209 protein-coding genes, 5 tRNA genes and 2 pseudogenes (2 of these 216 running past the window's edge) are annotated in these 226,615 nt (G+C 60.5%); 116 read left to right on the forward strand and 100 right to left on the reverse strand.

Annotated elements, in window-relative coordinates:
* On the reverse strand, nt 1–630 hold the 5' portion of the coding sequence (gene ychF, locus ACQ66M_RS14370) for a redox-regulated ATPase YchF (RefSeq protein ID WP_430404677.1). The gene continues 468 nt to the left of window position 1, outside the view; 630 of the gene's 1,098 nt are visible here — the first part of the coding sequence; its start codon is at nt 628–630; its stop codon lies off the left edge, out of view.
* A 147-nt stretch (nt 631–777) separates the two neighbouring features.
* Here ychF and ACQ66M_RS14375 point away from each other — a divergent pair, with 147 nt between their 5' ends.
* A complete protein-coding gene (locus ACQ66M_RS14375) occupies nt 778–1,692 on the forward strand; it encodes a toll/interleukin-1 receptor domain-containing protein (protein ID WP_430404679.1) in 915 nt (304 codons plus the stop codon).
* A gap of 79 nt (nt 1,693–1,771) precedes the next feature.
* On the opposite strand, the gene ACQ66M_RS14380 is transcribed toward ACQ66M_RS14375, so the two are convergent.
* The 9 genes from ACQ66M_RS14380 to ACQ66M_RS14420 form a co-directional block, all read right to left on the reverse strand.
* A complete protein-coding gene (locus ACQ66M_RS14380; RefSeq protein WP_430404681.1) occupies nt 1,772–2,362 on the reverse strand; it encodes an ATP F0F1 synthase subunit B in 591 nt (196 codons plus the stop codon).
* Nucleotides 2,363–2,366: 4 nt separating this feature from the next.
* Entirely contained in the window at nt 2,367–2,903 is a 537-nt protein-coding gene (locus tag ACQ66M_RS14385) for a hypothetical protein (RefSeq protein WP_430404683.1), read from the reverse strand.
* Between the two features lie 73 nt (nt 2,904–2,976).
* Nucleotides 2,977–3,213, reverse strand: coding sequence for a F0F1 ATP synthase subunit C (locus ACQ66M_RS14390; protein ID WP_034737903.1), 237 nt, complete (start codon nt 3,211–3,213; stop codon nt 2,977–2,979).
* 116 nt (nt 3,214–3,329) lie between these two features.
* Entirely contained in the window at nt 3,330–4,088 is a 759-nt protein-coding gene (locus ACQ66M_RS14395) for a F0F1 ATP synthase subunit A (RefSeq protein ID WP_350172555.1), read from the reverse strand.
* A gap of 8 nt (nt 4,089–4,096) precedes the next feature.
* Nucleotides 4,097–4,456: an AtpZ/AtpI family protein gene (locus tag ACQ66M_RS14400; RefSeq protein ID WP_350171551.1), complete on the reverse strand. Its 360-nt coding sequence runs from the start codon at nt 4,454–4,456 to the stop codon at nt 4,097–4,099.
* 149 nt (nt 4,457–4,605) lie between these two features.
* On the reverse strand, nt 4,606–8,067 hold the full coding sequence (gene smc / locus ACQ66M_RS14405) for a chromosome segregation protein SMC (RefSeq protein ID WP_430404685.1): 3,462 nt from the start codon (nt 8,065–8,067) through the stop codon (nt 4,606–4,608).
* A gap of 15 nt (nt 8,068–8,082) precedes the next feature.
* Entirely contained in the window at nt 8,083–8,745 is a 663-nt protein-coding gene (locus ACQ66M_RS14410) for a DsbA family protein (RefSeq protein ID WP_430404687.1), read from the reverse strand.
* A gap of 64 nt (nt 8,746–8,809) precedes the next feature.
* The gene (locus ACQ66M_RS14415) at nt 8,810–9,472 is read right to left on the reverse strand and encodes a thioredoxin domain-containing protein (protein ID WP_430404688.1); all 663 of its coding nucleotides are present in this window, start codon (nt 9,470–9,472) and stop codon (nt 8,810–8,812) included.
* Nucleotides 9,473–9,497: 25 nt separating this feature from the next.
* A complete protein-coding gene (locus tag ACQ66M_RS14420; protein WP_430404689.1) occupies nt 9,498–10,070 on the reverse strand; it encodes a DUF721 domain-containing protein in 573 nt (190 codons plus the stop codon).
* Nucleotides 10,071–10,112: 42 nt separating this feature from the next.
* Here ACQ66M_RS14420 and ACQ66M_RS14425 point away from each other — a divergent pair, with 42 nt between their 5' ends.
* Nucleotides 10,113–11,156, forward strand: coding sequence for an A/G-specific adenine glycosylase (locus ACQ66M_RS14425; RefSeq protein WP_430404690.1), 1,044 nt, complete (start codon nt 10,113–10,115; stop codon nt 11,154–11,156).
* Here ACQ66M_RS14425 and ACQ66M_RS14430 read toward each other — a convergent pair.
* From ACQ66M_RS14430 to hutI, 6 genes are all read right to left on the reverse strand, one after another.
* The gene (locus tag ACQ66M_RS14430) at nt 11,153–12,235 is read right to left on the reverse strand and encodes a site-specific DNA-methyltransferase (protein WP_350171557.1); all 1,083 of its coding nucleotides are present in this window, start codon (nt 12,233–12,235) and stop codon (nt 11,153–11,155) included. The genes ACQ66M_RS14425 and ACQ66M_RS14430 overlap by 4 nt on opposite strands.
* 195 nt (nt 12,236–12,430) lie before the next feature.
* Nucleotides 12,431–13,564, reverse strand: coding sequence for a PA0069 family radical SAM protein (locus ACQ66M_RS14435; RefSeq protein ID WP_430404692.1), 1,134 nt, complete (start codon nt 13,562–13,564; stop codon nt 12,431–12,433).
* Between the two features lie 125 nt (nt 13,565–13,689).
* Nucleotides 13,690–15,357, reverse strand: a complete 1,668-nt coding sequence (hutU, locus tag ACQ66M_RS14440; RefSeq protein WP_430404694.1) for a urocanate hydratase — start codon at nt 15,355–15,357, stop codon at nt 13,690–13,692.
* A 1-nt stretch (nt 15,358) separates the two neighbouring features.
* On the reverse strand, nt 15,359–16,162 hold the full coding sequence (gene hutG / locus ACQ66M_RS14445) for an N-formylglutamate deformylase (RefSeq protein ID WP_430404696.1): 804 nt from the start codon (nt 16,160–16,162) through the stop codon (nt 15,359–15,361).
* The gene (gene hutH / locus ACQ66M_RS14450; RefSeq protein WP_430404698.1) at nt 16,159–17,697 is read right to left on the reverse strand and encodes a histidine ammonia-lyase; all 1,539 of its coding nucleotides are present in this window, start codon (nt 17,695–17,697) and stop codon (nt 16,159–16,161) included. The genes hutG and hutH overlap by 4 nt, the downstream gene beginning before the upstream one ends.
* A complete protein-coding gene (gene hutI / locus ACQ66M_RS14455) occupies nt 17,694–18,908 on the reverse strand; it encodes an imidazolonepropionase (protein ID WP_430404700.1) in 1,215 nt (404 codons plus the stop codon). The genes hutH and hutI overlap by 4 nt, the downstream gene beginning before the upstream one ends.
* A 64-nt stretch (nt 18,909–18,972) precedes the next feature.
* On the opposite strand from hutI, the gene ACQ66M_RS14460 reads away from it, so the two are divergent.
* Nucleotides 18,973–20,343: a formimidoylglutamate deiminase gene (locus tag ACQ66M_RS14460; RefSeq protein ID WP_430404702.1), complete on the forward strand. Its 1,371-nt coding sequence runs from the start codon at nt 18,973–18,975 to the stop codon at nt 20,341–20,343.
* Nucleotides 20,340–21,032: a UTRA domain-containing protein gene (locus ACQ66M_RS14465; protein WP_430404703.1), complete on the forward strand. Its 693-nt coding sequence runs from the start codon at nt 20,340–20,342 to the stop codon at nt 21,030–21,032. Before ACQ66M_RS14460 ends, ACQ66M_RS14465 begins: the two co-directional genes overlap by 4 nt.
* Before the next feature lie 12 nt (nt 21,033–21,044).
* On the opposite strand, the gene ACQ66M_RS14470 is transcribed toward ACQ66M_RS14465, so the two are convergent.
* On the reverse strand, nt 21,045–21,644 hold the full coding sequence (locus ACQ66M_RS14470; protein ID WP_430404705.1) for a TIGR04282 family arsenosugar biosynthesis glycosyltransferase: 600 nt from the start codon (nt 21,642–21,644) through the stop codon (nt 21,045–21,047).
* A gap of 65 nt (nt 21,645–21,709) precedes the next feature.
* On the opposite strand from ACQ66M_RS14470, the gene ACQ66M_RS14475 reads away from it, so the two are divergent.
* The gene (locus tag ACQ66M_RS14475; RefSeq protein WP_430404707.1) at nt 21,710–22,258 is read left to right on the forward strand and encodes a hypothetical protein; all 549 of its coding nucleotides are present in this window, start codon (nt 21,710–21,712) and stop codon (nt 22,256–22,258) included.
* Here ACQ66M_RS14475 and ACQ66M_RS14480 read toward each other — a convergent pair.
* Entirely contained in the window at nt 22,255–22,938 is a 684-nt protein-coding gene (locus ACQ66M_RS14480) for a TIGR04283 family arsenosugar biosynthesis glycosyltransferase (RefSeq protein ID WP_430404709.1), read from the reverse strand. The genes ACQ66M_RS14475 and ACQ66M_RS14480 overlap by 4 nt on opposite strands.
* Before the next feature lie 90 nt (nt 22,939–23,028).
* On the opposite strand from ACQ66M_RS14480, the gene ACQ66M_RS14485 reads away from it, so the two are divergent.
* The gene (locus tag ACQ66M_RS14485) at nt 23,029–23,505 is read left to right on the forward strand and encodes a hemerythrin domain-containing protein (protein WP_430404711.1); all 477 of its coding nucleotides are present in this window, start codon (nt 23,029–23,031) and stop codon (nt 23,503–23,505) included.
* Here ACQ66M_RS14485 and ACQ66M_RS14490 read toward each other — a convergent pair whose 3' ends face one another.
* Complete coding sequence (locus tag ACQ66M_RS14490) at nt 23,506–24,309, reverse strand: uracil-DNA glycosylase (RefSeq protein WP_430404713.1); 804 nt, start codon at nt 24,307–24,309, stop codon at nt 23,506–23,508.
* A gap of 91 nt (nt 24,310–24,400) precedes the next feature.
* Between ACQ66M_RS14490 and ACQ66M_RS14495 the strand changes: the two genes are divergently transcribed.
* The 5 genes from ACQ66M_RS14495 (at nt 24,401) to ACQ66M_RS14515 (ending at nt 32,673) form a co-directional block, all read left to right on the forward strand.
* Nucleotides 24,401–26,083 carry an electron transfer flavoprotein-ubiquinone oxidoreductase gene (locus ACQ66M_RS14495; RefSeq protein WP_350171570.1) on the forward strand — a complete coding sequence of 561 codons (1,683 nt, stop codon included), beginning with the start codon at nt 24,401–24,403 and terminating at the stop codon, nt 26,081–26,083.
* Between the two features lie 133 nt (nt 26,084–26,216).
* On the forward strand, nt 26,217–28,142 hold the full coding sequence (locus ACQ66M_RS14500) for a hypothetical protein (protein ID WP_430404715.1): 1,926 nt from the start codon (nt 26,217–26,219) through the stop codon (nt 28,140–28,142).
* Nucleotides 28,143–28,249: 107 nt separating this feature from the next.
* Nucleotides 28,250–30,880 (forward strand): penicillin-binding protein 1A, encoded by a 2,631-nt coding sequence (locus ACQ66M_RS14505; RefSeq protein WP_430404717.1) that lies wholly within the window; start codon nt 28,250–28,252, stop codon nt 30,878–30,880.
* Nucleotides 30,881–30,967: 87 nt separating this feature from the next.
* Nucleotides 30,968–32,087, forward strand: a protein-coding gene (prfB, locus tag ACQ66M_RS14510; RefSeq protein WP_430404719.1) for a peptide chain release factor 2 whose coding sequence is annotated in 2 segments (ribosomal slippage) — nt 30,968–31,036 and nt 31,038–32,087 — 1,119 coding nt in all. Because the reading frame shifts where the segments join, the coding sequence is not laid out codon by codon here.
* Nucleotides 32,074–32,673: a DUF1294 domain-containing protein gene (locus tag ACQ66M_RS14515; RefSeq protein ID WP_350171574.1), complete on the forward strand. Its 600-nt coding sequence runs from the start codon at nt 32,074–32,076 to the stop codon at nt 32,671–32,673. The genes prfB and ACQ66M_RS14515 overlap by 14 nt, the downstream gene beginning before the upstream one ends.
* Here the strand turns inward: ACQ66M_RS14515 and ACQ66M_RS14520 are convergent.
* The 4 genes from ACQ66M_RS14520 to ACQ66M_RS14535 all read right to left on the reverse strand — a co-directional run bounded on the left by ACQ66M_RS14520 (nt 32,670) and on the right by ACQ66M_RS14535 (nt 36,111).
* On the reverse strand, nt 32,670–34,013 hold the full coding sequence (locus ACQ66M_RS14520; protein ID WP_430404721.1) for a vWA domain-containing protein: 1,344 nt from the start codon (nt 34,011–34,013) through the stop codon (nt 32,670–32,672). The two genes, ACQ66M_RS14515 and ACQ66M_RS14520, sit on opposite strands and share 4 nt — an antisense overlap.
* A gap of 6 nt (nt 34,014–34,019) precedes the next feature.
* On the reverse strand, nt 34,020–35,012 hold the full coding sequence (locus tag ACQ66M_RS14525) for an AAA family ATPase (RefSeq protein ID WP_350171576.1): 993 nt from the start codon (nt 35,010–35,012) through the stop codon (nt 34,020–34,022).
* Nucleotides 35,013–35,272: 260 nt separating this feature from the next.
* Nucleotides 35,273–35,686 carry a PaaI family thioesterase gene (locus tag ACQ66M_RS14530; RefSeq protein WP_430404723.1) on the reverse strand — a complete coding sequence of 138 codons (414 nt, stop codon included), beginning with the start codon at nt 35,684–35,686 and terminating at the stop codon, nt 35,273–35,275.
* Nucleotides 35,683–36,111 carry a PaaI family thioesterase gene (locus tag ACQ66M_RS14535; protein WP_430404725.1) on the reverse strand — a complete coding sequence of 143 codons (429 nt, stop codon included), beginning with the start codon at nt 36,109–36,111 and terminating at the stop codon, nt 35,683–35,685. The genes ACQ66M_RS14530 and ACQ66M_RS14535 overlap by 4 nt, the downstream gene beginning before the upstream one ends.
* A gap of 84 nt (nt 36,112–36,195) precedes the next feature.
* Between ACQ66M_RS14535 and ACQ66M_RS14540 the strand changes: the two genes are divergently transcribed.
* The 9 genes from ACQ66M_RS14540 to ACQ66M_RS14580 all read left to right on the forward strand — a co-directional run bounded on the left by ACQ66M_RS14540 (nt 36,196) and on the right by ACQ66M_RS14580 (nt 47,150).
* Nucleotides 36,196–36,792 (forward strand): TetR/AcrR family transcriptional regulator, encoded by a 597-nt coding sequence (locus ACQ66M_RS14540; protein ID WP_430404727.1) that lies wholly within the window; start codon nt 36,196–36,198, stop codon nt 36,790–36,792.
* 374 nt (nt 36,793–37,166) lie between these two features.
* A complete protein-coding gene (locus tag ACQ66M_RS14545) occupies nt 37,167–38,957 on the forward strand; it encodes a flavin-containing monooxygenase (protein ID WP_430404729.1) in 1,791 nt (596 codons plus the stop codon).
* A gap of 51 nt (nt 38,958–39,008) precedes the next feature.
* Nucleotides 39,009–41,213 (forward strand): primosomal protein N', encoded by a 2,205-nt coding sequence (locus ACQ66M_RS14550; RefSeq protein ID WP_430404731.1) that lies wholly within the window; start codon nt 39,009–39,011, stop codon nt 41,211–41,213.
* A 180-nt stretch (nt 41,214–41,393) separates the two neighbouring features.
* Complete coding sequence (gene atpH / locus ACQ66M_RS14555) at nt 41,394–41,954, forward strand: ATP synthase F1 subunit delta (RefSeq protein ID WP_430404733.1); 561 nt, start codon at nt 41,394–41,396, stop codon at nt 41,952–41,954.
* A gap of 8 nt (nt 41,955–41,962) precedes the next feature.
* The gene (atpA, locus tag ACQ66M_RS14560) at nt 41,963–43,498 is read left to right on the forward strand and encodes a F0F1 ATP synthase subunit alpha (protein WP_350171583.1); all 1,536 of its coding nucleotides are present in this window, start codon (nt 41,963–41,965) and stop codon (nt 43,496–43,498) included.
* 45 nt (nt 43,499–43,543) lie between these two features.
* Nucleotides 43,544–44,422, forward strand: a complete 879-nt coding sequence (locus ACQ66M_RS14565) for a F0F1 ATP synthase subunit gamma (RefSeq protein WP_350171584.1) — start codon at nt 43,544–43,546, stop codon at nt 44,420–44,422.
* A 326-nt stretch (nt 44,423–44,748) separates the two neighbouring features.
* Nucleotides 44,749–46,176: a F0F1 ATP synthase subunit beta gene (gene atpD, locus ACQ66M_RS14570; RefSeq protein WP_350172557.1), complete on the forward strand. Its 1,428-nt coding sequence runs from the start codon at nt 44,749–44,751 to the stop codon at nt 46,174–46,176.
* 17 nt (nt 46,177–46,193) lie between these two features.
* The gene (locus tag ACQ66M_RS14575; protein WP_430404735.1) at nt 46,194–46,601 is read left to right on the forward strand and encodes a F0F1 ATP synthase subunit epsilon; all 408 of its coding nucleotides are present in this window, start codon (nt 46,194–46,196) and stop codon (nt 46,599–46,601) included.
* Nucleotides 46,602–46,682: 81 nt separating this feature from the next.
* Complete coding sequence (locus ACQ66M_RS14580; RefSeq protein ID WP_430404737.1) at nt 46,683–47,150, forward strand: GFA family protein; 468 nt, start codon at nt 46,683–46,685, stop codon at nt 47,148–47,150.
* Here the strand turns inward: ACQ66M_RS14580 and ACQ66M_RS14585 are convergent, their stop codons facing one another.
* Genes ACQ66M_RS14585 through ACQ66M_RS14595 form a run of 3 tightly spaced genes read right to left on the reverse strand, consistent with a single transcriptional unit; the run spans nt 47,151 to nt 49,532 of the window.
* Nucleotides 47,151–47,942: a thioesterase family protein gene (locus tag ACQ66M_RS14585; RefSeq protein WP_430404739.1), complete on the reverse strand. Its 792-nt coding sequence runs from the start codon at nt 47,940–47,942 to the stop codon at nt 47,151–47,153.
* Between the two features lie 4 nt (nt 47,943–47,946).
* On the reverse strand, nt 47,947–48,267 hold the full coding sequence (locus ACQ66M_RS14590) for a 2Fe-2S iron-sulfur cluster-binding protein (protein ID WP_430404741.1): 321 nt from the start codon (nt 48,265–48,267) through the stop codon (nt 47,947–47,949).
* Between the two features lie 17 nt (nt 48,268–48,284).
* Nucleotides 48,285–49,532 carry an NAD(P)/FAD-dependent oxidoreductase gene (locus ACQ66M_RS14595; protein WP_430404743.1) on the reverse strand — a complete coding sequence of 416 codons (1,248 nt, stop codon included), beginning with the start codon at nt 49,530–49,532 and terminating at the stop codon, nt 48,285–48,287.
* 166 nt (nt 49,533–49,698) lie between these two features.
* Between ACQ66M_RS14595 and tsaE the strand changes: the two genes are divergently transcribed.
* The 6 genes from tsaE to trxA are packed head-to-tail and all read left to right on the forward strand — an operon-like array spanning nt 49,699 to nt 58,908.
* On the forward strand, nt 49,699–50,163 hold the full coding sequence (gene tsaE, locus ACQ66M_RS14600) for a tRNA (adenosine(37)-N6)-threonylcarbamoyltransferase complex ATPase subunit type 1 TsaE (protein ID WP_350171590.1): 465 nt from the start codon (nt 49,699–49,701) through the stop codon (nt 50,161–50,163).
* A complete protein-coding gene (locus ACQ66M_RS14605) occupies nt 50,138–51,232 on the forward strand; it encodes an aminoglycoside phosphotransferase family protein (protein WP_350171591.1) in 1,095 nt (364 codons plus the stop codon). Before tsaE ends, ACQ66M_RS14605 begins: the two co-directional genes overlap by 26 nt.
* Nucleotides 51,229–51,954: a nucleotidyltransferase family protein gene (locus tag ACQ66M_RS14610; protein WP_430404745.1), complete on the forward strand. Its 726-nt coding sequence runs from the start codon at nt 51,229–51,231 to the stop codon at nt 51,952–51,954. The genes ACQ66M_RS14605 and ACQ66M_RS14610 overlap by 4 nt, the downstream gene beginning before the upstream one ends.
* On the forward strand, nt 51,920–55,003 hold the full coding sequence (addB, locus tag ACQ66M_RS14615) for a double-strand break repair protein AddB (RefSeq protein WP_430404747.1): 3,084 nt from the start codon (nt 51,920–51,922) through the stop codon (nt 55,001–55,003). The genes ACQ66M_RS14610 and addB overlap by 35 nt, the downstream gene beginning before the upstream one ends.
* Nucleotides 54,996–58,532, forward strand: a complete 3,537-nt coding sequence (gene addA, locus ACQ66M_RS14620; protein WP_430404749.1) for a double-strand break repair helicase AddA — start codon at nt 54,996–54,998, stop codon at nt 58,530–58,532. The genes addB and addA overlap by 8 nt, the downstream gene beginning before the upstream one ends.
* A 55-nt stretch (nt 58,533–58,587) precedes the next feature.
* Entirely contained in the window at nt 58,588–58,908 is a 321-nt protein-coding gene (trxA, locus tag ACQ66M_RS14625) for a thioredoxin (RefSeq protein ID WP_350171595.1), read from the forward strand.
* 24 nt (nt 58,909–58,932) lie between these two features.
* On the opposite strand, the gene ACQ66M_RS14630 is transcribed toward trxA, so the two are convergent.
* The gene (locus ACQ66M_RS14630) at nt 58,933–59,421 is read right to left on the reverse strand and encodes a DUF305 domain-containing protein (RefSeq protein WP_430404751.1); all 489 of its coding nucleotides are present in this window, start codon (nt 59,419–59,421) and stop codon (nt 58,933–58,935) included.
* A gap of 63 nt (nt 59,422–59,484) precedes the next feature.
* Complete coding sequence (locus ACQ66M_RS14635; protein WP_430404753.1) at nt 59,485–60,444, reverse strand: ABC transporter ATP-binding protein; 960 nt, start codon at nt 60,442–60,444, stop codon at nt 59,485–59,487.
* A 118-nt stretch (nt 60,445–60,562) separates the two neighbouring features.
* On the opposite strand from ACQ66M_RS14635, the gene ACQ66M_RS14640 reads away from it, so the two are divergent.
* From ACQ66M_RS14640 to ACQ66M_RS14650, 3 genes are read left to right on the forward strand one after another with little or no spacing between them, the layout of a single operon-like run.
* Nucleotides 60,563–60,766: a zinc-finger domain-containing protein gene (locus ACQ66M_RS14640; protein ID WP_350171598.1), complete on the forward strand. Its 204-nt coding sequence runs from the start codon at nt 60,563–60,565 to the stop codon at nt 60,764–60,766.
* A gap of 13 nt (nt 60,767–60,779) precedes the next feature.
* Nucleotides 60,780–61,985: an FAD-dependent monooxygenase gene (locus ACQ66M_RS14645; RefSeq protein WP_430404755.1), complete on the forward strand. Its 1,206-nt coding sequence runs from the start codon at nt 60,780–60,782 to the stop codon at nt 61,983–61,985.
* Between the two features lie 54 nt (nt 61,986–62,039).
* Nucleotides 62,040–63,416 (forward strand): L-serine ammonia-lyase, encoded by a 1,377-nt coding sequence (locus ACQ66M_RS14650; protein WP_430404757.1) that lies wholly within the window; start codon nt 62,040–62,042, stop codon nt 63,414–63,416.
* Between the two features lie 17 nt (nt 63,417–63,433).
* Here ACQ66M_RS14650 and ACQ66M_RS14655 read toward each other — a convergent pair whose 3' ends face one another.
* Nucleotides 63,434–64,336, reverse strand: a complete 903-nt coding sequence (locus ACQ66M_RS14655; RefSeq protein WP_430404759.1) for an alpha/beta fold hydrolase — start codon at nt 64,334–64,336, stop codon at nt 63,434–63,436.
* 489 nt (nt 64,337–64,825) lie between these two features.
* Between ACQ66M_RS14655 and ACQ66M_RS14660 the strand changes: the two genes are divergently transcribed.
* Both ACQ66M_RS14660 and ACQ66M_RS14665 read left to right on the forward strand, forming a co-directional pair.
* On the forward strand, nt 64,826–66,652 hold the full coding sequence (locus tag ACQ66M_RS14660; RefSeq protein WP_430404761.1) for an amidase: 1,827 nt from the start codon (nt 64,826–64,828) through the stop codon (nt 66,650–66,652).
* Between the two features lie 73 nt (nt 66,653–66,725).
* A pseudogene (locus ACQ66M_RS14665) lies at nt 66,726–67,718 on the forward strand (integrase core domain-containing protein); the annotation flags it as partial.
* 55 nt (nt 67,719–67,773) lie between these two features.
* Here ACQ66M_RS14665 and ACQ66M_RS14670 read toward each other — a convergent pair.
* Nucleotides 67,774–67,849, reverse strand: a tRNA-Asn gene (locus tag ACQ66M_RS14670).
* Between the two features lie 264 nt (nt 67,850–68,113).
* Nucleotides 68,114–68,187: transfer RNA gene (locus ACQ66M_RS14675), tRNA-Cys, on the reverse strand.
* Between the two features lie 146 nt (nt 68,188–68,333).
* Here ACQ66M_RS14675 and ACQ66M_RS14680 point away from each other — a divergent pair.
* The 6 genes from ACQ66M_RS14680 to ACQ66M_RS14705 all read left to right on the forward strand — a co-directional run bounded on the left by ACQ66M_RS14680 (nt 68,334) and on the right by ACQ66M_RS14705 (nt 76,992).
* On the forward strand, nt 68,334–68,987 hold the full coding sequence (locus ACQ66M_RS14680) for a protein-L-isoaspartate O-methyltransferase family protein (protein ID WP_430404764.1): 654 nt from the start codon (nt 68,334–68,336) through the stop codon (nt 68,985–68,987).
* 116 nt (nt 68,988–69,103) lie between these two features.
* A complete protein-coding gene (locus ACQ66M_RS14685) occupies nt 69,104–70,408 on the forward strand; it encodes a TolC family outer membrane protein (protein WP_430404766.1) in 1,305 nt (434 codons plus the stop codon).
* 86 nt (nt 70,409–70,494) lie between these two features.
* Complete coding sequence (locus tag ACQ66M_RS14690) at nt 70,495–71,178, forward strand: DUF2497 domain-containing protein (RefSeq protein WP_350171690.1); 684 nt, start codon at nt 70,495–70,497, stop codon at nt 71,176–71,178.
* A 91-nt stretch (nt 71,179–71,269) separates the two neighbouring features.
* A complete protein-coding gene (locus ACQ66M_RS14695) occupies nt 71,270–74,008 on the forward strand; it encodes a valine--tRNA ligase (protein WP_430404768.1) in 2,739 nt (912 codons plus the stop codon).
* Nucleotides 74,009–74,171: 163 nt separating this feature from the next.
* Nucleotides 74,172–75,899 carry a dihydroxy-acid dehydratase gene (gene ilvD / locus ACQ66M_RS14700; protein WP_350171694.1) on the forward strand — a complete coding sequence of 576 codons (1,728 nt, stop codon included), beginning with the start codon at nt 74,172–74,174 and terminating at the stop codon, nt 75,897–75,899.
* 64 nt (nt 75,900–75,963) lie between these two features.
* Nucleotides 75,964–76,992: a DUF3137 domain-containing protein gene (locus ACQ66M_RS14705; protein WP_430404770.1), complete on the forward strand. Its 1,029-nt coding sequence runs from the start codon at nt 75,964–75,966 to the stop codon at nt 76,990–76,992.
* 2 nt (nt 76,993–76,994) lie between these two features.
* On the opposite strand, the gene ACQ66M_RS14710 is transcribed toward ACQ66M_RS14705, so the two are convergent.
* Nucleotides 76,995–77,195 (reverse strand): hypothetical protein, encoded by a 201-nt coding sequence (locus tag ACQ66M_RS14710; RefSeq protein WP_430404772.1) that lies wholly within the window; start codon nt 77,193–77,195, stop codon nt 76,995–76,997.
* Between the two features lie 231 nt (nt 77,196–77,426).
* Here ACQ66M_RS14710 and ACQ66M_RS14715 point away from each other — a divergent pair, with 231 nt between their 5' ends.
* Complete coding sequence (locus tag ACQ66M_RS14715) at nt 77,427–77,804, forward strand: hypothetical protein (RefSeq protein ID WP_430404773.1); 378 nt, start codon at nt 77,427–77,429, stop codon at nt 77,802–77,804.
* A gap of 3 nt (nt 77,805–77,807) precedes the next feature.
* Here the strand turns inward: ACQ66M_RS14715 and ACQ66M_RS14720 are convergent, their stop codons facing one another.
* Complete coding sequence (locus ACQ66M_RS14720; protein ID WP_430404775.1) at nt 77,808–78,584, reverse strand: exodeoxyribonuclease III; 777 nt, start codon at nt 78,582–78,584, stop codon at nt 77,808–77,810.
* An 87-nt stretch (nt 78,585–78,671) separates the two neighbouring features.
* Between ACQ66M_RS14720 and ACQ66M_RS14725 the strand changes: the two genes are divergently transcribed.
* The 10 genes and pseudogenes from ACQ66M_RS14725 (at nt 78,672) to secF (ending at nt 87,102) form a co-directional block, all read left to right on the forward strand.
* Nucleotides 78,672–78,890 carry a twin-arginine translocase TatA/TatE family subunit gene (locus ACQ66M_RS14725; protein WP_350171704.1) on the forward strand — a complete coding sequence of 73 codons (219 nt, stop codon included), beginning with the start codon at nt 78,672–78,674 and terminating at the stop codon, nt 78,888–78,890.
* 22 nt (nt 78,891–78,912) lie between these two features.
* Nucleotides 78,913–79,111 (forward strand): annotated as a pseudogene (gene tatB / locus ACQ66M_RS14730) (Sec-independent protein translocase protein TatB); the annotation flags it as partial.
* Nucleotides 79,112–79,259: 148 nt separating this feature from the next.
* The gene (tatC, locus tag ACQ66M_RS14735; RefSeq protein WP_430404777.1) at nt 79,260–80,084 is read left to right on the forward strand and encodes a twin-arginine translocase subunit TatC; all 825 of its coding nucleotides are present in this window, start codon (nt 79,260–79,262) and stop codon (nt 80,082–80,084) included.
* A 96-nt stretch (nt 80,085–80,180) separates the two neighbouring features.
* Nucleotides 80,181–81,140, forward strand: a complete 960-nt coding sequence (locus tag ACQ66M_RS14740; RefSeq protein WP_430405183.1) for an NYN domain-containing protein — start codon at nt 80,181–80,183, stop codon at nt 81,138–81,140.
* A gap of 59 nt (nt 81,141–81,199) precedes the next feature.
* Nucleotides 81,200–82,552: a serine--tRNA ligase gene (gene serS / locus ACQ66M_RS14745; RefSeq protein ID WP_430404779.1), complete on the forward strand. Its 1,353-nt coding sequence runs from the start codon at nt 81,200–81,202 to the stop codon at nt 82,550–82,552.
* Nucleotides 82,549–83,310: a 5'/3'-nucleotidase SurE gene (gene surE, locus ACQ66M_RS14750; protein ID WP_430404781.1), complete on the forward strand. Its 762-nt coding sequence runs from the start codon at nt 82,549–82,551 to the stop codon at nt 83,308–83,310. The genes serS and surE overlap by 4 nt, the downstream gene beginning before the upstream one ends.
* Complete coding sequence (locus ACQ66M_RS14755; protein ID WP_430404783.1) at nt 83,298–83,951, forward strand: protein-L-isoaspartate O-methyltransferase family protein; 654 nt, start codon at nt 83,298–83,300, stop codon at nt 83,949–83,951. The genes surE and ACQ66M_RS14755 overlap by 13 nt, the downstream gene beginning before the upstream one ends.
* A 123-nt stretch (nt 83,952–84,074) precedes the next feature.
* Complete coding sequence (yajC, locus tag ACQ66M_RS14760) at nt 84,075–84,446, forward strand: preprotein translocase subunit YajC (protein WP_350171716.1); 372 nt, start codon at nt 84,075–84,077, stop codon at nt 84,444–84,446.
* 40 nt (nt 84,447–84,486) lie between these two features.
* The gene (gene secD / locus ACQ66M_RS14765; protein WP_430404785.1) at nt 84,487–86,094 is read left to right on the forward strand and encodes a protein translocase subunit SecD; all 1,608 of its coding nucleotides are present in this window, start codon (nt 84,487–84,489) and stop codon (nt 86,092–86,094) included.
* Nucleotides 86,095–86,112: 18 nt separating this feature from the next.
* The gene (gene secF / locus ACQ66M_RS14770; RefSeq protein WP_430404787.1) at nt 86,113–87,102 is read left to right on the forward strand and encodes a protein translocase subunit SecF; all 990 of its coding nucleotides are present in this window, start codon (nt 86,113–86,115) and stop codon (nt 87,100–87,102) included.
* On the opposite strand, the gene ACQ66M_RS14775 is transcribed toward secF, so the two are convergent.
* Nucleotides 87,099–87,662 (reverse strand): TIGR00730 family Rossman fold protein, encoded by a 564-nt coding sequence (locus tag ACQ66M_RS14775; RefSeq protein WP_350171722.1) that lies wholly within the window; start codon nt 87,660–87,662, stop codon nt 87,099–87,101. The genes secF and ACQ66M_RS14775 overlap by 4 nt on opposite strands.
* 134 nt (nt 87,663–87,796) lie before the next feature.
* Between ACQ66M_RS14775 and ACQ66M_RS14780 the strand changes: the two genes are divergently transcribed.
* Together ACQ66M_RS14780 and ACQ66M_RS14785 are read left to right on the forward strand one after the other, a co-directional pair.
* The gene (locus ACQ66M_RS14780; protein WP_350171724.1) at nt 87,797–89,635 is read left to right on the forward strand and encodes an ABCB family ABC transporter ATP-binding protein/permease; all 1,839 of its coding nucleotides are present in this window, start codon (nt 87,797–87,799) and stop codon (nt 89,633–89,635) included.
* A gap of 27 nt (nt 89,636–89,662) precedes the next feature.
* Nucleotides 89,663–90,550: a phosphatidylserine decarboxylase gene (locus ACQ66M_RS14785; protein WP_430404789.1), complete on the forward strand. Its 888-nt coding sequence runs from the start codon at nt 89,663–89,665 to the stop codon at nt 90,548–90,550.
* A gap of 12 nt (nt 90,551–90,562) precedes the next feature.
* Here ACQ66M_RS14785 and ACQ66M_RS14790 read toward each other — a convergent pair whose 3' ends face one another.
* A complete protein-coding gene (locus tag ACQ66M_RS14790) occupies nt 90,563–90,769 on the reverse strand; it encodes a DUF2842 domain-containing protein (protein WP_430404791.1) in 207 nt (68 codons plus the stop codon).
* Nucleotides 90,770–90,858: 89 nt separating this feature from the next.
* Here ACQ66M_RS14790 and ACQ66M_RS14795 point away from each other — a divergent pair, with 89 nt between their 5' ends.
* Nucleotides 90,859–91,932, forward strand: coding sequence for a COX15/CtaA family protein (locus ACQ66M_RS14795; protein ID WP_430404793.1), 1,074 nt, complete (start codon nt 90,859–90,861; stop codon nt 91,930–91,932).
* Here the strand turns inward: ACQ66M_RS14795 and ACQ66M_RS14800 are convergent.
* Entirely contained in the window at nt 91,884–92,849 is a 966-nt protein-coding gene (locus ACQ66M_RS14800) for a hypothetical protein (RefSeq protein WP_350171732.1), read from the reverse strand. The genes ACQ66M_RS14795 and ACQ66M_RS14800 overlap by 49 nt on opposite strands.
* A gap of 38 nt (nt 92,850–92,887) precedes the next feature.
* On the opposite strand from ACQ66M_RS14800, the gene rplM reads away from it, so the two are divergent.
* The 3 genes from rplM (at nt 92,888) to argC (ending at nt 94,872) form a co-directional block, all read left to right on the forward strand.
* Nucleotides 92,888–93,352: a 50S ribosomal protein L13 gene (gene rplM, locus ACQ66M_RS14805; RefSeq protein WP_430404795.1), complete on the forward strand. Its 465-nt coding sequence runs from the start codon at nt 92,888–92,890 to the stop codon at nt 93,350–93,352.
* A 4-nt stretch (nt 93,353–93,356) separates the two neighbouring features.
* Entirely contained in the window at nt 93,357–93,842 is a 486-nt protein-coding gene (rpsI, locus tag ACQ66M_RS14810; protein ID WP_350171736.1) for a 30S ribosomal protein S9, read from the forward strand.
* Nucleotides 93,843–93,924: 82 nt separating this feature from the next.
* Nucleotides 93,925–94,872 (forward strand): N-acetyl-gamma-glutamyl-phosphate reductase, encoded by a 948-nt coding sequence (gene argC, locus ACQ66M_RS14815; protein WP_430404797.1) that lies wholly within the window; start codon nt 93,925–93,927, stop codon nt 94,870–94,872.
* A gap of 3 nt (nt 94,873–94,875) precedes the next feature.
* On the opposite strand, the gene ACQ66M_RS14820 is transcribed toward argC, so the two are convergent.
* Nucleotides 94,876–96,705 carry a PHA/PHB synthase family protein gene (locus ACQ66M_RS14820; protein WP_430404799.1) on the reverse strand — a complete coding sequence of 610 codons (1,830 nt, stop codon included), beginning with the start codon at nt 96,703–96,705 and terminating at the stop codon, nt 94,876–94,878.
* Between the two features lie 71 nt (nt 96,706–96,776).
* Between ACQ66M_RS14820 and ACQ66M_RS14825 the strand changes: the two genes are divergently transcribed.
* From ACQ66M_RS14825 to ACQ66M_RS14880, 12 genes are all read left to right on the forward strand, one after another.
* The gene (locus ACQ66M_RS14825; RefSeq protein ID WP_350171742.1) at nt 96,777–97,211 is read left to right on the forward strand and encodes a hypothetical protein; all 435 of its coding nucleotides are present in this window, start codon (nt 96,777–96,779) and stop codon (nt 97,209–97,211) included.
* On the forward strand, nt 97,208–98,416 hold the full coding sequence (locus ACQ66M_RS14830; protein WP_350171744.1) for an LL-diaminopimelate aminotransferase: 1,209 nt from the start codon (nt 97,208–97,210) through the stop codon (nt 98,414–98,416). The genes ACQ66M_RS14825 and ACQ66M_RS14830 overlap by 4 nt, the downstream gene beginning before the upstream one ends.
* A gap of 214 nt (nt 98,417–98,630) precedes the next feature.
* On the forward strand, nt 98,631–99,914 hold the full coding sequence (locus ACQ66M_RS14835; RefSeq protein WP_430404801.1) for a homoserine dehydrogenase: 1,284 nt from the start codon (nt 98,631–98,633) through the stop codon (nt 99,912–99,914).
* 53 nt (nt 99,915–99,967) lie between these two features.
* Nucleotides 99,968–100,921, forward strand: coding sequence for a class II fructose-bisphosphatase (gene glpX, locus ACQ66M_RS14840; protein ID WP_350171748.1), 954 nt, complete (start codon nt 99,968–99,970; stop codon nt 100,919–100,921).
* Nucleotides 100,922–101,002: 81 nt separating this feature from the next.
* Nucleotides 101,003–102,796, forward strand: a complete 1,794-nt coding sequence (recJ, locus tag ACQ66M_RS14845; protein ID WP_430404803.1) for a single-stranded-DNA-specific exonuclease RecJ — start codon at nt 101,003–101,005, stop codon at nt 102,794–102,796.
* A 79-nt stretch (nt 102,797–102,875) separates the two neighbouring features.
* Nucleotides 102,876–102,950 (forward strand) — tRNA-Glu (locus tag ACQ66M_RS14850).
* 123 nt (nt 102,951–103,073) lie between these two features.
* The gene (locus ACQ66M_RS14855) at nt 103,074–103,598 is read left to right on the forward strand and encodes a cold-shock protein (protein WP_430404805.1); all 525 of its coding nucleotides are present in this window, start codon (nt 103,074–103,076) and stop codon (nt 103,596–103,598) included.
* Between the two features lie 62 nt (nt 103,599–103,660).
* Nucleotides 103,661–104,116 (forward strand): DUF192 domain-containing protein, encoded by a 456-nt coding sequence (locus ACQ66M_RS14860; protein ID WP_430404807.1) that lies wholly within the window; start codon nt 103,661–103,663, stop codon nt 104,114–104,116.
* 13 nt (nt 104,117–104,129) lie between these two features.
* Nucleotides 104,130–104,543, forward strand: coding sequence for a PaaI family thioesterase (locus ACQ66M_RS14865; protein WP_350171756.1), 414 nt, complete (start codon nt 104,130–104,132; stop codon nt 104,541–104,543).
* A 92-nt stretch (nt 104,544–104,635) separates the two neighbouring features.
* Nucleotides 104,636–106,054, forward strand: a complete 1,419-nt coding sequence (locus ACQ66M_RS14870; protein ID WP_430404809.1) for a cytochrome ubiquinol oxidase subunit I — start codon at nt 104,636–104,638, stop codon at nt 106,052–106,054.
* A 10-nt stretch (nt 106,055–106,064) separates the two neighbouring features.
* Entirely contained in the window at nt 106,065–107,114 is a 1,050-nt protein-coding gene (cydB, locus tag ACQ66M_RS14875) for a cytochrome d ubiquinol oxidase subunit II (protein ID WP_430404811.1), read from the forward strand.
* Entirely contained in the window at nt 107,107–107,265 is a 159-nt protein-coding gene (locus ACQ66M_RS14880; RefSeq protein ID WP_350171762.1) for a hypothetical protein, read from the forward strand. Before cydB ends, ACQ66M_RS14880 begins: the two co-directional genes overlap by 8 nt.
* Here ACQ66M_RS14880 and ACQ66M_RS14885 read toward each other — a convergent pair.
* Entirely contained in the window at nt 107,262–108,440 is a 1,179-nt protein-coding gene (locus ACQ66M_RS14885) for an alpha/beta hydrolase (RefSeq protein WP_430404813.1), read from the reverse strand. The two genes, ACQ66M_RS14880 and ACQ66M_RS14885, sit on opposite strands and share 4 nt — an antisense overlap.
* Nucleotides 108,441–108,523: 83 nt before the next feature.
* Here ACQ66M_RS14885 and ACQ66M_RS14890 point away from each other — a divergent pair, with 83 nt between their 5' ends.
* The gene (locus ACQ66M_RS14890; protein ID WP_430404815.1) at nt 108,524–109,219 is read left to right on the forward strand and encodes a VOC family protein; all 696 of its coding nucleotides are present in this window, start codon (nt 108,524–108,526) and stop codon (nt 109,217–109,219) included.
* Here ACQ66M_RS14890 and ACQ66M_RS14895 read toward each other — a convergent pair.
* The 3 genes from ACQ66M_RS14895 to ACQ66M_RS14905 all read right to left on the reverse strand — a co-directional run bounded on the left by ACQ66M_RS14895 (nt 109,216) and on the right by ACQ66M_RS14905 (nt 112,935).
* Entirely contained in the window at nt 109,216–110,382 is a 1,167-nt protein-coding gene (locus ACQ66M_RS14895; RefSeq protein WP_430404817.1) for a CaiB/BaiF CoA transferase family protein, read from the reverse strand. The two genes, ACQ66M_RS14890 and ACQ66M_RS14895, sit on opposite strands and share 4 nt — an antisense overlap.
* Before the next feature lie 43 nt (nt 110,383–110,425).
* The gene (locus ACQ66M_RS14900) at nt 110,426–112,045 is read right to left on the reverse strand and encodes an acyl-CoA synthetase (RefSeq protein WP_430404819.1); all 1,620 of its coding nucleotides are present in this window, start codon (nt 112,043–112,045) and stop codon (nt 110,426–110,428) included.
* Between the two features lie 104 nt (nt 112,046–112,149).
* Nucleotides 112,150–112,935, reverse strand: coding sequence for an SDR family oxidoreductase (locus ACQ66M_RS14905; protein ID WP_430404821.1), 786 nt, complete (start codon nt 112,933–112,935; stop codon nt 112,150–112,152).
* Between the two features lie 140 nt (nt 112,936–113,075).
* Here ACQ66M_RS14905 and ACQ66M_RS14910 point away from each other — a divergent pair, with 140 nt between their 5' ends.
* Together ACQ66M_RS14910 and ACQ66M_RS14915 are read left to right on the forward strand one after the other, a co-directional pair.
* On the forward strand, nt 113,076–114,311 hold the full coding sequence (locus ACQ66M_RS14910) for an acyl-CoA dehydrogenase family protein (protein WP_430404823.1): 1,236 nt from the start codon (nt 113,076–113,078) through the stop codon (nt 114,309–114,311).
* A gap of 75 nt (nt 114,312–114,386) precedes the next feature.
* Nucleotides 114,387–114,917, forward strand: coding sequence for a hypothetical protein (locus ACQ66M_RS14915; protein ID WP_430404825.1), 531 nt, complete (start codon nt 114,387–114,389; stop codon nt 114,915–114,917).
* A 158-nt stretch (nt 114,918–115,075) separates the two neighbouring features.
* On the opposite strand, the gene ACQ66M_RS14920 is transcribed toward ACQ66M_RS14915, so the two are convergent.
* From ACQ66M_RS14920 to groES, 13 genes are all read right to left on the reverse strand, one after another.
* Nucleotides 115,076–116,491 (reverse strand): M20/M25/M40 family metallo-hydrolase, encoded by a 1,416-nt coding sequence (locus ACQ66M_RS14920; protein WP_350171778.1) that lies wholly within the window; start codon nt 116,489–116,491, stop codon nt 115,076–115,078.
* 71 nt (nt 116,492–116,562) lie between these two features.
* The gene (locus tag ACQ66M_RS14925) at nt 116,563–116,835 is read right to left on the reverse strand and encodes a hypothetical protein (RefSeq protein WP_430404827.1); all 273 of its coding nucleotides are present in this window, start codon (nt 116,833–116,835) and stop codon (nt 116,563–116,565) included.
* Nucleotides 116,832–117,566, reverse strand: a complete 735-nt coding sequence (locus ACQ66M_RS14930; RefSeq protein ID WP_430404829.1) for a hypothetical protein — start codon at nt 117,564–117,566, stop codon at nt 116,832–116,834. The genes ACQ66M_RS14925 and ACQ66M_RS14930 overlap by 4 nt, the downstream gene beginning before the upstream one ends.
* Before the next feature lie 53 nt (nt 117,567–117,619).
* On the reverse strand, nt 117,620–118,402 hold the full coding sequence (locus ACQ66M_RS14935) for a hypothetical protein (RefSeq protein ID WP_430404831.1): 783 nt from the start codon (nt 118,400–118,402) through the stop codon (nt 117,620–117,622).
* Nucleotides 118,399–119,160, reverse strand: a complete 762-nt coding sequence (locus tag ACQ66M_RS14940) for a hypothetical protein (protein ID WP_430404833.1) — start codon at nt 119,158–119,160, stop codon at nt 118,399–118,401. Before ACQ66M_RS14940 ends, ACQ66M_RS14935 begins: the two co-directional genes overlap by 4 nt.
* Nucleotides 119,157–119,945 (reverse strand): hypothetical protein, encoded by a 789-nt coding sequence (locus ACQ66M_RS14945; RefSeq protein ID WP_430404835.1) that lies wholly within the window; start codon nt 119,943–119,945, stop codon nt 119,157–119,159. Before ACQ66M_RS14945 ends, ACQ66M_RS14940 begins: the two co-directional genes overlap by 4 nt.
* A gap of 64 nt (nt 119,946–120,009) precedes the next feature.
* Nucleotides 120,010–120,501, reverse strand: a complete 492-nt coding sequence (locus tag ACQ66M_RS14950) for a hypothetical protein (RefSeq protein WP_430404837.1) — start codon at nt 120,499–120,501, stop codon at nt 120,010–120,012.
* A gap of 135 nt (nt 120,502–120,636) precedes the next feature.
* The gene (locus ACQ66M_RS14955) at nt 120,637–121,410 is read right to left on the reverse strand and encodes a hypothetical protein (protein WP_430404839.1); all 774 of its coding nucleotides are present in this window, start codon (nt 121,408–121,410) and stop codon (nt 120,637–120,639) included.
* Entirely contained in the window at nt 121,407–122,075 is a 669-nt protein-coding gene (locus ACQ66M_RS14960) for a hypothetical protein (protein ID WP_430404841.1), read from the reverse strand. The genes ACQ66M_RS14955 and ACQ66M_RS14960 overlap by 4 nt, the downstream gene beginning before the upstream one ends.
* 182 nt (nt 122,076–122,257) lie before the next feature.
* On the reverse strand, nt 122,258–123,931 hold the full coding sequence (locus ACQ66M_RS14965; RefSeq protein ID WP_350171794.1) for an alkaline phosphatase D family protein: 1,674 nt from the start codon (nt 123,929–123,931) through the stop codon (nt 122,258–122,260).
* Between the two features lie 100 nt (nt 123,932–124,031).
* Nucleotides 124,032–126,377: a TonB-dependent receptor domain-containing protein gene (locus ACQ66M_RS14970; protein ID WP_430404843.1), complete on the reverse strand. Its 2,346-nt coding sequence runs from the start codon at nt 126,375–126,377 to the stop codon at nt 124,032–124,034.
* 307 nt (nt 126,378–126,684) lie between these two features.
* Nucleotides 126,685–128,337, reverse strand: coding sequence for a chaperonin GroEL (groL, locus tag ACQ66M_RS14975; RefSeq protein WP_350171798.1), 1,653 nt, complete (start codon nt 128,335–128,337; stop codon nt 126,685–126,687).
* A 56-nt stretch (nt 128,338–128,393) separates the two neighbouring features.
* On the reverse strand, nt 128,394–128,684 hold the full coding sequence (gene groES / locus ACQ66M_RS14980) for a co-chaperone GroES (RefSeq protein WP_350171800.1): 291 nt from the start codon (nt 128,682–128,684) through the stop codon (nt 128,394–128,396).
* A gap of 211 nt (nt 128,685–128,895) precedes the next feature.
* Here groES and ACQ66M_RS14985 point away from each other — a divergent pair, with 211 nt between their 5' ends.
* Entirely contained in the window at nt 128,896–130,074 is a 1,179-nt protein-coding gene (locus ACQ66M_RS14985; protein WP_350171802.1) for a DUF3137 domain-containing protein, read from the forward strand.
* A gap of 370 nt (nt 130,075–130,444) precedes the next feature.
* On the opposite strand, the gene ACQ66M_RS14990 is transcribed toward ACQ66M_RS14985, so the two are convergent.
* Genes ACQ66M_RS14990 through ACQ66M_RS15015 form a run of 6 tightly spaced genes read right to left on the reverse strand, consistent with a single transcriptional unit; the run spans nt 130,445 to nt 136,645 of the window.
* Nucleotides 130,445–131,392, reverse strand: a complete 948-nt coding sequence (locus ACQ66M_RS14990) for an RDD family protein (RefSeq protein WP_430404845.1) — start codon at nt 131,390–131,392, stop codon at nt 130,445–130,447.
* The gene (locus ACQ66M_RS14995) at nt 131,389–132,390 is read right to left on the reverse strand and encodes a stage II sporulation protein M (protein ID WP_350171806.1); all 1,002 of its coding nucleotides are present in this window, start codon (nt 132,388–132,390) and stop codon (nt 131,389–131,391) included. Before ACQ66M_RS14995 ends, ACQ66M_RS14990 begins: the two co-directional genes overlap by 4 nt.
* Nucleotides 132,387–133,700, reverse strand: coding sequence for a DUF58 domain-containing protein (locus tag ACQ66M_RS15000; RefSeq protein WP_350171808.1), 1,314 nt, complete (start codon nt 133,698–133,700; stop codon nt 132,387–132,389). Before ACQ66M_RS15000 ends, ACQ66M_RS14995 begins: the two co-directional genes overlap by 4 nt.
* A complete protein-coding gene (locus ACQ66M_RS15005) occupies nt 133,697–134,653 on the reverse strand; it encodes an AAA family ATPase (RefSeq protein ID WP_350171810.1) in 957 nt (318 codons plus the stop codon). Before ACQ66M_RS15005 ends, ACQ66M_RS15000 begins: the two co-directional genes overlap by 4 nt.
* On the reverse strand, nt 134,640–135,863 hold the full coding sequence (locus ACQ66M_RS15010; RefSeq protein ID WP_430404847.1) for a DUF4350 domain-containing protein: 1,224 nt from the start codon (nt 135,861–135,863) through the stop codon (nt 134,640–134,642). The genes ACQ66M_RS15005 and ACQ66M_RS15010 overlap by 14 nt, the downstream gene beginning before the upstream one ends.
* Nucleotides 135,860–136,645, reverse strand: a complete 786-nt coding sequence (locus ACQ66M_RS15015; protein ID WP_430404849.1) for a DUF4129 domain-containing protein — start codon at nt 136,643–136,645, stop codon at nt 135,860–135,862. The genes ACQ66M_RS15010 and ACQ66M_RS15015 overlap by 4 nt, the downstream gene beginning before the upstream one ends.
* A 160-nt stretch (nt 136,646–136,805) precedes the next feature.
* Between ACQ66M_RS15015 and ACQ66M_RS15020 the strand changes: the two genes are divergently transcribed.
* Nucleotides 136,806–137,282 carry a GAF domain-containing protein gene (locus ACQ66M_RS15020; protein ID WP_350171816.1) on the forward strand — a complete coding sequence of 159 codons (477 nt, stop codon included), beginning with the start codon at nt 136,806–136,808 and terminating at the stop codon, nt 137,280–137,282.
* Here ACQ66M_RS15020 and ACQ66M_RS15025 read toward each other — a convergent pair.
* From ACQ66M_RS15025 to ACQ66M_RS15045, 5 genes are all read right to left on the reverse strand, one after another.
* Entirely contained in the window at nt 137,238–139,019 is a 1,782-nt protein-coding gene (locus ACQ66M_RS15025; RefSeq protein ID WP_350171818.1) for a carboxylesterase/lipase family protein, read from the reverse strand. The genes ACQ66M_RS15020 and ACQ66M_RS15025 overlap by 45 nt on opposite strands.
* A gap of 71 nt (nt 139,020–139,090) precedes the next feature.
* On the reverse strand, nt 139,091–140,200 hold the full coding sequence (locus tag ACQ66M_RS15030) for a cystathionine gamma-lyase (protein WP_430404851.1): 1,110 nt from the start codon (nt 140,198–140,200) through the stop codon (nt 139,091–139,093).
* 6 nt (nt 140,201–140,206) lie between these two features.
* A complete protein-coding gene (locus tag ACQ66M_RS15035; RefSeq protein WP_350171822.1) occupies nt 140,207–140,629 on the reverse strand; it encodes a DUF1330 domain-containing protein in 423 nt (140 codons plus the stop codon).
* A 27-nt stretch (nt 140,630–140,656) separates the two neighbouring features.
* Nucleotides 140,657–141,229, reverse strand: coding sequence for an NUDIX hydrolase (locus ACQ66M_RS15040; protein WP_430404853.1), 573 nt, complete (start codon nt 141,227–141,229; stop codon nt 140,657–140,659).
* An 84-nt stretch (nt 141,230–141,313) separates the two neighbouring features.
* Nucleotides 141,314–143,548 (reverse strand): DPP IV N-terminal domain-containing protein, encoded by a 2,235-nt coding sequence (locus ACQ66M_RS15045; RefSeq protein ID WP_430404855.1) that lies wholly within the window; start codon nt 143,546–143,548, stop codon nt 141,314–141,316.
* A gap of 149 nt (nt 143,549–143,697) precedes the next feature.
* Here ACQ66M_RS15045 and ACQ66M_RS15050 point away from each other — a divergent pair, with 149 nt between their 5' ends.
* A complete protein-coding gene (locus ACQ66M_RS15050; RefSeq protein ID WP_350171828.1) occupies nt 143,698–144,333 on the forward strand; it encodes a tetratricopeptide repeat protein in 636 nt (211 codons plus the stop codon).
* Here ACQ66M_RS15050 and ACQ66M_RS15055 read toward each other — a convergent pair.
* Nucleotides 144,330–145,079 (reverse strand): hypothetical protein, encoded by a 750-nt coding sequence (locus ACQ66M_RS15055; protein WP_430404857.1) that lies wholly within the window; start codon nt 145,077–145,079, stop codon nt 144,330–144,332. The two genes, ACQ66M_RS15050 and ACQ66M_RS15055, sit on opposite strands and share 4 nt — an antisense overlap.
* 132 nt (nt 145,080–145,211) lie before the next feature.
* Between ACQ66M_RS15055 and ACQ66M_RS15060 the strand changes: the two genes are divergently transcribed.
* Nucleotides 145,212–146,147: a hypothetical protein gene (locus ACQ66M_RS15060; protein ID WP_430404859.1), complete on the forward strand. Its 936-nt coding sequence runs from the start codon at nt 145,212–145,214 to the stop codon at nt 146,145–146,147.
* 84 nt (nt 146,148–146,231) lie between these two features.
* Entirely contained in the window at nt 146,232–147,896 is a 1,665-nt protein-coding gene (gene ettA / locus ACQ66M_RS15065) for an energy-dependent translational throttle protein EttA (RefSeq protein ID WP_350171834.1), read from the forward strand.
* Nucleotides 147,897–147,899: 3 nt separating this feature from the next.
* Here the strand turns inward: ettA and ACQ66M_RS15070 are convergent, their stop codons facing one another.
* The 4 genes from ACQ66M_RS15070 to ACQ66M_RS15085 form a co-directional block, all read right to left on the reverse strand.
* Nucleotides 147,900–149,261 (reverse strand): mechanosensitive ion channel domain-containing protein, encoded by a 1,362-nt coding sequence (locus ACQ66M_RS15070; RefSeq protein WP_430404861.1) that lies wholly within the window; start codon nt 149,259–149,261, stop codon nt 147,900–147,902.
* Between the two features lie 86 nt (nt 149,262–149,347).
* A complete protein-coding gene (locus ACQ66M_RS15075) occupies nt 149,348–150,478 on the reverse strand; it encodes a glycosyltransferase family 4 protein (protein ID WP_430404863.1) in 1,131 nt (376 codons plus the stop codon).
* Between the two features lie 267 nt (nt 150,479–150,745).
* A complete protein-coding gene (locus tag ACQ66M_RS15080) occupies nt 150,746–151,372 on the reverse strand; it encodes an MlaC/ttg2D family ABC transporter substrate-binding protein (RefSeq protein ID WP_430404865.1) in 627 nt (208 codons plus the stop codon).
* Between the two features lie 33 nt (nt 151,373–151,405).
* Nucleotides 151,406–152,164 carry an MlaA family lipoprotein gene (locus ACQ66M_RS15085; protein WP_350171842.1) on the reverse strand — a complete coding sequence of 253 codons (759 nt, stop codon included), beginning with the start codon at nt 152,162–152,164 and terminating at the stop codon, nt 151,406–151,408.
* A gap of 139 nt (nt 152,165–152,303) precedes the next feature.
* On the opposite strand from ACQ66M_RS15085, the gene ACQ66M_RS15090 reads away from it, so the two are divergent.
* The 6 genes from ACQ66M_RS15090 to pyk all read left to right on the forward strand — a co-directional run bounded on the left by ACQ66M_RS15090 (nt 152,304) and on the right by pyk (nt 159,858).
* Complete coding sequence (locus ACQ66M_RS15090; protein ID WP_350171844.1) at nt 152,304–153,281, forward strand: ArsR/SmtB family transcription factor; 978 nt, start codon at nt 152,304–152,306, stop codon at nt 153,279–153,281.
* Nucleotides 153,278–154,192 (forward strand): methylenetetrahydrofolate reductase [NAD(P)H], encoded by a 915-nt coding sequence (gene metF, locus ACQ66M_RS15095; RefSeq protein ID WP_350171846.1) that lies wholly within the window; start codon nt 153,278–153,280, stop codon nt 154,190–154,192. Before ACQ66M_RS15090 ends, metF begins: the two co-directional genes overlap by 4 nt.
* 9 nt (nt 154,193–154,201) lie before the next feature.
* On the forward strand, nt 154,202–155,275 hold the full coding sequence (locus tag ACQ66M_RS15100; RefSeq protein WP_350171848.1) for a homocysteine S-methyltransferase family protein: 1,074 nt from the start codon (nt 154,202–154,204) through the stop codon (nt 155,273–155,275).
* Nucleotides 155,272–155,700 carry a gamma-glutamylcyclotransferase family protein gene (locus ACQ66M_RS15105; RefSeq protein WP_350171850.1) on the forward strand — a complete coding sequence of 143 codons (429 nt, stop codon included), beginning with the start codon at nt 155,272–155,274 and terminating at the stop codon, nt 155,698–155,700. The genes ACQ66M_RS15100 and ACQ66M_RS15105 overlap by 4 nt, the downstream gene beginning before the upstream one ends.
* Nucleotides 155,697–158,339 (forward strand): methionine synthase, encoded by a 2,643-nt coding sequence (metH, locus tag ACQ66M_RS15110; protein ID WP_430404867.1) that lies wholly within the window; start codon nt 155,697–155,699, stop codon nt 158,337–158,339. Before ACQ66M_RS15105 ends, metH begins: the two co-directional genes overlap by 4 nt.
* A 94-nt stretch (nt 158,340–158,433) precedes the next feature.
* On the forward strand, nt 158,434–159,858 hold the full coding sequence (pyk, locus tag ACQ66M_RS15115) for a pyruvate kinase (protein ID WP_350171854.1): 1,425 nt from the start codon (nt 158,434–158,436) through the stop codon (nt 159,856–159,858).
* Here the strand turns inward: pyk and ACQ66M_RS15120 are convergent.
* Nucleotides 159,845–160,375, reverse strand: a complete 531-nt coding sequence (locus tag ACQ66M_RS15120; protein WP_350171856.1) for a retropepsin-like aspartic protease family protein — start codon at nt 160,373–160,375, stop codon at nt 159,845–159,847. The genes pyk and ACQ66M_RS15120 overlap by 14 nt on opposite strands.
* A 2-nt stretch (nt 160,376–160,377) precedes the next feature.
* On the reverse strand, nt 160,378–160,572 hold the full coding sequence (locus ACQ66M_RS15125) for a DUF1289 domain-containing protein (RefSeq protein ID WP_350172567.1): 195 nt from the start codon (nt 160,570–160,572) through the stop codon (nt 160,378–160,380).
* A gap of 138 nt (nt 160,573–160,710) precedes the next feature.
* Between ACQ66M_RS15125 and ACQ66M_RS15130 the strand changes: the two genes are divergently transcribed.
* From ACQ66M_RS15130 to ACQ66M_RS15140, 3 genes are all read left to right on the forward strand, one after another.
* Nucleotides 160,711–161,712 (forward strand): nicotinate-nucleotide--dimethylbenzimidazole phosphoribosyltransferase, encoded by a 1,002-nt coding sequence (locus ACQ66M_RS15130; RefSeq protein WP_350171858.1) that lies wholly within the window; start codon nt 160,711–160,713, stop codon nt 161,710–161,712.
* Between the two features lie 145 nt (nt 161,713–161,857).
* Entirely contained in the window at nt 161,858–163,054 is a 1,197-nt protein-coding gene (locus tag ACQ66M_RS15135) for an acyl-CoA dehydrogenase family protein (RefSeq protein WP_350171860.1), read from the forward strand.
* Between the two features lie 24 nt (nt 163,055–163,078).
* Nucleotides 163,079–164,233, forward strand: coding sequence for an acyl-CoA dehydrogenase family protein (locus tag ACQ66M_RS15140; protein WP_350171862.1), 1,155 nt, complete (start codon nt 163,079–163,081; stop codon nt 164,231–164,233).
* 1 nt (nt 164,234) lies between these two features.
* Here ACQ66M_RS15140 and ACQ66M_RS15145 read toward each other — a convergent pair whose 3' ends face one another.
* Nucleotides 164,235–165,155 (reverse strand): glycosyltransferase family 2 protein, encoded by a 921-nt coding sequence (locus ACQ66M_RS15145; RefSeq protein ID WP_350171864.1) that lies wholly within the window; start codon nt 165,153–165,155, stop codon nt 164,235–164,237.
* A 723-nt stretch (nt 165,156–165,878) separates the two neighbouring features.
* Here ACQ66M_RS15145 and ACQ66M_RS15150 point away from each other — a divergent pair.
* The 5 genes from ACQ66M_RS15150 (at nt 165,879) to ACQ66M_RS15170 (ending at nt 172,538) form a co-directional block, all read left to right on the forward strand.
* The gene (locus ACQ66M_RS15150) at nt 165,879–167,165 is read left to right on the forward strand and encodes an outer membrane beta-barrel protein (RefSeq protein WP_350171866.1); all 1,287 of its coding nucleotides are present in this window, start codon (nt 165,879–165,881) and stop codon (nt 167,163–167,165) included.
* A 62-nt stretch (nt 167,166–167,227) separates the two neighbouring features.
* Nucleotides 167,228–169,624: a GumC family protein gene (locus ACQ66M_RS15155; RefSeq protein WP_350171868.1), complete on the forward strand. Its 2,397-nt coding sequence runs from the start codon at nt 167,228–167,230 to the stop codon at nt 169,622–169,624.
* Nucleotides 169,625–169,704: 80 nt separating this feature from the next.
* Nucleotides 169,705–170,859, forward strand: a complete 1,155-nt coding sequence (locus tag ACQ66M_RS15160) for a glycosyltransferase (RefSeq protein ID WP_430404869.1) — start codon at nt 169,705–169,707, stop codon at nt 170,857–170,859.
* Entirely contained in the window at nt 170,856–172,142 is a 1,287-nt protein-coding gene (locus ACQ66M_RS15165; protein WP_350171872.1) for an O-antigen ligase family protein, read from the forward strand. Before ACQ66M_RS15160 ends, ACQ66M_RS15165 begins: the two co-directional genes overlap by 4 nt.
* Before the next feature lie 195 nt (nt 172,143–172,337).
* Complete coding sequence (locus ACQ66M_RS15170) at nt 172,338–172,538, forward strand: hypothetical protein (protein WP_430404871.1); 201 nt, start codon at nt 172,338–172,340, stop codon at nt 172,536–172,538.
* A gap of 18 nt (nt 172,539–172,556) precedes the next feature.
* Here ACQ66M_RS15170 and ACQ66M_RS15175 read toward each other — a convergent pair whose 3' ends face one another.
* The 5 genes from ACQ66M_RS15175 to ACQ66M_RS15195 all read right to left on the reverse strand — a co-directional run bounded on the left by ACQ66M_RS15175 (nt 172,557) and on the right by ACQ66M_RS15195 (nt 177,147).
* Nucleotides 172,557–173,402 (reverse strand): family 16 glycosylhydrolase, encoded by an 846-nt coding sequence (locus ACQ66M_RS15175; protein ID WP_350171874.1) that lies wholly within the window; start codon nt 173,400–173,402, stop codon nt 172,557–172,559.
* Nucleotides 173,403–173,450: 48 nt separating this feature from the next.
* Entirely contained in the window at nt 173,451–174,149 is a 699-nt protein-coding gene (locus ACQ66M_RS15180) for a sugar transferase (protein WP_350171876.1), read from the reverse strand.
* A gap of 348 nt (nt 174,150–174,497) precedes the next feature.
* Nucleotides 174,498–175,088 carry a polysaccharide biosynthesis/export family protein gene (locus tag ACQ66M_RS15185; protein ID WP_350171878.1) on the reverse strand — a complete coding sequence of 197 codons (591 nt, stop codon included), beginning with the start codon at nt 175,086–175,088 and terminating at the stop codon, nt 174,498–174,500.
* 58 nt (nt 175,089–175,146) lie between these two features.
* Nucleotides 175,147–176,058 carry a metallophosphoesterase family protein gene (locus ACQ66M_RS15190; protein ID WP_430404873.1) on the reverse strand — a complete coding sequence of 304 codons (912 nt, stop codon included), beginning with the start codon at nt 176,056–176,058 and terminating at the stop codon, nt 175,147–175,149.
* 570 nt (nt 176,059–176,628) lie between these two features.
* Entirely contained in the window at nt 176,629–177,147 is a 519-nt protein-coding gene (locus ACQ66M_RS15195) for a glycosyltransferase (protein ID WP_430404875.1), read from the reverse strand.
* A gap of 247 nt (nt 177,148–177,394) precedes the next feature.
* Between ACQ66M_RS15195 and ACQ66M_RS15200 the strand changes: the two genes are divergently transcribed.
* From ACQ66M_RS15200 to ACQ66M_RS15215, 4 genes are all read left to right on the forward strand, one after another.
* On the forward strand, nt 177,395–177,685 hold the full coding sequence (locus tag ACQ66M_RS15200) for a putative quinol monooxygenase (RefSeq protein ID WP_350171883.1): 291 nt from the start codon (nt 177,395–177,397) through the stop codon (nt 177,683–177,685).
* Nucleotides 177,686–177,698: 13 nt separating this feature from the next.
* Nucleotides 177,699–178,922, forward strand: coding sequence for an acyl-CoA dehydrogenase family protein (locus ACQ66M_RS15205; RefSeq protein ID WP_350171885.1), 1,224 nt, complete (start codon nt 177,699–177,701; stop codon nt 178,920–178,922).
* Nucleotides 178,923–178,948: 26 nt separating this feature from the next.
* On the forward strand, nt 178,949–180,394 hold the full coding sequence (locus tag ACQ66M_RS15210) for an MFS transporter (RefSeq protein ID WP_350171887.1): 1,446 nt from the start codon (nt 178,949–178,951) through the stop codon (nt 180,392–180,394).
* 84 nt (nt 180,395–180,478) lie between these two features.
* A complete protein-coding gene (locus ACQ66M_RS15215) occupies nt 180,479–181,882 on the forward strand; it encodes a Do family serine endopeptidase (protein ID WP_350171889.1) in 1,404 nt (467 codons plus the stop codon).
* 6 nt (nt 181,883–181,888) lie between these two features.
* On the opposite strand, the gene ACQ66M_RS15220 is transcribed toward ACQ66M_RS15215, so the two are convergent.
* Both ACQ66M_RS15220 and ACQ66M_RS15225 read right to left on the reverse strand, forming a co-directional pair.
* On the reverse strand, nt 181,889–183,142 hold the full coding sequence (locus ACQ66M_RS15220; RefSeq protein ID WP_350171891.1) for a cytochrome P450: 1,254 nt from the start codon (nt 183,140–183,142) through the stop codon (nt 181,889–181,891).
* Between the two features lie 67 nt (nt 183,143–183,209).
* Nucleotides 183,210–184,052, reverse strand: coding sequence for a TauD/TfdA dioxygenase family protein (locus ACQ66M_RS15225; protein WP_350171893.1), 843 nt, complete (start codon nt 184,050–184,052; stop codon nt 183,210–183,212).
* A 57-nt stretch (nt 184,053–184,109) separates the two neighbouring features.
* On the opposite strand from ACQ66M_RS15225, the gene ACQ66M_RS15230 reads away from it, so the two are divergent.
* Both ACQ66M_RS15230 and ACQ66M_RS15235 read left to right on the forward strand, forming a co-directional pair.
* Nucleotides 184,110–185,423, forward strand: a complete 1,314-nt coding sequence (locus ACQ66M_RS15230; RefSeq protein ID WP_430404877.1) for a replication-associated recombination protein A — start codon at nt 184,110–184,112, stop codon at nt 185,421–185,423.
* Complete coding sequence (locus ACQ66M_RS15235; protein WP_430404879.1) at nt 185,420–186,160, forward strand: RluA family pseudouridine synthase; 741 nt, start codon at nt 185,420–185,422, stop codon at nt 186,158–186,160. Before ACQ66M_RS15230 ends, ACQ66M_RS15235 begins: the two co-directional genes overlap by 4 nt.
* Before the next feature lie 108 nt (nt 186,161–186,268).
* On the opposite strand, the gene sppA is transcribed toward ACQ66M_RS15235, so the two are convergent.
* On the reverse strand, nt 186,269–188,041 hold the full coding sequence (gene sppA, locus ACQ66M_RS15240; protein ID WP_350171899.1) for a signal peptide peptidase SppA: 1,773 nt from the start codon (nt 188,039–188,041) through the stop codon (nt 186,269–186,271).
* Nucleotides 188,042–188,239: 198 nt separating this feature from the next.
* Between sppA and ACQ66M_RS15245 the strand changes: the two genes are divergently transcribed.
* From ACQ66M_RS15245 to ACQ66M_RS15280, 8 genes are all read left to right on the forward strand, one after another.
* Nucleotides 188,240–188,314, forward strand: a tRNA-Gln gene (locus ACQ66M_RS15245).
* 380 nt (nt 188,315–188,694) lie between these two features.
* Nucleotides 188,695–189,462, forward strand: coding sequence for a DUF3450 domain-containing protein (locus ACQ66M_RS15250; protein ID WP_350171901.1), 768 nt, complete (start codon nt 188,695–188,697; stop codon nt 189,460–189,462).
* Nucleotides 189,463–189,495: 33 nt separating this feature from the next.
* Nucleotides 189,496–190,896: a MotA/TolQ/ExbB proton channel family protein gene (locus ACQ66M_RS15255; protein ID WP_430404881.1), complete on the forward strand. Its 1,401-nt coding sequence runs from the start codon at nt 189,496–189,498 to the stop codon at nt 190,894–190,896.
* A 39-nt stretch (nt 190,897–190,935) separates the two neighbouring features.
* Nucleotides 190,936–191,445, forward strand: coding sequence for a MotA/TolQ/ExbB proton channel family protein (locus tag ACQ66M_RS15260; RefSeq protein WP_350171905.1), 510 nt, complete (start codon nt 190,936–190,938; stop codon nt 191,443–191,445).
* On the forward strand, nt 191,445–191,861 hold the full coding sequence (locus tag ACQ66M_RS15265) for an ExbD/TolR family protein (RefSeq protein ID WP_350171907.1): 417 nt from the start codon (nt 191,445–191,447) through the stop codon (nt 191,859–191,861). Before ACQ66M_RS15260 ends, ACQ66M_RS15265 begins: the two co-directional genes overlap by 1 nt.
* A 15-nt stretch (nt 191,862–191,876) precedes the next feature.
* Nucleotides 191,877–192,296, forward strand: coding sequence for an ExbD/TolR family protein (locus ACQ66M_RS15270; protein ID WP_350171909.1), 420 nt, complete (start codon nt 191,877–191,879; stop codon nt 192,294–192,296).
* 11 nt (nt 192,297–192,307) lie between these two features.
* Nucleotides 192,308–192,931 carry an energy transducer TonB gene (locus tag ACQ66M_RS15275; protein WP_350171911.1) on the forward strand — a complete coding sequence of 208 codons (624 nt, stop codon included), beginning with the start codon at nt 192,308–192,310 and terminating at the stop codon, nt 192,929–192,931.
* Nucleotides 192,932–193,358: 427 nt separating this feature from the next.
* The gene (locus ACQ66M_RS15280; RefSeq protein WP_430404883.1) at nt 193,359–194,759 is read left to right on the forward strand and encodes a tetratricopeptide repeat protein; all 1,401 of its coding nucleotides are present in this window, start codon (nt 193,359–193,361) and stop codon (nt 194,757–194,759) included.
* 208 nt (nt 194,760–194,967) lie between these two features.
* Here ACQ66M_RS15280 and ACQ66M_RS15285 read toward each other — a convergent pair whose 3' ends face one another.
* The 3 genes from ACQ66M_RS15285 to ACQ66M_RS15295 all read right to left on the reverse strand — a co-directional run bounded on the left by ACQ66M_RS15285 (nt 194,968) and on the right by ACQ66M_RS15295 (nt 197,375).
* A complete protein-coding gene (locus tag ACQ66M_RS15285) occupies nt 194,968–195,495 on the reverse strand; it encodes a bactofilin family protein (protein WP_350171915.1) in 528 nt (175 codons plus the stop codon).
* A complete protein-coding gene (locus ACQ66M_RS15290) occupies nt 195,485–196,702 on the reverse strand; it encodes a peptidoglycan DD-metalloendopeptidase family protein (RefSeq protein WP_350171917.1) in 1,218 nt (405 codons plus the stop codon). The genes ACQ66M_RS15285 and ACQ66M_RS15290 overlap by 11 nt, the downstream gene beginning before the upstream one ends.
* Before the next feature lie 208 nt (nt 196,703–196,910).
* Nucleotides 196,911–197,375 carry a peroxiredoxin gene (locus tag ACQ66M_RS15295; protein ID WP_350171919.1) on the reverse strand — a complete coding sequence of 155 codons (465 nt, stop codon included), beginning with the start codon at nt 197,373–197,375 and terminating at the stop codon, nt 196,911–196,913.
* A 99-nt stretch (nt 197,376–197,474) separates the two neighbouring features.
* On the opposite strand from ACQ66M_RS15295, the gene ACQ66M_RS15300 reads away from it, so the two are divergent.
* The gene (locus ACQ66M_RS15300) at nt 197,475–200,861 is read left to right on the forward strand and encodes an AsmA-like C-terminal region-containing protein (protein WP_430404885.1); all 3,387 of its coding nucleotides are present in this window, start codon (nt 197,475–197,477) and stop codon (nt 200,859–200,861) included.
* Nucleotides 200,862–200,871: 10 nt separating this feature from the next.
* On the opposite strand, the gene tyrS is transcribed toward ACQ66M_RS15300, so the two are convergent.
* Entirely contained in the window at nt 200,872–202,125 is a 1,254-nt protein-coding gene (tyrS, locus tag ACQ66M_RS15305) for a tyrosine--tRNA ligase (protein WP_350171923.1), read from the reverse strand.
* Here tyrS and ACQ66M_RS15310 point away from each other — a divergent pair.
* The gene (locus ACQ66M_RS15310; protein WP_430405185.1) at nt 202,124–203,305 is read left to right on the forward strand and encodes an anhydro-N-acetylmuramic acid kinase; all 1,182 of its coding nucleotides are present in this window, start codon (nt 202,124–202,126) and stop codon (nt 203,303–203,305) included. The two genes, tyrS and ACQ66M_RS15310, sit on opposite strands and share 2 nt — an antisense overlap.
* Here the strand turns inward: ACQ66M_RS15310 and ACQ66M_RS15315 are convergent.
* Nucleotides 203,302–203,979, reverse strand: a complete 678-nt coding sequence (locus ACQ66M_RS15315; RefSeq protein WP_350171925.1) for an alpha/beta hydrolase — start codon at nt 203,977–203,979, stop codon at nt 203,302–203,304. The genes ACQ66M_RS15310 and ACQ66M_RS15315 overlap by 4 nt on opposite strands.
* 113 nt (nt 203,980–204,092) lie before the next feature.
* Here ACQ66M_RS15315 and ACQ66M_RS15320 point away from each other — a divergent pair, with 113 nt between their 5' ends.
* From ACQ66M_RS15320 to ACQ66M_RS15350, 7 genes are all read left to right on the forward strand, one after another.
* Nucleotides 204,093–205,238 (forward strand): cysteine desulfurase family protein, encoded by a 1,146-nt coding sequence (locus ACQ66M_RS15320; protein WP_430404887.1) that lies wholly within the window; start codon nt 204,093–204,095, stop codon nt 205,236–205,238.
* Nucleotides 205,238–206,800, forward strand: a complete 1,563-nt coding sequence (sufB, locus tag ACQ66M_RS15325; RefSeq protein ID WP_430404889.1) for a Fe-S cluster assembly protein SufB — start codon at nt 205,238–205,240, stop codon at nt 206,798–206,800. The genes ACQ66M_RS15320 and sufB overlap by 1 nt, the downstream gene beginning before the upstream one ends.
* 99 nt (nt 206,801–206,899) lie before the next feature.
* Nucleotides 206,900–207,661, forward strand: coding sequence for a Fe-S cluster assembly ATPase SufC (sufC, locus tag ACQ66M_RS15330; protein ID WP_430404891.1), 762 nt, complete (start codon nt 206,900–206,902; stop codon nt 207,659–207,661).
* Complete coding sequence (locus ACQ66M_RS15335; protein ID WP_430404893.1) at nt 207,658–208,884, forward strand: SufD family Fe-S cluster assembly protein; 1,227 nt, start codon at nt 207,658–207,660, stop codon at nt 208,882–208,884. Before sufC ends, ACQ66M_RS15335 begins: the two co-directional genes overlap by 4 nt.
* Complete coding sequence (locus ACQ66M_RS15340; protein ID WP_430404895.1) at nt 208,881–210,104, forward strand: aminotransferase class V-fold PLP-dependent enzyme; 1,224 nt, start codon at nt 208,881–208,883, stop codon at nt 210,102–210,104. The genes ACQ66M_RS15335 and ACQ66M_RS15340 overlap by 4 nt, the downstream gene beginning before the upstream one ends.
* Before the next feature lie 10 nt (nt 210,105–210,114).
* Nucleotides 210,115–210,504, forward strand: a complete 390-nt coding sequence (locus tag ACQ66M_RS15345) for an SUF system Fe-S cluster assembly protein (protein WP_350171935.1) — start codon at nt 210,115–210,117, stop codon at nt 210,502–210,504.
* 35 nt (nt 210,505–210,539) lie between these two features.
* Nucleotides 210,540–210,896, forward strand: a complete 357-nt coding sequence (locus ACQ66M_RS15350) for a HesB/IscA family protein (protein WP_350171937.1) — start codon at nt 210,540–210,542, stop codon at nt 210,894–210,896.
* A gap of 6 nt (nt 210,897–210,902) precedes the next feature.
* On the opposite strand, the gene ACQ66M_RS15355 is transcribed toward ACQ66M_RS15350, so the two are convergent.
* The 4 genes from ACQ66M_RS15355 to ACQ66M_RS15370 form a co-directional block, all read right to left on the reverse strand.
* Nucleotides 210,903–211,511 (reverse strand): hypothetical protein, encoded by a 609-nt coding sequence (locus tag ACQ66M_RS15355; RefSeq protein ID WP_430404897.1) that lies wholly within the window; start codon nt 211,509–211,511, stop codon nt 210,903–210,905.
* Nucleotides 211,512–211,610: 99 nt separating this feature from the next.
* Entirely contained in the window at nt 211,611–212,144 is a 534-nt protein-coding gene (locus ACQ66M_RS15360) for a hypothetical protein (RefSeq protein WP_430404899.1), read from the reverse strand.
* 105 nt (nt 212,145–212,249) lie between these two features.
* Nucleotides 212,250–213,056 (reverse strand): lysophospholipid acyltransferase family protein, encoded by an 807-nt coding sequence (locus ACQ66M_RS15365; protein ID WP_350171943.1) that lies wholly within the window; start codon nt 213,054–213,056, stop codon nt 212,250–212,252.
* Between the two features lie 38 nt (nt 213,057–213,094).
* On the reverse strand, nt 213,095–213,703 hold the full coding sequence (locus tag ACQ66M_RS15370) for a TetR/AcrR family transcriptional regulator (protein WP_350171945.1): 609 nt from the start codon (nt 213,701–213,703) through the stop codon (nt 213,095–213,097).
* 287 nt (nt 213,704–213,990) lie between these two features.
* Between ACQ66M_RS15370 and ACQ66M_RS15375 the strand changes: the two genes are divergently transcribed.
* Nucleotides 213,991–214,380 (forward strand): hypothetical protein, encoded by a 390-nt coding sequence (locus ACQ66M_RS15375; RefSeq protein ID WP_430404901.1) that lies wholly within the window; start codon nt 213,991–213,993, stop codon nt 214,378–214,380.
* 10 nt (nt 214,381–214,390) lie between these two features.
* On the opposite strand, the gene purS is transcribed toward ACQ66M_RS15375, so the two are convergent.
* Nucleotides 214,391–214,636 carry a phosphoribosylformylglycinamidine synthase subunit PurS gene (gene purS / locus ACQ66M_RS15380; RefSeq protein WP_350171949.1) on the reverse strand — a complete coding sequence of 82 codons (246 nt, stop codon included), beginning with the start codon at nt 214,634–214,636 and terminating at the stop codon, nt 214,391–214,393.
* An 83-nt stretch (nt 214,637–214,719) separates the two neighbouring features.
* Nucleotides 214,720–215,493 carry a phosphoribosylaminoimidazolesuccinocarboxamide synthase gene (gene purC, locus ACQ66M_RS15385; protein ID WP_350171951.1) on the reverse strand — a complete coding sequence of 258 codons (774 nt, stop codon included), beginning with the start codon at nt 215,491–215,493 and terminating at the stop codon, nt 214,720–214,722.
* Between the two features lie 173 nt (nt 215,494–215,666).
* On the opposite strand from purC, the gene ACQ66M_RS15390 reads away from it, so the two are divergent.
* Nucleotides 215,667–215,996, forward strand: a complete 330-nt coding sequence (locus tag ACQ66M_RS15390; protein WP_350171952.1) for a DUF1476 domain-containing protein — start codon at nt 215,667–215,669, stop codon at nt 215,994–215,996.
* Here the strand turns inward: ACQ66M_RS15390 and ACQ66M_RS15395 are convergent.
* The 4 genes from ACQ66M_RS15395 to ACQ66M_RS15410 form a co-directional block, all read right to left on the reverse strand.
* Nucleotides 215,993–216,496, reverse strand: a complete 504-nt coding sequence (locus tag ACQ66M_RS15395; protein WP_350171954.1) for a TlpA family protein disulfide reductase — start codon at nt 216,494–216,496, stop codon at nt 215,993–215,995. The two genes, ACQ66M_RS15390 and ACQ66M_RS15395, sit on opposite strands and share 4 nt — an antisense overlap.
* A gap of 51 nt (nt 216,497–216,547) precedes the next feature.
* The gene (locus ACQ66M_RS15400) at nt 216,548–217,453 is read right to left on the reverse strand and encodes a family 16 glycosylhydrolase (RefSeq protein WP_430404903.1); all 906 of its coding nucleotides are present in this window, start codon (nt 217,451–217,453) and stop codon (nt 216,548–216,550) included.
* A 246-nt stretch (nt 217,454–217,699) separates the two neighbouring features.
* Complete coding sequence (locus tag ACQ66M_RS15405; protein WP_350171958.1) at nt 217,700–218,326, reverse strand: 5-formyltetrahydrofolate cyclo-ligase; 627 nt, start codon at nt 218,324–218,326, stop codon at nt 217,700–217,702.
* Nucleotides 218,327–218,583: 257 nt separating this feature from the next.
* Nucleotides 218,584–219,651, reverse strand: coding sequence for an esterase-like activity of phytase family protein (locus ACQ66M_RS15410; RefSeq protein WP_430404904.1), 1,068 nt, complete (start codon nt 219,649–219,651; stop codon nt 218,584–218,586).
* 142 nt (nt 219,652–219,793) lie between these two features.
* Here ACQ66M_RS15410 and ACQ66M_RS15415 point away from each other — a divergent pair, with 142 nt between their 5' ends.
* Nucleotides 219,794–220,273, forward strand: coding sequence for a winged helix-turn-helix transcriptional regulator (locus tag ACQ66M_RS15415; RefSeq protein WP_350171962.1), 480 nt, complete (start codon nt 219,794–219,796; stop codon nt 220,271–220,273).
* Between the two features lie 153 nt (nt 220,274–220,426).
* Nucleotides 220,427–220,501: transfer RNA gene (locus tag ACQ66M_RS15420), tRNA-Gly, on the forward strand.
* 169 nt (nt 220,502–220,670) lie between these two features.
* Here ACQ66M_RS15420 and ACQ66M_RS15425 read toward each other — a convergent pair.
* Complete coding sequence (locus tag ACQ66M_RS15425) at nt 220,671–222,335, reverse strand: GMC family oxidoreductase (RefSeq protein ID WP_430404906.1); 1,665 nt, start codon at nt 222,333–222,335, stop codon at nt 220,671–220,673.
* 105 nt (nt 222,336–222,440) lie between these two features.
* On the opposite strand from ACQ66M_RS15425, the gene ACQ66M_RS15430 reads away from it, so the two are divergent.
* Nucleotides 222,441–223,391, forward strand: a complete 951-nt coding sequence (locus tag ACQ66M_RS15430; protein WP_430404908.1) for an aldo/keto reductase — start codon at nt 222,441–222,443, stop codon at nt 223,389–223,391.
* A gap of 18 nt (nt 223,392–223,409) precedes the next feature.
* Here ACQ66M_RS15430 and ACQ66M_RS15435 read toward each other — a convergent pair whose 3' ends face one another.
* The 3 genes in view from ACQ66M_RS15435 to ACQ66M_RS15445 are tightly spaced (at most 16 nt apart) and all read right to left on the reverse strand, a layout consistent with a single transcriptional unit that may run on beyond the window.
* Nucleotides 223,410–225,011, reverse strand: a complete 1,602-nt coding sequence (locus ACQ66M_RS15435; RefSeq protein WP_430404910.1) for a glycosyltransferase family 39 protein — start codon at nt 225,009–225,011, stop codon at nt 223,410–223,412.
* A gap of 16 nt (nt 225,012–225,027) precedes the next feature.
* Nucleotides 225,028–225,885: a sulfotransferase family protein gene (locus ACQ66M_RS15440; RefSeq protein WP_350171970.1), complete on the reverse strand. Its 858-nt coding sequence runs from the start codon at nt 225,883–225,885 to the stop codon at nt 225,028–225,030.
* A gap of 5 nt (nt 225,886–225,890) precedes the next feature.
* Nucleotides 225,891–226,615, reverse strand: partial view of a glycosyltransferase gene (locus ACQ66M_RS15445; protein ID WP_430404912.1) — the 3' portion only. It continues 433 nt past the right edge of the window; 725 of the gene's 1,158 nt are visible here — the last part of the coding sequence; its start codon lies beyond the right edge, outside the window; its stop codon occupies nt 225,891–225,893.

Below are 226,615 nucleotides of genomic sequence, written 5' to 3' on the forward strand. Positions count from 1 at the left end.
GTCGACATTCGCGACGAACAGGACCGGCTTGGATGTAAGCAACTGCAGCATGTTCCAGGCGCGTTGATCATCCCTGGCAATCTTGGCTTTCCGGGCAGGGCGGCCTTCAGTGAGTTCGGCAAGGGCCAGATCGATCAGGGCGACTTGCGCCTTGGCGTCCTTGTCACCGGAATTTGCCTTCTTGATCACGCCGGCCTTGCGTTTTTCAAGGCTCTCCAGATCGGCGAGCATGAGTTCGGTTTCGACCACTTCAAAGTCTGCGATCGGATCCACATTGCCGCGGACATGCGTGATGTCGTCGTTCTCGAAGCAGCGCAGCACATAGATGATGGCATCTGTCTCGCGAATATTTGCGAGAAACTGGTTTCCGAGGCCTTCGCCCTTGGAGGCCCCCTCGACCAGACCCGCAATATCGACAAAGTTCATGCGCGCTGGAATGATCTCCTTTGATCCGGCGATCTTCGCCAGTTCGTTCAGGCGGGGTTCGGGAACGGCCACCTCACCCACGTTCGGCTCGATCGTGCAGAACGGGTAGTTGGCCGCCTGCGCGGCAGCCGTTTGCGTCAAGGCGTTGAAAAGCGTGGACTTGCCCACATTGGGGAGACCCACAATTCCGCATTTGAAGCCCATTTCGGCCTCCTTTTCTTATCTGTCTGAGCGCGGCCTTAGCGCTATTTCGCAGTGAAAAACAGGGAGTTTTGTCGCCTGAAAGCGGAATCGGGTGGCCAAGGGGCAGTGGACTGTTATTCTCGGCATGAGAGTTGCAGGAATGGCCCCATGGCATATGACGTCTTTCTGGTTTCCGCGAGCGAAGATCGCGATATGGCGAAGCTGATCGCACGGCGGCTTCGCGCCCTCAAATTCAAGGTCTGGTTCAATCAGAAGCAGGTTGATGAGACATTTGACGCCAAGGATGCCCGCAACGCGACAAATTCCACCTCCATGCTCGTCCTCTGGTCTGAGAACGCCGTCAAGAGCGACTGGGTGCGGGCGGCCGCGTCCGTGGGGCATTCCCGCCCCGGCACGCTGGTTCAGATCGGCCTCGACAAGACAATACCCTATGAGCCTTTCCGGACTGGCAAACGCCATTCGGTTGTGGGCATGACATCGCGCAAGACACCTGATGGTTTCTACAAGGCCGTAGAAGCGCTGGGAGCGAATGACGGTCGAACGGATCTTCGCGAATGGATGGGCTTTGGCTCCAAGGACGAAGACGAGCGCGCTGACTGGCTTGCGGCCCACCCGAATGACCCGCTTGCGCTCCATGCGAAGGCACAGCGCGAGAAGGAACTTGGCGTGAAGCCTGCGCCTGCACCAGAGGCGCAGGGCGCTGCAGCACTGGCTGCTGCCTCTCTCAAAGGGCCTGCCAACGGAAACGGCCACAGGCAGGTTGCGGGCATGACGATTGCGGCAGCTGCTGCGCGGCCGTCCGCATCATCTGTCATCGAAACCGTCGAAGATACAATTGTCAGCTGGGGCACAATGATCGCCATTTCGCTGGCCATTCTGGGGATGCTGATCCTTGCATGGTTTTTCCGCTCGCAACCCATCGCACCCGAAATGCGTATGGCCATGCCGGCGATCAGCGACGGTACGCCGGTTGCGGCGACCTGTCCGGCGGGCCAGGTGCCGCGATCATTGATGAATGATGTTATGCAGCCTGGGCCCATCATCAACGATACGGAAGACTGAGCCGTTCTGGTCAGCTGAAACGAAAAGCGCCGCCGGATACTGTCCGGCGGCGCTTTTCGTTTGAACTGTTTCCGAAACCCTAGCTGAGGGCGCGGTCAATCTCGCGCGCAGCAGACTCGAACTGGTCAACACCTGTGTCTTCGCTGAGGATGCGGCGGGCAGCCGAGATCGCAGCATCTGCCGCAGCGCGACGTACCTGCTCTGTTGCCTCGGTTTCAGCGCGGGCAATCCGCGACTCTGCAAGCGCCTCACGACGGACCATGCGGTCAGCGATGTCCTTGCGTGCTTCAGCCATGATCTGCTTTGCGTCGGCCTTGGCCTGATCGATCATCGCCTCTGCTTCCTTGTCGGCATCCTGCTGGCGGCGTTCGGCAAGGGCGAGGGCCTCAGCAGCCCGCTCACGCAGGTTGCGGGCTTCTTCCAGTTCTGCTGCGATCGCGCTGGAGCGCGCGTCGAGACCGCCAAGGATGGTTTTGAACGCGCCCATACGGGCAGCGATCAGAAGGAATACGACAAGCGCCAGAAAGGCCACAAAGGTGACCGGGTCGCTGGCCGCATAGGCAAGGCCACCCATGAAGCCTTCGCCCTGGCCTTCTTCAGCAGCCAGTGCCGGAAGAGCTGGCACCGTGAAAAGGGCACCCAAAGGGATGAAGTGTTTCATCGTCCGCATCTGACTACTCCATCGCCGCTGTGACGGCTTTTTTCAGTTCAGCCCTGGTGGCCGATACGCCGAAGCGACCCACGATGGCGTCCGTCGCATCAACAGCAATTTGCTCGACGTTTTTCATGGCGTCTGCACGAAGGCTGGCAATGCGCGCATCGGCGGCATCCAGTTTCTTCTCAAGTTCTGCGTCGACACGCGCCGTTTCAGCGGCCATTTCGGCGTTCATCTTTTCGCGGGCCTTGTCAGACGTTTCACGCGCCTTTGCCTTGGCCTGCGCAATGCGCAGCTCAAGCGCCTGCTGGGCTTCTGTCGCCTGATCGTTGAGACGGCCTGCCTGATCAAGGTCGGACGCAATACGATCAGAGCGCTTTTCGAGCGTGTCCGACAATTTCGGCAAGATGACCCGCGACATGGTCAGGTAGAGAATGCCGAACAGGATCGCCAGCCAGAACAGCTGCGATGGCATATGCCAGGTTTCGAATGGCGGGAAAGGCGGTTTGCCTTCTGCCACCTGGGCTGCAGTTTCTGCAAGCAATGCGATCAGCATCGAAAATCCTTCGGTTTCGTGTCCAGTCGTGGGAGCCGGCGACAGCGCCGCCGGCCCCAAAAGCCGAATTTGCTTAGACGACGAAGAGGATCAGGATGGCAACGAGGAACGACAGGATGCCGAGCGCCTCGGAAAGAGCCATACCAATGAACAGGTTTCCGGTTTGCTGGGGAGCAGCCGACGGGTTGCGCATTGCGGCGTCGAGGAACGAGCCGAAGATGTTACCCACACCGATAGCGGCACCAATCATGCCGAGCGTTGCGAGGCCTGCGCCAACGTATTTGAGGCCGAGGGTGATATCGCCTTCCATGGGGATCTCCTTATGGGAATGCTGTAGTTCTACAAAGTGCCGCTCGTGAAGCGTGTTCCGTCTGCGGCGTCAAGCGGTTTGGTGAGGCCATGTGGCCGCACCGGCGAAGTGGGTCCCTAGTGCGCGGGGTGGAACGCGTCATTCAGGTAAACACAGGTAAGAATTGCGAAAACGTATGCCTGAAGGCCCGCAACCAGCAGTTCGAGCGCATTGAGGGCAACGCCCATGGCAAACGCGAACGGCGCGATGATCACATAAGCGCCTCCAGCAGCGATTAGCGCAACCGTAAATCCGGCGAACAGTTTCAGCATGATGTGCCCAGCCAGCATGTTGGCGAACAGGCGCAGGGAAAGTGTCAGTGGCCGTGCGAAGAAGGAGATGACTTCAATCGGGATGAGGATGAAATAGATCGGCCAGGGCGCGCCCGATGGGGCGAACAATTTGAGGAATTTGAAGCCGTTCTTGTAGAAGCCGAAGCCGATCACGATGGAGATGACAAGCAGCGCAAGGGCGCCTGTGACAATGATGTGGCTGGTCGTGGTGAATGCGTAGGGCACCATGCCGATCATGTTGGCGAAGAACAGGAAGAAGAAGAGTGTGAAAATGAAGGGGAAGAATTTCAGGCCTTCCTCACCTGCCGCGCCGCGCACCATGTCGGCCACGAACCCGTAGCCGATTTCCGCGAGTGACTGGACGCGCGACGGGACCAGCTGGCCTTTCGAGGCGGCGAAACCGAAAAAGGCGATGGTAAGGATGACGCCGAGGGCCATGAAGCCGGATGCGTTGGTGAAGGACAGGTCGACGCCACCGACATTGAACTCCAGCCATTTCGTGATCTGGAACTGGTGGATCGGATCCAGCGCGACGCTTGGCATAAACAGGTTCATCCGTCCTTATTCCCGTTTTCCGGAGCTTGCAGCTCCTGTGTCTGTTTCAACGCCTGAGCATTGAGCTCTTTGTAGGCGCGTATAATGGCCCGAATGCCTGCTGCGAAGCCCAATGCCCCCATGATCAGCAAGCCCCAGGGCTTTGTCCCCGCGAACACATCAATCCAGTAGCCCATGAAGCCACCGACAAAGACCGAGGTGCCGAATTCCGCACCGTATCGCAAGGCGTAAGCCCCAGCCGAGTGATTTCCTTCGTCAGCCCTGGTCGCGCGCTGCTTCGCCACTTCACGTTCAGCCCGGGCCGCTCTTGCCCTGGTGATCTCCTCACCAAGGCCGTCTGGACCTTCACTGGACATGTATTTTAGCGCTCCGCAGCCGCGAATCCCTGCTGACGGGGAGACCCCCCGAATTCGGCGCAAACTATGAGGGGGGCGAGGGCAAGTCAACCGCGATTGCAGAAACTCACCTCCTTGTTTTTATTGAAATTACTGGTTCGGGCTCTGCGCTACTCCGCCGCAACGAGCTGTTCTGCGGCTTCCAGATCGACAGAAACCAGCTTCGAGACGCCTTTTTCCCGCATGGTTACGCCGAAAAGACGGTCCATTCGGCTCATCGTCACCGGGTTGTGGGTGATGACCACGAACCGCGTGTCGGTGCGTTGCCGCATTTCGTTCAGCATGTTGCAAAAACGGTCAACATTGGCGTCATCCAGCGGGGCGTCGACTTCGTCGAGTACGCAAATGGGGGCCGGGCGGGACAGGAAAACGGCGAAGATCAGTGCGGCGGCCGTCAAAGCCTGCTCTCCGCCGGACATCAGGTTGAGCGTACCAAGCTTCTTGCCCGGTGGCTGGGCGTAGATTTCCAGACCGGCATTCAGCGGATCCTCGGCATCGATGAGGCGCAATTCGGCCTGGCCACCCTGGAAGAGGGCGGTGAACAGGGCCTTGAAATGCTCATTGACCGTTTCGAACGCGACAAGCAGACGCTCGCGCCCCTCGGCATTCAGGGCATCGACGCCTTCGCGCAGCTTGGCGATCGCGGCTGTCAGGTCTTCCTTTTCGCTAACCTGGCTGCCGAGGCGCTCTTCCAGTTCGGCGGCCTCCTCTTCGGCATTCATGTTGACACCGCCGAGCTGATCGCGCTCACGCCGCAGGTCTTCGACCCTGCGCTCGGCGTCTCGCGGCGTGAATTCACCCATCTCGTCTGCATCCAGCCCGGCCTCGGCAAGAGCCAACAGGCCTTCCGGGGTGCGTTGAAACGAATTGCGCGCAATCTCGACGCTTTCCTCGAGGCGCCCTTCAGCGGTTTCGAGTTTGACTTTCCACCCGGCGAGACTCTCTCGCGCCTCGGAGGCTGCGATGGCGGCCCGACGCGCCGCATTCTCGGTTTCCCGGACAGAGGCTTCCTTCCCGGACAGCTGGTCTGCGATGCGCTTGCGGTCGCTTTCGAGGAGCTCGACATCTGCAGACATGGTCTCGATTTCGGCCGCTAGTTCTTCGGGACGCGCCTTTGCGGCAACCGCTTCAGCTGCGGCTGCGGCGCGGCGCTCCAGCAGGCGTTCAACCCGATCACCAGCAGCGATGGCGCGCGCTGTCCATGTTTCAACGTCGCGCTCAAGGCCTGCACGCCGCGCAGCGGCCTGTTCGCGGCCGCGCGTGATGTCTGTCAGGCGTCCGCGGGACTCAATTTCATCATCGCGCGCTTCGGTGACACGAATACGTGCCTGTGTGAGGCGGGACTCAAGTGATGCTTCGTCATCCTCTGACGATTGCGGCGACATCAATGAGAGCGCTTCCTTCACGACCGCGAGGTCTGCGTTGGCGCGGTCGAGGGCTTCTCCGGTCGTATCGCGCTTCATGGCTGCGCGTTCAGAGGCTTGCGAGGCCTCCGTCACGCGGGTGCGCGCCTCACTCAGCGCGCGTTGCGATGGCGCAATGGCCTGGCGCAAGCCCCTGAGCGATTCCTCGACCGAGAGGCGCGCGTCGCGGGCGCTGGTCAGAACCGCCGTGCAATGTTCAAAACGGGCCCGCAGCGGTTCGATCTCGGCCAAAGCCGCTTCCAGCCGGGCCTGTTGTTCGAGGCGTGCAGCGGCGCTTGCGGGTGCGTCCGGTGTGCGTGTGAAGCCGTCCCAGCGCCACAGGTGTCCTTCGCGCGACACAAGGCGCTGGCCCGGCTTGAGGTCCGACATGAGCCGGGCGCCATCAGATGCACTGACAACGCCGCACTGAGACAGGCGTGCGGCCAGTTCGGAGGGGGCTTCGACAAATGCGTTCAGGCCTGTTGCGCCAGAGGGCAGGGCCTGGATGGCAGCACTTGCGCCATTCCAGAACATGGCGGCGTTCCGGTCGGTCGGGGCTTCGATGTCATCTCCCAATGCGGCAGCGACAGCCTTTTCGTAACCGTCTTTCGTGCGGATCCGGTCAATCACGGGCGGCGCGCTGGGCCCATCGGCCTTGCGCAGCAGTTTCTGCAAACCTGCGATTTCGGCTTCCAGTGCGCGGACATCCTTGTCCGCAGCATCGCGCGGCGGTTGCGCAAGGGCCTCGGCTTCACGGGTCTCGTGAAGTCTTGCCTCGCCATCCTCTACCGCCGTCTCTGCATCTCGCAGGGCCAACTCCGCCAGAGATTCGGCATCCTTGGCGTCCTTCAATTTGCGAACCAGCGAAACGGCGTCTTCCAGACCGGCCATTTCGTTTGTCAGGCGATTGATTTCGGCCGTGATCTGGTCGCGGCGGCGCGTCTGGGCGCCGACATTTTCTTCCGACGCCTTGCGGCGGGCACGCACTTCGGAGAGTTGCGCCTGTGCCGCGTCGGCCGCTTCTTCTGCAGCTGCGAGGCGGGCGCGGGCATTTTCCAGCGAGGCGCGGGTTTCAGCTTCGATCTCATCGTTTCGGGCTTCGTCCATCACCGGCAACGCAGAAAGTTCATGCCGCGCGTTCCCGGTTGCGGCTTCGGCTTCAGCCTTTGCCGCCTGTTCGCGTTCAAGGTCTTCAACCAGACGCGTGGCTTCCGCTTCGAGCCGCGCATGGGCGTCGGCTGCGACCTTTCGCTCGGTTTCGAGCCTGGCAAGCGCAATCCGGGCCTGGCCCAGTTTGGCCGAGGCGACGCTTTCAGCTTCGCGGAGCGGTCCGAGGCCTTCGCTGGCTTCGATGCGTTCGCGTTCGCATACGGCATCCTGGCGGGTCAGGTCTTCTACGGCGCGGCGGGATTCTTCCAGTTTCTCACGCGCAATCTCGCAAGCGATCCGTGCTTCGGTCCAGCGCAGATGGGCGACGAGGGCATCGAGCGCCTGGATCTCATCCGACAGGCGGCGATACTTTCGTGCCTTGCCGGCCTGGCGTTTGAGGCTGGCGAGCTGGCGTTCGACTTCGGCAGAGACTTCCGTCAGGCGTTCAAGGTTTGTCTCGGCGCCGTTCAGTTTCAGTTCCGCTTCATGGCGGCGGGTATTGAGGCCCGCGATGCCGGCGGCTTCTTCGAGAATCCGGCGGCGGTTCTGGGGCTTGGAACCGATCAGTTCCGAAATCTGGCCCTGACGAACGAGGGCAGGCGAGTTGGCGCCTGTCGATGCGTCGGCGAACAGGAGCTGGATGTCCTTGCCGCGTACAGTGCGCCCATTGAGCTTGTAGGATGTGCCAGCGCCCCGACGCAGTTTCCTGACAATTTCGAGCGTATCAGATGAATTGAATTCGGGGGGCGCCGTTCGCCTGGAATTATCCAGAACGAGCGTCACCTCCGCGGTTTCCCGCGCCGGGCGGTTCTGCGCGCCCGAGAAGATGAGGTCGTCCATCTCGCCGCCGCGCATCGCTTTGGCGGAACTTGCGCCCATGGCCCAGCGAAGGGCCTCCAGCAGGTTTGACTTGCCACAGCCATTCGGGCCAACGATGCCGGTCAGGCCCGGTTCTACAGGTACGGTCTGCGGGTCGACGAACGACTTGAAGCCGGCGATGCGGAGTTCAGTTATCTGCATGCCGGCCTCATATCCTTATTGTTCTGCCGCGTTTGCGAGAAGCCCGTCGAGCTTTGCGGAAAAGCCCTCAGGTGAACGGATGTCGCCTTCGAAACGGGTCATCTCGCCGTCGAAAATGAAGGTTGGCGTGCTGTCGACCCCGTCTTTTTCAGCTGCGTCATATGTCGTTTTCAGGCGCTGCCGGATCGATTCGTCTGCCATGCAGGCATCGAAAGCGGCTTCGCCATTGATCCCGTGACGTTCGCCGATTGCGGCCAGGGCGGCTTTGAGCACGCCATTGCGGGCTGCATCCGTGATGCCGCTCTGGTGCGCGAAAATATCGTCGAGAACGTCGAAATATTTGTCATCACCCGCGCAAAGCGCCATGGCGTAGGCCGGAACGTCGACATCGCGGATCGGGTATTCCCTGAAAATGTAGCGCACCTTGCCGGTCGACACGTACTTTTCCTTGATCTCGGGCAGGACCGTTTCATGGAAGTACTTGCAGGCCGGGCAGGTGGGCGACGCATATTCGATAACCGTAACGGGCGCATCAGCTGAGCCCATCACATGGCCAATCTTTGCAGGATCGTCGCCGTTCCTGGTTGCCGTAACTTCGGTTTCGCCATTGCCGCAGGCAACAAGCAGCAGTGCCGACAGGGCGGCCAAAGCGGTTCGTCTGGAGATGCGTTCCATCATCATAACCTTTGCGTTAAGAATTGAGTCGTCTTGGTTGCCAAATCGTTAATGCTGCTCGGGGGCGCTATTGAGGCAGCTTGTCCAGTTCGCCATTGAGATAGGCTTCAAAGGCGTCAGCCGACTGTGCGTCACCGTCAGCCGCCTTTACCTGTCCATTCACGATGAATGTGGGCGTGGCCCTGACACCAAAGCTGTCGCCCGTCATCATCGTGTCGGCTATGCGCTGGCGAATCGGACGGTTGCCAAGGCAGGCATTGAAGGCTTCCTTGCCGGCGATGCCGTGGCGCCCTGCGATATCCTGGAACAGGGCCTCGAGGGTGCCATCCTTCGAGGCCTCGAACACGTCATCTTGGTGTTCGAACAGATCATCAAGGACGTCAAAGAACCTGTCATCACCGGCACAGTTGGCCAGGGCATAGGCCACGACGTCGATATCGTTCAGCGGGTATTCGCGGAAAACGAACTTCACCTTGCCGGTCGAGATGAACTTCTCTTCCACCATCGGCATGACATCGTCATGGAAATGCTTGCAGTGCGAACAGGTCGGGGAGGCATACTCGATCACTGTCAGGGGCGCATCCTCAACGCCCTTCACATGGCCCAGTACGGCGGGAACAGCAGCTTCAGGCGGCGTCGGTGTTTTGTCATCACCTGTTGCATTGCCGCAGGCGGCGATCATCAGCGCGAGGACCGAGACGAGAGCGGAGGGACGGGAAACAAGTGCCATTTGAAGGGCCTTCACAAAGAGGTGGCTATTTGGCCGGACCGGTATCCGGCATTGGCGAAGCGGGGTCGTCTGCGGTTAGCACGGCTGTGCCCAATGCAACAATCGCTGCGCGCAGGGCGGCACTTTCGATTCTGGCGGTGCTGTCTTCCAATTGCTTGTGCTGGGCACTGGTAAGCGGAACGGGCCGGCGGCGTGGCTTTGCAGGCTCGCTGGTGGCCAGGGCGCCCTGGACAATCTTGATGGCGATAATGTCACCGCCGGCCGACACCGACACGCGCTGCCGGATCGTCTCGACCTGGTGCTGTACCAGCGGGGCGGCCTGGGGAATGACCCGCAAGGTGAGCACGCGTCCATCCTTGCCGCCGGTGATCTTTTCCGGCCGGCAGAACGGGTAGAGCTTCTCGCCGACGATCTCGCGCCAGCGGCGTTGCAGCAGCTGCACGGCGGGGAGTTTCTTCGCCCCGGCCTTGCGGCCCAGCCGCTCGGCCGCGAGGCCAATCTGAGGGATGCCCGGATGTACCTTGCGGGCCCGCTGATAGCGCAGGCGCACACGGGCGCGTGCCTCTTCAAGGGGATCGAGGGTTGATCTTGTGACCATTCACCAAGACAAGCACGGCTTGATGGCGAGGAAAAGACGAACGTGGCCCCCAAGGTGAAACTCGGCGCACTCCCGGAGCGGTTGCTGGCCTGGTATGAGGGGCATGCACGCGACTTGCCATGGCGTGTCTCGCCAGCCGATCGCGCGGCGGGAATTCGCCCTGATCCCTACAGGATATGGCTTTCCGAGGTCATGCTGCAGCAGACCACGATCCCGCACGGGACGCGGTATTTCCACAGGTTCGTGACGCGCTGGCCGGATGTGGAGGCGCTTGCAAATTCTCGTGATGAAGAGGTGATGGGCGCCTGGGCAGGGCTTGGATACTATGCGCGGGCCCGCAACCTCCTGAAATGTGCGCGCGAAGTGGTGGCATTGGGCGGCTTCCCGCAGACAGGGCCGGAACTCTTAAAACTGCCCGGAATTGGCCCCTACACGGCAGGGGCCATCGCTGCGATTGCGTTTAATCAGCAGGCCGCAGCTGTGGACGGCAATGTGGAGCGCGTGTTTGCGCGGCTGCTGGCGCTGAAGGGTGAGTGGCAGGCTGAGAAGAAGGTGATCGCCAAGTCTGTGCGGACACTCGTGCCTGCGGAGAGGCCGGGGGAATTTGCCGAAGCCCTGATGGACCTTGGCGCCACGGTCTGCGCGCCGACGCGTCCGGGTTGCGGCATCTGTCCGCTCTCAGAGCTGTGCAGGGCTCGGGCGGAAGGGGCGCCGGAACGGTATCCGGTGAAGCCTGCGAAGGGCGTGACGAGGGTGCGGCAGGGGGTGGCCTACGTGCTGGTGGATGGCGGGGATGTGCTGCTGGTGCGCCGGCCGGACAAGGGCCTGCTTGGCGGCATGCTGGCCCTGCCGAGTACCGACTGGCCGAAGACGGGAATTCCGGACGAGGCGCCACCGGCTGAGGCTGACTGGCAGGCTGTAGGAGAGGTGCGCCATGTGTTCACGCACTTTGCCCTGACCTTGAGCGTCAGGCGCGGCGCCCTGAATGGCAAACGCCCGGACGGCGTGTGGACACCCATCCGGGACGTTGAAGGATTGCCGACCGTCTTTGCCAAGGCCTTCCGGCTGGCAGTGGAGCGAGACTAGTTCAGGCCCATTTCGTCGCGATAGCGGCGGCGCAGGAGGTCTATGGGCGCAAGGTCGCGCTTGTCGGTCTCGAAGTGCCAATAGGTCCAGCCATTGCAAGCCGGCGCCTGCTGGACATGCGCGCCGAGGCGGTGGATCGAGCCGGACACCGCGCCCGTGGTAAGGGAGCCGTCGACGCGGATGCGGGCCTGGTAGCGGCGCTGGGGCGAGAACAGGCGGTCACCCGGCTTCAGCCAGCCATTGTCGATGAGCGCGCCGAACGGAACGCGGGGCAGGGACTTCTTGCTGCGCTCGGTTTCCAGCATGTCGCCTTCCAGCGGCGTTATGGCCGCGATGCGGGCGCGTGAGAGGCGGACATAGTCGGGATCGCGCTCGATGCCGACGAAATCGCGGCCGAGGCGCCGCGCGGCGGCGGCGGTCGTGCCGGTTCCCGAGAAGGGGTCGAGCACGACATCGCCCGGATGCGTGGTGGCAAGCAGGATGCGCGAAAGCAGGCTTTCCGGCTTTTGCGTCGGGTGAGCCTTCTTGCCCGTTTCGTCCTTCAGGCGTTCGCCGCCAGTGCAGAGCGGGATGACCCAGTCGGAGCGCATCTGCTTGTCTTCGTTGAACACCTTGAGGGCGTCATAGTTGAACGTGACGCGCGAGGCTTCGGACTTGCCGGCCCAGATCAGTGTTTCGTGGGCGTTCTGAAAACGGGTACCCTTGAAATTCGGCATCGGGTTCGACTTGAGCCAGATCACATCGTTCTGGATCCAGAAGCCCTGGTCCTGCAGCACGGTGCCGACGCGGAAGATGTTGTGATAGGAGCCAATGACCCAGATGGCGCCATCATCCTTCAGGACGCGGCGGCATTGCGACATCCACTCATGCGTGAACAGGTCATAGGCGTCGAAGCTGTCGAACTTGTCCCATTCATCATCTACGCCATCGACGACTGACTGGTCGGGGCGTGTCAGCCCGCCACCCAATTGGAGATTGTAGGGCGGATCGGCAAAGACCAGATCGACAGACTGGTCTGGCAGGCGCCGCAGGATATCGATGCAGTCGCCCTGCATGATCGTGTTTCTTTTCAGTTCCATTTTGCCAGCCCCGTTTAAGCAACGCGTGTTTCGTGAAGCCGAATCAGTGACGGACGCCGGTTTCTGAAACCCTAATAGTTGCGCAGCCGAATCAGTCCGAAATCGTTTCGGGTTCGAAACTAACGGATTCGGAGACTGTGAATAGACCTGTTGATAAGTTTGTGGATAAAGATGGGAGTTACCGGGTAATTCCTGTTAAAATCCAAGCTCCAGCTGGTCATCCATAGCCGTGGGTGGCCGGAACAGGTCCGTCCGCAGGGCAGCGCGGGGCGTGTCGAGTCCAAGCCGGTGTGTTTCACGCACAAAGCGCTGCATAATCATCTTCGCGACCGGGCCGCGGCCCGAGCCGCGTTCAAACCAGCGCGCGTCATAATCCTTGCCGCCGCGCATGTCGCGGATCGTGTTGATCACCTTTGCCGCACGGTCTGGCACATGCGTGACCAGCCACTCATGGAAGAGGTCCTTGATCTCGTAGGGCAGGCGAAGGATCACATAGCCTGCGCCGGTTGCCCCGTGCTGCGCGGCGGCTTCGAGGAGGTTCTCGATTTCATGATCTGTCAGCCCGGGAATGATGGGGGCGGTCATCACTGTTACCGGTATGCCCGCGTCGGACAGGGCGCGGATGGTCTGGAGGCGGCGGGCGGGCGTGGCTGCACGCGGTTCCATCCTGCGGGCGAGGGTGCGGTCCAGCGTGGTTATCGACACGCCAACCCGCGCGAGGCCCATCCTGGCCATCGGGCCTATGATATCCATGTCGCGTTCGATCAGGGATGACTTGGTCAGCAGGCTCACGGGATGCTGGCAGGCCAACAGGATCTTCAGCACTTCCCGCGTCAGGCCCGTATCCCGCTCCACAGGCTGGAAGGCATCTGTATTCATGCCGAGCGCAATCGGGCGTGGGCGATAGCCGGGCCGCGATAGTTCGCGCTTCAGCAGCTCTGGCGCGTTCGGCTTGAAGAAAAGCCGGCTCTCGAAATCCAGGCCGGCCGACAGGCCACCATAGGCATGGCTCGGCCGGGCAAAGCAATAGATGCAGCCATGCTCGCACCCCCTGTAGGGATTGATTGTGCGGTCAAAGGATATGTCGGGCGACTTGTTGAACGTAATGATCGTCTTGGCCGATTCCTGCGTGAGCGTTGTCTCCAGGCGGGCGGCCGTTTCCTCCACCGTGTCCCAGCCATCGTCGAAGGCATGACGGGTTTCCGGTTCGAACCGCCCGGTCTGGTTGGACACGGCGCCGCGTCCGCGCTGTTCACCGCGCTCGGCCGCTTGCCTGGTTTCCAGCAAGGTGACGCGCCCTTTGGGGTTCAGTTTCTGCCTGGTTCTCATGGGGCGCATGTGCCCACATCATAAAGAACAAAACAAGAACAAACTATATCGTGTCGATGAAATTATGTGGATGGATCGCATTGCCTGTAAAACAGGTGTCGCCTGCTCTGCGCTGCGGCGCGCTATCAGAGGATCGCTGGCAGATTGAGGCCTTTTTCGCGGGCGCAATCGAGCGCGTCTTCATATCCCGCGTCGGCGTGGCGCATGACCCCGGATGCCGGGTCATTCCAGAGAACACGCCTGATGCGGCGGGCGGCATCTTCGGTACCATCAGCGACGATGACCATTCCGGCATGCTGGGAATAGCCCATGCCCACCCCGCCGCCATGATGCAGGCTGACCCATGTTGCGCCCGATGCGGTGTTGAGCAGCGCATTCAGCAGTGGCCAGTCGGAGACGGCGCTCGAGCCATCTTTCATGGCCTCGGTTTCCCTGTTGGGGCTGGCAACCGATCCGCTGTCGAGGTGATCGCGGCCGATCACGACCGGGGCGCTCAATTCGCCGCTGGCGACCATGTCGTTGAAGGCGAGCCCGAGGCGGTCACGGTCGCCCAGCCCGACCCAGCAGATGCGGGCGGGCAGGCCCTGGAAGTCGATGCGGTCGCGTGCCATGTCGAGCCACCTGTGCAGGTGGGCATCATCGGGCAGCAGTTCCTTGACCTTCTGGTCTGTTCTGTAGATGTCTTCCGGATCGCCCGAGAGCGCGACCCAGCGGAACGGGCCAACGCCGCGGCAAAACAGCGGTCGGATATAGGCTGGAACAAAGCCCGGGAAGTCGAAGGCGTTCTCGAGGCCCGCATCGAAGGCGACCTGTCGGATATTGTTGCCATAGTCGAGCGTGGGAATACCGGCATTCCAGAAGTCCAGCATGGCCTGGACCTGAATCTTCATCGACGCGCAGGCCGCCTGCTCGACGGCTTTCGGATCGCTTGCCTGTTTCTCTTTCCACTCCGCCATCGTCCAGCCAATGGGCAGGTAGCCGTGGATGGGATCATGTGCCGAGGTCTGGTCTGTCACCAGGTCCGGGCGAATGCCGCGCCTGACCAGTTCGGGGAAGATGTCGCCCGCATTGCCGCAAAGGCCGACGGATTTGGCTTCGCCCGCCGCTGTCCACTTTCCGATCAGGGCGAGGGCTTCGTCGAGACTGTCGGTCTTTTCATCAAGATAGCGGGTGCGCAGCCGGAAATCGATACTGTCCGGGTTGCATTCGACAGCGAGGCAGCACGCGCCTGCCATGGCCGCCGCAAGGGGCTGGGCGCCGCCCATGCCGCCGAGGCCGCCTGTGAGGATCCACTTTCCCTTGAGGTTGCCATCATAATGCTGGCGCCCCGCTTCGACAAAGGTTTCATATGTGCCCTGAACAATTCCCTGTGTGCCGATATAGATCCACGAGCCGGCCGTCATCTGGCCGTACATCATCAGGCCCTTCTTATCGAGCGCGTTGAAATGATCCCAGGTCGCCCAGTGCGGCACCAGGTTCGAGTTGGCGATCAGGACGCGCGGAGCATCCCTGTGGGTGCGGAAGACGCCGACGGGCTTGCCGGACTGGACCAGCAGCGTCTCTTCCTCTGTCAGGGTTTTGAGTGTTTCGATGATCTTGTCGAAATCTGCCCATGTCCGGGCGGCGCGGCCGATGCCGCCATAGACGACGAGTTCGTCAGGGTTTTCGGCTACGTCCCGGTCGAGATTGTTCTGGAGCATCCGGAAAGGTGCCTCGGTGGTCCAGGACAGGCAGTTGAGTTCGGGACCTGTCGGGCTCTTGATGTCGCGTCTGTTCTTGCGGGGCGTGTCCATGTCAGGTCTCCGTCTTGAGGCTGGAGTTTGCCGTATCTTCGACGGCCTTCAGGATGGTGCCGAGCAGGTCCCGTAAAGGGGCCGCGCGGCTGGTGGAATAGGAAAAGGGCGGCATTTCGGATTCGAGGTAGCAGCGCTGGACCAGTTCCATCTGGATCGCATGTACGCCTGTTTCCGGCCGGCCATAGTGACGGGTGGTCCATCCGCCCTTGAAGCGGCCGTTCACGACATGACTGTACAGGCAAGATTGCGCGCATATGGCGGCGACCGCAGACGTTATGGCTGGCGCGCAGGACCGTCCGCTATTGTCACCGATATTGAGGTCAGGCAGCTGGTTGTCGAACAGGTACGGGATTTCAGACCGGATGGAGTGGCAGTCGTACAGCACGGCAAAGCCATGCGCCGCCTTTACCCGCGCGATCTCAGCCTCCAGGGCCGCGTGATAGACGCGGTGGAAAGACCCGATGCGCTGCGCGATATCAGCCTTAGTCGGGTTCGCATGCCAGATCGGTTCGTCGTCGAACGTGCTGGTCGGGACGAGTTCAGTGACATTCAGGCCGGGATAAAGGCTGGTGCCTTCAGGGTCGCGGTTGGCGTCGATGACATAGCGGCTGAAATTGGCGCGGACGATTGTGGCGCCGGGCAGCAGGCCCTCATAGAGCTGGGGCACGTGCCAGTCCGTGTCGCGCAATTCCTTGCCGAGACTGTTCAGGCGGGCGAAAATATCGTCCGGAACGAAGGTGCCTGAATGGGGCTGGCCCAGAATGACGGGACCGGAGCCGGGAATGATGGTGACGGGGGTCATGGCGTCAGTCCAATCGGAGTGGTTCCTCCATCCAGATCACAAAGGGTTGCGGTCTCGAGCACAAGACGGGCCAGGGCTTCGATGTCGGGGCTGACCATGCGGTCATCGTCGAGCGGAGGGCAGTGTTTCCGGATAGTGCCGATCAAGCCTGCAAGGCTGTCGCTGGTTTCCAGGGGCGCGCGCAATTCGATGCCCTGCGCGCCGCACATGGCTTCGATCCCCAGAATGCCGGCCAGATTGGTGTTCATCTCCAGCAACCGGCGCGCGGCGTGGCAGGCCATGGACACGTGGTCTTCCTGGTTGGCCGAGGTGGGCGTTGAATCCACCGAACGCGGATTTGAGAGCGACTTGTTTTCGCTCATCAGCGCTGCAGACGTCACCTCTGCGATCATCAGGCCCGACTTGAGGCCCGGGTCCGGCGCGAGGAAGGCCGGGAGGCCGAAGCTGAGAGCGGGGTCGACCAGCATGGCGATCCGGCGCTGGGCAATGCTGCCGATTTCGGAGATGGCTATGGCAGCCTGGTCGGCGGCGAGGGCAACCGGCTCGGCATGGAAGTTACCGCCGGAGACGATCTCGCCATTCGACAGGACAAGCGGGTTGTCAGTCGCTGCGTTGGCCTCGATCTTCAGCGTCACGCCCACCTGCCGGAGCTGGTCAAGGCAGGCGCCGATAACCTGCGGCGCACATCTCAGGCAATAGGGATCCTGCACCCGCTCGTCGCCACTCTTGTGGCTTTCCCGGATCTCCGATCCCTGAAGAAGTTCGCGCAGGCGCCGGGCGCTGTCGATCTGCCCCTGGTGTCCGCGCAGCTGATGGATTTCGTCGCTGAACGGTGCGCTGGACCCCATGGCCGCGTCAATCGACAGGGCCGCAGTCGTGAGCGATGACACCGACAGCCGCCATGCGCCGAACAATCCTGCGAGCGCGAGGGCGGTTGATACCTGGGTACCATTCAGAAGCGCCAGTCCTTCCTTGGCCTGGAGTTCGACAGGGGCGATACCTGCCGTCTGCAATGCCTTTGCTGACGGCATACGCTCACCGCGATAGACCACTTCGCCTTCGCCGATGAGGCTGGCCGCCATGTGGGCAAGCGGGGCAAGGTCGCCCGACGCGCCGACCGACCCCTTGGCCGGAATGACGGGCAGGATGCCGGCGCGTGCCATGTTCTGGATATGCGCGATGAGTTCGGGACGAACGCCAGACGCGCCGCGCCCCAGCGAAATGCATTTGAGCGCCATGATGAGGCGGACGACATTGGCGGGGAGCGGCTCTCCGACGCCGGCACAATGTGACCGGACCAGGTTTCTCTGGAGGGCCTTGAGCTTGTCATCGCTGATGCGGATAGAGGCAAGTTTTCCGAAGCCCGTGTTCACGCCGTAGATTGCATCACCGCTCTTGATCCGGTCCGCCAGCGTGGCTGCTGATTCTGCGACACGCGTGTAAGCTGACCGGTCAAGCTGGAATGCGTTGCCGCCGCGATAGAGGGTTTCCAGATCGCAGAGGGATACGTGGCCGGGCTTGAGTGAAATCATCATGCCGCAATCGCGTGCGAGAGGCGCTTGTGGAGGGGCGATCCGCCGACCCAGTAAGAAAGTTCAGACGGGTGTTCGACATCCCAGACGGCGAGCTCCGCACGGGCGCCGATTGTGATCTCGCCGTACTCGCCTGACAGTCCGAGCGCCTTTGCGGCGCAGCGCGTCGTGCCAGCCAGCGCTTCTTCAGGTGTGAGGGAAAATTCGGTGCAGGCCATGTTCATGGCGGTCAGGATGGACGAGATCGGTGAGGTGCCGGGATTGCAGTCCGTCGCAATGGCGATGGCGACACCATGCTCGCGCAGCGCAGCGATCGGCGGCAGTCTGGTTTCCTTCAGCGTGTAGAACGCGCCTGGAAGCAGCACGGCAACGGTTCCGGCGGCAGCAAAGGCTTCAACATCGGCGCCTGCCAGGTATTCCAGATGATCGGCCGAAAGCGCCGAATAGCGGGCGGCCAGGAGGGCGCCTTTCTGGTCAGAGAGCTGTTCGGCATGCAGCCTGACAGGAAGGCCCAGTGAGCGGGCGGTCTGGAAGACGCGTTCGATCTGCGCCGGCGTAAAGGCGATCGCCTCGCAGAAACCGTCGACGGAGTCGACAAGGCCTTCAGCAGCGGCCTGCATAAGGCCGGCGATTGCGACCTCGTCGATATAGGCGTCGGGTCGACCGGCATAGCCTGCAGGTACGGCATGCGCGGCGAGCCAGCTTGTCCTGACCTTGACCGGGCGCAGGGTCTCCAGGTGGCGTGCGACGCGCAACATGCGCATTTCACCGTCAATTGTCAGTCCGTAGCCGGATTTAATTTCAACGGCGGCCACGCCTTCGCCTATGAGGCTGTCGAGACGACGCAAGGATTGCTCAACCAGTTGATCGAAGCTCGCTATCCGGGTGGCGGCGACGGTTGAGGCAATGCCTCCGCCGTTGCGGGCAATCTCTTCATAGCTGGCGCCGCGCAGGCGCTGTTCGAATTCGCGGGCGCGGTTGCCGGCGAAAACGAGGTGCGTGTGGCAGTCAATCAGCGCGGGTGTTACAAGGCGCCCACCGAGGCTTTCCGTTGGCGCACCCTGGAACTCCGAAGGCCTGCGCGCTGCCTTGCCGGCCCAGGCGATACGTCCATCGCGAATAGCAAAAGCTGCGTCTGGCATGAGGCCGTAGTCTGCCTCTCCCCATTTCATCGAGGCCAAAGTGCAATCGGAGAAGAAAACAGCTTTCGTCATCGCCCTTGTTATTCGCGTTCGATTTGATAATTTGTATGCACATAATAATCCGGGCGCAAGCGTGATGACAACCAGAATTTTTGCCAGACAGGCGCTGATGGCAGATGGCTGGCGGGAGAATGTGACCGTCGAAGTAGATGATGCCGGGCTGATTTCCGGCGTGTTGGATACAGGCGGGCAGGCCGACCATCGTGTCGGTGTTTTGCTGCCCGCACTATCGAACGTGCATGGTCACAGTTTCCAGAGGGCAATGGCGGGGCTGGCCGAAAAGCGCGGGCCCACGGCGATTGACGATTTCTGGACCTGGCGGCAAGTCATGTACAGGTTCCTGGAAATCCTGTCGCCGGACGATATCCAGGTGATTGCGGCGCAGGTCCAGATGGAAATGCTGGAAGCCGGTTATGCCGCGCAGGCCGAATTCCATTACCTGCACCATGCGCCGGGCGGACGGGCCTATGCGCAGGTCGAGGAAACCTCACTCCGGCATATTGAGGCGGCGCGGTTGACGGGTATCGGCTTCACGCACCTGCCGGTGCTTTACATGCAGGGCGGCCTGGATGGGCGCGCGCTTGAAGGCGGGCAGTTGAGGTTTGGCTGCGAGCTTGATGCGTTCCAGACCCTGCATTCCACACTATCTGGCCACTTCGCGGACCTGCCAGATGATTTCATGCTGGGTGTCGCGCCGCATTCGCTGCGCGCGGTTTCGGCAGAAGGGCTGCGCGCGTCCGTGCAGCTGGGACAGGGCAGGCCGGTGCACATCCATGCGGCCGAGCAAGTGGGCGAAGTCAGAGAAGTGGTGGATGCGCTGGGCGCGCGCCCGGTCCGGTGGCTTCTGGACAATATGCCGGTGGATCACCGCTGGTGTTTCATCCATGCGACACAGATGGATCCAGGCGAAACGGTCGATCTGGCGCGGTCGGGCGCGGTTGCGGGCCTGTGCCCGATTACCGAGGCCAATCTGGGCGATGGCATTTTCGATGGGGCGCGGTATCTGCAGGCGGGTGGCCGGCTCGGGATAGGTTCGGATTCGAATGTGAAGATCGCGCTGACGGAAGAGTTACGCATGCTGGAAGTGTCGCAAAGGCTTCGTGACCAGCAGCGGGTGATCCTGACAGACCAGGCCACGCCGTCGAATGGGCGGTATCTCTATGAGCGCGCGGCGCGCGGCGGCGCGCAGGCAGTCGGGCGCAATGCGGGCCGTATCGAAGAAGGTGCGCTGGCGGACCTGACGGCGCTCGATGACACTCATCACGCGATATGCGCGCTGAAGCGGGACACGGTGCTGGACGCCTGGATATTTGCCGGGTCGGATGGCGTGGTCAGCGATGTCTGGGCGGCGGGACGGCATATGGTCACCGGCGGCAGGCATATCCATCATGAGCAAATTGCGCGCGACTTTGCGCAGACAATCTTCCGCCTGAGAGAGGCCCTATGAGCACCAATTCACATCATGCGATCCGCCAGTCGATTCTTGAGCGCATCCAGAGCGGCGAATGGGCGCTGGGCGAGCGCATTCCGGGTGAGGCCATGCTGGCGGACGAGTATGGCTGCGCGCGGGTGACGATAAATCGCGCGCTTCAGGGGCTGGCAAATGACGGCCTCGTCGTCAGGAAGCGCAAGGGGGGGACGCGTGTGTGCGACATGCCGGTGCGCCAGGCGAAGTTCAATATTCCGGTTGTCCGCGAACAGGTCGAGGCGCTCGGCAGCGCCTATGGTCACGAGCTCACGCGCAGGGCTCAGAAAGCGCCGCCGGCTGCCATCCGCACCAGGCTGGGCCTGCCGGCGGGGACGAAAGCGCTTCATCTGGATACGGTCCACCTCGCAGACGGGCGGCCTTTCGCTTTCGAAACGCGCTGGGTGAATACGCGGGTCGTGCCAAAAATTATGGATGCGCCGCTGGATGATATCAGCGCCAATGAGTGGCTGGTGCAGACAGTTCCATTTTCCGGCGGTGATGTCGTGTTCTCGGCGGTCGCTGCCGACAAGGCGGTGGCGAGCGCGCTTGATGTGCGAGAGGGCGCGGCAGTGTTCGTGATTGATCGCACGACATCGCTCGCAGGAGACGTCATCACAACCATGAAGCTGTACTATCGCGAAGGTTACCAGCTTTATTCCCGGCTGTAGGCAGGGCGCCGGTCAGCGCGACTCATTCCAGTCTTGCCAGTCTTGTCCCTCGTCGATGTCGATCAGCATTGGCAATAGCGCCACCGAAGCGTCTGCGGAAAGATTGCTCCAGACATCCTCCATTGCGTGCGGACCTGACCAGCGGACGTTTGCGAAGGGTGATCGGGTTTGGGCACGCTTGTTGATCCCGAACAGCCAGAAGCCACCATCGCGCGCCGGGCCGAAGACGGCATCGTGGCGGTTCAGCGCGCGGACCGCCTGGTGAAGCAGGGCCGGTGTCAGGTCTGGCGCATCGGCGCCGATGAAAAGGACCGGTCCCGGATACGCGTCGGCGAGGCCGCGGTTCAGGCGGTCGGTCAGGTTGCCTGTGCCCTGGCTTCGGCGAACAAGATGGCTCGGCCAGATGCCACCGAGTGTATCGGACAGTGCCCGGTCAGGCGCCGCATAGAGAACGGTTTTCCAGGGGCCGGAGAGCGCCGCCCGCATCGTGCGGGCAAGCGTGAAATGAGCGATGCGTCTGGCCTCGGTCAGGCCGACGCCGCTGGCCAGGCGGGTTTTGGCAAGCCCCATCCGGGGCGGTTTTGCATAGATCAGGACGGTCGCGTTTTTCATGCCTTGGCCTTACTTTCGACAGCAAGAAGATCAAAGCTGTCATTCACGCAAGGGAGAGATTTGACATGAACGCGCTTCGAATGCTCGCAGCCCTGACCGGGTTGTTCGCCCTGTCAGCCTGCTTTTACAGTGAAGTCCCGTTGATTCCTGCCGGAGAGCAGGTGACGTTACCCTATGATGGCGTCGTGCTCTGTCTTGACGATGACTGCCGGATTGTGATGGCGGGAGATGACGGCACGTACACAATCCCGCCTCCGCCCGAAGAGGCAGATGAAAAGCCACTTTTCGTTCGCTTCCAGATGCTGGACGCGCAAAGCGGCAGCGAAGAGGCCAATCCGGTTTACCTGGCTGAAGCGAAAATGCAGGACGGTGATGAAGTGTCGTATCACTATTTGCTGGCGCACATGCGGCTTGGCGCGATGACGCACGTCCCGACATATGAGTTCGTCATGCCGGCATGTAATGACGCGCAAGAGACAGTATTGAAGCGTTTCAGCATTGAACGGACAGACAGCTATTCCTGCCGGGTTTCCGACCTGAATGCGTTCAAGACTTACCTGGTTGAAACCCATAGCGGAGATTTCGAGACCGAGGAATTCTGGGAAGACAATTAGGTATATTCCTTGGCGAGTTTGTCTGGGCTTGCGCCCAGCAAAAAGCGCGCCAGCATCCAGGCATTCTTCCAGGCGCGTTTGCGCCAGCCGTCACGTTCATACTTGGCCGCCGACGTGCGGGCTTCGGCATCGAGGAAGGTAAGGTTCTTCTTTCCCACGGCCTGCACAATCATGACATCCTCCATCAGGCGCACATCAGGAAAGCCGCCGATCTGGTCATACTTTTGACGCGAGATCAGCAGGCCCTGGTCGCCATAGGGCAGGCCGAGCCAGCGCGCCCTGCGGTTGGCGCGTGATTCCAGCCAGCGTGCGCCTTTTTCGTCCGAGCGGTATTTCAGGCGGAAAACAGCCGCATTGTCCGGGCGCTGGGCGATGTGGTCGGACACACGTTCTGCCCATTCGCGAGAGAGGGCGGTGTCGGCGTGGAGAAATAGCAGCCATTCGCCGCGCGCAGCCTCTGCGCCGGCTATCAGCTGGCGGCCACGGCCCTTTGCGGCCTTGAGGAAAGTGGCGCCAGCGGCTTCGGCAAGCGATTGCGTCCCGTCTTCGGAGAAGCCGTCAGACACAACGACTTCACGTATCAAGCCGCTCTCAAGGCCAGGCATCAGGCTTTCGAGACACAAGGGCAAATCCCGGGCCGCGTTCAGCGTGGGAATAATGACGGACAATGGAGCGGGCATGGAGATTTCCTGGCAGGCGCACGAGAACGAGGAACTCTCTTCAGGCACCGGCGTTCCATTTACAATCCAACTTGCACGAGGAAGTCCCGAATGACGACCATATATGATCGCTTGAAGTCAGACCATGACAGGCACCGCCAGTTATTGTCGCAGCTGGTTGAAACGTGTGGTGACAGCGAAGCGCGGCGCAAACTCTGGGAAACATTCTTTTACGAAGTCGGGGCGCACGCCGCCGCTGAAGAAGAGGCGTTTTATGCGCCTTTGATGGAAGAGTCGAAGGGCCAGCCCAAGGCGCGCCATTCTGTGTCGGAGCACCACGAAATCGACGAGATGATGCAGGATATTGACGCGATGGACTTCAGCTCGCCTGGCTGGCTGGCGCGGTTTAAAACCCTGCGTGAACGCTATGAGCACCATATAGATGAAGAAGAGAAAGAGATTTTCGCAACCGCGCGCAAAGTGCTGGGTGCGGACACTGCAGGCGATATCGCGGGCACTTTCGAAACCCGCAAGAAGAAGGAACGCGGCCTTGTCGACGCGAAGACCGACGCCAAGCTCGAAGACTGATCAGCCAAGTTCGTTCAGCCTCTTTTCAATGAGCAAAAGATCCCGCCAGGCCCGGCTCTTGTCCTGCGGACGCCGCAGGAGATAGGCCGGGTGCAGGATCGGGATGAGCGGAATGGAGGTGGCGCCGGGTGTCGTGAACGTGTACTCGGTACCGCGCAATTTCATGATCCCGTCATCACTGCCAAGCAGCGCCTTGGCCGGGACGCCGCCCGTGGCGATGATCAGCCTGGGTTTTCCCAGTTCGACCATCCGGTCCACAAAAGGGCGGCAGACGTCCAGTTCCTCGGCGTCAGGATTTCTGTTACCGGCCGGGCGCCAGTAATTGACGTTGGTGATGAACGTATTTTCGGTGCGTGAACGGCCAATTGCGGCGAGCATCCGGTCAAGCAGCTGCCCGGCCTTGCCGACGAAGGGCAGGCCGCGCCGGTCCTCTTCGGCTCCCGGACCCTCGCCAATGACCATCAGGTCCGCCCCCACCACGCCATCCCAGACAACCGTATGTTCGCAGGTCGCCTTGAGCGGGCAGCCATCGAACGCCTCGATGGCCCCTTTCAGCGCCTCCATCGAATCGCAGGCCGCGGCGGCCCGTGTGGCTTCCGCAACCCAGTCAGTGGGTCCGCGGGTGCGGCGAGGTGCGGCTTTCGGCGCGCCATCGGCATCTGCGTTCACGGACTTCAATACCGACTCGGGAGCCTTCACTTCCCGCATCAGGGCGTCGATCCGGGCCGAATCGACCTCAACTCCCATGTCCAGCCACCAGTCTGTCAGCGCCTTGAGGGCTTCACTTGACGCGAGGTTTGGCATTGCGACGCTCTGGACCTTCCCGAAACAGGCTGTAATTGCTTATGATCGAAACGTAAGGCGGTATCCTACACGCCACAATGAGGAGTTACCAATGGCTGATGACGCCCCGCAGCGCGAGTCGATGGAATATGATCTGGTTATTGTTGGCGGCGGCCCGGCCGGGCTTTCAGCAGCGATCCGGTTCAAACAGGCGGCGAATGCGGCCGGCGAAGACCTGTCTGTCGTCGTGCTGGAAAAAGGCGGTGAAGTTGGCGCGCACATCCTTTCAGGTATCGTGCTTGACCCGAAGGCGCTGGACGAATTGCTGCCCGATTGGCGCGCCAATAGCGATTGCCCGCTGAAGACCGAAGTCAAGATCGACCGCTACAAGCTGCTGGGCGAGAACGGATCGGCCGAGCTTGGCTGGCTGCCTTTCCCGCCGCTGATGAGCAATCATGGTTGCTACGCTGGCTCGCTGGCAAATGTCTGCCGCTGGCTTGGCCGCGAAGCAGAAGCACTCGGCGTCGAGATTTATCCCGGCTTTGCCGCATCCGAAGTCGTTTACGGCGAGAAGGGCGAAGTGCGCGGCGTTGTTGCCGGGGTCATGGGCATCGGCGCTGATGGCCAGAAGAAGCCCGATTTCGAGCCCGGCATGGAATTGCTCGGCAAATATGTGCTGTTTGCGGAAGGCGCACGCGGCTCGCTCACCAAGCAACTGATGAGCAAGTTCGACCTGCAGGCCGACAGCGACCCGCAAAAGTTCGGAATTGGCCTGAAGGAAGTCTGGTCGGTGCCGGAAGAGATTTTTGTGGATGGCCTGGTGCAGCACTCGTTTGGCTGGCCTGTCCAGGACAAGGACGGCAATGGCGGGGGATTCCTGTATCACTTCCGTGACAATGGCGAGCCCTTCGTTTCTGTCGGCTATGTGGTTCACCTGAACTACAAGAACCCATATCTCGCGCCTTATGAGGAATTCCAGCGTTACAAGCACCACCCCGACATCCGGCGCTACCTGGAAGGCGGCAAGCGCGTGGCCTATGGCGCGCGGGCCATCACGTCCGGCGGCCTGCAGTCCATTCCGAAGCTAAGCTTCCCGGGTGGTGCGCTGATTGGCTGCTGCGCAGGGTTTGTGAACCTGCCGCGCATCAAGGGCACGCACAATGCCATGAAGACCGGCATGCTGGGCGCCGAAGCAGCGTTTGAGGCGATCAAGGCCGGCCGTTCCGGTGACGAGATGAGCGAGTATGACGCGGCCATGCATTCCAGCTGGGTGCAGAAGGACCTGTCGACGGTGCGCAACATGAAGCCGCTAATGTCGCGCTTCGGCACGATGATGGGCGCCATGATCGGCGTGCCGGACATGTGGATGCGCTCGCTGGTCGGCTTCGGGTTCCTGCCGACGCTGAAGCACGGCAAGACGGATGCGGCATCACTCAAGCCAGCAGCGAAGTTCAAGCCGATTGCTTATCCGAAACCGGATGGCGTGCTCAGCTTCGACAAGCTGACAAATGTGTCCTTCACCAATACGTTCCATGGCGAGGACCAGCCCTGCCACCTTATCGTGAAGGACATGGCGCTGCAGAAATCCTCCGAGCATGATGTCTATGCCGGCCCGTCGGCCCGGTATTGCCCGGCAGGCGTGTATGAGTGGATCGGGGAGGGCGCCGACCTCAAGTTCCAGATCAACGCGCAGAACTGCATTCACTGCAAAACGTGCGACATCAAGGATCCGAACCAGAACATCAACTGGACCGTGCCCGAAGGTGGTGGCGGCCCAGCCTATCCGAACATGTAGGTACGACCGCACGACTGCGTGACATTGGCGCGGGCAGGGCAACCTGTCCGCGCTTTTACCATTCGGGGCCTTGTTCTTGCCTCATGGGGCTGCTTCATTCTTCGCAATTGCGAAACGGAGAACCCTGACGCCCATGCGCCTCAAGCCTGTCTTAGCCGCCTCTGCCCTAACCATTACACTCGCACTCGCCGGATGCGCCTCACTCGCCTCCGGACAGGTCGCAGACGTGTCAGCATCGATCTATGCCGATGCCGAGCTGTCAGATGCGGCGCGGTCGACAGCCGTCATGGGTGCCGACGGCACGCCGGTAGGCATTTCGGCCTATCCGGCACCGATTGATGCGATCAAGGCCGGGGATATGGCGGCGTTCCTGATCATGACTCGCGGCCTCGCACTGGAAGACCGCGACTCCAATCCCCTGTTCAATGCCTTCCTCGCAATCGACCGGGCGGCGGCGAACGATACGACAGGCGCACGCGCAATCCTGAACATTCACGATGCGGGCGACGATACTGCTGACGAGACGGGCAGCCAGTCGCAATTTTATGCCTATCTCGACGCCTGGTTCCTCGCCATGGACGGGCAGGCCGACGCGGCGCTTGAGCGCCACCGCGGTGCTTCGTCCGGCATGCCCGGATTGACGGGTGACCTGTCGCTGGCGGCCATGCTGGAGGCTCTGGGCCGCCCGGAACAGGCGCTGGCTGTCTATGAATCCCTTACGCCGACACAGATCGAGGCCCCGGAACACCAGTTCGATCCGCGCGGCCTGCTATATTCTCATATCAAGACGGTCATTTCCCGGCATGCGCTGTTGCTGCAGAAGCTGGACCGGATTGACGAGGCAAAGGCCGTCTACCAGCGTCTGGCAGATGCCGAGCCCGAAGAAGCAATCAGCTATGCCGCCGCGCTGGAAAGTCTGGAAACCGGCAAGAACCTGCACAATGAATCGCTGACAGTCCGGGCGGCTTTTGCCCAGTCTCTGGCAGATGTGTCGCGCGCCCTGCAGGAACAGAGGATCATCCGGCAGATCATGATGGGCAGCCGTCCTGACGGTTTTGACGACCAGCGCTCGGCGTTCGACCAGGTCGCGCTACTGATCCATCCCGAAGATGATGGTTTGCGCACGTCGATCGTCGATGATTTCTACGAGAATGCCCTTTATGATTCGGCTGCGCATGTGGCCCTGACCGGGCCCAAGCCAACTGCGTCGCTGGAGATTGCGGCTGGTCAGGCCTACCTGATGGCCGGGCAGGAGGCTGCGGCGCGCAATGCGATCGACAAGGCGCTGGAGCTGTCTGATGCCGACAACCGGTTGCAGACCCTGTATGGCGCGCTGCAGTTGCGCACACTGCTGAATGATGAAGCAGAGGCGGGTGAGCTGCTCGATGCGCTGCTGGCGGCGGCCGAAAGCCCTGCCGAACGGGCGGCAGCCCATGGCCTCGCCGCCGAGATCTACGGCCAGTTTGGCAATTATGCGAACGCCGCCGAGAATGCCGAAAAGGCGCGCGAGCTGGACGATACACATGACCGCCGTCTGGCGCTGGCTGATGCCTGGGGCAAGGCAGGCCGGGTCAATGACGCAATCATCCTGCTGCGCACAGAGCGGCTGGCGCGTCCCAACGATCCCTACACGCTGAATTCACTGGGCTATTTCCTGATTATCCACACGGACAAATACGAAGAGGGGTATCGTGTACTGGCCCGGGCCAAGGCGCTGGCCCAGCACGACCCTTATATTTCGGATTCCTTTGGCTGGGCCCTGTTCAAGATGGGTGACCTGAAGGGTGCCTTGCGCATGATCGAGATGTCGCGGAATGAACTGAAACCCCACCGGCACTGGGAAATCGAGAGCCATCTCGGTGATATCTACTGGTATCTGGACCGCAAGGATGAGGCGCGCGAAGCCTGGCAATATGCCCTCGATAACCGGCCTCCGGCCGAAGAGCGGCGGAAACTGGAAGCCAAACTGGCTGAGGGCCTGACTGCGCCGGCACCCGAGAAGCGGCCGCTGCCGGATGTTTCGATAAATGACGGCGAAGTCGATCGGCAGGACATCTGACACTGGCCCCTTTAACGCGCCGCCGGTGCGCCTTACTATCGCCGGAAACGCATGCGATTCCGCCGTCTGCTGCCAGGGATCGCTGGCCCTTGTAACAGGACACCCACATGGCCGATGCCTACGAGAAACCCCGCATTCCGACCTGGGTTTGGCCGGTTGCAAAGTGGACTTTCATTGCCGGCTTTGTTCTTGGCGTTATCGGCCTGATTGCGATCTGGCTGTATTTCGCGGCCCTGGGCCGCGACGTGCCGAGCATTTCCAAACTCAAGCAGTATGAACCGCCGATTACGTCGCGTGTGCATGCCGGCGACGGGACGCTGATTGCGGAATTTGCCGATGAGCATCGCGTCTTCGTGCCCTACGAATCCATTCCCAAGCACGTCATCGACGCGTTCGTGGCCGCCGAGGACAAGAATTTCTTCACGCATGAAGGGCTCGACTATGTCGGAATCACGCGCGGCGCGGTGAATTCAGCCAAGAACAAGGTGACCGGGTCAGGCGGTCTTCAGGGCGGTTCGACCATTACGCAGCAGGTTGCCAAGAACATGCTGCTGACGCGCGACCAGAACCTGAAACGCAAGGCGAAGGAAGCGATCGTCGCGCAGCGGATGGAGAAGGAATTCACCAAGGGCGAGATCCTCGAGCTTTATCTCAACGAGATCTACCTTGGCGGCCGGTCCTATGGCGTCGGCTCTGCCGCGCTCAACTATTTCAACAAGTCGCTGCCGGAACTGAACGTGTCCGAAGCTGCCGTGCTGGCCTCACTCGCCAAGGCGCCTTCGGCGGTGAATCCCTACACCAATCCGGACAGGCTGCTCGCGCGCCGCAATTATGTGCTCGGGCGCATGGTGGAAGACGGCTACATCACGCGTGAGCAAGCCGATGAAGCCAAGGCGATGCCGCTGACGACGACGAAACGCCTGCGCGGGCCGGAATATGCTGCGGCGACTTATTTTGTGCAGGAACTGCGCCGCGATCTGACCAAGACCTATGGCGAGGAAACGCTGGGCCGGAGCGGCCTGTCCATCCGCTCGACCATTGACACACGTATGCAGCTGGCCGCGCAACAGGCGCTTCAGAACGGACTCGTCGCCTATGACCGGCGTCACGGGTATCGCGGGCCGATCACCAAATTGCCAGTGGGCGACGGCATGCTTGAGGCGCTGAATGCCGTGGAGCTTCCCGGAGGCTATGGCACATGGGAAGCCGCGCTGGTTACGTCGGTCAGTTCGAAATCTGCTGAACTGTTATTGATCGATGGCGCCAGGATCAAGCTGCCGGCCGAAGAGCTGGAGTGGGCCCAGACCTACAAGCCCGAAGGCGGCAAGCCGGGCCTTCAGGTCGGTCATGTAGTCCTGGCTGAACTCAAACGCCAGGTCCTGAATGCAAATGAAACCGGCGCGCCTGATCCTGAACAGCAGGAGCTCGACGAAGAAGGCAATCCGATCGCCAGGCCGGTGGCGCAGTCCATGTTCCTTCCGGTCGGCAATGCCACGCTGCGCCAGGTTCCTGAGGTCGATGGATCGCTGATCGCGCTGGACCCGCACACGGGCCGCATCCTGGCCATGCAGGGCGGTTATTCCTTCTTCAAAAGCAGCTACAATCGGGTAACGCAGTCCAAGCGCCAGCCGGGTTCCAGCTTCAAGCCCTTCGTTTATGCGGCCGCGCTTGAGAAGGGCTACACGCCTGCCACACGTATGCTGGATGCGCCGTTCGTCTCGTTCGACGTGTCGACGGGCGACTACTGGCGACCGGCAAACTATACCGAAGGCCGCTCCTACGGGATGGTCACCCTGCGCATTGCGCTGGAGAAATCCCTCAACCAGGTGACAGCTCGTGTCGCGCAGGACATTGGCATGGAGGCAGTTTCCGAACTGTCCGAACGCCTCGGCGTCTATACTGACCTGCCGCCCTATGCAGCTATGTCGCTGGGCGCGGGCGACGCGTATCTGATCGATGTCGCGCGGGGATACGCAGCCTTCGTGAATGGCGGGAAGATTGTCACGCCGACCCTGCTTGACCGTGTGCAGGACCGTCACGGGCGAACGCTTTTCCGGCACGACCAACGCGAATGCACCGGGTGTGAAGTCGAAGAGTGGGATGGCCAGGGGCCGCCAGAATTGCCGGACGGTCGCGATCAGGTGCTTGACCCGATCATCGCCTATCAGGTGACGCATATGCTGGAAGGTGTGGTCGAGCGCGGCACCGGCCGGCGGGCCCTTCGCGTTGGCAAGCCGCTCGCCGGCAAGACCGGCACGACCGATGACTATCGCGACGCCGTGTTCATGGGCTTTTCACCGGATATCGTGGTTGGTGTGCGTGTCGGGTTTGATGACAACCGGTCGCTGGGCGAAGGTGAAGCGGGCGGCTCTGTTGCCGCGCCCATCTTTACGGACTTCATGGAAAAAGCGCTTGAGGGCACACCGGCCATTCCGTTCCGTATTCCTCCTGGTGTTCGCCTCGTGAAGATCGACGCGCGCTCGGGCGAACTGCCCGGCCCTGGCACTTCTGTCATTATCGACGAGGCTTTCCGCCCGGGCACCGAACCCGGTATGTCGGCGTTCGCCGGAACGGATGACTGCCTGTCGATTTCCGGCGCGTGCGGGAATTCCGGCTCGGGATCCGGCACGTTCGGTTCGTTCGACCCGCGCACCGGAGAGCAGCCTGTGCCGGAAGGCAACCCGTCTCCGAATCCGCCGGAAGCGCCAGCCGATGATGGTCTCGACGGAATTTTCTGAACTGGAATTTTGACGGACTGTCAGGGCTCGGCTATCCCGGCCCCTGTCGTCCCGTTTGCGTAAACCCGCCCGAAGAGGCCCTTTGTCATGTCCGCTGAAATCAAGTCCCTGATCGATCAGATCCGCCAGTCCTCCGAACTGCTACGGAGGCGTCTTTGACTGGGATACAGCCACAAAACGCCTTGATGAGCTGACCAGCCTGTCCGAGCGTCCCGACTTCTGGGATGATCCACAGATTGCGCAATCGATGATGCGGGAACGCCAGCGCCTCGCAGACGGAATTGCCACGGTTGAATTGCTGCAGCAGGAAGCCGCCGACGCGGAAGAATTGCTGGAACTCGCCGATGGCGATGCGTCGATGATCGAGGATATCGAGCGAACCCTTTCCAGGGCGGCTGAGCGTGCCGAAAAGGCTGAACTCGCTGCGCTATTGTCAGGTGAAGTGGATGCCAATGACGCATTCGTCCAGATCAATGCGGGCGAAGGCGGTACGGAGAGCCAGGACTGGGCCAACATCCTGCGGCGCATGTATATGCGCTGGGCTGATGCGCATGGCATGCAGGTCGAGGAACTCGACGAGCGTGAAGGTGAAGAGGCCGGCATCAAGTCAGCCACGATCCAGATCAAGGGTGAGAACGCCTATGGCTGGCTGAAATCGGAACAGGGCGTTCACCGGCTAGTGCGGATTTCGCCGTTCGACAGTTCGGCGCGGCGCCATACGAGCTTTGCCTCGGTCAGCGTTTCGCCCGTAATCGATGACAATATCGAGATCGAGATCAATCCGTCCGATGTGCGTACCGATACCTATCGCGCCTCGGGTGCCGGTGGACAGCACATCAACAAGACGGACAGTGCCGTACGCCTGACTCACGCGCCAAGCGGGATCGTCGTTGCGTGCCAGGTCTCCCGGTCGCAACACCAGAACCGCGACCAGGCCTGGCGCATGCTGCGGTCGAAACTGTACGAACTGGAACTGCAGAAGCGCCGCGACGCTGCTGATGTGGCAAATGCTGCAAAGAGCGCAATCGGGTTTGGCCATCAGATCCGGTCCTATGTCCTGCAGCCCTATCAGATGGTGAAGGACCTGCGTACAGAGGTTGAAACATCAGACACCCAGGGTGTACTTGATGGGGATATTGATCGCTTTTTGAGCGCCGCGCTGGCTGCTGCGGTGCAACAGGGAAAAGAAATTGATGACTCGACGTGAAGGTCAGCTGGTCGAGTGGTTTCCCGACAGGGGATATGGCTTCATTGCACCCGATGATGGTGGCCCGAACGTGTTCCTTCACATCAAGAGTCTTCCCAAGGAGGACAAGCGGCTGGACATCGGACAGGCCTACACGTTTGACGTGGTGACGGATGCGCGCGGACGGGTGCAGGCGCAGAATGCGGTACCGATCATCGCGCCTGTCGCACCACCTAAGCGGCCGCGCTTCTGGGCTGTCAGGCACGTTCCGCCCTTCCTCGTCATCGCCGCGTTCCTGGGCATCGTTCTGGCCGTGTCTCAGGTTACGACTGTCTCCGTCAACTGGTGGATCGTCTACGGTGTGGCGAGCATGGGTTCAGTCATCGGGTACTGGATCGACAAGAACGCCGCGATCCAGAAGAGCTGGCGCATTTCCGAAACGGTCCTGCTCTTGCTGGGACTGGTCGGAGGCTGGCCGGGCGCGATCCTGGCGCAGGAGCTTTTTCGACACAAAACGCGCAAGGGCACATTCCGGTATCTGTTCTGGATGACCGTTGCCATTAACATGGCGGCCTTTGTACAGATCAACGTGCTGGGCGGCCTCTAGCCGTATGCGCTGAGGACTTCGTCGACGGCGCGTTCAAGGTCCTTCAAAGTCGCGACATGGCTCATCTGCGTGCAGTAAGGCAGGTAGCGCGGAATGGCGCTGTCGCCGGTTCCCCAGAGCGCGCGGCCTTCAGGATTGAGCCAGATCATGCTTTTGGCGCGCTGGGCAAAGTCGCGGAACAGGTCGGCGCGCGGGTCACCATAATTGGATCGGCCATCGCCGAGGACGATGACGGTCGTGCGCCGGTCGATGATGCTTTCATGCTCGACCTTCAGGTCAGACCAGGCCTGGCCATAGTCGGTCGAGCCCATGCCGAGTTCCCGGATGATCTTTGCCATGGCCGCTTCGAATTCATTGTCGGCAAGGATGTCATCGACAGGTTTGAGTCGGTGCGAAAAGGCAAAGGCGTGAATGTCCGGTACCGCGTCGGCCAGCGAGTAAAGCAGGAGCAGGAGGAAGCGGACATATTGCGCCACAGAGCCTGAAACGTCGCAGATGGCGACGATCTTCGGACGGTCTTTCTTCTTCTGGCGCCAGATGACATTGAACGGCACGCCTTCGAGACCGGCATTGGCCCGCATGGTGCGACGTACATCAAGCTGGCCGCGATTGCGTTTGCGCCGACGGCGGGAATGCTTCACGGCGAGGCGCTTGGCGATCTTGGCGATCAGGCCCTTCATGCGCTCCATGTCATAGCGATCAAGCGCGTTCAGGCGTTTCTCGGCAGCAAAATCATCCCGGAATCGCTGGGTCTCTCCGGCACCGAAAACGTCGAAGGCCCGTTCGGCGCGTTCGCGGGCCCGCATGGTGAGGTCGCGGCGGATGTCGATCAGCTCCTGGGCGTCGGCCTCGTCCTCCGGTTCCCGGCCCTGGAGGGCTTCAAGCAGGCGCTGTTGCAGGCCTTCCCCGCCCATCTGCCTGATGATCTGCTGGGCGTAATAGGCAACCTGCGTGGAAAACCGGATGTTTTCGATGCCGGCCGCCTCAGCGGCGCGTTCGAGCGCTGTAGTGATGGCGCTCTCGTCGCCCGACTGGAGCAGGCCGACAAGGTCTTCCGGTGCCGATTGGGGCGCGTCACTTTCAGCGTCGCTGTCCGACGGGCTGGCGGCCGTGTCGGTGCGCTGGTCTGAATGCGAGAAGTAAAGATCGAAGAGGCGGTCGTGGGTATCCTTTTCCTCGGCCGACTTGGCCAGCACGCAGCCGAGAGAGTCCCTGAGGAGGGAGCGATCCCCATAGCCGATCAGGGCGACGGCGCGCGTCGCATCGAGCGCCTCGCCGGTCGAGACGCGTACATCGGAAGACCGCAGTGCCCGGATGAAATTGGTGAGCGTGCGCTCCATCTGCAGCTATCCGAGTTCGGGGTAGCCGGAAGAGGTGCGCCCGGCCTTGTCGGGTCCGGTGGCTTCGCGGACGAGCCGGGGGATTTCCTTGGACACCGCCGCGATATCGCTCTCGTGCTTGAGCAGGACATTGAGCGTGGTGCGCACAAATGTCTCGTCGAGGGCGGTCGTGTGCATCAGGAGAAGCGTGCGGGCCCAGTCGACAGTTTCAGAGATGGAAGGGCGTTTCTTGACGTCGGCCTCGCGCACGCCCTGAACGAAGCTGACCAATTGCTTCAGCAGGATTTCGGACACGTCCGGTACGCGAGCCTGGACGATCAGGCGTTCACGGGCCGCATCAGGGAAGCCGATATGGAGATGGAGGCACCGGCGCTTCAGCGCGTCGCCGAGTTCGCGGACATTGTTCGATGTCAGGATCACGATGGGCGGGACATTGGCGCGGATCGTGCCGATTTCCGGAACCGTGACCTGGTAGTCGGACAGGACTTCGAGCAGGAAAGCCTCGAATTCCTCGTCCGACTTGTCGATCTCGTCGATCAGCAGGATCGATCCGGCCGGCTGCTGCATCGCGGTCAGCAGGGGGCGGGATTCGAGGAATTGCTCTGAGAAGAACAGGTCCTCGAAAGAGGCGAGCTTTCCCAGCGATTGGGTCAGGTTGTCCGCCGAGCCGATCAGTTCGTTCAGCTTTTCCTTCAGGATCTGCGTGTAGAGCAGTTGCTTGCCGTATTTCCATTCATACAGCGCCTTGCCCTCGTCGAGGCCTTCATAGCATTGCAGGCGCAGGATCGGCAGGTCGAGCCAGCGGCCAAGTGACTGGGCGAGATCTGTCTTGCCGACACCGGCGGGGCCTTCAATCAGGATCGGCTTGCGCAGGCCATGGGCGAGAAAAACCGAGGTCGAAATCTCGCGTGTGGAAATATAGCCGACGTCTGCGAGCCCGGAGGTGACCGCCTCGATCGATGTGAGCGGCTCGTAGCCGGTGGAAATGTCTTTTGCCATGCTAAAAGGGGTAGGGGGCAGGGGAATGGCTGACAAGGCATATCGCTGGGGCAAGGGTGGGCCCGTAGCCGGAAACACGTCGCGGTGCCCGGCGAACTAGTCTGATTGGGTTCGGGTTTCAGCCTAAGTATTCCCAACTTGCAGACTCAACCTTCACCACTCCGGACGACATGATCGTCTATTTTTTACTCGATATGTCGGCGTCTACCTGCCGGTTTTAGCCCAGGGATGCAGAGTGGTGAGGGCCGAGCGGCCCTGGTTCAGGCAGCTGAGGGAACGAGAATGGCTGTTCCGGTGGCCACGAGCTTTTCCTTGCCTTGCTTCACGGCGAATAGGTCGGCGGAGGTAAAGACCTGTTTTCGGCCGGCCCGAATGACACGTCCGCGGGAGATGAATCGCTCGCCCATGGCCGGGGCGAGGCAGTTGACGGTGAAGGTGGACGCGAGCACGGCACCCGAGAGCGTCACTGCCGCGAAGCCGCAAGCTGTATCGATCAGCGCGCCGGCGAGGCCTGCATGCAGGAATCCGGCATATTGGCCGAGATCGTCGCGCCATACGAGGGTGAGATCTGCTTCGCCGGGAGCAGCGTGCGAGACTGTGAAGCCTGCCCAGCGATTGAAAGCGGCACGATCATTGATGTCGCGGAGTGTGGTGAGAAGGTCAGTGGTGGTCATGATGCAGGGGACTTTTCTGACATGAGGGCGCGGAAGGTGGCGTTGGCGCGGGCGCAGAGCGTGTCGTCTGCATGTACGGTGGCGGCGCAGAAGCAGAGGTTGCGTCCTGATTTCAGGACGACAGGGCGTATCTCGAGCCATTGGCCGAGCCGGGCCGTGGCAATGAAGTCGACCGCGACGCCGACGGTGACGAGGCCGGTCGCGCCCTCAAGCTTCAGGCCGCAGCTCAGCCCCATGGCATTGTCGGCAAGGGCGGTGATCAGCGCGCCGTGGACGAAGCCACGTGAATTGGCGTGGGCCGGTCCGGCACGCAGTCCCAAGAAGATGGCGTCGCCCGTGTTGCGGGAATAGAGCGGCTCCCACGGATCGGTCATTCCGCTCTTGCGGAAGTGGGGCGAAAAGCCTTCGGGAATGTCCTGATTCATCGTCGAACCTCATTGTCTGTTAACGAGAGAACGTATAGGCTAAAGATGTAGACCGGTCTATATAATAATCTTGAGGTTGCCTGCATGCCCGCTCCCCGCAAACACCGTGAGGCCATTCTTGCGAGCGCCGTGAAACTGTTTCGCCGGCAGGGCTATGCCGCGACGGGGCTTGCCGAAATCCTGTCGGAAAGTGGCGCACCAAAGGGGTCGCTCTATCATTACTTTCCGGGCGGCAAGTCGGAGATCGGGGCTGAGGCGGTGACCGTAGCTGGCGCGAAAGTGGCGGGAACGCTGGATGAACTAGCGACGCGAGTGACCGACCCGGGTGAGTTGGTGGCGCAGTACCTGACACTTATGGCCGGCTGGATGGCGCAATCGGGTTTTCGCGATGGCTGTCCCATCACGACGACCCTGCTGGAAACGGTACCGCAGCACGAGGCGATTCATGTCGCCGGGCGCGCGGCGTTTGGCTCATGGGTAGAGACGATTGCGCGTGTAGCGCATGATAGCGGAATCGCGCCGGATCGTGCCGCAACGCTGGCCCGGTTCTCGATATCGGCACTGGAGGGTGCGCTGATCCAATGCCGGGTATCGGGCGACGAGTCGCCGCTGGTCGAGGCTGCGGTAGAGTTGCAGGCGCTGTTCCAGGCGGCCCGGGCGGGACGCAGCGGGTTCGTCTGAAGGCGAATTCGTGACCCACGAATTGCATGCACCCAACGCCGCCGGAACAGGAGTGGCGGCGTCACCGCCGATCCCGACAAGCGCGACCGGGGGAGCCAGGCATATTCGATGCTCAACCCATCGCTGGCCATAAATTTCTGCGTTGCGATCAATGGCATTTATCCGCCACGAAACGCGGCTGCACTTCACTGCTGGGGCAGACTGACGCCCTCAGGCACGAGGCTCGGGTGCCGGGAATGCGACACTCAGGCACTTTGAGTTGCTTGTGACGAAACATGGCGGAGCTAACCTTTGCTTGGCTTCCGCACGGGCAATGTTGTCATCAAGTCATGCATGGCATGGCCGACTGGGTCGAATGATAACGGAAAAACGATATGAGCACGACCGCACTGGACAAGGATGCAATCCAGAAAAAGTACAAGGCTGAACGTGACAAGCGGCTGAGACCGGAGGGAAACGCGCAGTACAAGCGACTGGTCGAGTTTGAAGACCTCGCTCAGGATCCCCATTCGCCATGGGTGGATCGTGCTCCCGTCACAGATCACGTGACCTTTGCCTTTATCGGCGGTGGTTTCGCTGGCCTCGTTGTCGGGGCTCAGCTGAAGCAGGCGGGAATCGATGATTTCCGCGTCATCGAAAAGGGCGGTGACTTTGGCGGGACCTGGTACTGGAATCGCTATCCCGGCGCGCAGTGCGATACGGCGTCGATGATCTATATGCCTCTGCTCGAAGAGACCGGGCATATGCCATCTGAGAAGTATGCCCACGCGCCCGAAATTCGCGAACATTGCCAGCGTATCGCCAATCAGTTCGGGCTTTACGATAATGCGCTTTTTCAGACGGAAGTCACGGATCTGGAATGGGATGATGCCAATAGCCGCTGGGTGGTCAGAACCTCGCGGGGCGACGCCTTCACGGCGAAATATATCGGCATGGGCACGGGGCCGCTGCATGTCGCCAAGTTGCCGGGCATTGCCGGCATCGAAACCTTCAAGGGCAAGTCGTTTCATACCAGCCGCTGGGACTATGATTATACGGGCGGCGACCCACTGGGCGCACCGTTGGCAAACCTTGCCGACAAGCGTGTCGCATTGATTGGCACGGGGGCGACGTCTGTTCAGTGCGTACCGCATCTGGCCAAGTCAGCGAAGCAATTGCTCGTGTTCCAGCGCACGCCGTCTTCTGTGGACGCGCGCAACAATGGACCGATTGATCCGGACTGGTTCAAGAGCATTGCCGAGCCGGGGTGGCAGCAGCGCTGGTTCGACAATTTCGTCGAAAACCAGTCTCAGGGAATGCCGCAAGTCGACCTCGTAATGGACGGCTGGACGGAAATCTCCCGCCGGATCCGCGAGAAGGTCATGTCGCTGCCGCCGTCGGATTGGACGCCGGAGAACATGATGATGGCATTTGAGGATGCCGACTTCGAAAAGATGGAAGAAATCCGCAACCGCGTCGATTCCATCGTCGATGACGGCGAGACGGCGGAAAATTTGAAGGCGTGGTATCGGCAGCTTTGCAAGCGGCCTTGTTTCCATGATGCCTACTTGCAGGCCTTCAATGAGCCGGGCACGCAACTTGTCGACACTGACGGCAAGGGTGTCGAGCGCATCACCGAAACCGGCGTGGTGGTGAATGGCAAACAATACGAAGTAGATTGCATCATCTACGCGTCGGGCTTCGAAGTCGGGTCGGATTATACCGCGCGTGCGGGCTTTGACATGACGGGGCGCGATGGCCAGAAATTGTCCGAGTACTGGGCAAATGGCATGCGCACCCAGCACGGCATCCAGGTTCACGGCTTTCCGAATGCATTTATCGTCCAGCCCAGCCAGGCAGCGAACCTGATTTCCAACGTGCCGCACAATATTGTTGATCATGCCAAGACAATTGCGGCGATTGTCTCCCATTCAGAGGCGGCGGGTCACGCGCAGGTGGACGTCACCAAAGAGGCCGAAGATGCCTGGGTCGGGCTGATCCTCAGCGGCGCAGGCATGATGATCGGTTCGCCAGACTGTACCCCCGGCTACTACAACAATGAAGGCAAGGGCCTGACCGAGACCAACAAGTATGCAGTTGGCCATCCGGGCGGTGCGGGCGCGTATTTCAAGCATATCGCCGCATGGCGGGAGTCAGGCGCGTTTGATGGACTGACGTTTCGCTAGATTGCACCAACTGGCTGCGGGCCGGGTTGGCATTGAGCCTGACCAGACGGGATGACGGGCGGTGCTATCGGCGCTAAGCCGTGCGCCATGCCTGTTGCCCGGATTCTCTTTGTCTTGCCGCTGCCTGAGCCGTTTGATTACGCGGTGCCGGAGGGGATGGAGGTAAGCGTCGGATCATATGTCACAGCGCCGTTGGGACAGACCGAGCGGCTGGGTGTGGTGTGGGAGATACTTGATGACGCGGCGGCGGCGGGGCGGGAGCTGAAGCCGGTCCTGTCAGTCTATCCGACGCCGCCAATGCCTGCGGCGATGCGCGAGTTCATCCTGTGGGCAGCGAAATATACCGTGTCGCATCCCGGCCATGTGCTGGGTATGACACTGCGCGCACGCGGGGGGCTGTCGCCCTCGCCTACGGAGACTGTGTATCACCTGACGGGTGAGGAACCGAAGAAACTGACTGATACGCGGCGGCGCGTGCTGGATGCAGCCGAAGAGGTCGGCGCGGCGAATGCGGCGGCGCTCGCGGCGGCGGCAGGGGTGTCGAGCGGTGTGGTGAAAGGGCTGGTGAGTGCGGGGGCGCTGCGGGCCGAGGAGATGGCGGCTGACCTGCCATTTGCTTTGCCGCAGCCGGACCTTCCGGGCGCGAACCTGACCGGCGAGCAGGTGGAAGCCGCCGAGGCGCTGAAGGCGGCGATGCGGGGGGGCGGCTTTGCCGCCTTCCTGCTGGATGGTGTGACGGGGTCTGGCAAGACGGAAGTGTATTTCGAGGCGATTGCGGAAGCTCTGCGCACGGACCCGGAGGCGCAGATACTGGTGCTGCTGCCGGAGATTGCGCTGACGCAGGCGATTCTCTCACGGTTCGAGGCGCGGTTCGGGGCGGCGCCGGCGCCGTGGCATTCGGGCCTGGCCGACAAGGAACGCCGCCGGACATGGCGCGAGGCGGCGCATGGCCGGGCGCGGATCGTGATCGGCGCGCGCTCGGCGCTGTTCCTGCCCTATGCGAACCTGAAGCTTGTTATCGTCGATGAGGAACATGACGGCAGCTACAAGCAGGAGGATGGCGTCACCTATCATGCGCGCGACATGGCAGTGATGCGGGCGAAGCTGGAGGGGGCAGGGGTTGTGCTGGCCTCGGCGACCCCGGCGCTGGAGACAATGGTGAATGCCGAGGCCGGGCGCTATACGCGGCTGATGCTGGCGGCGCGGCCGGGCGCGGCGCGCCTGCCGGATGTTGAACTGATAGACCTGCGCAGGGCGCCGCCAGAGAAGAATCACTGGCTGTCGCCGCACCTGACCCATGCCTTGCAGGAGACACTGGCGGCAGGCGAGCAGAGCCTGCTATTCCTCAACCGGCGGGGCTATGCGCCGCTGGTGATCTGCAAGGCGTGTGGCGAGCGGCTGAAGACGCCGGGCACCGAGAACTGGCTGACCGAGCACCGCTATAGCGGGCGGCTGGTCTGCCATGTGACGGGTTATTCGATTCCGAAGCCCGGCGTCTGCCCGGCCTGCGGGGCGAAGGATTCGCTGATGGGGGTTGGTCCGGGCGTGGAGCGGGTCGCCGAAGAGGTTCGCGTTCTGATGCCAGAGGCGCGCATCGAGATATTCTCGTCGGACACGGCGATGGGCGGGGATGCGACGCGCGGCATTATCGAGCGGATGGAGACGGGCGATATCGATGTGCTGATCGGGACGCAGATCGTCGCCAAGGGGCATAATTTCCCGAACCTGACTCTGGTCGGCGTGGTGGACGCCGATTCGGGCATGAAGGGCGGCGACCTGAGGGCCGGGGAGCGGACCTATCAGCTGCTGAGCCAGGTAGCGGGCCGGGCCGGGCGCGCCGAACGGCCGGGACGGGCGCTGGTGCAGACCTATGCGCCGGACAATCCGGCCATGCTGGCGCTGGCCGATGGGGACCGGGACGGGTTCCTGCAGATCGAGCGGGATGTGCGCGCCGAGCTTGGCCTGCCGCCATTCGGGCGGCTGGCGGCGCTGATCCTTTCGGCCCCCAGCGCGGAGATGGTGGACGAGGCGGCGCGCGATATCGCGCTGGCAGCACCAAATGGTGCGGGAATAGAGCTGTTCGGGCCGGCTCCGGCGCCGATTACCGTGCTGCGCGGACGCCACCGGCGGCGATTCCTCGTCAAAAGCCCGAGAAACGTTGATCTTTCCGCCTATATGGCGGCCTGGATGGCCCGGCTGAAGCTCCCGCGACCCGTTCGCGTGTCAGTGGATATTGACCCTTACTCGTTCATGTAGGGTCACATCTTCGACTTACGTGCCATTCCGCCGCAGAAATTGGCGCTGCGGCCATGTTGTCAGGCTGATTTTCTGGTGCTAAGCGGCGCACTGATCAATGGGGCGCGCGTGTCGGGCACGCTGTCTCTTTAATATAATTCCGGGCCTTACCCGCCCCGACAAGCAACGGATCCTGGACCCTTGGCTGCATCGACACGTACACATGCGACTGAAGCTGCCCGGCGCTATGCGCTGGCCTTGTTCGAGCTGGCCCAGGACAAGGGTCAGCTGGCCGAGGTCCACAGTGATTTCAAGGCATTCGTCGAAATGGCGAAAGAGTCCAAAGACCTCACCATCCTGCTCGATTCGCCTGCCTTCTCGCGTGACGAGAAAGTGCGCGCGCTGGCGGACGTGATGAAGGCATCGGAGCTTGGCACGATGATCGCGAATTTCGTCGGCGTAATGGCAAAGAATGGCCGTTCGAACGAGATTGTTCCGGCCCAGGGCGCCTTTGACGCGCTTTATGCGAAACAGCGCGGCGTCCAGCGGGCCGTCGTGCGCACAGCAAAAGACATGACAGGCGCCGAGCGCGCCCGTATCGAATCGATCCTCGCCAAGGCCGTTGGCGGCGAGGTTGAACTTACAAGCGAGGTGGATGCCTCGCTCATCGGCGGCATCCAGCTGCGCATCGGGTCCAAGCTCATCGATGCCAGCATTGCCGCCAAACTTGATCGCATGAACACCGCCATGAAGGGAGCATAGTCAGCTCGATGGATATCAGCGCAGCAGAAATTTCGGGCATCCTGAAGTCCCAGATCGAAAACTTTGGCGTCGACGCTGAAGTCTCAGATGTCGGCCAGGTGCTTTCAGTGGGTGACGGTATTGCCCGCATCTATGGCCTCGACAGCGTGCAGGCTGGCGAACTCGTCGAGTTCGATGGCGGCATCAAGGGCATGGCCCTGAACCTGGAAAGCGACAATGTCGGCGTCGTGATCTTCGGCAGCGACAGCTCGATCAAGGAAGGCGACACCGTCAAGCGTTCGGGCGAGATCGTGTCCGCGCCGGTCGGCATGGGCCTGCTGGGCCGCGTTGTCGATCCTCTGGGCGAGCCGATCGACGGCAAGGGCCCGCTGAAGGATGTGGCGTCGCGTGAGCGCGTGGACGTGAAAGCGCCGGGCATCATCCCGCGCAAAGGCGTGCACGAGCCCATGATGACAGGCATCAAGGCCATCGATGCCATGATCCCGGTTGGCCGCGGCCAGCGCGAGCTTGTCATTGGTGACCGCCAGACCGGAAAAACCGCTGTCTGCATCGACACGATCCTGAACCAGAAGCCGACGAATGACGCGGCCAAGTCCGACAAGGACAAGCTGTTCTGCGTCTATGTGGCCATCGGCCAGAAACGTTCGACGGTTGCCCAGGTGGTCAAGACGCTCGAAGAGCGCGGCGCGCTGGACTATACGATCGTTGTGTCTGCGACAGCGTCCGAACCGGCTCCGCTCCAGTACCTCGCACCGTTCACCGGTTGTACCATGGGTGAGTGGTTCCGTGACAATGGCATGCACGCCCTGATCATTTATGATGACCTTTCCAAGCAGGCTGTTGCGTATCGCCAGATGTCGCTGCTGCTGCGCCGTCCTCCGGGCCGTGAAGCCTATCCTGGTGACGTGTTCTATCTTCACTCGCGCCTGCTTGAGCGCGCCGCCAAGATGGGTGATGCCGCCGGCGCAGGGTCGCTGACCGCGCTGCCGATCATCGAAACGCAGGCCAATGACGTGTCGGCCTATATCCCGACCAACGTGATTTCGATCACTGACGGCCAGATCTTTCTTGAAACCGACCTGTTCTACCAGGGTATCCGCCCGGCCGTGAACGTCGGCCTCTCGGTGTCGCGTGTGGGTTCTGCCGCCCAGACGAAAGCGATGAAGAAGGTTGCCGGCTCGATGAAGGGTGAACTCGCCCAGTACCGCGAGATGGCCGCCTTTGCGAAGTTCGGTTCCGACCTCGACGCCGCCACGCAGCGCCTGCTGAACCGCGGTGCCCGCCTGACCGAACTGCTGAAACAGCCGCAATACTCGCCGCTGCTGATGGAAGAACAGGTTGTTGTCATCTACGCGGGTACGCGTGGCTATATCGACAAAGTCGCTGTCAGCGAAGTGACCCGTTACGAAAAGGAACTCCTGGCCCATATGCGTGGTGCCAAGAAAGACCTGCTCAAGACGATCCGTGAGGAGAAGGCCCTGTCTGAAAAGACCGAGGAGGCGCTGAAAGCGGCCCTCGAAGACTTCACGTCGAAATTCGCCTGATCCCGCCCGTCCTGACGCATAGTTTGAATAACCAGAAGGCCTGACATGCCCAGCTTGAAGGACCTCAAGAACCGGATCGCCAGCGTGAAATCCACGCGGAAGATCACGAAGGCCATGCAAATGGTGGCCGCAGCGAAGCTGAAGCGCGCCCAGGAAGCCGCTCAGGCCTCGCGGCCCTATGCCTCGCGCATGGCATCCGTGCTGGCGAACCTGTCATCATCGGCAGGTGCAGGCGGGCCACGTCTGCTCGCAGGCACTGGCAGCGACAAGACGCACCTGATTGTCGTCATGACCGCGGAGCGCGGGCTGGCGGGCGGTTTCAACTCCTACATCGCGAAACTGGCCAAGGTGAAGATTGGCGAGCTGCGGGCCGAAGGCAAGACGGTCAAGATCATGACCGTCGGCAAGAAGGGCCGTGAGCAATTGTCGCGTGAATATGGCGACATGTTCATCGCGCATGTCGATCTCGGTGACGTCAAGGGCGGCAACTTCACCGATTCTGCCATCGGCCTCGGCCAGGCGCTGACCAAGCGGTTCGAGGACGGCGAGTTTGACGTGGCAACGCTGATATATTCGCAATTCAAGAACGTGCTGTCGCAGGTGCCGACCGCGCAGCAGATCATCCCGGCCGCGGCGCCAGCCGATGCCGAGACGGTCGACCTGAAAGGGGCGATCTATCGTTATGAGCCGTCCGAGACGGAGATCCTCGAAACGCTGCTGCCGCGCTACATCAACACGCAGATCCTGTCGGCCATGCTGGAAAGCGCCGCTGGCGAGCAGGCGAGCCGCATGACGGCGATGGACAACGCAACGCGCAATGCAGGCGACATGATCGACTCCCTGTCGCTGCAATATAACCGTGCCCGCCAGGCACAGATCACCAAGGAGCTGATCGAGATCATCTCCGGTGCAGAGGCATTGTAGGAAAACCGATGAGCTTCTGGATCTACGAAAACTTTGGCAGCAAGCGGGCACGTATCCACGCGTCCGACTGCCGCTATTGCAATAATGGCGCTGGCGTGGGTGGCGACGCCACCAATGACGACGACAAGTGGCACGGCCCCTTCGCGACGTTCCCTGAAGCTGACGCAGCCGCCCAGGCGCTCGGCCAGAAGGACACCCGCGCCTGTGGCGTTTGCAAGCCTGCAAGTGCCAGGACTTCCTCTTCACCTGCTGCCGCGCCGGTTGCGGCTGCAGCTGCCCCCGTTTCAACACCCAGAACGACATCCGCTCCAAAGGAGACGACCCGCATGAGCACTCCCGCAAACGCAAAAGGCCGCGTATCACAGGTCATCGGCGCCGTGGTCGACGTCGAATTCGACGGCGAACTTCCGAGCATTCTCAACGCACTCGAGACCGACAATAATGGCAACCGCCTCGTCCTCGAAGTCGCCCAGCACCTCGGCGAGAACACGGTCCGCACGATCGCCATGGACTCCACGGAAGGCCTGGTTCGCGGCAATCCGGTGACGGACCTTGGCCGTTCGATCAACGTGCCGGTTGGCCCGGCCACGCTTGGCCGCATCATGAACGTCATCGGCGAGCCGATCGACGAGCGCGGCCCGATCGACACGGATATGCGCCGTTCGATCCACGCGGATGCGCCCGCCTTCACCGACCAGTCGACCGAGTCCGAAGTGCTCGTGACCGGTATCAAGGTGATCGACCTGCTCTGCCCCTATGTGAAGGGCGGCAAGATCGGCCTGTTCGGCGGTGCCGGCGTGGGCAAGACCGTTCTGATCATGGAACTGATCAACAATATCGCGAAACTGTTCGGCGGTTATTCTGTGTTTGCCGGCGTCGGTGAGCGGACGCGTGAAGGCAACGACCTTTACCACGAGATGATCGAATCCAAGGTTATCAACCTGGAAGGCGAAAGCCGCATCGCGCTGGTCTACGGCCAGATGAACGAGCCTCCGGGCGCGCGTGCCCGCGTCGCCCTGACCGGCCTCGCACAGGCCGAATATTTCCGCGATGAAGAAGGCAAGGACGTTTTGTTCTTCGTCGACAACATCTTCCGCTTCACGCAAGCTGGCGCCGAAGTGTCGGCCCTGCTCGGCCGTATTCCTTCGGCTGTGGGCTACCAGCCGACACTGGCCACCGACATGGGCCAGCTGCAGGAGCGCATCACGTCGACCAACAAGGGTTCGATCACTTCGGTTCAGGCCGTGTACGTCCCGGCAGATGACCTGACCGACCCTGCGCCAGCCACCTCGTTTGCCCACCTTGACGCAACCACGGTTCTCAACCGGGCCATCGCCGAGAAGGGCATCTACCCTGCTGTGGACCCGCTCGATTCCACGAGCCGTATCCTTGATCCGCGCATCGTTGGTGAAGACCACTACAACATCGCGCGCGGCGTGCAGGAAATCCTTCAGAAGTACAAGGAACTGCAGGACATCATCGCCATTCTCGGCATGGACGAGCTGTCGGAAGAAGACAAACTGGCCGTGGCCCGTGCCCGCAAGGTGGAACGCTTCCTGTCGCAGCCATTCGACGTGGCTGAAATCTTCACCGGTTCGCCAGGCGTCCAGGTGAAGCTTGAAGACACGATCAAGGGCTTCACAGGCCTGATCGCCGGCGAGTTTGATCACCTGCCGGAGCAGGCCTTCTACATGGTCGGCAATATCGACGAGGCGAAAGCCAAAGCCGCCAAGATGATGGCAGACGCCGCTTAAGATACAGGATCAGCCTTATGGCCGACAAACTGCACTTCTCACTCGTTTCGCCCGCCAGAGAGCTTTTCTCTGGCGAGGTCGATCATGTGATCGCGCCGGGCACCGATGGTGAATTCGGTGTGCTGGCAAACCACGCGCCGTTCATGACGACGCTGAAGAATGGCGTCGTGCGTGTGCTCGAAGGCGACACGGTGAAGATGCGCATCTTCGTTCGCGGCGGCTTTGCCGATGTGACGCCTGACGGCCTGACGATCCTCGCCGAGGAAGCCCGCAGTCTTGAAGGCGTAAAAGTGGAAGAGGTCCAGGCGGAACTCGACGCGACGCTTCTGAAGATCCAGGCGCTCGACAAGGACGACACGGCGAAGGACGCCCTGCAGGCACATTACGCTTATCTTGAAAGCCTGAAAGCTGCGCTCGTCCACTAGAACGGTCCGGCGGTCTAAATAATAATTGACTCGTTCAGCGTTCACGATATCCTGAGAGATCAGGACCGTGAGGATCAGGCAATGCCATCATTACCGCTTACCGGATCATGCCAGTGCGGGGCGATCCGCTACCGGATATCGCGTGCGCCTCTGATGATCTACAACTGCCATTGTACCAATTGCCAGAAGATCTCGGGCAGTGCGTTCAGCACACCGATGGCTGTGATGGAGGACAGTTTCCAGATCACGCAGGGTGATCCGGAAAGGCTTGAATGGGCGTCGGATGTCGGGTCCGTTCGGTTTGGCCTGTTCTGTGGTGATTGCGGCAACCGTATCGCGCATGGTCAGGCACCGACACGCGGCGTGCTGAGCGTGCGGAGCGGTACTTTGGATGATACGAGCTGGATCATTCCCGTCGGTGATATCTGGACGACCAGCGCTCAAAGCTGGACGGAGATGTCGCCCCAACGGTTGCAATATGCGCGTCAACCGGAAGACTACGCCGCACTGTTTGCAGCCTTCTCTGGCCTTGGTCTGTTTGCCGTTTAGCTAGCCGAAAATTGCAATCGTCTGGCGGCCGATCATCATCGGGTCGCCGGCGCTGTTCCACAGGGTCATGGCCTGGCTGGAATAGCCGTCGCGTGCCGTCTCGGCGACGTGACGCGCGAGAAACCAGCCGTCTTGCGTCGTGATGTCGTCGGTAAGGAATTCGGCCATCCAGGTCATCGAACTGATACGGGCCGGTGCGGTGAACATTGACATGGCCGCCGGGGGTGGCGCGTCGGCGATGGCCAGCAGTGCGACGGCGTCGGTGGGCGCTGCCGGGTCGACATGGCGCATCCAGATCGACACGTCGCCCGTGTCCGATCCCGAGATCGGCCGCGTGCCTGCCGCCATGCGCATGTTGAAATTGCGTGTGAAATTGGGGCGGTTCGGATTGTCCCCGAAGTAGCTTGGCGTCTCGTCCGGTGCAGTGACGTCCGGTGCGGGGAGGTTGGCGAAGCTCAGCGCCGAAGGCCGCGCGACGCCGAACGCGAAAATCGCTTCTGCCGCCACGCCCTCTGTGCCGGCCATGCGCACGGACACGAACACGGTGTTCTTGCCCTGTCTCAGCAGGGTCGGCGTGCATGTCACCGGCCCGCCGACCGGCCCCACGAAGGCGACCTGTGCCGAACGGATCGGCATGCCGGGCGCGAGCGGCATGGCGGCCTCCAGGCACAGCGCCGCCGTCAGGCCGCCATAGGTGGTGCGGCCCTGCATCCAGGCGTCGGGAATGACCACGGACGCGGCATTCCCGGCATCACGCGTGATGCTGGCAAGGAGGTCTGTATAGGCAGCCAAGGACCTAGTGCTGGCTTTCCGGCGTGGTCACACGCAGGCCGTCAAGCGCATCAGAGACCGTGATCTGGCAGGACAGGCGGGAATTTTCCTGAACATTTTCAGCAAAGTCGAGCATCGACTTTTCCATTTCCTGCTGCTCGCCAACCTTGTCCATGAAGGCAGCGTCCACATAGACATGGCAGGTGGCGCAGGCGCAGGCGCCGCCGCAATCGGCATCGATACCGGGAATGGAATTCTTGACGGCGGCTTCCATCACGGATTCGCCGTTGGTGGCCTCGACAACGCGTTCCGTTCCGTCATTGTCTATGTAAGTGATCTTTGCCATGGGCTGTATTGTCTCCTTCAGGCGGCAGTGGTTGCTGCGGCAATGTCTTTCATCGATATTGATGTATCGCCGAGCATGGCAGGCGCGATTTTTGCCCCCGACATGATCAGCTTTTTCGAGGCGAGGAATTCCGGTGCGCTGTTGACAGCATCCACCGCAATCAGGGTGCCGTTGCGCAGGTAGAAGGCCGCAAACTTGCGCTCCTTCGGGTCACCGCGCACGACGATTTCATCATAATCCTGGCTGAGACCGGCAATCTGCAGCTTCAGGTCGTATTGATCGGACCAGAACCAGGGGCAGTCTTCAGCCGGGCGAGGCTTGCCGAGAATGGCGGCCGCCGCGAGCTTGCCCTGTTCAATGGCGTTGTGAACGCTTTCGAGGCGGCCTGAGCGGCCATAATGGACGAGCGGGCGGCTTGCGCAGTCACCTGCCGCGAAGACGCGAGGGTCCGACGTGCGGGCATCGCGGTCGACCTGGATGCCGTTATTGCAGGCGATGCCGGCCTCCCTTGCGAGTTCCTCGTTCGGAAGGATGCCGATGCCGACCAGCACGATATCGGCGTCGAGCCGGGTGCCGTCAGCCAGAATGGCGGCGCTGACCTTGCCGTCGGTTCCGTCGAGATGGTCCAGACGGGCATCTGTCAGGATGGTGACGCCCTGCGCGCGGTGTTCGGTTTCAAAGAAAGCGCTCATCACGGGGCTGGTCACGCGGGCGAGGACACGGGGTGCCATTTCCAGCACGGTGACGTCCATATCCATCTGGCGGGCAACGGCAGCCGCCTCAAGGCCGATATAGCCTGCGCCGATTATCACCATCTTGCGGCCGCCAATCATGTTGGGGCGGATACGCTCGACATCCGACAGGTCACGCAGGTCATGCACGCCCTGCAGGGTTGCGCCCTTCACCGGCAGAGGCCGGGGACGCGATCCGGTGGCGATGATCAGGGCGTCATAGTCAAGGTGTCCACCATGCGCGAGTTCGACCTTGCGGTTGGTCCGGTCGATACCGGTGGCGCGCGTTGACAGGATGACCTCGATATTCTGGTCCTGATACCAGGGCGCGGGGCGGAAATAGAGCCGCTCCTCGGTCATTTCACCTTTCATGTAGGCCTTGGACAGGGGGGGGCGCTGGTAGGGCAGGGCCGGTTCGTCGCCGATCAGGGTCAGCGCGCCCGTGTATCCGCCCTGGCGCAGCGACTGCAGTACCTGCGCGCCGGCCTGACCGCCGCCGATGACCACAATCCGTGATGCTCCCGTCAGGTCCAAAAGTCCCGCTCCCTAATCAATTCCTGCAAATTATGACGCTAGCGTCATTTTTGCAATGGTTTCTCGCACTGGAGTTCCAGCCGCGAGCACGTGTGTCAAGAAGCGCGCAAGGGCGTCCGGGTGAATCGGCGATGGCGGTGCCATCCCGAACCCTTATATTGCCCCAATGGAAATCCTTTTCGACCTTGAAGATGATGCAGCGACCCGTGCGCTGGGCGCTGCCCTGTCCGGCTTGCTGAGGACCGGCGACGTGATTGCGCTGCATGGTGACCTCGGCGCCGGCAAAACCACGCTGACGCGGGGGCTGGTGCAGGCCCTGTGCGGGGCACGTGAAGACGTGCCGAGCCCGACCTATACGCTCGTGCAGGCCTATGACGCGCCTGATTTTCCCCTCTGGCACTTCGATTTGTACCGTCTCGACAGGCCCGAAGACGTCAACGAGCTGGGCTGGGATGATACGCAGGATGGGGTCGCGGTGATCGAGTGGCCTGCGCGTGCGGGGCGCTACCTGCCAGCCACCCGGCTGGACCTGACACTCGAAATGCTTGGGGAGCAGCGTCGCGCGAGGCTGGAACCGGTCGGCGAAGACTGGCAGAAGCGGCTGGATGGATTTCGATTCTCATCACCGTAACACGCTGATCGACGACTTCCTGGCAGGCGCCGGGTGGGGCGAGGCGACCCGTATTCCGCTCGGGCAGGATGCCTCGACGCGCCGGTATGTCCGGCTGGTGCGGCCAGATGCCGCGCGGGCCCTGTTGATGGATGCACCCCGGATCGAGGCTGATCCCTGCCCACCGGACGCCGATGACTCGGTTCGCAATGCGATGGGCTGGAATGCGCAGACGCGCCTGGCGGCTTCGCGTGTGGACGCCTTTGTGCTGTTGGCCGGGCATCTGGCATCGCAGGGCTTTCACCCGCCACGTGTGATGGCGCACGATACAGAGGCTGGGCTGGCCCTGATCGAGGACTTTGGGGACAACAGGGAACTCGCCCGGCAGATCGAACGCGGGCTCGTCGATGAAACCGAGGCCTATGTCGCGGCGGCGGATGTCCTGACCAAGCTGCACGCCTTGCCGGTGCCGGAACGGCTGGAAGCGCATGGCGAGGTCTGGCCGATCCTCGAATTCGACCGGCTGGCTCTGGCGACAAATGCCGACCTCTATGCCGACTGGCTGCCGCAGCAGGCGGGTGGCGGCGCGCTGGCGGGTCAGGCCCGTGCGCGCTGGGAGCGCGAACGTGACGCGCTGATCGAACAGGCCATGGGCTTTCCGCGCACCTTCACGCTGCGCGACTTCCATGCCGAAAACCTGCTCTGGCTCGAGGGGGGGCGTATCGGCCTGCTCGATTTTCAGGATGCGGTGAAGGGCTGGGACGCGTGGGACATGGCGATGCTGACACAGGATGCGCGCCGGGCGGTGTCGCCTGAAGCAGCAGAAGCGGCAATCCGGCATTACCTTGACCGGACCGGCAAGTCGCGCGCGGCGTTCGACGAGCGACTGGCTGTGATCGGCGCGCTGAATGCGCTGCGTATTGCAGGCGTGTTCGCGCGCCTGATGATCCGTGATGGCAAACCGCGTTATGGCGAGTTCCAGCCGCGCCAGCTCTCAATTCTTGCGCGCAACCTCTCGCATCCTGCGCTGGAAGGCATGGCGGGGTTCGTGCGCGACACCACGCCGTTCGTATTTGAGGCAAAGCCATGAGCGTTCCTGTTCCCCACACAGCGATGGTGCTGGCGGCCGGTCTTGGTACGCGCATGCGGCCATTGACCGATGGCACGCCAAAGCCGCTGATCGAGGTGGCGGGAAAGCGCCTGATGGACCGCATGCTGGACCCGCTGGCGGCGGCGGGCGTGAAGCGGGTTGTCGTCAATGTGCACTACCTGGCAGAGCAGGTGGAAGCCCACCTGGCGCATCGGAACGATCTCGAGATCGTGATATCGGACGAGCGCGGCGAAGTGCTGGAGACGGGCGGCGCGCTCGCCAAGGCGCGGCCGCTGCTGGGTGACGATCCGATCTTCGTGCTAAACACCGATGCGTTCTGGGCGCCAGAATCCGGTGAGCCGCTGGTGGCGCTGGCCGAGGCGTTTGATCCAGTTCACACCGACGCGCTGCTGATGGTGGCCGATACGGGTCGCTGCCTCGGTTTTGACGGTTCGGGGGATTTCTTCCTGGGCGATGACCATCGCATGGTCCGCCGCGGCGACGCGACGTCTGCACCATGGGCCTATGCGGGCGCGCGGATCATCCGGCCGCAATTGTATGATGCCGAGCCGGTGGAGCGTTTCTCAGCGCTGCGCGTGTGGGACCGGCTGATTGCCGAGAGGCGGCTGATGGGGTGGCCACTGGAGCGGTTCTGGCTGCATGTGGGAGATCCGGGCGCACTCAAGGATGCTGAAATGTGGCTGCGCTGCCATGGCGCATGAGGCACAGGTCTTCGGCGCCGGGCGTCCGAAAGTCTGGTCAATCCCTCCGGGAGCGGATTTCCTGCGAATGCTGGCCAACACGCTGGCGCTCGAGACGGGCCTCAGTGACCAGCCCGACGCGTTGAGCGAAGCGATCATCTATGTGCCGAACAGCCGGTCGGCGCGGGCGCTGACGCTGGCCCTGTACGACGCGGCAGGCGGCCAGACGATCCTGCCGCCGGACATACGCACGCTTGGCGATCTTGAAAGCGAGGAGGCACCGCCAAATGCCGAAACGGCGCTGGCTGGCCTGCCGCCTGCCATGTCGGCTGCGCGGCGTCTGGGCGCACTGGCGAGCCTTGTGCGGGGATACTATGCGGCGCAATACGAGATAGACCTGCCGCCCGCCTCGGCAATCGCAGCGGCGCGCGAACTGGCGCGCCTGCTGGATCAGGCTGCGCTGAGCGAGGCGGTCGACTGGTCGAAGCTGGATGGGCTGGTCAAACAGGCTGACCTGGCGGCGCACTGGCACGGCTCGGTCAAGTTCCTGGAAATCATCACCGAGGCCTGGCCGGAATGGCTGGCGGTGAACAATGCGATGGATCCGTTTGCCCGGCGGCTGGCTGCGGCCAAGGCCCTCGCCGCCGACTGGGCGTCGAGGCCACCGGCCGCGCCAGTCGTGATTGCCGGGTCGACGGGGGCGACGCCTGCGGGCCGTGTGCTGATGAAAGCGGCGCTGGACTTGCCGAACGGCCTGATCGTGCTGCCTGGCCTTGATACTGACGCCGGTGGCGAGGCGTGGGATGCCATCCGGCTGTCTGTCAGCCATCCGCAGAACGCGCTGATTGATGCGCTGGACCATTTGCGTGTCCTGCCCGGCGATGTCGGCCTCTGGCCGGGCATTCCCCAGCGCGCATCCGATGCCGCCCGGCGCCGAATGATCCATGAGGCGCTTGCCCCGGCAGATGCGACAGCGGACTGGCGCGCCACGCTGAAGACGCTCGCCCGGGCTGTCGGGTCAACGGTGGAAGGGTTTGCGCTGGACGCGCTGGACGGGCTGGTCGTGATCGAGGCGCCAGACGAGGCGGCGGAGGCGGAAGCAGCGGCGCTGCTGATGCGCGAAACACTGGAAACACCTAAAGAGACGGCCGCACTTGTGACGCCGGACGCCGGGCTGGCGCGGCGCGTGTCGGCTTTGCTGAAGCGCTGGGGCGTGGAGGTGCCGCCCTCGGCGGGCGTTCCATTGGGGCGAACACCGGCCGGCAGCCTGATTGGCCTGTGCGCCACATGGGCGCTGGACCCGTCCGAACCTGTCGCGCTGACGGCGGCAATGAAGCATGGTTTCGTGACTGACCGCGAGGGACTGGCGACGCTGGAGACGCATTTCCTGCGAGGGCCCCGGCGGTGGCGCGATCTTGCCGGGCTGCGGGACAGTATCGATACGCGCCACCTGATCGAGCCCTATGCGCGCTTCAGGCGGACAGACCAGGACGAGGCCATCGCGTTGGTCGACAGGCTGATCGCCGTGTTTGACGAGACCGATGCCGACCTGTCGGGCCACGCAGATGTGGACGGGGCGATAGCGGCTGAGCAGATTGCGGCACTGGCCGGACGGATCGGCGAAGCGCCGCTGCCCTGGGCAGGTGAGGATGGCCGCAAGGCTGCTGAACTGTTCGTCAGTATCCGTGAAATCTCCGATCAGATTGGCCCGATGCCGCCGCATGCGCTGGTCGACCTGATCCATGCGCAAAGCGCGCAGATGACGGTGAGCGCCGGACTGGTGGAGCATCCGCGCCTTGCCATCTGGGGGCCGCTGGAGGCGCGCCTGCAATCGGCCGACCGAGTGATCCTTGCCGGACTGAACGAGGATGTCTGGCCGCACTGCCCGTCGCCTGATGCGTTCCTGCCGCGCCGGTTCCGGGCTGAGCTCGGCCTGAACGACCCGGAAGACCGGCTCGGTCTGTCGGCGCATGATTTTGCGCAGCTCGCCTGCGCGTCCCGCGTGGTGATGCTGCATGCGGCACGGCGCGATGATGCGCCTGCTGTGGCGTCGCGTTGGGTATGGCGCCTGAAGACGCTGGCGGAGGGTGCGCTCGACGAGAAGGCAGCCGGTGCGCTGGCGCCTGACAATGGCCATCCGCTGGATTGGGTGGCGGCGATGCAGGCACGCGGCACGAACACGCTGCCTGGAGATTATTCCGCAGAACCCCGGCCGACCCGGCACCCGGAGGGCTGGCCGAAGAAACTGTCGGTCACGCGGATCGACCTGCTGCAGCGGGACCCCTACGCCATGTGGGCAGAGAACGTGCTGGGCCTGTCGCCGCTGGATCCGATGAATGCGCCTCTCGGGCCCGCGCCGCGCGGCACGGCCATTCACCACGCGCTGGAATTGCTGGAGGAAGATGGTGCGCCAAAGACGGCAGAGCACCTGATGGCATTGCTGGCGGACGAACTCTTGCGGGTGGGCGAACCGGAAGAAGACTGGGCGGCGCGGCGGGCTGTGTGGCAGCGCACGGTCGACTGGTACCTGGCATGGCGCGCCGGACGCGACACGGATGGAAGCCGTCCGAAGCTGGAAGTGAATGGCCGCCTGGCATTCGACATTGCAGGTTATCCCTTCACGCTTTCGGCCAATGCCGACAGGATTGAGCGCACAGCCAATGGCGACCTGGTGATCATCGACTTCAAGACGGGTAGTCCGCCCTCGGACAAGGAGATTGCGACCGAACTGAGCCAGCAAATGCCACTGCAGGCGCTGATCGCGCGTTCGGGCGCTTATGATGGCATCCCGGCGGCCAGGGTTGCGGCGCTGGAATATGTGGCGTTCAAGGCAAAGCCGGATGCGCGGCTTGTGGGAATGTCGAACGCGCTGACGGCGACGCCGGACGAACTCGCAGACAAGGCGGAAGAGGGACTCAAGCGCCTGATCGCGAATTACCGCCAGCCGGATACCCGCTTCCTGTCGGCGCCGCGTGTGAAGTTCGTGAAATATGACAATGGCTTCAATCGCCTGGCGCGGCGGGCTGAATGGGCGGGCGATACTGAGGACGGAGACGGCGACAATGGCTGATCCGAACGCCCCCGTCTTTGAAAGCAATGAGGCCGAGGCCTTTCTCGCGGCTATTGGTGTGCAGGCGGCGGTGGCCAATCCGGCCGTGCCGGCCTTCGTGTCCGCCAATGCGGGCAGCGGCAAGACAAAGGTCCTGATCGATCGCGTGGCGCGCCTGTTGCTGCGCCGGGATGATGGCCGCAAGGGAGCCGAGCCTGACTCCATCCTGTGCATCACCTATACGAAAGCTGCCGCCAGCGAGATGCTGACGCGCCTGTTCAAGACACTGGGCCGCTGGTCTGTGATGGAAGACCCGAAGCTCCGCTCCGAGCTTGCCAGGCTGGAAGGCCGCGATGAGGCAGCCTATACGCCGGACGACCTGAAAGCTGCGCGTGCCCTGTTTGCCCGCGCGCTGGAATCGCCCGGCGGCTTGCGAATCGAAACGATCCACGCCTTCTGTTCGCGCATCCTGAGACGGTTCCCGCAAGAGGCTGGTGTGCTGCCGGGCTTCAGCGAGATTGAGGAGGATGAGGCGTCGGGCCTGTGGCAGGCGGCGCGGGCAAGCGCTGTGCTGCGCGCGCAGGAAGCAACACCGGACCTGCTGGACCTGCTGGCGCTGGAAGGCGGCCATGACGGGGCAATGGCCGGATTGGACATGCTGCGCTGGTCTGCGAATGCGGTGCTGGATTTTGCCGAAGTTCATGCGTTTGATTTCGATGCAATGGATCTTGCCCTGCGCGACGTCCTGAATGCGCCGGAAGCCAGCGCGCAAGAGCTGCTTGATCTGGCGATGGGTGAGGGGCTGCCGGTGGCGGACCTGAAGGCAGCGGTCGCGGTTCTGCAGGGCGGGGCGGTGACGGACCAGAAGACAGCCGAGGCGCTGATCTCTGTTCTGGAAGCGCAGAAGCCCGAAGATCGGTGGGACATTTATCGGGGCGTCTTCACGACGGGCAGCGGCGACTATCGCAAATCCAATCCGTACACGGCAGCCAGCGTCAAGCAGTCATCCCTGATTCCTGACCTGTTCCAGATGAAGGATGGAGAAGGCCGGGAAGTGGCGCGGGTGCGCCAGTTGGCGGAAAACCTGGCCCGTGCGCGCGCGTTCGAGCGGACGTCGGCGCTGTTGCGGGTGGGCGTGCCGGCCTTGCAGGACTACCAGCGGGAGAAGGCGGCGCGCGCGGCGCTGGACTTTGACGACCTGATCCACAAGACGCGGATCCTGCTGACGCAGGATGGCATGTCGGACTGGGTGCTGTTCAAGCTGGATGGTGGCCTCAGCCACGTGCTGCTCGACGAGGCGCAGGATACAAGTCCGCCGCAATGGGAGCTGATCACGGCCCTCACGGACGAATTCTTTTCCGGGCTGGGCGCCGAACGCCAGCAGGACCCACGAACCCTGTTCGTGGTGGGAGACGAGAAGCAGTCAATCTATTCCTTCCAGGGCGCCGACCCGTCAAAATTCCGCGACAAACAGGCCGAGTTCGGCCAGCGCGCGGCTGACATGGTCCACGGGTCCATGGACATGTCCTTCCGTTCAGCGCCGCAGGTGCTCGAGTTCGTCGATCGGGTCTGGAATGGCGCGCCGCCGATTGATGTGCCGCATGCGCCGACGGCGCCGCTGGCCGCTGATGTGGTGAACCACACGGCGCGGCGGGCCAGCCAGCCGGGCTGTGTTGAATTGTGGCCGATCGAACCTTTGGCTGAAGACGAACCGGCCGATGCCTGGGACCGGCCGGTCAATGCGATGCGGTCCTCCTCGCCCAAAGCGAAGCTGGCCAAGCGCCTTGCGGCCCGGATCAGGGAGATGATCGACAGCGGCGAAACGATCTGGGCCGAACAGCCGGACCGGTCATGGGTGCGCAGGCCGATGGAGCCACAGGATGTGCTTGTGCTCGTGCGCGGCCGGACGGGCGGCCTGTTCGATGCGATGATCGGGGCGTTGAAATCAGCCGGCTTGCCGGTTGCGGGCGCGGACCGGTTGAAACTGCTCGATCATATTGGCGTGCAGGACTGCCTGAACCTCTTGCGGTTCGTCGTCCTGCCCGAAGCGGACCTGACGCTGGCGGAAATCCTGCGTGGGCCGTTCCTGGGACTGGTGGATGATGACCGGTATCTCTTCCCGCTGGCCGGTGAGCGCGAAAAGGGAGTCTCGCTCTGGACCCGTGTGCAGGAGAGCACGGACCCGGATGTGCAGGCGGCGGCAGGTTTCCTGCGCAGCCTGCTCGAGCGGACGGATCTGGCGCCATATGAGTTTCTCTCCTCGGTGCTGGATCAGGCCGGGCAGGACGGCCAGACCGGGTGGGAGAAGATCAATGCGCGGCTCGGTACGCCCGCCCGCGACCCCGTCGAGGCGCTGATGTCACGCGCCTTGCAGCATGACGCGGCCGAGCCTGCGTCGCTGCAGGGCTTCCTCGCGGCGATGGAAGCGCACGATACAGAGATCAAGCGGGATCTTGCCGCGCCGGAACGCGAGGTGCGGGTAATGACGGTGCATGGGGCCAAGGGGCTGCAGGCGCCGGTCGTGGTCCTGCCGGATACGACGGCGGGGCCGCGGGGCGGGTCTGCCCGCATGTTTGATCTGGCCGGAATGCCCGTCTGGTCGCCGCGCAAGGATGCCGATACGCCCGAACTGGCTGCGCAGCGTGCGATTGCGGACGCCAAGGCGGAAGAGGAGCATCGGCGGCTGCTCTATGTGGCGCTGACGCGGGCGCAGGACCGGCTGATCATTGCGGGTCACTGGCATGGCGGCGGCAAGGAAGGCTTCAACAAGAAATCCTGGTACGCGCTGTGCGCGGACGCGATGGACACGTTCGTGCCCGGCGGGGGCGGGGCGGACGAGGTGCGGCGGCATGGGGCGCCGGGGCCTGTGATGGCGGGCAGGGGGGCCGGAAGCGGGCCGGAGGGCAAGGTGCCGGATTGGGCGCTGCGCCCGCCGCCGGTCGATATACAAGCCCGCCGCCTGAGCGCGCCGACCAGCCTGTTGTCGCGTCAGACGCCGGTGCTGGCGCCGTTTGGTGTGCATCGCGAGGCACAGATGAAGCGCGGGCGGCTGATCCACTCGCTGCTGCAATACCTGCCGGAATTGCCAGAGGCGATGCGGGAGGAGGCGGGCCGGACATTCCTTGAGCGCGACGTCGAACTGGATGATGCCCGGCGGGCCGAGATGCTGGCGGCGGCCATGGGTGTCCTTGCAGACCCCGCCATGGCGGATGTGTTCGCCCCGGGTGGGCGGGCGGAAGCGGCCGTCATCGGCACAGCAGAGGAGCTGCCCGAGGGCGTGGTGATCAATGGCCGTGTTGACCGGCTGGTGGTGACGCCTGAGCGGGTGCTCGTGATCGACTTCAAGACGGATCAGCCCGCGCCGGGCACGGTTTCAGGGGTTGCAGACACCTATATGGCGCAGATGGCGGCCTATTGGGCCGTGCTTCGGCAGGCCTATCGGGGGCGGGACGTGGTGGCAGCGCTCTGCTGGACGGACGGGCCGAAACTCATGGTCCTGCCAGAAGCGAACCTGTTAGCCTCTCTAAAGCGTGCGCAGAGTGAGGTTTGACTTCGCGTATGAACACCTATGTATCATCCAGCAAAGCAATATAGAGGAGCCTGTCATGGCTGCAGTGAACGTAACCGACGATGAATTCGACAATGTGATCACCACCTCTGACGTGCCCGTGGTCGTGGATTTCTGGGCCGAATGGTGCGGTCCGTGCAAGCAGATGTCGCCTCATCTTGAAGCCGTTTCGGAAGACATGGCCGGCAAGGTCAAGGTCGCCAAGATCAATGTCGACGAGAACCCGATGGTCGCTTCCAAGTATGGCGTTCGCGGCATGCCGACCCTGATGGTGTTCAAGGATGGCAAGGTTGCCGCCACGCATCTCGGCGCGATGAGCAAGCAGGCCATCACCGACTGGATCAAGCAGAGTATCTAGGCGGCGCAGGCGCGCCCGGATCACCTAGTCCGGGTTGCGCTCGTCCTGGATGCCGTCAGCCCTGATGTCGGCGATCAGGGCTTCCATTTCGGAAATTTCCGCCCGCTGGGCCTCGATGATGCGATCCGCCAGATCACGGACACGCGGGTCACGGATATGCGCGCGTTCGCTGGTCAGGATGGCGATCGAATGGTGCGGAATCATCGCCTTCATCCACGCCGTGTCATCCACGGTTGCCTGACTGCGAACCAGCCATAGCGATGCGGCGAAGACCGCGAGACTGCCCGCAAAAATCGCGATATTGACCTTTGTATTGCGATACATGTTCAGCATGAAGCCGAGCATGACCACGGCCATTGATGCGCCCATGACGAACGCCATGTAGAGGCGTGTTTCGCTGAACCAGACATGGTCCGGCGCATAGGCGTTCAGGTACATCAGTCCGAACATCACGATCGTGGAAGTCGCGATCATCGCCGCGAACTTCCGGTAGTGTGAGGTGTGGTCCTCCATCCTATTCTCCTTGGTTGCTTGTGAACCAACGGCAAGGGACGGAGGGTGTTCCGTGAGGGATGCCTAGGCGGCTTCGGGCTCGCTGGTTAGCGAGAGGAAGACATCTTCAAGGTCCGGCGCCTCGGTGACAAGGTCGCCGATGCTGACGCCCGCATTGCGCACCTGTTCCAAAATCCGGCCGATGCCCGTCTCGCTCGTGCGGAATGTGATGGCGAGTGCGCCGGTGTCGCGGATCCGGGCGTCGAGGCCAGCAAGACTGTCCGGCACCGCGCTTAGCGGCTCCCTCGGCGTGATGACCAGCGTCTTGTAGTCGAGGCGCGCAAGCAGTTTCGGCGTCGGCTCGCTGGCGACGATTTCGCCATGGTTCACGATGGCGATGGAATCACAGAGTTCTTCGGCCTCTTCGAGATAGTGTGTTGTCAGGATGATCGTGGTGCCGCGGTCATGCAGTTCGCGCACATAGGTCCAGAGCGACCGGCGCAATTCCACGTCAACGCCAGCCGTCGGCTCGTCGAGAATCAGCACGGGCGGATTGTGCACGAGCGCCTTGGCCACCATCAGACGCCGCTTCATGCCCCCTGATAGCTGGCGCACATAGGCGTCCTTCTTGTCATCAAGGCCCAGCGCCGTGAGGATTTCGAGGCTGCGCCGTTCCGATTTCGGGACGCCATAGAAGCCCGCCATGAGTTCCAGCATTTCCATCGGCGTGAAGAAGGGATCGGCGACGATTTCCTGGTTCACAACGCCAATGGCAGCGCGGCTCTGGCGCGGGTGCTGGTCGATGTCGAGGCCCCAGATACGGGCGGTGCCGGAGGTCTTGTTCACGAGACCGGCGAGAATGTTGATGAATGTGGATTTTCCCGCACCATTTGGGCCGAGCAGGCCGAAGACCGAGCCGCGCGGAATGCGCAGGCTGATATCTTTCAGGGCATGCTTTTCAGGCATCTTGCCGGAAGCGTGGTAGATTTTCTCGAGGTGCTCGACTTCGATGGCGAATTCAGGAGCAGTCGTCGCATTGGTCATACAGGCCTCATTGCACTTGCAGGCCTGTCTTGCGCGGGGCGGCCCTGCGGACTAGTTAGGACCCTGAAGCGACGCTAACAAGGACTAGCGCCGTAAACTCCATGGAAAGCCGCGAGCGATGAACAAATCCCGTGATGTCTTCAGTCCGCCGGAAATCGTATTGGCCAACAGCCACAAGGTTTCCTGCAATGGCGGCGGCGGGGCCCTGGGCCACCCGAAAGTCTGGTATGAAATGGGCGACGAGGACTTTGTCGAGTGCAAATATTGCGATCGGCGATTCGTCCTGATCGGCGGCAAGGAAGATCGTTCGCAAAAGCGTTAGGCGCACCTGAACCATGAAAATCCTGATTGCAGGGGGCGGTATAGGCGGGCTGACAGCAGCGCTGGCGCTCACGCAGTTCGGTCATGACGTTACGATCCTGGAGCAGGCCGAGGCGCTGGGCGAAGTCGGCGCCGGCCTGCAGATCAGTCCTAATGGCATGAAAGTGTTCGAAGCGCTGGGCATGGCCGACCGTATAGCCGCCACCGCTTTCCAGCCTGAAGGCATCGAGATGCGCCTCGGGCGCAGCGGCCGGATCGTTTTCGACATTCCATTGGGCCTCGCCGCAGCCGACCGCTGGGGCGCCCCTTACCTGCATGTCCACCGGGCAGACCTTGTCGCCGCCCTGAGTGCGGAACTCGCCGAGCGCGCGCCGGACGCGGTCCGGCTGGGTGCGAAACTGGCGCGATACGAACAGGACGAGACAGGGGTAACCGCCGTACTTGAGGACGGAATCCGTGTGCCAGGCGACGTTCTGGTGGGCGCTGACGGGATCCATTCGGTCGTGCGGGCGCAGATGATGGGGCCGGACAGCCCGCGATTCACGGGCAATGTCGCGTGGCGCGCCGTCGTGCCGATTGACCTTTTGGGCAAACACCTTCCACCGCCGACCGCCTGCGCGTGGGTCGGCAAGGGGCGTCACGCCGTGACCTATCGTCTGCGCCATGGCCTGCTGGCAAACTTTGTGGGCGTGGTCGAACATGACGGCTGGCAGGTGGAGTCCTGGTCAGGCGAGGGGGAGCGTGCGGACGCGCTCGCTGACTTTTCGGGCTGGCACCCGGTGATCGTGAACCTGATCCGCAATGCGGGCACGCTCAACCGCTGGGCCTTGTTTGACCGCGCGCCGTTGACGCGCTGGACCGACGACCGGGTCGCCCTTCTGGGGGATGCCTGCCATCCGATGCTGCCCTTTCTGGCGCAAGGCGCCGTGATGGCGGTGGAAGATGCCTGGGTGCTGGCGGCGCGCCTGTCGGAAAGCCAGAGCGTGCAGGCAAGTCTCGCGGCCTACGAGGCGGACAGGCGCGACCGGACAAGCGCCGTGCAGGCGGGGGCGCGCGCCAATGCAAAACTGTTTCACCGGCACAATCGCGTCACGCAGCTGGCAACATATGGCCCGATGTGGCTGGCCGGGCGGGCCGCGCCGGGCTTCGTGCATTCGCGCAATGACTGGATCTATGGGCATGACGTGACTGCCACGCAAAGTGGCAAGCCCTTGCCTTAATGCGACGCAAAGGGCAGGCATTGTCCTCCCGTCCAGCCGAATACAGGCACATTCATGCTTTCTGTCCTTGATCTTTTCCGCGTCGGTATCGGGCCGTCGAGCTCGCACACTGTGGGCCCGATACGGATTGCAAACCGGTTCATCTCCATGCTGGGAGATGGGGATATGCTGGAAAAACTGGCGCGCATCGAAGTTGAGCTGCAAGGCTCGCTGGCGCTGACAGGTGTCGGCCACGCAACGCCCAAGGCGGTCGTACTGGGCCTGCTGGGGCTTGAGCCGGAAACGCTGGACCCCGACACGGCGGATTCGCAGGTCGCGGATGTGTATGTGGGCAAGCGCCTGCCATTGGCTGGTGGACGGGCTATCGATTTTGATCCGGAGACGGACATCGTGTTTGCTTATCATGTGTTGCCGGATTTGCACCCGAACGGCATGAAGCTGAGCGCCTTCGACGCGAAGGGAGACCTGCTGCGTGAAGAAACCTATTATTCAACCGGTGGCGGTTTCATTGCCACAGCGAAACAATTGCGGACGCCGCCTGCTGACGACATCGTCCAGGCTGGCCGGACCGTGCCCTATCCCTTTGCTTCGGCCGCAGAACTGCTGTCGATCTGCGCCGACAAGGGCATAGCGATTCACGAGGTGATCCTGGCCAATGAGGATGCCGTACGACCGCGCGCGGAGACCGAGGCCGCGCTCGACCGGATCGTTGACATCATGCTGGGCTGTATCCAGCGCGGCCTGGCGCGGGAAGGGGTATTGCCAGGCGGGTTGAAAGTGCGCCGCCGGGCGCCGGGCCTCTGGCAGAAGCTGCAGGCATCGCCGCAATCAAACGAGCGCGAGCAATTGTTCGACTGGTTGAACGTCTATGCCATGGCCGTGAACGAAGAGAATGCCAGCGGCGGACAGGTGGTGACGGCGCCGACGAATGGCGCGGCGGGCATCATTCCATCCGTCATCAAGCATTACTGTGCTGACGCAGAAGACAGCACGGAACGGCTGCGCAAGTTCCTCTTGGCTGCAGGGGGAGTGGGCCTTTTGTACAAGCAGCGCGCGTCGATCTCCGGCGCCGAAATGGGCTGTCAGGGGGAAGTGGGCGTCGCCTGCTCGATGGCGGCTGCGGGCCTCGCGGCGGTTTGGGGCGGCACGGCGCAGCAATGTGCCAATGCGGCAGAGATCGGGATGGAGCACAATCTTGGCCTGACCTGCGACCCGGTGGGCGGGCTGGTCCAGATACCGTGCATTGAACGCAACGCGATAGGCGCGGTCAAAGCGGTCAATGCCGCGCGGCTGGCGCTTCATTCGGTGGAACAGACCAAGGTTTCACTGGATCAGGTCATCGAGACGATGCGCCAGACCGGCCTCGACATGTCGTCAAAATATAAAGAGACCAGCCAGGGCGGGCTGGCTGTAAATGTCATTGAATGCTGAAGCTGAACTTGTCGCTGCTAAGCGCCGATTTCGGTCTGGTCCCGCATGCTTGTGCCAGGCAGAGGCGAGGGGCGATGAGGTATCATGGTGCGCGTCATGTAGCGTACTTCCCTCGCGATGCGTGCGGCAAGAGCCGGGTTGAGCAGGGACGTGTGCGTTTCGCCTTCGAGGCCGAAAAGGCGGCCATAGCCGCCCTGGTTCGAAACGGATTTCACAATATTGGCATTCTCGCCGCCATCGGCCGTGCGTGAGAAGACTGAAACGGGCGAGTTGACCGTGACGGCCGGGTCAAAATAGTCGGCCATTGGATCGATCGCGGTCACCTCCGCCAGTGCGGCGGCCCAGTGCTGGGCCTGGCGAAACCGGAACCGCTTTTCCGTCCGCTGCGCGCGGGGCAGGTCGATATCGTCACCCATGAACGGGGCAACGCCGCGCAACATACCGGCCTTTGAGGCGAGCCGTCCAAGCCGCAGCAGGACAGCCAGGGACTTGAGCGCGCGCATGCCGCCCTTCTGGCGCAGGAATTTGGGGTTCAGCGCGTCAATGAAAACGCGCCCTGCCAGTTCATCCGGATGCAGGTTCGCAAAGGCGTGCAGGCGAAGACCCGCCATGGAATGGCCAACCAGTACATAAGGCGGGCGCGCGCCGAGCCGGGCCAGAAGCCGCTGCAGGTCGGCAATATGGAAATCCGGCGTCGGCAGCGTGCCTTCCGGCGCCGGATCGCTCCAGCCCAAGCCGGCGCGGCCGTACAGGACCACACGGTGATCGGTCTTGAGCGCCTCCTTGATCCACCAGCCATCGGCATAGGTGCCGAATGCGCCGTGATCGAACACGACCCAGGGCGCGTCCTCCGGCCCCTCGACCAGCACGTGGAGGTGCCGGCCGGGTTCGACTTCGACAAGATCAAAAGGCGCGTTCATGGGAACAGGTCTCGGTCTTTGCGATTGACTGGCGGAGGGAGGCGCGGGCTGATTCCGGCAAGGTATAGGCGCCTGTGCGCGGCGCTGAAACCGGGCGGTGGAGCCATCGCTGCTATTTGTGCCCGGTGACGGAGGCAAGTGAAGATATGGCAAGATTTGCGCAGGAATGCCGCCGACTGGCCTCTTCGGTCGGAGCTAACGTGTAACCCATCTCTCCGGTACATACTGTTACCTATCTGTCCGGGTCGAACACGCATCACCTGGATTTCCAGTTAACCCACTTGTTTGACAATCGCATTCTGGTGGCATGAAGAGATACGGGCGATGAAAGTTTCGCTGTTTTCCATCCTTCGGGTTTCTAAGCTAATTCCTGGCACTGCAGTACAATTGCGAAGGTCCAGGAGTGAAAACAGGCTGTCGGTTAAGACTGCCACTCCGTGCGGTTACACTAAGGGATCTCATCACGCATCAATCTTCAGGCCTGCGCATTTGCTATTCAGCGATGGCGGCTATCCTGAAATTACAAATAGGCCCGCAAAAAGCTTCTGGCAGCTGGCCAAGCTTACAAATATGTTCGGCTGGTTGCGTTCGATGAGGGTCGCTTTGCAGTTCTCGTATGAGGTCTATGCAAAGTGCGTTACCGCGATAGAGTGGGAACAGACTAGGTTTGGGAAGTTGATAATGAAGCACGTCGTGCTCGCCGTTGTTTTTACTATTTCCATGGCTGCTTGTTCGCCAAAGGCGGTAAATTCATCGGATGCGCCGACAGACGGCGCGCTGAATGCGGTCGTCGATTATTCAGCGACTGGTTGGATGGCGAAGACCTTGCCCGAGATACTTACCGCGCTTGAGGCGGAAGAAGTAACATCCGAAGCGCTCGTGCATGGTTATCTCGGCCGCATAGCGATGATTGATCAGGCGGGACCGACCTTGCAAGCCGTGCTCGCGCTGAATCCGAACGCTTTGGAGGAAGCCCGAGCGAGTGATGCGGCGCGCAAGGCCGGCCAGCCGATGGGACCGCTGGCCGGTGTGCCTGTCTTGCTGAAAGACAACATCGAATCGAAAGATCAGATCGCCACTACGGCTGGCGCCCTGGCGCTGAAGGGTAATGTGACGGGACGTGATTCGCCTCTGGTCGCGGGTCTGCGCGGATCTGGCGCCATTATTTTGGGCAAGACCAATCTCAGCCAGTGGGCAAATTTCCGCTCCGAAAACTCCATGAGCGGATGGTCAGCGCTGGGCGGTCAGGTACGCAATCCGCACATGCTGGACCGCAACCCGTGTGGATCGAGTTCCGGATCGGCCGCGGCGACTGCTGCATCACTCGCTGCGGCGAGTGTTGGCACCGAGACCAACGGCTCGATCATTTGTCCTTCAACAGTTAACGGAATCGTCGGGTTCAAGCCAACCGTGGGTCTCGTGTCGCAGCAATACATCGTGCCGATTTCCTCAAGCCAGGATACGGCTGGGCCTATGACGAAAACGGTGACTGGCGCTGCCCTGATGCTGAACGCAATGTCGACGGGAGATGCCAAGACTGACTATGTAGCGGGTCTCGATGTGGGCGCGCTCAGCGGAAAGCGGATTGGCGTGATGCGGTTTGCACAGGGCTCCAATACTAACGTCAAGGCGCTTTTCGAAAGAGCGCTGACAGATCTTCAAGATGCGGGTGCAGAACTTGTGGAGATTGACGGCTTTGTTCCGTCGACCAATGACTATCAGTCGAAATCATATGACCTGTTGAAATATGAATTTAAGGCGACTCTGAACGCGTATCTTGCCGAAGCTGCCCCAGCCGTGACAGTCCGCTCATTGAAGGAGTTGATCGCGTTCAATGCTGCCCATGCGGACGTGGAGCTTGCTCTGTTTGACCAGGGGATCCTTGAGGCGTCCGAGATGCTGGGTGATCTATCCACGCCAGCCTATCTGGCGGCAAAGGCGGACGTGCAGGCCGCTACTGGCGTCAATGGTATCGACAAGATGATGGCGGATAACAGCGTCGACATACTGGTGTCACCTTCCGGACCGCTGGCGCCACGCGTCGATGCGATCAATGGGGACGTCTGGCCGGACTGGGCAGGCGCAGGTTATCTCGCCGCTGTGTCAGGTTATCCAAATCTCACAGTGCCAATGGGCGAGGTCAAAGGCCTGCCTGTGGGACTGTCCTTGATGGCGGGCAAAGACCAGGACGCAAATGTACTGGCGATGGGGTATGCTTATGAGCAGCAGTCAAAGAAGCGTGTTGATCCACAGTACGTGAGTAACGCAGAAGCGCGCCCTGAGATTGCTGAAGCGATGAAGCGTCGCGCAGACTAGGCTTTAGATACAGTCTGTCCGGTGCATTCTTTTTCGAGTGAGTGTCAGATTAAGCGGGCCTGAGACAGACGGGCCGGTGCGGTATGCCAACCAGCTGCCGGTGCCCATCGAGCGGGCGATCATCGATGCCAAAAAGGACAAGCCCCACTGGGGTGCCCGCAAGATCAGGGAGCTCCTGGTGCGGCGCCTGGCAGGTGACGTGCGCATTCCCGCCCGCTCGACCATCCATGCTGTCCTTGACCGCTACGGCCTTGTGAAGCGGGCAGGCAAGAGGCGCCAGAGGGCATTGGGAACCTCCCTCTCATCCGGATCGGTTCCCAATGCCCTCTGGTGTGTCGACTTCAAGGGAGAGTTCCGTCTCGGCAATCAGGCCTACTGTTACCCGTTGACCGTGACCGACCATGCTTCGCGCTTCATCCTGGCCTGCGAGGCCCTTGAGGGCACAAAGGAGGCCCCCGTCATCGAAGCCTTCCATACCCTGTTCCGGGCGCGCGGACTGCCGGAGGCCATACGCTCAGACAATGGTGTGCCCTTTGCCAGTCCCAACGGTCTTTACAATCTCTCGAAACTCTCGGTCTGGTGGCTCAGACTCGGCATTGCCATCGAACGCATCAAGCCAGGCCATCCGCAGCAGAACGGCCGGCATGAGCGCATGCACCTGACCCTGAAGCAGGAGACCACCCGGCCGGCGTCAGCCAATCCCCTCCAGCAGCAGGTCCGCTTCGATGACTTCGTCAGGGAATACAACACAGAACGTCCGCATGAAGGCCTCGCCATGGCGACCCCTGCAGAGATCTACACGCCGTTATCGCGCATCTATGACGGCCTGCCAGATATCGATTATCCCTTCCATGATCGCGAGGTCCTGATAACCGCCTGCGGCCGGATCTGCATGCGCCGGAAAAAAATCAACATCTCCACCGTGCTCGCCGGTCAGCGTGTCGGCGTAAAGCAAGTCGACGACGGCATATGGCTCGTCTCCTTCATGCACTATGATTTCGGATACGTTGACCTCGAGCAGAGAACCCTACGGGCAATCGACAACCCGTTCGGAGCAAACGTGTAACCCATCTCTCCGGTACATACTGTTACCTATGTGTCCGGGTCGGACAGGGGGCAAGTGGCTCCGCGAGTAGGACTCGAACCTACGACCGGGCGATTAACAGTCGCCTGCTCTACCAACTGAGCTATCGCGGATCAGCCGAGAGCGGGTGAATAGCAGACCATCAGGCCGGTTCAAGCCCCAACATGCTGCTCCCGTCCAAAAAGTTCTTGGCACCAGACAAAAAAATGGCGGAAGCTGAAAGCTCCCGCCGAGGCGTTGGGTGATGGTGGGTGTCTCCAAGAGAAGACAATGCCAATTTCACCGGAATTGGTTAATGCGGCGTAAACGGGTTGGCGCCAAACGCACATAAACGGCGCAAGACTGCGTTAAGACTGACAAAATGCTGGAATGTGTTCTGGAGGCTCCACCCGGAATCGAACCGGGGTGCACGGATTTGCAATCCGCTGCGTCACCACTCCGCCATAGAGCCTGACCAGAGGCGCGTCACTAGCAAGCAATAGGCAGGCTTTCAATCTGCGTTTTCACTGGTCGTGCGTTTATCGCGCATTGCGCCCGTCGCCGCCCATGCTAAAGGGGCGTTCCTACGTCCGTTTTGCCAGAGGAAGGCGTGCGCCCATGGATTTTGACGCAGCCCGCGAGATCATGGTGGATAGCCAGATCCGCCCGAACGATGTCACCGACGCGCCGATTGTTTCGGCCTTCCTGCGCACGCCGCGCGAAGCGTTCGTGCCCAATTCACGCAAATCGGTCGCCTATTCCGAACTCGAGATCGTCACATCGCCGGGCCGTGCGCTCTGGATCGCGCGCGATACGGCAAAACTGGTCAAGCTGGCGGGAATCAAGCCAAGTGACATCGTGCTCGTTATCGGCGCAGGGGCAGGCTATGAGGCGGCGCTGATCAGCCACCTGTCCGAGACCGTCATTGCTCTGGAAGAGACAACCGAGCTGGTCGATGCCATGTCCGCGCGTTTCGCGTCCCTCAACCTGGACCGTGCCGTTGCTGTTGAAGGCAAGATCGACACAGGCCTGCCGGACCAGGCGCCTTTCGACGTAATCTATGTCTGCGGCATGGTGGAGACGGTACCCGAAGCCTGGACCGCCCAGCTGGCAGATGGCGGTCGCCTGGTCGCTGTTGTGACTGAGCGTGAAGGGCTTGGCCGGGGCACCGTGTTCACGAAAGCGGGCGATACAGTGTCCGCGCGCGATGGTTTTGACGCCTGGCCGCCCCGTTTTGCGCAGTTCGACCGCAAGCAATCCTTCGTTTTCTGATTCGCCCTGCGCTCAATTGGCCGCATTGTTAACTCGGTAGAAAAGTGAACACTGTTCACTGGTCTGGCTTGCAGGCTATAAGCTGTTCGCAAGACCGGGACGTCAGGGAGTTCGGGATGAGTGTAAAGTATCGTTGCCTGTTGGGCGCAGCCACCCTTGCAATATGGGCAGGTGCCCCCGCGATGGGCGAGACGCTGGATGAGGCGGTTGCATCGGCGTTCGCCACCAATCCGCAACTCGATATCCAGCGATCCGAGACGGATATTGCCCGTGAAAACCTTGAACAGGCCCGTTCCGGCAAACGGCCGACCGTGAATATTGTCGGCAGCGCCGGCTATGAATATGTCGATACGACATCCCCACTGGCATTCGGCCTGGGTGACCGGCCCATTGCGAGCGCGCAGGTGCAGGCCGTTCAGCCGCTCTATACGGGTGGACGTGTCAGCGCGGGAATCCGCCAGGCCAAGGCCGGAATCAATGCTGCCAAGTCCCAGTTCGATGCCGCCGAGCAGGACCTGATCCTCCAGGTTGTCTCCGCCTATGTCGACGTGCGGCGTGATCGCGAAGCGGTGGCGATTCGCAAGAACAATGTCGAAGTGACGGGCGAACAGGTGCGCGCGGCGGATGACCGGTTTGAGGTCGGCGTTGTCACGCGAACCGACGTGTCGCTCGCCAATGCCCGCCTTGAAGGGGCCCGCGCGGCCCTGGCTGGTGCAGAAGCGGCGCTTGAGAGCAGTGAAGCCAATTATCAGTTCCTGACCAGTCTGAAGCCGGGTGACCTGCCGCCGCCGCCGCCCATTCCGCCGCTGCCAGCGTCTCTGGAAGAGGCTGTGTCGGTCGCGCTGGATGGCAATCCCGATCTTGAGGCGGCACGCCACTCCGAACGTGCCGCAGGCGAGGCCATCGAGGTGGCCCGCGCGCAGTACAGGCCGCAGATCAACATTATCGGCACGGCTGGTGTCGAGCAGACCTATGGCGACCCGGATCAGCGCAACACGAACGTTTCGGCCGTGGCCCAGGGGTCGATCCCGCTCCTGTCGGGCGGCCTGATCAAGAGCCAGGTCAGCTCTGCCCGCCTTCGCCGGAACCAGGCGCGCAACCAGATCGACCTGCTTGAGCGACAGATACGTGCCCAGGTCGCACAGGCTTGGTATGGCTATGACGCGTCACTGCGGGCCATCGAGGCGTCGCGGCGACAGGTTGATGCGGCTGAAATCGCCTATGAAGGCGCCAAGGAAGAACTGGCTGTTGGCGTTCGTACCACGCTGGACGTGCTCGATCAGGAGCAGCAATTGTTCGAGGCACGCCTCGCGCTGGTCCAGTCCGAACGGGATGCCTATGTCGCGGCCTATCGCCTGTTGCGGGCGGCTGGCGAACTGGACAGGCCAGTGCCCATGGGCACGGCGCCGACTTCAGAATAAGGTTAATGGCGTCAAGTGGTTGTTAACCGATACGACTTACGCATTAATCTATATTGATTCTGATGGGTAAAATGTAAGGGGCTGACATGGCCAACGAAGCGCACAAGGAACCGACGATGGAGGAAATCCTCGCGTCGATCCGCAAGATCATCTCGGAAGATGATGCAAGCAATGCGCGCCGCCCCGGCACGCCGACGGCAGTGCGCGAAGAGCCCGCTGTCGAAGATGACGATTATTCCGAACCGGCCTTCGAATCTGCCGAGGATGAGCTCGATGAGGTGATGTTCGATTCCGAGACGGACGAGGATTACGAGACGTTCGAATCGGACGACGCGGATTTCGAGCCCGATGCAGGCGGCGCCTTCCAGGGTGTGCTCGACGCGGCCCGTGCCGCCGAAATGTCTCAGCCTGAGCCGACGCCCGTCTTCAGGCACGTTCCGGAGCCCGAACCGGCACCAGCACCCACACCTGCTCCCGCGCCACGTCCAGCCCCGCGCCCTCAAGCCCAAGCGCCAAAGGAAACCGACATGCCTGCTAGCACTCGCTACCAGCAAACCGTCCTGACCGACGACAATACGGCCGATGCTGCCGCCGGGTCGCTCGGCAAGTTGATCTCGAAAATGGATCTCGGCGGCGACAACACGATCGAAGGCCTCGTGCGGGAACTGCTCAAGCCGATGATCAAGGAATGGCTCGATGCCAACCTGCCGTCGATTGTCGAGCAGAAGGTTGAAGCCGAGGTGCAGCGCATCGCCCGCATGGCGCGCTAGCCTCACCCGACAAATTCGTTATAGGGAAGGGCGCGCCACAACAGGCGCGCCTTTTTCATTTTGTCCAGAACACCCGGAACCATTCGTCCCCATGCTCGACCAACGATTTGACCCTGCCGAAGCCGAAACCCGCATCTACGAGGCCTGGGAGGCGGCGGGCTGTTTCAAGCCTTCCGGCGATACCAGCGCGCAGGCCTATTCCATCGTCATCCCGCCGCCGAATGTCACCGGCGTGCTGCACATGGGCCATGCGCTGAACAATACGCTGCAGGACGTGCTCGTGCGCTTTGAGCGGATGCGTGGCAAGAACGTGCTGTGGCAGGCGGGCACGGACCATGCCGGGATCGCGACGCAGATGGTGGTCGAGCGCCAGCTTGCCGAAGCGGGCAATGAAAGCCGCCGCGAGATGGGGCGTGACGCTTTCGTGGATCGCGTCTGGGCGTGGAAAGAGGAATCCGGCGGCGCCATTGTCGGCCAGCTGAAGCGGCTCGGCGCGTCGTGCGACTGGTCGCGCGAAGCCTTCACGATGGGCGACCGCAACGACGCTGACAACAACATGATGCGCGCGGTAACCAAGGTGTTCGTCGAGCTCTACAACAAGGGCCTGATCTATCGCGACAAGCGTCTCGTGAACTGGGACCCGCATTTCCAGACGGCGATCTCGGATCTCGAAGTCGACCAGCGCGAGGTCGCGGGCCATTACTGGCACCTGCGCTACCCGCTGGCGGATGATGTGACCTACGAACATCCGGTCAAGGACGAAGACGGCAACGTCACCGGCACCGAGACGCGCAATTACATCGTGGTCGCCACATCGCGCCCCGAAACCATGCTTGGCGATACAGGCGTCGCCGTGCACCCGGATGATGAACGCTATGCGGGCCTTGTCGGCAAGTTCGTGGAATTGCCGATTGTCGGCCGCCGTGTGCCGATCATCGCGGACGAGTATGCGAACCCGGAGAAAGGCTCCGGCGCGGTGAAGATCACCCCGGCGCATGATTTCAACGACTTTGAAGTCGGCAAGCGGGCAGGCCATATACCGCTGAACATCCTGAACGCAACGGCGCACATCGCGGATGGCGGGGATGCGGAGGCGGCTGGTATTCCAGCTGAGTATCGCGGCCTTGACCGGTTCGATGCGCGCAAGAAGGTGGTCGAGGCTTTCGAGGCGCTCGAACTGCTGCAGGAAATCGAGAACCTCAAGATTGAACAGCCCTTTGGCGACCGTTCGAATGTCGTGATCGAGCCCTGGATGACGGACCAGTGGTATGTCGACGCCAAGACCATGGCCCAGCCCGCTATCGCGGCGGTGAAAGAGGGCAAGACCCGGTTCGTGCCCGAAAACTGGGAAAAGACCTATTATAACTGGATGGACAATATCCAGCCCTGGTGCGTCTCCCGCCAGCTTTGGTGGGGGCATAGAATCCCTGCATGGTTTGCAGAAGACGGCACGATTTACGTTGCTCATTCGGAGGAAGAAGCCCAGGCGCAGGCCGGCAAGGGCGTAAAACTGAAACAGGACGAAGACGTCCTCGACACATGGTTCTCCTCCGCCCTCTGGCCGTTCTCCACCATGGGCTGGCCGGACAAGACGGCCGAGCTCGACACTTTCTACCCCACAGCCACGCTGATCACCGCGTTCGACATCATCTTCTTCTGGGTGGCCCGGATGATGATGATGGGCATCGAGTTCATGGGCGAAGTTCCGTTCAAGGATGTTTACATCCACGCTCTCGTTCTCGACGAGAAGGGCCAGAAGATGTCGAAGTCCAAGGGCAATGCCATGGACCCGCTGGAACTGGTCGACGAATATGGCGCCGATGCCCTGCGTTTCACAATGGGCCGGATGGCCGGGCAGGGGCGCAATATCCGCCTGTCAAAACAGGCCGTCGAAGGCAACCGCAATTTCGCGACCAAGCTGTGGAACGCAGCCCGTTTTGCCGAGATGAACGAGTGCGGCGCACCGGGCGAGATCGACTTTGCCAGGGTTACCAGCCCGGTGAACCGCTGGGTGCTGGGCGAGCTTGCTGCCTGCGAGGCCGAGGCCACGAAGGCCATTGAGGAGTATCGCTTCAACGATGCGGCCGGCGCGCTCTACAAGTTCATCTGGAACGTGCTGTGCGACTGGTATCTCGAACTGATCAAGCCGCTGCTGATGGGCATGGATGATGCGGCCAAGCAGGAAACGCGCGACGTGTGCGGCTATGTCCTCGACGAGACGCTGAAACTGCTCCACCCGTTCATGCCGTTTGTGACCGAGGAATTGTGGGAGCGCCGCGCTGCGGGCCGCGCCGAGTCCCAGGGCTTCCTGATGCACCAGTCATGGCCCAAATACGACATTGCGCGTGATGCTGACGCCGATGATGAAATCGAGTGGGTGCTGGACCTGATCACCGAGATCCGGTCGCTCCGGAATGACCTTGGCGTGCCGGCCGGTTCGAAGATTCCCCTGTCGCTGGTCAGCGCCGGGCCGGTCATCGAGGACCGCGCCTTTCGCCATGAGGACATATTGAAACGCCTCGCGCGCCTTGAAGACATCGTTCTGGACGAAGCCGTTCCGGCAGGGGCTGTTTCGACGGTTGTTGGCGAAACCGTGGTTGCGCTCAACATTGCCGACCAGATTGACGTGGACGAAGCGCGCAAGCGCCTCGACAAGGAAATCGCCCAGCTCGACAAGGATATCACCTCGACCGAGAAGAAACTCGGCAATGAGGCCTTCGTCTCCAAGGCGCCGCCGGAAATCGTCGAGGAGAACCGCGAACGCATCGTGGACTGGACGGATCGCCGTGAGAAACTGAAGGCCGCGCGCAAAAGCCTGGAAGGGTTGTAACCAGAAGCGCCATCCTGTTTCGGGCGCGCCGGGAACTCAGCAAGCGTTGAGCGAAAAACCAGAAGCGCCGGGGCAAAAATTGCCACCTGTGGCGACGTTTAGCCCCTTTTCCGCACAGGAATTGCGCGCTAGTGCGGTTGGCTGAACTTACGGAAGATCTGACATGACCAAGACCTGGGACAAATCCAAGCTGCCATCCCGCCATGTGACGGAAGGCCCGGAACGCGCACCGCACCGCTCCTACTATTACGCGATGGGTCTCTCGACCAAGGACATCAAGAAGCCGTTTGTCGGGGTCGCGTCGTGCTGGAACGAGGCCGCGCCCTGTAATACGGCGCTGATGCGTCAGGCCCATGCCGCCAGCAAGGGCGTTCAGGCGGCAGATGGCACACCGCGCGAATTCTGCACGATCACGGTTACCGACGGCATCGCCATGGGCCATGAAGGGATGCGCTCGTCACTGGTCAGCCGTGAAGTGATCGCGGACTCGGTCGAGCTGACGATACGCGGCCATTCCTATGACGCGCTGGTCGGCGTTGCCGGGTGTGACAAGTCTCTGCCCGGCATGATGATGGCGATGCTGCGCCTCAACGTGCCGTCAGTCTTCATCTATGGCGGTTCGATCATGCCCGGCCGCTTCGAGGGCAAGGACGTGACGGTGATGGACGTGTTCGAGGCCGTGGGCGCACACGCTGCCGGTTCCAACGAGATGACCGAGGAAAAACTGCACGCGCTCGAAAAGCTTGCCTGTCCCGGCGATGGCGCCTGCGGCGGCCAGTTCACGGCCAACACGATGGCCTGCGTATCTGAAGCCATCGGCCTCGCGCTGCCGCTTTCATCGGCCCTGCCGGCGCCTTACCTGGAGCGCGACGAATATTGCGTCGAGAGCGGCAAGGCCGTGATGAACCTGATCGAGAAGAATATCCGCCCACGCGACATCTGCACGCGCAAGGCGTTCGAGAATGCCGCCGTGGTCGTCGCCGCGACCGGCGGGTCGACCAATGCCGGCCTGCACCTGCCTGCGATGGCGCATGAATGCGGTGTCCAGTTCGATCTGAAGGACGTGGCCGAAATATTCGCGAAGACGCCCTATATTGCCAGCCTCAAGCCCGGCGGCGAATACGTCGCCAAGGATTTCGGCGAGGCGGGCGGCGTGCCCATGCTGATGAAGACACTGTATGATGCGGGCCTGATCCATGGCGACTGCATGACGGTCACCGGCAAGACAGTGGCGGAAAACCTGAAGGACGTGGTTTTCAACAAGGACCAGAAAGTCATCCGCGAGGCTTCCGATCCGATCTCGCCGAATGGCGGCGTGGTCGGTCTGTGGGGATCGCTTGCGCCGAACGGGGCCATCGTGAAAGTGGCCGGCCTTGCGAACCTCACCTTCACCGGTCCGGCGCGCGTTTTCGATGGCGAGGCCGCTTGTTTCAAGGCCGTCAGCGAGCGCAACTACAAGGAAGGTGACGTCCTGGTCATCCGCTATGAGGGGCCCAAGGGCGGTCCCGGCATGCGCGAGATGCTGTCGACGACGGCAGCGCTGTACGGCCAGGGCATGGGCGACAAGGTGGCCCTCATTACGGATGGGCGGTTCAGCGGCGCGACCCGCGGTTTCTGCGTCGGCCATGTCGGACCGGAAGCGGCCGATGCGGGCCCGATCGGCCTGATAGAAGATGGCGACATCATCACGCTCGACGCTATCAAGGGCACGATTGATGTCCAGCTGACGCCGTCTCAGCTGGAAGACCGCAAGCGTAACTGGAAGCCGCGTACGACCATGTATGGTTCCGGCGCATTGCAAAAGTTCGCCAAACTGGTCGGGCCTGCCCATGAGGGCGCGGTTACGCATTCCGGCTTCGAAGGCGAAGGTCACGTTTACGCGGACATTTGAGGCCTTCCGGCGCAGGGCCGGCTCAGTCTAGTATTCGCCCATGGCCATTGGAGAGACATGCTGAATGACTGACGACAGGCCTGACCTGCCCGGTGGCGGCCCCGACCCGATTGATCCGGCGATTACCAGTGCCCTGTCGAGCCTGCCGGAGGGCTTCAGCCACTTTGCGCGCATCTTCCAGGACGAGATCCGCCCTGCCCTGCAGGCCCGGGAAGGCGAGCGGATTGCGGCCGTCGCGAAGGCGCGCCAGGCGCGGTATGTCGGTGGGGGTATCGGTATTGCTGGTGTGCTGCTCGGCCTGTTCGTCGCCAAGCTTCCGATCCTGGCCATTGTCGCGGCAATTGTCGGGTTCGGCTATGTCTGGTGGGGTGCGCGCGATGTCGCAAAGCTCGGCAAGGAAGCAAAGACCCTGCTGGTCGCGCCTGTCGCGCGTCAATTCGAACTGAACTTCACCGAAAGCCCCGGGCAGGTCGCGTCGATCTACCAGCATCGGGAAGTCGGCATCGTTCCCGGCTGGGATCGCGCAAGTTACGAGGACCTGGTCACCGGCACACGCAAGGGCGTCGCGTTCGAACTGTTCGAGGCGCATCTCGAAGAGCGGCGGCGGTCGACCGACTCGAAAGGCCGGACGCAGACCCGCTGGGTGACCGTGTTCAAGGGCCAGTGCCTGCGCTTCCAGTTCGACAAGACATTTTATGGCCGCACGCTGGTCACCCGCGATGCCGGGTTCTTCAACCGGTTCGGCGGCGGCAAGGGCATGCAGCGGGCGATGCTGGAAGACCCGGAATTCGAACGGATTTTCGAAGTCTACACGACAGACCAGGTCGAGAGCCGCTACCTGCTGACGCCCGACCTGATGCAGAAGCTGGTCGATCTGGAAAAAACATTCCATGGCGGCAAGCTGAAATGCTGCTTCGATAGTGGCGAGCTATTCATCACGCTTCAGGGCAGCGACCTGTTCGAACCGGGCAGCATGTTCAAGCGCCTCGACGACCCGGACCGGGTGCGTGAATTGCTCAGCGATTTTGCTGCGGTGTTCAACATCATCGACGTGGTCGTCGCCAAGCGCCGCCGCCAGGAGCCGGGCGCCTGACCTCATGCGGGGTTTGCGGGCAGCGTGAACGCAGCGAGCAATTTGATCGGCAGGGTCAGCGTCCATTTTGGTGCCCAGCGAGCCGCGCTCAACTCAGCCGGTATGTCCAATGGTGCAACCAGCTGGTCGAGCGTCACGGCGCGATGGGCGGCCACCTGGGGGAGGGGACGCGCAATTGTCATGGCAGAAGGGGCGTTGGGCATGTCTGTTCTCCTGTTACGCCGCTATGTGAGCGATCAATCACAAACTGATGTGTGATTGTGGCCAAAATGCGGCAAAGTGATTGATTGCTTATTTTTCATTGTCGCGAACGGCATCAAGTCAATTCAGGCGCAGGCCGCACCCAATTGGGGCGGCGCTGTGGCGCGCTCATTCAGGTTTGCTTCAGCCGGAATCCCGCATTAGGGAGGCACGCAAATGCGAGATGCCTGCCCATGATCCGATCTTTCCTTGTTTCGATTGTCCTTTTGGCTGCCCTGCCGGCGGCTGCAGATACCCTGTCCCCAAAACAGGTTGAACGCTGCAAGGCCATGCAGGTGACGCTGGCGCCAAAGCAGGCCGAGATTCTCGCGGCGACCGAAAAGCGAGATGCTCTGGCTGCGAAGGCCGAAGCGCTGGGTGAGCAATATGAAGACGCACAGGTCATGCGCCTTGCCTCATCCACGAACGCGCAGGCCGCCGATGCGGCGAAGGCCGAATTCGATGCGGCGCGCCGCGCCTTTGCGCAGGCCGAGTTTGCTTTGCAGTCCAATGCGCGCCAGTTCAATCAGGACGTGGCCGATTACAACCGGTCCTGCTCGCCTGCAAAATAGACCTCAGCCGACAAAAGTTCCGATAACCGGCACATGGTCTGACGGCTTGTCCAGCGTTCTGGCCTTGCGATAGATTTCGACCCCCGTCAGCCGGTCTGCCGCCTGAGGCGAGCACAGGAGGTGATCGATCCGGATGCCGTGGTCCTTCTGGAAGGCACCGCCCTGATAATCCCAGAATGTGTATTGATGCGCCCGGCCGTCGCAGGTTTCGAACACATCGGTCAGGCCAAGGTTTTTCAGGCGCCGGAAGGCCTGGCGGGTTTCCGGGAGGGCAAGCGCGTCATCGGCCCAGACAGTCTCGTCCCAACTGTCATTGACGCCCGGGATCACGTTGTAGTCACCGCATAGAACGAAGGCTTCCTCGGTTTTCAATAATGCGCGGGCATGGCCTTCCAGCGCGTCCATCCATTCCAGCTTGTAGTCGTATTTCGGGCCCGGCGCCGGGTTTCCGTTGGGCAGGTAGAGGCCGCCCACGCGGATGGGCGTGTCCGCCATCACCAGCGCCTCGATATAGCGCGCCTGGTCATCTTCCATTGTGGACAGGCCGCGCTGGACATCATCGAGCGGGTATTTCGAAAGGATGGCCACGCCATTATAGGATTTTTGCCCGTGAACCGCGCAGGTCCACCCGAGCTCCTCGAGTTCCAGATAGGGAAAGCCGTCAGTCTCGCATTTGAGTTCCTGAAGGCAAACGACGTCGCAATCGATCGCGCCCAGCACTTCCAGAACGGTGGAAAGGCGGGCCTTGATCGAGTTGACATTCCATGTGGCGATACGCATGCCACTTCCTTTAACAGCTTCGACCCATTGTTCCAGCCGGAACGCGGCGCTATGCTGCATTGCGCAACAAGCATTCAGGAGGCCCCCATGGGCTCAATCGGACCTCTCCAGATCGTCCTCGTCATCGTGGTAGCGCTGCTATTGTTCGGTGGCCGCGGACGGATTTCCTCGATCATGGGCGATATGGCCAAGGGTGTGCGCTCATTCCGCAAGGGGCTCGCGGATGATGACGAACCGAAGTCCGTTGACAAGGACGATCTTGTCAACGTGACCCCGAAGAAAGACGAGTCGAAAGCCTCGTCATAATGTTCCTGGTGGAGGGCGCATAATGCTGCCCGGCGTCGGATTTTCCGAACTTCTCTTGCTGGCCCTTGCGGCGCTCATCATCGTGGGTCCGAAGGACCTGCCGTTCATGATGCGCAAGGTCGGCCAGATGGTGGGCAAGGCGCGCGGCATGGCCCGCGAATTCCAGGCAGCCTTTGAGGATATCGCCCGCCAGAGCGAACTCGAAGACCTGCGCAAGGAGATCGAGGATCTCAAGCGCAACAATGCCATGACAGCTGCCCAGGACGACCTCGCCAATATGGAAAGCGACATCAACGCCGCCGTCATGCGCAAGGAGGCGGCCGAGGTCGAAACCCCGCAGGCAGAGCCCAAGTCCAAGGACGACGCTGCGTGAATACGGTCCCGCCCAAAGACGAACAGCCGGAAATCCTTGATGAAGTGGAAGCCAGCCGGGCGCCGCTGCTTGAACACCTGACAGAGCTGCGCTCGCGCCTGATCTTCTCGCTGGTCGCGCTGGGCATTGCTGCGCTCGGCTGTTTTTTCGTTGCCCAGCCGATCTATGACTTCCTGCTTGCCCCCTTTGCGGCCAAGGCGGAAGCCGTTCGCGGCGCGCCGCTGGAGCTGATCTTCACCGCGCCGATGGAATTCTTTTTCGCCAAGGTGAAGCTCGCTCTCTTTGCAGGCATTTTCCTCGCCTTTCCCGTGATCGCCTGGCAGGTCTATTCCTTTGTTGCGCCGGGCCTGTACAAGCAGGAGCGCGGGGCGTTCTGGCCCTTCCTGGTGGTCGCGCCGCTTCTGTTCGCGACCGGCGCCGCGTTCGTCTACATCCTGATGCTGCCAATGCTGGCGCGTTTCTCGATTTCGCAGGAGCAGATCGAAAGCGGCGTTGCCACGATCAAGCTGTTGCCGAAAGTGTCTGAATACCTGTCGCTGGTCATGGCGCTGATGCTGGCCTTCGGGATTTCGTTCCAGTTGCCGGTTATCCTCACGCTGCTGGCCAAGATCGGCCTTGTCTCGGCGCAGACGCTGATCACTGGTCGCAAGTATGCAATCGTCGGCATTCTGGCATTTTCCGCCGTGTTCACGCCGCCGGACATCATCTCCCAGCTCCTGCTGACCGGCCCGGTCTACCTCCTGTATGAGATCTCCATCCTCTGCGTGAAACTGATCGAGAAGAAGCAGGATGAAGAGGATGCCGCGGCCGCCGCCGAGTAGGCATTTTGGTGCGGTGCACGGTTGCATTGACCTGTTAAATGTAGAACATCAGGCGCTCGCCCAAGCAGCGAATCAGGGAGAACCCTATTGTCACGCGTGAAAAGCGTTCTTCTTGTCGATTTCGACAACATCTACGCTGCAACGGGCGAAGGCTTCACCGAAAATGTCGCAAAATGGCTTCTCTGGCTTGAGGATGGCGCGCTGTCGCGCAAGCAGAAGCGCCGGAAATTCCTGGCCAAGCGCGTTTACTGGAACCTGCAGCACGACGTCCACAGGGCAGCCTTCGAGGCGGCCGGGTTCGAGGCCTTCAATTGCCGCGCCTTTGCCAAGAACAAGATCTCGTCGGGCAAGAGTTCGGCCGACATCGTGCTCACCATGGACGCCATCGAAATGGCTCTCCATCTCAAGGACCTTGAGGAAATCATCGTCCTGACGACCGATTCAGATTTCGTTCCTGTGGTGAATCGCATCCAGTCTCCCCGCTTGCGTGTGGTGACTGCGGGCAAGGAAACAGACCCGACCTATGAGCTCTACAGCCAGCATGCCGACGGCGTCGTTCACATGTCGGCGCTCAAGGCGGCGTGCGAGTATGAGCGCGCCAAACGCAAATGGTACCGGTTCCGCAGTCCGCCGCCTGACGTCCCGGCTCCGCGGCTGGTGCAGGAGCGCCGCTCGCCGCTGATGATGAAGGTGCGCAACGCGGTTCGCGACGAGGCCGAATCCCACGATCCGCGCCCGCAGGACCAGCACCCCCACCTGACCCGCGCAGCCGAACTTGTGATGGAGCTGGGCGCGCGCACACCCGACCAGCCGATTGCCCGCGAGAAGATCATCAAGGCCCTGTCAGCCATTCCGGACTTTTCCACGACGCCGCTCAAGGGCCAGCCGGCCTGGTTCGGCCTGCGCAACTTCGCCGTGATGATGCTGCGCCTGCGTGCCATCGAGCCGTGCATCGAGGTGCGTCCGCAAAAGCGCAATGGCACGCAGGTGATCTGCCGCGTGCCAAAGAAGACGGCTTCGGCCGTCTCGCAGGCCAGCGCAGAAGCCACCGCATAGTGGACGCCGCGCGCGCGGCGCATTAGAGCCTGTAGCGACAGCCACTGCAGGACCATTCCATGTTCGATATTCGCGCCATCCGAGACAACCCGGACGCCTTCTGCGCCGCCTGGAACCGCCGCAAGCCGGGGCTGGGCGATGTGGTTTCGGATATCCTTGCCCATGACGGCGCGTTGCGCAAAGCGGTCACCGACAAGCAGGATGCCGAAAAGGTGCGCAATGAGAATTCCAAGCTGATCGGCCGGGCCAAGGCGGAAAAGAACGAGGATGAAGCCGCGCGCCTGATGGCGCTGGTCGCTAAGGCCAAACAGACCATCGAGACGGCAGGCGAGCAGGAAGCGGCCGCCAAGGCGTTGCTCGACGACATCCTGATGGGTCTGCCCAACCTGCCGCTCGCCGAAGTGCCGGAAGGCAGCGACGAAGATGGCAATATTCAGGTCGGCGAGCCGTGGGGCACACCGCGCGGGATCAACAACCCGAAAGACCATGCCGACCTTGGCGAGGTGTTGAAAAGCGGCCTCGGCTTCTCCCAGATGGATTTCGACAGCGCCGTCAAAATGAGCGGTGCCCGCTTTGTGGCCCTGCGCGGCAAGCTCGCCCGCATGGAACGCGCATTGGCGGCCTTCATGCTCGACCTGCAGACGGACGACCATGGCTATGAGGAAGTGAGCCCGCCGCTCCTGGTGCGAAGCAATGCACTTATTGGTACAGGGCAGTTACCGAAGTTCGAGGAAGATCTGTTCAAGACTCAGAGGATCGAGGAGATCCCCGCCAACGACGGTGGGATTGTGAGTGTCCCCGGTATTCCGCATTACCTCATCCCCACCGCCGAAGTTCCCCTCACAAACCTCGTCCGTGACCAGATCCTCGACGCCGCACGCCTGCCGCTCCGCTTCACCGCCCACACGCCCTGCTTCCGGTCCGAAGCGGGCAGTGCGGGGCGCGATACGAAGGGCATGATCCGGCTGCACCAGTTCAACAAGGTCGAACTCGTCTCCATCGTGGAGAATGAAGAAGCCGGCCTCGCTGAGCTTGAACGCATGACAGGCTGCGCTGAGGAAGTGCTGAAACGCCTCGACCTGCCGTTCCGCCGCGTGCTGCTCTGCACCGGCGACATGGGGGCAGGGGCCCGCAAGACCTATGACCTCGAAGTCTGGCTGCCGAGCCAGAACACCTATCGCGAGATCAGTTCGTGCTCCTATTGCGGAGACTTCCAGGCCCGCCGCATGGATGCGCGCTTCCGCAAGGAGGCCGGCGCCAAGCCTGAATTCGTCCACACGCTCAACGGCTCCGGCCTCGCCGTCGGCCGCACGCTGGTTGCCGTTATCGAGAACTACCAGAACGAAGACGGCTCCATCACGGTGCCGGACGTGCTGCGACCCTATATGGGCGGGCTGGAGGTGATTGCGTGAGAATCCTCCTCACCAATGATGATGGTATCAACGCCCCCGGCCTCGCCGTGCTCGAGGATATTGCCAAGGAACTGACCGACGATATCTGGATCGCTGCGCCGGAAGAGGAACAGTCCGGCAAGGGCCGCGCCATTTCGCTGACCCATCCGGTGCGCACCCGCAAGGTCGGCGCCAAGGCGTGGGCCATTGCGGGCACGCCGTCCGATTGCGTGCTTCTGGCGATGCAGGACCTGATGCCGGATGCGCCCGATCTTGTGCTCTCCGGCGTCAATCGCGGCCAGAACATTGCCGAGGATACGAGCTTTTCCGGCACCATTGCCGCCGCCATGTTCGGCATGCAGCTGGGCATCCCGTCAATTGCCCTCAGCCAGGCGCAGAGCTTTCGCGAGCGCGGCTCGCTGCCGTGGGCGACGGCGCGGGCCTGGGGCGCGAAGACCCTGGAGCCGCTGATTGCGAAGGGCTGGCCCACCGATGTCGTGATGAACGTCAACTTTCCGGACCGTGAGCCAGAAGACGTCCAGGGCATCCAGATCACCCGTCAGGGCTTTCGCGATGAGAGCATCATCCATACAGACCGGCGCGAAGACCTGCGCGGGAACGACTATTACTGGATCGGCTACAAGGGCAAGCTGTCAAAACCCGATGCCGGAACCGATCTGCGCGCGATCTATGACGGCTTTGTCTCGGTCTCGCCCCTGCATGTTGATCTGACGCACGAGGCCTATCTCAAGGAATTGCGCGAGACATGGCCGAACTGATCGCCGATCCCTTCCGCGCCGCGCGGCTTGTCCTGCATCTGCGGCAGGAGGGGATTACCGATGACGGCGTATTGAAGGCGATGGAAACGATCGACCGGGGCGCGTTCGTTGATGGCCCCGGGCTCGACAAGCTTGCCTTCGAGGACTGCATCCTGCCAATTCCCTGCGGCCAGATCGTGCCGCGCCCGGCCGTGACCGGCCAGCTGCTGCAGGCCCTCCAGATCCGCCAGGTCCGGGAGGCGCGTATTCTTCTGGTGGGTGTCGGCAGCGGATACACGGCGGCCCTGGCGGCCCAGCTTGGCGCAGATGTGTTTGCGATGGACCGCTATCGCCGCCTCTGTGACGCCGCCCGCCGGCGCATGCTCGAGCTTGGCCTCGGCAATGTGGCGGTCCGCCATGGCGATGGCCTGTTCGGCTGGCCCGAGCGCGGCCCCTATGACCGCATCCTGCTGACGGGGGCGATTGATGAGGTACCGGACGTGCTGTTGCAGCAACTGGCGAAGGGCGGAGCGCTGATTGCCCCTTTCCGGACGGCTGACGCGCAGCATCTGTTGCGCATGGGCGCGGACGGCACGCAGGAGCGTCTCGCCATCGCCCGGCCGCTTCCACCGCTGATGGACGGGGCGTCAAAGGCGCTTTAGGACAGATTCACGCGGCCTGCAGGGCTTGTTTGCCAATGCTGGCGGCCACAGCTATAGGGTCAAGTCTTTCGCGGGCGCCATGATCTGGCGACGCGGCACACGGGTTACAGGGAGTGGACCAACATGTTGAACAAATTCGCCGCGGCAACCGTCACTTTTGCGGGTCTGTCCCTTCCGGCGCTGGCCCAGGCTGCACCGGCCGCAGCAGGCCCCAGCATCCTTACGCAGGTGATGTTCTTCCTGCCGCTGATCCTGATCTTCTACTTCCTGCTGATCCGCCCCCAGCAGCAGCGTGCCAAGAAGCACCGCGCCATGATCGAAGCCGTCAAGCGCGGCGACAATGTCGTCACGTCCGGCGGACTGATCGGCAAGGTCTCCAAGGTCGGCGAAACGGAAGTGACTGTCGAACTGGCGGAAAATGTACGCGTTCGCGTGATCAAGGCCATGATCGTCGAAGTGCGCGGCAAGACCGAACCGGTCGCCGCCAACGACTAGGCCCGCCGTTCCGGCCATTCTCCCGTCCAAGGACTAATACATGCTACAGTTTCCCGTCTGGAAGGTCTGCCTGATCCTCGGCATCATGCTGTGGGGCGTGATGATGGCCTTGCCCAATGCCGTGAACATGTCCGGTGCACCGGCCGGGGTTCCCAAGCAGGGCGTCAATCTCGGCCTTGACCTTCAGGGCGGCGTCTACCTGATGATGGAGATCAATCCGAACGAAGTCGTGGCCAACCGGCTCGAAGTCTTCGCGATCGACATTCGCAACGCTCTGAGCAATCGCGATGGCCAGCCGCTGATCGGGCACCTGTCGGAAGTCGACGGACGTGTGCTCAATGTGCAGCTGACCCGGCCTGACGCGGACGGTAACTTCCCCGTGGATGAGGCACTGACCCGTATCCGCAAACTGAATGGCAGTGTCGAAGGTGCGATTGGTGGCGCCAAGACCTATGAGATCGAGCCTGCGGGGCCGGCGCTCATCACGGTCTCCGTTCCAGGGTCGTCGGAAGAAGCGCTGATGAAGGATGCGCTGGCCAAGACGATGACGATCGTGCGCCGCCGCGTCGACCCGGAAGGCGTGAGCGAAATCTCGATCACACCCCAGGGCAACAGCCGCATCATCCTGGAAGCGCCCGGCGAGCCGGACGCGACCCGCCTGAAAAGCCTGCTGAGCCGGGACGGCAAGATGACCTTCAACCTTGTCGAGAGCAGCCCTTCGGCCATTGCGGCTGCCGAAAAGGGCGTCGTGAAGCCAGGCTATCGCCTGCTGTCAGGGCCTGAAACCGGGCCGCTCCTCGTCCGCAACATTCCGGAAGTGACGGGCGCAGATATTGCCACGGCCAGCCAGGGCTATGATGACGGCAACCGCCCGCAGATCAATTTCCGCCTCAACGGTAATGGCGCGTCCAAGTTCTTCCAGACAACGCGCAACAATTCCGGCAAGCTTTTCGCCATCGTTCTTGATGACACGATCATGTCTGCGCCACGCATCAATGAGCCAATTCCGGGCGGCAGCGTGCGGATCACGGGCGATTTCTCGATTGAGGAAGCGCAGGATCTGGCGGCCATCATCGAGGCAGGCGAAATGCCGGCCAAGGTCCAGTTCCTCGACCAGCGCACGGTCAGCGCCACGCTGGGGCAGGATTCGATCCGCGCCGGTGTGCGCGCCTCGCTTATCGGTCTCGCCCTCGTCGCAGCCTTTATGGTCCTGGCCTATGGCCTGATGGGATTTTTCGCGGTCGGCTCACTCGCCGCCAACATCATCCTGATCATCGGCGCGCTGTCCGGCCTTGGCGCTACTCTGACGCTGCCGGGGATTGCAGGCATCATCCTGACCATCGGTATGGCGGTCGATGCCAACGTGCTCGTGTTCGAGCGCATACGGGAAGAACAGCGTGCCGGGCGTTCACCGCTGACCGCTGTTCAGGCCGGCTACGAGCGGGCCCTGTCGACCATTCTGGATGCCAACATCACGACATTCATTGCCGCGTCCATCCTTTACCTCCTGGGCTCCGGCCCGGTGAAGGGATTCGCCGTTACCCTTGCCATCGGCATTATCACCTCGGTGTTCACGGCATTCGTCCTGACCCGATGGTTCACCGTGTCGTGGCTCAAGGGCTTCAAACCCAAAAAATTCGTGCTTTAGGCGGACAGGAGAGAAACCATGTTGCTCAGATACTGGCCTGAAAGCACCAAGCTCAATTTCATGAACCTCCGTCTCGGCGGGGCCATCCTGTCCGTGCTCATGATCACGGCGTCGATCTTCCTCCTGTCGACGCGGGGCCTCAATCTCGGCGTCGACTTTGCCGGTGGCACGGTCATGGAATTGCAGCAAACCGAGACGCTGACAGTGGAATCTGTAAGGGCCGCGATGCCATTCCCTGCTGAAGTGAACACTGCGGTTGGCACGGATGCGCGGTCGATTGTCGTCGTGAAGTTTGGCGCCGCCGATCCCTCGCTGCTGGGAGAGGACTTTGCGACCCTCGCACCTGAATTGCAGGCAGAGCGGGCACAGCAGCTGACCAATGAAATCGTCGCCAGCACGCTGAAGGAAACGCTCGGGCTCGCGGACGAAGATTTCCTGCGCGATGACTCCGTTGGTCCGAAAGTGTCAGGTGAACTGTTCCGCTCGGGCATCATGGCACTGATATCTGCGCTTGTGCTGATGCTGGGCTATATATGGTTCCGATTCGAATGGCAGTTTTCGGTCGGCGCCGTGGCTGCGCTGGCCCACGATGTCATCATCACGCTGGGCGTCTTCTCGCTGCTGCAGCTTGAGTTCAACCTGACGACCATCGCCGCACTTCTGACGATCATTGGTTACTCCATGAACGATACTGTCGTCGTTTTTGACCGCGTGCGTGAAGAACGCCGCAAGTACAAGAAGATGCCGGATCGCCAGGTGATCAACCAGGCCCTTAACCTGACGCTGTCGCGTACCCTGCTGACATCCGGCACGACACTCTTGGCCCTGTTCGCGATTTTCTTCCTGGGCGGCCCCGTCTTGCGCGGCATGAGCTTCGCGCTGATCTGGGGTATCTGTATCGGCACCTATTCATCGATCTTCATCGCTTCGGCGATTGTGCTGTCGCTTGGAATGGACCTGAACAAGAAACCCGCCGAAGACGTGACCGGCTTCCAGGGCGTTAGCTAGGCGTCGAGCACGATAGTCCGGTCGCTCAAGGCCTGGATCGCGGTCTGCGGCGAATCGGAATGCACGAGCAGCGACCGGAAACTCTCCGGCGTGAAGCCGCCATCGATGATCTTTTCCATCAGGTCGAAGAAGGGTTCCCAGAACCCGTCCTCATCCAGGAACGCCATCGGCTTGGCGTGAAGGCCAAGGCGGGCCCAGGACAGGATCTCGACGGCTTCTTCCAGGGTGCCGATCCCGCCCGGCAGCACGATGAACGCGTCCGATTCGTCAAACATCATCTGCTTGCGCGTGTGCATGTCCTCGACGATGCGATGTTCGACATCTTCGAAAATGCGTTCCTTCTGCAGCAGGAAGCGGGGCATGATTCCCAGCACGTCGCCTGCCGATTCATGTGCAGCACGGGCGCAGGCGCCCATAAGGCCCACACCGCCGCCACCGTAAACGAGCCGGATACCCTGCTTGGCCAGTTCGCGGCCCAGCTCCTCGGCGAGCGCTATATAGCCCGGGCTGACGGCATCAGATGCACCGCAATAGACGCAGATGGATTTTAGCTTGGTCATGGTGGAATCCGGCTGTTTGAACGACCCGCACAGATAGCCATTGGGACGCCATCTTGCCAGTTCCAATGTCTGTGACGTTACGTGACAGTCAGATGGCGTTTTGTCTTCGGGCGATTCCGCCCCATATGGCCGGGATGACAAAACCGACTGAAACGCCCGCCAATCACGACAAGATCGACAGTGCTGATGGCGGCATTGGCGTTTCAATCCTGCGCATCCTGAAATTACTCGGCCGGCCGGAACTTGCCAGGTGGCGGCCGACCATGGCCATCGCGGTTGTTCTCACGCTGGTGGCATCCGTGCTTGAGGTCGTTTCGCCCCTCGTGCTTGGGCATGCGATCAACCAGGCCGCGCCGAAAGCCGGCATCGCCCCTGCCTTTGCATCCGCTGCCCTCTGGCTGTCGATTGGTATCGGCGTCCGCTTCCTTGCGGCTGGCCTGCCGCAGATGCGCGATTACCTCTTCGCGCCGGTCAGCCAGGACGCGCAGCGTGTCGCGAGTGTTGATGCGTTCGGCCACGCTCAGTTGCTCTCCCTGAACTTTCACCAGACGCGCCGCACAGGCGCACTGAACCGCATCATCGAGCGTGGCGCCGGGGCGATTGATTACCTGATCCGCTTCCTGGCGTTCAATATCGGGCCGACTTTCATTCGCCTGATCCTCGCGTCAATCGCCCTGGGTGTCGCCTATGATATCCGTCTCTCCCTGATCGCGGTGGCCACGATCATCATCTATGTGGTTGCCACCGTCATCATCACCGAATGGCGTGTACGCCAGCGCCGCAGGATGAACGAGGCAGACACGCATTTCCGCGCGATGGCCGTCGATATCCTGACCAATTTCGAGACGGTCAAATCCTTCGCCGCCGAAAGGCGCGAAACCGGGCGCTTCGATAGCGCCATGGGCGTCTACAATGACCGCTACGTCGAGACGGTGCGCAGCATGTATATCCTGAACGCGGTTCAGGCGCTGGTGATGAATGCCGGCCTGCTGGCCGTGCTGGTCCTGTCGGCCTGGAACGTGATCGATGGCAAGATGCAGATCGGCGACCTGACGGCTGTCATGTTGATGCTGCTCTCGCTCTATGCACCGCTGAACATTCTTGGCTGGGCCTGGCGCGAGATCAAGCAGGGCGCAGTGGATCTCGAAAAGCTGTTTGGCCTGCTCGCGATGAAAGCCGACGTGTTCGATGCCGCAGATGCGGTCGAACTGGTCGCGCCGAAGGGCGACGTGAAGTTCCAGAATGTCGGCTTCTCCCATGAAGGCCGCGCGGTGGGTGTCAGCGATGTCAGCTTTCACCTGCAGCCCGGCAAGAAGATCGCCTTTGTCGGCACGTCCGGGGCGGGCAAGTCGACGCTCCTGAAACTGCTTTTCCGCTTCTACGATGTCGAATCCGGGCAGGTCCTGGTGGATGACAGGGATGTGCGGTCGCTGACGCAGGAATCGCTGCGCAAGACGCTGGGGCTCGTGCCGCAGGATGTTGTCCTGTTCAATGACACGATCCGCTACAATATCGGCTACGCATGCCCTGACGCGACCGAAGATGACCTGCGCGATGCCGCCCGCCGCGCGCAGCTGCTCGAATTCATCGACAGCCTGCCGGACGGCTGGAACACCCGCGTCGGCGAGCGCGGGCTGAAACTGTCCGGCGGCGAGAAGCAGCGCGTCGGCATCGCGCGCGTCATCCTCGCCGATCCGGCCATTCTCGTGCTCGATGAGGCGACATCCGCCCTCGACAGCGCCACCGAAGAAGCTGTGCAGGACGCGCTGGAGGAGGCGGCGGAGGGGCGCACAACGCTGATGGTGGCCCACCGCCTGTCCACCGTGAAGTCTGCCGACGAGATTCTCGTGCTTGAGGCAGGAAGGGTCATCGAGCGCGGTAACCATGCCGTCCTGCTGGCCAAAGGCGGCAAATATGCTGATATGTGGGAACGTCAGGCGAAAAATGCCGACCTGGCATTGGTTGACGACTAGAGTTTGCCCGGGGAAGGGGCTGTTGGAATGTCTGAAGATCTCGATCGCAGGAATACGCCCTGGATGACTATCGGCCTTGATTGGGAAGGTGTCGCGGCTGCGCTTGGCGCGCTGCTCGTGGCGCTCCTGCTCGGCGCGCTTTGGTCTCCGCTGTTCTGGATCGGCTTTGCCGGTGTCGTTCTGGCGCTGATGGCTGCCCGCTGGTCGCACCGTACCCCGCCAGACCTTGCCAATGGCGTCGTGGCGCCCTGCGATGGCGTCGTCGTCTCGGTGGACCGTGTCGAGGCCCCTTCCGAACTGCGACTGACGGATTCCAGCACCACCCGCATCCGCATTGCCTCGGCCCCCTCGTCGACCAACAAGGTCTACACGCCGATTTCAGGCAGCGTTGAATCGATGATCTATGAAGCGGGCGAAAACAGCGTGCCCCTGGCCACCCGCGCCGAGGATGACGGTCTGGCGCGCGCCTATCTCACATTCGAAAGCCGCGGCCAGCAGGTCGGCGTGCGCCTTGCGTCCGGCGGTCTCGGACCCCGCATCGACCTTGCAGCAGAAGCCGGCGACATCGTCCGTCTCGGCCGCCCCTTCGGCACGCGCCGCCTTGGTGGCTGGTGCGACGTCTATGTTCCCACAGCTGTGGGCATGCTGATCTGGCCTGGCCAGACGCTGGTTGGCGGTGAGACGGTCATGGGGCGCCTCAAGGCGCAGGCTGATAGCGACCTGTTTGACGGTGTCACCGACGAGGAACCGGAAGCCGAACCGGTACGCGAGATCGAAAGCGAAGCTGAACCTGAATCTGCGTCCGAAGAGGAAGAGGATGATGATTATCCCTCGCCTGAGGACATCTCCACGCCGGAAGACCCGGCCGTGATCCTGGCGCGCCTGCGGGAAACGTCACGCCGTCACGACGAATAGCCAGGCCAGCGCTCAGTCGTCGCTATCCTGCGGCGTCCCGTCATTCATCCAGGCAAACAGCGGCTTAAGCGGCAGGATCCAGGCAAACCCGGCGATCACATAGAAGACGAGCTGTGCCCAGCGCGGCCAGGTCTCGATCATGCCGGAAAACGTGCCGACCAGCACGATATACAGGACGATAAACACAAGCAGGATCAGGCTGGCAACGGGTTTGCGCATGGCGGTCTCGGTTCCTGTCAGGCTCGGATAAAGTACGCTGCGACACGGTTGCCTCTTGCCGCGCCGTGCCAATAGGCCATGTAGGCCGCATGTCTCAAACAGGCAAATCCCCACTCGCAACGCGCTGGATGCGAAACTGGCTCGTGATCGTCGGCGTGCTTGTCTATGCGATGATCCTGATCGGCGGTGCCACACGCCTGACTGATAGCGGCCTGTCCATTACCGAATGGGACCCCATCAAGGGTGCCCTTCCGCCGATGAGCGATGTGGCATGGCAAAGCCTGTTCGAGAAATACCAGCAGACAGCCGAATACCGGCTGCAGAATTCCGGCATGTCGCTGGCTGAATTCGAACAGATTTTCTGGTGGGAATGGGGCCATCGCCTGTTCGGCCGCCTGATCGGCCTTGTCGCCATGTTCGGCTTTGCCATCTTCGCCATACGGGGCTGGCTCAGCCGCCGTCTCGCGACCCGCTTCATCATCCTCATCCTGCTCGGGGGGCTGCAGGGTTTCATCGGCTGGTGGATGGTGTCCAGCGGTATCGGTGAAACAACCCGCGTTGATGTCGCGCCCTATCGCCTGGCAACCCATTTCATGCTGGCGCTGGTCATCATTGCCGGAACAGCCTGGCTATGGCTCGATCTGGGTGGACGGAAGCGCCCGCCGGTGGCGCGGCCGGTCCGCATGGTGGCCGCGGTTTTGTGCGGTTTGATCTTCGTCCAGATGGCAGCCGGCGCCCTCGTGGCAGGCCTCGATGCCGGGCGCAGCTACACGGACTGGCCCCTGATGGCCGGTGAATTCGTGCCCGGTTCCTATCTTGGCGAAGGGCTCGGCCTGCGCAGCCTGTTCGAAGGCCGCGCGACCACACAGTTCAACCACCGCATGCTGGCCTATTTGATCTGGGTTGCCGCGCTCGTGGCCGCGTGGGCGTTCCGCAAGACCGCCCTGCGGCACGCATTTGCCGGGCTGGCCGTCCTTGTCAGCCTGCAGGCGGTCTGGGGAATCCTCACGCTCGTCAGTGCCGCGCCGATGAACCTGGCCCTGGTACACCAGGGTCTGGGCGTGATCGTCACACTGGCCGCTGTCCGGCTGGTCTGGCTCTCCCGCGGCCCGGATCAGTTGGTCGACAATGTCAGCGGGCTCGGGTCGACAAACACGGCATGATGCTCACCAGGCCGGGTTTCGCCCGCGATGACGATCAGCCCGCCCGGATATCCGCCAGACATCATCGTGCCCATCGCGGCCAGTGCGACTGGCGTGTCGGGTGCGACAATGGTGATCCCGTCCTTCACGTCGATCTCGGTATTGGTCATGCCGAGGTCGGTCGAAATGCCCAGTTTGCCGTCTTCCAGCGAAACCAGCGCGTCGAGCGGTCCGCGCACCAGCGACGCGGCGCTTGAGGCCCGCGGTGAGGCAACCAGTGTGTCGCTGGTAAAGGCGCATGATTTGACCGGGAAGTCGGTGAAGGTCGATTCGCCGGCCGACCAGGCCAGTTCGCCATTCGATTCGCGCAGGATGCCATTCTGCAGGACGCGGTTATTCGTATCGGTCCAGAATGCGAGGCGCATCAGGCCCGTGCCGGGCGCGGGGCCGGAGCAGACGCCGCCAATCGCATTGTCGACATTGACCGGCAGGTCGATCTGGGCGGGCGCGATGAGGCCTTCACCATAGATGTAGGCCTTCAGCTCGCCATTGCGTGTGATTCCAGGGAAAACAGTGATTGAGCGGTCCTCGACGATGGATGCCTGGCCGCTTGCCAGCGATTTCAGCCTGAAATTGGACTTTTCGCCCAGTTTTTCAGCTTCCATGTCGTAAAATTGCAGGCCGCCTTTCTCATAGGCGACCGCCAGAATGCCGCGTAAACCGCCTGACAGCGCGATGGAGGCGACTTCACCCTCCAGCGGACGCGTGGACCAGACGGCGGGAAGGACGGTCTCTGCAGCAATCACAGGGGCTTCAGCCCCGGTATCGGCGGCTTTGTCTTGTTTGGAACAGGCCGATGCTGTAAAAAGCAGGGCAAGGCCAACCCCAGCGTTGACAAGGGGGGAAGCGGCGCTTAAACGCCAGCGCTTGAATTGCATTCCATGAACTCCGAAAGCGAGAGGCTCTGATTAGAGCGATGAAAACCTATAACGCACCAGCAGATGTGGAGCACAAGTGGGTCGTGATTGACGCGACTGACGTCGTCATCGGACGCCTTGCTTCTTACGTCGCCAAACGCCTTCGCGGCAAGCACCGCGTCGATTTCACACCGCACATCGATACGGGCGATCATGTCGTCATTATCAACGCGGATAAAGCGAAATTCACAGGCAAGAAGCTTACCGACAAGATCTATTACCGGCACACCGGTTATCCGGGCGGTATCAAGTCGACGACGCCTGAGAAAATCCTCAACGGCAAATATCCTGAGCGTGCCATCCAGATGGCCGTGAAGCGCATGATGCCGAAGGAAAGCACGCTCGCCCGCACCCAGTTCGGCAAGCTGCGCGTCTATGCCGGTTCCGAGCATCCTCACTCGGCCCAACAGCCGGAAGTCGTCGATTTCAAGTCGATGAACCGTAAGAACATCAAGGCGGCCTGAATCCATGACCGATACTGCAAACTCCCTCCAGGACCTCGCCACCATGTCCGGCACGCCTGCTGCTGACGCGCCGGTCGCGAAGATCGAACCAAAGATTGACGCACAGGGCCGCGCCTACGGCACCGGACGCCGCAAGGAAGCCACTGCACGCGTCTGGATCAAGCCGGGCACTGGCAAGATCACAATCAATGGCCGCGACCAGGAGCAGTATTTTGCCCGTCCGGTTCTGCGCATGGTGATCGCCCAGCCGCTGATCGAAACCGGCCGTGATTCCGAGTTCGACGTCATCGCCACCGTCAAGGGCTCCGGCCTGATGGGCCAGGCCGGTGCAGTCCGTCACGGTATCTCGCGCGCCCTCGTCAACTATGAGCCAGGCCTGCGCGCCGTGCTGAAGCCATTCGGCTTCATGACCCGCGACCCACGCGTCGTCGAGCGCAAGAAGTACGGCAAGGCCAAGGCCCGCCGCAGCTTCCAGTTCTCCAAGCGCTAGGCCGTATTCCGGTTTTCCAGTTCCGGCGGGCGCTTCGGGAACGAAGCGCCCGTTTTTTATTGTTCTGTGGTGGGGGGCGGTCATGCTGCCAAAAGTTTTCATAGATGGCGAAGCCGGCACGACCGGCCTGCAGATTGCCGACCGGTTGCGCCAGCGCAGCGATATTGACCTGATCTCGATCGATCCGGCCAACCGCAAGGACATCGACGCGCGCGCACGCATGATGAACATGGCTGACGCCGTGATCCTCTGCCTGCCGGACGATGCAGCCCGGCTCGGCGTGTCGCTTGTGACCAGCAAGAACACGATCATCATTGATGCCTCCACGGCGCATCGCACGGCATCCGGCTGGACCTACGGCTTTCCCGAGATGGACAAGGGCCAGCGCGCCGCGATCCGGGCGTCCACACGCATTTCAAATCCTGGCTGCTACCCGACAGGGGTCATCGCCCTCGTGCGTCCGCTGGTGATGCGGGGGCTGCTGCCACCGGCGCACCCGGTCACAGTCAATGCGGTGTCGGGCTATACCGGCGGTGGCAATGCGATGATCGCCGAGTTCGAAAACGCGGACGCTCCCAATTACACGTCCGACACTTACCGCATCTATGCCCTCGGCCAGAAGCACAAGCACCCGCCGGAAATGATGCGCCACGGCCGCCTCGCCAACCTGCCCATGTTCACGCCCGCCGTTGGCCGGTTTGCGCAAGGCATGATCGTGGAAGTGCCACTGCCGCTCTGGGCCCTGCCGCGCAAGCCGCGCCGGGCCGACCTGCACGCTGCGCTGGCGGATGCCTACAATGGCGAACGCTTCGTGCGCGTCGTGCCACTGGCCGAGTCAGAGAGGCTGACCGGCCTCGAACCGGAAGGCTGCAACGGCACCAACCGCCTCGAACTCTACGTCTTCGGTTCGGACGATCAGGCCCGCCTCGTTGCGCGGCTCGACAATCTGGGGAAGGGGGCATCCGGCGCTGCTGTGCAGAATCTCAACATCGCGCTGGGTCTGGATGAGTGGGCCGGGCTGGAGGCTTGACGCCTATTTCAGCGGCAGCTTGATGTCCTGCAGGCGCACGCGCACATAGGTGCCCGGTGCTTCGCCAAGGCCCATGTCTTTTGGTTCGACAGCCGCTTTCTTCCTGCCGGATTTCGGCCGCAGCCAGTCCCACCAGTAGGGCCACCAAGAGCCGGGGTGTTCTTCGGCCGTTTCCAGCCATTCGGCCCCGGTCTCGGTTATCTTGCCACCGGTCCAGTGCTGGTATTTCCTGCTGTCGGGATGGTTCACCACGCCGGCAATGTGGCCAGAGCCTGACAGGACGAACTTGGTGTCGCCGCCAAACACGGTGGCGGTGCGGTACACGCTCTCGAACGGGCAGATATGGTCGTCGCGGCTGGCCTGCACCATGACCGGGATCGTGACATTCTTCAGGTCGATCTTTTCGCCCAGCAGCTCGAAGCCGCCGCTCGACAACTTGTTGTCGGAATAGCAGTTCTTCAGATAGCTCTGGTGCACTGCGCCGGGAATATTGGTCTGGTCGGCATTCCAGTAGAGCAGGTCGAATGGGCGCGGAGCCTTGCCCAGCATGTACTGGTCGATGACATAGCGCCAGACGAGGTCGATCGGGCGCAGCCAGTTGAAGGTCTCGTACATCATCGCGCCGGGCATCACGCCGCCATGATCCTCGATGATGCTGTCGATGTAGCCGCGGCCGGGGCCATCGGTGAAAACCTTCAGGTCACCCGCGAGTTCGAAATCCGATTGCGAGGCGAAGAATGTCGCCGAAGCAACCCGGTCATCACCATGAGCCGCCATATGGGCCAGCGTGCCTGACAGCAGCGTGCCGCCAATACAGTAGCCCACGGCGTTCAGCTTCTTCGACCCGGACGCCTGCAGCGCCGCTTCGACAGCGGCATAGACGCCGTTCCTGCTATAATCGTCCCAGGTGTAATCCTGCGTAACCTTGTCTGCAGAGCGCCACGAGACGACGAAAACGGTCAGGCCCTTGTCGACCAGCCAGCGGATCATCGAATTCTCTTCGCGCAGGTCCAGGATGTAGAACTTGTTGATCCAGGGAGGGAAGATCAGCAGCGGGCGCGAATAGGTCTCCTCCTGGGTCGGCGCATACTGGATGAGCTCGATCAGGTCATTTCGGAACACGACTTTGCCGGGCGCCGTGGCGATATTCTTGCCAATCTCGAACGGTGTTTCGTCGGTCTGGCTGATATGCAACTTGCCGCCGGCCTTCTTCACATCGGCGCGGGCCAGACGAATGCCGTTCAGCACGCTTTCGCCGCCACTTTCGAGGAAGGCGCGCAGGGCTTGCGGATTGGATCCGAGATAGTTTGTTGGCGACAGCGTGTCGGTCAGCTGCTGGGTGAAGAACTTGGCGCGCAGGTGGATATTGTCCGGCAGGTCCGGCGCATGGTCGGCCAGGCCCATCAGCCAGTTACGGTTCACGTCATATGCCTTGCGGATGAACTTGAAGCCGGGATTGGTCTGCCATTCGGGGTCGGCAAACCGCTTGTCCGTTTCCGGCGCGACAGGCGTGCCCATCGCTTCGGTGGCCATCTCCTGCCACAGCTTCATCCAGCCCTGCATCAGTTCCAGATTGGCGTTCATCAGGGCCATCGGATTGCGCGCAAGGCTCTTGCCCACCTCCTGGAACGCCTCGCCGGCACCCATCGGGTCGCCCTTCGCCATCGTGCCGACCGGGCCGGATCCCATCAGCACGTCGCTGATCAGCGCTTGCGATTCCGTATTGGCCAAGGCAAGCGTCGTCATTAACACCTGCAATTGCATTGGATTCTGTTCGGCCATCAGCGAACCGAGTGACGCAAGTGCAGCCTTTTCTTTGGTTTTGCCGCTCATCTGTCCCAATATCGCCTGTTTCTGGATGCGTAACTATTCATGAGAATGTTTGTGATTTAATGAGTTTAACCATGAAAAACACGACGATTCCCCTCATAGGCGTGTCCTGCCTGTTGCTGGTTGGGTGCTCCAGCTCGTTCGCGAAAGTACGCGGCGCCGTTAACCAGGCACCGGACTGGTACGAAACCCGCCGGGTCGAGATCCGGGGTGAGGGATATCCGGAACTCGTTGATGTGCCTACGATTGCACCCGGTGAACTGCCCGGCAAGACGCTGCCTGCATCTGCCGAACGTGTTGCGACATTGACCGCCGAATTCACAGACAACGCACGAGCGGAATTGCCGGCCAATGGGCCGGCCGAAATCGCCGCCGTTGGGAACGAGATCCGGCAGCAGTTTGCCGGTTTCGACGAGTCCTCGAATTTTCTTACTGACGCCGAAATTGCCGCTATCAGGAACAGCTTCAACGTACCGCGCGTCACCCAGGGTCTGAAAGGCCAGAGATGAATACCGAATTTCACAAGATCAGGCGCCTTCCTCCATACGTTTTCGAGCAAGTGAACAGGAGCAAGGCAGCCCTCCGCGCGGAAGGCGCTGACATTATCGACCTCGGCATGGGCAACCCGGACCTGCCGACACCGAAACACATTGTCGACAAGCTGGTCGAAACCGCGCGCAAGCCGGACGTCAACGGCTATTCCGCCTCGCGCGGCATTCCAGGCCTGCGCCGGGCGGTGACCGATTATTACAAGCGCCGTTTTGGCGTGACACTGGACAAGAACAGGGAAGTCATCGTCACGCTGGGCTCCAAGGAAGGCTTCGCCAACCTTGCCCAGGCGATTTCCGCGCCCGGCGATGTCATCCTGTCGCCTGATCCATCCTACCCGCTGCACTCGTTCGGCTTCATCATTGCGGGCGCTTCCATCCGCGCGGTCCCTGCGCCGTCGCCGGAGGATTATCTGCGTAACCTGGAAAAGGCCGTGAAGCATTGCGTTCCGCCGCCCACTGCCATGGTGCTCTGCTATCCGTCCAACCCGACGGCGGAGGTCTGCGACCTCGAATTCTACAAGGACGCGGTCAAGTTCGCGAAAAAGCACGATCTCTGGATCCTGTCAGACCTTGCCTACAATGAGATCTACTTCGAAGAGCCTACGCCCTCGATCCTGCAGGTGGATGGCGCGAAAGACATCGCGGTCGAGTTCACCACCATGTCCAAGACCTATTCCATGGCCGGCTGGCGCATGGGCTTCGTCGCGGGCAATGAAACCCTGATCGCCGCCCTCGCGCGCGTCAAATCCTATCTCGACTATGGGGCCTACACACCGATCCAGGTCGCCGCCGTAGCGGCGCTCGACGGTCCGCAGGACTGCGTCGATGATTTCCGCCAGATCTACAAGCAGCGCCGTGACGTGCTGGTTGAAAGCTTCACGCGGGCAGGGTGGGCCATTCCCAGCCCGAAAGCCTCCATGTTCGCCTGGGCACCCATTCCTGAGCCGCTGCGCCATCTCGGCAGCCTCGAATTCTCGCTCATGCTGATGAACGAGGCCCATGTCGCCGTCGCTCCCGGCGCCGGCTTCGGTGAGCATGGCGATGGCCATGTCCGCATTGCCCTCGTGGAGAATGAACAGCGCATCCGCCAGGCCGCGCGCAACATCCGCAAGTTCATGAGCAAGCACGGCGTGAAAGAGCTTTCAACCACCGCTGCAGAGTAGGGCCATCCTTCGCCACCAGCCTGACTGTGCCGCGTGAAATCTGAATCAGGTCTGCAGGACGGGTGACGCTTCGGTTTAGCCCGCCTGCGGCGCATTGATCTGCGGGGCTCTCCTGAGCTGATCGAGGCCCGGTATCGCGCCTTCACCCCTTTCCCCCGTGGCTCAAACGGGCTAGGCAGCAGCCCGAAACACAAGAGATGAAAAGGGGCGCCTCTTGGGGCCGTTGAAAATCGGAATAGCAGGTCTCGGCCATGTTGGCTGCGGATTGATCGAGCTGGTTGAGCGCCAGGACAAGCTGCGCTTGCCCGGAAAGGTCGAGATCACGGGCGTCAGTGCGCGGAGCCAGAGCCGTAACCGGCCCGTCGATACCGACAAGTATCGCTGGTTCGATGACGCGGCCACGCTGGCAGAAGACGCTGACGTCGATGTCTTTATCGAACTCATTGGCGGGTCCGATGGCCCGGCCAAGTTCGCCGTCGAAAGCGCTCTCAAGGCCGGCAAGCACGTCATTACGGCCAACAAGGCCCTGATGGCCAAGCATGGCATGGCGCTCGCCGCGCTGGCAGAGGAAAAAGGCGTCGACCTCCTGTTCGAAGCGGCCGTCGCCGGGGGCATCCCGGTCGTGCGCGTCCTCCGCGACAGCCTCGCCGGTGTCGAGATCAAGCGTGTTGCCGGCATTCTCAACGGCACATGCAACTTCCTGACGACCACAATGCTGGAAACCGGCCGGTCCTATGACGAGGTCCTCGAAGAGGCCCAGAAGCTTGGCTATGCCGAAGCCGACCCGACACTTGATGTGTCCGGCATGGACGCCGCCCACAAGGCCGCCATCCTCTCGGCCATCGCGTTTTCGGCCGATCTCGATTTCTCCAAGGTCAGCGTGTCCGGTGTCGACCAGATCGACCTGCTGGACCTGAAACTGGCCGACCGTCTCGGCCTGCGCATCAAGCTGATCGCCGAGGGCGTCCTGACAGATGCCGGCGTCGTCTGCCGCGTCGAGCCCATGGCGCTTACGATCAATCACCCGCTGGCGCGCGTCAACGGCTCTCTCAATACTGTCCGCATCGAGGGCGACCCCGTCGGGGCCATCACGCTGACGGGCCCCGGCGCAGGCGCAGGCCCGACCGCCAGTGCCGTCATGGGCGATGTCGCCAAGATGTTCCGCCCCGCCATCCGCCCGGCCTTTGGCCGCGCAGAGCACCATCTCGCCCGCCCGTTCGTGTCCAGTGTCGGTGACGAAACGTCCGCCTTCTTCCTGCGCGTCCGTCTGGCTGACAAGCCGGGCGCCCTTGCGGCCCTGACAGAGGCGCTCGCGGCAGAAGGCGTGTCGGTGAACCAGCTCCTGCAGGATTCAGCCGACGAATCCGGCGCCAGCCCGGTTGCCATCGTGACCCACCGCTGTCCGCGTTCACACATGAAGGCCGCCCTGGCGCGTCTCGAGAAGCTGACAATGCTGATCGACACGCCACGCCTCATACGGATCGAAGCGGCGAGCTAGTTGTTCTAATGAATTGCGCCGTGTTTCAGGGGCGCGCCAAGGGATGGAATGCGATGAAAAACAACGTTCTGACGCCAGGCCTCGCTGACGCGATGGTCCGCGTGACCGAGCTGGCCGCCATCGCGGCTGCGACCGAAACCGGCCGTGGCGATGAGAAGCGGGCCGATGCCGCGGCCGTTGACGCCATGCGCAGCGCCTTCAACGCCGTCGATTTCAAGGGACGTGTCGTCATCGGCGAGGGTGAGCGCGATGAAGCGCCAATGCTCTATATCGGCGAAGAAGTCGGCACCGGCAGCGGCCCGGAGATCGACATCGCGCTCGATCCGCTCGAAGGCACCACGCTTACCGCCAAGGCCATGTCCAATGCGCTGGCTGTGCTGGCCATTGCGCCGCGCGGCGGCCTGCTGCATGCGCCTGACACCTATATGGACAAGGTTGCCGTCGGTCCCGGCTACCCGGAAGGCATCATCAGCCTCGATGCGACGCCCGCCGAGAACGTCACGGCGCTTGCTGCCCACAAGGGTGTCTCCGTGACCGAGATGACCGTTTGCGTCCTCGACCGTCCACGCCACGAGGACATCATTGCCAGCCTGCGCGGCGTCGGTGCCCGCATTGCCCTGATCACGGATGGCGATATTGCCGGCGTCATTGCCACGACCGATCCGCAGACCGCGATCGACTTCTATGTCGGTTCAGGCGGTGCGCCCGAAGGCGTGCTGGCCGCCGCCGCTCTCAAATGTGTCGGGGGCCAGATGTTCGGCCGCCTCATCTTCCGCAATGATGACGAGAAAAAGCGGGCCGCGCGTGTCGGTATCACAGATTTCGACCGGATATATTCGCTGAACGAACTTGCCTCCGGTGAAACCGTGTTCTGCGCCACAGGCGTGACAAGTGGCAGCATGCTGAAGGGCGTCCGCATCAAGGGCGGCCGCGTGCAGACGCATACGCTCGTGATGACCTCCGCTGATGGCATGGTCCGGCACGTCTGGTCCGACCGCAAGGCCTGAGAACTGCGCGGGCAGGTCACAGCCACCCGGATTTGGGCTAGGATAAGTTTCCCGATTCTCTGACAGGAAGCCCGTCCCGACATGGCAGAAGCCGCGCGCCAGACACATTCCCGCCTTTTCGAGGTGGACCAGTCCGCTACGGGGCGGTTCTGGACGCTGGCAGAGGCCGACGAGGCCCTTGTGCGCCGTCTCGCCCCCAGTGTCGGCGGCTCCGACCTGCTGGCGCGCCTCCTCGCCACGCGACATGTCGATCCGGCCAGTGCGGCGAGCTACCTGGCGCCCACATTGCGTGACTATTTCCCCGATCCGTCCAGCTTTGCCGACATGGACAAGGCGGCGCAGATCGTCCTCGACGCCATTCTTGATCGGAAACAGGTCACGGTCTTTGCTGACTATGATGTCGACGGCGGCACGTCCTCGGCCATCCTCGCCCGCTATTTCCGTGCATGGGGGCTGGACCTGGGTCTGTACGTGCCTGACAGGCTCGAGGAGGGCTACGGGCCGTCTCCGGCGGCCTTCCGCCACCTCAGGGACACCGGCTCCGATCTTGTCATTACGGTCGACTGCGGGGCGGCCGCGATCGCCGCCCTGAACGAGGCAGAATCGATCGGCCTGCCGATTGTTGTGATCGACCACCACCTGATGTCTGGTGAACACCCGCCTTCGGCGGCGCTGGTCAACCCGAACCGGCCTGATGACACGTCCGGCTGCGGCCACCTCGCGGCGGCAGGCGTGGTCTTTGTCTTCGTGGCGGCGCTGAACCGTCTGGCGCGCGAACGCGGCATCGCGCCGGAATCCGGCTTGCCGGACATCATGCCCTTCCTGGACCTCTGCGCCCTCGGCACGCTGTGCGACATGGCTCCGCTGCACGGCGTCAACCGCGCTTTCGTGCGCCAGGGCCTCACCATCATGGCCCGCGACCAGAATCCCGGCCTGCGCGCCCTCGCTGACGTGGCCGGGATCGGCAGGACCGAGACAGTCTATCACGCCACCTTCATGCTGGGGCCGCGCCTGAATGCCGGCGGCCGGGTCGGCGACCCGTGGATCGCAGCAAAGCTCCTGGCAACCGATGACAGGCAGGAGGCCATCGAACTCGCAGAACGCCTCCATGCGCTCAATGACGAACGCAAGGCCGTCGAGAGCGCCATTCTCGATCAGGCCATGGCGCAGGCAGAGCAGGCGCTTGCCCGCAACCCGGAGCGCGGCATCCTCGTCGCCAGTGGCGAGGGCTGGCATCCCGGCGTTATCGGCATTGTCGCCGGCCGCATGAAGGACCGCTACCACCTGCCCAGCATCGTGATTGGCTGGGGGGAGGGGCTTGGCCCCGTCGCCAAAGGGTCGGGCCGCTCCGTCACCGGCGTGAATATTGGCGAGGCCATCACGATGGCCGCGCGAGAGGGCATCATTCTCTCCGGCGGGGGCCATGCCATGGCGGGCGGCCTCAGCCTCGAACCGTCACAGGTGGCCGCCTTTGACGACTGGATGGTCGCGCATATGGCGCAGTTTTCGGCCGAGCGGACCGCAGCGCTGGAGCTGAAGATTGACGCCGTACTGGCACCCGGCGCCGCGAGCCCGGCGCTCGTCGATCAGATCGCGCAGATAGGTCCCTTTGGCATCGGATCGCCGGAACCCATCTTTGCGCTCCAGTCTGTGCATGTCACCGGCGTGCGCCCGGTCGGTGCCAACCATGTGCGCTTCATTGCGGAAGATGCCGGCGGGCGGCTCGAATGCATCGCCTGGCGCGCGGCAGACACCCCGCTCGGGCACGTCCTGACCAATGGGGCCCGTGTGCATCTGACCGGAAAACTAAAGGCCGATGAATGGAACGGACGTCGCCGCGTCCAGCTGGACGTGGCTGACGCTGCTGCGGGCTGAACATTCTGCAGATATGGGGCGAAACCGGGTTGCCCTCACCTGAAACAGCCGCTATATCGCCCTTTCTCAAAACCGGTGCGGTCCCTTCGTCTATCGGTTAGGACGTCAGGTTTTCAACCTGAAAAGAGGGGTTCGACTCCCCTAGGGACTGCCACGGTTTTCTTCCCGCAATCAACGTCTTATGCCGCGAATGCTGAACTTATCAGCTTTTGTTGTGAAGATCGCGTGACAAGCGCGCCTTCACATTTTAGGTTACCTCCTAGGGGAATTTGGGTTGATGACGAGAGCTGTGGCAAAATCCGAATCAGACATGCCGGGCGCTGAGCCCGTGGTGCGTGTTATTGGCCGCGTGAAGTGGTTTGATAGCGCCAAGGGCTATGGATTCATTGTGGCGGAATCCACGTCAGACGCCTCGCTGACAGGTGACGTCATGCTGCACGTCTCCTGCCTGCGTGACTATGGCGAAGCCTATGCTGACGAGGATGCGCGCATTGTCTGCGACGCTGTCCATCGCGGCCGCAGCTGGCAGACCGCACATATCATCGAAATGGAACGCCCCCGCGCCGTGGTTGCCCGCGAAAAGGGCGTCGAGTTTGACTACACGCCCGTGACGCTCAAATGGTTCAACCGTACGCGCGGCTATGGCTTCGTGCATCGCGACGGCCTTGAAGTGGATATCTTCGTGCATGCGGTCCACCTGAAAAAGGCGGGCTATGATGATGTCGAGCCAGGCACAAGGCTGGACGTTGTCATCGAGACGGGTTGCAAGGGCGATCACGTCACGTCGGTCAAACCGCGTTAGACCCCATTTTCTGCAGCCAAGATCGCTTGCCCAGCCCAGAATGCGCGGCTAAACCAACGCCCATGACCCGTTTGATCGCCAGCCTTTTCGCCGCCACGTTTTTCTTCGTCCAGGGCGCTTTCGCGCAGCTGGAAACCGGACCGCTTGAAATCGACACGGGCGATTCAGTCCACAAGTTCACGGTCGAACTCGCAAACGATCCGGAAGAGATCCGCACGGGCATGATGAACCGGGAATCCATGGCGTCGAATGCTGGCATGCTGTTCGATTTCGGCCAGCCGCGCCAGGCGAGCATGTGGATGAAGGATACGCTGATCCCGCTCGACATGCTGTTCATCGCGCCCGACGGCAAAGTGCTGGCAATTGCCCGCAATGCCGTTCCGGGCTCGCTGCGTACGATCGGTCCCGGCGTGCCGGTCAAGGCTGTACTTGAGCTGAATGGCGGGCGCAGCGAAGCGCTGGGAATAGAGCCTGGCGACACGGTCCGGCATGAGGTGCTCGGAAACCTTGGCGGATGATCCGCACCGCGTCATGAATCCGCCACCTGCGGGCTTCGCGCCAACGCCGTCGCGCGGCAAGTTCACCCTGCACAATGGCCCTACCTATCGCGCCACTGCCGATGGCGACATCCGGACAGGCATGTGGGTGCTGGACCGTCACTGCAACGGGATGGGCTTCCTGCATGGCGGCATGATCTCGGCCTTCGCCGACAGTGCCCTCGCCTGGGCGGTCTGGAGCGCGACGGGCCGCATGTCCGTCACCATCAAGCTGACGCTCGAATTCATGGACATCGTGCCCGAAGGCACCTGGCTGGAGGCGCATCCCGAAGTGACGGCCGTTGACGGAGACCTCGTCCATGTCCGCGCAAGACTCATCAAGCCGGACGGTCACATTGCGGCCCGCGCGGATGCCGTGTTCCGCTCGCTGCGGCGGCGCACCACATGAGGCAGGATGGCGCGCGACAACGCTAAACGCGCAAAACGAAACGAACTGTGCTAATCCGTCAGGGATAAAAACATCCAGGGGGCACTGCACCGATGGAATTTGACGCATTACTGCTCTCGCGAATCCAGTTCGCATTCGTCATCGCCTTTCACATCATGTTTCCGGCCTTCACGATCGGCCTCGCGACGTTCCTGGCCGTCTGCGAAGGCCTTTGGTTGAAAACCGGTCATGAGGCGTTCAAGCGGCTTTACCTTCACTGGGTGAAGATCTTCGCGCTCGCCTTCGCCATGGGCGTCGTCTCCGGCGTCGTGATGAGTTACCAGTTCGGCACCAATTGGAGCGTCTTCTCCGAAATCGCCGGCAGCGTCATCGGCCCGCTCCTCGGCTATGAAGTCCTCACAGCCTTCTTCCTTGAGGCGACCTTCCTCGGTGTCATGCTGTTCGGCTGGAACAAGGTCGGCCGCAAGCTCCATTTCGTCGCCACCTGTGCCGTCGCCATCGGCACCACGATTTCCGCCTTCTGGATCCTGTCGGCGAACAGCTGGATGCAGACACCGGACGGCTTCGCCATCGATCCTGAGACCGGCAATTTCTACGCCACCGACTGGATCAAGGTCATCTTCAATCCCAGCTTCCCGTCGCGCCTGGCCCACATGCTGCTCGCCGCCTACATTACCACCGCCGCCGTCGTCCTTGCGGCAGGCGCCTGGCAGGTCATTCGCGGCCGCATCACCACGCCAACGCGCTGGCAGATCCGTATGGCGGCCGGCACGCTGGCCGTCCTGATGCCGATCCAGATCATGGTCGGCCATGAATCCGGCCTCGTCGCGCATGAGCACCAGCCCGCCAAGATTGCCGCCGCCGAAGGCTGGTGCGAAAGCGCGCCGGTGCAGGGAACTGTCCTGCTGGCCTGGCCCGCAGACAATGCCTGCGGCCTGGACGGCATCACAATTCCCGGCACCAGCCCGATCCTCTTTCCCGGCACACCTGAAGGGGAAGACCTCAAAGGCCTCGATGCCTTCGACAAGGCCGATACGCCGCCGATCTGGCTGGTCTTCTACAGTTTCCGCATCATGTTTGCCGCTGGCATGGCCATGCTCGGACTTGGTCTCTGGGGCTGTTTCCTCTGGTGGCGCGGGCGACTTGACGAGAAGGGCCTCTTCCACTGGGCCGCCGTTCCCGGTGGGGCGCTCGGCTTCATTGCCGTGATCACCGGATGGATCGTCGCCGAAGTTGGCCGCCAACCCTACACGATCTATGGCTACCTGCGCACGGCCGACAGTGTCTCGCCCGTCTCCACCGCGCAGGTCGCAACCTCACTGCTCGTCTTCATGGTCACCTATGCGATCATCTTTACCGCCGGGACGATCTACATGGCGCGCATCGCGACACGTGGCTTTGACGACGATCCCATGGGCAAGCCCGCACGCGAGCGCCGTGCGCCCGGTTCACCGCTTGGCGCCGTGGACGATCCTGCCGAGACCGGCGAAGACATTGTAACAGCGGACTAGGAGAGAACAGATGGCACTCGACCTTCCACTGATCTGGGGCTTCATCCTCGCCATTGGCGTCATGATGTATGTCCTGCTCGACGGCTTCGACCTCGGCGTCGGCATGCTCACCTTCCTTGCCCGCTCCGATGAGGAGCGCAACATGATGACCGCGACGATAGAACCGGTCTGGGACGGCAACGAGACATGGCTCATCATTGGCGGCGGCGGCCTGTTCGCTGCCTTTCCGGCCGCCTACGGGATCATCATGCCGGCCTTCTATCTTCCGGTCCTGGTCATGCTCGCGGCGCTGATCTTTCGCGGCGTTGCGTTCGAGTTCCGTCACAAGGCCGTGCGCACCACCACGCGCAGGTTCTGGAATGGTGCCTTCTTCGGCGGCTCGGCCACGGCAGCCTTTTCCCAGGGCCTCATGCTTGGCGGCATGATCCAGGGGATCAAGGTTGAAGGCGGCGCCTTTGCTGGCGGGGCATTCGACTGGCTGACGCCATTCTCGCTGCTGGTCGGGCTGGCCGTCGTGATCGGATATGTGATGCTGGGGGCATGCTGGCTCGTGCTCAAGACGGAAGACGACCTCTTCCTGCGGGCCCGGAAATGGGCGCGCCTGTCGCTGGCCGGGGTGGCGGTCGGCTTCCTCGCGGTCAGCCTCGCCACGCTCGCCATCGACCCGTCAGTGGGCGAACGCTGGGGCTTCTCCATGACCCATGTCGACTTTGCCAAGCTGTTGCCTCTGTCGCCTGCGCCGCTGGCCGGCATGTTCTTCTGCGCCTGGCTCTGGCGAGACCTGTCCATGAAGACCGGCCCCGGAAGCGCACCGGACTGGCGGCCTTACCTTCTGGCCGCCGGTATTTTCCTGTCCGGTTATGTTGGCCTTGGCCTCAGCCTTTATCCCTATATTGTGCCCTTTGAATATACGCTCTGGGAAGCGGCAGCCCGCGACAATGCCCTCGCATTCCTGCTGGTCGGTGCGGTCATCATGCTGCCCATCATCCTGATGTACACGGCGTTCGTGTACCGCCTGTTCTGGGGCAAGGTAAAACCGGGGGACGGCTACCATGCCTGACCCCGTCTTCCGCCCCACCGAGCCCTTGCCGGACAACCAGTCCGAAGGCCCGCTCATCAAACGCGTCCTGTGGTTTGTCGGCATCGCGCTCATCTCGATGCTCGTCGTGGCCGCCGTCGCCTATACGCTCAGGTCGCTGCTGTTCCTCTAGATGTCCGGGGCGGCCGGCTGCCGGAACAGACGCCGCGCACCCGTCCAGTCCGATACCTGCTTGACGGCTTGCGGCAGCAGGTCGGGCCGTTCGATATAGTAATGGTCGGCGCCGCTGATTGTCACCATCTGCTTGTCTTCCGATCCCACAGCGTCAAACAGCCGCTGCGCATGGCTCGGCGTGCAGGCGAGGTCGGCCGAATTGCTGATCACCAGGACGGGGCAGGTGATGCGCGACGCGTTGCCGGTTCCGTCGGCCCGGCTCCTGTCATAGCTCCACTGCGACAGCCACGAGCGCAGCGTCGTGAACCGGCCAAGCCCCACCGGCCCGTCATTGGCAATCTTCGGGTCGCCCAGGTAGCAGGTGCCCGGCGTACGGTCGGACGGGTCCTGCAACGGGTCCAGCCAGCGCACATCACTCATCGTACCCTGCACCACGAAACACCGCTCTGCGTCGGGATCAGGCCCGGCCGTTATCTCGGCAAGCTGAGCCAGCACGCGGTCCGTGATGCGCCGGTTGCGCGCTACTTGCGCCGCGCGGAACCGTGCAACGAATTCGGGTGTGTACGGAGGTTGGCTGGCGCAGGCAGGGTCATAGATGTTCAACTCCCTGTCCCGCTCGAACGGCCTGTCTTCGTCCAGGATGGACGGGTCGATCCATTCGGTCATCGTGTGCGACCGGCTGACATGCGCCGCCAGAAGCAATATGGCATCGGCGGGGATCAGGCCTGCGCCGGCAAGGTCCGCCGGGTCGCCCGCCGGTGTCTCGGTAATCGTCGGATTCTCGGCCTGGTCCTGATAGAACAGCGACAGCGACCCGCCGCCCGACCAGCCGCCCAGCACCACCTTTTCATACCCGAACCGCTTCTTCGCATCGGCAATGCACGCGCCGAGGTCCAGCACGCATTTCTCCATGATCAGCGCGGTGTCATTGCCGCGATAACGCGGATTGCAATATATGACATGATGGCCCGCATGGGCCAGCGACGTCACCAGCGGCAGGAAGCTGCCACCCCCTATCGGATGGCTGAAAATGATCACTGTATCGGCATCGCGCTCTTCTGGCCGGATGCGCATGCACTCAACGAACACCTGTCCCGCCGGGCCACCATAGGTTTCCTTCAACCGTCCGCTGTCGGCATGGACAAAACCGTAGGGTTCCCTTGCGATAGCCATCTGCGTGTTTCCTTGCCCTTGTTTTTCATGCAGCGCATACTTGCCGAAAGAACGATCAGGGGAAAGCAGGAAAGGTTCAAGTCATGCGTGAACAGTCCCGGCCGCAGCCGAGCGGCATTCATCACATCGCTATCATGGCGTCCGACATCAAGAAGCACATCGCCTTCTTTTCCGAGGTGATGAACTTTCCGCTTGTTGCGCTATTCGACATGCATGGCGTCCCGGGTGGCCTGCATGCCTTCCTGCAGATGAACGATCACAGCTTCTTCTCGGTGGTCCAGCTGCCGGATGTCGACAAGATCCCGGTCTCACTCGGCGTCACCCATTCGGGCAATGGTGCGCTGCCCAGCGCCGCTGGTACGATGCAGCATCTCGCCTTCCGCGCGGATGACCGCGACAGCCTCCTTGCCATGCGAGACCGTATCCGCAGTCACGGGATCAATGTCATCGGACCACTCGATCATGGCTTCTGCCACTCGATCTATTTTGCCGGGCCAGACCAGCTAACGCTGGAAGTGGCTGCGCCGGCCACGACAGTTGATCCGAAACAATGGATTGATCCGGCCGTGCTCGAAAAGGCTGGTATCTCGGCGGCAGAAGCGGAAGGCTACAAGGCGCCCGCGCCCTATGCAGGGCAGGGCAACGAGCCACAGCCACCCTATGATCCTGCCAAGCCGCACATGGTCTACCCGCCCGACATGTACCAGGCCATGCTGAAAACGCCGGATGATGTCATCGCCGCGTCCGCAAAATTCCCCGGTCCCCCCGTTCCGGCCTAGGCAGGCCGCCCCAACCAGCGCTCAAGGATCATGGCCGTGTCCTCGCCGACACTGCGCGGCGCCTGCTTGCGGATCGATCCCGGCGTCGCGGAGAATTTCGGGAACGTGTTCTGCATGGTTACCGGGCCAAGGTCCGGATCATCCAGCGTCACGACAGACTCGCGCGCCGCATAGTGCGGGTCTGCCAGCATGTCCTCGGCATCGTACACCTTGCCGGATGGCACCGCATGCGCCAGCAGTAGCGCTTCCAGTTCCGCAACCGTCAGCGTGCGCGTCCAGTCAGCGATGATATCGTCCAGTTCGGCCTGGTTTTCCCCTCGCGCCAGATGCGTTGCATAGCGCGGGTCGTCCGCCAGTTCCGGCCGTTCCATCGCGTCGCACAGGCGTTTGAAGATCGGGTCCTGGTTGCCGCCGATCAGAAAGTCACCATCCTGACACGGATAGACATTCGATGGTGCGATCTTTGGCAGGATCGCCCCGGTCCGCTGGCGCTTGTGGCCGGATGTCGAATAGTCCGCAACATAGCTTTCCATTACCTGCAGCACGCTTTCATACAGCGCCACGTCGATGACCTGCCCGTCGCCCGTCTTGTCCCGGTGGTGCAGCGCGGCCAGAATGCCCATGCAGCCATAAGTTGCCGCCAGCGAATCTCCGATCGAAATCCCCACCCGCGATGGCATCCTGTCCGGTTCGCCGACAATCCCGCGCAGGCCGCCAAAGCCTTCGCCGATCAGTCCAAATCCCGGCCGGCTCGCATACGGCCCCGTCTGGCCATAGCCCGACATGCGCGCCACGATCAGCCCCGGATGGGCCTTGCGCAATTCCGCCGGATCTAGGTGCCACTTCTCCAGCGCGCCGGGCCGGAAATTCTCGATCAATACATCGGCCTTGCCAATCAGGTCGCGGGCCAGCTGCTGGCCATCTTCCGTGCGCAGGTCCACCGCTACCGAATACTTGTTGCGGCCAATCACGCGCCACCAGGCGGGCTTGTCGCCCTGTCCCCATTCGCGCATCGGGTCGCCCTTGCCAGGCGGCTCCAGTTTCACCACTTCGGCGCCCATGTCGCCCAGCAGCTGGCCGCAGAAAGGCCCCGCGATGAGTTGCCCCATCTCGACGACCTTCAGGCCATGCAGCGGCCCATTCGGTTTTGGCGTGTCAGTCATGCCTGCCTGTAGCGCATTCCGCGTGGCGGCGCCAAGCCGGTGATCAGCCTTTCCCGGCCTGTTCTTCGGCAAAAGCCTTGATCGTCTTGTAGTCCGCCTTGCCGTTCACCGCCCGGCCAAGGTCCGGCTTGAAGAAGATGCGCTTGGGCGATTTGAACCGGGCAATCCTGGTCGCCACGAAGGCGCGCAATTCATCCTCGCTCACCTCACTGTCCAGCGACACTACGGCGGTCACCGCCTGACCCCATTTGTCATCCGGCAGGCCCACCACCAGCGCGTCGCGCACCGCATCATGTAGCTTCAGCGCCTCTTCGACCTCTTCGGGATAGACCTTTTCACCGGCCGTATTGATACAGTTGGACCCGCGCCCCAGCAGGGTCATCGAGCCGTCGGCTTCCACAGTGCACCAGTCACCCGGAATGGAATAGCGCACACCATTGATCGTCGGGAATGTCTTGGCTGTCTTCTCCGGATCCTTGTAATAGCCGAGCGGCACCGCGCCGCCGCGTGCCACGAATCCCGCTTCGCCGCTGCCCGGCTGTATCTCGCGATAGTCCTCGCTGAACACTTTGCAGTTCGGCCCCAGCTCGAATTTCGACGTCTTCACCTCACCGTCCGCCGTCATAGCCGATGATCCAAAGCCAACCGCTTCCGACGCGCCGAAACTGTCCATCATCGCCGCCTGCGGCATGTGCTTCAGCAGGCCGCGCTTGATCTCGACAGACCACATCACGCCGGACGATACGATGGCCACGACCGTCGACAGGTCATACTTGCCCGGATTGTCTTCCAGTTCCTTCAGCATCGGCTTACCGAACGCATCACCGACAATCGCCATATTGGTCACGCCATTGCGCTCGACCGTCTCCCACAGGTTCTGCGGGCTGAAATTCCTGTTCTCGGTCAGGGTCACGATCGCGCCGCCATTCAGCATCACGCCCATGGCCGTGAAAAGGCCGGTGCCGTGCATCAGCGGGCAGGCGGGAATGATCCGCGCATGGCGGCCCAGTTCCAGCGCATTGGCCACATGTTCGGCGAGGTCCTTTGGCACCACGCCACCCGCCTTGGCCACGCCGTCCATACCTGCCTGCCGCCAGATGCCATGAGACCACATCACGCCTTTCGGCATGCCGGTTGTCCCGCCCGTATAGAGGAACAGCAGGTCGTCGCCAGACCGTTCAATGCCCAGCGGCGAGGCATCGCCCTCGCTGGCAAGGTCTTCATACGCCACGGCAAAGTCCGGCACGCTGTCGCCGCCAATCTGCACCCATGCGATCACACCGGGCAAGCGGCTGCGCACACGCTCCACCTGCTCGATGAATTCCACGTCATAGAACACGACCGTCGCATCCGAATTGTCGAAAATGTAGACCAGCTCGTCATCCAGATAGCGGTAATTGACGTTCACATGCGTCAGGCGGCCTTTGAAACAGGCGGCCAGCGCCTCCATGTATTCCGGCTGGTTGCGCAGGTAGAAACCGGCTTTGTCGCCGGTCTTGGCGCCCATTTCACGCAGGTTCCGCGCCAGCCGGTTCGACCGGGCGGTCATCTCCGGCCAGGAAACCACACGGTCACCATGGATCAGGGCCGGGGAATCCTTGCCCAGCACCTCGCCCAGCGCATCCAGCATATCCCCGAAATTCCAGTCAAAAGCCTTGGCCACTGCGTGTCGTCTCCCTGATTGTTATTATGTCATGCGAACTGTACGGCCTTGCCGCGAGGGCAGCAAAGCCTGAAACGTAGATGGACGCGACGTCGCCCGTCAGGTCAGCGCGGCGCCATCCGGATCGCGCCGTCCAGCCGGATCGTCTGGCCGTTGAAATAGCCGTTCCGCGCAAATTCCATCGCCAGCGAGGCAAACTCTTCCGGCTTGCCGAGACGCTTGGGGAAGGGCACCGAGGCGGCAAGACTGTCGAGCACTTTCTGCGGCGCGCCCAGCATCAGGGGCGTGGCAAAGATGCCCGGCATGATCGAGTTCACGCGGATGCCAAGATCCATCAGGTCGCGCGCCAGCGGCAGGACCAGCCCGTTCACACCGGCCTTGCACGAGCCATAGACCACCTGTCCAATCTGCGCGTCCATCGCAGCAACCGATGCCGTCAGCGTAATCACGCCACGCTCGCCATCCTCGGTGATCGGCTCGGCATTCGCCATGCCAAGGGCCGAGATCGAGGCGACCCGGTAGGACGAAACCAAAATACCCTGCGCGCCGAATGCATAGTCTTCCGTCGGCAGGCGCTTGAAGGCGTGGCTCTCCTTGTCGAAGCGCAGCGTCTTGCCGCCCTTGGCCGTCATTGCGCAATGCACGGTCACGCGCTCCTGCCCATGCGCCGCGCGGGCTTTCTCGAACCCGTCCAGAACGGATTGCTCGTCCAGTATGTTCACCTTGCAGAACAGGCCGCCAATCGCCTTGGCAACGGCCTCGCCCTTTTCCTCATTGATGTCGAAGATGGCGACAGGTGCGCCCGCCTTGGCAAAGGCTTCGGCGGTGGCCTGTCCCAGGCCGGATGCGCCGCCGGTGACAACGAGCGGTGTGGTTTTGCTGATCTGCATGGGTTTCTCTCCTCGGGGTGCTGTTTTGCAGGATTTGTAGACCCGCCCCGGCCGACAGGGAACGCCTGACCACGCGGCACCCATGGGCAAGCGCCGGTTTCGGGCATAGCTTGCTGGGAACAGAAAAGGGAGAAAACAAAATGGCCATCGATTTCACCATTCCGGACGACGCCAAGGAAGTCCGCGAGCGCGTGCGCCAGTGGGTGCAGGACGAATGCATCCCCGCCGAAAAGGAAATGGCCGCCGGCAAGGCCTACAAGACCGTATTGGCCGAACTGCGCAAGAAGGCCCGCGCTCAGGGTCTCTGGCTGCCCTTCATCCCCGTCGAACATGGCGGCATGGGGCTCGGCCCCCTCGCCAACGCCCTCGTGCAGATGGAGCTCGGCCAGAGCCATCTCGGCGCCCTCTCGATGAACTCGCAAGGCCCCGATGACGCGACCATGCTCACGCTGCTCGCCCACGGTACGGACTTCCAGAAAGAGAGATACCTCAAGCCCCTGTTCAATGGCGACAAGCGCATCTGCTATTCGATGACCGAGAAAGCCGCTGGCGCCGATGCCACCGGCATGCAGACCACTGCCGTCAAAGACGGCAAGGGCAACTATGTTCTGAATGGCGAGAAATGGTTCTCCAGCGCCGCCAGCGCCGCCGACATTGCCGTCGTCATGGCCAAGACCAATCCCGACGCCCCGCGCCACCAGCAATTCTCGACCTTCATCGTCGAGCTGCCAAACCCCGGCTACCAGATCGTCCGCGACATCCCGACAATGGCGGTACACGGCGCACATTATGAAGAAATGGGCGGCGGCCATTCCGAGGTGCGAATCGACAACCTCATCGTGCCGGAGGAAAACCTGCTCGGCGGCGAAGGCGGCGGCTTCTCCATGGGCCAGCACCGGCTCGCCTATGGCCGCCTGCGCCACGGCATGCACAATGTCGCCATGGCCCAGCGCGCGCTCGACCTGGCAACCGAACATGTCACCAAGCGCACCACGTTCGGCAAGGGCCTCGAAGACCGCCAGGGCGTCCAGTTCATGCTCGCTGAATGTGCCAGCGAGCTTTACATCGCCCGCCTCATGCTCATGCACATCGCCTACAAGGCCGAGAACGGCATGGACCTGCGCCAGGAGAACGGCATCGCCAAGGTCTTCCTCGCCAACATGGTGCACAAGGTCGTCGACACCGCCATCCAGCTCCACGGCGCGCTTGGCTACAGCCTGGATACGCCGCTGGCCGCCTGGTACACTCATATCCGCTCCCAGCGTCTCGTCGACGGGCCGGACGAAGTGCACAAGTGGATCACCGGCAAGAACGTCATCCGCGCCTACAAGAAGGATGGTACCACGGCCGCGGCCGCAGGCGGAGACCTGCTCTAGGCCAGACCGGCCCCCGCTTGACAGGGCGTCCCTTTCGTTAGACTACATGTGTAGTCATAAACGGAGGAGACGCCCATGTTGCGTGTATCACTGCCAGCCATCCTGATCGCCACGGCCCTTGCGCTGCCTGTTGCCACCACGGCCTGCGCAAGCGAGCCTGTGGCCGAAGCCGAAGCGGCCGAGACGCTTGCCGAGACCGCCGACAGCGAAAAACAGCCTCATCGTGTCATCGTCAAGAAGATGCACAAAGTGTCCCTGGATGAAGACACAGAGGTCAATGTCCACAGCAAGCACGGAGAGAAAACCATCGTCCGTGTCATGGAACACGGCAAGCACACAACCCATGTCGCTGATTGTTCCGCCGGCGAAGGGGAAGACGGCCCCGTGAAATACGAGTTCCGCGATGAGAGCGAAGATGGCAGCGAAGTCGAGGTCAGTGTCATCTGCCTGACGGGCGACGAGGCCAAACCTGAAAACAAGGCCGCCGCACTCGAAAAGGCCATCGCCCACATGGAAGCGGAAGGCGAACGCGAAGCGGCCCACCGCGCCCGTACGCTGGAAAAGCTGAAAGCCGCACTCGCAAAGCTCAAGGCTGAATCTGAATAAGGGGCGGCCGCTGCGAGGGGGACAGAGTGATGGCGCACGCCCGCGCGTGCGCACATCACCCGTCATTTCAATGCGCTACCCCACCATTCACGCTCCTCGAAGGCGCGGTTTTAGGGGGGACGTGGCGGATTGAAAAGTCCCGGTCGGGTCAGCCCAGCCTATTCATCCGGTCCGGCCAGCTCTTTCAGCATGACATGGAAATGATCAAGCCCGTCATAAAAGCTGTCCACAGGCAGGCGCTCATTCAGGCCGTGCGCATATGTGTCGTTCGGCTTGGCCGCCGATCCGCCGACACCATACGTGTCATAGCCGAGGTTGCGGTAATGCATCCCGTCCGTGCCGCCCGATGACATGTGCGGCACCACCGGCACGTCGACACCCCGCTCCTCAAGCGCTGCATTCAGCGCCCCAAGCACGTCCTCGCGCAGGCCCGACTCGGGGCTCTCGACCAGGTCCGAGATCAGCTTGAACTTCACATCCTCATTGGCAACGACGTCCTTCAGCGTCTGTTCGGTCGCCTCAATGCCGACACCCGGGAAGATGCGGCAGTTCACTGTCGCGGTCGCAGATTGTGGCAATGCGTTCTCGGCATGGCCGCCGCGCAGCATGGTCGCGATACAGGTTGTTCCGATCGTTCCCACCGTGGACGGATCATCCCGTAGAATCTCGATCGCGTTTTCGTCTGTCGGGTCAGCAGCGAAGGCGCGCATTGCATTGCCGAGCTTGTCGAGCCGCTGACGCCCGCCCGCTTCAAGCGAAGCGCGTGTCAGCTCGCTTGAGCGAACCGGGAACTTGTACGCCTGGATATTCTTCAGCGCATCGGCAAGCTCATAGATCGCGTTGTCCTTGCGCGGAGCAGACGAATGTCCGCCTGGATTTGTCACGGTCAGCTCGAAGGTCGCATAGGTCTTCTCGGCGCCCTGAACGCCATAGATCAGCGGCTCACCATCCGGGCCGAGCGACAACCCGCCCGCATCGGCGTTCAGGATGAAGGCCGGTTTGATGGTCTCATGCACATAATTCGCCTGCGCGCGGGTCGACACCATGCCCGTCTCCTCATCGCCCGACAGCACCATGACAAGATCACGCGACGGCACGAAGCCTTCTTCCTTGAGGCGGATAAAGGTCGCCACCAGGCTGGTTACGCCATACTTGTTGTCCGCTGTGCCGCGCCCGAAGAAATAGCCCTCTTCTTCTGTCAGCTTGTAGGGATCACGTACCCAGTCCTCGGCCAGCGCATCGACCACATCCATATGCGCCAGCAGCACGATCGGGGCCTCGCTTGGCTCACCTTCTGCGCGGTACCAGACGATCAGTCCCTGCGTTGCCTCGCCGGTTGCATCATAGTCGGTGATCTGGATATCTTCGCCGGCGAAACCGGCTGCCTTCAGCTCGCCGACAATATAATCGACCACTTCGGGCACCTTTTCATGCCCGCGGGCCGAGCGAATCTCCACCACATTGCGATAGATTTCCCGCGCCTGCTGTTCGAATGCCGTGCGGTCCTGCGCGATGGCCTGTGGTGCGGCGGCCAGCATTGCTGCCGATACGATGAGCGAAAGCCTGAAATTCATTGGGATTGTCCTTGTTCTGTGCACGAGAAGGCAAATGTTTGAGGCCGACCTTACCCTGCTCGCACAAAGAGTCAGCCTCCGATCTGGAAATTCATTCTCGTCCGGAACCGTCTCCTGGAGATGCGGCGCAGGATTATTCGCGGACCTTCTCGATTTCTTCGAGCACGGCGTGCCCGCGGACGATCTGTTCCGCGATGCCATAACTGAGCCCGATCCTGGCTTGCGGCGTTCCAGTTGTTGACCTGTAGACCGATGAACACGCCGAACACCACGATCAGCGTCTCCACCGCGACGGTGAACCAGTCCTGCTCGCGGATGGAGGTGGCGAGGCGCTGGAGGATCATGGCGCGGTTTCGCGTTTGCGCCGCGAGTGTGACGTGCCCAATTCCTTCGTCAGTTCAGCATCCAATTCCGTCAGGACGATGATGCGGTCTTCGTAGCGTTTGAGATATGAATTCAATCGCGCAATATTGTCGCTGTATTCGCTGAGGAAGCCTTTGTTCCCGCGAATTTTGCTGATGTCGCAGAGATATCGCCACACCATGCCTTCGCCGTCAGTGTTCGCAGCTGAGGGAAAGTAGTCTGTGTCGTCGGCATGCCCCACTTCGAGCTGGACGGCGTCCGGATGGCGGCTGTGAAGCCGGAAGAGTTCGCTGACCGCTTCGGCCCGCGCACCACGAGAGCGTTCCTTTACCACCGCATAGTCCCGAAGGGCCTCCTTCACGGACCGATTGGAAATCAAATCAAAGCGGCCGGATGCAATGAGCTCATCAAGGCTCGACAATTCTTCGGTGGGCGATGGCAGCCAGTGTGAGACGACCAGGGCCCAGCACTCATCACTGGTCAGTGGCCGTGATGGTGCCAGCGAGAACATAACGGGATGAGCGTTTTTGAGTATCTCAAGGCGAGGGCGTTGTGCCGCCAGCTCTCCTTTCTGCATATCCAGAAGTGAGCGGGCTTCCTCCTGAAGGCGCAAAAGCATGACATGCTCGCTGTTTCGCTCAATCCGCTCCTGGTTCCAGTTATTGACCTGCAGACCGATAAGCACGCCGAACACCACGATCAGGGTTTCCACCGCGACGGTGAACCAGTCCTGCTTGCGAAACGCTGTGGCGATACGGCGAAGGATCATGGGTTTCTGCCTGCGATGGTGCGGAGACTTTTTAGCGTCTCCGCATTGACGGTTTCAAGATCGGTGATTGCGGTTTCCAGGTCGGCGAAGCGAATTTGCAGCGCTTCCACAAGTCCGGCGTCCGAGCGCAACAGCGTGACGGCAGCGGCGATGGCATCCGGCGCAAGCCGAAGCTCGCACGGATAGGCCAGTGAGCCGGTGATTGCGTCATAGTCGCCGGTCGGCGCGAACCGGTCGCCGCACTTTTCAAGCAGGGCCTGTTGGACATCGGCTGGCACACGCCGCCGGAACAGCGTCCTAATGGGTGCCTCACGCCCTTCGTCGGCAATCACATCGATCAGCGTCGTCGTGTAGATCGAGATGGCCGTCGCCCGAAGCTCATCACTGGCGATCAGGCTGATGTCGCCGGTCGAAATCAGCTCGTCAAAAGTCGCGCGGTTCCGGTCCATGTATTTGTACTGGGTCGCGCGATAGGCATCGACCAGGAATTGCTCGTCATTGAGCGGCCCCGTGCCGGACAGCGCGTCGATCGCAGCCTTCGCTCCGGCGCGGGCGTCCCGATTGTAGGCGATCAGGTATTCATAGGCCCAGGCTTCATAGCGCAGGTCCTGCGTCAGGCGCTCGCTGAACACGGCCGCGCGCTGGCGCTTTTCACGATTGTCGTTCCAGTTGGAGGCCTGCAGGCCGATGAACACACCCGTCACCACAATGACGAAATCGAGGCCCACCGCGAACCAGTTCTGGTCCTTCACGTGCTGGGTCAAGCGGCGCAGGATCATCGACGTTGCTCCAGTTCCGCGTCAATGACGGCGATCGCGCGCCTTGCGGCTTCATTCTGTTCGGCGAGGTCTGAAGGCGTGGAATACATCAGCCCGGCCCACTCTGTGAGAAGGAGCTCAATGTCGGGATTACCGGCAATTTTTGAGACTGTCTCCGCCGCCACCTCGTCACTTACCCCCTTTGGACAATCCAGCACATAGGTTTCGGCGCCGTCATTGAGGTCGTAGCAATTCGACCAGTAATGGGCCTGTGCATCGAAAGGGATCAGCTGGCGCACGCGGGAACGGTAGGCCGGCATCACCTGCGTGCTGGTTAGCGTCGCGTTCTGCGAGAGATACCCTTCCACCGCGTCGATGACATCGCGCGCGCGCGGAAAGCCCTGTCGGCGCATTTCGCTATAGGTCGACTGGTTGACGTCTATGGGTTGCCACTGCGAGGCATGGAAGAAGTCGACCAGGACGGGCCAGCAGTCTGCGCCACACTCGCCGTCGCTCGCCATGAAATCCAGCGAGCGCTTGCCCGCGCCCACCACCTGGCCGATGGCGTCGGCCTTCTGGTTCGTGACACGGATCGAGGTTTCAATTTCCTGCCGGAGCTCCTGAAGCAGTTCTGTCTCCTGCATCCTCAACGCCTGCGCCTCGTTCCAGTTGCCAAGCTGGATACCGAGAAACACGCCGAGCACGACGATCAGGGTTTCCACCGCGACGGTGAACCAGTCCTGCTTGCGGAAGGCGGTGGTGATGCGGCGGAGGATCATGGTTGCGCCTTCGTGCCGGAAAGAGCGGCTGTATAGGTGTCGAGCCTGTCGGCGACCTCTGAAACGTAGATCGAGTAGAGGTGCTGGGTGAGCGCCGCATTGCTGACCAGCGCGATGACTTCGGTGTTACCGCAGATGCGGTTCGGCGTGGTCATCTCGTACTGGTCCAGCCCGGCGATGACGTCAGTTCCGGGGCGGACTTCCAGGTCGCTCTCGGTCATCAGGCGCAGGCCCGCCGCTGTGTAAGCGGCCTTCTCGGTCTCCTGCTTGACGCGGACATAGCGCTGCCACTGGTTGTCCATGAACGCCATCTGGTCTGCCATTTCGCGGACACTGTCGCGGATTTCGGGCGACCCGATCAGCGAAAGCCGCCCTGTCTCCAGCGCCTCATTTGCCGATGACAGCGAAAATCGGGGCGGCGGAAAGTCCCCAATACCCAGAATCAGTGCCTTCGTCTCATCAGCCATGGTAAGACAGGTTTCGCTTTCACCCAGCCGGACAGCGAGACGCTTCGCGTCAGTCAGGATCAATTCGTTCAGTGCAAGATATGCGGCGATATCGGCGCGCGTTTCCTCTGCCTCAATGCGCAGCCGCGACGACAGGTCCGCTGCATCACTGCCTGCGACTCGCGCCGCATTCCAGTTATTGACCTGCAGACCCATGAACACGCCAAACACCACGATCAGCGTCTCCACCGCGACGGTGAACCAGTCCTGCTTACGGAAGGCGGTGGCGATACGGCGGAGGATCATGGCGCGTTCTGATAAATCTGGGGTGCGGGGCATGTCAGGGGCGCCGCGACAGCAAGGCCGCCGGCGATCTTTGCTGTGGGGGCGCCTTGTTCGATATTCATGACTGCATTTCCAGAAGGGGCGCGGTCGGCCCTGAGGCGATCAGCTGGTCGACCATATCCCGGAAATCGAGTGGGAAATGGTGTCGCCTGGCTGTCCAGAAGGCCTGATAGTATTTCGAAGCCAGATGGTCGCGGAAATGGTTCTGCGTATGAAGCCAGAAATCTGCCTCGAACACATTCTTTCCGGCCTGGTAATGCATCACCTGATAACCGCGCGTGACCATTGTGTAGAATACGTTGAGCCGCGTTCTTTCTGCCGGTTCGAAAGTGTCCGGCGTATAGTCCAACCCGCGCAGGAAGAGATCCACCATTCCGGCCTCGTTGAGGATATTCATGTGATCCCGGAAAATGTCATAGTAACCGACGGCGGTCGCGATGCGCTGCTGGGCGGCGGAGTGGCGGACCTGCAGCCCGACAAAGATCAGGGATGCAATCACCGCGACCGACGAGATTATCCCGGCCAAGAAATAGATTTGTTCAAGTAGCATGACCGCTCCCAGTTACTCTCCAGACATTCCAACTATTCACCTGCAAACCGATCAACACGCCGACCACGATGACAAAATCCAGCGCGACGGCGAACCAGTTCTGGTCTTGGACATGCTTGCTCAGCCGTCGGAGGATCATTGGGCATCCCCGCGCTGCAGGGCGATCTGCGCCGTCAACGCGGCCTGGAGATCTCTGGCGTTTTGCGTGTGGTCGGTGACGATGAGGCCCGCCACCTTCAGCGACGATATCCAGTATCGCAATTCCTCGTGGAGCGCTTCACTTGATTGCAGCCGGTCAATGACAACCTGGATTTCAGGCTGTTGCGCTGGTGACGGACAAGCTTTCAGCGTCTGCATGGAACCATCTGTCTGGTAACAGTCTGACCAGATATAAAGCTGCATGCGGGCAGGGATGACGCCGCGTACATGTTCCCGATAGCGGGGGCGCTCACGCAGGCTTTCAATTCCGGAATAGGTGTAATACTGGGCAAGTTCGCTGCGCAGTTTCGCATCGCGGACAAGGCCGAGTTCGCCGGCGCTCTTCAGTTCCTCGAATGTCGAATTGGAAGGCTCGAACTCTGCGACCTGGCTTGCCTGAAAATAGGCCAGCAGCGAGTCCCAGGCGCCGAGCGATGTTCCGCCAGCATCGGCTTCATCAAGAACCGTCAGCCCATAGTCAGAAACCTGCTGCCAGAATTGAACCCGGTTGTCGTATGTCGAAATGTCCTCGGAGAGGTCGGCCGAAATACGTTCAAGATACTGCAGGGAGCGCGCCTGGTCAGACCGCGCTGCGTTCCAGTTCGACACCTGGATACCGATGAACACGCCGACGACAACAATGACGAAGTCGAGCGCAACGGCGAACCAGTTCTGCTCTTTTACATGCTTGGTCAGACGGCGCAGGATCATTGCGTGGCATCCTGCTCTGAGGGCGCGGCTTCAATTGGTGGTTCGATGGGATGCAGTCTCATGCTGTCGAGATAGGTGGCGAGGAAGGTGTCATCGACTCCGTCGACAATGGGGCTGGCCACTTCCATCATCGGTGTGCCTTCCCAGCCTGAGGCCTGCAGCGACCACCAGTTCTTGGCAAAACGGCTGCCGAAATAGTAGGGGGCCGTGTTGAGCACGTGCTGACGCGCCTCTTCCCGGCTCGCCAGTCCCGCCACCTCCATCTGGAAGCGATGGTCCCATTGCAGCATCAGCGCGACCAGAATGCCGTCCATTGTGCGCATTTCCGGCTCGGTCAGGTCTTCCGGGTGCCGAATTGACTTGATCCAGACGTCGGAAATTTCCGGCTTGGCGATATAGAGTTCGATCTCGGCGAGGAAGTCGTTCTTCTGCTGCTCCATGGCCGCACGGGACAGGGCCGCATTCTGGCGCACTTCCACGATCAGGATGATCAGGCCAAGCAGCACGCCGATATTGGCACCAAGCGCCAGCCACTGGCTCAGCCGTTCGGTGCGGCTGCGCGCAGGCGGCGCTTCCACCGGCGCAGGCGCGATCACCGGTTCAGGCGTACTTGCCCTGGCAGCGCCCGGAAGCCGGACGCGCGACAGGAATGCGGGCAGCTTCATGCCGCCACGCCACGCGCTGTGAATCGAAATCGTCCCACTCTCGTTCCCCCACGAAACATCTGTCGGGGCTTTTATGGAACGATTTTTTCCAAATGTCTCGCACTCTCGCCCCGGATCGGACCGTCTGCAACCGAAACTGCAATGCTCTCAGCGCATCGCAGCTTCAACTGGGCCCAACAGGGCTACATGAAACGCAAGGTTTTACCGTCCTTCACCACGGTCTCTGTCCGGATCACCTCGGTCCGGTAGTCTGGCAGCAGCACGGTATCGACCGCCACATAGGCCACATCGGCCTGGGCCTGCGTCAGCACCACGCGGACATATCCCTGGTGCATATTGTCGGTCCAGCGCACCTCGTCCAGCGCCTGTTCGAACACACGGTCCAGCGCCTCGGCTGTCTCGGCGTCCCATCCGGTATCGACGAAATCGCCGGGCGACGTCACGCCGGCCGTGCCCAGTTCCAGGCCCATCGGGCGGCCTTCGTCGTCGAACAGCTGGTTTGCCCAGAAACTGTGACTGTCGCCGGTCAGGAATAACAGGTCCTCGGCACCGGCCGCGCGGCTCAGCGCGTAGAAGGATTCGCGTGCCGCCGGATAGCCGTCCCAAGTGTCTGTATAGAAAGGCAGGTTCCACTGCGCCTTCCAGAACAGGTTCGTGCCTTCGCCCGGGGCCTCGCCCTTCGGGGCCTTGGCAGGATCAATCCCGTAGGCCGCCACGTCCGGCACCAGCATCCGCGCAATCGGGCTCGGATTGCCGATCAGGCGCCAGGGCTGGCCAGCCGCTACTGAGGCCGACAGGCTATCGGACAGTGCCGATTCCATCCGCTCGGAGAGCATGCGGCGGTTCGGGTCGCCGATCACGTCGCGCATGAATGCGTCGCGTGTCTCCAGCGACGTGATCGCGCCGGAATGGGCGGCATAGTCAACCTGCTCGCCCCGGCCTGAGTGGCGGGTTTCCAGTGTCACCAGCGTGGCCAGGTTCCCGAAGGAATAGGTCCGCCAGAATTCCGCGCGGCTGAAGCCCGGCTCCGGCTCGCGGATCGGCATCCATTCATAATAGGCCCGCAGCGACGCGGCCCGCCGTTCGTCCCAGTCGCCCTCAGTCTCCGGCTGGTGGTTCTGGGCGCCATCCATCCACGGATTGTTCGTGCTTTCATGGTCGTCCCAGCTCGCGATGAAGGGATGCGCGCCGTGCATCGCGCGTGATCCGGCATCGGTCTTGTACTGGGCATGGCGCGTGCGATAGTCAGCCAGCGTCACGATCTCGTTGGCGGGGGCATGCACCCGGCCAAGGCCCGCGCCTTCCTCATGACCCCATTCATCGGCGCCGTATTCATAGATGTAATCACCCGTATGCAGAACAAAATCGACGTCTGCATCCTTGGCGATGGCGTCATAGGCATTGAAATGGCCGAACGGATAATTCGAACAGGAAATCAGGGCAATGCCCAGACGGTCCAGCGCGCCAACGGGCAGGGTGCGTGTCCGCCCCGTGGGCGACACTCCGCCATTGGTGATGAACCGGTAGAAATACTGCGCGCCGGGCTCCAGCCCTTCGGGGATCACTTTCACCGTATGGTCGGCCTCGGCGCTGGCGACCGCTTCGCCGCGCTGCACCATGTTGCTGAACGCCGCGTCGCGCGCCAGCTCCCAGGTTACGGCCCGCTCGGTCAGGTCTGTTGTCACCCGCGTCCACAACACCACGCTTGTCGTGCGTGGATCGCCGCTGGCGACGCCGTGGGCGAAGACGGGCGAGAGGGCGGGGGGAGCAACGGCCTCGGTCTGCGGCGCGGCGCACGCGGCCAGGGTGCCGCCCGTGATCAGGGCCAGGGTCTGTCGGCGGTCAAGTGTCGGCATGTCGGCCTCCTCGGCAGGCCACACAATGCGGCCACGGATTGCAATTGAAAACGAAAAAGGCGGACCCTTCGCGGGCCCGCCTGTTCCGGATGGGGTCTGTCTAGAAGTCAGCCGTCGCGGTGAACATGACTGTGCGCGGCGCCGAGATCCAGGCGCCATTGCCCGAGATGCCAGCCAGCCAGTCATTGTCGAACAAATTGTTCACGTTCAGGCGGAACTCGACGTTCGACAGGTCGTCCGACAGGGCAGAGCCCGAGACACCGGCATAGAAGTCGGCATCGTAATAGCTCTCGGCGGTCCAGGTATTCGACAGGTTCACGAACCGGTCATCCACCCATTTCGTCGACAGGCCCGCAAAGAAGTTGCCATCGGTATAGTCGGCACTGAACACGAGCATGTTCTCGGCAATGCCCGGAACCTGGTTGCCGGCAAAGATGCCTGCCGCTGCGTCGAGGACCGTATCGCCCGTGCCGAGGATGGTCGCGTCATTGTATGTGTACGATCCGAAGAACGACCAGTTATCCGTGGCATTGAACTCACCCGCCACTTCAAGGCCGCTGGACTCGATACCGCCGCCATTGATGAAGCCGCCATTTGACGATTCCAGATAGTCGATACCGTCGACCGATTCCGTTGGCGCCGGGAACAGGCGGTTCTCGAAGGTCGAGTCGAAGTAGACAACCGACCCGCGCAGGCGGTCGCTGACATAACGCACACCGATTTCAGCGTTTTCGGCTGTTTCAGGATCCGGCAGGCCGGTAACCCCGCTGCTGCCCACGACTTCCAGCACCGTGTCCGGGATGGCCTTGAAATTCTCGGCATAGCCGGCGAACATTTCAACGCCCGGTATGGCGCCTGGGGTCCAGGCGGCACCGCCAGAGAACAGCACATCGGAATCACTCGACACCTTGAAGTTCAGCGCCGGGTCATCCGGCGTAAACAGGTCGACACGTTCGATCTCGTTGCTGAACTGCTTGATGCCAAGACGGAAAGTGAAGTCGGACACTTCCACCACGTCTTCAATATACCACTTGAACGTGGTCTGCGGGAATTCGCGGCTATATTGGACCCAGTAGGCCGTCGCATCATAGTCAGGGCCGATGCGCGTATCGTTGAGCTGGTGCCAGTCGCGATATTCGTAGCGGGTCGTGTCTTCATACCACAGGCCGCCGCGCACCGTGTTCTCGATGCCGCTGCCGATCTGCGTGGTCCAGTCGAGGTCGGCATAGGCGCCCGTGCGTTCTTTCTGGTAGTGCGTGTGGCGGTAGGACTGAAGCGCAACCGAACCGGCAGGGAAGCAGGCCGGGTCATATTCAGGGCCAGCGCCGCCATACGGATAGGTGATCGACGAAACACAGCCCGGCGTCGGCTCCAGCGGCGTGCCTGCCTGGTCAACAAACGTCACCAGCGGAACGGTCGATGCGCCGAACTGGCCGACATTGACCACGTATTGCGGCACCCAGTCGCCTCGGCCGTCATTGTCGTGGCGGTAGATGCCTGCTTCCAGGTTCACGCCCTCGAACAATTCCTTTTCGCCCTTTACATAGAACAGCGAGTTTTCGCGCAGCGTGCCCCAGGCCTGGCGGTATAGCTGGTCGATATAGGGGATGCCTGTCCATTCGCCCGTCAGCTGGTCCGAATTGGGATTGGCGGCAAAGTCAGCCGGAGAGAACAGGCGCTGGTAGTTGTTTTCGAGCGTATCATCAATCGACAGATAGCTCGTCCAGTCGATGCCGAACTGCTCGGTCTGCAGCTTGGCGGCGAAATGATCGCGCGTATTGTCCGCCGTGCCGGTAACATGGTCGGTGGCAGACTGGGTCGATAGGGACACCCAGAACTGGGTCTTGTTGTCGGCCAGTAAGCCGCTGTCATATCGGCCGTAGAAACGCTGCGCGTCAAAGTCTCCCAGCGAGGTCGACACGCGCACGCGGCGTTCGTCCAGCGGGTTCTGCGTGGTGAAGTTCAGCGTGCCGCCAAGCGCGTCATTCGAGCGCGAGGCAATGTCAGCCGTGCCCTGCGACACTTCGATGGCACCGGCATTCTGCGTGTCGATGAAGCGGTTGGCTTTCGCGCCGCCGCCATAGTTCGATCCACCGTTCGGCATGCCGTCAACCGTGATGCCGATCTGCTGTTCACCGAGATTGTTCTGGAACCCGCGAACGGCCACGCCGGTTGACCAGTCGTCAAAGCCGAATGCGTCACCTTCCTGAACCTGCACGCCGGGCAGGTTGTCGATTTGCGCGAGAATGCTCGTCACCGGCGACTGTTGCAGTGCCATCGACTCTGTCGACTCGCTCGACGCATAGGTCTGTTGCTGACCCAGCACGATCACAGTATCCAGCTGGCGCGTGTCCTGCGTGGTATCGGCGTCATCGGCGTGGGCAAAACCCATCACCAGGCTCAAGCTGACACCGGTCAGAAGACCGGTTTTCCATATCGTATTCATGGTTTTCCCTTACTTGAATACTGTTCACCCGCGCACATGCGGAAGGGTTTGCCTCAATACCGGATCAAGGCATCCATCCCCGGAACACTCCGTGTCCGGTATATTTCATGTGCTTGAAGAGATCAGCTAACCCGCATTGGTGACGCTTGGATGACAATTTGATTACGTCTTTTCGCAACTGCGAAATTTGTCGGAACTGTCTCAAACCTGACAAGTATTGGTCGCTCTTGCGGCAGGGCTGAAATGAAAAAACGGCCCCCCGTTTCCGGAGGGCCGCCTGTTCGTTTCGGTTGGCTTGAGGCCTGGACTAGAAGCCCATGTCGCCCATGCCACCCATACCGCCCATGCCACCCGGCATGCCGCCGCCGCCGCCCGAATCTTTCTTCGGTGCTTCGGAGATCGACGCTTCCGTCGTGATCAGCAGGGCTGCGACAGAGGCCGCGTTCTGCAGGGCAGAGCGGACAACTTTCACAGGGTCGATGACGCCCATGACGACCAGGTCGCCATATTCTTCAGTCTGGGCGTTGAAGCCGTAGGAGCGCGACTTGTTCGACAGGATGTTGTTGACAACAACCGAGCCTTCCACGCCTGCATTCTCGACGATCTGGCGGATCGGTGCTTCCAGCGCCTTGCGGACGATGTCGATACCGGCTTTTTCGTCGTCATTCAGGCCGACCACATCGATGTTCTTCGATGCGCGCAGCAGGGCCACGCCGCCACCGGGAACAATGCCTTCTTCAACGGCTGCGCGGGTTGCGTTCAGCGCATCGTCGACACGGTCCTTCTTCTCTTTCACTTCGACTTCGGTCGCACCGCCAACCTTGATCACGGCAACACCGCCAGCGAGTTTCGCCAGGCGTTCCTGCAGTTTCTCACGGTCATAGTCCGACGACGTGTCTTCGATCTGGTTACGGATCTGGGCAACACGTGCTTCGATGTCTTTCTTCTTGCCGCCGCCATCAACGATGGTCGTGTCGTCTTTCGTGATCGACACGCGCTTGGCTTTGCCGAGCATGTCCATCGAGACGTTTTCCAGCTTGATGCCGAGGTCTTCGGAGATGACCTGGCCGCCTGTCAGGACAGCGATGTCCTGCAGCATGGCCTTGCGGCGATCGCCGAAACCAGGGGCTTTCACGGCAGCGATCTTCAGGCCGCCGCGCAGCTTGTTCACGACCAGCGTGGCAAGGGCTTCACCGTCAACATCTTCGGCGATGATCAGGAGAGGCTTCTGCGACTGGACGACCGATTCGAGGATCGGCAGCATGGGCTGCAGGCTCGACAGCTTCGACTCGTGAAGCAGGATCAGTACGTCTTCCAGCTCGACATTCATCTTGTCGGCATTGGTGACGAAGTAGGGCGACAGGTAGCCGCGGTCGAACTGCATGCCTTCGACGACTTCCAGTTCGGTTTCCAGCGACTTGGCTTCTTCAACCGTGATGACGCCTTCATTGCCGACTTTCGCCATGGCTTCAGCGATCATCGCGCCGACTTCGGTGTCACCATTTGCCGAGATCGTGCCTACCTGGGCGATCTCTTCGTTGGTTTTCACCTTCTTGGAGCTGTGGGCGAGGTCGCGGACGACTTCGGCAGCGGCTTTCTCGATACCGCGCTTCAGGTCCATCGGGTTCATGCCGGCGGCAACGCGCTTCATGCCTTCGCGAACGATGGCCTGGGCGAGAACCGTGGCGGTCGTGGTGCCGTCACCGGCAACATCGTTCGCCTTGGAGGCCACTTCGCGCAGCATTTGTGCGCCCATGTTCTCCAGCTTGTCCTCAAGCTCGATTTCTTTTGCGACGGTGACGCCGTCCTTCGTGGAGCGCGGTGCGCCGAAGGATTTTTCGATCACCACGTTACGGCCTTTGGGGCCGAGCGTGACTTTCACTGCGTTTGCGAGAACGTCGACGCCCTTCAGCATCTTCTCGCGGGCTTCGGAGCCGAAAACAACGTGTTTGGCAGCCATATTGAGTTACCTCTTTGAATAGTTTGGGAATTCAGGAAATTGCGACGGGTGGGAGACTATTTCTCCAGCACACCCATGATGTCGCTCTCTTTCATGATGAGCAGCTCTTCGCCGTCGACGGTGACTTCCGTGCCGGACCATTTGCCGAACAGGACGCGGTCCTTGACTTTAACGTCGAGCGGAACGCGCTCATTGTCGTCGCCAATGGCGCCAGCGCCGACTGCAACGATAACGCCTTCCTGTGGTTTTTCCTTGGCGGTATCGGGAATGATGATCCCGCCCTTGGACTTTTCTTCTTCCTTGACGCGGCGCACGACAACACGGTCGTGGAGGGGACGAAGTTTCATATTGAGCCTCTCGCTTTTCTACGTAGGTTCTGGGGTTGAATCTGTGGCGTCAGACTCCGGGGAAGGGGGCGCTTTGGCACTCATTCCCTCAGACTGCTAACGCTGCAGCGCAGATAGGGGGCAGCGGGAGCAGCGTCAACAGGCAGACCGTGAATTTTTTGTTCACCAAATGCCTGTGAATGCTATGGTTTCAGGCAAATGGGGGCGCGCCATGGTTCGCATAGAGTATGACGCAGCAGGAAATGCGATAAAGGTTCCGAGTCTCGAGGCGATCGCCCTCAAGCGGCCGGAATTCTTCAGCGGACCGCGGATATGGGCCGAATCGCTGGCCCCGGCGCTGCAGGCCCGCGAGGCCGAACGCCGCGAGACCATCCGCAAGGTCTGGCGCAAAACCCTCGCCGCCGTGATGATCCCGGCCATCCTGCTCCTCGTGCTCGGCCTGATGAACCCCTTCATCTTCGGCGGCTGGATGCTGTTCCTGTTTTTCGGCGTGCCGCTCTCGGTCGTGCTGATCGCCGGCATGGACTGGCTGCGCGTCTACGCCATGAAGGCCGCCACCAAGCAACTCGTTCTCGGCGCGGCCTGCGAATGCTTCGGCTTCACCTATCAAACCCTCGCCCCCGATGTCTCGAAGGTCACCGACTATCGCAGCCTGCTCAAGGCGGCCCGCGCCTATCAGGCCCGGCATGGCCCACCGGGCGGCAAGACCGGGAAGCGCCGGCGCGGCGGCCAGACGCGCGTCACCACGCCCTTCGGCAGCGCCAGCTTCGGCTCCTCCCATGCCACCGGCCCGGAATGCCCCACACCCGCCTATGACCTGCTGGAGGATGCGAGCCTCCTGCCCGGCCATGATACCCGCCATTTCGAGGATCTGATAAGGGGCACCCGCGCCGGCGCGGCCTTCTCCCTCGTCGAGGCCAAGCTGGAAACCTCCGGCAAGAATGGCGGCACCGTATTCCAGGGCATGCTGTTCCATGTCCAGTATCCGGACCGCTTCCTCGGCCGCACGCTGATGGCCCGGTCGCGCTGGTGGAAGCGCGGCAAGGCGGCGAAAGACCTCCAGAAGGTCAGCCTCGTCTCCTCCGAACTCGACAAGGCCTTCACCGTCTATTCCACCGACCAGGTCGAGGCCCGCGCCCTGCTGACACCCGACCGGATGGAACGCCTCATCGCGCTGGAGCGCCACTTCTCCGGCGGAAAGCTGCGCGGCGTGTTCGAGGATGGCCACATGACCATCGCCCTTGAAGCCCCCAATCAGTTCGAAGCCGGCTCCATCTTCAAACCCCTTGTCGACGCAGAGCGTTTCTCGTCCGCCCTCGTCGAACTCGGCCTGGTCTGCGACATGATTGACGGCTTCCTCACCCGCGACTGGGTGAAGGATAAATTGTAGGAGAGACGCGCACCTCTCCCACCCTCGCAAACCTGCGCCAAGCCTGGCCCCATGTTTCCGTTCGACCAACAGGACATCGACCATGTCGCGCGAGAAGTCTGGCTGCGTAACGCGCGCCTGATCGGCATCGCGCTTCACATTCTCGGTCTCGATGAAATCCCGCTGCCGCGCGGACCGGCGGCAACGGTCCTGCGCGTTCTCAAACCTGCCAAAGCCATGGCCTGGCGGCTGCTCTACCTGAGGTCACCAGACATCACGCTCACCGTATCGCCTCTCAGGCCGTCACCTCCCCGCTGCCCACAAGCGCGGCCCGGGCCCTATCCTTCGACTTCGCTCTGGATGAGTACGCAGGAGATCAGGGAAGGGCGGTCTACCGCCCCACATCATATTTGTCGCTCTTTCGCTCACCCAGCAACATGCGCTGTTCGAGCCGTTTGCGCAGGGCCGCATAATACGCCTCCAGGAAGGCCAGCTCGGTTTCGCCCGGTCCCGGCACCCAGCCGATCTTCGCGCGGATCCGCTCTGCCACTTGCTGCTTGATCTCCGGTGTCGACTGACGCAGCACATCCTCCAGGACATGCAGTTCGTGAATGCCATAGGCGTCTGCCTGCTGCGGTGTGAAGGCAAAGCGGTTGCCCTGCTCGGTTGCCTTCACCGCCGTTACGATGTCGCTCATCAGCTGCGCCTTTGGGGCCTTGATCACCCACGTGCCCGCCAGCAGGTCACCCACCCGCATCTTGTCCTTGTTGAACACCGGGAAGAACAGGAACACGCCGGACCAGGCCAGCCCCATCAGCGCCATCCACGCCCCCACCTGATCGCTCCCCATGCTCATGATCAGGAACTGGAACGGCAGGCCCAGTTCCACTTCGCGCATGAAGTTGCGCGCCAGCACGGCGTCCGCCGTCAGCCGTCCGCCATCGCGCGACGCCACGCGCAGGCCCAGCGCCCGCTTGCCAGGCGTCGCCGCCTTCCGCCCGATCTCGAAGAAGATGTAATAGAAGTTGCGGACAAAGAAGTAGAACACCATCCAGAAGGCAAAGGCGAAATTCGCCCGATCCATGCCCATCGCGCCCATGAGGAAGGCAAGGCCCAGCAGCGTGCCGATCACAATGGCCCACTGGATCGCCACATCAATCATGAATGCGCCGCCCCGCTCGGCCACCGCGGCCAGCTTCAGCCGTATGGCCGCGCCTTCCGGCGTCACCAGCGTGCGCGTCATCTTGCCGACGCGTATCTGCTCGGCAAGGCGCGCCCGGCGCCGCTCGGCCGCTTCCATGCTGATGCCTGGACGAGCGGGGGCAGACGTGTTGGTCACAGCTCACGCTCCCGGCGCGGCAGGTAGAAATACCCGCCCCACAGCACCAGGCTGGACACCGCGATGGCATAGCGCACCGTATCGGAATTGATCATCTGGCGCCCGAAGCCTTCCAGCAAAGCCGCAATCACCAGCATCACCACACAGCCCATCGCCATCGTCGCGGCCTTCTTGCCGGAGGCCCGCGCCGACGCGAGCCGCGTCTTCTGGCCCGGAAACGCCACTGCCCCGCCAATCACGAATCCCGCCGCTCCGGCCAGCGTGATGGCGAATAGCTCGGTCACGCCGTGGATCATCAGCCAGCCGGTGAATTCATATCCGAGGCCCTTCTCCCAGAACACCGCATACAGCGACCCGATGGTCACGCCATTATACAGCAGCAGCCAGGCCGTCGGCACGCCGAAGGCAAAGCCCAGCGCAAAGGCGAACAGTGAAATCTGCGCATTATGATTGAACAGGAACCCGGAAAATGCGGCCAGCTCGCTCTGTCCGTGATCGTTCGGGTCAGTGTAGATGGTCGAGCGCAGATATTCCACCGTGGCATCCGGATTGCGTCCGTCGAACAGGCTTTCATTATGGAAGGTCCAGAACCAGTCCATGTCCTGCAGGCACAGGAAGAAGGCCAGGCCAATCCCGCCAAAGAAAAACAGGAAGGATAACAGGGTCGGCCACACCGCGCCGCGCACCGCCTGTGGCCAGCCCCGACGCAGGAAGTCCATGATCCGCTCGCCAAGCGAAGTCCGCGCGCCGTATACGAAGAAATAGGCCCGCGTGCACAGGCTCTCCAGATAGGTGATGACATTCTGGTCCAGCGAGATGGATCTCGCGACAGACAGCGAGCTTACCGCCTGCCGGTACAGCCGGGGCAGGGCGGTCATCTCCGCATCGCTCAGCCCGTTCACGCCGCCATTCTCGGCTCGCGTCAGGATCAGGTCCAGCTTGCGCCAGTCCGCCTCGCGCTCCTCCCGGAAGCGATACGATTTGAGCATATCGCTCATAGCATGTCCCTCTGCTTGATCTGCAGGTAGCGCGAGATCAGCGCCCCGCCAAAGGCCTCCGGCTTCGTCTCGATGATCTGCACGCCCATCCGCTGCAGCCGGCGCAGCACGACATCGCGCTCGGCCAGCATCCCGTCGGCAATCACGGCGCGCGTCACGTCCTCGGTCGTCTCCGGCGGCGCGTCGACCAGCGCCGACATGACCTCGTCCTCGAAGGTCGCAAACAGGATCAGGTGCCGGTCGGTCAGCCGCTTCACGTTCTCCAGCATCAGCTCGGCAGAAATCGTGTCGACGAAGTCGGAAAAGATGATGATCAGGCTGCGCCGTTCCAGCCGGTTGGCCAGCGTCGAAAGGGCCAGCGTGAAATTGGTCTCCTCGGTCGAATAGTCGAGGTTCGCCGCCATGCCCTGCGCCTTTGGAAAGCCGCGCGGCCCGCTCAGGAACCCGGTCGTCAGGCCGGGCCGCGAGTCAAAACCGTAGAACATGGTCCGGTCGCCATGGCGCAGCGAGACATAGGATAGCAACAGGCCCGCATTGATCGCCCGGTCGATCTTCGGCACGCCGCCCAGCGGCTCGCTCATCAGCCGCCCGGTATCGAAGGCAAACACGATATTGTGGTTGCGCTCGGTGCGGAATTCCTTGGCCAGCAATTGTCGGTGGCGCGCCGAATGTTTCCAGTCGATGGCCCGCCGGTCCATGCCGCTGGAAAATTCCCGCAGCGCATCGAACTCGCTGCCATCGCCCCGCTCGATCTGTGTCTTTATGCCGAAGGCCGCGTCGCGCGAAAACAGCCGGATCGCCTCGTCCTTCACCCAGCGGATGTTCGGCGTCACGGCAATGCCATGATCAAGCACTGCAATATGCCGTTTCTGCACCAGGCCCAGCGGTCCGGTCCACCGGCTCCACAGGCGCACAAGTTTCGCAAGGCCCCGCCGCTTCGGCGTCAGCGTGAATTCATGCGGCCGCTCGCGCCCGTCCCAGCCGCGCAGGCCCTTTGCCGGAATGTCTTCCAGTATCTCATTCGTTTCCAGCTGCACCTGGATGCGCCGCGGCAGCGGCCCGTCAGAAAAGCTCAGCACGACCGGCAGCGGATCGCTCCCCCCGACATACAGCAGCGCTGGCGGCCCAAGGTCCACCTTGAAGGCGCGCAGTGAGGCGCCAATCATCGCGTCCATCAGGATCAGCGCGCCGACGCCGACAATCCAGCCTGCCGACACGGTCCACAGGGCCGGTGCCATCAGCGCGATGGCCAGCATCAGCGGCACGCCGAGCAGCATCAGGAAGATCGCGCGGGGCGTTGGCGAAATCACCGTGGCGCCGCCGTCTGTTCGATGATCCCGGCCAGTGTCTCATCCGTCGTCTTGCCCTCGATCTCGGCGGCGGGCGACAGCAGGATCCGGTGGCGCAGCGCCGGCAGGGCCAGCGTCTTCACGTCATCCGGTATCACGAAGTCGCGCCCGTCAATCGCCGCCTTCGCCCGGGCCGCCGTGGCCAGCGCCGCCGCCGCCCGCGGGCTCGCGCCTGTCTCCAGAGCCGGGGTCTCCCGCGTCGCGCGGATCAGGTCCACGATATAGGAGATGATGTCATCCTTCAGTTTCGTCTGCGCCACGGCCTCGACCGCCGCGTCCAGTTCGTGTGCGCTGATCGCCGGAACGATGCCGAAGGAATCGGGCGTGTTCATGCCGGTGCGCGTGCCATGCTGGGATACGATGGCAAACTCTTCCTCGCGGCTCGGATAGTCCAGCGTATGCTTGAACAGGAACCGGTCCAGCTGCGCCTCGGGCAGGGGATAGGTGCCCTGTTGCTCGATCGGGTTCTGAGTCGCAATCACGGTGAAGCGCGGGTTCAGCCGATAGGTGTCGCCGTCAATCGTCACCTTGCGTTCCTGCATCGCTTCCAGCAGCGCGGCCTGCGTCTTCGGCGGTGTCCGGTTGATCTCGTCGGCCAGCAGCAGGTCGGTGAAGATCGGCCCCTTGGTCAGGCTGAATTCATTGGTCTGGAAGTTGAACAGATTGGTGCCAAGCACGTCGCCCGGCATCAGGTCGGGCGTGAACTGGATACGCCCGAACTCCAGCGAGATGGACTTGGCAAAGCATTGCGCCAGCAGCGTTTTCGCCGTTCCCGGCGGGCCTTCAAGCAGCACGTGCCCGGATGAAAACAGCGCCGTCAGCAGGATGTCCACGGTGGCGTCCTGACCGATCACAGCCTTGCGCACCTCGCCGCGGATCCTGTTGGCCAGGTCCTTGATGTCATTTACGTTCATGCGTGTTTCTCCTGAGAATGTCGCGTCGCCAGCGATACAGATCGCGGGCCCTGGTCATCAGCTCTTCGCGGTTTGCAGAGGGGCCGCGAAGGCCGCTTTCGATTTGTGAGAACGTCTTGCCCGATTGCTCCTCCGGCCCGAGCCGGTCGAACAGGGCAGACAATTGCGCCTCGGTCATGGTTTTCGGCGCGGCGATGTCGCGCGCAACGCGCCGCCGCACCATGGCCAGATAGCCGGGCGCCATGCGTGTCTCGCGCCGTGCCATCGTGAACAGGCCGGCTGAATTATCCACCAGCGCCTGCTTGCCCAGCGCGATCACACGCCCTTCGCGGGCGGTCGGTCCGAACCGCACCAGCGCGGCCCAGCCCAGCAGGAAGGCAGAAGCCAGCGCCGCCAGCGTCGCGCCGATGAAGGGAATGTCGAACACCATCTGCAACAGGTTGGCCGACCGGACAAAGCCGTGCAGCGTCGCATCAAATATGATCGGCTCGTAATCCTCATAGCGCAGCCAGTCCATCAGCTGCACCGCAAACCGGGCATTCTCGCGCTCGGCCAGCCCGAACGTGTTCAGCATGTCAGGGTCGGCCAGGACATAAATGTCCCGGTCATTGAACTTGCCCAACAGCATGCCGTCGCCCGCTTCGATAACCGGCACCAGCGTATCGGACCGGATCACCTGCATCTTCAGGTCCGGCTTCAGCGCCATGTCGCCGAACGGCGTTTCAGTGTGCGCCGGCACGTCGATTCGGCCGATCTCGCCCTCGATATCCAGTTGCCCAAGCAGGTCATTCAGATTGCGCGCCTGCATGAACCGGGTGTCACGCTGGCGTTTGGCATTGAACGGGTCCGTCTGACCGATCCATTTCGGCAGCACGATCAGGGTCGTCGGCTGTAGGCGGGTTTCTTCCAGCTTCTTGCTCATGCCCCGGGGCGAAACCGTGACCACCATCACGCCCCCGTCACGGCTGGCGAGGCGTTGCTCCAGCCGGGATATCTCGACCGGGTAACCCTGATCCTCCAGCAGCTGCACGATGCCATTATATCCCAGCGCCGATGTCGAAAACGGATGGTCGCCCGCCTGGTCACGGTCACGCAGTTCCGGTGCCCAGCCGGCCAGCACCATCACCGCGCCAAACGAGACGATGGCAATGACCAGCAGCACGGCGACTGTCCGGGTCGTGAAGGGAGAGTTTGTCTGTGTGTCGCTCATGCCCAGGCCTCCCCGAACGCGAATTGCTCATAGGAGTCGCGTGCCGTTTTCCATCCGGCCGCGTCCACGTCCCGCCCGCCGAAGAAACTGTGCTCGACAATCGCGATGATCGGACCCAGCGCGCGCCGGGCCCGCTCGGGCAGGTTGCGCAGGCCGCCAATCTCCCGCGCGGTCAGCGAGCGCGGGACGCCGCCTTCCAGCCGCTGCTGGATGTCGTCGATCGAGCGGAACAGCAAAAGGTGGACAGCCTCGGCAAACTTGCCCTCCCGCGCCAGCGCGTCGGCCTCCTCCAGCAGCGAGCGCGCCGCATGCGCATCCGGACGCAGGTCCACCAGCACGTCATCCGCGTCGTCGACCTTTCCCTTGCCGGACTTGCCGAAACGCACCCGGATCGCCTCGCCAAACAGGAAGTAGAGCACGCCAGCCGCGGCAACCACGATGGCTGCCCAGAAGATGACCTGGAACAGCGGCCCAAGCCTGCCGAGAAATTCAAAGATCGCCGTCAGCCAGTCCGGCGGTGGCCTGGGCGGGTCGACCTCTCTTTCCGGCGCGTCATATTCCGGACGCGTCAGCTGCAGGTCTGCTTTTCTCAGATAGGCTTCATGGGCGGCATCCACCGCAACGAGGTCCGTCTCCGGGCCATAGCGCTCCTGCGAATCGTCGAATGATTCCTCGTCATCAAAGGCATCGTCAGGCGTTCGCGCGATGGCTTCATCGGAATGGATTTGCGCAAGGGCCGGCTGTGCAACCGACGCAAGCGCGAGCGCGAGCAGAGCCCCCATCCAAACCGGCAAGCGCAAAACCTGTCCCTCCTGCTGCAGGCGCCCCATAGCCCGCAGTGTGATGCGACTATTCCAGAGGTTGCGCGCCGCTTCAACGGCCTATTGCCCTGCGGCCCGGTCCACCCGATATAGCCGCTCCACGGCAAGGATGAGGCGGAAAATGGACAAGGCTGAACACTATCGGGACCTGAAGGTGGAAATCGACAGCGTCGTGGCCGGTGAAACCTCCGTCACGGCACGCTATGCAACAGCGGCGTGCATCCTGGCCCAGGCCATGGCCCCGCGCTTTTTCTGGACGGGTTTCTACATTGTTGATCCGCTGAAACCCCGCGAACTGGTCGTCGGCCCGTATCAGGGCACGCTGGGCTGCCTGCGAATTCCCTTTGGAAAAGGCGTCTGCGGCCATGTCGCGGCTGCGGGTGAACCGATCATCGTGCCTGATGTGCATGCCTTTCCGGGGCATATCGCCTGCGATTCGGCTTCGAATTCCGAAATCGTCGTGCCGGTCTTCGACGCGGAGGGCCGGCTGGCGGCCGTTCTCGATGTGGATTCGACCGCGCTCGATGCGTTCGACGAAGCCGATCTTGAAGGCCTAGTTGCTATTTGCAACAGCCTCCTCATCGACCAGGCCGGGTAGGGGCTCATCATGCAGCGCCATGTCGCGCGGCGCGATAATCTCGGTTACCGCGTCGATCCGGTTGTTCAAGTTCTCTTCCAGTATGTCCAGCTTGCGGGCGCGCAGCTCGCGGATCACTTCAAGCGGATAGTCCAGCGCGATCCATTTGTCCGTCTCGGATGTGTAGCGCGGCCATTCGGGAACGCCCTCGCCATTCGGATCTCCGGTGCGGGCAAAATTCGTCCAGTAGGTCATCATCGTGTTGGTCAGTTTTTCGTCGGCATGCGATACCGGCATCAGCGGCGAATGGCTGTCGAACACGAACGGAATTTCCGCCGCATGATAAGCGCCGATGGTCTGGTGCTTTGACGGCCATGTGCGCGAGAACATGTACATCCATGTCGGCTGGCCGGCATCGGCATTGTGCCTGCCGATGAAGCGCATGTGCACACCGAACATGTCGTCGCCCAGCATGTCGGTGGCACCGGTATCCCAGGTTTCAAGGCTCTCCATCCCGTAGAGCGATTGCAGGGCCTTGGCCGAATTGGTCCCGAAGACATCGGCCAGCGCCTGTTCGCGTTCCTCCAGCGTCCCGGTCATCTCCTTGGACAGCACGGTGGGTGTCATCATGTGCTTGTAGAACAGCGAGCCTTCGTCGGCATTGTATCCTGCCAGCATGGGCAGGCGCGGTGCGTCGCCGTCGCGGATCGCCTTGCCGATCATTTGCGGCAGCACTTTGCCATCCACGTTCGGAAGGAAATATCCGGTCAGGTCGCTGCGGGCTTCCGCGCGTGAGATGATCGCGGCCGCCGGGATCGCCCTCAGCGTGTCGGCGGTCGCTGCCGGCGGCGCGAGGGTCGACAGGAATTCCATGCCGACATCCTCGGCGCTGCGAACGGTCGACAGGGGGGACTTCCTCAGATGGATCGCATTATAGCTGCTTGATCCGCTCTCGAGGATGACCTTGTCGAACAGGCCCACGGCCAGCGGCGACGCCATCAGTTCGCTCACGGACTGAGCACCTGCGCTTTCGCCGAACACGGTCACGTTCTGGGGGTCGCCGCCAAAGCTTGCGATGTTCCTGCGCACCCATCGAAGGGCTGCCATCTGGTCCATCAGGCCGTAATTGCCCGACGTACCATCCGCTTCCGTCAGCGCCGGGTGGGCCAGGTAGCCGAGCGGGCCGAGGCGGTAATTGATCGTCACCAGCACGACGCCTTTTTCGACAAGGCCATTCGACTGATAGATGCCGGTGGAGCCCGAACCGGCCTGGTGCGATCCGCCATGGATCCACACCATTACGGGAACCGGTGTGTTGCCATCCATGTTGCCGCTGCGCACGTTCAGGAAAAGGCAGGTTTCGGATTCTGGCTGGATTGGCTGCGCCGCGATGTATTTCTGGGCCAGCATGCGTTTCCACCAGGGCAGGCCCACGCCTTCCACGATGTCATTCACGAACCCGCCAAGACCTGCGCGCGGCTGCAGGCATTCTGCACCGAACTTGCGGGCATCGCGGGGGATTGCGCCCCATTGCGGCGCGGTATCCGGCGCTGTCCAGCGCCGCGCGGTCGCATAGGGCAGGCCGTTGAAAACCCGGATATCCGGGTTGTCGTGATCAATGCCGCCAATCACCACGCCCTGCTCGATGCGCAGCGGTTCGGCCATTTCCATCGGCTCAGCAGGCTGGTTCATTTTGAACCAGCCCCAGGCCAGACCTGCGGCCAGAGCAAAGAAGAGTACTATACTAAGTCGTTTCATGGCGTGGTTCCCGCCCGTAATCCGCAAGAACTATACCAGATTCAGGGCGATGTCACGGCAACTGGTCCGTTTCAGGACAGTGCATCCAGCGCCTGTGTCACAGCGGCCACAAGATCGCCCGTGGGCTCGATACCGGCGGCGAACCGGACAAAACCGTCCGGTACTTCATCGCCCCAGCGGGCCCGGCGTTCGGCGCTCGAATGGACCCCGCCAAAGCTCGTCGCCGGGGAGAGTAGGGGGCAGCCGGCAATGAATCGCTCGGCATTCGCCTGGCTGGCGAGTGTAAAGCTGACAATCGGCCCGAAACCGTTCATTTGCCGCTTCGCGACCTGATGGAACGGGTCATTTCCCAGCCCTGGATAATGCACGGCCGACACGGCCTTGTGCCCCATCACCGCTTCGGCCACGGCCAGCGCATTCGCGTTCATCCGGGCCAGCCGCACTTCCAGCGTCTCAAGCCCCCGGTGCAGCAGGTAGGCATCGAACGGCCCGACAATCGCCCCGGCCAGCCGCCGCCATGCCTTCACCGCATCGTACAGGTCGGCATTGCGCGTTGCCACATGGCCGCACATCACGTCGGAGTGGCCCGCCATCGCCTTGGTATCGGACAGCACGCAGACATCGGCGCCAAGGTCCAGCGGCTGCTGGCACAGTGGGGTGGCGGTCGTATTGTCCACCATCACCAGCGCGCCCGCTGCCTTCGCGCGTTCGGCCACTCTGGCAATGTCGCACACGGCCAGGCCCGGATTGGCCGGCGTCTCGATCTGCACCAGCTTGCACCCGTCGAAATCCGCCTCTGCCATGTCGGCAGTCGGGCAGGTGCAGACGGTCACGCCCATCGGCGCGAACTGGGCGCTGAGCAGGTTGCGGACATTGTAATAGCCGTCCGACGGCACCAGCACCGTGTCGCCGGGCCGCAGTACGGCATAGAAGACCGAAGCAATCGCCGCCATGCCGGACGGGAAGCAGACCACGTCGGCACCCTCAAGAATGCCGATCTCCGCCTCCACCGCCTCGACGGTCGGGTTGCCGTTGCGGGCATAGAAATGGCTGCCATCCGGCTCGCCCGGCAGGTGGAACACGGACGTCGCATGGATCGGCAGCGACACCGCCTCGCCCTTGGACAGGCCCTGGCTGCGATGGTGCAGCAAGCGGCTGATGGCGGATGTCTTGTCAATCATGGCGGATCAAACCTTTTTCCCGTTGGCCCAGCTTGGCCGCGTCACGATCAGGTCCTGGCACAGGAGGCCGGCCTCACGGTGGCGCGACATGGACTTGTAGTCCTTGTGGTTCAGCGTGGCGATGAAGGCTTGCCGGGTGGGAAAGTGATTGACCAGCACCGCATCCCAGTCGCCGCCGCCGATGAAATAGCGCTCGGTAGAGCCCAGCAGCATTGTCGAGCCGCCCACCTCTGCCGCCGCCACCGAAAAGGCTTCCGAATATCGCTGATAGGCGGCCTCGCCGCTGATCACCTCGCCATGTTCCGGGTCGCCCTCGGCATACTCTGCCTTTGCGCGGAATTTCAAGAGGTTGACCTGCGCGACCGGACCATCATGCGGGTCGTCGCGAAAGGCGCGGAACTGGTCGGCGGTCGGCTGGAAAGCGGGCATATCCTGTCTCCTCGTTTGGCTTTGACGCTACGGGCGCTTGCCGGGATGCTTGCTGAAAAAGCGCTCGGTGTAAAACAATGCCGCCGCGTGAAGCGCATGCTGGACGTCGAGCCCTTCATAGGCGAGGAAATCAGCATAGGGCATTTCCAGCACTTCGATCTCTTCATTGGCGTCCAGCGACTGTGCATGGGTCTTCGTGCACCCCGTCGCGAGGTAATAATGCAATTGGTTGTTCTGCACCGCCGGGTTCGGAAAGCAGGTCCCAACCGGGATCATCTCGCGCGCGGTATAGCCGGTCTCCTCCCGCAGCTCACGCCGGCCGGCCGCCTCCCTGTCGGCTTCACCGGGGTCCATCACACCGCCGGGCAGGCCCAACAGCACGACGCCGCCCGCATGGCGGTACTCGCGGATCAGCACGAGATTGCCGTCATCGGTGACAGGGATCATCGTCACCCATTCGGTGAATTCCAGCACATGATAGGTCGGCACGACATGGCCGTCCTCGCGCTGGCACCTGTCCGTGCGCACGGACAGGAAACTATCCCTGAAGGTCTGGTGGCTCTCAAGAATGGTCCAGGGCTTGATCATAAGTTTCCTCAAGTGATTGCTCCTCCTGAGCATAGCCGAAGCATGGGCGCGAGCGGTATGCTCGTTCCGCCAGCCCGGCTCGCCCTTCGGCTTCGCTCAGGGTGAGCCTTTGATGATAGCGGATTGCTTCAGATGCCGCTCCAGAAATGCCATGCGCGTTTTCATCAGGTGCACCTGCAGTTTCTCACCGCGAATGCCATGGCGCTGGCCGGGATAGGTCATCAGCTCGAACAGCTTGCCTTTATCCTGAAGCGCAGCCATCAGCCGTGTCGTATTGTCGAAGGTCACATTGTCATCCGCCATGCCGTGCATCAGCAGCAGGGGCGTTGTGAGCCTGTCGATATAAGGAAACACGCTGCCAGCCTCGTAGCCGTCCGGATTGTCCTGCGGCGTGTCGAGATAGCGTTCAGTATAGAACGTGTCGTAGAGGCGGTAATCGGTTACCGGCGCGCCGGCGGCGGCGGCGGCGAACGTGCCTTTCGGCGCCTGCAATATTGTCATCAGGGTCATGTAGCCGCCATAGGACCAGCCCTGGATGGCAATGCGGCTCGCATCGACAAAGGGCTGGCTTTTCAGCCAGTCGACGCCCACCATCTGGTCACGCACTTCCGGTCCGCCCGTGCGGCGATGAATCACGTCCTCGAATGCCTTGCCCCGGTTGGCTGATCCGCGATTGTCGAGCCGGAACAGGATATAGCCTCCGCGCGCATAGAACTGGTCCGACACCCGGCCCCATTCATTCACCACGGTCTGCACGCCCGGCCCGCCATAAACCTCGACGATTACCGGATATTGTTTCCCCGCATCAAAGCCCGGCGGCTTGAGGATGGAATAATAAAGGTCCTGACCGTCCTCGGCCGGCAGCGTGCCGAATTCCGGCACTGCATGCTCGGCAAGGAAGGGCGCATAGGCGTGCGTCTCGTCCAGCGCGTTCTCCTCGATCCATGCAATCAGCGATCCGTCAGCCCTGTAGAGCCCCACCTGTGGCGGCTGGCCCGGTGACGAACTTGTGCCGACAAAGGACTGCCCGTCCGGCGACATCACGATCCCCCACGTCCTGCCCGGCGCGGTGATGCGTGTGGGTTCGCCGCCGTCAATTGATACAGCATAAAGGTGCCGCTCCAGCGGCCTGTCGCGAAAGCCTGTGAACAGGACGAGGCTGTCGGATGCCCGAAAGGCCAGCACGGCATCGACGGCCCAGTCCCCTTGTGTGACCCGATGGGCCTGTCCTTGCCGGTTCAGGCACGCAACATGGCGGTAGCCCGAGGCCTCGGTCGTCGTCAGGACATGCACGGGCTGCATGCTGTCAGCGCCGTGGGCCTCGGGGGCAAAGCCGAGGAAGTCGGAGCTGAGGTTGATCCAGCAGGCTTGCGTCTCTTCGCCCATCGCGGCGGCTTTCCAGACGGGTGCATGGAACAGGGTGCGCGACAGCCGTGTCTGGCTCCGGTTTACGCATTGTACCACCAGGTCGCCGTCCGGCAGCCAGTTGACCCGCGCCAGGTACTGGTCCGTTGCCGGGCCCCAATCGCCTTTCCGCCACTTGATGCCGGCCGTCTCCCCGGTCTCCATGTCCCGCACGAACAGGTCCACCACGGCATTTGGCCGTCCGGCGCGTGGATAGCGCTGCGCGATGACTGTCACCTTGTCCGCCTCAATGTCGAACCGGGGTATGATATCGACCATGGACTCATCCACGCGCGTATAGGCGACATAGCGGTCGTCCGGGCTCCACCAGTAACCGGTGAAACGATGCATCTCTTCCTGCGCCACGAATTCGGCGACGCCATACGAAACGGCCCGGTCGGGCTCGGCGCCGGGGGAGAGGCGGATCTCCTCTCCGCTGGTCAGGTCAATCGCATGCAGCGCTCCGTCGCGCACGAAGCTGGCATAGCGTCCGCCTGGCGAGAGTTTGGCGTCGGTCTCGAAGGAATCATTGTCGGTCAGCTGGCGCACGGTCGGTTCGCCCGCGCCAAGCGTCACGAAGAACAGGTCGCCCCCCAGCGGTACCAGCAGTGTCTCCGCCGTGCCCCAGCTGTAATCGACAATGCCTTTTGCTCCTGCAATCCGCTTGCGCTCACGCAGCGCCTTCTCCGCTTCGGACAATTCTGCGTCGACAGGTTGCAGCAGCTGCGAATCGACCAGCAGGCTCTGCGCGCCGCTCGCGACGTCAAACTGCCAGAGATCCAGCCGGTCCTGCTCGCCGGTGCGGCCTTTCAGGAAGGTCACGCGCTGGCCGTCCGGCGAAAATTTCACGCCGCGCGGGGCCGGGCCCGACAGGGAAGGTGAGGCGTACAGGCGTTCCAGCGTCAGGTCTGCAGGGGGGTGGGGCAAGTCGGGTCTCCGCGCTTTCAGGCGCGCACACTAGCGCCGATTGTGTTTCTGTCATCCTGGTGTCCAGGAATCTCTCATGAGTTGAAAATTTGTGGCGAAACTGTGTTTATTGGCTAGTCAGGTTGAATCCCTGATTTAATGTGCCGCCCATGGATGAGGGGAACGCAAGTTACATACAGGCCCAGACGCTGCTGAACGGCAGCGATAGCGGCGAGTCGCTGGTCAAGGCCGCCGAGGCGATGCGCCTGGCCGCCAATTCCGGTCACACCATCGCCGCCAACAGTTTCGGAAACCTGCTTCACCATGGGCGCGGGGTCCATCAGGATCTTTCCGCCGCCCGGGCGTATTATCTCCAGGCGGCCGAGGCCGGCCTGCCGGCTGCCCGTTTCAATCTCGGATTCATGCTCGTACACGGCCTTGGAGGCGAACGTGATGAGGACCGCGCGCGCACCCTGTTCCTGCTCGCGGCGGAAGACGGCAATCTCGACGCCATCACCCATCTGGGCGCCATGATGATGACAGGCGCAGGTGGCGCGCAGGATTTTGATTCTGCGCTTGCCTGGTGGGCGCGGGGCGCTGACCTCGGCGACAGCCGGTGTGCCCTGAATCTCGGTATCGCCCATGCCGGCGGCCATGCTGGCGACGTCAATTTCGTGGCGGCATGGTACTGGTTCAAAATGGCCGAACGTCTCGGCAATGACGGGGCAGCGGCTGAGCTTGAGCGTCTGGAAGGCGTTATGTCGGAAGACGAACACGCCGCTGTGGTCGCCTGCACGGCCCGCTAGACCGGCCCGCGTTCATACAGCCAGGCAAAGCCGATCACGAAGGTTGACACAGCGATAAAGAGATCGCCGCAGAGCGCAACGCAACCAAACAGAATGCTTCGCCAGGTCCTGCCCTGGGGGGCCATCGCGTCTGGCAGGCCCCTGAACACGGTCAGCGCATAGATCAGGCCCGTCAGGGTAAGCGCTGGCACCAGCGTCTGCTCGAACAGGGCAACATCCAGCATCGGCATCGCGATGGTCGACAGGACACCGAGCAACAGGCCCGGCAGCAGTGCCGCAAAGTACAGACGAAGCCGCACCGGCGCGGATGTCCCCGTGCCCCAGATGCGTAGCAGAAGGGCCAGCAGGGCATGGACACAAAAATAGCTGAAGGGGAAGAGGACCAGCCACAGGCCGAGATAGTCCTGCGTGAACTGGTCCATGTCGCCACGGCCGAGCACATCGGGATTGGTCAGCCCTGACTTTGTCATCTCGTGCAGCGCGCTGTCCTCGCCGCCCCACAGGAAGCGGAGGAAGACCATGGCGGCGATCAGCGTGAAGGCCAGCCGTATCGAGGGCGTGAACCTGCCAAGCCAGTCCGCGTCCCGCGCCGCATCGAACACGGCGCGCGGCGACACGATTATAGCCCGCATCGACTTGAGGGCCCGCACGTTGAGCCCGAACAGGTCATCAAGGAGCGCGTCCCAGCCTGACGCGCGGCTCATGTCATCATCAGCGTGCCTGGCAGGCTCGGGCGGTGCGGTCATGGCGGGTCTCCTCACCTGATTGGGCGATGTTCGATCTGAAAAATCAAGCGCTTCGGACAATGCCTGTGAATAATGAACAAATTGCAATTTATTCACGATCCTGCTAGGGTGAGACAAAAGGGGAGAGACGCCATGCTGAAATGGATCTTCAGAATCGTTGCGGCACTGGCCGTGTTTATCATCGCGGCCGGGTGGTGGCTTTTTGCTGGATTCAGCAAGGCGCCTGCCAAGGCGCCGCCGGGCCTTCTGGATATCGACCAGTGGCGCAACATGATCCGCGAAGCGGACGGCGACCTGCCAACAGAGGTTCGCGTTCTGGAGATAGGACACGACTCGGCGCCCATGCTCGCAGCCCGCGCGGGCGCTTTCACCGGCCAGTGGCTGACCAGTTACAATGCCGTTCAAATCGTCTTTCCCGGCAGCACGCTTGTCATTGGCGGGGCGCTCGACCGGCCGACATCTGAAACCATGGTGCAGGCACCGGAAGACTGGTCGTTTGACGACGCGGCCTATCGCACGCTGGTCGATTCCATGCTGCGGGCAGACAGGGTCCTGATGACGCACGAACACCTCGACCATGTGATGGCGATTGCCCGGCATCCGGACGCGGACGCGCTCGCCCCGCGGCTGTGGCTCAACGCGCCGCAGACGGCCGCCCTGCCGCAATTCGCAGCGGGTGAACTGCCTTCTGCCCTGCGCGATCTGCCGCCGCGCCTCGATGGCACGGTCCAGCTGGTCGCGCCCGGTGTGGTGGCGATCCCGATGGCGGGCCATACGCGCGGTGCGCAGCTGCTGTTCATCACACTCCAGAACGGCCACGAATACCTGATGATCGGCGATACGGTCTGGTCGATGTCATCCATCGAAGACCTGACCATGCGGCCCGTCTTCACGCAGTTCATCGTGTTCGATCCGAACGAGGACCGGGACGCCATCCGCACCCAGATACGGGCCATACACGACCTGATGCAGACTAATCCGCAGCTGACCGTATTTCCCAGCCATGATCGCATCTGGCTCGGAAAGCTCTCGGCAGACGGCCTGATCAGCTGGGGCTTTGCGGACTAGCATTGCCTATGACGGCTTGATTTTCCGTGCTGCGCGCGCAAGTAGAGCGCGTCTCATACCCGTTTGCACAGGAACACCCCCGCCATGGCCGGTCCTCAAATCGTTTTTCACATGCAAGGCCTGACTAAGGCCTATCCGGGCGGCAAGAAGGTGTTCGAGAATATCCACCTGAACTTCCTGCCCGATGCCAAGATCGGCGTTGTCGGGGTCAACGGGTCGGGTAAGTCCACCCTGCTGCGCATCATGGCCGGTGAGGACAAGGACTTCCAGGGCGAGGCCTGGGCCGCCGAAGGCATCAAGGTCGGTTACCTTCCACAGGAACCAAAGCTGGACCCAACGCTCACTGTATTTGAGAACGTCGCCTCAAAATGCCCTGAAAAGCAGATGCTCGATCAGTTCAACGCCATCTCCGAGAAACTGGGCGAGGATTATTCCGACGAATTGATGGAACAGATGACGGCTCTTCAGGAGCAGATTGATGCCGCGGACGCCTGGGACATCGATTCCAAGATCGACATGGCGCTGACCGCGCTCGGCTGCCCTGAAAACGATGCTGACGTTTCCGCCCTGTCCGGTGGTGAGGCGCGCCGCGTCGCGATCTGCCAGCTGCTGCTGTCGAAGCCGGACATGATCCTGATGGATGAACCGACCAACCATCTCGACGCCGAGACGGTGGCCTGGCTGCAGAACTACCTGATCAATTTCCCCGGCTGCGTCATCCTCGTCACTCACGACCGCTACTTCCTGGACGACATTACCAGCTGGATCCTCGAGCTTGACCGTGGCCGCGGCGTGCCCTTCCAGGGCAATTATTCCGGCTGGGTCGAACAGAAGGCCAAGCGCATGGAGCAGGAGGCCCGCGAGGACACTGGCCGCAAGCGCACGCTGGCCAAGGAACTCGAATGGGTCCGCTCCGGCCAGAAGGCGCGGCAGGCAAAATCCAAGGCGCGTATCAATGCCTATGAGGAAATGGCTTCCAAGGCCGAGCGCGAGCAGGTGATGACAGCGCAGATCCGCATCCCCCCCGGCCCGCGCCTTGGCGGGGTCGTGCTGGAAGCGGAAGATCTCAGCAAGGCCTTCGGCGAGAACGTGCTGATCGAGGACCTCGACTTCAAACTGCCACCCGGCGGCATCGTCGGCGTGATCGGCCCGAACGGCGCGGGCAAATCGACCCTGTTCAAGATGATCCTCGGCCAGGAGAAGCCCGACAAGGGCAGCCTGCGCGTCGGAGACACCGTGAAGATCGGTTATGTCGACCAGAGCCGCGACAAGCTCGACCCGGCCAAGAATGTCTGGGAGGAAATCTCCGGCGGCACGGACGTGATCGACCTTGGCGGTGTGCAGGTCATGTCGCGCGCCTATGTCGGCGCCTTCAACTTCAAGGGCACCGACCAGCAAAAGAAGGTCGGTCTCCTGTCAGGCGGAGAGCGCAACCGCGTTCACCTCGCCAAGATGCTCAAGGGCAGCCACAACCTGCTCCTGCTCGATGAACCGACCAATGACCTCGACGTGGAAACGCTGCAGGCCCTCGAAGAAGGCCTCGACAATTTCCCCGGCTGCGCCGTGATCATCTCGCACGACCGCTGGTTCCTTGACCGTATGGCCACGCACATCCTGGCCTTCGAGGGCAACAGCCATGTCGAATGGTTCGAAGGGGATTTCTCGTCCTATCTTGAAGACAAGAAACGCCGCCTCGGCGAGGATTCGGTGAACCCCAAGCGCCTGAAATTCAAGAAGTTCGCGCGCTGACGATTATTCGACCGGGCGGCCGGAATCGAGGAGATCGGTCTCCGTGGTTTCGGCCCGCTCTTCATCCACTTTCTTGTCAATGTGATTGTCTGGCGCCACGTCCTGCGCCTTGATGCCTTCTTGTGTTGGCGGGTCGGCTGGCTTGCGCCGCACCTTTCCGGTGGCGGCTGCGCGGCTGATGGCTTCAGGATCGACTGCGGAGTCAAAGCGCAACCGATAGATCGGCTCTGGCAGCGTGAAGCCCCCGGATTCGAGCGCATCCTTGGTCGTGCTGATCGCCAGGCCGCGGGCCTTGTTGAAATCGCTGCGGCTCTGATCCACCCAGCCCTGAAAGCGCAGCACGATGTTGGAATCGCCGACCGTCTCGATGAAGGCGGTTGCATCCGGTTGTTTCAGAACGAAGGGAAGGGTGCCCAGCGCACCGAGCCCCAGTTTCATGGCTGCCACCGGATCGTCCTCGGCATCGACACCAAGATCGAACTCGAAGCGTCGTTCCGGGTTGCGGCTGTAATTCAGGATCACGGCCTTGAAGACCATGGCGTTCGGGATGCGCAGATGGTTGCCGTCCAGCGTCATGAGGACGGTCGCGCGCGATGTGAGACGCACGACCTTGCCCTCCTGGTTCCCGATCATGACGTGTTCGTTGGCGCGGAACGGCTGACGCAGGCTGAGCATGATGGAGGAGATATAGTTCTCGAGACTGTCGCGGACCGCGAAGCCCACGGCGATGCCGAGCACGCCTACGCCGCCAAGTATCGTGCCCATCAGCGCATTGGCGCCGATCAGGCTGAGGCCGACGACGAGTGCAATCGCGATGGCGGCGACACGCACGGCCTGTGAGACAAGCTCGGCGAGGAAGGGGTTGCGAAGGATGCGGCGCCACATCCACATCCAGCTGGCGAGCATGTGGCCGGCAAGGCTGATGACCAGGAACAGGGCGAGACCGAGGCCGAGCAGGGGAAGCGCCCGATAATAGCTCCTGAGCCGGGCGTTCAGGGTGTCGACGAGGGGCGAGACATTGCCTTCGATGTCGAGCGTCCGGTCGATCTTGTCTTCGACGGTCACGACACCAACGAGCCGCCCTGCAATCTCGCTTGCGCGGATGGCGGCGGCTGAGTTCGACACGCCGCCGGACAGGGTAACCACACCTTCACGCACGTCGACGTCAATGCGCTTGAGCGAGTCGATTTCCGAGAAGATCGCCTGGATCCGGCTTTCAATCGCCTGATCATCCGGCACATCGCTGACTGTCTGGACGATTTGCGGGGGAGGGGGTTCGCCAGGTTCCTGCGCGCTGACCTCAAGCGCAGGCAGAAGGGCGAGCAGGCAAAGGCCTGCGAGCCAAGTGTATATCTGTCGTGTCATCATGGGCATCGCGCCGTCTTCCCCGCAGCCTTCGCAATAAGAAAGCGTGAGCGGGCCAGGTGTTCCGCCTGACTGCGCCCAGGCCGTCACGCGAACTGGTCTGCGATATCGGAAATCGTCGGCGAGGAGACGTCAAGCGGACCGCATTGCGGGCGGCTCGATAGCTTTTCAGCCGCAACGCGTTCATAGAAGGGATCGTAAAAGGCGCCGGACACGCCCGGAGCGAACATCTTCTCGGCTGTCAGCCGTGCGTTGCGGCGAAGGGGCAGCAGTTTGTCGGGGGCGTCCAGATAAGGGCGGATGGCCGCCAGCGCATGGTCGGCCAGGTGTTCGACCTGCTCTGCGAAATGTGTCTCATAGGATTTTTCACCCCGCGTATCGTAGGACGGCCTGAGCCACTTGCCGATCGCGTCGACTTCAAGCGGGAGCATCAAACCGTTGAAGCCGTCCTTGAGGAATTCAGGAATGGCCTGAACCGAGGTGCCGATGGAAGGCGTATGCTCTGCCATGGCCTCAATGATTGAATAGCCGAACGTGTCTGCAAAGGTTGGCAGAAAGCAAAAATGGGAGCGCCCGAGAATTCGCCGAACCGCCTCGTTTGGCAGGCGGTCTTGGTGATGGACGTTCGGCAGTTTCAGACATTCAAGATAAGGCTTGAAAAATGTTTCAGATGTCGGATCGGTCCACACCGATGCGCCCATCTGGAGCGACGAAATGGTCTGTATGCGCAGGGGTAGCTTTTCGTCGTATGCTTTCTTGGCCAGAAGGGCAGCGACGCAGCCGCCTTTTCGTGCGAAGTGCCCGCCGACAAATGTGATGACCAATTCGTCCATATGCCCTCGTGAGAGCGGATAGGCTAGCGGATCTTCCTTCGGGCCGATGGCGACATTGGGATGGCGAACGAACAGTTTCGCTTCAAGCTCCCCGGCGGCATCTGTTCCCCTTACCCGGGACAGAAACTCTCGCCGTGCATAGTGTGACAGCGCGATGATCCGGCGACAACGGGGGCTGGCAAGTTCGCTTACCATCCAGTTCGTGTAGGCATTATCGTTCTGAAAGCCGAAGCGCCTTGGCAGATGACTTTCGAAAGATATGACGTATTTTTTTTCGCCTACCGGCAGCCGGTTGAAGGCGTGGACGAGGTCGGCATTGTGAAAAGGCGCGAGAAGCGCCACACCATCCAGGCTGCTGAGCAGCTTGTCGAAGGGCAGGAACATACGCCTGTCAATGTCGTGCCCGCTCTTTCGGGGCACCACAAATGACGTCGGATATTTGTCCTTGTAGACGGAAACGCGCATTTGGACCTTGTATCCACATTGGAAATCTACTCGAACGTGTGCAGGAAATGGGCCATATGGTCAAAAAGGCACAGTACAGATCGATGCAGAAACTTCCAGATCTGTAGCCGGAATAGTCATAATCCCAAAAAAAATGCCGCCAAAAAAGGCGGCAAATGACTTGAGTTGACTGGATTTCGGTACGGATCAGTTCCGCTTGGAGGCCTTCAGGTCCGCCGTCATGCTTTCGATCTTGGTGATTAAGGCATCTGCCGAGCCGTTTGCGCGGTCGAGCAGGGCGATGAACTGGGCGCGTTGTTCGATGCCCAGCCAGATCAGGTTACCATCCAGGTTGAGCGCGACGTCGACAACCTGGTACTCGCCGTTGCGCGTGAGGACGCGCCAGCGCACATCCATGTCCTTGCCGTCCTGACGCTTGATAACCGTGTTGACGATTGAATCGGTGTCCGATCGGTCCACGGAATCCTTTACGACGACTTCCTCACCGCGATATTTATCGAGTTCGCTCTCGTAAACGGCCAGTGCGTAAGTCCGGAAAGCCTTGCGATAGGTGGCCAGTTCCTGCTCCGTAAACCGGCGGCTGTACTTGCCGATGGCAAAATTGGATACCGCATCCAGATCCGCGAACTTGTCCATATACATGCTGAATGTCTCCGTACGCTGCTGGGCATTCAGCGCCGGGTCGTTGAGCGTGGCCAGCACTTCACTGGCATTGGTCTGGACATAGGCTTCCGTCCTGGCGTCCGCAAAGGCTGGCAGGGCGCTCAATGCCAGTGCGGCAAAAGCAAAAAGGGTAGGGGACGTGCGGCTCAAGAATCTGCTCCTGTCTGGGTCATCGGCGTCTGTCTAATCCTCAAATTCGTCAAAATCTGGGAGATCATCATACGCTTCTGTGTCATCAACCGGCTTACCATTACGAATGGCCGCCTGACGCTGAGATGAATAAATACGGCGCAGGGCCACATAAGGTTCCGGTTGTTCATTAAGCGCTGTGATCTGATCGTCGAATTCGACACGCGCATTCAGTCCCCCGAGAACGCCACGACCAAAGGCGATCTGGTCATCGAGGTCGGGCTGGCCGGCAAATTCGGTCCACGTCAGCGGATCGAACACGCGGTCCACGCCAGATCCAACGAGGTCACGCGGATTGGTTGGCCCGATGAAGGGCATGACCAGATAGGGGCCGCCGTCGACGCCCCATACAGCGAGTGTCTGTCCGAAATCCTCGCTATGTCCGTCCAGACCGAAATAGGCGGCTGCATCCCACAGGCCGACAAGCCCAACAGTGGTGTTGATCGTGAAGCGGAAAAACGTGTCGCTGGCGCGTCCTGGCTGAGCCTGAAGCACGTCATTCACGAAAATAACCGGAGATTTGAGGTTGCCAAGGAAGTCGCCGACCCGATCGCGGGCAAATTCAGGCGTTACGGTCTCATACACAGTGGCCGCCGGGCTAATGGCGTACTGGTCCACGCCCTGATTGAAAGCGAACATCTGGCGGTTGAAGCCCTCATAGGGGTCAGCAACCATGCCGGGTTCTGCGGGGGGCGTTGAGGCACACGCGCCAAGGCCGAGTGCCAGGGCGGCGCCAATGAGTCGATTTTGCATGAGGAGGGTCCCCCGGGGCTGGTTCAGTGGGTAGATGGAGTCTCTCATACACTGCATCAACTGACGGATTGGTAAATTCACAAGACTGTGGCCCATCTGCAATCTTGCAAAACATATAAACTCATGTTTATATTCTGATATGCAACTCGATCTCGCTCCCCTAATTGACCGGCTGCGCGCCGCTGGCGAACCGACGCGACTGCGGATTCTTGCGCTCCTGCGTGAAAGGGACCTGTCAGTCGGTGAACTCGTTCAGGTCCTGGCGCAATCCCAACCCCGCCTGTCACATCATCTGAAGGTTTTGACGGGGGCCGGTCTGGTGGAGAGGATGCCAGAAGGTTCGTTTGTATTCTACAGGGCTGCCACACGGGGTGACGGCCGCGCCTTTCTGGATTCGCTTTTTGCGCAGGTGCCGCCGGATATAGCGACTTTGAAGCGTGATGCCGACCAGCTAGACGAAGTCTCAGCTGTGCGTGCGGCCTCGGCGGAGACATTTTTTTCCGGCATTGCCGGAAACTGGGATACGATTCGTTCTCTGCACTATCCCAATGAAGCGATTGAACGGGCTCTGCTTGACCTGGCCGGTCAGGGGCCTTTCGAGCGGGTTATCGATTTTGGTACGGGCACGGGCAGAATGCTCGTCCTGTTTGCGCCCCTGTCCCGCGAAGCGGAAGGGATCGACCTTAGCCATCACATGCTGACCGTTGCGCGCGCGAATCTGGAGCGGGCCGGTATTTCCGGCGCCCGTGTGCGTCAGGGCGATGTCACATCCGTGCCCTTTGAAGCCAATTGCGCTGATCTGGTCATCATTCACCAGGTGCTGCATTTCATGGATGCGCCGGGAAAGGTGATCGCCGAGGCCAGCCGCGTCCTGAAGCCGGGCGGTCGCCTTCTGGTCGTGGACTTTGCCGCGCATGATCTGGAGTTCCTACGGACTGAGCATGGCCACCATCGGCTTGGCATGCGAGACGACAACATGGCGACTTGGGCTTCAGAAGCCGATCTCACCCTGTCGGAACCTCATTCCTTTGCCCCGCCCGATGCGTCGAGCCCCGGACTGGTTGTCAATATCTGGGTCGCTGAGAAGCAGGCCGCGCCCGAGGAGGCAAAAGCATGAATACCTTGTCGATTGCCGACCGCCAGGCGACGTCCGCCCCGTCGATCTCGTTCGAGTTCTTTCCGCCGAAAAGCGACGCCATGGCAGAGCGCCTGTGGGAGACCGTCGAGCGCCTCGAACCGATGGCGCCGGACTTTGTGTCCGTGACCTATGGCGCCGGTGGCTCCACGCGCGAGCGCACGCATGACACCGTCAAGCGCATTGCCGGCGGCACGTCGCTGCGCCCGGCGGCGCATCTGACATGCGTGTCTGCGACGAAGGAAGACGTGCTGGCCGTCGCTGATGCTTACTGGGATGCGGGTATTCGGCATATCGTGGCCCTGCGCGGTGATGCGACAGAGGGCATGGGCGCGGCGTTCCGGCAGCATCCCGGCGGGTTCCGCGACTCCGTTGAGCTGATCGAGGGCCTGCGCGCGCGTCACCCGGAACTTGGCAAGCAGTTCGAGATTTCGGTGTCATGTTATCCCGAGCAGCATCCGGACAGTCTCGGCTGGGAACAGGACATCACGTTCCTTAAAGCCAAGCAGGATGCCGGCGCAGACCGTGCCATTTCACAATTCTTCTTCGAGCCGGATACATTCCTGCGCTTTCGGGACCGGGCGCGCGACGGCGGTGTGACCATGCCGATTATTCCCGGCATCATGCTGCAGCCCAATTTCAATGGCCTCAAACGCATTTCGGCGCTTTGCGGCGCAAGCCTGCCGAACTGGCTGCACCGGCTGTATGAAGGCCTTGATGATGACGCGGAGACGCGCGATCTGGTGACCGCAACGGTTGCCGCCGAGCTTTGCCACAAGCTGGCAGATCATGATGTCGACACGTTCCATTTCTATACGTTGAACAGGGCAGGGCTGGCGCTATCCACCTGCCGCCTGCTCGGCGTCAAACCCAAACCAGCCAAGGCTGCATGAGGCTCTCCCATGACCCGATCTGAACGCATTGCCGCCCTGCACGCCGCTGCAAGGGAACGTATCCTGATCCTCGACGGATCCTGGGGCGTGATGTTCCAGCGCATGGGGCTGGAAGAGGCGGATTATCGCGGCGACCGGTTCACCGAGGCGGCCTATCCCGGCCAGATGAAGGGCAATAACGACATCCTCTGCCTGACGCGGCCGGAGCGCGTGACCGAACTGCATGATGCCTATTTCGCTGCTGGCGCAGACATTTCGGAGACCAACACATTCTCGGCCACGATGATTGCGCAGGATGACTACAGGCTGGATGCCGATTCCGTGCGGGCCATCAATCTGGAGGGCGCAAAACTGGCGCGGGCTGCTGCCGATGCATGGACAGCGAAGACGCCGGACAAGCCGCGTTTTGCCGCCGGTTCGATCGGGCCGCTCAACAAGATGCTGTCCATGTCCTCCAACGTGAACGATCCCGGCCACCGGGCCGTGACGTTCGATGAGGTCTATGAGGCCTACCGGATGCAGGTGCAGGCGCTGAATGAAGGCGGCGTGCACCTGTACCTGATCGAGACGATCACGGACACGCTGAACTGCAAGGCGTGCATCAAGGCGATCATGGACCTTGAGGAAGAGGGCATGGAAAAGCTGCCAATCTGGATTTCCGGAACGATTACCGACCGGTCGGGCCGCACACTGTCAGGCCAGACGGTCGAGGCGTTCTGGAACTCGGTGCGGCATGCCAAGCCGTTTGCCATCGGGTTCAACTGCGCGCTTGGCGCCGACCTGATGCGGCCGCACATCGCGTCGCTGTCGCGTATCGCAGACACGCTGGTCGCAGCCTATCCGAATGCCGGCCTGCCCAACGAAATGGGCCAGTATGACGAGACTCCCGGCCAGACATCGGGCGCTGTCAGTGGCTGGGCGAAGGACGGGATCGTCAATATCCTGGGCGGGTGCTGCGGCACGACGCCGGAGCATATTGCGGCCATCGCCAAGGCCACGGAAAGGCTCAAGCCGCGCGATCCGGCGCCAACGTCTCACGACATGCGGCTTGCCGGGCTGGAACCCTTTGTGCTGGCCTCATGACCGGACCAGTGGTCAAAACGGGTGATTTGTTCGTGTTCTATGGCCTGCTGAAGCAGGGGGCTGCAGGCATGCCGGCGGACCTGCCGCTGGAGACTTCGGGCCGGTTTCTGGGGCCATGCCGGTTCCGGGGGCGGCTGCTGGACCTAGGCGGCTTTCCGGGTGTGGTCGCTGGCGAAGACCTGTGCCATGGCGTGCGGTATGAACTGGAAGACGTGTCGATCATCGGCGCGATGGATGCATTCGAGGATGTCACGCACGACCTGGCAACGTCGCTATACGTGCGCAAGAAAATTCCGCTGCTGGATGACCAGGGCGCGACGGCCGGCGAGCAGGCCTGGATCTACTGGTACAATCAGTCCACAGAGGGCTTTGAGCATATCTCTGACGGCAACTGGCCGCTCGGCAAGGGACGAACACGCAAATGACTGCTTCTGCTTCAACAAGATTCGTCAATATCGGCGAGCGTACCAATGTGACCGGCTCTGCCGTGTTCCGGAAGATGATCACGGCGGGTGATTATCCTGCAGCGGTCGAAGTAGCCCGCAACCAGGTGGAGAACGGTGCCCAGATCATCGATGTGAACATGGACGAAGGCATGCTCGACGGCGCCGAAGCCATGCGCACGTTCCTGAACCTGATTGCGGCCGAACCTGATATTGCCCGCGTGCCCGTCATGATCGACAGTTCCAAATGGGATGTCATCGAAGCCGGGCTGAAATGCGTTCAGGGCAAGGCGGTCGTGAACTCGATCTCCATGAAGGAGGGCGAGGAGACGTTCCGCAAGCATGCGCGCATATGCCTGTCCTACGGGGCGGCGGTCGTTGTCATGGCGTTTGATGAAGTCGGGCAGGCGGATACGGCTGCGCGCAAGATTGAGATATGCCAGCGTGCCTACAAGATCCTGACTGAGGATGTCGGCTTCCCGGCCGAGGACATCATTTTCGATCCGAACATATTCGCCGTGGCGACGGGGATCGACGAGCACAATAATTACGCTGTGGACTTTATCGAAGCGGCGAAGGTGATCCGCAAGACGTGCCCGGGGTGCCATATCTCAGGCGGACTTTCCAATGTGTCGTTCAGCTTCCGGGGCAACGAGCCCGTGCGCCGGGCGATGCACTCTGTCTTCCTGTATTATGCTATCCCGGCAGGCATGGACATGGGCATCGTCAATGCTGGCCAGCTGGATATCTATGATGATATCGAGCCGACCTTGCGCGACGCCGTTGAGGATGTGATCCTGAACCGGCGCGAGGACGCCACCGAGCGCCTTGTCGACATTGCCGAGACGTACAGAGGCCAGAAGGGCAAGGTGCAGGAGAAGGATACGCGCTGGCGCGAAGCGCCGGTTGCCAAGCGCATTGAGCACAGCCTGGTTCACGGTATTACTGAATTTATCGAGGTGGACACGGAAGAGGCCCGCCAGGCTGTCGAGCGCCCGCTCCACGTGATCGAAGGCCCGTTGATGGACGGCATGAACGTGGTCGGAGACCTGTTTGGGTCGGGCAAGATGTTCCTGCCGCAAGTGGTGAAATCCGCCCGCGTCATGAAGGCAGCTGTGGCCTATCTCGAACCCTATCTTGAAGAAGAGAAGATCCGGCTTGGCACGGTCGATGTCTCGAATGGCAAGGTGCTGATGGCGACCGTGAAGGGCGATGTGCACGATATCGGCAAGAACATTGTCGGCGTGGTGCTTGCCTGTAATGGCTATGAAATCATCGACCTCGGCGTGATGGTCGCGGCGGAGAAAATCCTCGACACTGCGATTGAACAGAATGTTGATGTGATTGGCCTGTCGGGCCTCATCACGCCCAGCCTCGACGAGATGGTCTATGTCGCCTCGGAGATGCAGCGGCGCGGCATGACGCAACCCCTGATGATCGGCGGCGCGACGACCAGCCCCGCGCACACAGCGGTCAAGGTTGATCCCGTTATCCAGTGTGCACCGGTAATTCATGTGTCGGATGCCAGCCGCGCCGTTGGCGTCGTCAGTACGCTGCTGAATGCCGAAGAAAAGCCCACGCTCGTCGCCCAGACCAAGGCGCGCTACCAGCAGATGCGGGATTCTCGCAAGGGTGGGCCGCCCAAGCCGCGCTTGCCGATTGACCAGGCTCGTGCCGCTGCGCTGAAGATCGACTGGGATGCATATGAGCGACCCATGCCGACCTATGCCGGCGTGCGGACGTTCGACGATCTCGATCTGGCAACGCTTGCGCGCTACATCGACTGGACCCCATATTTTTCCGCGTGGGATCTGGCCGGGAAGTATCCCGCCATCCTGACAGACAAGGTGGTTGGTGAAGCCGCTAGCAGCCTGTGGCGCGACACCGAGGCGATGATGCAACGGCTTGTCGGTGAGGCCTGGTTCAAGCCGAAGTCCGTTGTGGGTTTCTGGCGCGCAAACAGCATTGGCGATGACATCAGACTGGAGACAGGTGACGTGTTCCACACGCTGCGCCAGCAGATGGTGAAGGACAATACACGCGCCAATTTCGCGCTGGCCGATTTTGTCGCGCCCGAAGGCGAAGACTGGATCGGCGGTTTCTGCGTGACCTCGGGTCCGGAAGTTGAGGCCATCGCTGCCGACTTCGTTGCCAGAGGTGACGATTACTCATCCATCATCGTGAAGGCGCTGGCAGATCGGTTTGCAGAAGCGGCCGCTGAATACATGCACGAGCGCGTGCGCCGTGAACTCTGGGCCTATGCGCCTGACGAAGGCCTCAAGCCCCAGGATCTTATCGAGGAAAAGTATCGCGGCATCCGCCCGGCACCAGGCTATCCCAGCCAGCCTGAACATACGGAAAAGGCGACACTCTTCAAATTGCTTGATGCCGAAAAGAATATCGGTGTTTCGCTGACGTCGAGCTTTGCCATGACACCTGCTTCCAGTGTGTCGGGCATGTATTTCGCGCACCCCGAAAGCGTCTATTTCGCCGTCGGCCGGATCGAGCGGGATCAGGTGGAAGACTATGCCGCTCGCAAGGGCTGGGACATGCGAATGGCCGAACGCTGGCTGGCCCCGATCCTGAACTATGATCCGCTGGCCGTAAAAGCCGATGCCTGATCGCTGCTTTCCGTTGCGTAATATGTTGCTGGTCGTGGGCGCGCGAGTCGCATAAAGGCTGCGCAACAGCTGATGTGCCACGGGGAGAGACGCAATGCCCACGAACAAGATTCGCGGAGAGAATGCCAAGATCGTCGCGACTCTTGGCCCGGGCAGCCGTTCGCGCAGGGAAATTCGTGCACTGGCCGAAGCGGGCGTGGATGTGTTCCGGCTGAATTTCAGCCATGGTGAGCATGAGGCGCATCGCGAGGCGCTGGAGGCGGTTCGCGCCGCCGAAGCCGCCCTGGGCCAGCCGCTTGCCACGCTTGGCGACCTTCAGGGACCGAAGGTGCGTGTTGGCACGTTTCCAGGCGGCGCTATGCGGCTAGGCTTCCGGGCGGAATATGACCTGATCGCCGCTGACAGCACGGACCGGGAAGATGCCATTCCCGTGCCGCATGCCGAGATTGTCGCGGTGCTGGAGGTTGGCGACACGATCCTGGTGGATGACGGCAAGCTGATCCTGACGGTGACGCGGGCAGGGGATGCACCCCGTGTTCGGGCTGAAGTTCCGGGAAAGCTGGGCGACAAGAAGGGTTTCACCGTTCGTGGCAAGGCGCTGCCTGTACAGGCGCTGACAGACAAGGACCGCAGGGATCTCGCCTTCGCACTCGAGATCGGAGTCGACATTGTCGCCCTGTCCTTCGTGCAGACGGTGGAAGACATTCTGGAAGCCAAGGCGATTATTGCCGGGCGGGCGCCACTTGTTGCCAAACTGGAGAAGCCGGCGGCGATTGCCAACCTCATCGAAATTGTCGAGGCGGCTGACGCGGTTATGGTCGCCCGGGGTGACCTTGGCGTGGAGTTCGCGCCGGAGGATGTGCCCGTGATCCAGCGCCGGATCGTTCGTGCAGCGAGGGCTGCGGGCCGGCCGGTCATTGTCGCCACACAGATGCTGGAATCGATGATCGAGAATTCGGCGCCAACGCGTGCGGAAGCGAGCGATGTGGCAACAGCGATCTATCAGGGCGCTGACGCGGTCATGCTGTCGGCAGAGACGGCCGTTGGCCGGCATCCTGCGACTGCGGTGGCCATCATGTCCAGAATTATCAGGGCGACAGAGAAGGCAGACGACTATCATCGTTCGATTGCCGAATTTGATGGTGATGGAACGTGTTCGAACGCAATCGACGTCGTTGCGCGAACGGCGCTGGACATGGCGGCATCGGAAGGTGCGACGGCCCTGGCCTTGCGCACTGGGGCGTTCGAGCGTCTTGCGCGTTTCTCGCGGGTCCGCGGCGCGGTGCCGATCCTGTATGGGTCGCTTGATGACCAGCGGTTGCGTCAGGCATGCCTGCTCTGGGGCGTGCATCCCCAGCGCCTGAATGCCGGCGAGCAAACATGGTATCGTGACCTGATGAATGCGGCAGGCCTGCAAGGCCGGGTCGCCTATGCGCGATGGGCTGGAGACGAGACCCGCTTTGCCTGGGAGATCGGGATTGGCAAGGGCCAGGACGGCAAGCCGGTTACTGGCGTATGAGGAGCTGGCTCTTGCGGAATTCGTAAGAGTATAGTTCGCCCAGAAACGTCATGCCGAGGAGGGATTGTTCAAGGCCCTCGCGCAGGACCATTCCCTCGACATTTTCCACTTCCACCTGACCGATACGGATGCGTTCGAGCGTGACGGCCGCGCCGTAAACGATCCCGCCAGCGGTTCTGATTTCCCATTTGAAATCCAGTTCTTCCGGCTTCAGGCCGATGCGTTGTGCATCCCGGTATGTGATTGCCACCGTGCTGGCGCCGGTATCCACCATGAATTTCACGGCGGTTCCATCGACATCGGCGCGGGTCCAGTAGTGGCCATCCGGTTCGCGATCAATGATGGCGGCGTTTGCAAACGTGACCTGTGGTTTCGTATCGGGCTCCACAGAGGCCGGACCGGGGACGGTGGCGACGTCGCGATCATTCAGTTTTGGAACAACAAAGAAGACGGCCGTTGCGGCAATCAGGCTGGCGGCCACGATCATCGAGACTGCTTTTCCGGCCAATCCGTCCATGCCTACCTCTTTCCCATGGCTTCAAGTTTCGTAACCCGCTCGGGAAGCACAGCCATGACATCTGAACGTGCATCACCGCTCATTGCCATCCAGCGGCCGATTTCGGGCAAGGTGCGTCCACAGCCAAGGCACCAACCTGTCGTGGCGTCTATGGCGCAGACTTTTATGCAAGGGGTCTTTATCGGTTGGTCAGTCATCAATATACAGCGTAGTTCATGGAGCAGGATGGGCAAGTATGACACGATGGCAGGTAACAAATCCTTGTCGTGCACTTAGCGTTTTCTCTGATAAAACCGCACTGTCCCCACTTTTGCGGGATATGGAGACTGACTGACGTGACTGATCCTGCCGGCAATACGGCTCCTCTCGACGACGTTCGCGCGTTGGTCCTGAAGCGAATTCCGCTCGATACGGGACCCGGGGCTCAGGTCAGCGCAGCCCTGCTCACGATGGGACGCGAGGGTGACTTTGGCCGTCTTGGAGAAGCCGCTGAATGGCTGGCCAATTGGCAGCATCGCTATCCGCCCCGGATCGAGAAGCCCGCTCTTGTGATTTTTGCCGGGTCGCATGGCCTGGTTGAGGAAGGCGTGTCGCTCTCCTCGAACATGGATACGCGGGCGCATGTCGACGCCTTGCGGGAAGGGCGCGCGCCCCTGTCAGCGATTGCGACGCAGGCTGGCGCGAATATCCGCGTGTTCGAACTCGCGCTGGACACACCCACACCGAGCATTGCCGACACGGCGGCCATGAGTGAGCGCGAGTGCGCCGCGACGATCGCATTCGGGTTCGAGGCAATCGAGGACAAGCCGGATTTGCTGGCCCTGGCCGTGTCAGGTGCCGGCGTCGGGACGGCGGCGGCGGCTGTCGCCTGCGCACTTTATGGTGGGTCTCCCGATTATTGGGTGCGGCCCAGCAATCATACCCCACCGGCCTTGTCCAAGCGCCGGGTCGAACTGGTCAGCCGGGCCTTGACGTTGCACCGCGGTCATTTGTCTGACCCGCTGGAGGCGCTGCGTTGTCTTGGCGGGCGGGAACTTGCGGCCTGTGTCGGCGCCATCATTGCGGCGCGCCATGAGGGCGTTCCCGTTGTGCTGGACGGTTTCGCCACCACGATTGCGGCGGGCGTGGTGCATGCCATCGACCCGACAGCGATAAGCCACTGCATCGCCTCTCACAGTACCCAGCGTCCCGCCCATGAGGCCGCCCTTGAGCGACTCGGGATGAAGCCCCTCATGCAGCTTGAGTTCCAGACCGGGGGCGGGTTGGGTTCGGCGACGGCAATTGGCGTTCTGAAAACGGCATGTGCGCCATTTATAAGCGAACCGGCGAAGTCCTGAACGCGCATAAGAACTTTGCGAAAAAGCATGGATAACCTGCGTCAAAGTTTACGTTTACGTGCGCGTAACCTTGCCACGGAGCGGTTTTGACTGACATAGAGAGTGCAAGTCCAACTAAAAATCTGCCCGGAGGAGTTCCACGCTCATGAATCTTGATTTTTCCCCTGAGGAAATCGCCTTCCGCGATGAAGTTCGCACCTTCATTTCCGAAAATTACCCGAAAGAGCTTGCGGGTGTTGGTACGCGGGAGGATCTGACTCGCGAGCAGTTTCTCGCCTGGCACAAAATCCTCGGTAAAAAGGGTTGGTCAGCGCCCGCCTGGCCGGAAAAGTATGGTGGCACGGGCTGGACATCGACCCAGCGCTATATCTGGTCTGAAGAGAATGCCCGTGTGGATGCCATCATGCCGCTTCCGTTCGGCGTGTCGATGGTTGCGCCGGTCATTTATACGTTCGGTACCGAAGCGCAGAAGAAAGAGCACCTGCCGGGAATTCTTTCCGGTGATGTGTGGTGGTGCCAGGGCTATTCAGAGCCGGGTGCAGGTTCTGACCTTGCGAGCGTGAAGACAACAGCTGTGCGTGACGGCGATCACTGGGTCATCAACGGCCAGAAAACCTGGACGACGCTGGCCCAGTTTGCGGATTGGGGCTTCTTCCTCTGCCGCACCGACCCAAATGCGAAAAAGCCGCAGGAAGGCATCAGCTTCATTCTGGTCAACATGAAAACGCCTGGCGTTGAAGTGCGCCCGATCAAGCTGATTGATGGCGGCCATGAGGTGAATGAGACCTGGCTGACCGACGTGCGTGTGCCGGTTGAAAATCTTGTCGGCAAGGAAAACGAGGGCTGGACCTGTGCCAAGTTCCTGCTCGCTCACGAGCGGTCCGGTATTGCAGGGGTTGCGCGCTCCAAGCGCGGAGTGGAAAAACTCCGCGCCATTGCCACCGAGGAACTCGTCGATGGCGAACCGCTGATCAAGTCCGGCGAATTCGCCCGCAAGATCAGCCAGCTCGAAGTCGATCTCACGGCGCTGGAATTCACTGAACTGCGTACGCTTGCTGCTGAGTCGGCAGGCAAGGGCCCGGGACCGGAAAGCTCGATCCTCAAGATCAAGGGGACGGAGATCCAGCAGCGTCTGACCGAACTCACGCTTGAAGCTGTTGGCAGTTACGGCGCGCCCTACACGGCCGGTATGGAGTCCGATGGTTCCAACGAGCTCGGTGTCGGTCCTGACCATTCGAACTTCGCGGCAGAGACCTATTTCAACATGCGCAAAACGTCGATCTATGGCGGATCGAATGAGATTCAGCGCAACATCATCAGCAAAATGATTCTGGGCCTATAGGGCGCCGGGGCAGGGAGATACTTTATGGATTTCAATTTTACCGAAGAGCAAACCATGATCCGCGACAGCCTTTCGAGGCTGATCCGCGAGCAGTATGATTTTGACACGCGCCGCAAGGTCGTTGCGTCGAAGGATGGCTGGCGTCCTGAAATGTGGGCGCAGTTTGCGGAGCTTGGGTTGCTGATGGCGCCGTTCAGCGAAGAAGACGGCGGCCTCGGTGGCGGCCCGATCGACGCGATGGTCGTGATGGAAGAGTTCGGCAAGGGACTGGTTGTCGAACCTTACCTGCCCAGCGTCGTTTGCGGCGGCGGTTTCCTGAAGCGGGGCAGCGATGCCCAGAAGGCAGAACACCTGGCCGGCATCATGTCTGGCGAGCAGATATTTGCATTCGCCTATGCCGAGCCACGTGGCCGCTACAATCTTGCGGATCTGGAAACGACCGCGAAGAAAGATGGTGCCGGCTACGCGATCACCGGCCACAAAGCGGTTGTCATTGGTGCACCATGGGCAACGCATTTCGTGGTTACCGCCCGCACATCGGGCGGACGCCGCGATGCCAAGGGCGTGACAGTGTTTGTCGTCGCGAAGGATGCCAAGGGCGTCTCGACGCGCGACTATCCAACGGTTGATGGCCGCCGGGCCTCGGAAGTGTATTTCGAAAACGTGTCCGTTAGCGCGGATGCCGTCATCGGCGAAGTCGACAATGGTCTGCCTTTGGTGGAACGCGTGACGGACGAGGCAATTGCCGCCCTGTGCGCTGAAGCATGCGGCGCCATGAAAGTGGCGCATGAAATGACGGTTGAGTATTCGCGCAACCGCAAACAGTTCGGTACCGCAATTGGCAAGTTCCAGGTCCTGCAGCACCGCATGGTGGATATGTTCATGGAGCATGAACAGTCCGTGTCGATGACGTACATGGCAACGCTGAAGCTGGATGAAGACGACATCACGCGGAAGAAGGCAGCCTCCGCCGCAAAGGTCCGGATCGGCCAGGGCGGGCGTTTCGTCGGCCAGCAGGCCATCCAGATCCATGGCGGTATGGGCATGACCGACGAGATGGCCGTTGGCCATTACTTCAAGCGCCTGACAATGATCGATGCCGAGTTCGGCAATGTCGATCATCACCTCAAACGCTATACGCAACTGTCTGCCCTGGAGTCGGTCTCCGCTGCAGCCTAGCCTAAGACGGAGAACCAGCCCTGGCTGGTTCTCCGTATAGCTCCTGTTCCCTGATGGAGAACCCGGACGAGAACGCGCCGGCATGGAACACTGCGCGTAAAAGCCAGTAGTTTCTGGGTGTTCGAGAGAAGCCACATAGCAGCGCGACCGTGGCTGAAATCATCATCTTGAGCGCAGCCTGTGCCTGTAGCGATGCTTGTGCAATGCCCGACTTGTCTTTCAATGCGTGGCGGCCATAGCTGATTCCGGATCGGAATTTGCGTTTCCTGAGCCAGGCGAACCGGAGCCGGCCGGACTCGACCTGCTCATAAACCGGCGCGCTCTCAGCAATTCCCATTCGCGCTCCAGCATGCCAGGCGCGGTAGAAGAATTCCGTGTCTTCTCCACCCGACCGGCCCTTTTCGAGGAGGAAGCGCTGACCTGTGAAGCATCTGGCTTCCGTTCGGACCAGGGCGTTACAGGTGTGCCCCGTCTGGACGACACCGTTCCGCGTTTCCGGGCGGTTTGAATGATAGTCCTTAAGTCTTATCCAGTCGGGGGTTTCCGGGGGATATTCGGCGACGGCTGGACCAAATACGGCATCCAGGTTGTCGCTCGACGCCTTGTGGAACATGCTCTGAATCCAGTCAGGCGGGGCCGTTTCATCGTCATCTATGAAAGCAACCCATTCGCCCTCGGCGGTATCAAGACAGGCGTTTCTCGCAATTGAGATGTTCCGGGAAGGGGCGTGAATGTAGATTACAGAAAGCGCAAGCGTCTTGCCAACGCTTTCCACAAGTCCTTGAGCGGACGGTACATCGTCATTGTCTGCCACGATAATTCTCATCGTCGCCCCGGTGGGCGGGATCTGTTTACCCAGTGATTTCAATGTGGCTTCGAGTGAGGCGCGGCGAAACGTGCAGACACAGATATCAATTAGCATGGGGAGGGGTCTCGTCGCTAAGCTGGCTGGTCACGGTCATCGGTCAGGTGAGCCTTGTGTTGGCATATGTGCAATCTCTGCACCAGACAGCTGCCTGTACGCCGAGAATCGTTTGAAACAAGCCACAGGGCCTTCAGCAAGGATTACAGGGATTGCCTGCGAACGGGTAACGCGAGACGCCCGATTTCTGTCGTCTCGCAGGGTGACAGTAAACAATGAAGCGTGTAGCGTTAACCATTAGTCAAAGCATGGCCGTTTCAGGCTTTTTTCAGGTGATTTCAGTCCCGAAACAGTCATGTAGAAGCGCAAGAATGCGTCAAGCGTTGCGGCAGGTTAACCCAGCCGCACGCGAAACAGGGGCACGCATAGAATGTGGGTGGGGGATGACAGAGCAGCATGAACAGCAATCAGGGTCTCTCCTGATGCGTACCGGGCACAGTTGTGCCGAATGCCGCCCAATGCCCCAAACCGCCCTCCGGCGTGTGGCGAAAGCGTCGATACGAGCAATTTCAGCTATCGCATTCAGTGCATTTTCATCCGTTTCCGGCATAGGAAATACTGGAATTCACCGGGCTGGGCGCAGATTGCAGTGCACAGGCGCCTCGGTCAGCAGCAGGGGCGCGACGATCTCGGATTAACCTTAAACATGGTCTCAAGCTTGCAACGCGCATCAGGTTGATCAGGACCGGCACAACATCTTAAGTCATCAAGGGAATTGCATTCATGTCGAACTTCAAGCGTCTTTGCCTGCTCAGCGTTGCTGCAAGTGGTGTGATGGCTGCAACCGCCACAGCCCAGAGCCAGAATTATTACAGCCGCGAGAAATACGAGGCCGTGCTGGATCGTCGTCAGCCCGCCTACGATCCGGAACCAATTCGACTTGGCGCGTTCATTGTCAACGCCAATGCCGATGCGTCAGTCGTCTATATCGATAACGTTCGGGCCAGTAGCACGGACAAGGAATCCGACACGATCGCCCGACTGGGCGTGGAGGTTGCCGCGCGCACGAACTGGAGCGTGCACGAAGTTGGGGCCGAGGTCTCTGCCTTCCGTAATGAGTACATAGACAGTGGTGATGAGTCGTCAAATAATCTTCTCGCGCGCGTGCGCGGTCGTTTGGACGTCACACGGGATGTGTCGATCGGTGCCGCGGTGTTTGCAGAGGATCGGACAGAGTCCCGTACGGATCTTGCCAATTCGGTCGGCCTCGATCGCCCGATCGAGTTTACGCGTGTTGGGGCGTCGATGTACGCAAACTACCAGAGTGACCGGTTCCGCTGGACCAATTTCGTCCAGGTGGCGGAAGAAGACTATGACGATGGGCGTCAGATAGGATCCGGAATCCCGATCGATCAGGACTATCGCGACAATAGCGAGACAGTGCTCCGTTCACGCCTGTCTTATGCCGTATCTCCAAATCTTGCCGTCTACACGCAAGCAGCGGCGATCGACCGATCCTACGACCAGGCCCAGTTTCTGGGCGGCGATTTCAGGTCCCGCGATTCCAGTGGTTACACATTGACCGCCGGTGTCGACTTTGAACTGAATGCGCTTGTCCGGGGTGATATCGCGGTCGGCTACCTGAACGAAGAAAAGGATGACGACTACTTCGAGGACGTCAGTGGATTGTCGGTGGATGGCCGTGTGCAATGGTTCCCGACCCGTCTGACGACGTTTGGCTTTACCGCCGGTCGCCGTGTTGTCGACATTGGTGTCATCGACTCGCCCAGCGCACTTCAAACCACTTTTGGCGCTCGCGTTGACCACGAGTTGCGCCGCAATGTCATCCTGAGTGCGGCGGCCAACGTTTCGAGCTATGAATACCAGGAAATCGACCGGTCGGACGATGTTAACGACCTGTCGCTGACAGCGGCCTACAAGGTGAACAAGCGTGTTCACCTTGAAGCCTTCGCCCGGCACATAGGCCGTGATTCAAGCGGTGTCGGTGTCTTTGGCGACCCGTCTTATGACGTCAACCAGATTGGCGTTGGTCTGAAACTTTATCCCTAATACCCCCGATACGTCCTCAGCCCGACCCTCGGGCTAAGGCAACAATGAAATGGTGTAGTACTTTGACCAAGACTTACAGTCTGGAGATTCCTTCGCAAAGCGTATCGCAGGGTGGCGATGCGCGCGATGACATGCCGATTGATTTCAAGGCGCTGGTAGGCACGGTCTACCGCCGCTTCTGGATCATCGTGACCGGCTTTCTCCTGACATTCATGCTGGTCGCGTACGTGACCTTCACGCAGACGCCGATCTATAAAGCAAATGCAATTTTGCAGCTCGATACGAACAGGGAAAATGTCATTGATCTGGGCAGCGTGCTCGGCGGACTAGCAGCAAGTACGGCGGTCATTGACACTGAAGTCCGGGTGATGGGCTCAAAGTCGCTACTCACCAAGGTCGCAACCAAACTCAAGCTCGAGGAAGATCCTGAGTTCAACTGGACCCTCGTCGAACGCAAACCGAGCTTGCTGGATCAGGCCAAGGCGCAGGTGCGTTCATGGACGGGCCATGTCAAGAAGGAACAGGCGCCCTACGCAAGTCTCAGCCCGGAGGAACGCGAAGCCGCCATTCTAGAATCGGTTGTCCAGACCTTGATGCGCAAGGTGCATATCAGCCGGGTAGGGACGACCTATCTGATAAATGTCGAAGTGACGAGCCGGTCTCCCGAAACGGCTGCGCGGGTCGCCGATGCGGTTGCAGATCAGTACCGCGTGCAGCAGCTGGACTCCAAACTCGAAGCGACCCGGCGCGCGACAGCATGGCTCTCCGAGCGGGTGGCTGGTTTGCGCGATGAAGTCGAAGCGAAAGAGCAACGCGTCGAGGAGTTCCGCGCAGAGACTGGACTGTTATCGGCCCAGGGCGCAACGCTCACCGAGCAGCAGATTGCTTACAACACAAACCAGAAAAGCGTTCTGGAAGCGCAGCTCAACCGAGCGCGTGCCCGGTATCAGAGCATGAAGCGCCAGATCGATAGCGGTGCTGGTATCGATGCGATCGCCGAAGTGCTGGATTCTCCAGTTGTTTCAGGTCTCAAGGCCCAGCGTGCACAGATTTTGCGGCGCGTGGCTGAGCTGGAAACGACGCTCGGACCAGCGCACCCTGAACTCATTGGGGCACGCAATGAGGCGGCAGATATCGAAAGCCAGATTACGGCCGAAATAAACCGGATTGCGTCAAATCTCGAGAGCGAACTGAAGGTTGCCCAGGATCAGATCAACAGTATCAATTCCAATATCAGCCAGTCGACCGCTCAATTGCGGGGCAACAATATCAATCTTGTGCGTTTGCGCGAACTCGAGCGCGATGCCGAGACGAGCCGCGTTCTCTATGAAGAGTTCATTAGCCGTTCGAAGGAAACACGCGAGCAGGACGACCTGATCCAGGCCGATGCAAACATTCTTTCAACAGCGTCCGTGCCCGGCTCCCCCAGTTCACCGCGGAAATTCCTGAACCTGATGATCGGCTGCCTGCTGGGAGGAATCATCGGCGGTGGTCTGGCGCTTCTTGCCGAAGTATTCGACATGAAGATCAGTTCGGCCGAAGATATTGAGCGCAAGCTTGGCGTGAATTCGATCGGGTCCGTTCCCCTGATCCGCAATACAAGCCTGTTGCCTTTCGCGCAGGTAAACCCGGCCGACTTCCTTGTGGACAATCCGCTTTCCGCATTCGCTGAAAGTATTCGCTATCTACGTGCCGCAATTGCGTTCTCTGATATCGACAGCGAGACCAAAACAGTGGCTGTGACGTCGTCTCTGCCGGATGAAGGCAAGACAAGCCTGACTTTGAGCCTTGGACGCATGTCCGCAATGTCAGGTTCCCGAACACTTGTGATCGATGGCGACTTCCGTCGTCGCCAGTTGACCGACGCAGCCGAACTGTCTCCGGAAATCGGCTTCATCGAACATCTGTTTGGTGCCGGCCAGCTGTCCGATGCGATATGCAAGGATCACCGGAGCATGCTGGACATCCTTCCACTTTCGAAATCAGGCCATGTTCCGCACGACGTCTTCGGTACGCGAGCATTCGATGATCTTCTGGCCCGCCTGCGGTCCATGTATGACCTTATCCTGATCGATACCGGACCGCTGCTGCTGATGGCTGAAGCCCGGGTCGTCGCCGGCAAGGCCGACAAGACCATCCTGGTCATTCGGTGGCGTCGTTCGCTGCGGTCCGCCGTGCGACAGTCACTGCACCTGCTGAAATCGTTCAATGCTGATCTTCTCGGCACGACGCTCAACATGGTGGACCTGACCCGCCGTCGTCACCACAAGGATCTGGGCGCATCCTACAAGGCATACAGCAAGTATTATTCGATGGAGCCCAAGCGGTCCTTTTTTGGATGGAACAGGGCGCCGAAGGACAGCTTCATGGCATCAAATGCGAATTCTGTTTCCCAATCGGTGAGCAACAAGAAAATGACGCCGCGTGCTGATTCATCGACAGAAACTTCGACGCACTAGGTCAGATCCCTGTCGGGCTTCCGGGTTCGCCATGGCGAAGGGACGTCAGAACTGGATTCGGTCGTGCGCAGGATAATGCAATGATCAAGGTTGCATTTTTTGGCCATGATGCGGGCGATGCCGCGGTGCGCCGACGTGTTCGGGCCATGCAGGATGGCGGTGTTTCGATCATCGGATTCATGATGCGCCGACAAGACAGTGTGGCACCGGAATGGGATAATATCGACCTTGGGCAAACGCGCGACGGCGCGTTCGTGCAGCGGGTCATGCGTATTTTCTCGGGAGCACGCGTCGCCGCGCGTTCCGGAAACATGCTTGCGACCGCTGATGTCATTTATGCGCGCAATCTGGACATGCTTGCCTGCGCATTTCTGACAAAGCGATATGTGAAACTAGATACGCCGGTGATCTACGAAAGTCTTGATGTACACCGTCTGCTGACGCGGACGGACTTGATTGGCACGCTTTTCCGTGCGGCTGAGCGCAGTTTGCTGCGACGTACGATTGGCCTTGTCGTGAGTTCTCCCGGCTTCCTGCGCAATCATTTCGAAAAGCACTATCCCGGTCTCTACGAGCCCTATCTGGTCGAGAATCGTTTGGCGGCCGCGAGCGAATTTGGACCGCGTCCCGGAACGGTCGATTCCGCCCAGTCTTCGTCAGGGTCAGATACTCGGCTCAGGCTCGGCTGGGTAGGCAACCTGCGATGCCGGAGGTCATTCGCGTTGCTGTGCAAACTGGCGGATTACTATCCCGATGAGATTGAAATCAGGCTGCATGGCCAACCTGCGCGCACGGAAATCCCTGTCTTCGAGTCCGAAATTGACGCCCGCGCGAACATGTCGTTTGCCGGACGATACCGCTCACCGGAAGACCTGGCTGCCATTTACGATAAACTGGACGTCGTGTGGGCGGGGGACTTCATGGAGGCGGGCTATAATTCCACCTGGCTGTTGCCCAACCGGATTTATGAAGGCGGTTACTATGCCACCCCTGCAATTGCGCCGGCAGGCACGGAGACAGCTGCCTGGATCAACAGGCATGATTGCGGACTATCCGTCGAAGAACCCCTTGATGAAACCTTGCCTGAACTATTTGATGCCATACTGAACGATCGGGGCAGGCTGGCAGCCTGTCGGCGCAGGTTACTTGAGATGCCAGACGAGGTGTTTGTCGAACCGAGCGGTTTTTTCGCGGAGGTATTGGAGCGCGCACTGGTTAAGGCGCGTTCAAAATGAACATGGTGCAGTCCATTCAGGCCAACAAAAGCGAATCGCAGGAATTCGGCAACCTCTACAGCACAGGCAGCAAGGCGCCTGTCTGGGAACAGGCGCTCGTCACGCTTTGGTTCTTTGTCACCTATTTGCCGCTCGATGGCGCCACGCCTATCCGTTACGCGCTCGTCGCGTTCTTTATCGGCATTACCGGCCTTTACTATCGAACAGTCGTGCCCGTAATTCTGAAATGCTGGCCCTTGTTCCTGCTACCCATTTTCGGACTCATATCATTTACCTGGTCGGGCTACCCGTCTGAGGCGATGCGGTCGGGCGTCCTTATGCTCCTGACGCCGTTGACGATTGTGGTGATCGCGGCGCGACTGAATACGCGCCAGGCGCTTCGCTGCCTCATGTTTGCAGGCATGATAGCCACAATCTACTCAGTTCCGGACATGGGCAAATTCAACATGGGCGGGCCGTATGCGTCCAAAAACCTTTTCGCCATTCAGATGCTCTTCGCCATGCTGCTGAGCCTGGCGGCAGTATTGAACGAAAAGGAGTTCCTATGGGTTCGACTGTTGGCATTGCCGTTCGTGCCGGTCTGCTTCTACTTCCAGTACATCGCCGATTCCGCGACTTCTCTCGTGTTTGCGGTGGTCGGCATCGCCGGTCTGGTGGGTATGAAGTATTTCTGGATCAGCGTGAGCCGTATCCGGCACCTGCGTTCATCAATGCTTATCGTCTCAGCGATCATCGCGCTGGTGGCTGCGATTGTCATACTCAATATGCCCGAGAATACCATGATGCAGGACTTCCTGAGACTCATCGGCAGGGACTCGACGTTCTCCGGCCGTGCCGAGATCTGGCGTCAAGCAGAACTGGTAAGTCAGGAGTATCCAGTCTTCGGTGTCGGACTGGAAGGCTTCTGGCAGTATGATGTCGGGCTCGCACAGACGATCAATGAGAATGACTTCAAGCCATTCGGCACGAAGCTGACATTTCACAATACGTTCTGGGAAGTGCGTGTGCACCTGGGATATATCGGCCTGTCGCTGCTCATTCTGCTCCTGGTCTGGTGCTTTTACCGCGCCGTGTTGAACTGGCTGAAAGCGCCAACAATGGACCATTCCGCCCTGTTGATAACGAGCGTGATCATCTTGATGTCCACCTACACGGAATCCTATCTCTGGAGTACGTTCAATACGCAGGTGAACCTGTTCTACTTTGCTGCTGTGACCACTCTGGGGGCCAGCGCACGCAAGTTCGAACGCCGTGTGCCCATCCACCGCCAGAAAGCAGCCTGACGCCTGTCTCCCGGCATCGCAGGGCCTTCTGCGACCGGTAAACCATTAAACCTTGGAGAGGTCGGAACCCATCGCGGTTCCAACGCGTTTCAGGCGCATTCTCGCCCGATTTGACCGTCAGGTTTGGGGTGAGCGCCGAAACAAGTGATGAGGCTTTAAGCTGTCGTTAAAGTTGGATGGTCAAAACAGATGATAATGACGCCCACCCCAGCCCTCCCGTCCCGAAGGACATCGGTCGAGTACTCACTCGATTCGCAGATGCGTGGCGACGCGGCCGGCTTTGGCGGGGCGACGAATAGCAAATGGCCCGTATGGGCCAGGCTCGTGATCATCGTTGGATTGAGCGCCCTGCTTTGGGCCGGGATCATTTCCGGGATAATGGCCTTGTTCGGATGAGGCGGCGCATCGTCACGACTATAGGGAACCGCCAATAACAGGCCAGCGCAGGCTCCTGTCGGAACACTGCGTGCCCCTGTCTCCCAAGGCCCGAAAACTCACACAATAATATTTTGCGCGAGTTCCGTCTTCAAACTCTGGCGGGCCGTGCCATGCATACTGGTCTTTGGAACCGGTCCAGATATTCATGATGATGCGGCCGGGTGTTTGCGGTATCGGCCTCTCGGCGCTCGTCACTGTTTTGACGTGCTCTCCGTCGACAAACCAGCTGACCGAGTCTGGCTGCCAGTCGAAGGCGTAGAGGTGGGGGGCATCGGAAGCGTCAAACGGCAGATCGATGTAGATCGAGCCCTTTGTCTTGCCTTCCGCAAAAATGTTCGCCTGCAGGCGGCGTGTGTTATTGCCCAGAAACTCGATATCGATTTCGTCATGCGGGTCGCCGAACGTTGCATCAGTGTGTGTGAAGAAGGATGAAACCAGGCCGGATCCGGAGGCTGCCTGCATCACGACTTCATAGCGTCCATATCCATAAAAGCCGGTCTTTTGCACTTCGGCGCCGGAAAAAGGCTGATGATCAACGGGGGTGCGATTGATTTCCAGTGAAATACTTGAAGCACCGGAATGGACGTTTTCCGCGACCCAGCCCGTCCTGTAAAACGTGGATGGGAAGGTGAAATCCGAAATGTACCAGTCTTGCGCGTCAAAGCTGTCGGCAAACGACAGGTTGAATGACCTGCCATCACCGCGATCGACGAGCACACTGGTGGATGGGCGGAGCCAGATATATGTCGCGACGGCCAGCGCGATCAGGACGGCGAGGACAATGCACGTCGCGGCAATGTTCCTGAAGCGATTCTCGGACATTCGATTCATGCCTGTTGGCACCGGTAGATCCGGCACGACGGGATGATCCTATCGCGCGCCCTGTGATTTGAAGACGGCTGGAACGGTCAAGAGGACAATCTTGACGTCACCCCAAAAAGACCGGCTACGAACATATTCCACATCGGTCGCGACGCGTTGCGGATAGGACGTGTCGCTGCGGCCTGTAACCTGCCACAGTCCAGTGATGCCTGGCCGGACAGCGCAGTACTGCCGGAAACTATCGCCGTATCGGGCGATTTCGCTCTCGACGATCGGGCGAGGTCCAACCAGCGACATGTCACCGCGCAGAACGTTGTAAAGCTGTGGCAATTCATCAATCGACGTTTTCCGGATGAAACTGCCAAGGGCCGTAATCCGCGGATCATGGGTCAGCTTCTGTGACTCGTCCCATTCGCGTCGAACGGCCGGATCGGTCTCCAGAAGGTGCTCAAGCTTCTGTTGGGCATCGGGAACCATTGAGCGGAGTTTGAAACAGTTGAAAGTCTCACCGTTCAGTCCGTAACGGCGTTGGGAATATATGGCCTTGCCGCCATCCTGAAGGCGGATGGCGATGGCAATGGCAAGTATGAGGGGGGCGACGAAGAGGAGGGCCGATCCTGCAACAAGGATATCAAACAGGCGCTTGAAGAAGAGCGCACGATCGTCTGCGACGGTGGTGCGAAATCGGGTCGCTGCGTAAGCTGTGGCTTCTGCCTGCCGCGACGATTTACTTAGTCTCAAGCCCATTCTGGTCCCCTGAAGTCAACTTGCGGTTTGCATACGACGCCGCGTCCACTCGACACGTTTGCAATTTTCTTACCGCTTTTGAGATTCACGCTTATTGCGTTCGCCCCAACCTATGCAATCCTTATAGCTCGATTTTTGTGATTTATTAACTCTCCGTATGCATTTTCCCCTGACAGGGGAAGTATCGGGTAAATATTCATTCATCTTCAGCTTTTGGCGCGGTTTCCCATACCGTTTCGATATCTAATGATGAAATTGCTGGTCCGAAATGAAACACGCCCGCAATGACAGAATGGTCATTGCGGGCGCAGATTTTTGAAAGCTGTTCCAGATAGATTCTATCGGGTGTTAGAAGATGCGCTCGCCAATCCGAAGTGTATCGCCAGGATTCACGATCGTGTTCGTGTCGAGCCGTATTGCGGCTTCCTCATTGCCATCAGCACTTTTGATGAACACCACTTTCTTATTGGCGCGATAAGTGAAACCACCAGCCGCTGCTACAGCATTCAGGACAGTGAGCCCTGAGTTGAATGGGTATTCCCCAGGTCGACCAACTTCGCCAAGGATATAAAACGGACGATAATTGATCACTTCGGCGCTGACTTTTGGGTCGAGCAAAAAGCCGTTCGACAGACTGGTCGCGATCCTGGTTTCCAGATCCTGCGTACTCATGCCGACGGCCTCTACCTGCCCGATGAGAGGCAGCGAAATGGCACCGGTACCGTCTACGAGAAACTCACCCGACAATTCGGGTTGACCGAACACATTGATGCGCAACCTGTCACCCGTGCCTAAAGTATAGGCAGTATTCGTCTGCGCTACCGCGCTGGGCGCCGAATCGATAACTTGGTTGCTGACGGGCCCGGTCGACTGGCAGGCGCTGGCGAACATAAGCATGGCGGCCGTTGCCATGAGTGAAAGTGAGCGAAGAAGCGACATAGCTGAAATCTCCAATATGCGGCTACGGTTTGAAGCCAGGTGTTTCGGTCTGACACGCTCAAGTGGTCAGGAAAGTCACGTCCTCACCAAAGAGTTTCACGGCGGAGAGTTTGCCGCTCAGGAAGGCGCCCGTGTCCAGGCCGATCCGGCGATTGTCGCGGTAGACGCCCTCTGCAGGTGTGTGTCCATGGACAATCAGATGCGGAAATTGCCGCGTGTCGTCAAGAAATTCGTCACGTATCCAAAGCATGTCACGCGTGCTTTGCTTCTCCATGGCCACTGTCGGTCTCAGGCCCGCGTGAACAAACAGATAGTCACCTGCGCAATAGGAGGGTTTGAGCGACTGGTAAAACGCCAGATGTTCCGGCGGCATGCGATCGCGGAATGCGTTCCAGAGCTTGCTCCATGCCAAACGGACTGCAGCCATTGCCTCGTGGGATCCCAGGCTGCCGCGGGTGTTCGGTGGTTGGAAGCCGTAGGAATAAAGCGTCTCTCCGCCGCCAAAGCGAACCCATTGGCTGCCGAACGATTCATCATCAAAAAACTTGAGCAATGCCTCTTCGTGATTGCCCATCAGGAAAACCGTTTCAAATGCCTGAAGCCGATCACTCAGCAGGAATTCGATCACGTTGCGGGACTGCAATCCCCGGTCAATATAATCTCCGAGAAAGACGATTGTGACGTGCGTGCCATCGGGCAGGCTGGCAGCATCCTGTTCAATCTCTGCGATCAAGCGCTCCAGCAGGTCGCACCGGCCATGAATATCACCGATGGCATAGATGCATTCGCCTTCCGGCGCTGACGTTACCCGTGTAATTTTTGCCGATGCGGTGGATTGAGCCTCAGGCGCGACATCAGCTGTTTGGCCGACCTTGTCCCTGATTCTCGCGCGCAGGGACGTCGCAGAACGGGTCAGGCGCCCGAACTGATCGAGAAAGGACCTTTGCAAAAGTTGAGGTAATCGAGACATGGCGGCTTTCTAAGTAGGTTCCTTATAGTCTTTTCAGAATAAAAACCAATTTCCGGAGCAGGGAATTTATCTTTGTCCCAAAAGGGATTGTTTGATGAATCCTGCAGCCCAGCTCATGTGCATGGTCCCGGAGGCAATGCCGGTCAGAAGCCCGCACAGCGACTTTTTGCTCAGGAACATGAATACGGAAGCACAGGCAAGAATGAGGAGGTAACCGATCGGAAGCAACAGGCCGATTGGGAGGAGGGGGGCAACGAGAAGGCCTGCCAACGAGCCGAGCAAGGCCAGAACGGGCAGCAACTGACGCGCTTTCGGCCGTTTGCCATGCTTGCGTATCGTACGCGCGCGTCCTTTGCCATAATTATAGTATTGTCGTGCCAGCGCCGCGACGGATGACCGGGGGAAATAGACTTTACGGATGGTCGCATCGAGGAAAATGCGACCGCCCGCCTGTGTGACGCGCTCATCATACTCGGCGTCTTCATTGTGGGAAAAGCCCTCATCGTAGCCGCCGAGTGACCGGAATACGGAGAGATCGAACCCGGCGTGATGGCCATGGTCGACATAACCCTACAGCTTGCCGCCGCGATGGGCTGAGCCACCGGACCCCAGCGGCGTATCGACAATCCACGCATTTGCCTTCTGAAAGCATGTCTCGCCGAGCGCATCCATCGGAATAACAACCGATGCTGCGCCTGTTCTGGCGAGTGAGCTGGCAACCGATCGGATGAATCCTTCGGGAAAAATGGAGTGAGCGTCGCAGCGCACAATATACCGGGTATCATCACCCGCATATTGGGTAACGGCCAGGTTCAACGCTGCCGCCTGGAGGCGCCTTTTATTGTGTATCAGGCGCAAATTCGAGAATTCCGGCATCAGGCGCCTGACGATTTCCACTGTTCCGTCGGTGCTGCCGCCGTCCGCTACAATCAAGAGCACCTGTTGCAGCCACGGGTCGCCCGACATCAGTGAGCGAATGCATTGTTCGATATGGGGCGCTTCATTCAGGGCCGGAATCACGGCGATCACCCAGGCGGAATCGAGGGTTTCGATCGTCTGTTCAATGGATTGAGGGGCCGAATCTACCATGTTTTCCTGCAGCACGAGTCCATGTGGCTCTCATACAGCAAGTCCTGTTCCGTTTTGCGCCTAATACGCGAAATGGTCGGCAAATGAGCGGTGACGCTTACGCTTACGTCGCTCGAACAGCGTTCACGCCGGCACGAGGGTGCGCCTCGATTAATTTTTACGCATCTCTCCCTTGGGTCAACCTTGCCCAGAATCAGGAAGGTCATAGTGTGACTGAAAACGCGTGCGTAAATAAGGGAGAGCAGCAATGATCGGTGTTATCGCCAAACTGAAAATCCAGGATGGAAAACAGGCGGAGTTCGAGCAGGTCGGCAAAGACCTGATGGCCAAGGTGAAAGCAAACGAGCCAGGCTGCCTGACGTACCAGTTGTACAGGGAAAAGGGGTCTGAGACGGACTACATATTCATGGAGCAGTATGCGTCTTCGGACGATCTCAAGGCCCATGGCCAGACTGAGTACTTCAAGGCGGCAGGCCCGAAACTGGGTGGTTGCCTGGCGGGTGCGCCGGTCGTTCAGTATTTCGATATCGTAGAATAACCGGAGCGCGTCCATGGACCTGTCATTTACGCCGGAAGACACCGCTTTCCAGCAAGAGGTGCGCAGCTGGATAGCCGACGCCTACACGCCAGAGCTTCGGGCGAAAATGGCCATGTCGAAGAATGGATACCTCGACAAGGAAGGACAGGTCGCCTGGCAGCGAAAGCTGCATGAAAGGGGATGGGTCGCGCCAAACTGGCCGCAAGAGCATGGCGGCCCGGGATTGTCTCCCTCTCAGCGATATATCCTGAACATGGAATTGTCGGCTGCCGGCACGCCGACCGTCAGTCCCATGGGGCTTTCCATGGTTGCACCGGTCATTATGGCTTTCGGTTCTGACGAGCAGAAGAGGCGCCATCTGCCTCCAATTCTCGCCTCGGAAGTCTGGTGGTGTCAGGGATATTCCGAGCCAGGTTCCGGTTCCGATCTCGCATCGCTGCAGATGAGTGCTGAACGTGACGGTGACGATTATGTCCTGAACGGATCGAAGATCTGGACGACGCATGCCCAATGGGCCGACTGGATTTTCTGCCTTGTGAGGACAAAGAAAGGCGTCAAGCCGCAGGAAGGCATCAGCTTTATCATTTTCCCGATGACGTTGCCGGGTATTTCGGTTTCGGCATTGCCGACGCTCGACATGCCTGTCGAGGGCCAACAGGAAGTCAACCAGGTTTTCTTCGAGAACGTACGCGTGCCCATTGAGGGCTCTCTGGTCGGCAAGGAGAATGAAGGCTGGACATACGCCAAATACCTTCTGCAGTTTGAAAGAGGCAATTCCTACGCACCGGGACTGCGCAACATGCTGAAGAAAGCGAAAAAGATTGCGAGCGTCGAGCAGGCGAATGGTGACGCACTCATACGGGACGCCGATTTTGCGCGCAAAGTGGCCGGACTTGAGATGAAGATCGACAGTCTTGATGCAACAGAGCAGAGGATATTCTCATCCCTGTCAGCCGGTCAGGCTGTTGGTCCGGAAAGCTCGATGCTGAAATGCCAGGGATCCGAGACCCAGCAGGAAATAACTGAACTCCTCGTTGAAGCTGTGGGAGGTTACGGAACGCCGTTTGTGCAGGATAGCCTGGCCATCGCCCGGCAAGGTGCAAACGCGGACCTGCCCATGCCGCAATACGCAGTGCCTGTCGCCCCAAGCTACTTCAACTATCGGAAAACCTCGATTTACGCCGGATCAAATGAGATTCAGCGCAATATCATGGCGAAGATGGTGCTTGGCCTCTAACGGAACGCCTCAAGAGAGCGCAGAGCATGGCCATCGGCTCACAAGGAAAACCCAGCTACCTGACGCGTATCGCGTTTGGCGTCGGCGGCGTGGCCGACGGGGTCAAGAATAACGGTTTCGACTATTTTCTGCTGTTCTACTACAGTCAGGTGCTCGGTGTTTCAGCTTCGCTGGTCGCTGCGGCACTCTTCATTGCGCTCGTGGTTGATGCCGTCTCGGATCCTGTCGTCGGGTATTGGTCAGATAATTTCCGGACCCGTCTGGGAAGACGACACCCCTTCATGTACGCATCCATGGTGCCGGTCGCGATCGCTTACTATTTTGCGTGGAACCCGCCTGCGGGCCTCACGGGCAATGATCTGTTCCTGTGGCTGGTTGTCCTGACCATCTGTGTGCGCATCCTGTTTACGATGTATGAGGTGCCGCAAAATGCCCTCGCAGCCGAACTGACCAGCGATTATGACGCGCGTACATCTTTGATGTCGTTTCGCTATTTCTTTGCCTGGGTCGGGGGACTCAGCATTCAGATCGCACTTCTTGCCTTGCTTCTGCGTCCGACTGAAGCCGACCCTTCCGGGTTCTTCAACAAGGAGGGCTGGCAGACTTACGGCCTCTGGGCCTCAATTGTAATCTTTCTTGCGGTGTTTGCGACCACTGCAGGCACCCACAGCCACATTCCGCATCTGAAGCGGCCACCCCCGCCACGCAAGCTGAGCCTCGGGACGATTTTCCGCGAGATTCTTGAAACGGTGTCTAATCCGTCATTCAGGGCGCTCTTCCTGGCAACCCTGTTCGGCCTGCTTGCGACCGGTATTTCAGCGTCGCTCAACCAGTATATAAATGGGCTGTTCTGGGAATTCACGACGGACCAGACAGCATTGTTGACAGTTGCCGTCTATATATCGGCGGTCATCGCCCTCATCGTCGCGCCGATTGTCGGGAAGACACTGGGCAAGAAGCGGGGAGCGATCATCATTGGCGCCCTGGCATTCAGCATTGCGCCGGCTCCGGTGCTGGCGAGAGTTCTCGGACTGATGCCCCCCAACGGGACTGACGCCCTTTTCAATATTGTCATTTCCATCACGATTTTTGACCTCGCGCTTATCATCGTGACTCAAATGCTGATTGGGTCGATGATTGCCGATGTCGTTGAGGATAGCGAGCTGGAGACCGGGCGCAGGTCGGAGGGCATTTTCTTTGCCGGCATCAGCTTCATTCGCAAGCTGGCTCAGGGATCTGGCGTCATGCTGGCGGCCATTGTACTCTCGGTGGCGTCAATTGCGCCTGGAATGCGGCCCGGAATGGTGCCGGAGGCGCAATTGAAGATGCTGGGTCTCGGGTATGCTGCATCGCTGCTGACGATCTGGATGCTCATGATTTTTTGCGTATCCTTCTACCGGATCAGCCGCGAAGGGCATGAGGCAAACCTGCGAGCCCTTTCAGAGCGTGAGAAGCAGGTATTCGTCGATTAAATTCTGACTGAAATGTCATAAACAGCCGAATTGCCTTCGCCGCGATGCCGCAATAGAGCCTTAGTCATGATGCAAGCATTTCCCATGACAAAGCATATTTCGAAGCTGCTGGCGGTTATTGGGCTGGCAGTGCTGGCGCTCCTGATTGTTGCTGTGACCCCGCTCTTTGCTGATGGGCAGGAGGTGCCGCAAAGCCGGACCGAGATGGAGCTGTCATTCGCGCCGCTCGTGAAACTCACGTCTCCATCCGTCGTAAATGTTTACACACAGAAGCGGGTCACGTCCCGGGCCTCGCCAATGGAGCAGTTTTTCTCCGGTGGCGTCGCGCCGCGAGAGCGTGTCCAGAACTCACTCGGGTCCGGCGTTATCGTGGGTGGTGATGGTGTGATCGTCACCAACAATCACGTTGTGGAAGGCGCAGAGTCATTCCGGGTCGTCCTGAGCGACCGACGGGAGTTCGCTGCAGAACTTGTTCTCGCCGATGAGCGGACGGATCTGGCAGTGCTGAAAATTGACACAGAAGGTGCTGTACTGCCCACGCTACCATTTGCGGATACGCGTGCTGCGCAGGTTGGTGACCTCGTTCTTGCTATCGGAAACCCGTTTGGCATCGGCCAGACTGTGACGAGCGGCATCCTGTCAGCCACAGCGCGCACCGATGTTGGCATTTCGGACTATGCTTTCTTCCTGCAGACGGATGCGGCCGTGAACCCGGGAAATTCCGGTGGCGCGCTCGTCAACACGAAGGGCGAACTTGTGGGCGTGAACACGGCGATTTTTTCACGTTCGGGCGGTTCCAACGGCATTGGCTTCGCCATTCCGGCGGAGATGGTCAAACGGGTTGTCAACGCCGCCATAAATGAGGGTACGTTCGTCAGGCCCTGGCTTGGCCTGGCCGGGCAGGCGGTCAGCTATGACATCGCCAAAGCACAGGGGCTTGACCGGCCGATCGGTGTGATGGTGACAGAAGTCTATGAAGATGGGCCAGCTGATCGCGCCGGCTTGCGGCGCGGGGATCTCGTGACCGACATTGACGGACGTGAGGTGTTTGATGAGAAGGGGCTCAAATTCCTCGCTGCGATCAAAAGCCCAGGTGAAACAGCCGAGCTGAAATTGATACGGGGAGGTAAAATCGAAACCAAAAGCGTGAAGCTTGCGCCCCCGCCGGGAGCGACAGAGGCCGATATTGTCCTGCTGGACGGGCAGAATGTCTTTTCAGGTGCGCGCGTGGTCGAATTGTCGCCCCGGCTTGCCGAGGAAAATGGTCTCGACCCGTTCCAGAAAGGATCGGGCATCTATGTGCATTCGGTCCTGAGGCGGTCGATTGCCCGTAATTTCTTCAGGCCAGGAGACATCATCCGTTCCGTAAACGGCATATCGACAAAATCCGTAAAGGATCTGGATATGGCATTGGAGCCACAGACCCGCAGCTGGAATATCGAACTCGAACGGAACGGCCGCATGATCAAGGGCACCGTGACGCTTTAGACGTGACTATTTTGCGTGAACGATCACGGGCACATTTTCATAGCCGAGGACGAAGTTGGAAAGCACCCGTTGCGGCTTCCCGACAAGTTCAATGTGGTCGAAGCGTGCAAGAATTTCTTCCCACAGGATTCGGAGCTGCATTTCTGCGACACGGTTGCCCATGCAGCGGTGAATGCCAAATCCAAATGAAAGGTGGCGCCGGGCATTTGCCCTGTCGATAAGGAACTGGTCCGGGTTTTCGATCGCGGTTTCGTCGCGATTGCCAGATGCATACCACATCACGACCTTGTCGCCCTTGCGCATCTGCTTGCCGCGGAAGTCAAAATCCTCTTTCACGGTGCGCCGCATGTGCGCGAGCGGCGTTTGCCAGCGGATGATTTCTGACACCATGTTGGGCACCAGTCCAGGGTTTGCCTTGAGCTTGGCATACTCCTCCGGAAATTCGTTCAACGCGACGACGCCGCCTGAGATCGAGTTGCGTGTCGTATCATTGCCGCCGACGATGAGCAGCATGAGATTGCCGAGCAATTCCATTGGATTGTTGATCATGTCCCTGGTTTCGGGATCGTGGGCAAAGAGGGAAATGAAGTCAAACTTGCGAGGCTGCGCAGCCCGCTCTTTCCAAAGGCCTGCAAAATAAGCGAGACATTTGTGAAGTTCCGCCTCGCGATGCTTCATGTCGACATCGATGCCAACCGTTTCCGACGTTGTCGTCACATCGGACCAGTAGGGCAGGAGGTGGCGATCTTCGAACGGGAAGTCGAACAGTGTCGCCAGCATCTGGGTCGTCAGCTCCTTGGACACAAGATCAACCCAGTTGATCTCTTCGCCAACGGGGACGGCATCGAGAATCGTATTCACCCTCTGGCGGATCAGTGCCTCGATATCGCCCAGCTGTGTGGGCGCGACGGCAGGCTGCACGGCCTTGCGCTGCACGTCATGGACGGGTGGGTCTGAGGCGATGAACATCGGTGTGTCAAAATCATCCGGTGCATCGCCAATGACGATATCCCGTTTCGACGAGAAAATATGATGATTGGAGTCGACAGCGATAATGTCGTCGTACCGGGTGATCGACCAGAAGGGGCCAAACTGGCTCTTCTCGCAATAATGAACCGGGCTTTCCTGTCTCAGCCGTCGAAAATAGTCGCCATGGCGATTGTGCAGAAACAGCTCCGCACGCGAAACATCCAGTGTTTCCAGGGGAAGGTCCCAAGGATTCGGGATGTCAGGTTCCAGGCTCTGGATAGTGTCCGCCAAGGTATCCTCCCCACTTTTGCTTTTTATGGGGAGCAGGCTACGCTTGAATGCTGCGAACGGGAAGATGTCAGTTGGAACCGATTGTTGTGCGGTGCAGCAGGCGATCGAAGCCCTTGTAGCCGCCAGTCGCCATATGAAGCAGGCTTCGATTGTCCCACATGACCAGCATGTTGGACTTCCATTTCTGGCGGTACTGGAATTGGGGTTGGGTCTGCCAGCGGAATATCTCTGTCATGAGCTCCCATGCTTCTGCCTGTTCCATGCCTTCAATTCCGATGATGTATCCAGCGCAGCCGAACAGGGCTTCACGCCCTGTCTCGGGGTGGCGTGCTATGATCGGATGAAGCTGCGTTGCCTCTGCATCGGCGGATGGACGGATATCCATGGAGCGTCCCGACGCGCGGTCCTGCTCGCCATAGAATCCTGCCGGTGCATAAGCGTTGCGCGCAGAATGGATAGCGTATTTGCCTTCAATTCGCTGACGGAGAGTATCGGGCATTTGTTCAAGCGCAAGATGCTGGTTCGCAAACAGCGTGTCGCCACCCTGGGGCGGAATGGTGATGCCATAAAGGCATGTTCCGGCCGGCGGCTTTTCCTGGAAACTCCAGTCTGTATGCCAGCTTTCCGCAAAGATGGGAGCGGTCTCGTCAGCCGCTCGCTTGACCGCGATTATATGCTTGCGGCCTGGAATTGGCGCAATGAATGGATCGTCCCCAAACGGTCCGAACAGGCGTGTGAAACGTTCCAGATCGTCGTCACCCATTTGTTGATCCGGAAACGCGAGCACGTGGTGCTGCAACCAGGCGCTGCGTATTTCAGTTGCGACATCTGTTGAAACCGGCCTGGACAGGTCCAGGCCCGTGACGGATGCGCCGAATGGCTGCCCTGACGGGCTAATCTCAAGCGACATGTTTTTTTCCTCCCCGTTGATCTTATCACGAAGGCGGTTCCCGCATAGGAGTGCTTTATGTCTGATCTGTTTGCCGCCTCTGGCCTCGCCGATTCTGCGCCGCGTCCCCTCGCGGACCGTCTTCGTCCTGCGAAGCTGGCTGAGGTGGTGGGGCAGGACCATTTGATCGGAAAGGGCGCGCCGCTGAGCCGGATGCTCGAAACCGGTCGCCTTTCCTCGATCATTCTCTGGGGACCACCAGGGGTGGGAAAGACGACCATCGCGCGCCTTCTTGCAACAGAGTCCAAACTGGAGTTTGAGGCCATCAGTGCCATCTTCTCGGGTGTGAAAGACCTGCGGACCGTATTTGAGAAGGCGGAGGCACGAAGGTCAGTCGGCAACGGGACCTTGCTGTTTGTAGACGAGATCCACCGGTTCAACAGAGCCCAGCAGGACGGATTTCTGCCCCATGTCGAAAGCGGCGCGGTCACCTTGGTGGGGGCGACGACGGAAAACCCGAGTTTCGAACTGAATGGCGCCTTGTTGTCTCGCTGCGCGGTTCTCACACTGAGGCGCCTTGAGCCGCATGACATGGAAACGCTGCTCTTGCGCGCTGAAGCGCTCGAAAAGCGTCAGCTGCCGGTCGAGCGCCGCGCGCGTCAGGCCATGATCGATATGGCCGATGGTGACGGCCGCTATCTGCTCAATCTCGCCGAACAAGTCTTCACGTTGGCGGATGACACGGTCTCGCTGTCTCTGGAGGCGTTGAGCGCCGCAGTACAAAGACGCGCGCCCGCCTATGACAAGGACCGCGAAGAGCACTACAATCTCATTTCAGCATTGCATAAATCGATCAGGGGGTCAGATCCGGATGCGGCCCTCTACTGGTTCTCCCGGATGATCGAGGGAGGCGAAGATCCACTTTTCCTGGCGCGCCGGCTGGTTCGGATGGCCAGCGAGGATATTGGCCTCGCCGATCCGACAGCCCTGATGATTTGTGGTGAGGCGGCAAGAACGTATGAACGTCTTGGCAGCCCGGAAGGAGAACTGGCGCTCGCCCATGCGGTGATCCACCTGGCAACCGCGCCCAAGTCAAACGCGGCATACCTGGCTTACAAGGCTGCGCGTCGTGCCGCTGCGGAGACCGGCAGCCGGATGCCGCCAAAACATATCCTCAATTCACCCACGGCCATGATGAAAGACCAGGGGTATGGTCAGGGGTACCAATACGATCACGATCTCGAATCTGGTGTATCAGGACAAGATTACTTTCCTGATGGCATGTCTGGCCAGACATTTTACGCCCCGAAAGGACAGGGACGTGAGCGTCAGATCGCCGAACGCCTGAAGGAGATTGCTGACATTCGGGCCAATCGCAAGCGCAAATCATGACCCGCAACAGACCCGTACCAGACGTGTCTCCTGAAGACAGGCAATTCATCCGATCACTGATTGTGTATGAAGATGATGACCTCATCGCCTTTAACAAGCCGTCTGGGTTGCCAGTCCAGGATGGCCGGGGGATCACGCGGTCGCTGGACTCGCTTTTGGACGCGTTCGCGCGATCGAATGGTAAGCGCCCTCGGCTTGTTCACAGGCTCGACGCAGGTACATCCGGGATAGTGATCGTTGCAAAGACACAGCCTGCTGCCGCATGCCTGTCTGCAGAGTTTTCTGAACGGCGAACACGGAAAACCTATCTCGCAATTGTTGGCGGAAACCTCCCGTCTGAAAATTCGGGAATGTTTGATGCGCCACTGATCAAGGTTCAGGAGGCGGGAAGGGTTCGCATGATTGCTGCTCGCGGAGATCGCAAGGGGGCTCTGGCGTCGCGCACGGGTTGGGACCTGCTGGAGCGCTGCGAAGGATACGGGATGATGCGACTCTTTCCTGAAACCGGACGGATGCATCAGATCAGGATTCATTTGGCAAATGCCGGCTGCCCCATTTTCGGCGATGCCATATACGGCAACGGCAGGCAGGATGGTCCGCGCCTGATGCTGCATGCCGTGTCGCTGGAGATCAGAAAGCCATCAGGTGGTGTGTTGGCGGTGAAGGCTGATATTCCGGCAGATTTTACCGGAATTGCCGAAGGTCTTGGGTTCGGCGCTTATTCGAACGAGGCGTAGTTTCCCTTTGTGCACGCCAGCGGGCGCCTTGATCGATTAGGTCAGCTTCCGGAAATGAAGGACCCGCCATCGTCATGGCGGGCCCTGAACCTCAGATCCTGTCGGGTCTCAGTGCTCACGCAACCTGGGCCCAACAGCCAGCATCTGGCCCGAATTGACGGCATCGGCTCTTGCAAGGTCTTCAATCAGGACCTGCATGCGGTCGTCATTCGCCACCATGCCAAGCATGTAGGCAACGCGCGCCGTTTCTTCCGAAACCCCGAACAGGCTTTCGAGCGCTTCGAATCCGGATTTCCGGCGAGGGTAGAATGTGAGGCGCGGGGTCACGTCAGCGTCAATCCCGCCGAGTTCCTTGGCCTTGTCGATGGCGTCCATGAAGCCGCCGATCTCGTCGACCAGTCCGATTTCAATGGCGTCTTCGCCGCTCCAGACCCGTCCGCGCGCGACAGCGTGCACTTCGTCATAGGTCATGCCGCGGCCTTCACCCACGATACCGAGGAAGCGATCATAGCCTCGTTTCAGCCAGGCCTTCACTTCGGCTTCCTGGGCTTGCGTGAAGGTTCCCGATCCGTAGGCGTCAGCAAATTCGCCTCCGACGCTGACTGTATCAAACGTCACGCCAATCTTGTTGAACGCGCCTTCCAGGGCAAATTTACCACCGAAGATGCCGATCGATCCGGTAATCGTGGAGCGGTCAGCCAGGATGTAGTCAGCGCCTGCCGATACATAATAGCCGCCAGACGCCGCCACCGAACCCATCGATACAACAACCGGCTTTCCCTTCTCCTGCACCCGCTTGACGGCGCGCCAGATTTGATCGGAAGCTGTCGGCGAGCCACCAGGACTGTCGACGCGGAAGACAATTGCTTTGACTTTTTCATTGTCGCCAGCATCGAGAATGGCGCGTGCAACTGCGTCGGAAGCAAATGCCGGAGGGCTCGAGAATGGTGATCCGCCTTCGGCACCGCCCGTTATGATTGCGCCTTCGCCGCCTACAACCGCGATGAGAGGTGCCTTGATACTGATGGTCGGCGGCATGTACATCGCGAGCTCGACGAGTTCAGCGTCCTTGCCCGCGCGTTCCCTGGCTGCTTCCTCAGCTTCTTCCGGCCAGCCCAGCTTGTCCATGATCTTCAGGTCGATGACTTCCTGAGCGGATTTGGGGCCGCTTTCCAGTGCGCTTTTTACCGATTCGACGGACAGGCCGCGGTCTTCGGCGATATCGCTGAGAGAGACGCTCCAGATAGAGTCAGCAAGAGCTGTCATCGCTTCTCTGTGCGGCTCTGTGTACGACGTCTCATTGTAGGAGTTAGGTGCGTTCTTGTATTCATAGAATGGGTAGATCTCGGACTGGACGTCGATTTTCTCGAACAGCCCAGCGAGAAATTCGGTTTCAAATGTGACCCCCGTCGCAAACAGGTCGGTGCCAGGCTGAATCCAGATTTCGTCGGCGGCTGTAAGCGATCGAAGCGCGGAAGGACCACTCATTCCGTATGTGCCCTGGGTGTGCGCAATGATGAACTTTCCGGAATCGCGGAAACTGTGAAAGGCCTGGCGGAGTTCTTCTGCGCGGGCGCTGCCGACACCAATCATGGCGCCTCGCAGGTAGAGGCCCTGGACGGAATCATCCGTTTCTGCCGCCTTCAGCTTGGTCAGCAGGTCAATAAATCCAGGTGTCTGTGAAAATGCGGCCAGACCACCAACTGGGCTTTGATCGGGAAGCTCCATATTCAGGTCGAGGCTAAGGACAACACGGTCCGGGGCGGGGGGGGCAGAATTTGTCGCCCCGACAATAAGAACAACAAAAAAAGAGACGATAAGCAGGATAAAAACAAACATCGCAGCGAAAGCACCTGCCATGGACAAGAAAAAGGTTTTCATATGTGCGCAAACTCCGTGCAGTGCAGCCAAAAACGCCGAATATAGACTTTGCCGATTATCGATAAAAATGTAAAGGGCGACCTTCACATGCCTGGCAAACGCGGGCCTGGTTGCATAATAGATGTGCCCGACCGAATGAAACAATGTCATCGGGTGTTGCCAGCGTCAGCAAGAGTGGCTATCTCGCCTGCTTCGCGTTGGGGTGTCGCCAAGCGGTAAGGCACCGGTTTTTGGTACCGGCATTCCCAGGTTCGAATCCTGGCACCCCAGCCACCTTATTGGTGTTCGCGATGGCGCAATCATGTTCGTTACTGTATTGCATGAGTTGCGTTCGATCGCGACGAGGATATTTTCTAAACGAATCGTAAAGCCTTGTTGATCCCGTCGTTCGGGGTTGTTAGCGTCAGTATTCGCAAATAAGGGCGTTGCGGACTTGTTGCTAGAATGGCAAGGGTCAAAGCGAGAGAGCGAGCAGCGCTCCAAAATGGGCAGGTGTCGGGCGTCTTCGCCTTGCGACTTCCAACCTAACTCGGCCGGTGTGTTTTTTTGGCCAGGCATTGAAACCGGGACATCTTCGCTAGCAGGATGCCTGATTGTCGGATTTCCCGCGCAAATTTTTTGCGCGACCGTTTGGAGAGTGAGAGGCAAACCTCATGAAGAAACTTCTGTCACCAGCTCGCGGCGTCATTGCCGCTGCGCTGATTGCTGGACTGGCCATCCCGGCCCAGGCTCAGTTGCGCGATGCGCTTAATACGGGCGAGCAAGCCACACGGCGTGCTGAACAAGTCCAGGAACAAATCAATCAGCTCGACGATCAGCGCACCGATATGGTTCGCGAGTATCGTACATTGCTGCAGCGTCGCGACGCTGCCGAGCTTTACTCGAAGCAACAGGAACTTGTTGTGAAGAGCCAACGCGAAGAGATTGTGTCACTTACCGAGCAGCTTGGTTCGATTGACGACATCACGGCTCAAACTGTTCCGATGCTCCTGAGCATGGTGGAAGAGCTTCAGCAGTTCGTTGCCGCTGACCTTCCTTTCAAGCAGACGGAACGTGAAGCCCGTCTCGACGGTCTTGTTGGCATCATGCAGCAACCCAATGTGACGGCTGCAGAGCAGTACCGCCTGATCATGGACGCCTATCAGGCTGAAATGGAATATGGTCGCACCATCAGCACCTGGCAGGAAGAAATTGACCTCGACGGCAACCCGACGACGGTTGACATGTTTCTTTATGGTCGCGTCGCGCTCGTTTACCTGACGCCAAATGGCAAGGTATCTCGCTACAACAGGGCGACGGGTGCGTGGGAATCGCTCCCCGGCAAATACGCGTCTGATATCGCCAAGGCGATCCGCGTTGCGCAAGGCAAGGCACAACAGGACGTCCTGTTTGCTCCGGTTCAGAAATTCTCGGTCGAATAGTCGGCGCGATCCAGGGAACAAGAGGTACAGAAAATGTTGAATATTAAATCCTCGCTGAAGGCTCTGGGCGCGGCAACGCTGCTCGGTCTCAGCTCAGTAACACTCGCGGCTCCTGCAGATGCACAGGCGACTTTGAAGTCGGTTCTGGACAGCATCCGCAAGGATTCAAATGAGATGTCCGCCGCTGACCAGGCTCGCCTTCGCGAGTTCCAGCAGGACAAGAATGCTCAGGAAGCCAGGATGACCGAGGCGCGTAATGCACTTGCGGTTGTCGAAGCGCGTGGACGTGCGCTCGGCGCTGAATTTGACGCCAACGAAGCAGAGCTTGGTGCGCTTGAAGCTCAGGTGTCCGAACAGGCAGGTGACTTCCAGGAGCTGCTCGGGCAATTCCGGACCGCTGCTGGTGAAACGATGCCGGAGATTTCGAACTCGTTCGCGAACTTCGACTATCCAGGTCGCGTTGAAGGCATTGCGGAAATTGCTGAAGCCCGCACACTTCCTAACCGTGCGCAGCTTGAGCGTCTGCCAAAGGCAATGCTCCAGGAAATGCTGGCACAATCAGAAGTAAAAACGTTCACTGCCGTGGTCGATGGCATTGGCCCGGACGGCTCGAACGCTGAAGCAGAACTGATGCGTGTCGGCGTGTTTACGGCTGCGACAACTGACGGCAGGAAGTTTGTTGAAGTCAAAAAGGCTGGCAGCGGCGACACGTTCCTGCAGGCTTTCCGGCAGCAGCCATCTGGCGCATTTGCTTCAGGAATGGGTTCGCTGATCAATGCAGGCCCGGACCAGATTGTTCGTGCTCCGGTTGACCCTTCGAAGGGCAACCTGTTCGGGATTCTCGGCGACCTTCCAAAGTTCAGCGACCGTCTCCAGCAGGGTGGCCCTGTTGGTGCTGTCATCGCGGCACTTGCTGCGATCGGTATCCTCATCGGTTTCTACAAGGTCTTCACGCTCTTCACGATGGGCGGCGCCATGCGCAAGACGGCGAAAACCCGTCAGGCTGGCACTGGCAATCCACTGGCACGCGTGTTCGAAGCTTATGAGACGAACCGCAATACCGATATTGAGACACTTGAACTCAAGCTCGACGAACAGATCCTCCGCGAATCTCCACGCATTGAGCGCTTCAACGACATCATCAAGGTGTTCGCGGCTGTGGCTCCTCTGCTTGGTCTTCTCGGTACGGTTATCGGTATGATCATTACCTTCACCACGATCACAATCTACGGTGCAGGCGATCCGAAACTGATGGCTGGCGGTATCTCGGTCGCACTTATGACCACCGTGTTTGGCCTTGTGGCCGCCGTTCCGCTCTTGCTGATCCACGCTGTCGCCTCGTCGATGGCGCGTGCCAACCAGCAGATCCTCGACGAACAGGCCGCTGGCCTGGTTGCCGAGAAAGCGGAATCCCTGCGCGGGGCGATGGCGTAAGCCATCCCCCTCGTTTCACTCGAGGAGGAGGAACCCGATATGGGTTTTGCAGATTTACAAGCTTTCCTCGATCGTGGCGGTCCCGTGTTGATTGTCATTATGGCAGCAACATTCTTCATGTGGGCACTGATCCTGGAACGGTTGTTCTATTTCAGGTTCGCTCACAAGCAGGTGGCCGCGGAAGCGATCGCGGAGTGGCGCTCGCGCTCCGATCGGAAGTCAACATTAGCCCATTGGGTGAAAGACAAGCTCGTGTCTGAAGTTCGTGCGAAAGCCGAACAGAACGTTCAGCTGACGAAGGCCATGGTGGCGCTCGCGCCGCTTCTCGGTCTGCTCGGAACGGTGACGGGGATGGTGGCTGTGTTTGACGTCATGGCCATCACCAATGGTGCGGATGCCAAGGCCATGTCGGCCGGTGTGTCGCGCGCCACGATCCCGACAATGGCCGGCATGGTCGCGTCACTGTCTGGCATTCTCTTCACATCCGGCATGGATCGCCGCGTGAACAGGTCTGTCCAGCTGGTCGAAGACGAGATGGAGATCGGCTGATGCGTGGACGCAAGACAAGAAATGTGGACGAAGCCAATGTCGATCTCACGCCCATGCTGGACGTCGTGTTTATTCTTCTGATCTTCTTCATTGTGACGGCAACGTTTGCTCAGGAAGAAGCGTTGGGACTGGAGCCTCCGCCTCCGCCTGCGCCTGATCAGGAGCAACAGGAGCAGGTGCCAGCCATCCTGATCCTGATTGATGAGTCAAATCTCATCACTGTGAATGGGCGTGCGACAGATATTGGTTCAGTTCGGGCGAATATCGAACGTGTCCGGGCCGAAACGCCGGAGAGTGCCGTCGTTATCCAGGCTCATCCCAAGGCAAAGAGCGGTGTGATCGTTCTGATCCGGGATGCAGCTTATAACGCTGGCTATGTGGACCGGGTTAACCTTGTCCTGTCAGCAGTAGAATAAGAGGAGCGACAAGACATGGCACGCAGAAAACGCCAGTCCGCCAGTGGCGGCGGAGGAGCGGAAGACGACGTCAACTTGACGCCCATGCTGGACGTTGTGTTCATCCTTCTGATCTTCTTCATCGTGACAGCGCAGTTCATCAAGGAGCCCGGGGTTCCCGTCGTTCGTCCCGACGTGGATAATAAGGCACAGGTCAAGCCGCTCGCGATTCTGATCGCGATCAACAAGGACAGTGAAATCTACATCGACAAGAAAAAGGTCGACCCGGACGAAATGGGCTTCACGTTCAAGCAATTGCGCGAAGACAATCCGTTGGGTGAAGTCGTCGTTCAGGCTGACGTGGATGCGCAAGCTGAAGTGCTGGTCGATGTGATGGAGACGATCAACAAGATCGACAGCGCGACGGTCATAAACATTTCGGCCAAGCGAGAGTAGGAGACCAAGACATGTTCAACAGTCCTTTTCTCAGGTTAGCGGTGGCATTCGCGATTTCCGTGCCGATTGTCTACCTTCTCTTCATCATGATGAGTGCGTTGATCAACGTGACGGAAATCAGGGTTGATAAGGGTGAGCAGCGGGTTCTTGCGGCGATCACGCCCCAACAGCAGGACAGCGAAATCAGGACGCGTCAGCGTTCCAAGCCGAAGCGTCTGGATTCCGCTGCCAAGCCGCCACCGCCACCGAAAGTGTCGGCAACCAAGTCGCAGATCAATCTCCCTACGCCGAGGATCGCAGGTGCGGCTCCCACGGAGCTGAATCTCGGCCGGATGCAATCGCTTGCAATCGACCCGGTCGCCATTTCTGACCGGGATGCTCAGCCTATTCGTCCACCTACGCCGTCGTTTCCGCAACGTGCCGCAGAGCGTGGCATTGAAGGGACCTGCGATGTCCGCTTCGATGTGGACACACGCGGGCGCCCCTACAACGTCCAGGCGACTTGCTCGAACGACATGTTCACGCGGGAAGCTGAGCGGGCTGTTTCTCGTGTGGAATTTGCGCCGAAGATCATTCGGGGCAAGGCAGCCGAGCGCAAGAATGTTGTGTATCCGCTCGAATTCAAACTGCAATAGGAGCGGGCGCTCGCTGGGCTCCCCATTCATCAAAGAGCGCTCTCACCAGGGCGCTCTTTTTTTGGCACACTGTTCAAGCTTGCCTGGTTTGCGGCTCGCTTGAGTAAATGCCGCAAAAATGATACAAGGTAACACTTTCAGGCGTGGTGATGTTTGCCTTTGCAAATCACGGTCTGTCGAAGCGAAGTCAGGCCGGGTATTCCTTTCATCATCTGGTCGGCAAGGCGTGAACGAGGCCGGGTCGGATGATGATTTACGTTGACGAGACGGGTGGTAGCGACCCATAAAGTTATGGATACGCACATCTTAAATCGGACAGAAGCGCGCTGTGAAAAGCTTCATGTAACGCGCAGAAGTTCTTGATCCCGCCCAGCAATTCCGGTTGATTGGGCCAAACGCCGCGAGCAGCGCGGTCAGGAGAGGAAACATGGGAATTAGAGCAACTCTCAAGAGCGCCATCGTTGTGGGCCTTATGGTCACGATGGGGGCTGGTGCCGCGCTGGCGCAGGCTTGTACCGAGACGGAATTCACATCGAAGACGGGCCAGACTTATCTCGAGGCCGAACAGGCTGCGATGGTGAATAAGGATTTTTCGACCGCGATTGCAAAACTCAATTCACTGCGCAATCAGCCTTTGAACTGTTATGAGGAAGGGGCCGTCATCAAGCTGTCAGCCTATATCAAGATCGAGAACGGTGATCGCAAAGGTGCCGTGCAGGATCTGCTGACCGCTCTGAACAAAGGTTACATTCCTGAAACCGATGCCGCCCAGACCTATTACAATATCGCCCAGATCTATCTTCAGGAAGAAGATCTTGCCAAGGCGCTTGAGTACATGAACAAGTGGCAGCAGGCTGGTGGCAAGCCGGACCGCACACAGAAGTGGCAGCTAGCCGTTCTTAACCAGCGTGCAGACAAGTTCAAGGAAGCCGTCCGCTGGGCCGAAGAAGTTCGCCGGGAAGACGGATCGAACTTCAAGCAGGAAGTCTACGACCTCCTGTTGTTCCTCTATAATCAGACTGGCGAAAAGGCAAAAATGGCCGAGGTTCTGGAAGTGCTCGTTGAGCGAAATCCAGCGGAACGGAAATACTGGGATGCGATCGCTGGCAACTATTTTGCCGATAATGAAGAGCGCAAGGCATTCGAAGTTCAAAAGGCGATGTATCTTGGTGGTCTCCTGACGACACAGGATGAGCTCATGCGCATCGTGAATTTCTACAACCGTTTTAATGCACCGTATCACGCAGCGCGCATTCTTGAAAAAGAGATGAATGCGGGGCGCATCACAAAGAACCTGGATCGGCTCGAATTGCTGGCAAACCTGTATCAGGTTGCGCGCGAGCACGAAAAGGCGATCCCTGTTATCAGGCAGGCTGCTGATGCTGGCGGCGGTGGTGCCATGTACGAACGTCTCGGTCGTTCTTTTGCCGACTTGCAGAAGTGGAAAGAAACCGAGGAAGCGCTTACCAAGGCAATCAGTATGGGCGGCGTTAAGGATCGTGGAAACGCCTACGTTCTGATCGGCCAGTCGCGCTATGAGCGCGGTGATCGCGCCGGCGCGCGGGAATCGTTCAAGACCGCCAGCAATAATGCCGGTCGCAGTTGGCTCGCATTCATGAACTCGGAGGAGAACACCAAGCGCGCCCTTGTTTGTTTTGAAGTGCAATCGGCCTGGCTCAACGTCGAGAATGAGGCGAAGATCTGTAAGCGGCTCGCTGTTCTTGGGGATGAGAATCTCCCGGAGAACTGCAAGACGATCAAGGACAGGCTGGAAGCCGCCGAAGCCAAATTCAACGCGACGCCCGAGTGCAAGGGCCAGGCGACGTGATCTAGCCGGGTCTGTTACGACCTCAGCTTACGAGTTCAGTATTCAGGAGCCCCGGGTGGACACTCGGGGCTCTTCTTTATTCTACGCGGTCATGGCACCGTTAATGCCTACCCGTCAGCACCGAAGCTCGATCGAAAAGGCCGCCAGCGCGACATGCGCTGGCGGCCCTATTGTTATTGAATTCAATAACTGGAAATCGCTGACCTGGTCAGGAAGCCGAAGACGATATTCCGAATGGCGTCTTTCCGGAATGGCCAAGCGGTGACGATGATTCATTGGCAGCTGTTGGAGAAGATGCGCCTTTGGGGCCTGAGTCTTTCAGCGGGTCGTCAGCGTGTTTCACCTGTCCCTCGAACACGGCATTTGATTGTATCTGGAGGGAGGCGTGAACAATGTCTCCCTTCACATGAGCGCCGGATTCCAGTTCGACCTTCCGGGCGCGGATAGACCCACGGATCTTGCCCTTCACCTTGACGACTTCGGCTTTGACCTCGCCGGTAATGTGGCCGGATGCGCCGATCGTGATGTCGGTCGCGCTGACATCGCCATCAACGACGCCATCAATCTGCAATGCGCCTTCCGAGATCACCGAACCATTGATCTTCATATCCGCACAGATGATTGATGCCGCGCGTGCAGCGGGCTTCATTGCAGCGCCACGGATGGCGTCCTGTGTGGGCGCTGTTTTGGCGGGCTCTGATGGCGTGGTTTCTGAGTTTTTGTTTTTAGTGAACATGACGGCCTGCTTTCAAGAATTTCGCTGGATCATAAGGTTTGCCGTTGAACCAGACTTCATAGTGAAGATGGTCACCCGTGCTTCGTCCGGTGGTCCCCATCTTGCCGACCAAGTCTCCGATTTCGACAGTATCCCCCTTTGATACCGTAATACCACTCAAGTGGCCATAGCGTGACTTGAAGCCATGGCCGTGATCGATTTCGACCATGCGTCCGTATCCGGCGCTTGCGCCGGCAAAGGACACTTTCCCAGGCCCTGCTGCGATGATCGGTGCAGCATGATATGCGGCCATATCGAGACCGTTATGCCAACCAGGGCGCTTTCTGAACGGGTCAATTCGCATGCCGTAATCACTGGTCTGGCGGTATGGCACTCCGACCGGACGCCCGAGCGGCAGGCTCGCAACGATCTGTTCGTAATAGCGCATTTCTTCGACGCGGGCCCGGGTTTGCGTCAGGCGATTGTAAAAGCTTGTATCCGCGTTTGACAGCTTGTCTGCACCGGATGTCATGGTCGCGATCGAGACTAGCGGCCCGCCCATTTCCGCGCCCGACATGATGCGGTCGCTGCCGACCGATGTGAGTTGCAGGACACCGCGTGCGCGCTCTGCGCGGTCTATCGCCATGTCTTCAGCTTCATTCAGAATGCGTTCCTGATCGTATTTCAGGTTTTTCAAGCTCACGCGCGTACTGCTTGTATCGAACGATGCTGTAATGGGAGAGAAATGGCGCGACTGACGATTGTCCGCCTCTTCGATCGACGCTTTCACCAACAGGCCGGTTCCGTCACCCTTTAGCGCCGAGACTTCCAGGTTCTCGTCACCCTTCAGCTTGTCAAAAAGCTCCTCAAGGGCCTTCTGCCTGTCTTCCCACTCCGCTGTTTCTTTTTGGAAGGCGTCTGTACGCTCTTCGAGAAGAGAGCGGGACAGGGCGTCTTTCGCGCGCAATTCCTGCACCCAACGCTCATATTTGGCGAGTTCGCGGTCATCGGGATTGCCGGCGATGGTGCTGGAAGGTCCGCCGAGTACGTAACTGCCCGTGACAAAAAGCGTCCAGCCTACAAGCGCGGCAGCGCCCGTTGCAAAAATCGCCTGCTGCCAGGGAGAAACCGAGATGTATCGAACTGTGCCGCCGCTGCGATGATAAATCTGACGCTCCGGGAACGCTCTATCAAACGCTGCTTTAACGTTCGCACTCCACTTCGCCATTCACGCCACCTGTCGACTGGAAATCACACCCAATGCTGCAATAAACACTACAGCACGTTTCCCAAACCCGTGGATCACATAAATACCCATTTCGAACGGGGGTGAAAGCCCTGGGGAACACAATTCATGCAATTTTTCGCCTATTTGGGTAAATCCCCTGTTAAAGCTTGGATTTTTGCATGACTAGCGCGTAATTTTTGGCCACATTTCAGTTATTTAACGATTCAAGAACGTCTTGAGCGTGCCCCTTCACACGCACTTTCGACCAGATTCGGCTAATTCGGCCTTTTGGGTCGATGAGGAATGTCGAACGGGCAATGCCCATATAGGTTCGACCGTACATGTTTTTTTCGACCCAGGCCCCGTAAGCTTCGCATAGTGCGCCGTCTTCATCTGACGCCAGTTCAATTTGCAGGTCATGCTTTGCGATGAATTTCTGGTGTTTGGCGAGAGGGTCGCGGGAGACGCCGAGAATTTTTGCGCCTGCCGCTTCGAACTGGCTTGAGAGATCCGAAAAATCCCTTGCTTCGTTTGTGCAGCCAGGTGTGTCGTCCTTTGGATAGAAATACAAAACCAGGTGCTTGCCTTTGTAGGCGGAGAGCGTCGTCTTGCCTTCAGTGGTTTCAATAGAAAAATCAGGCGCTTTCGCTCCGATTTCGAGTGGTTGGGTCATGTAATACTCCTATGGTGCCTGAAACGGTCTGTGCTTATATCGAAGCCGGGCAGCCTGGCTGTTCTGAACGTGACGCATGAAGTTTTAAGGAGCGTGCTCTTGGTTCGCCAGACCGCCTCGACGTTAATTCTGGAAATACTTGGCGGTTTAATCCTGCTTGTTCTGGTCGCAGCTGGTTTGCTGGCATTTCGACTGGCGAGTGGTCCGCTTGAACTTGGCGTATTCAGGGATGATGTCGAGCGGGCGCTTACAGACGCCCGAAGCGGACGATCAGTCAAGATTGACGAAGTCTTTCTCGAATGGTCGCAAGACGACCGGCGCGTTCTGATAAACGCAAAAAATGTCAAATTGTTCGATGATTCCGGCCACTTGAGCGCTGAAGCAAAGGCGGCAGACATCACGCTTGCCGGCTCTGCCCTCGTGCTTGGCAGAGTTGAAGTTCTCGCAATGCATCTCGATCAGGGATGGATAAATGTCGACAGCATCACCGAAACGAAATGGAAGATTGCGGGCGATCCATTGCCCGAGATTCCGTCGGGCAAATTGCCGACGACCCCTGCAGAATGGCTGGAGCGAGCCAATGATGTGTTGCCTCAATTGCTCATCGCCCTGGAACAGGCCGAAACGGTCGTCGACCTTGAACGCGTTTCATTTGATCAATTTGAAGTACATGTCCGGGACGCTGATCAGAAGAACCTGTTGACGTTAAGCGCGGCGAAAGGGCGTCTTGCCCGGGAAGCAGATGGCATCGTCTTGTCAATTTCAGGCAGCGGACTTGGTGAAGGATTACCAGCTGGAGTGGCAGCAACGCTCGCAACTTCCGGCCTTGGCGAGCGCTTGAAGGCCGAATTCGCCGTGGCGAAGTGGCCACTGGCCGATCTCGCTGTCAGGTTTGGAATGAGCCGCGAGCGATTCGACGGACTGCCCGCGAACGTTGCTGTTTCATTTGATGTCTCAAAAGATGTCGGCGTCGAGCAGATCCTGGTCGATATCGCAGCTGGAGAGGGCCGGTTGCCTTTGGGTGGCAAAGAGTTCGATGTGCAAGATCTCGACATCAAGATCGCCTACAATTCTGGAACGGATGGACTCACGCTGGAAGCCAGCACTAACCGCGCGGGTCCGGTCAAGGGTCGCGCTTTGCTGAACATCCAGGATGCGATGAAGGGGCAGGGGTTTCGTAAATTCAATCTGATCAGCCCTCGGATGGAGCTGGACCTCACGCCAACCTTTGAAAAGATGATTCCTCTCGAGAACGTCAATATTGATGGAGAGGTGGATCTCTCGCGTTACGCGCTTCGAGACACGGTTTTGGATATTGCGACAGGCGGCGATCAACTCAGGGCCTCAGGTTCGATCGAACTCACGCCGGACCGCAAGGCAGGTGAGCCTCCGGTGATTGGCAGTTTCGATCTCGCTTCGCAGGGCGACATCAGCCGGGAAACCGTATTGGCCTTCTGGCCGGTCGGTCTTGGAGCCGGTGCCCGGCGTTATGCGGCCAATCGCATCACGTCAGGGGTCGCGTCGTCGGTTGCGGGGCACATGGACCTGCAGCGAGACAGCTTTGCTGAAGGGTATCTGAAGGATGAGAATCTGGCGCTGGACTTTCAGGTTCGTGATGCTTCCGTCCGGTTTCTTGATGACTTGCCGACAGTGGAGAATGCGACGGGCAGGGGCCGTCTGACGGGAAATGGATTCAAAATTGTCCTCGACAGCGGTGACTATGGCGGATGGACGCTGGAGGATGGTGTCGTCGACTTCCCGGCCTTCAATCCGCGGGGTGTCCCGTTCAGGGTCTTCGCGAAAGGGCGCGGCCCTGCGAAAAATATTATGAAGACGCTGGTGGAATCCCGACTCCAGATCAAGTTTGAGCCAGACAGGCTGACGGGCGACGCGGAGATGACATTCGAGATGTTCCGTCCTGCGCTTGATGACGTCCCGTACAAGGATGTTCGCTTCTCCGCTTTGGGGACGGTGACCGAAGGCGGGCTGAAGAACGCTGCGCTCGGATTTGATCTGACGAAGGGAAGCTTCAAGATCGACGCCAATCAGGCGGGCGTTACGGTCAGCGGGTTTGGTGATCTGGGTCCCTCGCCCGTTCAGTTCACATGGCGTGATGCGTTCAATGGTGAGGACCAACCGTCAAACCTGTCCGCAACGGCTGTTGTCACGCCGGATCTGCTCAATCGTTTCGGCGTGATGGGACGCGCCTATCTCACAGGAGAGATCCCAATAGAAGTTCAGGCGCGGGTCGCTGGCGACGCCCTGGTTTCTGCCGATACAGCTCTTGATCTCGGAGAGGCTCGTCTGGATATTTCCGAGATTGGCTGGGTGAAGCCGAAAGGCGTTCCAGCCAAGGCATCCATTCAGTTTGAGAAAATCGGCAGCCTTTCAAAATCGACCGTTTTATTTACGTCGGAAAACGCCCGTCTGGACGGCGAGTATATGCTTGGTGTGGACTCCAGGCTGGTTTCCGCGGTGGTGAGGCGAGCATACCTCAAGGACAAGGCCGATTTTGGGGGCGATATCGCCAGGGCGCAGGGGGGTGGCCTGGTCGTCAGGCTGGACGGAACGTATCTCGATCTGTCCGGTATAATGTCAGGTCTGGGGCCGACAGGAAGCACGGATACTGGCAACAAGACGCCGCTGAACATCAATGCCAGTCTTGATGCCCTGACCCTCAGGCCCGGACTGGATATGCGAGATGCAGAACTGACGGCCAGGACAGGGGCTGCCGGGCTTTCGCTTTTCACTGCAACCGGGAAGGCTGATGACGGCTCGCCATTTTCGGCGACGTATGACGCGACCGTATCGGACGGGGCGACGGTGAACATCACGAGTGGAAATGCCGGATTCATGGCCGAGGCCTGGATTGGCGCCGACTTTCTGGAAGGTGGCAATCTCGACCTGACCGGAAAGTTTACCAGGGACGGTTCACCGGCAGACTTTGAGATCGTCCTCACGGATGTACGAATGCGGAATGCGCCATTCCTGACCCAGATCCTTTCGCTCGCTTCCCTCAGGGGACTGGCAGATACATTGGGTGGGGAAGGCGTTCTCTTTTCCCGCATCGATGTGCCTTTGAAGTTTGCAAATGGCCGCTATGTCGTGACGGGCGCCAAGGCGCAGGGGCCGGCACTCGGTTTGACGACGAGTGGCTTTATCCAGGGTGATGATGGGACAATCGAGTTCAACGGCGTCCTGGTTCCGAGCTTCGGCATGAATTCGGCGCTCGGCGGGATTCCGATCATTGGTGACCTGGTGGTTGGCCGGGACGGCGAAGGCGTTTTTTCGCTTACCTACGCGGTCAGTGGAACGCTTGAGAAAGCCAATGTGTCCGTCAATCCGTTGTCAGCGCTCGCGCCGGGCGTCATTCGGCGAATATTCGAGAACCCGTCCGACACCAAGATTCCCGAAGCCAAACCACGTCAGCCAGACGAGCCGATCCCGTCGGAGCTGCCGCCCATTCCAGAAGAATCGTTCGAATAATGCGTTTTGCCTAGCCTGCGACCTTAAGCAAGGCGTGACGCTTCTTTCCGGCCGACAGCTTGATGGCGCCATCAATCAGGTCTGTCGTGCCAAGCACACCATTCTGATCACTGATGGTCACATCGTTCACTTTTGCGGCGCCCTGTTTGATCAGGCGGCGGGCTTCCCCGTTGGATGCGGCGAGGCCCGCGGCTGAAAAGGCTGCAGCAATCAACATACCGGAACTGAGATCTGCTCGCGTGACTTCAACAGTCGGCAATGCATCAGCTGACGCGCCTTCGCCAAAGACGGCTGCAGCAGCATCAGCAGCCTCTGCGGCCGCGTCAGCACCATGCAAAAGGGTTGTTGCAGCGTTGGCCAGCGCCACTTTCGCATCATTGATCCTGGCCCCCTCAAGCTGATCCAGCGATGTGATCGTCGCAAGGTCTAGATCCGTGAACAGGCGGAGGAAACGACCGACATCGGCGTCTTCCGTGTTGCGCCAGAACTGCCAGTACTCGTAAGGGCTCTTCTTGTCGGCGTTGAGCCATACTGCGCCATCAGCCGTCTTGCCCATCTTGCCGCCAGACGCCGTGGTGATCAGTGGTGACGTCAGTCCATAGGCTTCTCCTCCCGCGACGCGGCGCGTGAGATCGACACCATTGATGATGTTGCCCCACTGGTCGGAGCCGCCCAGCTGCAGTCTGACGCCATGGCGCCTGTATAGCTCGAGAAAATCGTATGCCTGGAGGAGCATGTAATTGAACTCAAGAAAGGTGTAGGGCTGCTCATTGCGCAGGCGCCGGTCGACGGTTTCCTGCTTGATCATGGTGTTGATCGTGAAGTGAACCCCGTAGTCGCGCAGGAATTCGACATATCCGATCTTTGAAAGCCAGTCGTCATTGTTGACCATGATTGCGTCGGTCGGACCGTCACCAAATATGAGGAACGGCTCAAACGCCTTCTTGATGCCCGCCATGTTGGACGCGATCTGATCGTCCGTGAGCAGGGGGCGGGATTTTTCCTTGTCCGTCGGGTCACCGACCTTGGTCGTGCCGCCACCCATCAGTACGACGGGTTTGCCGCCGCATTTTTGAAAATGGCGCAGCATCATGATCTGGAGAAGCGATCCGACGTGCAGGCTATCGGCCGTTGCGTCGAATCCGATATAGGCGACAGGCGTTCCTGAGGCACAATATGTATCCAGTTCGGCGGGATGCGTAATCTGTTTGATGTAGCCCCGTGAATCGAGTGTTTTCAGGAAATCCGACTTGTATTCGCTCATGGTCTCGTGTCTCCGTAAGCGCAGGCGCGTAACATGGAATGAGGAACTCTTGAACTATCCAATTCAAGATCAGGGGCCACAATGGGTGGCGGGTTTCATGTCTGGGACGTCACTGGATGCGACAGATGCGGCGCTGATCCTGACGGATGGTGTGCAGGTTCTGGAGTTTGGGCCGGTCGCGGAGCGCAAATATTCGGCACAAGAGCGGCAGATATTACAGGATGCGACAGATGCGGCGCGTGCCTGGAACTGGGTCGGACCTGCGCCAGAGGCGGCGTTTGAGGCGGCGCGGACGGTAGTGACACGCACACATGCCGAAGCGTGGCAATTGCTGCGGGAAGGCGGGGGCAAGGAGGTGGTTGCGGCGCTGGCCGGTGTGCATGGCCAGACAGTGCTTCATCGCAGATCCAGACCCGGACAACCGGGCGCCACGCTCCAGTTGATCGACCCTGTCGGAATGCAGGCCGCGCTTGGCGTTCCGCTCGCATATGATTTTCGGACGGCAGACGTGGCTGCTGGTGGTCAGGGAGCGCCTCTCGCGCCGGTCTACCATGGCGCGCTTCTGGAGCGCGCGGGTGACGGGGCGAGCGCGGTGCTGAATCTCGGAGGTGTGGCGAACATAACGGCCCGCTTGGTGGACGGGACATTGTTTGCATTCGATACCGGACCTGCAAACGGTCCTGTCGATGAGTGGGTCGAGGGGCACGGAAGGGGGACGCATGATGTCGACGGCGCGTTCGCGGCCGCTGGTCGCGTCCATGAGGGGCTCTTGGCGCAGCTGCTGGACCATGACTGGTTTGCGCAGGTGCCTCCCAAGTCACTGGACCGGTATGATTTCAATGCCAGCATGGCACGTGGCCTGTCATTCGAGGATGGCGCCGCGACACTGACTACCTTTTCGGCGCGAGCTGTTGGCGCCGGCGTGGCCCAGTTGCCGGAGACGCCTGAACGCGTGATTGTGTGCGGTGGTGGGCGTCACAATCCGTCAATGATGGCGGCGTTGCGTGACGCGCTGCCTTGCGCGGTGCTTAGCGCGGAAGAGGCCGGATGGCGCGGGGATTCGATTGAAGCGGAGGCGTTTGCTTTCCTGGCCGCTCGGACCGTTCGCGGCTTGCCGATCAGCTGGCCGACGACAACCGGCGTTCCGGCCGCCATGACAGGCGGCCGGATGCTTGGCTAGTCTTTTTCGGCTTCGATGCGCAGTTTCTCTTCAGCATCCTCAAGACGCTTGAGCAGGTAGTCTTCGCAAAGGCCGATCAGCTCGTCGCGCTTGTCGACATAGAAATGGTTGGCGCCCTTGACGCGGGCACGTTCGATGACTTCGCCTTTCTGGACGCGGACTTTCGTGAGGGCGCGCTCGATATCCTCGGGGCTGGCAATCGCGTCATTGTCGCCGCTGACGATCAGGCCTGAGGCCGGGCAGGGCGCAAGAAATGACAGGTCATAGTGGTTGGCAGGCGGCGAAATGGCGAGGAAGCCATCAATCTCAGGACGCCGCATCAGGAGCTGAAGCGTGATCCATGCGCCAAAGCTGTAACCGGCGCACCAGACGTAGCGGGGGCTTTCGCTGAGATTTTCGATATAGTCGAGCACGTAAGCCGCATCTTCCAGTTCGCCGATACCCTGGTCATAGGTGCCCTGGCTGCGGCCAACGCCACGTGAGTTGTAGCGCAAGACACCAAAGCCATGCTTCTCGAACATCTGAAAAAGCATGATCGAGATCGGATCCTGCATCGTGCCACCCGCCTTCGGGTGGGGATGAAGGACCAGTGCGATCGGGGCGCCGGGATATGGCGGCTCTGTATAGCGCGCCTCGATACGGCCCTGTGGGCCCGGAATGATCAGTTCTGCCATGACACCCTCTGAGTGAATTCTCTTGTAAGCGGGCGGTCTTAAGCCAAATGGACCTGAGAATGCAAATTTTTCTGCAGGTGCACACGCGCCGTCTAGCGGCTATACCTGTCTCCATGATTTATGCTGACCATAATGCAACGGCTCCACTTCGCCCTGAAGCACGCGAAGCCATGCTGGCAGCCCTGGATATGGGGGCAACCAATCCATCATCCGTGCATGCCAGGGGCCGGGCGGCGCGCGCGGTCATTGAGGCGGCGCGGATGCAAGTGGGCGGTGCCATCGGCAGCCGCGCTGCGGACATCATCTTCACGAGCGGTGGGACGGAAGCGGATGCGCTCGCTGTGCAAGGGGCTGTTGATGCGCTGAATGGACGATGCACGCTGATCGTATCGGCAATTGAGCATGAGGCGATTGCCAAGTCGGCTGGACACTCGGGCGCTGTGGTGCAGACGGCCTATGTCACCGCAGACGGGACATTGGATCTTGACGATTTGCGGACCCGAATGACGAATTGGGACGTGGACGCGCTGGGAGCGCCGGTCCTGTGCATAATGCTGGCGAATAACGAGACTGGTATCATCCAGCCGGTTGCAGAGGCTGCAGCCATCATGCGTGACGCGGGTGGTTTGACGATTTGCGACGCCGTACAGGCGCTTGGCAAGATTCCGGTGAATGTCGCCTTGCTCGGCGTCGATTATCTGTCGGTGTCGGCGCACAAGGTGGGCGGGCCACAAGGTGTCGGCGCGCTATGGCACCGGGCTGGGGCGCCGCTCAAAGCGATTCTTCATGGTGGCGGGCAGGAACGGTCCCTGCGATCAGGCACGGAAAACGTGGCCGGGATTGCCGGGTTCGGTGCGGCGGTCGAGGCTGCGATTCGAGACTTGCCGAACTATGCCGCCCTGGCCCGGCATCGTGATGCCATGGAATCCCGCCTGAAAGCTGAAGGCGGTGTCATTGTGATCGGCGAAGGCAGCGAGCGCCTCGCTGGGACATCGAACTTTGCGCGGCCGGGTTTCAGGGCTGAAACTCAGGTCATGGCACTGGATCTGGCCGGCGTTTGCGTGTCTGCGGGGTCTGCCTGCTCTTCAGGCAAGGTCAAGCGATCTGTCGTGCTGATGGCCATGGGCGCATCTGACGCCCTTGCGGAATCAGCAATACGCACCAGCTTTGGATGGAACACCTTACCCGCTGACTTTGACAGCGTGGCAGATGCATGGCTGGAAGCAGCGCGACGTACGGTATTGAAGGAGAATGTGTGATGGACTGCTGCGGCGGGACCACAGAACACGACGAAGACTGCGGAGAGGTCAAGGTCAAGGACAGTATCGACGCCAGGACGGTTGAGGCTGCCAGGGCGCTTGAATCTGAAAATTATTCAGCTGGATTCGCAACCGATATCGAAACGGACTTTGCGCCCAAGGGCCTTTCGGAAGACACCATTCGCTATATTTCTGCAGCCAAGAATGAGCCTGAATGGCTTCTCGATTGGCGCTTGAAGGCCTATGAGCGCTGGTTGACCATGGAAGAGCCGAGCTGGGCGATGGTCCGCTATCCCAGGATCGACTACCAGGCCTACTACTATTACGCGGCGCCGAAGGCCGGAGCGAAATATGCCTCGATTGATGATGTGCCGAAGGAAATCCTCGAGACCTATGAAAAGCTGGGCATCCCGCTGCGGGAGGCTGAGGTGCTGCTGGGTGTCGAAGGGGCGGTCGAGACGGCTGCCGAGGCGCGCGAGAAGCCACGCGTGGCGGTCGATGCCGTGTTCGACTCAGTGTCGGTGGCGACCACGTTCCGCAAGGAGCTTCAGAAGGCTGGCGTGATTTTCATGTCGATTTCGGAGGCCGTGCACGAATATCCGGACCTGGTGAAGAAATATCTTGGTACCGTGGTGCCCCAGTCGGACAATTTCTTTGCGACGCTGAACAGCGCCGTGTTCTCGGACGGCACGTTTGTTTATGTGCCAAAGGGTGTGCGCTGCCCCATGGAGCTGTCGACCTATTTCCGGATGAATGCCGAGAATACGGGCCAGTTCGAGCGGACGCTGATCATTGCCGACGAGGCAGCCTATGTATCCTATCTGGAAGGCTGCACGGCGCCGATGCGCGATGAGAACCAGCTACACGCTGCGGTCGTAGAACTGGTCGCGCTGGATGATGCCGAGATCAAGTATTCGACGGTGCAGAACTGGTGGCCGGGCGACGAGGACGGCAAGGGCGGCATCTTCAATTTCGTCACCAAGCGCGGCGATTGCCGAGGTGACCGGTCGAAGATCTCCTGGACGCAGGTGGAGACGGGCTCGGCCGTGACATGGAAATATCCGTCCTGCATCCTGCGCGGCGATGACAGTGTCGGTGAATTCTATTCGATTGCCGTCACCAATGGCCGGCAGCAGGCTGACACGGGTACCAAGATGATCCATCTGGGCAAGCGCACAAAGAGCCGGATCATCTCCAAGGGTATCTCGGCGGGCAAGTCTGACAATACCTATCGCGGGCTCGTTTCCGTGAACCGGAAGGCCGTTAACGCGCGCAACTTCACCCAATGCGACTCGCTGCTGATTGGCGAGCGCTGCGGCGCTCACACGATCCCCTATGTCGAGAACCGCTGCGCCAGCGCGCAGCTGGAGCATGAGGCGACGACGACGAAACTGTCAGAAGACCAGCTGTTTTACGCCCGTCAGCGCGGGATTCCCGAGGAAGATGCAGTGGCCCTCCTGGTCAACGGCTTTGTCCGGGATGTGCTGCAGCACTTGCCGATGGAATTCGCGGTTGAGGCGCAGAGCCTGCTCAAAGTGAGCCTGGAAGGCAGTGTGGGCTGAGGTTATGCCGAGAATTCGCGCGAATGACGTGCGTTTCGTGTCTGGGTTTCTCTGTCGCGGGGGCTTTCCCTCGGGGGTCGGGCAGCTTACATGCGCCCTATGTTGAAGATTACAGACCTGAGCGCCACGGTTGGCGAAGCGGCGCAAGCCAAGACCATCCTGAATGGCCTGACACTGGATGTGCCTGCGGGCGAAATCCACGCGATCATGGGGCCGAACGGGGCTGGCAAGTCGACCCTGTCCTATGTGCTGACGGGCCGGAGCGGCTATGAGGTGACGGGCGGGAGCGCGACGCTCAACGGTGAAGACGTCCTGGACATGGATCCGGAGACCCGCGCGGCGAAAGGCATGTTCCTGTCATTCCAGTATCCGGTGGAGATTCCCGGTGTGCCGGTTATGACCTTCGTGCGCACGGCCATGAACGCCCAGCGCAAAGCCCGTGGCGAGGCCGAGATATCGGCGCCTGACTTTATCAAGAAGTCGCGTGAGGTGGCGGGGATGCTGAAACTTGATGCCGAGATGCTGAAGCGGCCTGTAAATGTCGGCTTTTCGGGCGGCGAGAAGAAGCGGCTCGAAATCTATCAGATGATGATGCTGGAACCCTGGTTCCTGATCCTCGATGAGACCGATAGCGGCCTCGACATCGACGCGCTGAAGACAGTGGCCGATGGCGTGAATGCGATGCGCGACCCTTCGCGCGGTATGCTTGTTATCACGCACTACCAACGCCTGCTCGACTATATCAAGCCGGACAAGGTGCACGTTCTTGCCAATGGGCGCATCATCAAGACGGGTGAGGCGGACCTCGCGCTGCGCCTCGAAAAAGAAGGCTATGACGGAGTGCTGGGAGAGGTGGCGTGACCATCGCCCTGCGCGACCTGATCAAGAATCCGACGACCGCCGAACTGGAGCTGGTCGCACGCTTTGGCATGCAGCCTGAAGATGCGCGGCGCGAGCGTGCATTCCAGGCTTTTGCCGGGACGGGCCTGCCGCACAGGCGGATGGAGGCCTGGAAGTGGAGCGACTTCAAGTCGGCGCTGAAGACGCTTGAAACACCCGGAACTGCGTCATCAACCGACCCGTTGCCGCATGAAGGCGCGCTCGTGTTCCGGTTCACGCCAACCGGTTTTGAGCGGCCCGCCACATTGCCCGACGGCATGCGCATGCTTGCCCAACCGGCTGCGCAAGCGGTGGGTGGTGCAGAGGACGTGCCCCTGGGTGCGCTCGCCGCCGCGCTGGCCGGTGGCGGATTGCGGCCGGCGACGCTGACTTTTGACATCACATCGCGTGATCTTCCCCGTCTTCATTTCGTGTTCGATGGCGCCGGCGAAGCAAGCTTTGTGCGGGTCGTTTTTATCATCCGCAACGGCGCGGCAATCAACCTGACCGAAAGCTATCTGGGCGGGGCAGGGTTCACGGCCGCATTAATGGAGTTCAGTCTCGAGGCTGACGCGCAGCTGAACCGGACGATTTATCAGCGCGGCGGCCGGGATGAGGCATTGGCCGTGACCAGCATGCTGAACCTGGAATCCGGGAGTGAAGTGACCCAGACGACATTGGCCTTTGGCGCAAAGGTCGCCCGACTGGAGACACGTGCCGTGCATCAGGGCGCCGGCGCCAAGCTGACGCTCAATGCTGCCTATCTGTCAGCGAAGGGGTTTCACGCGGACATAACGACGAATGTGCGCCACGGTGCACCCGCCTGTGTCACACGGCAACTGACCAAGGGCGCCGTTCTGGACGGCGGCAAGGGCGTGTTTCAGGGGAAGTTCTTCGTTCCGCGCAAAACGGGCCAGCAAACTGACGCAGACATGCAGCACCAGGCCCTGTTGCTGGAGGATGGGGCCGAAGTGTTCGCCAAGCCGGAGCTCGAGATTTACGCTGATGATGTCGAGTGTGCGCACGGCAATACATGTGGTGCGCTGGATGATGCGCAGCTGTTCTATCTGCGCCAGCGCGGCATTCCGGAATGGCAGGCGCGCGGCATGCTGACCGAGGCCTTTATCGCCGAGGCACTGAGCGCTGCCGATGAATCGGTCTGCGACGTGTTGCTCGCTGAAGCACAGGCTTGGCTGTCCTCATGACCCGTGCATTCGACGTTGCAGCTATCCGCAAGGAATTTCCGATCCTTTCGCGACAGGTGAATGGGAAGCCGCTGGTTTACCTCGATAATGCCGCGAGCGCGCAGAAGCCGGACACGGTGATCGATGCCATCGCGAACCAGTGCCGGACATCCTATGCAAACGTGCACCGGGGCATCCACACGCTCTCAAACGAGACGACTGAGGCTTATGAAGCCGGGCGCGAAGCAGCGCGTGATTTCCTGAATGCGCCGAGTGTGGCAAATATCATCTTCGCGAAGGGCGCAACCGAAGGGATCAATCTGGTTGCATCAGCGCTGGAAGGAACCATCCAGGCGGGCGACGAGATTGTGCTGTCGGTAATGGAGCATCATTCCAATATCGTTCCGTGGCACTTTCTTCGCGAGCGTCATGGCGCTGTGCTGCGCTGGGTTGGCCTGAATGATGATGGCTCTCTCGACATGGACGCCTTGCGTACGTCTATCGGGCCGAAGACGCGCATGGTTGCCCTCAGCCACATGAGTAACGTTTTGGGAACTGTGAACGACGTGGCCGACGTGGCCCGGCTGGCACACGCTGCGGGTGCGCGCGTGTTGGTCGACGGATGCCAGGCCGCTGTGCATCTGAGCGTGGATGTGCAGGCGCTTGGTTGCGACTGGTATGTCTTTTCGGGGCACAAACTTTACGGTCCGACAGGTATCGGTATCCTGTATGGTACGGCTGATGCCCTGGCCGAGGCGCGCCCCTATCAGGGTGGCGGCGAAATGATTGAGACGGTCAGCCTGGACCACGTTACCTATAATGAAGCCCCACACAAGTTTGAGGCCGGCACACCGCCGATTCTGGAGGCAATCGGGCTTGGCGCGGCGATTCGGTGGTTCCAGCAGTTTGACCCGTCCAATGTCCAGGCACACGAGCATAAACTGTATGAGCGTGCGCGGGAGGGCCTGCGAGGCATCAATGGCCTGACGATTCACGGAGAGGCGCCGGGCAAGGGATCTGTACTGGCGTTCAGCCTGCGGGGCGCTCATCCACACGACCTGGCGCAGATCCTGGACCGGTATGGTATAGCCATCCGGGCAGGACACCATTGCGCCCAGCCATTGATGACCCATTTAGGAGTCTCTGCGACGGCACGAGCAAGTTTTGGAATCTACAATACCGAAGCTGAAGTGGACATATTCATTGATGCGCTGGAAAAAGCGCGCGGAATGCTGATATAGGTGGTCAGACATGGCAGATGACATGACCTCTCGCGACTTGATCGACGTATCCGCCCCAGCGGACGCGGTGCCTTCAGCGATTCCGCAAGAAGAGCTGAACCGTATCACTGACGCACTGATTGCAGCGTTCAAGACGGTTTATGACCCGGAAATCCCCGTCGATATCTATGAACTGGGCCTGATCTACAAGGTTGATATCGACGACGACCGCAAAGTGGACGTGGATATGACGCTGACGGCGCCAGGCTGCCCTGTGGCGGGCGACATGCCTGGATGGATCGAGACGGCTGCACGAACCGTCGAAGGCGTGACCGATGTCGAGGTGCGCCTCACGTTTGATCCGCCATGGGATCCTTCGCGCATGTCAGACGAAGCGCGCCTGGCGCTCAACATGCTTTGATTGAATAACAGCCCTTCAGACCCTATCTGTTCAACATGGCCAGACGACCCCGCCCCAAACCCGTTACCCTGACTGACGACGCGGCAACGCGCGTGCAGGAAATAATGCAGGAACGCGGCGCTGGTTTTCTGCGCGTTGGCGTCAAGAATGGCGGCTGCGCCGGCATGGAATACGTCATGGATTATGCCATGGCGCCTGAGCCACTGGATGAAGTGGTCGAGGAAAGCGGCGTCACCATTCTGATTGACGCCAAGGCCGTCCTGTTCCTGCTGGGTAGCCAGATCGATTATGAGGTCACGCCGCTCCACGAGAAGTTTGTGTTCCGCAACCCGAACCAGACTGATGCCTGTGGGTGTGGTGAGAGTGTAACGATCGTGCCGGCAGAGGCCTGAGACGGGCTACTTCGCGTGCGCTGAATCCGATTGGGTAACCGCTGACCGGTCGAAGATGGATTGATCGAACGTCCCGCCATTGGTCATGGGGCAGATCTTGGCGAATCTGGTGAAGGTCTCGTCGGCGTCGGGTATTTCCAGATCATAAGTTTGATTCTGGACTTTCAGCCGGACCGGGTCGCCCCGCACCACGGCATTGAACAGTCGCTTGGGCACTGCGCGGTTGAACGGTGTTATCTTTGAGGAGTCCGGATGGTATTGGAATCGCTCGCTCTTGCGATCCTCGCCAATTGTCAGAATACCGCTCGTCGAGAGAAGGCGCAGGCGCGTCTTGGGGGCTTGTTCATACGTATTCTCCGGATCGAGCTTGATCCCTGCCTGTAGCGTGTGTTCGCCCTTGCTTGTCGCCTGACAGCCAAGCTGCAGAACAGGTCCGGCGCCGCCAGATGACGAAATGACCCTGATAAAGCTGAAAAAATTAGGCGCCTCACCAGCGTCTGAGCTATCGACGCTCCAAAGCTGGTCACGTTCCTGTACCCAGTGAAGCGCGCCGTCCGTGCTGTGTTCATCGGTAAAGCCTGAGCTTACGAGGAAAAACAAAAGGGCGACAGTCACGCAACTGACCCTGGCAAGGTGATGCATGATTGTCTGCCTCCCGATACGCGCCAGAATAGAAAATGAGCACGTATCGGGAGACAAGGTCAACCCATGACATCAAGAGTCGGCGGCCCCCTGTGACGCCTTGTTTGCCTGGCGGCTTTTCTCACATGTGCGGGCGAAAGCCTTGAAGGCATCATTCGGTTCGGGGAGCACAGTGGTTATGTCTCCAATCCGGCTGACCGAGATTTTCACGGGCTCGCCGGTCACCGCTGCATTGAAAACCTTGGCGGCCACGCTGTGCGAGCGCGCTTCAATGACATCGATCGCCGAGATGAAACGCACAGTGGTTTCAACAGCGTCGGCGTCGCCGACCATCAGGCTGGCTTTTTCCGCGCGTGAATAGGGTGCGTTCCTGGCGAGTTGTTCCGGAAGGGATGCGGGCTTTACGGTGATCATTGCGGACAGCAGGCCATTTTGTCCGCAGGTCAGGAGTGCGGATGGCTGGTCGGTGGCATCCGAGTAAATCGCCCGCGGCGAGGCCTTATCTTGTCCTTCCCAGGCTTTCCAATCATTGGCGAAGGCAGGCAGTGCGGCCGTGGCCGCCAGAGTGATAGCAAAGGCGCTGATGCGCGCAAACGATCGTTTCATCTTCATTTTGGTCATCCCGATTTGGCCCCCGGGACGTCCTGAGCCCTTATTGAATATCAATAAATATACCGTGCGTAAAGACTTGATCCTGGCAAGTGCCCGAATTCAGGCCTTCGAGAAGGCGGCCGGATCATCTGAAGCCGGTTTGGACACTGTTCCATTCTCAGGATCGGGGATCAGTGTGGCATGGACAGGTTGTCCACCACGCGCTTCGGCAACGAGAGCGGCTGTGCGGGTCTCCACGACGTCCGTCAGGCGGGCCATGAACTCGTCCTTTGGCAGGCCGGGCGGAATGGGTTCGAGAAACGCGATGATGGCCCGGCCCGGTGTTTTCCGGGTTTGCTGCTGTTTCCAGAAGAGCCCGATATTGGTCGCGACTGGCACGACGGGCACGCCCATCGCTTCGGCCATATGCCAGACGCCGGGCTTGTATCGAAAATGGTAGTCGACAGGGGCCAGATGGCCTTCGGGGTAGATCAGCACCCGGCGGCCCTCCTTACGTGCTGTCTCCATGCCTTCGCGCAAGGATTCCGCCTTACGGTCGCCGCCACCGCACGTGTCGATCACGATGGCACCAAGCTTGCGCAGTATGCCGCCGACCAGGGGGAACTTCTCGAGATGATCGCCCGTCACGAAGGCAAGGTTCTTTATTTCCGGGTAGATCATGTAGCCATCGCCCCAGCTCTGGTGCTTTGCGGCGATGACAAAGGCGCCATCGGGTAGATTTTCGCGGCCGCGGACTTCCTTGCTAATCCCGCCTATGAATCTCAGGTTCAGGTTCATCGCGCGTGTGTAGCTGCGGATGATGAAGCTGACCGGCCCGCGTCCAGGCAAGGCCAGGAAGGGGAGAGAGACCAGTACGTAGACAATAGACAGCAGGTAATAGGTTACCGTGAAGAGGATGCCACGCATGGGTGTGACCTTTCTAGATGTCGGGAACAGGTGTCGGTTCAGCCGGAATGGAGCACGGCGATGATCGCCTTGGTAAAGGCATCGGTATGCTGTGAAAGGGGGCCGGGCAGGCGATTGTAGATCTTGTTCTGGCCGGCCTGCATGATCACGCCCAGCGCCATGGCGGCCTTAACAGCCGGGTCACCTTTCGGAATGATGCCGTCCTGCATCAGGCCTGCGATAATGCGTTCCGTGATTGAGACAGGGTCGTCCTCACGCCGCTTGTCATAGGGCAGGTAGCGGTTCAGCGAGACCAGGTGGAAGGAAAACAGGAGGAAGTCTTCATCGGCGAGTTGGCAATAGGCGCTCACAGCTGCGCCAACCTTGGCGTCGAGTGATCCCTCAACGGCAAGCGCCTCCACCATCATCTTGCCGAGCCGGTTATGGGTTTCCATGAAGAGCGCCAGCGCCAGTTCGTCCTTGCCCTTGTAGTGGCGATAAAGGGCACCCTCTGAGACGCCGGCTTGTTCGGCGATCTCACGCGTTGTGGCGGCGTCAACGCCTTCATGGATGAACAGTTTCAGGGCGGCGCGCTCAATCTTCGGCCGCGCATTGCGTGCACGAGGCTTCTTGGCAGTTTCGCGGGCAGGGATTGCAGATTTGGCCATTTGGAGTCTTCCTTGCGTCATTGGCTATCTAACATGGGGCGATATAGTATGCAAGTGAATAATCGCTCACAACTTTGCATCGGCCTTTGATATTTGACAATGCTGGAAGTTGGAGGATTCCGTCCTCCCGGAAAAGGAAGGGAAAAAACATGTATCGAGCCCTCATCTTGAGCGTGGTGTCCGGACTTTGCGGATGCGCAACAGCGCAAACGCCACCCGATCAGACGCCACGAACTTGCGCAAGCGAGGCTCACCGTGCATTCGACTTCTGGCTTGGCACGTGGGAGGTGACAGACAGTTCTGGCAATGTCGCAGGTCATAATGTCATTACGGCCGAGGAGGATGGATGCCTTCTTGTGGAGCGCTGGACATCGGCTTCAGGCGGAACTGGCCAAAGCTATAATTTCCTCGACCCTTCGACTGGAAAGTGGCGACAGCTCTGGGTCAGCAAAGCGGGTGTAATCGACTATTCTGGCGGTCTGACGGAAACGGAGTCGATGAAGCTTGAGGGTGAAATAACCTATCAGTCCAGCGGACAGACGACGCCCTTCACTGGCGAATGGACGCTCAATGATGATGGAACCGTGACGCAGCATTTCGAACAATACAATGCCGAGACGAATTCATGGGATGAATGGTTTACCGGAATCTACGTCCGGAAGGGGGCGACCGAATAGGGCAGGTGGCTCAGGCTGTGAACTCGACCCGGTAGCTTTCGATGACGGTATTGGCGAGCAGCTTCTCGCACATTTCCTTCACGCGCGCTTCGGCCGCTTCCGATGTCAGGCCATCATCGATATCGAGTTCGATGACCTTGCCGATGCGGGCAGCTTCGACTTCCTTGTAGCCCATCCTGGCAAGCGTATCGGCAACCGCCTTGCCCTGGGGATCAAGGACGCCTGATTTGAGTGCGACGTGGACAATGGCTTTCATCGGGCTGGGCTCCGTGTTTCTGAGTCGGGCCCGCTTTAGCCCAGGTTGGTCGCCAATGGAACGTGTCGTGACGCACGATGCACTTACTTGCCGCCGGTAAAGCTCACGACGTTGTCTGTTTCACCGGATTCCTTGATAATGCCGAGACGGCGAGCGACTTCGGCATAGGCTTCCGTGACGCCACCGAGATCGCGGCGGAAGCGGTCCTTGTCGAGTTTTTCGCCGGTTTCAAAGTCCCACAAGCGACAGCTATCAGGGCTGATTTCGTCGGCCAGCAGAATTCGCGGCATATCGGTGTCGCCTTCGAAATACCGGCCGAACTCGAGTTTGAAGTCGACCAGGCGAATACCGACAGCGGCAAACAGGCCGGACATGAAATCATTGACGCGCAGCGCAAGCGAGATGAGGTCGTCATATTCCTGTGGGCCAGCCCAGCCGAATGCCGCAATGTGTTCTTCCGTCACGAGTGGGTCACCCAGCGCGTCATCCTTGAAGTAGAACTCGACCATAGGGCGCGGCAGGACCTGGCCTTCTTCAATACCAAGGCGCTTGGAAAGCGTTCCGGCTGCAATATTGCGAACCACGACCTCAAGGGGAATGATCTCGACTTTCTTGATCAGCTGTTCGCGCATGTTGAGGCGGCGGATGAAGTGAGTCGGGATTCCGACAGCCCCGAGACGGGTCATCATGAACTCGCTGATGCGGTTGTTCAGCACACCCTTGCCGTCGAGAACGGCTTTCTTCTGGGCATTGAAGGCCGTTGCATCATCCTTGAAATACTGGATCAGCGTGCCCGGTTCGGGACCTTCATAGAGGATCTTGGCCTTACCCTCATATACGACGCGCTTTTTCGACATGCGACGAGCCCTTTCATGGGTGATAGCGGGTAAAAGGCGGGTCGGAATCGCCAGCGTCCCCATATGCTCGCGACTGTTACGCCAAGTCGCACCGATAAACAATTATTGCGCACACCTGTTCTGACACCCTATATGGCAGAAAATCCTGAGTTTCTTGCTGAAAGGCCCCTCCCATGAGCACATTTGACGATCGTGAACGCGCACAAGAGGCCAAGTACGCCCTTGACCAGGAGACGCAGTTCAAAGTGCAGAACCGCCGTAACAAGCTTCTTGGCCTTTGGGCTGCAGACCTTATGGGCATGACAGGTGACGATGCCCAGGCCTATGCCAAGACGGTTGTCCTGTCGGATCTCGAGGAAGTTGGCGAAGAAGACGTTTTCCGGAAAATCCGGGCCGACTTCGATACAGCTGGTATTGATCGCACCGATGCCCGTATTCGTGAGCAGATGGCCCAGCTCATGCCGGTCGCACGTGAGCAGATACTTAAAGACATCCAGAGCTAGTTGGCTTGTGACCTCACCCCGGCATTCATGGGCGCCGGGCAGTCAGTGCCATTCGGCCGTCTGTGTCCCGGCCTCACTTTTCTTGCCAGAACCAGGCTCTCCTGAAGGCGGTCTTCGATCTCGCGTCGGCTCAATACACGCGTGACGCATGTCAGGGGTTCGCCATTGTCTGCAGCGATGATCACCACGATGCCTGCATGACCGCCATACCAGTCCCAGAGATAGGCAGCGCCGTGTGACGCTGCCACGGCCTGCAGCCGAGCAGCGAGCGCCTTGCGCCCTTCTGTGCTGGAACGGTCAAGGTCAGTCATATCCAGCTCGACGAGAGCGACACCCTGATCTCTGAATCGCTCAACCGCGTCCTGCACGCGCGGATCCAGAACCCGGCACGGTGGGCACCAGCTGGCCGAAAAGTTCACGACTTTGACTGCGGGTTCGGCGGCGGCGCCAATACCCAGTATGGCAAGTGCCAGGAGTGTTGAGAGCGGTTTGAATGCCATCGGCCAAGACTAGCTCGCATGGGTGCGAGCTGGCCAGTCACTTTGCCCGTGTCAGTAAGACGGCTGGATGGAAAGCTGCGCTGTTTGCGCAGCGGCCTTGTGGTGGCGCCGGGGCAGGAACAAGTCGCTGCAGGCGCGCGATTCTTCTCCGATTGGTGAGAATGAAACGCACGAGTAGTGAGCTGAGGCGCCGGATTCAAAGGTCGGCTTGCCATGCCAGCCTGCCATGCCCGGTTTACCGGTCCATGCATTGAAGACGATGCTTCCCGGCGTTTTCGGGACGAAGGCGTCGCCCTCAACGGTCTTGTAATAGGGCTCTCCATCAACGAACCAAGTAATGCCATCGGCCGTCCATTCGAACGCGTAGAGGTGATCTTCGTCTGCTGCATCGAATGGCAGGTCAAATGTCGCTGCAGCGCCTCTGCGTCCATTCCGGTAGTAATTGAAATGGACGCGTGTTGTGTCGAGGCCAAGGAACTCGATGTCGATTTCGTCATGTGCGGTGCCGTCATGGGCGCCCGTGTAGGTGAAAAAGGAGGAGACCAGCCCGGAGCCTTTGGCAGGGCGCATGACAACTTCGTATCGACCGTAGCCATAGGTCTTTCGCGTCTTCATTTCACCGCCTGTGTAGGGCCCGGAGCGCGAGACGTGTCGGCGGACCGACAAATTCGTACCTTCGGCGGACTGACCGATATTGTCGTGCGCCCAGTCACCGCCATAGTGGCCAGTCGGGTTTGAATAGTCGGACCGGTAGAAAAAAGCGTCGTTCAACGCGTCACCAAGCAGGGTGATGAAGCCCGGCGCTGAAGGAAGCTTGGCGCGCGCCCTCGATGGGGGAGGAAGAGTGATGACACGGGAGGCGACAGGAGCGGTCACGGGGGGGGCAGGGGCGTCGAGAACAGGGTCGGGCGCCACCACTGCGACCTCGGTTTCGGCCTGCTCGGCAGGCGCGGGCATTTCGCTTGCGGCGATGATTGTTTCGATTGATCGCGGCGTGTCGATACGGCTTATGGTAAAGATGCCAAAACTGCACACTGCGACGAGGCAGGAGAGAACGAATGCATCATTGCCTGCAGTGTTGCGCCGAGTGCTCGGTATTTTATCAGTATTTTGCAATATTCTGCCGCTCTCAAGGGGTTAATCAAACCTTATGACAGCAAGAATTGCGCCAAGGCTTATGACTAACAAGCCCTGTCGCGCATGTCAGGAAGAGCCTGGAGCATCTGGCGTGTTCGTGTTGAGCGCCTTCATATTACGCATCATGAAGAGCGGTACAGACCCTATTGGCGTGACAGCCCAGTCCAGCGGTTGGTCATGGTCAAGTGCAGGAACGGAGTCGATTTGCTGGGCATGGTAGGCAAGGGCGCAGGCGAAGGTGCGACCTGCCTCACGTAGGCGGGCGATGGCGCGGTCGTAATGGCCTTTGCCATATCCAAGTCGGTTGCCCATGGCGTCGAAGGCGAGAAGCGGCGTCAGGATCAGCGTGGGTGCGGTCTCAGGGGCATCAAGTCCCGGCTCGGAAAGGCCGAACGGTCGACGTTCCAGCGGTTCACCAAGCGACCACATCCGCCAGGTCATGCGGCCGTCATCCTCGACACGGGGCAGGCACAGTTCAGCGCCTGCGCGGCTCAGGCGCTGCATAAGCGGGGTCGGGTCGATCTCCTCATTGATCGGCACATATCCAGCAACAACAGGGCCATAGCGCTCCAGCAGTTTCATGGGAAAGAGTTCCGCCAGCTTTTCTGCCGCATCGGGATCGCGTGCAGCCGCTTCGGCCCGCAGGGTGCGCATGCGATGGCGGAGCTGTGTCTTGTCGGGAGCCTGGGACATGGAGAGAGCCTTAACGCGCGATCTGATCGGCGTCACGTCCCAATGATAGCGCACAAGAACCGCAGACGTCGCTGGGCATATTCACTCCCGTCAACCTAGAGACTAGGTGGGCGCCGGGTGAGCCCGGACCAGGGTCCGAACCAGAATGCCAGCTCCCTGACGATGAGTAAGGTCGCCGGAGATCAGTCCCATTGCGGGCGCCGCAGCCCTTGTGCATCGTCAGATGTAGGCGTCATCCGCCAGGATTGTAAGTGTGATTATTCCGTACGGGAGTCGACATCAAAGGCGTAAAGTAGCGTTTGCTGGCGGTCGGAGAAATTATTGTCGGAAATCAGCCAGATGCGCATCGTGTCCGCGTCGAGAATTTCTGCTGCGATGCCTTCAAAATTATCAACCGTCATCGGGCGCTTGAGTTCGATGTGCACATCCGACGTTGACCAGGTGACAATGTTGCGGTTGCCCCGGATCGGATCGTAGCTGCGGTACAGGGTCACCGTCACCGGCTGTCCGGTGGTGTCCGTGGTTTCGTCGAAGCCGACCAGCGAGTAGCCTCTCGGGTTCGCTGCTCTGTCTCCTGTCAGGACACCCTCGCCGGTTGCGAGAACCGTGCCCACGGGTGACGCGCCGCTTCCGAAACTTTCCAGTCCGAACCTGATCGTGCCGTCGGCCAGGATCGAAAGGGCTTCCGCGCCCTGGTTATCATCGATCGCTCTGCCAGAGACATCGTATGGCAGATGCGCAACCTGCGCAGCCCTGGCAGCAGCGCCGCAATTTGCGAGATCGAATGCCTCGACCCGGTGATTGTGCTCGAAACTGACGAGTGCCAGCCCGTCGCGTAATGCCAGACCTTCGGCGTCTCCATCCGATTTTCCTGACAATTGTGTTCCGTCCGGCCCGAGCATGTAGGCCAGTTTGCCTGTCCCGTCGGGCTGATCGTCTGACAGGCCGATCCAGACAAAAGCGCCGATATCCGAGACGGTGAGAAGGTCACCATCGGGCAGCGTCTCAATACCTGACAATCCGCCAAAATTGACATTGGTGGATGTCAGGTGCCACCCACCGACGAACAGTACGGAATCAGGCAGGAGAGGACTTGCGCCGGAGTCATTCAGATCAATCGGGTCGACGGCAAATGCCATGGCAGTCGGTTCGATCACTGCTGAACCGGCCGGGCAGGAAGCGACACGAAGGGATCGAGCGGCTGTATCAAAGCTCCACAGAGCGGTGTCGCTGATCGGCTGGCGGACAGGCGTCCCGGCCGGGTCTGGTGCCGTGCAGGCAACCATTCCCATCACTAGCGCAGTGGCAAAGGCCAAATGTTTCATGCAAAGCCCTGTCTTGAGTGCGCCGGAATGTGCCCTGCCTTTCCCATCAGATGCAGTCATTTGCAAGGCAGCTGTCGGGAAAATCGCGCATCGACCACCGCACCTCTGGATTTCGAAAGCGAACCCATACAAGAGAGTCAGAATGACCCAGATTCCTCTCGCCCGTCGGTCTCCGATTCCACCGGACACGTGTAACCTTGCCAGCGCCATCGAAGTGGTGGGCGACAGGTGGACGCTGCTGATCCTGCGGGCGGCGCTATATGGTGTGCGCCGGTTCGATGATTTCCAGGCTGAGCTCAAATGCCCGCGTACAGTCCTGTCGGGCCGATTGAAGTCGCTGGTTGATTCCGGACTGCTGGTGAAGCGGCCCTATAAGGCGCCAGGCAAGCGGGCCCGGCCGGAATATCTGCTGTCCGCCATGGGATTGTCGCTGCGCCCCATCCTGATTGGCTTGACGCAATGGGGCGATGCCTGGCTGTCCGAGGGCGAAACGCCCCCGATCAGTTTCACCAAGGCGGGAACGAAAAGCGCGATTCGCGCGGCCTTTGTTGATGGCGAGGGACGCGAAGTACGACCGGACCAGATTCGCACGGTTATCCGGGGCAGATCCGGGCTTGAATAGCAGCATTTGGCCTGCAGTGCCGGAAGATCCGTGCATGGCGGTTGAAAGCCGGGCAAATTGTGCAGCAGGGCGGAACTAAGCGCTTGCAAACACCCGCATGATGCGCTTAATCACGCCTTCTCGGCAGGGTTGCTGCCGGGCACAATTCAGGATGCGGGCGTAGCTCAGTGGTAGAGCACAACCTTGCCAAGGTTGGGGTCGAGAGTTCGAATCTCTTCGCCCGCTCCAGAATAAAATATGAAAACAGGGTGTTGTGTCGCGTCTAACTCGGACGCCACGAGGTATTATTTATAAGAAGATCACCATATAAGGCCAGTCCCTCGAGGGGGGCAGAAGCATTAGATCGCCGGATTACTGATGTACGGGGAATGGTCGTGAATATTGCTGTCAAGAGCCGTCAGGCGATGATCTCGCCCATGGTGGTGGTTGATAGAGTGCCGCCGTTTTCAGTTACAGCATGGTGGCAAGCCCGCGCGGTCAGTGCAAGCACAGTCAGTGTTGGGTTCTGAAACCCTTGCGAAGGAAATGAGGCTGCATCAGTGACGTAGAGTCCGGGCATGTCCCAGCATTGGTTGAAGGGATCAAGGACGCCGTCTTCAGGTGTCGCTCCCATACGGGCAGTGCCACATTCATGTGCCGAAGTGCCCGGAATGGCGGGACCATCAGGCTGCAAGGTCAGCTTCACATCACAGAGCGCAGCAAGTTCTCGCAATGCCGTGCTCATCATTTCCGCCATTGTATTGTCGCGTGTACTGAGTCCCGCATCGAAAATCAGGCTTGGAATACCCCAGGCATCCTTTCTCGTGGGATGAAGACGGATATGATTACTCGCATCAGGAAGCATCTCACCAAAGCCAACTGCAGTGAACCACGAGCGCCCGTTGTCACCCGGCGTCTGGTAGAGCTGCACACCAAAGCCGCGATCGCCGAGGCTGGCAGTACCCATCGCCCTGTCGAAACGCGGAAGGAAGCTACAGCGCCCATCCGGTGGGGTAGCGGTCTCGGCGGGAAGTGCCGGCCCCAGCCCTTCTGCCTTTACCAACACATGATCCATCAGGTAGCGACCGAGTGCGTCACTTCGCGCGCCGATGCCTTCCGGCGAGCGGGATGTCTGGCTGAGCATAAGGATACGCGCCGATTCGATTGGCGAAGCGCAGCAAAAGACGAGTGGCGCCTTTGCTTCAAGACGGTCACCCGTTTCCCGGTCATGCCACGCAACGCCCGCGGCGCACCCATTGGAGTCCGACAGTATCTCATGGACGATCGCGCCGCGCCGCGCATGGATATGATGTGATGATTCCAGGGCTGCTAAGTGATTGACGGGTGGTGCAAAGCGACCACTCAGAACGGGGGCGCCAGGCCAACGGTCTTCAATCTTTTGTTTCAGTTCCCTCTCAGCCCGTGTCGGCTGCAGGAGGGCCGCAAACTTGCTGTCAGGCACGTCTGCGTTACCATCTGGATTGCCTGAAAGACCGAGTAGGGATTCAACATAAGTATACCAGGAATCCATTTCTTCAGCCGGGAAGGGCCATGCTGGGGACAGGCCGTCCTGAGGTGCGAATTCACGCTCAGAAAAGCGACAGTACTGGCGACCGTGCCCGGGGATCACAACGCGCCCACCGGCGTTGCGTGTCCGAATCCAGCTATAGTCCCGCCCGTTGGCCGTATCGTAGGGATTGTCGAGATCATCGACGAAGGCGGATGGATCACGCTCCCAGGCGTAACAAGAGGACTGGATGGGTTGGCGACGACGTCCGAGCAATTTGAGAACCTGCCGGCCCTTGTAGATGATTCTTGGGTTGAGAAAGCGCAGCGCCCGAGGATCGGCTAGACGCGCAATTGCCTCAGCCGTAGCCTGACGCACAGGCTCGGTTATAAAGGGAGCGCGCCAACCGGCATCGAGAATCAGGACCTCAAGTCCTGCGTCATGTAGCGTGCGCGCTGCCAGGCTTCCTGCAGCTCCGGCACCAATGACAATGGCGTCGAAGCCGTCAGGCCGTCCAAGTGTTTCTTGTGTGGTGCGCGCTGAGATAGCCACGAGACTATTGTGAGGACTTCTCATTCGCTACGCATCTCCCTGGCATCGCAATTGCTCAACGAAGTATAACATGCGCCGTTTATGCCATATTGTCGCAATGTTCATACATCTTCTTGGAAGGAGCCCTGCGTGAATACGAACAGCGACATGCCACGTTGCAGAATCGGCTTTGGTACAGGGCATTTAGGTTCCAGTATAGAACGCGCAGAGGCCGTCAACCTCGTCCGTTGCGCGCTTGATGCGGGCCTGACCCATATCGACACTGCGCGTCTGTACGGCGATGGAAGGGCCGAAGCCATCGTTGGCGAGGCCATAGCCGACCGTCGACCCGAAATCTTCCTGGTAAGCAAGGGGGGTATCCTGCCAGCCCATAACGGGTGGCCAAGGCGGATCCTCAACAAGGCCCTGTCTACAGGCCGCAGACTGGCCGGTGATACGTTATTGCCTGCGCCGCGATGGAACGAACCCCGTTTTGGTCTATTCGACGTTTCAGATTTGCGGGCAAGCCTGGAAACGTCGCTGGAAAAACTGGGCACGGACTATCTGGACCTGTTTCTCCTTCATGAAGTCGAGGCTTCTCACTTGTCGTCCGGACGCGTCATACAGGCGCTCCAGGATTGGGTGAAGGAGGGCGTGATACGGTCTTATGGCATTGCGTCTACACCGCTGCAGTCGCGCGATCTCCTGGCATCAGGTGAAGCATTTTCATTTGTCCAGACTGCGGCATCTGTTTTTGACTGCAACGCGAATGAGTTCGTGGGGGGTGAACACAAGACGATTACCCATTCATGGCTCGGTCCCGCACTCGCTCGCTTCCGGCGCGCGTTCGAGATGGACCAGGATCTCGCGACCATGGCCGGAGGCGAGCTGTCCATCGATGTTCGCCATTCATCCCAATTGGCTGCATACCTGTTGCGTCATGCGCTTGCCAGCAACCCTGAAGGTACGGTTCTGTTTTCAACACGCAGTCCTGAGCGGATCAGAGAAATGGTTCGAACTGCCGATGGCGGCGCGCTTTCACCGGACGAACATGGCCGGTTGATGAGAGTTGTAGCCCGCGTTGCGGACGTATCGGACTAGGTGGCTATTGGCTTTGCATCATCGCCTGTAGACGGTGATCCGGGTTTGCGGGTTTTCAAGGATGACGAAATCAGCGGCATTGCCTGTTATGAGGGTCTCCTGGCCTTCTTGGAATCCAAGCGCTTTAAGTTCTGTATCAATGAGCGCCTCCCGGCCGGGGTCGCAGAAAGCACGAATGAAAAGCACCTCATTGTCATTAGACAGAGCGGCTTTCATCCCGCCCTCAATCAGCCAGCCACCCCCAAGCGCGGCGTCAATCTCATGGGCTTCTGCAATCCTGAGTTTTGACATGCTCATCTTTGCGGCCTGCCAGTATTCGGGTCCTTTGTAGTCGATAACTGCGCCGTCGCGATAATAGAGCGTGCGTCCATCAGGGCGGTTCTCCCACGCAGCCGCTGCCTGGAAATGCACACATGTGAGAGCCGGCGCATCGCCAACGCCCTGTTCGGACGCATAGGCATAGGCCCCGGGATAATCTTCCAGCTTGATATGATATTTCAGCTCCGTCACCGTCGAACCAAAACTTGCCAGGGCTAGGCATCCGGCAACGATACTTGCCATGAGTATGGGTTTCAGACGCGATAGCGCATAGCCAACGCCGATCGTTATCCCGATGAGGCCCGGCAGGAATATCCTGTTGATAAGAAGGGGTTGGCGCAGGTGCATGATGAGCATTGCGGCTGGATATAAGAGGATCAGGCCCAGAAGGATGAAGGCAAGCTCTCTGCGACCGTTGATCAAGGCGATCGGAACAGCGAGTATGGAAAGGCCATAATAAATAGCTTCGAATGGCAAGCTGAACCTATCCAGGCCGGGAAAGCCCGTGGCATTGCGGAAGAACCACACACTGTCAGTAATGCTGTTATCGCCGATGATGCCGGGAAACGTGCCCGATGCGCTCGGCAGGGCAACCAGCCATGGTAGCGTGATTACAAACAAGATCAGGTTTCGCACGAACCAGTCGCGTGCAAACCGGTGGCGTGCGTCACCATACAGACCAGCGGCCAGGCTGGCGAAACCGATCATGCCCATGGCGATGAGGCCAATCGCGTGGCTGTAGATGGCAATTGAACCACCAAGCACGTAAAGTGCAGCATACATAGGCGGGCTGCATAGGCGCGGTCTCACATGGCCGATTGCTCCCCATACCGCCAGGATCAGACCGAAAATCAGATACGCATACATCCGCGCATCCTGACTGTAATAAATGTGACAGGTCGCGACAGCGAACAGCAAGCCGGTAAAGATGGCGGCTCGTGCTGACGCAACGTCGCGTGTGGCGAGCAAAATGGCTGCAACAGATAGTGAGCCAAACACGGCGACAGGCACTCGCGCATGGGCCGGGTCGGGGTTAATTGAATGCCATAGCTTCTGGATCATCCAGGTCAGGTTAGGGTGGTTGTCGATATTGCCCCACATGATCGTACCGAAATCAAGCCGCGCAAAGGCCAGCGTCACGGCCTCATCCATCCAGATCGGCGCGCCGCCCAGGTCCCAGAACCTCAATATGGTACCAAGCAAAGTGATCGCGCCGAACCATATCCACCAATGCGAAACCGGTGTTTCCTCCTTGATGAGAAAACGTTGCGCGCGTTTTTCGAATTCTGCGATAAGCCCCATCCGTCAGGTCCCCAAGTCAGCGTCTAGCCAGGTCGTCTTTACCGTAGCCAAGTGTCTCCATCATCGTGTCGAACGCAACAGGCAGTTCCGCTCGTTGGGACTCCGACAGGTTCTTGTGGCCAAGTCCGATCGAAGCCGGCGTTATCGGGCGGGTCACTGCGGCATGGTGCCCATGACGCCCGACATCGCCGAGTCTCTCTGGAACACGCGTCAGATAGTCTGGTTCAAAAACGAGATCAGCCCATTTGAAGATGTTGCGAAAGACGTCTTCGGGCTCACGCACCAGGTCTTCGTAGGTCACTGTCATGGGCGGAATGCGAGCTTTCTTCAAATGCTTCAGGCATGACGCATTGGCATCGATCCAGCGCTGCCCGGAATCGTGAATGTCGCGCATGCCGGCCTCTACTTGCGAGGCAACGACATCTAGGCCATCACGTTTCAGGTAGAGGTAGTATGCGTCCGGATACGCCCTGACAATTTCTTTAAGATATGTTGTATTCCATGGTGTCTTGTCACCCCAGCGCGCCGTGGTGAAGTGATGCGCGTTCGCCATGAAGGCGTATAGCTTGTTGTAAAAATTATGGATTGTTTGCTGCTCTTTGGGGGCGTCCTCAAGCATCGAGGCAAGAGGGCTGAAACTGTCGATTTCCATGTCATCACGATGAGGGTGACGATCGAAATAGGCGCAGGCAAGCCATACTTTTTCCCGCCAGCTGACGTTACGCCATTTAGGCCAACGGGAAAGGATCTCTCCGAACACGTAGGTTTCCGGGGGAATGTAGATCTGTCCTGAGGCCATCAGCACGCGCCGTGTAAGCGTATTGCCGGAGCGAGGCGCGCCGATGATGAACAATGGTTGGCGTTGTGGAGACATGGGTTTCATTGTTTCCTGGCTTGGTGGCTTCGGCGATGGAAGCCCGTCCATTTGCGTGCAGCAGTAAAAGGGGAGGCGGCTATTGGGCCGCGTCGGGAGGTCGTGCCGGGGTCGCGGGTCAGGGCCTCAAATCTTGCTGGTATGAACTCTGCCGCATAGTTTTTAATACACCATTCACGGGCTTGCCGTGTGGCCTGACGCGCGCCGTGCAGGTCATTGCGGATTGCATTCAGGACCTGGGCGACTTCACTCGGTTCGCAATACAGCGCATGGTCGCCAAAAGTCCTTTTCAGTTCAGGCTGCAGCACGCAACGCGCACCCATCAGCATGGCCTCTGCTACGGTCCGCCCGAAGGTTTCGATCCACCTGGAGCTGTGGAAGTATGAAAACACATCTAGGCTGTCGAGAAAGTCAGGGACTGGCTCGGCATTGAATGGCAGGATGTCCCAATTGGTTGTTTCGACTCCCAGGGCTTCGAAAAAGTCCTTATCTGCCCCCATTGTTCGTATTCGGGTAAGGGCCCCAGCGGGCAAACTGGCGGCAATATCTGTCCTGTCATCACCCCATTTGTCAGTGTGGGGACGGCCGTGGCGGCCAACCACAAGGTGTGGAATGGTCAGCTTTTCGCGCTTCGGGGTCCAGTCACCAACCTGGAACGTGTTCGGCCAGTCTTCATGTGTCAGACGCAACAGCGGTGAAAAGCTGCGGAGCTGGGCGCGACAAATCCCGG

The sequence above is a fragment of the Hyphomonas sp. genome (assembly GCF_965284475.1).
Taxonomy (GTDB): domain Bacteria; phylum Pseudomonadota; class Alphaproteobacteria; order Caulobacterales; family Hyphomonadaceae; genus Hyphomonas.

Coding starts and splice junctions, on each gene's coding strand:
- ACQ66M_RS14430 (WP_350171557.1), bottom strand. CDS start 12,235: ATGGAACTGAAAAGAAACACGATCATGCAGGGCGACTGCATCGATATC.
- ACQ66M_RS15005 (WP_350171810.1), bottom strand. CDS start 134,653: ATGAACGTAAATGACATCAAGGACCTGGCCAACAGGATCCGCGGCGAG.
- ACQ66M_RS14920 (WP_350171778.1), bottom strand. CDS start 116,491: ATGAATTTCAGGCTTTCGCTCATCGTATCGGCAGCAATGCTGGCCGCC.
- ACQ66M_RS14515 (WP_350171574.1), top strand. CDS start 32,074: ATGACTCGACGTGAAGGTCAGCTGGTCGAGTGGTTTCCCGACAGGGGA.
- ACQ66M_RS15105 (WP_350171850.1), top strand. CDS start 155,272: ATGACCGGACCAGTGGTCAAAACGGGTGATTTGTTCGTGTTCTATGGC.
- ACQ66M_RS15340 (WP_430404895.1), top strand. CDS start 208,881: ATGACCCGTGCATTCGACGTTGCAGCTATCCGCAAGGAATTTCCGATC.
- ilvD (WP_350171694.1), top strand. CDS start 74,172: ATGACCAAGACCTGGGACAAATCCAAGCTGCCATCCCGCCATGTGACG.
- ACQ66M_RS15345 (WP_350171935.1), top strand. CDS start 210,115: ATGGCAGATGACATGACCTCTCGCGACTTGATCGACGTATCCGCCCCA.
- ACQ66M_RS15315 (WP_350171925.1), bottom strand. CDS start 203,979: ATGGCAGAACTGATCATTCCGGGCCCACAGGGCCGTATCGAGGCGCGC.
- ACQ66M_RS15135 (WP_350171860.1), top strand. CDS start 161,858: ATGAATCTTGATTTTTCCCCTGAGGAAATCGCCTTCCGCGATGAAGTT.
- ACQ66M_RS14690 (WP_350171690.1), top strand. CDS start 70,495: ATGGCCAACGAAGCGCACAAGGAACCGACGATGGAGGAAATCCTCGCG.
- ACQ66M_RS14530 (WP_430404723.1), bottom strand. CDS start 35,686: ATGACCACCACTGACCTTCTCACCACACTCCGCGACATCAATGATCGT.
- ACQ66M_RS14965 (WP_350171794.1), bottom strand. CDS start 123,931: ATGCCGACACTTGACCGCCGACAGACCCTGGCCCTGATCACGGGCGGC.
- ACQ66M_RS14995 (WP_350171806.1), bottom strand. CDS start 132,390: ATGAGCGATATGCTCAAATCGTATCGCTTCCGGGAGGAGCGCGAGGCG.
- serS (WP_430404779.1), top strand. CDS start 81,200: ATGTTCGATATTCGCGCCATCCGAGACAACCCGGACGCCTTCTGCGCC.
- ACQ66M_RS14465 (WP_430404703.1), top strand. CDS start 20,340: ATGAGCACCAATTCACATCATGCGATCCGCCAGTCGATTCTTGAGCGC.
- ACQ66M_RS14525 (WP_350171576.1), bottom strand. CDS start 35,012: ATGGCAAAAGACATTTCCACCGGCTACGAGCCGCTCACATCGATCGAG.
- ACQ66M_RS14925 (WP_430404827.1), bottom strand. CDS start 116,835: ATGATCCTCCAGCGCCTCGCCACCTCCATCCGCGAGCAGGACTGGTTC.
- ACQ66M_RS14500 (WP_430404715.1), top strand. CDS start 26,217: ATGCGCCTCAAGCCTGTCTTAGCCGCCTCTGCCCTAACCATTACACTC.
- rpsI (WP_350171736.1), top strand. CDS start 93,357: ATGACCGATACTGCAAACTCCCTCCAGGACCTCGCCACCATGTCCGGC.
- ACQ66M_RS15025 (WP_350171818.1), bottom strand. CDS start 139,019: ATGAAACGACTTAGTATAGTACTCTTCTTTGCTCTGGCCGCAGGTCTG.
- ACQ66M_RS15370 (WP_350171945.1), bottom strand. CDS start 213,703: ATGGCCAAATCTGCAATCCCTGCCCGCGAAACTGCCAAGAAGCCTCGT.
- ACQ66M_RS14640 (WP_350171598.1), top strand. CDS start 60,563: ATGAACAAATCCCGTGATGTCTTCAGTCCGCCGGAAATCGTATTGGCC.
- ACQ66M_RS14790 (WP_430404791.1), bottom strand. CDS start 90,769: ATGCGCAAACCCGTTGCCAGCCTGATCCTGCTTGTGTTTATCGTCCTG.
- ACQ66M_RS15395 (WP_350171954.1), bottom strand. CDS start 216,496: ATGGCATTCAAACCGCTCTCAACACTCCTGGCACTTGCCATACTGGGT.
- ACQ66M_RS14705 (WP_430404770.1), top strand. CDS start 75,964: ATGACTGACGACAGGCCTGACCTGCCCGGTGGCGGCCCCGACCCGATT.
- ACQ66M_RS14545 (WP_430404729.1), top strand. CDS start 37,167: ATGAGCACGACCGCACTGGACAAGGATGCAATCCAGAAAAAGTACAAG.
- ACQ66M_RS14795 (WP_430404793.1), top strand. CDS start 90,859: ATGTCTCAAACAGGCAAATCCCCACTCGCAACGCGCTGGATGCGAAAC.
- addA (WP_430404749.1), top strand. CDS start 54,996: ATGGCTGATCCGAACGCCCCCGTCTTTGAAAGCAATGAGGCCGAGGCC.
- ACQ66M_RS14630 (WP_430404751.1), bottom strand. CDS start 59,421: ATGGAGGACCACACCTCACACTACCGGAAGTTCGCGGCGATGATCGCG.
- ACQ66M_RS14685 (WP_430404766.1), top strand. CDS start 69,104: ATGAGTGTAAAGTATCGTTGCCTGTTGGGCGCAGCCACCCTTGCAATA.
- ACQ66M_RS14720 (WP_430404775.1), bottom strand. CDS start 78,584: ATGCGTATCGCCACATGGAATGTCAACTCGATCAAGGCCCGCCTTTCC.
- ACQ66M_RS14655 (WP_430404759.1), bottom strand. CDS start 64,336: ATGAACGCGCCTTTTGATCTTGTCGAAGTCGAACCCGGCCGGCACCTC.
- ACQ66M_RS15070 (WP_430404861.1), bottom strand. CDS start 149,261: ATGACACGACAGATATACACTTGGCTCGCAGGCCTTTGCCTGCTCGCC.
- ACQ66M_RS15255 (WP_430404881.1), top strand. CDS start 189,496: ATGTTGAATATTAAATCCTCGCTGAAGGCTCTGGGCGCGGCAACGCTG.
- ACQ66M_RS15310 (WP_430405185.1), top strand. CDS start 202,124: ATGGTCTCGTGTCTCCGTAAGCGCAGGCGCGTAACATGGAATGAGGAA.
- ACQ66M_RS14960 (WP_430404841.1), bottom strand. CDS start 122,075: ATGAAGCTGCCCGCATTCCTGTCGCGCGTCCGGCTTCCGGGCGCTGCC.
- ACQ66M_RS14375 (WP_430404679.1), top strand. CDS start 778: ATGGCATATGACGTCTTTCTGGTTTCCGCGAGCGAAGATCGCGATATG.
- ACQ66M_RS15410 (WP_430404904.1), bottom strand. CDS start 219,651: ATGAAACATTTGGCCTTTGCCACTGCGCTAGTGATGGGAATGGTTGCC.
- ACQ66M_RS15210 (WP_350171887.1), top strand. CDS start 178,949: ATGGCCATCGGCTCACAAGGAAAACCCAGCTACCTGACGCGTATCGCG.
- ACQ66M_RS15360 (WP_430404899.1), bottom strand. CDS start 212,144: ATGAAACGATCGTTTGCGCGCATCAGCGCCTTTGCTATCACTCTGGCG.
- rplM (WP_430404795.1), top strand. CDS start 92,888: ATGAAAACCTATAACGCACCAGCAGATGTGGAGCACAAGTGGGTCGTG.
- ACQ66M_RS14775 (WP_350171722.1), bottom strand. CDS start 87,662: ATGACCAAGCTAAAATCCATCTGCGTCTATTGCGGTGCATCTGATGCC.
- ACQ66M_RS14945 (WP_430404835.1), bottom strand. CDS start 119,945: ATGCCCCGCACCCCAGATTTATCAGAACGCGCCATGATCCTCCGCCGT.
- groES (WP_350171800.1), bottom strand. CDS start 128,684: ATGAAACTTCGTCCCCTCCACGACCGTGTTGTCGTGCGCCGCGTCAAG.
- ACQ66M_RS14860 (WP_430404807.1), top strand. CDS start 103,661: ATGACCCGTTTGATCGCCAGCCTTTTCGCCGCCACGTTTTTCTTCGTC.
- ACQ66M_RS14395 (WP_350172555.1), bottom strand. CDS start 4,088: ATGCCAAGCGTCGCGCTGGATCCGATCCACCAGTTCCAGATCACGAAA.
- ACQ66M_RS15140 (WP_350171862.1), top strand. CDS start 163,079: ATGGATTTCAATTTTACCGAAGAGCAAACCATGATCCGCGACAGCCTT.
- ACQ66M_RS15015 (WP_430404849.1), bottom strand. CDS start 136,645: ATGGGGGCTCTGCTCGCGCTCGCGCTTGCGTCGGTTGCACAGCCGGCC.
- ACQ66M_RS14710 (WP_430404772.1), bottom strand. CDS start 77,195: ATGCCCAACGCCCCTTCTGCCATGACAATTGCGCGTCCCCTCCCCCAG.
- ACQ66M_RS15085 (WP_350171842.1), bottom strand. CDS start 152,164: ATGCAAAATCGACTCATTGGCGCCGCCCTGGCACTCGGCCTTGGCGCG.
- ACQ66M_RS14490 (WP_430404713.1), bottom strand. CDS start 24,309: ATGCCAAACCTCGCGTCAAGTGAAGCCCTCAAGGCGCTGACAGACTGG.
- ACQ66M_RS15290 (WP_350171917.1), bottom strand. CDS start 196,702: ATGGCGAAGTGGAGTGCGAACGTTAAAGCAGCGTTTGATAGAGCGTTC.
- hutI (WP_430404700.1), bottom strand. CDS start 18,908: ATGACGAAAGCTGTTTTCTTCTCCGATTGCACTTTGGCCTCGATGAAA.
- ACQ66M_RS14755 (WP_430404783.1), top strand. CDS start 83,298: ATGGCCGAACTGATCGCCGATCCCTTCCGCGCCGCGCGGCTTGTCCTG.
- metF (WP_350171846.1), top strand. CDS start 153,278: ATGAATACCTTGTCGATTGCCGACCGCCAGGCGACGTCCGCCCCGTCG.
- argC (WP_430404797.1), top strand. CDS start 93,925: ATGCTGCCAAAAGTTTTCATAGATGGCGAAGCCGGCACGACCGGCCTG.
- ACQ66M_RS14480 (WP_430404709.1), bottom strand. CDS start 22,938: ATGCCCGCTCCATTGTCCGTCATTATTCCCACGCTGAACGCGGCCCGG.
- ACQ66M_RS14385 (WP_430404683.1), bottom strand. CDS start 2,903: ATGCTGATCGCATTGCTTGCAGAAACTGCAGCCCAGGTGGCAGAAGGC.
- tsaE (WP_350171590.1), top strand. CDS start 49,699: ATGGAAATCCTTTTCGACCTTGAAGATGATGCAGCGACCCGTGCGCTG.
- ACQ66M_RS14410 (WP_430404687.1), bottom strand. CDS start 8,745: ATGATGGAACGCATCTCCAGACGAACCGCTTTGGCCGCCCTGTCGGCA.
- groL (WP_350171798.1), bottom strand. CDS start 128,337: ATGGCTGCCAAACACGTTGTTTTCGGCTCCGAAGCCCGCGAGAAGATG.
- ACQ66M_RS15160 (WP_430404869.1), top strand. CDS start 169,705: ATGATCAAGGTTGCATTTTTTGGCCATGATGCGGGCGATGCCGCGGTG.
- ACQ66M_RS14645 (WP_430404755.1), top strand. CDS start 60,780: ATGAAAATCCTGATTGCAGGGGGCGGTATAGGCGGGCTGACAGCAGCG.
- ACQ66M_RS14780 (WP_350171724.1), top strand. CDS start 87,797: ATGACAAAACCGACTGAAACGCCCGCCAATCACGACAAGATCGACAGT.
- ACQ66M_RS14800 (WP_350171732.1), bottom strand. CDS start 92,849: ATGCAATTCAAGCGCTGGCGTTTAAGCGCCGCTTCCCCCCTTGTCAAC.
- ACQ66M_RS14420 (WP_430404689.1), bottom strand. CDS start 10,070: ATGGTCACAAGATCAACCCTCGATCCCCTTGAAGAGGCACGCGCCCGT.
- ACQ66M_RS14610 (WP_430404745.1), top strand. CDS start 51,229: ATGAGCGTTCCTGTTCCCCACACAGCGATGGTGCTGGCGGCCGGTCTT.
- ACQ66M_RS14905 (WP_430404821.1), bottom strand. CDS start 112,935: ATGCAGATCAGCAAAACCACACCGCTCGTTGTCACCGGCGGCGCATCC.
- ACQ66M_RS14885 (WP_430404813.1), bottom strand. CDS start 108,440: ATGGCTATCGCAAGGGAACCCTACGGTTTTGTCCATGCCGACAGCGGA.
- ACQ66M_RS14785 (WP_430404789.1), top strand. CDS start 89,663: ATGTCTGAAGATCTCGATCGCAGGAATACGCCCTGGATGACTATCGGC.
- ACQ66M_RS14380 (WP_430404681.1), bottom strand. CDS start 2,362: ATGCGGACGATGAAACACTTCATCCCTTTGGGTGCCCTTTTCACGGTG.
- ACQ66M_RS14605 (WP_350171591.1), top strand. CDS start 50,138: ATGGATTTCGATTCTCATCACCGTAACACGCTGATCGACGACTTCCTG.
- ACQ66M_RS15055 (WP_430404857.1), bottom strand. CDS start 145,079: ATGACCGCACCGCCCGAGCCTGCCAGGCACGCTGATGATGACATGAGC.
- tyrS (WP_350171923.1), bottom strand. CDS start 202,125: ATGAGCGAATACAAGTCGGATTTCCTGAAAACACTCGATTCACGGGGC.
- ACQ66M_RS15405 (WP_350171958.1), bottom strand. CDS start 218,326: ATGTCCCAGGCTCCCGACAAGACACAGCTCCGCCATCGCATGCGCACC.
- ACQ66M_RS14390 (WP_034737903.1), bottom strand. CDS start 3,213: ATGGAAGGCGATATCACCCTCGGCCTCAAATACGTTGGCGCAGGCCTC.
- ACQ66M_RS14650 (WP_430404757.1), top strand. CDS start 62,040: ATGCTTTCTGTCCTTGATCTTTTCCGCGTCGGTATCGGGCCGTCGAGC.
- ACQ66M_RS15425 (WP_430404906.1), bottom strand. CDS start 222,335: ATGAGAAGTCCTCACAATAGTCTCGTGGCTATCTCAGCGCGCACCACA.
- smc (WP_430404685.1), bottom strand. CDS start 8,067: ATGCAGATAACTGAACTCCGCATCGCCGGCTTCAAGTCGTTCGTCGAC.
- ACQ66M_RS15280 (WP_430404883.1), top strand. CDS start 193,359: ATGGGAATTAGAGCAACTCTCAAGAGCGCCATCGTTGTGGGCCTTATG.
- ACQ66M_RS15165 (WP_350171872.1), top strand. CDS start 170,856: ATGAACATGGTGCAGTCCATTCAGGCCAACAAAAGCGAATCGCAGGAA.
- ACQ66M_RS14985 (WP_350171802.1), top strand. CDS start 128,896: ATGGTTCGCATAGAGTATGACGCAGCAGGAAATGCGATAAAGGTTCCG.
- purC (WP_350171951.1), bottom strand. CDS start 215,493: ATGTCGAAAAAGCGCGTCGTATATGAGGGTAAGGCCAAGATCCTCTAT.
- ACQ66M_RS14415 (WP_430404688.1), bottom strand. CDS start 9,472: ATGGCACTTGTTTCCCGTCCCTCCGCTCTCGTCTCGGTCCTCGCGCTG.
- ACQ66M_RS15075 (WP_430404863.1), bottom strand. CDS start 150,478: ATGTTCCTGCCCTTCGACAAGCTGCTCAGCAGCCTGGATGGTGTGGCG.
- ACQ66M_RS14680 (WP_430404764.1), top strand. CDS start 68,334: ATGGATTTTGACGCAGCCCGCGAGATCATGGTGGATAGCCAGATCCGC.
- sufC (WP_430404891.1), top strand. CDS start 206,900: ATGTTGAAGATTACAGACCTGAGCGCCACGGTTGGCGAAGCGGCGCAA.
- ACQ66M_RS14970 (WP_430404843.1), bottom strand. CDS start 126,377: ATGAATACGATATGGAAAACCGGTCTTCTGACCGGTGTCAGCTTGAGC.
- ACQ66M_RS14575 (WP_430404735.1), top strand. CDS start 46,194: ATGGCCGACAAACTGCACTTCTCACTCGTTTCGCCCGCCAGAGAGCTT.
- ACQ66M_RS15320 (WP_430404887.1), top strand. CDS start 204,093: ATGATTTATGCTGACCATAATGCAACGGCTCCACTTCGCCCTGAAGCA.
- ettA (WP_350171834.1), top strand. CDS start 146,232: ATGGCCGGTCCTCAAATCGTTTTTCACATGCAAGGCCTGACTAAGGCC.
- ACQ66M_RS14495 (WP_350171570.1), top strand. CDS start 24,401: ATGGCTGATGACGCCCCGCAGCGCGAGTCGATGGAATATGATCTGGTT.
- ACQ66M_RS14565 (WP_350171584.1), top strand. CDS start 43,544: ATGCCCAGCTTGAAGGACCTCAAGAACCGGATCGCCAGCGTGAAATCC.
- yajC (WP_350171716.1), top strand. CDS start 84,075: ATGTTGAACAAATTCGCCGCGGCAACCGTCACTTTTGCGGGTCTGTCC.
- ACQ66M_RS15170 (WP_430404871.1), top strand. CDS start 172,338: ATGACGCCCACCCCAGCCCTCCCGTCCCGAAGGACATCGGTCGAGTAC.
- ACQ66M_RS15350 (WP_350171937.1), top strand. CDS start 210,540: ATGGCCAGACGACCCCGCCCCAAACCCGTTACCCTGACTGACGACGCG.
- ACQ66M_RS15100 (WP_350171848.1), top strand. CDS start 154,202: ATGACCCGATCTGAACGCATTGCCGCCCTGCACGCCGCTGCAAGGGAA.
- ACQ66M_RS15035 (WP_350171822.1), bottom strand. CDS start 140,629: ATGCCCGCTTTCCAGCCGACCGCCGACCAGTTCCGCGCCTTTCGCGAC.
- ACQ66M_RS15120 (WP_350171856.1), bottom strand. CDS start 160,375: ATGGACGGATTGGCCGGAAAAGCAGTCTCGATGATCGTGGCCGCCAGC.
- cydB (WP_430404811.1), top strand. CDS start 106,065: ATGGCACTCGACCTTCCACTGATCTGGGGCTTCATCCTCGCCATTGGC.
- ACQ66M_RS14855 (WP_430404805.1), top strand. CDS start 103,074: ATGACGAGAGCTGTGGCAAAATCCGAATCAGACATGCCGGGCGCTGAG.
- ACQ66M_RS14580 (WP_430404737.1), top strand. CDS start 46,683: ATGCCATCATTACCGCTTACCGGATCATGCCAGTGCGGGGCGATCCGC.
- hutH (WP_430404698.1), bottom strand. CDS start 17,697: ATGATGATTTCACTCAAGCCCGGCCACGTATCCCTCTGCGATCTGGAA.
- glpX (WP_350171748.1), top strand. CDS start 99,968: ATGAAAAACAACGTTCTGACGCCAGGCCTCGCTGACGCGATGGTCCGC.
- ACQ66M_RS14505 (WP_430404717.1), top strand. CDS start 28,250: ATGGCCGATGCCTACGAGAAACCCCGCATTCCGACCTGGGTTTGGCCG.
- ACQ66M_RS15190 (WP_430404873.1), bottom strand. CDS start 176,058: ATGTCTCGATTACCTCAACTTTTGCAAAGGTCCTTTCTCGATCAGTTC.
- ACQ66M_RS15195 (WP_430404875.1), bottom strand. CDS start 177,147: ATGGTAGATTCGGCCCCTCAATCCATTGAACAGACGATCGAAACCCTC.
- ACQ66M_RS14470 (WP_430404705.1), bottom strand. CDS start 21,644: ATGAAAAACGCGACCGTCCTGATCTATGCAAAACCGCCCCGGATGGGG.
- ACQ66M_RS14825 (WP_350171742.1), top strand. CDS start 96,777: ATGAAAAACACGACGATTCCCCTCATAGGCGTGTCCTGCCTGTTGCTG.
- ACQ66M_RS14820 (WP_430404799.1), bottom strand. CDS start 96,705: ATGAGCGGCAAAACCAAAGAAAAGGCTGCACTTGCGTCACTCGGTTCG.
- ACQ66M_RS14890 (WP_430404815.1), top strand. CDS start 108,524: ATGCGTGAACAGTCCCGGCCGCAGCCGAGCGGCATTCATCACATCGCT.
- ACQ66M_RS15365 (WP_350171943.1), bottom strand. CDS start 213,056: ATGCGTGGCATCCTCTTCACGGTAACCTATTACCTGCTGTCTATTGTC.
- ACQ66M_RS15285 (WP_350171915.1), bottom strand. CDS start 195,495: ATGTTCACTAAAAACAAAAACTCAGAAACCACGCCATCAGAGCCCGCC.
- ACQ66M_RS14870 (WP_430404809.1), top strand. CDS start 104,636: ATGGAATTTGACGCATTACTGCTCTCGCGAATCCAGTTCGCATTCGTC.
- ACQ66M_RS14880 (WP_350171762.1), top strand. CDS start 107,107: ATGCCTGACCCCGTCTTCCGCCCCACCGAGCCCTTGCCGGACAACCAG.
- ACQ66M_RS14725 (WP_350171704.1), top strand. CDS start 78,672: ATGGGCTCAATCGGACCTCTCCAGATCGTCCTCGTCATCGTGGTAGCG.
- ACQ66M_RS15180 (WP_350171876.1), bottom strand. CDS start 174,149: ATGGGCTTGAGACTAAGTAAATCGTCGCGGCAGGCAGAAGCCACAGCT.
- secD (WP_430404785.1), top strand. CDS start 84,487: ATGCTACAGTTTCCCGTCTGGAAGGTCTGCCTGATCCTCGGCATCATG.
- ACQ66M_RS14435 (WP_430404692.1), bottom strand. CDS start 13,564: ATGAGAACCAGGCAGAAACTGAACCCCAAAGGGCGCGTCACCTTGCTG.
- ACQ66M_RS15185 (WP_350171878.1), bottom strand. CDS start 175,088: ATGTCGCTTCTTCGCTCACTTTCACTCATGGCAACGGCCGCCATGCTT.
- ACQ66M_RS15020 (WP_350171816.1), top strand. CDS start 136,806: ATGGACAAGGCTGAACACTATCGGGACCTGAAGGTGGAAATCGACAGC.
- ACQ66M_RS15125 (WP_350172567.1), bottom strand. CDS start 160,572: ATGACTGACCAACCGATAAAGACCCCTTGCATAAAAGTCTGCGCCATA.
- ACQ66M_RS15435 (WP_430404910.1), bottom strand. CDS start 225,011: ATGGGGCTTATCGCAGAATTCGAAAAACGCGCGCAACGTTTTCTCATC.
- ACQ66M_RS14590 (WP_430404741.1), bottom strand. CDS start 48,267: ATGGCAAAGATCACTTACATAGACAATGACGGAACGGAACGCGTTGTC.
- hutU (WP_430404694.1), bottom strand. CDS start 15,357: ATGGACACGCCCCGCAAGAACAGACGCGACATCAAGAGCCCGACAGGT.
- ACQ66M_RS15010 (WP_430404847.1), bottom strand. CDS start 135,863: ATGAGCGACACACAGACAAACTCTCCCTTCACGACCCGGACAGTCGCC.
- ACQ66M_RS15145 (WP_350171864.1), bottom strand. CDS start 165,155: ATGCTAATTGATATCTGTGTCTGCACGTTTCGCCGCGCCTCACTCGAA.
- ACQ66M_RS15235 (WP_430404879.1), top strand. CDS start 185,420: ATGACCCGCAACAGACCCGTACCAGACGTGTCTCCTGAAGACAGGCAA.
- ACQ66M_RS14955 (WP_430404839.1), bottom strand. CDS start 121,410: ATGATCCTGCGCCGTCTGACCAAGCATGTAAAAGAGCAGAACTGGTTC.
- ACQ66M_RS15150 (WP_350171866.1), top strand. CDS start 165,879: ATGTCGAACTTCAAGCGTCTTTGCCTGCTCAGCGTTGCTGCAAGTGGT.
- ACQ66M_RS14475 (WP_430404707.1), top strand. CDS start 21,710: ATGAACGCGCTTCGAATGCTCGCAGCCCTGACCGGGTTGTTCGCCCTG.
- ACQ66M_RS14550 (WP_430404731.1), top strand. CDS start 39,009: ATGACGGGCGGTGCTATCGGCGCTAAGCCGTGCGCCATGCCTGTTGCC.
- recJ (WP_430404803.1), top strand. CDS start 101,003: ATGGCAGAAGCCGCGCGCCAGACACATTCCCGCCTTTTCGAGGTGGAC.
- ACQ66M_RS15295 (WP_350171919.1), bottom strand. CDS start 197,375: ATGACCCAACCACTCGAAATCGGAGCGAAAGCGCCTGATTTTTCTATT.
- atpA (WP_350171583.1), top strand. CDS start 41,963: ATGGATATCAGCGCAGCAGAAATTTCGGGCATCCTGAAGTCCCAGATC.
- ACQ66M_RS15215 (WP_350171889.1), top strand. CDS start 180,479: ATGACAAAGCATATTTCGAAGCTGCTGGCGGTTATTGGGCTGGCAGTG.
- ACQ66M_RS15050 (WP_350171828.1), top strand. CDS start 143,698: ATGGATGAGGGGAACGCAAGTTACATACAGGCCCAGACGCTGCTGAAC.
- ACQ66M_RS14895 (WP_430404817.1), bottom strand. CDS start 110,382: ATGACTGACACGCCAAAACCGAATGGGCCGCTGCATGGCCTGAAGGTC.
- ACQ66M_RS14910 (WP_430404823.1), top strand. CDS start 113,076: ATGGCCATCGATTTCACCATTCCGGACGACGCCAAGGAAGTCCGCGAG.
- ACQ66M_RS15415 (WP_350171962.1), top strand. CDS start 219,794: ATGACCCAGATTCCTCTCGCCCGTCGGTCTCCGATTCCACCGGACACG.
- metH (WP_430404867.1), top strand. CDS start 155,697: ATGACTGCTTCTGCTTCAACAAGATTCGTCAATATCGGCGAGCGTACC.
- ACQ66M_RS14950 (WP_430404837.1), bottom strand. CDS start 120,501: ATGCTACTTGAACAAATCTATTTCTTGGCCGGGATAATCTCGTCGGTC.
- sppA (WP_350171899.1), bottom strand. CDS start 188,041: ATGAAAACCTTTTTCTTGTCCATGGCAGGTGCTTTCGCTGCGATGTTT.
- ACQ66M_RS14695 (WP_430404768.1), top strand. CDS start 71,270: ATGCTCGACCAACGATTTGACCCTGCCGAAGCCGAAACCCGCATCTAC.
- ACQ66M_RS15265 (WP_350171907.1), top strand. CDS start 191,445: ATGCGTGGACGCAAGACAAGAAATGTGGACGAAGCCAATGTCGATCTC.
- ACQ66M_RS14715 (WP_430404773.1), top strand. CDS start 77,427: ATGATCCGATCTTTCCTTGTTTCGATTGTCCTTTTGGCTGCCCTGCCG.
- ACQ66M_RS14460 (WP_430404702.1), top strand. CDS start 18,973: ATGACAACCAGAATTTTTGCCAGACAGGCGCTGATGGCAGATGGCTGG.
- ACQ66M_RS14940 (WP_430404833.1), bottom strand. CDS start 119,160: ATGATCCTCCGCCGCATCACCACCGCCTTCCGCAAGCAGGACTGGTTC.
- purS (WP_350171949.1), bottom strand. CDS start 214,636: ATGAAAGCCATTGTCCACGTCGCACTCAAATCAGGCGTCCTTGATCCC.
- ACQ66M_RS15225 (WP_350171893.1), bottom strand. CDS start 184,052: ATGTCGCTTGAGATTAGCCCGTCAGGGCAGCCATTCGGCGCATCCGTC.
- hutG (WP_430404696.1), bottom strand. CDS start 16,162: ATGACCCCCGTCACCATCATTCCCGGCTCCGGTCCCGTCATTCTGGGC.
- addB (WP_430404747.1), top strand. CDS start 51,920: ATGCTGAAATGTGGCTGCGCTGCCATGGCGCATGAGGCACAGGTCTTC.
- ACQ66M_RS15090 (WP_350171844.1), top strand. CDS start 152,304: ATGCAACTCGATCTCGCTCCCCTAATTGACCGGCTGCGCGCCGCTGGC.
- ACQ66M_RS15250 (WP_350171901.1), top strand. CDS start 188,695: ATGAAGAAACTTCTGTCACCAGCTCGCGGCGTCATTGCCGCTGCGCTG.
- ACQ66M_RS14535 (WP_430404725.1), bottom strand. CDS start 36,111: ATGAATCAGGACATTCCCGAAGGCTTTTCGCCCCACTTCCGCAAGAGC.
- ACQ66M_RS15060 (WP_430404859.1), top strand. CDS start 145,212: ATGCTGAAATGGATCTTCAGAATCGTTGCGGCACTGGCCGTGTTTATC.
- ACQ66M_RS15440 (WP_350171970.1), bottom strand. CDS start 225,885: ATGTCTCCACAACGCCAACCATTGTTCATCATCGGCGCGCCTCGCTCC.
- pyk (WP_350171854.1), top strand. CDS start 158,434: ATGCCCACGAACAAGATTCGCGGAGAGAATGCCAAGATCGTCGCGACT.
- ACQ66M_RS15400 (WP_430404903.1), bottom strand. CDS start 217,453: ATGCCCGCGCCTGCCGAGCAGGCCGAAACCGAGGTCGCAGTGGTGGCG.
- ACQ66M_RS14520 (WP_430404721.1), bottom strand. CDS start 34,013: ATGGAGCGCACGCTCACCAATTTCATCCGGGCACTGCGGTCTTCCGAT.
- ACQ66M_RS15205 (WP_350171885.1), top strand. CDS start 177,699: ATGGACCTGTCATTTACGCCGGAAGACACCGCTTTCCAGCAAGAGGTG.
- ACQ66M_RS14830 (WP_350171744.1), top strand. CDS start 97,208: ATGAATACCGAATTTCACAAGATCAGGCGCCTTCCTCCATACGTTTTC.
- ACQ66M_RS15260 (WP_350171905.1), top strand. CDS start 190,936: ATGGGTTTTGCAGATTTACAAGCTTTCCTCGATCGTGGCGGTCCCGTG.
- ACQ66M_RS14865 (WP_350171756.1), top strand. CDS start 104,130: ATGAATCCGCCACCTGCGGGCTTCGCGCCAACGCCGTCGCGCGGCAAG.
- atpD (WP_350172557.1), top strand. CDS start 44,749: ATGAGCACTCCCGCAAACGCAAAAGGCCGCGTATCACAGGTCATCGGC.
- ACQ66M_RS15275 (WP_350171911.1), top strand. CDS start 192,308: ATGTTCAACAGTCCTTTTCTCAGGTTAGCGGTGGCATTCGCGATTTCC.
- ACQ66M_RS14935 (WP_430404831.1), bottom strand. CDS start 118,402: ATGATCCTGCGCCGCTTGACCCAGCACGTGAAGGACCAGAACTGGTTC.
- trxA (WP_350171595.1), top strand. CDS start 58,588: ATGGCTGCAGTGAACGTAACCGACGATGAATTCGACAATGTGATCACC.
- ACQ66M_RS15030 (WP_430404851.1), bottom strand. CDS start 140,200: ATGATTGACAAGACATCCGCCATCAGCCGCTTGCTGCACCATCGCAGC.
- ACQ66M_RS15175 (WP_350171874.1), bottom strand. CDS start 173,402: ATGTCCGAGAATCGCTTCAGGAACATTGCCGCGACGTGCATTGTCCTC.
- ACQ66M_RS14540 (WP_430404727.1), top strand. CDS start 36,196: ATGCCCGCTCCCCGCAAACACCGTGAGGCCATTCTTGCGAGCGCCGTG.
- secF (WP_430404787.1), top strand. CDS start 86,113: ATGTTGCTCAGATACTGGCCTGAAAGCACCAAGCTCAATTTCATGAAC.
- ACQ66M_RS15390 (WP_350171952.1), top strand. CDS start 215,667: ATGAGCACATTTGACGATCGTGAACGCGCACAAGAGGCCAAGTACGCC.
- ACQ66M_RS15200 (WP_350171883.1), top strand. CDS start 177,395: ATGATCGGTGTTATCGCCAAACTGAAAATCCAGGATGGAAAACAGGCG.
- ACQ66M_RS14635 (WP_430404753.1), bottom strand. CDS start 60,444: ATGACCAATGCGACGACTGCTCCTGAATTCGCCATCGAAGTCGAGCAC.
- ACQ66M_RS14915 (WP_430404825.1), top strand. CDS start 114,387: ATGTTGCGTGTATCACTGCCAGCCATCCTGATCGCCACGGCCCTTGCG.
- ACQ66M_RS14485 (WP_430404711.1), top strand. CDS start 23,029: ATGACGACCATATATGATCGCTTGAAGTCAGACCATGACAGGCACCGC.
- ACQ66M_RS15270 (WP_350171909.1), top strand. CDS start 191,877: ATGGCACGCAGAAAACGCCAGTCCGCCAGTGGCGGCGGAGGAGCGGAA.
- ACQ66M_RS14400 (WP_350171551.1), bottom strand. CDS start 4,456: ATGTCCAGTGAAGGTCCAGACGGCCTTGGTGAGGAGATCACCAGGGCA.
- sufB (WP_430404889.1), top strand. CDS start 205,238: ATGGACTGCTGCGGCGGGACCACAGAACACGACGAAGACTGCGGAGAG.
- ACQ66M_RS15230 (WP_430404877.1), top strand. CDS start 184,110: ATGTCTGATCTGTTTGCCGCCTCTGGCCTCGCCGATTCTGCGCCGCGT.